The 230119-nt window shown below is 76.6% G+C and carries 200 protein-coding genes, 4 tRNA genes and 5 pseudogenes (2 of these 209 cut by a window edge); 74 read left to right on the top strand and 135 right to left on the bottom strand.

Features of this window, described 5'->3' with window-relative positions:
• The 12 genes and pseudogenes from BLS82_RS15395 to BLS82_RS12145 all read right to left on the bottom strand — a co-directional run.
• On the bottom strand, positions 1–720 hold the 5' end (the start) of the coding sequence (locus tag BLS82_RS15395) for an FtsX-like permease family protein (RefSeq protein ID WP_143028846.1). It extends 2100 nt beyond the left edge of the window; 720 of the gene's 2820 nt are visible here — the first part of the coding sequence; its start codon is at positions 718–720; the stop codon falls past the left edge of the window.
• Positions 717–4211 carry an FtsX-like permease family protein gene (locus BLS82_RS12195; protein ID WP_092866221.1) on the bottom strand — a complete coding sequence of 1165 codons (3495 nt, stop codon included), beginning with the start codon at positions 4209–4211 and terminating at the stop codon, positions 717–719. The genes BLS82_RS15395 and BLS82_RS12195 overlap by 4 nt, the downstream gene beginning before the upstream one ends.
• Positions 4204–4901 (bottom strand): annotated as a pseudogene (locus BLS82_RS12190) (ABC transporter ATP-binding protein). Before BLS82_RS12190 ends, BLS82_RS12195 begins: the two are co-directional and overlap by 8 nt.
• Positions 4902–4918: 17 nt before the next feature.
• Entirely contained in the window at positions 4919–5875 is a 957-nt protein-coding gene (locus BLS82_RS12185) for an ABC transporter ATP-binding protein (RefSeq protein ID WP_092866218.1), read from the bottom strand.
• Positions 5876–6030: 155 nt separating this feature from the next.
• Entirely contained in the window at positions 6031–6492 is a 462-nt protein-coding gene (locus BLS82_RS12180) for a hypothetical protein (RefSeq protein ID WP_092866215.1), read from the bottom strand.
• Positions 6493–6617: 125 nt separating this feature from the next.
• The gene (locus BLS82_RS12175) at positions 6618–7328 is read right to left on the bottom strand and encodes a response regulator (RefSeq protein WP_092866212.1); all 711 of its coding nucleotides are present in this window, start codon (positions 7326–7328) and stop codon (positions 6618–6620) included.
• Entirely contained in the window at positions 7325–8554 is a 1230-nt protein-coding gene (locus tag BLS82_RS12170) for a sensor histidine kinase (RefSeq protein ID WP_255378305.1), read from the bottom strand. The genes BLS82_RS12175 and BLS82_RS12170 overlap by 4 nt, the downstream gene beginning before the upstream one ends.
• A gap of 35 nt (positions 8555–8589) precedes the next feature.
• The gene (locus BLS82_RS12165; protein WP_092866209.1) at positions 8590–9723 is read right to left on the bottom strand and encodes a DUF418 domain-containing protein; all 1134 of its coding nucleotides are present in this window, start codon (positions 9721–9723) and stop codon (positions 8590–8592) included.
• A gap of 96 nt (positions 9724–9819) precedes the next feature.
• On the bottom strand, positions 9820–10266 hold the full coding sequence (locus BLS82_RS12160; RefSeq protein ID WP_092866206.1) for a hypothetical protein: 447 nt from the start codon (positions 10264–10266) through the stop codon (positions 9820–9822).
• Positions 10267–10306: 40 nt separating this feature from the next.
• Positions 10307–10966 carry a hypothetical protein gene (locus BLS82_RS12155; RefSeq protein ID WP_092866203.1) on the bottom strand — a complete coding sequence of 220 codons (660 nt, stop codon included), beginning with the start codon at positions 10964–10966 and terminating at the stop codon, positions 10307–10309.
• Entirely contained in the window at positions 10963–11487 is a 525-nt protein-coding gene (locus BLS82_RS12150) for a SigE family RNA polymerase sigma factor (RefSeq protein ID WP_092866964.1), read from the bottom strand. The genes BLS82_RS12155 and BLS82_RS12150 overlap by 4 nt, the downstream gene beginning before the upstream one ends.
• A gap of 44 nt (positions 11488–11531) precedes the next feature.
• Entirely contained in the window at positions 11532–12266 is a 735-nt protein-coding gene (locus BLS82_RS12145) for a fasciclin domain-containing protein (RefSeq protein ID WP_143028845.1), read from the bottom strand.
• A gap of 205 nt (positions 12267–12471) precedes the next feature.
• Between BLS82_RS12145 and BLS82_RS12140 the strand changes: the two genes are divergently transcribed.
• On the top strand, positions 12472–14877 hold the full coding sequence (locus BLS82_RS12140; protein ID WP_176819078.1) for a putative bifunctional diguanylate cyclase/phosphodiesterase: 2406 nt from the start codon (positions 12472–12474) through the stop codon (positions 14875–14877).
• A gap of 36 nt (positions 14878–14913) precedes the next feature.
• Here BLS82_RS12140 and BLS82_RS12135 read toward each other — a convergent pair whose 3' ends face one another.
• Positions 14914–16002, bottom strand: a complete 1089-nt coding sequence (locus tag BLS82_RS12135) for a medium chain dehydrogenase/reductase family protein (RefSeq protein WP_092866193.1) — start codon at positions 16000–16002, stop codon at positions 14914–14916.
• Between the two features lie 493 nt (positions 16003–16495).
• On the opposite strand from BLS82_RS12135, the gene BLS82_RS12130 reads away from it, so the two are divergent.
• Positions 16496–16990: a MerR family transcriptional regulator gene (locus BLS82_RS12130; protein WP_218123867.1), complete on the top strand. Its 495-nt coding sequence runs from the start codon at positions 16496–16498 to the stop codon at positions 16988–16990.
• 4 nt (positions 16991–16994) lie between these two features.
• Here the strand turns inward: BLS82_RS12130 and BLS82_RS12125 are convergent, their stop codons facing one another.
• The 5 genes and pseudogenes from BLS82_RS12125 to BLS82_RS16815 all read right to left on the bottom strand — a co-directional run.
• Entirely contained in the window at positions 16995–18329 is a 1335-nt protein-coding gene (locus BLS82_RS12125; RefSeq protein WP_092866190.1) for an FtsX-like permease family protein, read from the bottom strand.
• 70 nt (positions 18330–18399) lie between these two features.
• Complete coding sequence (locus tag BLS82_RS12120; protein ID WP_092866188.1) at positions 18400–19185, bottom strand: class I SAM-dependent methyltransferase; 786 nt, start codon at positions 19183–19185, stop codon at positions 18400–18402.
• A gap of 71 nt (positions 19186–19256) precedes the next feature.
• The gene (locus tag BLS82_RS12115; RefSeq protein WP_369811089.1) at positions 19257–19757 is read right to left on the bottom strand and encodes a GNAT family N-acetyltransferase; all 501 of its coding nucleotides are present in this window, start codon (positions 19755–19757) and stop codon (positions 19257–19259) included.
• A 5-nt stretch (positions 19758–19762) separates the two neighbouring features.
• Positions 19763–20113, bottom strand: coding sequence for a hypothetical protein (locus BLS82_RS12110; RefSeq protein ID WP_092866185.1), 351 nt, complete (start codon positions 20111–20113; stop codon positions 19763–19765).
• 178 nt (positions 20114–20291) lie between these two features.
• A pseudogene (locus BLS82_RS16815) lies at positions 20292–21598 on the bottom strand (MFS transporter); the annotation flags it as partial.
• Between the two features lie 231 nt (positions 21599–21829).
• Here BLS82_RS16815 and BLS82_RS15785 point away from each other — a divergent pair.
• Complete coding sequence (locus tag BLS82_RS15785) at positions 21830–22423, top strand: flavin-dependent monooxygenase (protein ID WP_176819077.1); 594 nt, start codon at positions 21830–21832, stop codon at positions 22421–22423.
• Positions 22424–22474: 51 nt separating this feature from the next.
• Here the strand turns inward: BLS82_RS15785 and BLS82_RS12095 are convergent, their stop codons facing one another.
• Together BLS82_RS12095 and BLS82_RS12090 are read right to left on the bottom strand one after the other, a co-directional pair.
• Complete coding sequence (locus BLS82_RS12095) at positions 22475–23314, bottom strand: MerR family transcriptional regulator (RefSeq protein ID WP_092866182.1); 840 nt, start codon at positions 23312–23314, stop codon at positions 22475–22477.
• Between the two features lie 78 nt (positions 23315–23392).
• The gene (locus BLS82_RS12090) at positions 23393–23626 is read right to left on the bottom strand and encodes a hypothetical protein (protein WP_092866960.1); all 234 of its coding nucleotides are present in this window, start codon (positions 23624–23626) and stop codon (positions 23393–23395) included.
• A gap of 122 nt (positions 23627–23748) precedes the next feature.
• Here BLS82_RS12090 and BLS82_RS12085 point away from each other — a divergent pair, with 122 nt between their 5' ends.
• From BLS82_RS12085 to BLS82_RS12075, 3 genes are all read left to right on the top strand, one after another.
• A complete protein-coding gene (locus tag BLS82_RS12085; RefSeq protein ID WP_218123863.1) occupies positions 23749–24249 on the top strand; it encodes a hypothetical protein in 501 nt (166 codons plus the stop codon).
• A 213-nt stretch (positions 24250–24462) separates the two neighbouring features.
• Positions 24463–25245: a GAF and ANTAR domain-containing protein gene (locus BLS82_RS12080; RefSeq protein ID WP_218123862.1), complete on the top strand. Its 783-nt coding sequence runs from the start codon at positions 24463–24465 to the stop codon at positions 25243–25245.
• A gap of 84 nt (positions 25246–25329) precedes the next feature.
• On the top strand, positions 25330–25878 hold the full coding sequence (locus tag BLS82_RS12075) for a DUF4396 domain-containing protein (protein ID WP_092866179.1): 549 nt from the start codon (positions 25330–25332) through the stop codon (positions 25876–25878).
• 271 nt (positions 25879–26149) lie between these two features.
• On the opposite strand, the gene ychF is transcribed toward BLS82_RS12075, so the two are convergent.
• Positions 26150–27235 carry a redox-regulated ATPase YchF gene (gene ychF / locus BLS82_RS12070; RefSeq protein ID WP_092866176.1) on the bottom strand — a complete coding sequence of 362 codons (1086 nt, stop codon included), beginning with the start codon at positions 27233–27235 and terminating at the stop codon, positions 26150–26152.
• 248 nt (positions 27236–27483) lie between these two features.
• Here ychF and BLS82_RS12065 point away from each other — a divergent pair, with 248 nt between their 5' ends.
• Positions 27484–28431 (top strand): beta-keto acid cleavage family enzyme, encoded by a 948-nt coding sequence (locus tag BLS82_RS12065; RefSeq protein ID WP_092866173.1) that lies wholly within the window; start codon positions 27484–27486, stop codon positions 28429–28431.
• On the opposite strand, the gene BLS82_RS12060 is transcribed toward BLS82_RS12065, so the two are convergent.
• Positions 28424–29083, bottom strand: a complete 660-nt coding sequence (locus tag BLS82_RS12060; protein WP_218123861.1) for a class I SAM-dependent methyltransferase — start codon at positions 29081–29083, stop codon at positions 28424–28426. The two genes, BLS82_RS12065 and BLS82_RS12060, sit on opposite strands and share 8 nt — an antisense overlap.
• A gap of 244 nt (positions 29084–29327) precedes the next feature.
• Here BLS82_RS12060 and BLS82_RS12055 point away from each other — a divergent pair, with 244 nt between their 5' ends.
• Positions 29328–30485, top strand: coding sequence for a DNA recombination protein RmuC (locus BLS82_RS12055; protein ID WP_092866167.1), 1158 nt, complete (start codon positions 29328–29330; stop codon positions 30483–30485).
• 188 nt (positions 30486–30673) lie between these two features.
• Here the strand turns inward: BLS82_RS12055 and BLS82_RS12050 are convergent, their stop codons facing one another.
• Complete coding sequence (locus tag BLS82_RS12050) at positions 30674–31711, bottom strand: 4-hydroxy-3-methylbut-2-enyl diphosphate reductase (protein WP_092866954.1); 1038 nt, start codon at positions 31709–31711, stop codon at positions 30674–30676.
• Between BLS82_RS12050 and xseA the strand changes: the two genes are divergently transcribed.
• Both xseA and BLS82_RS12040 read left to right on the top strand, forming a co-directional pair.
• On the top strand, positions 31710–33056 hold the full coding sequence (xseA, locus tag BLS82_RS12045; RefSeq protein ID WP_092866164.1) for an exodeoxyribonuclease VII large subunit: 1347 nt from the start codon (positions 31710–31712) through the stop codon (positions 33054–33056). The two genes, BLS82_RS12050 and xseA, sit on opposite strands and share 2 nt — an antisense overlap.
• A complete protein-coding gene (locus tag BLS82_RS12040; protein ID WP_092866161.1) occupies positions 33049–33291 on the top strand; it encodes an exodeoxyribonuclease VII small subunit in 243 nt (80 codons plus the stop codon). Before xseA ends, BLS82_RS12040 begins: the two co-directional genes overlap by 8 nt.
• Positions 33292–33294: 3 nt before the next feature.
• Here BLS82_RS12040 and BLS82_RS12035 read toward each other — a convergent pair whose 3' ends face one another.
• Positions 33295–33843: a DUF4245 family protein gene (locus BLS82_RS12035; protein WP_092866158.1), complete on the bottom strand. Its 549-nt coding sequence runs from the start codon at positions 33841–33843 to the stop codon at positions 33295–33297.
• Between the two features lie 104 nt (positions 33844–33947).
• On the opposite strand from BLS82_RS12035, the gene BLS82_RS12030 reads away from it, so the two are divergent.
• From BLS82_RS12030 to BLS82_RS12015, 4 genes are all read left to right on the top strand, one after another.
• Complete coding sequence (locus BLS82_RS12030) at positions 33948–34856, top strand: carbohydrate kinase family protein (RefSeq protein WP_092866155.1); 909 nt, start codon at positions 33948–33950, stop codon at positions 34854–34856.
• A 185-nt stretch (positions 34857–35041) separates the two neighbouring features.
• On the top strand, positions 35042–35740 hold the full coding sequence (locus tag BLS82_RS12025) for a carbonic anhydrase (RefSeq protein WP_092866152.1): 699 nt from the start codon (positions 35042–35044) through the stop codon (positions 35738–35740).
• A 9-nt stretch (positions 35741–35749) separates the two neighbouring features.
• A complete protein-coding gene (locus BLS82_RS12020) occupies positions 35750–36439 on the top strand; it encodes a spermidine synthase (RefSeq protein WP_092866149.1) in 690 nt (229 codons plus the stop codon).
• A 32-nt stretch (positions 36440–36471) separates the two neighbouring features.
• Complete coding sequence (locus tag BLS82_RS12015; protein ID WP_092866146.1) at positions 36472–37881, top strand: class II fumarate hydratase; 1410 nt, start codon at positions 36472–36474, stop codon at positions 37879–37881.
• Positions 37882–37905: 24 nt separating this feature from the next.
• Here BLS82_RS12015 and BLS82_RS12010 read toward each other — a convergent pair whose 3' ends face one another.
• From BLS82_RS12010 to BLS82_RS11990, 5 genes are all read right to left on the bottom strand, one after another.
• Positions 37906–40452, bottom strand: a complete 2547-nt coding sequence (locus BLS82_RS12010) for a putative bifunctional diguanylate cyclase/phosphodiesterase (RefSeq protein WP_092866144.1) — start codon at positions 40450–40452, stop codon at positions 37906–37908.
• Complete coding sequence (locus BLS82_RS12005) at positions 40439–41431, bottom strand: phosphate/phosphite/phosphonate ABC transporter substrate-binding protein (protein ID WP_143028843.1); 993 nt, start codon at positions 41429–41431, stop codon at positions 40439–40441. The genes BLS82_RS12010 and BLS82_RS12005 overlap by 14 nt, the downstream gene beginning before the upstream one ends.
• 125 nt (positions 41432–41556) lie before the next feature.
• The gene (locus BLS82_RS12000; protein WP_092866138.1) at positions 41557–43488 is read right to left on the bottom strand and encodes a glycoside hydrolase family 16 protein; all 1932 of its coding nucleotides are present in this window, start codon (positions 43486–43488) and stop codon (positions 41557–41559) included.
• 236 nt (positions 43489–43724) lie between these two features.
• Entirely contained in the window at positions 43725–44474 is a 750-nt protein-coding gene (locus tag BLS82_RS15780) for an aggregation-promoting factor C-terminal-like domain-containing protein (RefSeq protein WP_176819076.1), read from the bottom strand.
• 494 nt (positions 44475–44968) lie between these two features.
• Positions 44969–45730 carry an isoprenyl transferase gene (locus tag BLS82_RS11990; RefSeq protein ID WP_092866952.1) on the bottom strand — a complete coding sequence of 254 codons (762 nt, stop codon included), beginning with the start codon at positions 45728–45730 and terminating at the stop codon, positions 44969–44971.
• Positions 45731–45820: 90 nt separating this feature from the next.
• Here BLS82_RS11990 and BLS82_RS11985 point away from each other — a divergent pair, with 90 nt between their 5' ends.
• From BLS82_RS11985 to xylB, 3 genes are all read left to right on the top strand, one after another.
• Positions 45821–46519, top strand: coding sequence for a PAQR family membrane homeostasis protein TrhA (locus tag BLS82_RS11985; protein WP_092866135.1), 699 nt, complete (start codon positions 45821–45823; stop codon positions 46517–46519).
• A gap of 151 nt (positions 46520–46670) precedes the next feature.
• Complete coding sequence (locus BLS82_RS11980) at positions 46671–47084, top strand: GlcG/HbpS family heme-binding protein (RefSeq protein WP_092866132.1); 414 nt, start codon at positions 46671–46673, stop codon at positions 47082–47084.
• Positions 47085–47167: 83 nt separating this feature from the next.
• Complete coding sequence (gene xylB, locus BLS82_RS11975) at positions 47168–48796, top strand: xylulokinase (RefSeq protein WP_176819075.1); 1629 nt, start codon at positions 47168–47170, stop codon at positions 48794–48796.
• On the opposite strand, the gene BLS82_RS11970 is transcribed toward xylB, so the two are convergent.
• From BLS82_RS11970 to mca, 4 genes are all read right to left on the bottom strand, one after another.
• The gene (locus BLS82_RS11970; RefSeq protein ID WP_092866126.1) at positions 48679–49437 is read right to left on the bottom strand and encodes a hypothetical protein; all 759 of its coding nucleotides are present in this window, start codon (positions 49435–49437) and stop codon (positions 48679–48681) included. The two genes, xylB and BLS82_RS11970, sit on opposite strands and share 118 nt — an antisense overlap.
• Positions 49438–49475: 38 nt before the next feature.
• The gene (locus tag BLS82_RS11965; protein WP_092866123.1) at positions 49476–50285 is read right to left on the bottom strand and encodes a LysM peptidoglycan-binding domain-containing protein; all 810 of its coding nucleotides are present in this window, start codon (positions 50283–50285) and stop codon (positions 49476–49478) included.
• Positions 50286–50370: 85 nt separating this feature from the next.
• A complete protein-coding gene (locus BLS82_RS11960; RefSeq protein WP_218123860.1) occupies positions 50371–50649 on the bottom strand; it encodes a hypothetical protein in 279 nt (92 codons plus the stop codon).
• Positions 50642–51559, bottom strand: coding sequence for a mycothiol conjugate amidase Mca (gene mca / locus BLS82_RS11955; protein ID WP_092866120.1), 918 nt, complete (start codon positions 51557–51559; stop codon positions 50642–50644). Before mca ends, BLS82_RS11960 begins: the two co-directional genes overlap by 8 nt.
• Before the next feature lie 227 nt (positions 51560–51786).
• Between mca and BLS82_RS11950 the strand changes: the two genes are divergently transcribed.
• Complete coding sequence (locus BLS82_RS11950; protein WP_176819074.1) at positions 51787–52185, top strand: DUF4307 domain-containing protein; 399 nt, start codon at positions 51787–51789, stop codon at positions 52183–52185.
• A gap of 95 nt (positions 52186–52280) precedes the next feature.
• Complete coding sequence (gene greA, locus BLS82_RS11945; protein ID WP_092866114.1) at positions 52281–52775, top strand: transcription elongation factor GreA; 495 nt, start codon at positions 52281–52283, stop codon at positions 52773–52775.
• Positions 52776–52815: 40 nt separating this feature from the next.
• Here greA and BLS82_RS11940 read toward each other — a convergent pair whose 3' ends face one another.
• From BLS82_RS11940 to BLS82_RS11925, 4 genes are all read right to left on the bottom strand, one after another.
• On the bottom strand, positions 52816–53628 hold the full coding sequence (locus BLS82_RS11940; RefSeq protein WP_092866111.1) for an ABC transporter permease: 813 nt from the start codon (positions 53626–53628) through the stop codon (positions 52816–52818).
• Positions 53625–54626: an ATP-binding cassette domain-containing protein gene (locus BLS82_RS11935; RefSeq protein ID WP_092866108.1), complete on the bottom strand. Its 1002-nt coding sequence runs from the start codon at positions 54624–54626 to the stop codon at positions 53625–53627. The genes BLS82_RS11940 and BLS82_RS11935 overlap by 4 nt, the downstream gene beginning before the upstream one ends.
• Before the next feature lie 122 nt (positions 54627–54748).
• Entirely contained in the window at positions 54749–55945 is a 1197-nt protein-coding gene (locus tag BLS82_RS11930; protein ID WP_218123859.1) for an AI-2E family transporter, read from the bottom strand.
• Positions 55946–55966: 21 nt separating this feature from the next.
• On the bottom strand, positions 55967–57145 hold the full coding sequence (locus BLS82_RS11925) for a cystathionine gamma-synthase (RefSeq protein WP_092866946.1): 1179 nt from the start codon (positions 57143–57145) through the stop codon (positions 55967–55969).
• Positions 57146–57322: 177 nt separating this feature from the next.
• Here BLS82_RS11925 and msrA point away from each other — a divergent pair, with 177 nt between their 5' ends.
• Positions 57323–57991, top strand: a complete 669-nt coding sequence (gene msrA / locus BLS82_RS11920; protein WP_255378301.1) for a peptide-methionine (S)-S-oxide reductase MsrA — start codon at positions 57323–57325, stop codon at positions 57989–57991.
• A 164-nt stretch (positions 57992–58155) separates the two neighbouring features.
• Here msrA and BLS82_RS11915 read toward each other — a convergent pair whose 3' ends face one another.
• Both BLS82_RS11915 and BLS82_RS15775 read right to left on the bottom strand, forming a co-directional pair.
• Entirely contained in the window at positions 58156–58794 is a 639-nt protein-coding gene (locus tag BLS82_RS11915) for a membrane protein YczE (RefSeq protein ID WP_092866105.1), read from the bottom strand.
• Positions 58791–58967 carry a hypothetical protein gene (locus BLS82_RS15775; RefSeq protein ID WP_176819073.1) on the bottom strand — a complete coding sequence of 59 codons (177 nt, stop codon included), beginning with the start codon at positions 58965–58967 and terminating at the stop codon, positions 58791–58793. Before BLS82_RS15775 ends, BLS82_RS11915 begins: the two co-directional genes overlap by 4 nt.
• 62 nt (positions 58968–59029) lie before the next feature.
• On the opposite strand from BLS82_RS15775, the gene BLS82_RS11910 reads away from it, so the two are divergent.
• Positions 59030–60499 carry a MocR-like transcription factor YczR gene (locus BLS82_RS11910; protein ID WP_092866102.1) on the top strand — a complete coding sequence of 490 codons (1470 nt, stop codon included), beginning with the start codon at positions 59030–59032 and terminating at the stop codon, positions 60497–60499.
• A 54-nt stretch (positions 60500–60553) separates the two neighbouring features.
• Here BLS82_RS11910 and BLS82_RS11905 read toward each other — a convergent pair whose 3' ends face one another.
• The 5 genes from BLS82_RS11905 to BLS82_RS11885 are packed head-to-tail and all read right to left on the bottom strand — an operon-like array spanning position 60554 to position 65443.
• Positions 60554–61348, bottom strand: a complete 795-nt coding sequence (locus BLS82_RS11905) for a metal-dependent transcriptional regulator (protein ID WP_255378300.1) — start codon at positions 61346–61348, stop codon at positions 60554–60556.
• The gene (locus tag BLS82_RS11900) at positions 61345–62172 is read right to left on the bottom strand and encodes a metal ABC transporter permease (RefSeq protein WP_092866940.1); all 828 of its coding nucleotides are present in this window, start codon (positions 62170–62172) and stop codon (positions 61345–61347) included. Before BLS82_RS11900 ends, BLS82_RS11905 begins: the two co-directional genes overlap by 4 nt.
• Before the next feature lie 44 nt (positions 62173–62216).
• A complete protein-coding gene (locus BLS82_RS11895) occupies positions 62217–63020 on the bottom strand; it encodes a metal ABC transporter ATP-binding protein (RefSeq protein ID WP_092866099.1) in 804 nt (267 codons plus the stop codon).
• A complete protein-coding gene (locus BLS82_RS11890) occupies positions 63017–64036 on the bottom strand; it encodes a metal ABC transporter substrate-binding protein (protein ID WP_092866096.1) in 1020 nt (339 codons plus the stop codon). The genes BLS82_RS11895 and BLS82_RS11890 overlap by 4 nt, the downstream gene beginning before the upstream one ends.
• A 15-nt stretch (positions 64037–64051) precedes the next feature.
• A complete protein-coding gene (locus BLS82_RS11885; protein WP_218123858.1) occupies positions 64052–65443 on the bottom strand; it encodes a cystathionine beta-synthase in 1392 nt (463 codons plus the stop codon).
• 78 nt (positions 65444–65521) lie between these two features.
• On the opposite strand from BLS82_RS11885, the gene BLS82_RS11880 reads away from it, so the two are divergent.
• Complete coding sequence (locus BLS82_RS11880) at positions 65522–66571, top strand: SGNH/GDSL hydrolase family protein (protein WP_092866090.1); 1050 nt, start codon at positions 65522–65524, stop codon at positions 66569–66571.
• A 27-nt stretch (positions 66572–66598) separates the two neighbouring features.
• On the opposite strand, the gene BLS82_RS11875 is transcribed toward BLS82_RS11880, so the two are convergent.
• The 6 genes from BLS82_RS11875 to BLS82_RS11850 form a co-directional block, all read right to left on the bottom strand.
• Positions 66599–66877 carry a hypothetical protein gene (locus BLS82_RS11875; protein ID WP_092866087.1) on the bottom strand — a complete coding sequence of 93 codons (279 nt, stop codon included), beginning with the start codon at positions 66875–66877 and terminating at the stop codon, positions 66599–66601.
• A 56-nt stretch (positions 66878–66933) separates the two neighbouring features.
• Positions 66934–67758 carry a Bax inhibitor-1/YccA family protein gene (locus tag BLS82_RS11870; protein WP_092866084.1) on the bottom strand — a complete coding sequence of 275 codons (825 nt, stop codon included), beginning with the start codon at positions 67756–67758 and terminating at the stop codon, positions 66934–66936.
• A gap of 99 nt (positions 67759–67857) precedes the next feature.
• A tRNA-Leu gene (locus tag BLS82_RS11865) sits at positions 67858–67931 on the bottom strand.
• A gap of 47 nt (positions 67932–67978) precedes the next feature.
• Positions 67979–69376 (bottom strand): NAD(P)/FAD-dependent oxidoreductase, encoded by a 1398-nt coding sequence (locus BLS82_RS11860; protein ID WP_092866081.1) that lies wholly within the window; start codon positions 69374–69376, stop codon positions 67979–67981.
• A 9-nt stretch (positions 69377–69385) separates the two neighbouring features.
• Positions 69386–70279: a uracil-DNA glycosylase gene (locus BLS82_RS11855; protein ID WP_255378298.1), complete on the bottom strand. Its 894-nt coding sequence runs from the start codon at positions 70277–70279 to the stop codon at positions 69386–69388.
• A 10-nt stretch (positions 70280–70289) separates the two neighbouring features.
• The gene (locus BLS82_RS11850; protein ID WP_176819072.1) at positions 70290–71249 is read right to left on the bottom strand and encodes a Ppx/GppA phosphatase family protein; all 960 of its coding nucleotides are present in this window, start codon (positions 71247–71249) and stop codon (positions 70290–70292) included.
• 70 nt (positions 71250–71319) lie between these two features.
• On the opposite strand from BLS82_RS11850, the gene BLS82_RS11845 reads away from it, so the two are divergent.
• Entirely contained in the window at positions 71320–72816 is a 1497-nt protein-coding gene (locus BLS82_RS11845; RefSeq protein WP_092866936.1) for a phytoene desaturase family protein, read from the top strand.
• A gap of 19 nt (positions 72817–72835) precedes the next feature.
• On the opposite strand, the gene BLS82_RS11840 is transcribed toward BLS82_RS11845, so the two are convergent.
• From BLS82_RS11840 to BLS82_RS11825, 4 genes are read right to left on the bottom strand one after another with little or no spacing between them, the layout of a single operon-like run.
• Positions 72836–74896, bottom strand: a complete 2061-nt coding sequence (locus BLS82_RS11840; protein WP_092866078.1) for an ATP-binding protein — start codon at positions 74894–74896, stop codon at positions 72836–72838.
• Complete coding sequence (locus BLS82_RS11835; protein WP_218123857.1) at positions 74893–76398, bottom strand: glycosyltransferase family 2 protein; 1506 nt, start codon at positions 76396–76398, stop codon at positions 74893–74895. Before BLS82_RS11835 ends, BLS82_RS11840 begins: the two co-directional genes overlap by 4 nt.
• Positions 76395–77576 (bottom strand): HEAT repeat domain-containing protein, encoded by a 1182-nt coding sequence (locus tag BLS82_RS11830; RefSeq protein ID WP_092866075.1) that lies wholly within the window; start codon positions 77574–77576, stop codon positions 76395–76397. The genes BLS82_RS11835 and BLS82_RS11830 overlap by 4 nt, the downstream gene beginning before the upstream one ends.
• Positions 77573–77947 (bottom strand): response regulator transcription factor, encoded by a 375-nt coding sequence (locus BLS82_RS11825; RefSeq protein WP_092866072.1) that lies wholly within the window; start codon positions 77945–77947, stop codon positions 77573–77575. Before BLS82_RS11825 ends, BLS82_RS11830 begins: the two co-directional genes overlap by 4 nt.
• 202 nt (positions 77948–78149) lie before the next feature.
• On the opposite strand from BLS82_RS11825, the gene BLS82_RS11820 reads away from it, so the two are divergent.
• Positions 78150–79385: a sensor histidine kinase gene (locus BLS82_RS11820; RefSeq protein ID WP_176819071.1), complete on the top strand. Its 1236-nt coding sequence runs from the start codon at positions 78150–78152 to the stop codon at positions 79383–79385.
• Here the strand turns inward: BLS82_RS11820 and BLS82_RS11815 are convergent.
• The 3 genes from BLS82_RS11815 to BLS82_RS11805 form a co-directional block, all read right to left on the bottom strand.
• A complete protein-coding gene (locus BLS82_RS11815) occupies positions 79346–79849 on the bottom strand; it encodes a DUF501 domain-containing protein (RefSeq protein WP_218123856.1) in 504 nt (167 codons plus the stop codon). The two genes, BLS82_RS11820 and BLS82_RS11815, sit on opposite strands and share 40 nt — an antisense overlap.
• A complete protein-coding gene (locus BLS82_RS15390; protein ID WP_143028842.1) occupies positions 79846–80472 on the bottom strand; it encodes an FtsB family cell division protein in 627 nt (208 codons plus the stop codon). The genes BLS82_RS11815 and BLS82_RS15390 overlap by 4 nt, the downstream gene beginning before the upstream one ends.
• 85 nt (positions 80473–80557) lie before the next feature.
• Complete coding sequence (locus BLS82_RS11805; RefSeq protein ID WP_092866058.1) at positions 80558–81370, bottom strand: glucose-1-phosphate cytidylyltransferase; 813 nt, start codon at positions 81368–81370, stop codon at positions 80558–80560.
• Between the two features lie 197 nt (positions 81371–81567).
• Between BLS82_RS11805 and BLS82_RS11800 the strand changes: the two genes are divergently transcribed.
• The 4 genes from BLS82_RS11800 to BLS82_RS11785 are packed head-to-tail and all read left to right on the top strand — an operon-like array spanning position 81568 to position 85568.
• Entirely contained in the window at positions 81568–82593 is a 1026-nt protein-coding gene (locus tag BLS82_RS11800) for an NAD-dependent epimerase/dehydratase family protein (protein ID WP_092866055.1), read from the top strand.
• A 13-nt stretch (positions 82594–82606) separates the two neighbouring features.
• Complete coding sequence (gene rfbC, locus BLS82_RS11795; RefSeq protein ID WP_092866052.1) at positions 82607–83158, top strand: dTDP-4-dehydrorhamnose 3,5-epimerase; 552 nt, start codon at positions 82607–82609, stop codon at positions 83156–83158.
• Complete coding sequence (locus BLS82_RS11790) at positions 83155–84438, top strand: NAD(P)H-dependent oxidoreductase (protein ID WP_092866049.1); 1284 nt, start codon at positions 83155–83157, stop codon at positions 84436–84438. Before rfbC ends, BLS82_RS11790 begins: the two co-directional genes overlap by 4 nt.
• Positions 84432–85568, top strand: coding sequence for a glycosyltransferase (locus tag BLS82_RS11785; RefSeq protein ID WP_092866046.1), 1137 nt, complete (start codon positions 84432–84434; stop codon positions 85566–85568). The genes BLS82_RS11790 and BLS82_RS11785 overlap by 7 nt, the downstream gene beginning before the upstream one ends.
• A gap of 64 nt (positions 85569–85632) precedes the next feature.
• Here BLS82_RS11785 and BLS82_RS11780 read toward each other — a convergent pair whose 3' ends face one another.
• The 3 genes from BLS82_RS11780 to BLS82_RS11770 all read right to left on the bottom strand — a co-directional run bounded on the left by BLS82_RS11780 (position 85633) and on the right by BLS82_RS11770 (position 88910).
• Positions 85633–86703, bottom strand: a complete 1071-nt coding sequence (locus BLS82_RS11780) for an alpha-hydroxy acid oxidase (RefSeq protein WP_092866043.1) — start codon at positions 86701–86703, stop codon at positions 85633–85635.
• 98 nt (positions 86704–86801) lie between these two features.
• Positions 86802–88082: a phosphopyruvate hydratase gene (gene eno / locus BLS82_RS11775; RefSeq protein ID WP_092866040.1), complete on the bottom strand. Its 1281-nt coding sequence runs from the start codon at positions 88080–88082 to the stop codon at positions 86802–86804.
• A 63-nt stretch (positions 88083–88145) separates the two neighbouring features.
• Complete coding sequence (locus BLS82_RS11770; protein ID WP_255378297.1) at positions 88146–88910, bottom strand: MazG nucleotide pyrophosphohydrolase domain-containing protein; 765 nt, start codon at positions 88908–88910, stop codon at positions 88146–88148.
• Between the two features lie 81 nt (positions 88911–88991).
• Between BLS82_RS11770 and BLS82_RS11765 the strand changes: the two genes are divergently transcribed.
• Positions 88992–89372 carry a phosphomannose isomerase type II C-terminal cupin domain gene (locus tag BLS82_RS11765; protein ID WP_092866037.1) on the top strand — a complete coding sequence of 127 codons (381 nt, stop codon included), beginning with the start codon at positions 88992–88994 and terminating at the stop codon, positions 89370–89372.
• Positions 89373–89406: 34 nt separating this feature from the next.
• Here BLS82_RS11765 and BLS82_RS11760 read toward each other — a convergent pair whose 3' ends face one another.
• A complete protein-coding gene (locus BLS82_RS11760; RefSeq protein WP_092866928.1) occupies positions 89407–90759 on the bottom strand; it encodes a UDP-glucose dehydrogenase family protein in 1353 nt (450 codons plus the stop codon).
• Between the two features lie 201 nt (positions 90760–90960).
• Complete coding sequence (mfd, locus tag BLS82_RS11755; protein WP_092866034.1) at positions 90961–94569, bottom strand: transcription-repair coupling factor; 3609 nt, start codon at positions 94567–94569, stop codon at positions 90961–90963.
• A 199-nt stretch (positions 94570–94768) separates the two neighbouring features.
• On the opposite strand from mfd, the gene BLS82_RS11750 reads away from it, so the two are divergent.
• The 4 genes from BLS82_RS11750 to BLS82_RS11735 all read left to right on the top strand — a co-directional run bounded on the left by BLS82_RS11750 (position 94769) and on the right by BLS82_RS11735 (position 99155).
• Complete coding sequence (locus BLS82_RS11750) at positions 94769–96166, top strand: tyrosine-protein kinase domain-containing protein (protein ID WP_143028841.1); 1398 nt, start codon at positions 94769–94771, stop codon at positions 96164–96166.
• On the top strand, positions 96163–97914 hold the full coding sequence (locus tag BLS82_RS11745) for a DUF4012 domain-containing protein (protein ID WP_092866028.1): 1752 nt from the start codon (positions 96163–96165) through the stop codon (positions 97912–97914). Before BLS82_RS11750 ends, BLS82_RS11745 begins: the two co-directional genes overlap by 4 nt.
• A gap of 85 nt (positions 97915–97999) precedes the next feature.
• A complete protein-coding gene (locus BLS82_RS11740; RefSeq protein WP_092866025.1) occupies positions 98000–98596 on the top strand; it encodes a hypothetical protein in 597 nt (198 codons plus the stop codon).
• Between the two features lie 232 nt (positions 98597–98828).
• On the top strand, positions 98829–99155 hold the full coding sequence (locus BLS82_RS11735; RefSeq protein ID WP_092866022.1) for a hypothetical protein: 327 nt from the start codon (positions 98829–98831) through the stop codon (positions 99153–99155).
• 96 nt (positions 99156–99251) lie between these two features.
• Here the strand turns inward: BLS82_RS11735 and pth are convergent, their stop codons facing one another.
• From pth to BLS82_RS11720, 3 genes are all read right to left on the bottom strand, one after another.
• Entirely contained in the window at positions 99252–99851 is a 600-nt protein-coding gene (pth, locus tag BLS82_RS11730; protein WP_092866019.1) for an aminoacyl-tRNA hydrolase, read from the bottom strand.
• Positions 99844–100101 carry a hypothetical protein gene (locus BLS82_RS11725; RefSeq protein ID WP_092866016.1) on the bottom strand — a complete coding sequence of 86 codons (258 nt, stop codon included), beginning with the start codon at positions 100099–100101 and terminating at the stop codon, positions 99844–99846. Before BLS82_RS11725 ends, pth begins: the two co-directional genes overlap by 8 nt.
• Before the next feature lie 116 nt (positions 100102–100217).
• The gene (locus BLS82_RS11720) at positions 100218–100787 is read right to left on the bottom strand and encodes an arsenate reductase/protein-tyrosine-phosphatase family protein (RefSeq protein ID WP_218123855.1); all 570 of its coding nucleotides are present in this window, start codon (positions 100785–100787) and stop codon (positions 100218–100220) included.
• A 112-nt stretch (positions 100788–100899) separates the two neighbouring features.
• Between BLS82_RS11720 and BLS82_RS11715 the strand changes: the two genes are divergently transcribed.
• Genes BLS82_RS11715 through BLS82_RS16630 form a run of 4 tightly spaced genes read left to right on the top strand, consistent with a single transcriptional unit; the run spans position 100900 to position 104427 of the window.
• Positions 100900–101682 carry a CDP-alcohol phosphatidyltransferase family protein gene (locus BLS82_RS11715; RefSeq protein WP_092866011.1) on the top strand — a complete coding sequence of 261 codons (783 nt, stop codon included), beginning with the start codon at positions 100900–100902 and terminating at the stop codon, positions 101680–101682.
• A 32-nt stretch (positions 101683–101714) separates the two neighbouring features.
• Positions 101715–102098 carry an FAD synthase family protein gene (locus BLS82_RS11710; RefSeq protein WP_218123930.1) on the top strand — a complete coding sequence of 128 codons (384 nt, stop codon included), beginning with the start codon at positions 101715–101717 and terminating at the stop codon, positions 102096–102098.
• Positions 102095–103453 (top strand): O-antigen ligase family protein, encoded by a 1359-nt coding sequence (locus BLS82_RS11705; RefSeq protein ID WP_092866005.1) that lies wholly within the window; start codon positions 102095–102097, stop codon positions 103451–103453. The genes BLS82_RS11710 and BLS82_RS11705 overlap by 4 nt, the downstream gene beginning before the upstream one ends.
• Positions 103450–104427 (top strand): glycosyltransferase family 2 protein, encoded by a 978-nt coding sequence (locus BLS82_RS16630; RefSeq protein WP_218123854.1) that lies wholly within the window; start codon positions 103450–103452, stop codon positions 104425–104427. The genes BLS82_RS11705 and BLS82_RS16630 overlap by 4 nt, the downstream gene beginning before the upstream one ends.
• Before the next feature lie 49 nt (positions 104428–104476).
• On the opposite strand, the gene BLS82_RS11695 is transcribed toward BLS82_RS16630, so the two are convergent.
• The 7 genes and pseudogenes from BLS82_RS11695 to BLS82_RS15770 form a co-directional block, all read right to left on the bottom strand.
• The gene (locus BLS82_RS11695) at positions 104477–105391 is read right to left on the bottom strand and encodes a glycosyltransferase family 2 protein (RefSeq protein WP_218123853.1); all 915 of its coding nucleotides are present in this window, start codon (positions 105389–105391) and stop codon (positions 104477–104479) included.
• The gene (locus tag BLS82_RS11690; protein WP_092866002.1) at positions 105388–106572 is read right to left on the bottom strand and encodes a glycosyltransferase; all 1185 of its coding nucleotides are present in this window, start codon (positions 106570–106572) and stop codon (positions 105388–105390) included. Before BLS82_RS11690 ends, BLS82_RS11695 begins: the two co-directional genes overlap by 4 nt.
• Complete coding sequence (locus tag BLS82_RS11685; protein ID WP_143028840.1) at positions 106569–107297, bottom strand: hypothetical protein; 729 nt, start codon at positions 107295–107297, stop codon at positions 106569–106571. Before BLS82_RS11685 ends, BLS82_RS11690 begins: the two co-directional genes overlap by 4 nt.
• A gap of 5 nt (positions 107298–107302) precedes the next feature.
• On the bottom strand, positions 107303–110620 hold the full coding sequence (locus tag BLS82_RS11680; protein ID WP_092865995.1) for a PKD domain-containing protein: 3318 nt from the start codon (positions 110618–110620) through the stop codon (positions 107303–107305).
• Between the two features lie 160 nt (positions 110621–110780).
• Positions 110781–111924 (bottom strand): annotated as a pseudogene (locus tag BLS82_RS11675) (DUF1972 domain-containing protein).
• Positions 111925–112204: 280 nt separating this feature from the next.
• A complete protein-coding gene (locus BLS82_RS11670; protein ID WP_092865992.1) occupies positions 112205–114013 on the bottom strand; it encodes a polysaccharide lyase in 1809 nt (602 codons plus the stop codon).
• Between the two features lie 189 nt (positions 114014–114202).
• Positions 114203–115159 (bottom strand): hypothetical protein, encoded by a 957-nt coding sequence (locus BLS82_RS15770; protein WP_176819070.1) that lies wholly within the window; start codon positions 115157–115159, stop codon positions 114203–114205.
• Positions 115160–115301: 142 nt separating this feature from the next.
• On the opposite strand from BLS82_RS15770, the gene BLS82_RS11660 reads away from it, so the two are divergent.
• The 3 genes from BLS82_RS11660 to BLS82_RS11650 all read left to right on the top strand — a co-directional run bounded on the left by BLS82_RS11660 (position 115302) and on the right by BLS82_RS11650 (position 119261).
• Entirely contained in the window at positions 115302–115571 is a 270-nt protein-coding gene (locus BLS82_RS11660; RefSeq protein WP_143028839.1) for a hypothetical protein, read from the top strand.
• A 232-nt stretch (positions 115572–115803) separates the two neighbouring features.
• Positions 115804–117675: a CDP-glycerol glycerophosphotransferase family protein gene (locus BLS82_RS11655; protein ID WP_092865986.1), complete on the top strand. Its 1872-nt coding sequence runs from the start codon at positions 115804–115806 to the stop codon at positions 117673–117675.
• Positions 117672–119261 (top strand): lipopolysaccharide biosynthesis protein, encoded by a 1590-nt coding sequence (locus tag BLS82_RS11650; protein ID WP_092865983.1) that lies wholly within the window; start codon positions 117672–117674, stop codon positions 119259–119261. Before BLS82_RS11655 ends, BLS82_RS11650 begins: the two co-directional genes overlap by 4 nt.
• 19 nt (positions 119262–119280) lie before the next feature.
• On the opposite strand, the gene BLS82_RS11645 is transcribed toward BLS82_RS11650, so the two are convergent.
• Positions 119281–120774, bottom strand: a complete 1494-nt coding sequence (locus BLS82_RS11645; protein WP_092865980.1) for a bifunctional cytidylyltransferase/SDR family oxidoreductase — start codon at positions 120772–120774, stop codon at positions 119281–119283.
• Between the two features lie 116 nt (positions 120775–120890).
• A complete protein-coding gene (locus BLS82_RS11640; protein WP_092865977.1) occupies positions 120891–122603 on the bottom strand; it encodes a right-handed parallel beta-helix repeat-containing protein in 1713 nt (570 codons plus the stop codon).
• 330 nt (positions 122604–122933) lie between these two features.
• Between BLS82_RS11640 and BLS82_RS11635 the strand changes: the two genes are divergently transcribed.
• Entirely contained in the window at positions 122934–124262 is a 1329-nt protein-coding gene (locus tag BLS82_RS11635) for a CDP-glycerol glycerophosphotransferase family protein (RefSeq protein WP_092865974.1), read from the top strand.
• A gap of 27 nt (positions 124263–124289) precedes the next feature.
• Here BLS82_RS11635 and BLS82_RS11630 read toward each other — a convergent pair whose 3' ends face one another.
• The 3 genes from BLS82_RS11630 to BLS82_RS11620 are packed head-to-tail and all read right to left on the bottom strand — an operon-like array spanning position 124290 to position 127552.
• A complete protein-coding gene (locus BLS82_RS11630) occupies positions 124290–125540 on the bottom strand; it encodes a hypothetical protein (protein WP_092865971.1) in 1251 nt (416 codons plus the stop codon).
• Positions 125541–125593: 53 nt separating this feature from the next.
• Positions 125594–126559, bottom strand: a complete 966-nt coding sequence (locus tag BLS82_RS11625) for a GumC domain-containing protein (protein WP_092865968.1) — start codon at positions 126557–126559, stop codon at positions 125594–125596.
• A gap of 36 nt (positions 126560–126595) precedes the next feature.
• Entirely contained in the window at positions 126596–127552 is a 957-nt protein-coding gene (locus BLS82_RS11620; protein ID WP_092865965.1) for an NAD-dependent epimerase/dehydratase family protein, read from the bottom strand.
• 165 nt (positions 127553–127717) lie between these two features.
• On the opposite strand from BLS82_RS11620, the gene BLS82_RS11615 reads away from it, so the two are divergent.
• Positions 127718–128773, top strand: a complete 1056-nt coding sequence (locus BLS82_RS11615; protein WP_092865962.1) for a glycosyltransferase — start codon at positions 127718–127720, stop codon at positions 128771–128773.
• Between the two features lie 67 nt (positions 128774–128840).
• On the opposite strand, the gene BLS82_RS11610 is transcribed toward BLS82_RS11615, so the two are convergent.
• From BLS82_RS11610 to BLS82_RS11585, 6 genes are all read right to left on the bottom strand, one after another.
• Positions 128841–129986: a glycosyltransferase family 4 protein gene (locus BLS82_RS11610; RefSeq protein WP_143028837.1), complete on the bottom strand. Its 1146-nt coding sequence runs from the start codon at positions 129984–129986 to the stop codon at positions 128841–128843.
• The gene (locus BLS82_RS11605) at positions 129983–131410 is read right to left on the bottom strand and encodes an O-antigen ligase family protein (protein ID WP_143028836.1); all 1428 of its coding nucleotides are present in this window, start codon (positions 131408–131410) and stop codon (positions 129983–129985) included. Before BLS82_RS11605 ends, BLS82_RS11610 begins: the two co-directional genes overlap by 4 nt.
• 135 nt (positions 131411–131545) lie before the next feature.
• A complete protein-coding gene (locus BLS82_RS11600; protein WP_092865953.1) occupies positions 131546–132796 on the bottom strand; it encodes a CDP-glycerol glycerophosphotransferase family protein in 1251 nt (416 codons plus the stop codon).
• The gene (locus BLS82_RS11595) at positions 132793–134109 is read right to left on the bottom strand and encodes a CDP-glycerol glycerophosphotransferase family protein (protein ID WP_092865950.1); all 1317 of its coding nucleotides are present in this window, start codon (positions 134107–134109) and stop codon (positions 132793–132795) included. The genes BLS82_RS11600 and BLS82_RS11595 overlap by 4 nt, the downstream gene beginning before the upstream one ends.
• Positions 134110–134249: 140 nt before the next feature.
• Positions 134250–134954: a hypothetical protein gene (locus BLS82_RS11590; protein ID WP_092865947.1), complete on the bottom strand. Its 705-nt coding sequence runs from the start codon at positions 134952–134954 to the stop codon at positions 134250–134252.
• Between the two features lie 91 nt (positions 134955–135045).
• Positions 135046–135225 carry a hypothetical protein gene (locus BLS82_RS11585; RefSeq protein ID WP_092865944.1) on the bottom strand — a complete coding sequence of 60 codons (180 nt, stop codon included), beginning with the start codon at positions 135223–135225 and terminating at the stop codon, positions 135046–135048.
• A 114-nt stretch (positions 135226–135339) separates the two neighbouring features.
• Here BLS82_RS11585 and BLS82_RS11580 point away from each other — a divergent pair, with 114 nt between their 5' ends.
• Positions 135340–135930 carry a dTDP-4-dehydrorhamnose 3,5-epimerase family protein gene (locus BLS82_RS11580; protein WP_092865941.1) on the top strand — a complete coding sequence of 197 codons (591 nt, stop codon included), beginning with the start codon at positions 135340–135342 and terminating at the stop codon, positions 135928–135930.
• A gap of 26 nt (positions 135931–135956) precedes the next feature.
• On the opposite strand, the gene BLS82_RS11575 is transcribed toward BLS82_RS11580, so the two are convergent.
• From BLS82_RS11575 to BLS82_RS11560, 4 genes are all read right to left on the bottom strand, one after another.
• A complete protein-coding gene (locus BLS82_RS11575; RefSeq protein ID WP_092865938.1) occupies positions 135957–136658 on the bottom strand; it encodes a 50S ribosomal protein L25/general stress protein Ctc in 702 nt (233 codons plus the stop codon).
• A gap of 197 nt (positions 136659–136855) precedes the next feature.
• Positions 136856–137836 (bottom strand): ribose-phosphate diphosphokinase, encoded by a 981-nt coding sequence (locus tag BLS82_RS11570; RefSeq protein ID WP_092865935.1) that lies wholly within the window; start codon positions 137834–137836, stop codon positions 136856–136858.
• The gene (gene glmU / locus BLS82_RS11565; protein ID WP_092865932.1) at positions 137833–139332 is read right to left on the bottom strand and encodes a bifunctional UDP-N-acetylglucosamine diphosphorylase/glucosamine-1-phosphate N-acetyltransferase GlmU; all 1500 of its coding nucleotides are present in this window, start codon (positions 139330–139332) and stop codon (positions 137833–137835) included. Before glmU ends, BLS82_RS11570 begins: the two co-directional genes overlap by 4 nt.
• 76 nt (positions 139333–139408) lie before the next feature.
• Positions 139409–139479, bottom strand: a tRNA-Gln gene (locus tag BLS82_RS11560).
• A gap of 134 nt (positions 139480–139613) precedes the next feature.
• Here BLS82_RS11560 and BLS82_RS11555 point away from each other — a divergent pair.
• Positions 139614–140213, top strand: a complete 600-nt coding sequence (locus BLS82_RS11555) for a TetR/AcrR family transcriptional regulator (RefSeq protein ID WP_092865929.1) — start codon at positions 139614–139616, stop codon at positions 140211–140213.
• Between the two features lie 113 nt (positions 140214–140326).
• Positions 140327–140794, top strand: a complete 468-nt coding sequence (locus BLS82_RS11550) for a MarR family winged helix-turn-helix transcriptional regulator (RefSeq protein WP_255378346.1) — start codon at positions 140327–140329, stop codon at positions 140792–140794.
• 5 nt (positions 140795–140799) lie between these two features.
• Here the strand turns inward: BLS82_RS11550 and BLS82_RS11545 are convergent, their stop codons facing one another.
• The 7 genes from BLS82_RS11545 to metG all read right to left on the bottom strand — a co-directional run bounded on the left by BLS82_RS11545 (position 140800) and on the right by metG (position 150612).
• Positions 140800–142626 carry an ABC-F family ATP-binding cassette domain-containing protein gene (locus tag BLS82_RS11545; protein WP_092865923.1) on the bottom strand — a complete coding sequence of 609 codons (1827 nt, stop codon included), beginning with the start codon at positions 142624–142626 and terminating at the stop codon, positions 140800–140802.
• Between the two features lie 33 nt (positions 142627–142659).
• Positions 142660–143634 (bottom strand): 4-(cytidine 5'-diphospho)-2-C-methyl-D-erythritol kinase, encoded by a 975-nt coding sequence (locus BLS82_RS11540; protein ID WP_092865920.1) that lies wholly within the window; start codon positions 143632–143634, stop codon positions 142660–142662.
• A 90-nt stretch (positions 143635–143724) separates the two neighbouring features.
• On the bottom strand, positions 143725–145215 hold the full coding sequence (locus tag BLS82_RS11535; protein ID WP_092865917.1) for a sugar transferase: 1491 nt from the start codon (positions 145213–145215) through the stop codon (positions 143725–143727).
• A gap of 194 nt (positions 145216–145409) precedes the next feature.
• Positions 145410–146282, bottom strand: coding sequence for a 16S rRNA (adenine(1518)-N(6)/adenine(1519)-N(6))-dimethyltransferase RsmA (gene rsmA / locus BLS82_RS11530; RefSeq protein ID WP_092865914.1), 873 nt, complete (start codon positions 146280–146282; stop codon positions 145410–145412).
• A 70-nt stretch (positions 146283–146352) separates the two neighbouring features.
• A complete protein-coding gene (locus tag BLS82_RS11525) occupies positions 146353–147822 on the bottom strand; it encodes a resuscitation-promoting factor (protein ID WP_143028835.1) in 1470 nt (489 codons plus the stop codon).
• The gene (locus BLS82_RS11520) at positions 147822–148667 is read right to left on the bottom strand and encodes a TatD family hydrolase (protein ID WP_176819069.1); all 846 of its coding nucleotides are present in this window, start codon (positions 148665–148667) and stop codon (positions 147822–147824) included. The genes BLS82_RS11525 and BLS82_RS11520 overlap by 1 nt, the downstream gene beginning before the upstream one ends.
• 148 nt (positions 148668–148815) lie before the next feature.
• Positions 148816–150612 carry a methionine--tRNA ligase gene (gene metG, locus BLS82_RS11515; RefSeq protein WP_092865905.1) on the bottom strand — a complete coding sequence of 599 codons (1797 nt, stop codon included), beginning with the start codon at positions 150610–150612 and terminating at the stop codon, positions 148816–148818.
• Between the two features lie 225 nt (positions 150613–150837).
• On the opposite strand from metG, the gene BLS82_RS11510 reads away from it, so the two are divergent.
• A complete protein-coding gene (locus BLS82_RS11510) occupies positions 150838–153210 on the top strand; it encodes a cell wall-binding repeat-containing protein (protein ID WP_143028834.1) in 2373 nt (790 codons plus the stop codon).
• A gap of 33 nt (positions 153211–153243) precedes the next feature.
• Here the strand turns inward: BLS82_RS11510 and BLS82_RS11505 are convergent, their stop codons facing one another.
• Positions 153244–154461, bottom strand: coding sequence for a pyridoxal phosphate-dependent aminotransferase (locus tag BLS82_RS11505; protein WP_092865898.1), 1218 nt, complete (start codon positions 154459–154461; stop codon positions 153244–153246).
• A gap of 702 nt (positions 154462–155163) precedes the next feature.
• Between BLS82_RS11505 and BLS82_RS11500 the strand changes: the two genes are divergently transcribed.
• Entirely contained in the window at positions 155164–155604 is a 441-nt protein-coding gene (locus BLS82_RS11500) for a hypothetical protein (protein ID WP_092865895.1), read from the top strand.
• Positions 155605–155682: 78 nt separating this feature from the next.
• Here BLS82_RS11500 and BLS82_RS11495 read toward each other — a convergent pair whose 3' ends face one another.
• Positions 155683–156264, bottom strand: a complete 582-nt coding sequence (locus BLS82_RS11495) for a TetR/AcrR family transcriptional regulator (RefSeq protein ID WP_092865892.1) — start codon at positions 156262–156264, stop codon at positions 155683–155685.
• Between the two features lie 54 nt (positions 156265–156318).
• Between BLS82_RS11495 and BLS82_RS11490 the strand changes: the two genes are divergently transcribed.
• The 6 genes from BLS82_RS11490 (at position 156319) to BLS82_RS11465 (ending at position 161306) form a co-directional block, all read left to right on the top strand.
• Positions 156319–156606 (top strand): KR domain-containing protein, encoded by a 288-nt coding sequence (locus BLS82_RS11490; protein WP_092865889.1) that lies wholly within the window; start codon positions 156319–156321, stop codon positions 156604–156606.
• A gap of 8 nt (positions 156607–156614) precedes the next feature.
• Positions 156615–157307 (top strand): Rossmann-fold NAD(P)-binding domain-containing protein, encoded by a 693-nt coding sequence (locus tag BLS82_RS11485; protein WP_092865886.1) that lies wholly within the window; start codon positions 156615–156617, stop codon positions 157305–157307.
• Between the two features lie 85 nt (positions 157308–157392).
• Positions 157393–157587: a hypothetical protein gene (locus tag BLS82_RS11480; RefSeq protein WP_092865883.1), complete on the top strand. Its 195-nt coding sequence runs from the start codon at positions 157393–157395 to the stop codon at positions 157585–157587.
• A gap of 183 nt (positions 157588–157770) precedes the next feature.
• Positions 157771–158208: a phosphomannose isomerase type II C-terminal cupin domain gene (locus BLS82_RS11475; protein ID WP_092865880.1), complete on the top strand. Its 438-nt coding sequence runs from the start codon at positions 157771–157773 to the stop codon at positions 158206–158208.
• A gap of 10 nt (positions 158209–158218) precedes the next feature.
• A complete protein-coding gene (locus BLS82_RS11470) occupies positions 158219–159490 on the top strand; it encodes a hypothetical protein (RefSeq protein ID WP_092865877.1) in 1272 nt (423 codons plus the stop codon).
• Between the two features lie 439 nt (positions 159491–159929).
• Complete coding sequence (locus tag BLS82_RS11465; protein WP_092865874.1) at positions 159930–161306, top strand: glycoside hydrolase family 26 protein; 1377 nt, start codon at positions 159930–159932, stop codon at positions 161304–161306.
• Between the two features lie 82 nt (positions 161307–161388).
• On the opposite strand, the gene BLS82_RS11460 is transcribed toward BLS82_RS11465, so the two are convergent.
• Positions 161389–164565, bottom strand: a complete 3177-nt coding sequence (locus BLS82_RS11460; RefSeq protein WP_176819068.1) for a malectin domain-containing carbohydrate-binding protein — start codon at positions 164563–164565, stop codon at positions 161389–161391.
• Between the two features lie 227 nt (positions 164566–164792).
• On the opposite strand from BLS82_RS11460, the gene BLS82_RS11455 reads away from it, so the two are divergent.
• On the top strand, positions 164793–166328 hold the full coding sequence (locus BLS82_RS11455; protein WP_176819067.1) for a lipopolysaccharide biosynthesis protein: 1536 nt from the start codon (positions 164793–164795) through the stop codon (positions 166326–166328).
• A complete protein-coding gene (locus BLS82_RS15765) occupies positions 166325–167260 on the top strand; it encodes a glycosyltransferase family 2 protein (RefSeq protein ID WP_176819066.1) in 936 nt (311 codons plus the stop codon). Before BLS82_RS11455 ends, BLS82_RS15765 begins: the two co-directional genes overlap by 4 nt.
• A 15-nt stretch (positions 167261–167275) precedes the next feature.
• Here the strand turns inward: BLS82_RS15765 and BLS82_RS11445 are convergent, their stop codons facing one another.
• The 10 genes from BLS82_RS11445 to BLS82_RS11400 all read right to left on the bottom strand — a co-directional run bounded on the left by BLS82_RS11445 (position 167276) and on the right by BLS82_RS11400 (position 178361).
• Positions 167276–168400, bottom strand: a complete 1125-nt coding sequence (locus tag BLS82_RS11445) for a glycosyltransferase family 4 protein (protein ID WP_176819065.1) — start codon at positions 168398–168400, stop codon at positions 167276–167278.
• Positions 168401–168422: 22 nt separating this feature from the next.
• The gene (locus BLS82_RS11440; RefSeq protein WP_176819064.1) at positions 168423–169256 is read right to left on the bottom strand and encodes a phytanoyl-CoA dioxygenase family protein; all 834 of its coding nucleotides are present in this window, start codon (positions 169254–169256) and stop codon (positions 168423–168425) included.
• A gap of 145 nt (positions 169257–169401) precedes the next feature.
• A complete protein-coding gene (locus BLS82_RS11435) occupies positions 169402–170442 on the bottom strand; it encodes a glycosyltransferase (RefSeq protein ID WP_176819063.1) in 1041 nt (346 codons plus the stop codon).
• Entirely contained in the window at positions 170439–171638 is a 1200-nt protein-coding gene (locus BLS82_RS11430) for a glycosyltransferase family 4 protein (RefSeq protein WP_092865859.1), read from the bottom strand. Before BLS82_RS11430 ends, BLS82_RS11435 begins: the two co-directional genes overlap by 4 nt.
• Complete coding sequence (locus tag BLS82_RS11425) at positions 171635–173068, bottom strand: hypothetical protein (protein ID WP_092865856.1); 1434 nt, start codon at positions 173066–173068, stop codon at positions 171635–171637. Before BLS82_RS11425 ends, BLS82_RS11430 begins: the two co-directional genes overlap by 4 nt.
• The gene (locus BLS82_RS11420; RefSeq protein ID WP_143028831.1) at positions 173059–174516 is read right to left on the bottom strand and encodes an O-antigen ligase family protein; all 1458 of its coding nucleotides are present in this window, start codon (positions 174514–174516) and stop codon (positions 173059–173061) included. The genes BLS82_RS11425 and BLS82_RS11420 overlap by 10 nt, the downstream gene beginning before the upstream one ends.
• A 223-nt stretch (positions 174517–174739) precedes the next feature.
• Positions 174740–175813 carry a glycosyltransferase gene (locus tag BLS82_RS11415; protein ID WP_176819062.1) on the bottom strand — a complete coding sequence of 358 codons (1074 nt, stop codon included), beginning with the start codon at positions 175811–175813 and terminating at the stop codon, positions 174740–174742.
• 164 nt (positions 175814–175977) lie between these two features.
• Positions 175978–177114 (bottom strand): glycosyltransferase, encoded by a 1137-nt coding sequence (locus tag BLS82_RS11410; protein WP_092865848.1) that lies wholly within the window; start codon positions 177112–177114, stop codon positions 175978–175980.
• Positions 177115–177305: 191 nt separating this feature from the next.
• Positions 177306–177773: a nuclear transport factor 2 family protein gene (locus BLS82_RS11405; RefSeq protein WP_092865845.1), complete on the bottom strand. Its 468-nt coding sequence runs from the start codon at positions 177771–177773 to the stop codon at positions 177306–177308.
• A 105-nt stretch (positions 177774–177878) separates the two neighbouring features.
• Positions 177879–178361, bottom strand: a complete 483-nt coding sequence (locus BLS82_RS11400) for an ester cyclase (RefSeq protein ID WP_176819061.1) — start codon at positions 178359–178361, stop codon at positions 177879–177881.
• A gap of 124 nt (positions 178362–178485) precedes the next feature.
• On the opposite strand from BLS82_RS11400, the gene BLS82_RS11395 reads away from it, so the two are divergent.
• A complete protein-coding gene (locus BLS82_RS11395; RefSeq protein ID WP_092865839.1) occupies positions 178486–179115 on the top strand; it encodes a TetR/AcrR family transcriptional regulator in 630 nt (209 codons plus the stop codon).
• A gap of 16 nt (positions 179116–179131) precedes the next feature.
• On the opposite strand, the gene BLS82_RS11390 is transcribed toward BLS82_RS11395, so the two are convergent.
• From BLS82_RS11390 to rfbD, 3 genes are all read right to left on the bottom strand, one after another.
• Entirely contained in the window at positions 179132–182941 is a 3810-nt protein-coding gene (locus tag BLS82_RS11390) for an SGNH hydrolase domain-containing protein (RefSeq protein WP_092865836.1), read from the bottom strand.
• Positions 182942–183227: 286 nt separating this feature from the next.
• Positions 183228–184421: an aminotransferase class I/II-fold pyridoxal phosphate-dependent enzyme gene (locus BLS82_RS11385; RefSeq protein WP_092865834.1), complete on the bottom strand. Its 1194-nt coding sequence runs from the start codon at positions 184419–184421 to the stop codon at positions 183228–183230.
• Positions 184422–184432: 11 nt separating this feature from the next.
• Entirely contained in the window at positions 184433–185341 is a 909-nt protein-coding gene (gene rfbD / locus BLS82_RS11380) for a dTDP-4-dehydrorhamnose reductase (RefSeq protein ID WP_092865831.1), read from the bottom strand.
• 44 nt (positions 185342–185385) lie between these two features.
• Here rfbD and rfbA point away from each other — a divergent pair, with 44 nt between their 5' ends.
• Together rfbA and rfbB are read left to right on the top strand one after the other, a co-directional pair.
• Positions 185386–186255 carry a glucose-1-phosphate thymidylyltransferase RfbA gene (gene rfbA, locus BLS82_RS11375; protein ID WP_092865820.1) on the top strand — a complete coding sequence of 290 codons (870 nt, stop codon included), beginning with the start codon at positions 185386–185388 and terminating at the stop codon, positions 186253–186255.
• 105 nt (positions 186256–186360) lie between these two features.
• A complete protein-coding gene (gene rfbB, locus BLS82_RS11370) occupies positions 186361–187374 on the top strand; it encodes a dTDP-glucose 4,6-dehydratase (protein ID WP_092865817.1) in 1014 nt (337 codons plus the stop codon).
• Positions 187375–187396: 22 nt separating this feature from the next.
• On the opposite strand, the gene rsmI is transcribed toward rfbB, so the two are convergent.
• Both rsmI and BLS82_RS16095 read right to left on the bottom strand, forming a co-directional pair.
• The gene (gene rsmI / locus BLS82_RS16100; protein WP_143028828.1) at positions 187397–188245 is read right to left on the bottom strand and encodes a 16S rRNA (cytidine(1402)-2'-O)-methyltransferase; all 849 of its coding nucleotides are present in this window, start codon (positions 188243–188245) and stop codon (positions 187397–187399) included.
• A gap of 92 nt (positions 188246–188337) precedes the next feature.
• The gene (locus tag BLS82_RS16095; protein ID WP_143028827.1) at positions 188338–189105 is read right to left on the bottom strand and encodes a hypothetical protein; all 768 of its coding nucleotides are present in this window, start codon (positions 189103–189105) and stop codon (positions 188338–188340) included.
• 172 nt (positions 189106–189277) lie between these two features.
• Between BLS82_RS16095 and BLS82_RS11360 the strand changes: the two genes are divergently transcribed.
• The 3 genes from BLS82_RS11360 to BLS82_RS11350 are packed head-to-tail and all read left to right on the top strand — an operon-like array spanning position 189278 to position 193048.
• Complete coding sequence (locus tag BLS82_RS11360; protein ID WP_092865815.1) at positions 189278–190462, top strand: pyridoxal phosphate-dependent aminotransferase; 1185 nt, start codon at positions 189278–189280, stop codon at positions 190460–190462.
• A 1-nt stretch (position 190463) separates the two neighbouring features.
• Positions 190464–191438 carry an EamA family transporter gene (locus BLS82_RS11355; protein ID WP_092865812.1) on the top strand — a complete coding sequence of 325 codons (975 nt, stop codon included), beginning with the start codon at positions 190464–190466 and terminating at the stop codon, positions 191436–191438.
• 47 nt (positions 191439–191485) lie between these two features.
• On the top strand, positions 191486–193048 hold the full coding sequence (locus tag BLS82_RS11350) for a dolichyl-phosphate-mannose--protein mannosyltransferase (protein ID WP_255378293.1): 1563 nt from the start codon (positions 191486–191488) through the stop codon (positions 193046–193048).
• 191 nt (positions 193049–193239) lie between these two features.
• Here the strand turns inward: BLS82_RS11350 and BLS82_RS11345 are convergent, their stop codons facing one another.
• Positions 193240–193755 (bottom strand): hypothetical protein, encoded by a 516-nt coding sequence (locus tag BLS82_RS11345; protein ID WP_092865806.1) that lies wholly within the window; start codon positions 193753–193755, stop codon positions 193240–193242.
• Positions 193756–193880: 125 nt separating this feature from the next.
• Here BLS82_RS11345 and BLS82_RS11340 point away from each other — a divergent pair, with 125 nt between their 5' ends.
• The gene (locus tag BLS82_RS11340; protein ID WP_092865803.1) at positions 193881–194924 is read left to right on the top strand and encodes an LLM class flavin-dependent oxidoreductase; all 1044 of its coding nucleotides are present in this window, start codon (positions 193881–193883) and stop codon (positions 194922–194924) included.
• A gap of 2 nt (positions 194925–194926) precedes the next feature.
• Here the strand turns inward: BLS82_RS11340 and BLS82_RS11335 are convergent, their stop codons facing one another.
• The 8 genes from BLS82_RS11335 to galU form a co-directional block, all read right to left on the bottom strand.
• A complete protein-coding gene (locus BLS82_RS11335; RefSeq protein ID WP_143028826.1) occupies positions 194927–195862 on the bottom strand; it encodes a GGDEF domain-containing protein in 936 nt (311 codons plus the stop codon).
• A 204-nt stretch (positions 195863–196066) separates the two neighbouring features.
• Positions 196067–196142 (bottom strand) — tRNA-Ala (locus tag BLS82_RS11330).
• 116 nt (positions 196143–196258) lie between these two features.
• Complete coding sequence (locus BLS82_RS11325; RefSeq protein WP_092865797.1) at positions 196259–197005, bottom strand: hypothetical protein; 747 nt, start codon at positions 197003–197005, stop codon at positions 196259–196261.
• Positions 197006–197144: 139 nt separating this feature from the next.
• A complete protein-coding gene (locus tag BLS82_RS11320) occupies positions 197145–197744 on the bottom strand; it encodes a GNAT family N-acetyltransferase (RefSeq protein ID WP_218123849.1) in 600 nt (199 codons plus the stop codon).
• A 26-nt stretch (positions 197745–197770) separates the two neighbouring features.
• Positions 197771–198232, bottom strand: coding sequence for a MogA/MoaB family molybdenum cofactor biosynthesis protein (locus tag BLS82_RS11315; protein ID WP_218123928.1), 462 nt, complete (start codon positions 198230–198232; stop codon positions 197771–197773).
• Between the two features lie 130 nt (positions 198233–198362).
• Positions 198363–198788: a cyclic pyranopterin monophosphate synthase MoaC gene (gene moaC, locus BLS82_RS11310; RefSeq protein WP_092866916.1), complete on the bottom strand. Its 426-nt coding sequence runs from the start codon at positions 198786–198788 to the stop codon at positions 198363–198365.
• Between the two features lie 47 nt (positions 198789–198835).
• A complete protein-coding gene (gene glp / locus BLS82_RS11305; protein WP_255378291.1) occupies positions 198836–200065 on the bottom strand; it encodes a molybdotransferase-like divisome protein Glp in 1230 nt (409 codons plus the stop codon).
• Positions 200066–200067: 2 nt separating this feature from the next.
• Complete coding sequence (gene galU, locus BLS82_RS11300; RefSeq protein WP_092865788.1) at positions 200068–201012, bottom strand: UTP--glucose-1-phosphate uridylyltransferase GalU; 945 nt, start codon at positions 201010–201012, stop codon at positions 200068–200070.
• Positions 201013–201050: 38 nt separating this feature from the next.
• Between galU and BLS82_RS11295 the strand changes: the two genes are divergently transcribed.
• From BLS82_RS11295 to mscL, 5 genes are all read left to right on the top strand, one after another.
• On the top strand, positions 201051–201665 hold the full coding sequence (locus tag BLS82_RS11295) for a 5-formyltetrahydrofolate cyclo-ligase (RefSeq protein ID WP_092865786.1): 615 nt from the start codon (positions 201051–201053) through the stop codon (positions 201663–201665).
• A gap of 198 nt (positions 201666–201863) precedes the next feature.
• Positions 201864–203405: a potassium/proton antiporter gene (locus BLS82_RS11290; RefSeq protein ID WP_092865783.1), complete on the top strand. Its 1542-nt coding sequence runs from the start codon at positions 201864–201866 to the stop codon at positions 203403–203405.
• A gap of 48 nt (positions 203406–203453) precedes the next feature.
• Positions 203454–203840, top strand: coding sequence for an FmdB family zinc ribbon protein (locus BLS82_RS11285; protein WP_092865780.1), 387 nt, complete (start codon positions 203454–203456; stop codon positions 203838–203840).
• Between the two features lie 111 nt (positions 203841–203951).
• Positions 203952–204671 (top strand): RcpC/CpaB family pilus assembly protein, encoded by a 720-nt coding sequence (locus BLS82_RS11280; RefSeq protein WP_218123848.1) that lies wholly within the window; start codon positions 203952–203954, stop codon positions 204669–204671.
• 1 nt (position 204672) lies between these two features.
• Positions 204673–205146, top strand: coding sequence for a large conductance mechanosensitive channel protein MscL (gene mscL / locus BLS82_RS11275; protein WP_092865777.1), 474 nt, complete (start codon positions 204673–204675; stop codon positions 205144–205146).
• Positions 205147–205218: 72 nt separating this feature from the next.
• Here the strand turns inward: mscL and BLS82_RS15755 are convergent, their stop codons facing one another.
• Complete coding sequence (locus BLS82_RS15755) at positions 205219–205365, bottom strand: hypothetical protein (RefSeq protein ID WP_176819060.1); 147 nt, start codon at positions 205363–205365, stop codon at positions 205219–205221.
• 71 nt (positions 205366–205436) lie between these two features.
• Positions 205437–209447, bottom strand: coding sequence for a DEAD/DEAH box helicase family protein (locus BLS82_RS11270; RefSeq protein ID WP_092865774.1), 4011 nt, complete (start codon positions 209445–209447; stop codon positions 205437–205439).
• Positions 209448–209544: 97 nt separating this feature from the next.
• On the opposite strand from BLS82_RS11270, the gene BLS82_RS11265 reads away from it, so the two are divergent.
• Positions 209545–209617: transfer RNA gene (locus BLS82_RS11265), tRNA-Arg, on the top strand.
• A gap of 82 nt (positions 209618–209699) precedes the next feature.
• On the opposite strand, the pseudogene BLS82_RS16810 reads toward BLS82_RS11265, so the two are convergent.
• Positions 209700–209912: pseudogene (locus tag BLS82_RS16810) on the bottom strand (tyrosine-type recombinase/integrase); the annotation flags it as partial.
• 866 nt (positions 209913–210778) lie between these two features.
• A complete protein-coding gene (locus BLS82_RS11255) occupies positions 210779–211615 on the bottom strand; it encodes a GAF and ANTAR domain-containing protein (protein ID WP_218123847.1) in 837 nt (278 codons plus the stop codon).
• Between the two features lie 354 nt (positions 211616–211969).
• Between BLS82_RS11255 and BLS82_RS11250 the strand changes: the two genes are divergently transcribed.
• The 3 genes from BLS82_RS11250 (at position 211970) to BLS82_RS11235 (ending at position 217290) form a co-directional block, all read left to right on the top strand.
• A complete protein-coding gene (locus BLS82_RS11250) occupies positions 211970–213886 on the top strand; it encodes a SpoIIE family protein phosphatase (RefSeq protein WP_176819059.1) in 1917 nt (638 codons plus the stop codon).
• 1384 nt (positions 213887–215270) lie between these two features.
• A complete protein-coding gene (locus BLS82_RS15375) occupies positions 215271–215669 on the top strand; it encodes a hypothetical protein (RefSeq protein ID WP_143028825.1) in 399 nt (132 codons plus the stop codon).
• 634 nt (positions 215670–216303) lie between these two features.
• Positions 216304–217290 (top strand): helix-turn-helix transcriptional regulator, encoded by a 987-nt coding sequence (locus BLS82_RS11235; RefSeq protein WP_092865762.1) that lies wholly within the window; start codon positions 216304–216306, stop codon positions 217288–217290.
• Between the two features lie 955 nt (positions 217291–218245).
• On the opposite strand, the gene BLS82_RS11225 is transcribed toward BLS82_RS11235, so the two are convergent.
• A complete protein-coding gene (locus BLS82_RS11225; RefSeq protein WP_092865759.1) occupies positions 218246–219658 on the bottom strand; it encodes an aminotransferase-like domain-containing protein in 1413 nt (470 codons plus the stop codon).
• On the opposite strand from BLS82_RS11225, the gene BLS82_RS11220 reads away from it, so the two are divergent.
• Positions 219657–220586: a DMT family transporter gene (locus BLS82_RS11220; protein WP_092865757.1), complete on the top strand. Its 930-nt coding sequence runs from the start codon at positions 219657–219659 to the stop codon at positions 220584–220586. The genes BLS82_RS11225 and BLS82_RS11220 overlap by 2 nt on opposite strands.
• Positions 220587–220761: 175 nt before the next feature.
• On the opposite strand, the gene BLS82_RS15370 is transcribed toward BLS82_RS11220, so the two are convergent.
• Positions 220762–221301, bottom strand: a complete 540-nt coding sequence (locus BLS82_RS15370) for a hypothetical protein (protein ID WP_143028824.1) — start codon at positions 221299–221301, stop codon at positions 220762–220764.
• Positions 221302–221480: 179 nt separating this feature from the next.
• The gene (locus BLS82_RS11210) at positions 221481–222008 is read right to left on the bottom strand and encodes a matrixin family metalloprotease (RefSeq protein WP_092865753.1); all 528 of its coding nucleotides are present in this window, start codon (positions 222006–222008) and stop codon (positions 221481–221483) included.
• A 465-nt stretch (positions 222009–222473) separates the two neighbouring features.
• Here BLS82_RS11210 and BLS82_RS16805 point away from each other — a divergent pair.
• Positions 222474–223049: pseudogene (locus tag BLS82_RS16805) on the top strand (PP2C family protein-serine/threonine phosphatase); the annotation flags it as partial.
• 114 nt (positions 223050–223163) lie between these two features.
• Here the strand turns inward: BLS82_RS16805 and BLS82_RS11200 are convergent.
• The 7 genes from BLS82_RS11200 to BLS82_RS11175 all read right to left on the bottom strand — a co-directional run bounded on the left by BLS82_RS11200 (position 223164) and on the right by BLS82_RS11175 (position 229661).
• Positions 223164–224078 (bottom strand): SRPBCC family protein, encoded by a 915-nt coding sequence (locus tag BLS82_RS11200; protein ID WP_092865751.1) that lies wholly within the window; start codon positions 224076–224078, stop codon positions 223164–223166.
• 125 nt (positions 224079–224203) lie between these two features.
• Positions 224204–225322, bottom strand: coding sequence for a VIT1/CCC1 transporter family protein (locus tag BLS82_RS11195; RefSeq protein ID WP_092865749.1), 1119 nt, complete (start codon positions 225320–225322; stop codon positions 224204–224206).
• Positions 225323–225381: 59 nt separating this feature from the next.
• Complete coding sequence (locus BLS82_RS16475) at positions 225382–225516, bottom strand: hypothetical protein (protein ID WP_255378289.1); 135 nt, start codon at positions 225514–225516, stop codon at positions 225382–225384.
• A gap of 136 nt (positions 225517–225652) precedes the next feature.
• Entirely contained in the window at positions 225653–226756 is a 1104-nt protein-coding gene (locus tag BLS82_RS11190) for an NAD(P)/FAD-dependent oxidoreductase (RefSeq protein WP_218123846.1), read from the bottom strand.
• Entirely contained in the window at positions 226753–227304 is a 552-nt protein-coding gene (locus BLS82_RS11185) for an isoprenylcysteine carboxyl methyltransferase family protein (protein ID WP_092865747.1), read from the bottom strand. Before BLS82_RS11185 ends, BLS82_RS11190 begins: the two co-directional genes overlap by 4 nt.
• Positions 227301–228455, bottom strand: coding sequence for a type III polyketide synthase (locus BLS82_RS11180; protein WP_092865745.1), 1155 nt, complete (start codon positions 228453–228455; stop codon positions 227301–227303). Before BLS82_RS11180 ends, BLS82_RS11185 begins: the two co-directional genes overlap by 4 nt.
• An 87-nt stretch (positions 228456–228542) precedes the next feature.
• On the bottom strand, positions 228543–229661 hold the full coding sequence (locus tag BLS82_RS11175; protein ID WP_092865743.1) for a non-homologous end joining protein Ku: 1119 nt from the start codon (positions 229659–229661) through the stop codon (positions 228543–228545).
• Positions 229662–229869: 208 nt separating this feature from the next.
• Between BLS82_RS11175 and ligD the strand changes: the two genes are divergently transcribed.
• On the top strand, positions 229870–230119 hold the 5' end (the start) of the coding sequence (gene ligD, locus BLS82_RS11170; protein WP_369811088.1) for a non-homologous end-joining DNA ligase. It continues 719 nt past the right edge of the window; only the first 250 of its 969 coding nucleotides appear in the window; the start codon lies at positions 229870–229872; its stop codon lies off the right edge, out of view.

Raw genomic sequence — 230119 nt, 5'->3', positions numbered from 1 at the left:
GACGCGGTCCTGCGGGTCCTCGGCCTCGAAGACGCCGCTCACGACGACCTGCAGGGCCGGGTCCGCGTCGCTGGCGTTCTCGAGGACGCCGTCGGCGGCGTGGACGGCGAGGCGGTCGCCGGTCCGGACGCCGAGGGCGGCGGCGACGTCCTCGGACAGCGCGACCTGCACCGGCCACGGCCCGGTCTGCGGCGAGGAGGAGACCTGGCGCGCGGTCCCCGTGGCCGCGGGAGGGCCCCCCTGCAGCCACCGCACGCCGGGGGCGCCCTCGCGCCAGACGTGGACGAGCGGCATCAGGGCGTCGGGCCCGCCCGGCACCGCCACCTCGAGGACGCTCGCGGTCACCGTCGCGACGGGCTCGCCCAGCACCCCGGCGGGCAGCTCGGAGCCTGCCAGGTCGCGGAGCGCGGTGGCGCGCTCGGCCACCCGGGCCGCCGTGGTGGTGTCGAGCTCCACCTGGACCGCGGAGGGGTCGGAGAGGAACTCCCGGACGAGCAGGTCCGCCGCGGGACCGGCGTCCTGCACCGCCGCCTGCACGGTCCGGTCGGCGGTGCGTCCCACCAGGCGCGGGGTGACGACGGCGAGGAAGGCCGTCAGGGTGACCACGAGGAGGGCGAGCAGCAGCGGTCCGGCGTGCGCCCGGGCCCGGGCGGGCACCCCGGCGAGGTGGACGCCGCGCACCACGGGGCGGGTCACGGGGCGGGTCGCGGGGCGGGTCACGGGGCGTCCACCCGCAGGTGCGCCGCGCCGGCCCGGCGCACCAGGACGGCCGACACGGGAGCGACGACCAGCGCGAAGCCGAGGACGAGGACGGCGAGCACGGCGGCCTGCTCCGGCCAGGGCCAGCGCAGCACCGCGGCGGGCACGGGCGCCGCCCCGGTGTCGGAGACGACGAGCAGCGGGCCGACCGCCCAGGAGACCAGGCCCCCGACCGCGGCGCCGCCGCCGACGGCGAGGACCGCCAGCACGAGGTGCTCGAGCAGCTGGACGGCCACGAGCGCCCGCCTCGACAGGCCGGCGCCCTGCAGCCGGGTCACCTCTCCGGCGCGGGCGCCCAGGGCGGCGGCGGTGTGCAGCGCGGTGCCGGTCAGCGCCAGCACCACCGCGGCCGCCACCAGCAGCCACCACGCGACCTGCAGGCCCGCGCGCAGCGGCCCGGTCGCCAGCGCGGCGGCCGTGCCCGCGCGCGTGACCGCCTCGCCGAGGCCCCGGGCCTCCACCCGCGCCGCGGCGGCCTCGGGGTCGGGCGGGTCGCCGACCCACCACTCGTCGGTGAGGGAGCCGAGGACGCCCTGCCCCAGCACGGCGCGCGAGAGGGCGTCGGAGTCCGCCAGGAGCGCGCGACCGGTGGGCGCGGACGGCAGGTAGGGGGCGACGGCGGCCACCTGCACGAGGACGGGCGTCCCGTCGTCCCCGACCGCGACGCGCGCCTGGTCCCCCACCTCCAGCCCCAGCCCGCCGGCCACCGGTGCCGCGACGGCGACCGGGACGACGTCGGGCGGGGCGAACGCCGTGGCGACGAGCGCGGCGTCCCGGACCTCGAGCGCGAGGAGGTCCAGCTCGGCGCGCACGGTGACGGAGGTCGCGCCGCCGTCCGCCGCCGTGGTCACCGAGGCCGACCGCGCCGCCTCGCCCGAGGACGGCGGAACGCACGCGCTCCAGGTCCCGCTCCCGTCCCCGCCCGACCCGACCGACGCGCCCGACCCGACCGACGCGCCCGGCCCGGCCGACGCGGCCGCGGGGCCGGCGGGCAGCTGCACGGTGACGGCGACCGGGGTGAGCGGGAACGCCGGCGCCCCGGCCGCGTCCGGGTCGGCGTCGATGCGCAGCGCCAGGCCGACGACGCCCAGCCCACCCCCGTCCGCACCCCCGTCCGCACCGCCGTCCGCACCGCCGTCCGCACCGCCGTCCGCACCGCCGTCCGCGCCCTCCGGCGGCGCCGGGAGGACCACCTCGCTGGGGTGCGGGCCGCCGTCCAGCGGCACCGCGCCGACGGTCAGCACGGACCGGTCCCCGGAGGGGTGCTCGACGACGAGCGAGGGGACGACGCGCAGGGCCGCGGAGCGCTCGGGTGCGCCGGAGACCACGAGCTCGACCCGGTCGGCGCCCGGCGGCAGCGGCACGGCCGCCACGCGCTCGCGCGGGGTGAGGCCGGCGGTGACCTGCGACCAGGAGGCGCCTGCCGGCAGCCGCCCGCGCAGCACCTGGTCGGCGCGGGTGGTGTCCACCGCGAGCAGGCGCGGGGCGCCCTCGTCGTCCCCGTCGACGCCCACGCGGGTGCCCAGGGAGGTGGGCTGGTCGGTCACGGCGACCACGGAGCCGCCGGTGGCCGCGGCCAGGGCGCGCGCCTGCGCGAGGGACGGCGAGGCGTCGCCGTCCACCACGAGGTCCGCGCCGACCCGGGCGTCGGCCTGGTCGGCCTGGGAGGCGACCCACGTGGCGCGGGAGGCGACCGCCGTCGTCGCCGTGGCCGCGGCCAGCACCAGGAGGAACGCGGCGCCGGCGGCCTGCGGACGCCGCGCGACCCCCCAGGCGGCCAGCGGGACGACGACGCCCCGCGAGCGGCCGGCGGAGCGCTCGACCCAGCGGCGGCCCCGGGCCACGCCGCGCAGCACCAGCGCGGCACCGGCCAGCACGCACAGCACGGGCGCCACCACGAGGACCGGGTCCGCGCCCGCCGCGGTCGTCGGGGGTCGGCTGCGCAGCTGGTACCACCCCGCGACGGCGACCGCCGCGAGCACGACGTCGGCACCCGAGCGCGCCAGGGAGCCGCGCAGGCGGGTGCGCTCGCGCGCCGGGCGGCCGGGGCGCGGCAGGGACGGCAGGGACGGCAGGACCAGCGCGCACGCCGTTCCCAGCGCACCGGCCGCCACGGCCGCGCCCAGCGCAGCAGGAGCGCTCACGGGGCCGTCCAGCCCCGCGGCGACCGCCGCGGGCAGCCGGGTCAGCCCGCGGTGGGCCAGCAGGGCCAGCGGGACGGCGAGCACCGCCGCCACCGCCGCGAGGACGAGCGCCTCGATGACCGCGTGCACCGCCAGGCGCCCGCGCCCGGCTCCGCGCGCGGCCAGCAGCGCCGTCTCCGACGCCCGCCGGTCGGCGGCCAGGCGCCCGGCGACGCCGAGCGCCGTGGCCGCCAGGGCCGTCCCCAGGAGCGCCACGACGAGGACGCCGGGCCCGGTGACGCTCTGCTGGACCGCCGCGCTCGACAGCGCCGAGGGCAGGGCGGAGCGGACGCTGACCTGCGTGGCCCGCTCCCCCAGCGCCGACTCCCAGCCGCGCTCGGCCTGGCGGAGGAAGGCGGCGGCGCCGTCCAGCACCTGCCGGGGCACCCGCGAGAGGTCGGGACGGGCGAGCACCTCGACGCGGGCCACGTCGCTGACCCCGCTGGCGAGGACGCCGGGGGCGACGACGAACGGCCCGTGCAGCACGAGGCGGTCGACCCGGTCCTCGTCGCCGTGCTGCTCGGGCTCTTCGCGCCCGGCCCCCCGCAGCGGGTCGCGGCGCCACGCGTCGTCGTCCAGGACGGGGCGGAACACGCCGACGACCACCACGTCGAGCGGTGCCTGGGACGCCGCGGCGGCCCGCTCCGCGGCCGCGCGCGTGCCGTCGTCGTAGTACCGGCCCAGGGTGGTGCGGCTGCCGAGCTCCAGCCCGAGCGCGTCGGCCGCGGCCGCCGGGAGCGCGACCTCCACGACGGGAGCGGTCGCGGGTCCGGACGGCGCGGAGGGGGCGGACGGCGCGGAGGGCCAGCGGCCGTCGACGAGCACGGCGTGCTCGGTCAGGTCGTCCCCGCCCTCCAGGTAGGCCAGGCGCCGCTGGCCGTCGGCGTCGGGCAGGAAGCGCACCGGTGAGGTCCACCAGGTCGAGGTCCGCAGCTCCAGGGGCCGCAGCGCGCGCTGCAGGGACGCCGCGGCCTGCGGCACCAGCGCCGGGTCGCGGGAGGTGGTGGTGAAGGAGGCGCGGACCCGGGCGTCCTCGGGCTCGAGCGCGGCGACCGCGGCGGACAGCGCCTGCTGCTGGGCCACCGTGAGGAGCAGGGCGCAGGTGCCGACCAGCGCCGCGCCGGCGACGAGGACGGCCAGCACGACGGCGAGGAGGGACCACTGCTCCCGGGCCCGCCGCAGCAGGAAGGTCGCGGCGGCGCCCGCGGGCGCGCCCCGCGCCGGCCCCTCACCCGCGTGCGCTCCCCGCCGCGCGGGTCGGTCAGGCATCGACGACCCGGCCGTCGACGACCCGGCCGTCGACGACCCGGCCGTCGACGATCCGGACGGCGCGGTCGGCCAGGGCGATCATCACCGGGTCGTGGGTGGAGACGATCGCGGTCATGCCCTCGGCCTCCACGACGCCGCGGATGAGCGCCATCACCCCCAGGCCCGTCTCGCTGTCCAGCTGGCCGGTCGGCTCGTCGCCGACGAGCAGGCGCGGGGAGGCGGCCAGCGCCCGGGCGATCGCCACGCGCTGCTGCTGCCCGCCGGAGAGCTCGTCGGGGCGCTGGTCGGCGTGGTCGGCCAGCCCCACGAGCTCGAGCAGCAGGGCGACCCGGCGCTCGCGGTCGGCGACGGGGGTGCGGCGCAGGCGCAGGGGGATGCCGACGTTCTCGGCCGCGGACAGCACCGGCACCAGGCCGAAGCTCTGGAAGACGAACGCGACGACGTCGCGGCGCAGGCGCACCAGGCCGGCCTCGTCGAGGGAGGTGACCTCCCGGCCCGCGACCGCCACGGTCCCCGCGTCCGGGCGGTCCAGGCCGCCGACGGCGTTCAGCAGCGTGGTCTTGCCCGAGCCGGAGCGCCCCACGAGCGCGACCAGCTCCCCGGCGCCACGTCGAAGGAGACGTCCCGCAGGGCGTGCACCGCCGAGGGACCGCTGCCGTAGGTGCGCGAGAGGCCCCGGACGGCGACCATCGGGGCCGGAGCGCCGGTCACCGGGACGCGCCCTCCCCAGGCCGCGCGTCCGGTCGCGCGTCCGGTCGCACGGCGACGTGGTCGGCCTCCAGCGCCAGGCGCACGCGCCGGGTCAGCTCCAGCGCCTCGCGGTGCTCGCGGGGGATCTGCACCCGCCCGGCGCGGTCCATCACGGCGTACTCCTCGGCGACGACGCGGCGGGCGCCGTCCTCGCCCTCGTAGGTGCGGCGCAGCACCTCGCTGCTGGTGCGCCCGTCCCGGATCGCGACGGTGCGCTCGACCTGCCCGCTGACCGAGGGGTCGTGGGTGACGACGACGACGGTCGTCCCGAGCTCCGAGCTCGCCGTGCGCAGGGCGTCGAAGACCTCGTGGGAGGTGGCGGTGTCGAGCTCGCCGGTGGGCTCGTCGGCCAGCAGCAGGCGCGGGGCGTTGGCGAGGGCCACCGCGACGGCGACCCGCTGCTGCTCGCCGCCGGACATCTCCCGCGGCCGGCGGCCGGCGCAGTGGCCCACGCCGACGAGGTCGAGCACCTCCGCCGCGCGGGCGCGCCGCTCGCGCCGGCCGCGGCCGGCCAGGCCCAGGGGCAGGGCCGCGTTCTGCGCGGACGTCAGGTACGGCACGAGGTTGCGGGCGGTCTGCTGCCAGACGAACCCGACCGTGCTGCGCCGGTACTCCACCCGCTGCCGGCCCGACATCGCCGCGAGGTCCCAGGGGCCGACCCGCACCCGGCCGGCCGTCGGGGCGTCGACGCCCGACAGGACGGCGAGCAGCGTCGACTTCCCCGACCCCGAGGCGCCCACGACCGCGACCACCTCGCCGGCGGAGACCAGCAGGTCCAGGCCCTGCAGGGCCTGGACCTCCACGGAGCCGGTCTGGTAGATGCGCACGAGGTTGTCGCAGACGACGAGCGCGTCGCGGCCGAACTCCCCGCGCTGCGCGGGCACCGGGAGGCCCTGCAGGGTGGTCCGGGACACGCGACCTCCTCGTCGAGGCTGCTCGGGGTCTAGGTGCGGGGTGCTGGACGTCGGGTGCTGGAGGCTACTGGGAGCAGGAGGCCCGAGGGGCCTTCCCGGGGGAGCCGCACCGCGCCGACGGGCGCGGCTCCCCCGGAAGGGCTACTGCTGGGACGTCACCCGACGATCCAGGCGTAGGAGCGCCCGTCCAGCTCGGTGATGTGCAGGACGCCGCACCGCTGGCCGGCCTGCTCGGTGACCGCCGCGGGCCAGTCCCCGGAGGCGTAGAACTCGTCCACCTCCTGCGGCGGCTCGGCGGGGGCGCAGTCGGCCGGCAGCTCGCCGCTGGCGCTGACCCAGTCGTAGGCCTTCAGGTCCGGGGCGGTCGTCTTCACCCGCACCGTGATGTCCGTGGCGTCGTCGGGCACGACGTCGGGCAGGACGAAGGCCAGCTCCCCGGAGGTCGGGGCGTCGGCGACGGTGTCGAAGTGCCGCGCCTTCTCCTCGGTGATCAGCTCGCTCACGCCGCAGCCGCTCGCGGTCAGCGCCAGCGCGCCGCCGGCGCAGCACGCCGCCAGGAGCCGGGCCCGGCGGGTCGGGGACGTCGGGCGGGTCGGGGCGGTGGTCTGGTCGGTCACGGTGGTCGTCCTCTCCGGGTGTCGTCCCTCCAGTGCACCGGTGCGCCGGTGCCCGGCGCGTCCGTCCTGCCGGTGATCCGCGCCGGCGGGGGTCATCCCGCGGGAGGAGCGGCGGCGCTCCCGCGTCACCCCGCGGGGCGGACCAGGCCGGTCTCGTAGGCCAGGACGACCGCCTGCACGCGGTCGCGCACCCCCAGCTTGGCCAGCACCCGGCCCACGTGGGTCTTCACGGTGGCCTCGGCGACGAACAGGTCCGCGGCGATCTCGGTGTTGGAGCGCCCGCGCGCCATGAGCACGAGCACCTCCTTCTCCCGCTCCGTCAGCGCGGCCAGGACGTCGGGCGCGGCGCGCTGGTCGTCGGGCAGCAGCGGCGCCAGGTGCTCCAGCAGCCGGCGGGTGGTGCTGGGCGCGATGACGGCGTCCCCGGCGTGCACGGTGCGCAGCGCCGAGAGCAGCTCCTCCGGCGGGGCGTTCTTCAGCAGGAACCCGCTGGCGCCGGCGCGGATGGCCCGCAGGGCGTACTCGTCGAGGTCGAAGGTGGTCAGCACCACCACGCGCAGCGGCGGCCGCAGACCCGGGCCCTGCTGCCGCGCGTCCTGCGCGACGATCCGGGCGGTGGCCTCGATGCCGTCCATCACCGGCATCCGCACGTCCATGAGCACCACGTCGGCGCGGGTGGTGGCCAGCAGGCGCACCGCCTCGGCCCCGTCGCCCGCCTCGCCGACGACCCGCAGGTCCGGCTGGGAGTCGATGACCATCCGGAACCCGGCGCGCAGCAGCTGCTGGTCGTCGACGAGGACGACGCGCACGGGGCCGTCCTGCGGCGGGGCGCTCATCGCGCCTCCTGCGCGACGGGCACCGTGGCCGTGACGGCGAAGCCGCCGCCGGCGCGGGGGCGGGCCTGCACGCTGCCCCCGGCCCCGGCCAGCCGCTCGCGCATGCCGAGCAGCCCGAGGCCGGAGCGCGAGGGCTCCGCCGCTGCCCCGCGCCCGTCGTCCTCGACGCACACGCTCAGCGCGGACGACGACCACGCCAGCACCACCCGGGCGCGCGCGGCCGGGCCGGCGTGCTTGAGCACGTTGGTCAGGGCCTCCTGCACCACGCGGTACACGGCCAGGCCCGCCGCCGGGGTCAGCGGACGCCGCGGCCCGGTCTCCTGCAGGTCGACCGCCAGCCCGCTGGCGCGCACCGCGGCCACCAGCGCCGGCACGGCCCCCACGTCGGGCTGCGGCGCCAGCGCGGCGCGGGCGCCGGTGCTGGTGCCGGTGCCGGTGCCGGGACTGGGATCGGCGCGCAGCACCGCGAGCAGGCGCTGCATGTCCGCCAGCGCGGACCGGCCGGTCGCGGCGACCGTCTCCAGGGCGCCGACCGCGGCCGCCGGGGAGGCCGCGGCGGCGTAGCGGCCCCCGTCGGCCTGGGCGATCATCACCGACAGGGAGTGGGTGACCACGTCGTGGACGTCACGGGCGATCCGGGCGCGCTCGGCGGCGGCGGCGATCACCGCCTGCTGCTCGCGCTCGCGCTCGGCGCGCCGGGCCCGGTCCTCCAGGGAGTCCACGTAGGCCACGCGGGTGCGCCGCCACTGCCCCGCCAGCCACACGGCCGTGACCACCACGGCGCAGGCCACCGCCATCGTGGCGGCGCCGCCGAGCTTCTCGGCGGTGGTCTGGTACGGGAAGGGCCAGGACTCCACCAGCACGGCCGCTCCCTGCAGCACCGCGCCCGCCAGACCCGCCGCGAGCCCCAGGCGCCGGGCCCACGCGGGGCCGTGGACGGTGACGGAGTACAGCGCGACCAGCACCGCGACGTCGACGAGGAGCAGCGGGTGGCCGGCGACGACGTGGAGGAGGGCGAGCGCGCCGACCACGGCGGTGCTCAGCACCGGCCGCACCCGGCGCAGCGCGAGCGCCGCGACCATCCCCAGCCCGAGCGGGAAGATCCACACCTCGTCGACGAGGTCGGCGGAGAGGAAGGCCAGGGGCGGGGCCACCAGGGCGGCCAGGGCGGCGTCGACGAGGAGCGGCGTCGCCTGGAGCCGCTCCGCCACGTCCCTGCCCCGCACCCGCGCCACCCTAGGGCGGACCGGCGCGCGCAGCGTCACGTCCCGACCCGGTCGCGCGACGGCGCGTCGTCCCGCCGGCCGGGCAGCTCGCCACCGGCCCGGCGCGGGGCGGCGCCGCGGCGCAGGGGCACGACCCGCCACCAGGTGGCGCAGCGCCACGCCCACTCCAGCGGGCCGTGGCGGAAGCGCGCCAGCCACCACCGGCTGGCCGGCACCTGCAGGGCGATGATGCCGGCGGCGACGAGCAGGTCCGGACCGGTCGTCGCGGTCGTGGCCGAGCCGGAGACCGCCCGGGCCAGCACCGCGAGCAGGGTCGCCCCGACGTAGCTGCTCAGCGCCGTCCGGCCCAGCGGCTCGAACACCGCCCGCAGCGCGCGACGCAGCCGCGTGCGCAGCGCCAGCGCCACCAGGAGGCCGGTGGTTCCCGCCCCGACGACCCCGGCGGCGCGGTCGGCCCAGGTGTAGGCGGCCTGCACCCCGTCGACGATCGGGCTCTGCACCACCCGCTGGGCCACCAGCAGGCCCGCGTACGCGGGCAGGAGCAGCGCCGCGACCAGGACGGCGCCGCGGGCGGGGCGCTCCAGGCGCTCGGGCAGGCCCAGGCGCGCCGCGCCGTAGCCCAGCAGCACCATCGCGAGGGAGGCGCCGCCCGGTTCCCCGCCCGCCAGCTCGACGGCTGCCAGCGCGGCCGCGCCCAGCGCCAGCGGCACCCAGGGCGGGCGCACGAAGGACAGCGGCAGCAGCAGCACCAGGCCGTAGAGGGCGTAGCTGCGCAGCACCTCGGCGGGGTAGAGCAGCCCGTGCAGGAGCCCGAGGCCCAGCAGGAAGGCCATCCGGCGCGCCAGCACCGCGCGCGGGCGCGCACCGCGCCGGGCGGCGCCGCGCAGGACCAGCGCGGCGCTGACCCCGAACAGGAGCGCGAACAGGCCGATGAAGCGCCCGCGCGCGAGCGGCTCCAGCCACGGCGCGAGGTCCCGGAACCCCTGCGCGCCGCGGGTGAAGCCGGTCAGGCCGGGGACGTTCAGCCAGACGATCCCGCACAGGGCCACCCCGCGCAGGACGTCCAGGACCACCAGCCGTCCGCCCGGGTCCGCCGGGTCCGTCGCCGGGTGCGCGGGAGGGCCGGGGTCGGCGGCAGCGGCGCCGCCCGCCGCTCGCAGGGTGCTCACGGCGCCAGTGCAGCGCGCGGGCGGGGGCGTCGGCGTCGTGCCAGGGGACCGTCCCCGGGCCGCCGCCTCCCCCTGCGGGATGACCTCCGACGGGCGCTACCGCCGCGCCGCGGCGCCCTGCGGGCGCGCCGGCCGAGCGGCGGCGTGCGCTCCGAGGAGGGCGAGGACCACCAGGACCCCGAGCAGCACGCCCTCGAAGGGCACCAGGCCCGCGAGGTCGCTGAGCAGCACCCCGGGGAAGAAGCCGCCGCCGAGGAGCGCTCCCCCGACGCGGATCCACACCGCGCCGAGCACGGCGGCGAGGACGACGGCCACCGCCCACGACGCGACCAGGGGCATCAGCGCCGCGCCGCGGCGCGCGGCCCTGGCGCCGTCCCGCGCCGCCCATCCCACCCCGACGAGCAGCCGGACGCCGAGCACCAGCAGCCCGAGGCCGATGTTCGCGTCACCGCTGGGGCCGAGGCCGGCTGCGGACCACCCCGCGAGGTTCGGCAGCACGAGGCCGCCGGTGCGGAGGGCGACGAAGTGGACGCGAGCGCTCACACGGGCCTCCACGGACCTGCGGCGGGCGGGGGGACGGGGGTCAGCGGGGGGCGCCCGAGGCCGCTGGCGGGTCCTCCTGGAGGAGCACCTCGCCGACGAAGATCATCACCGTGGTCACCGGCTCGTCCCAGCGGGCCGCCAGCGCGGTGGCGTCGGCCTCGTCGTACCCGGCCGCGCCGTAGGCCTGCAGCACCTCCGAGAGCGGCTGGCGGGGCCCGGCGGCGTCAGCCCTGGTCTGCCCCGGCCGCAGCGGCAGGTCCTGCCCGTCGAGCAGCCGCAGGCCCGCCACGACGGTGACGGCGTCGGCGTCCAGCCACTGCCACACGGCGGCCAGCTCCCGGGCGTCCGCCTCGCCGTAGCCGGCGTCGGCGAACGCCTGCCGCGCCTGCTGCGGCGTGCGGGCGAAGGACAGCGCGGACAGCTCCGGCGCCGCGGCCGTCGGCTCCTGCTCGACCGGCGCCTGCTCGACCGGTGCCTGCGCGACCGGCGTCGGTGCCACCGGCGCGGACAGGCGGCCCAGAGCCGGCACCCCGACCGCGATGCCGGTGACGGTCAGGGCGGCAGCGGCCGCGGTGGCCGCCCTGGTGCGCGCCCGCCGGCGGCGGACGCCGACGTGGACCCGGGCCAGGACGGCGTCGGGGTCCGCGGCGCGGTCGGCGTCGGCCTGCAGCGCCCGGCGCAGCTCGTCCTCGGTGATCATGAGTCCCTCCCGGGGGCGTCCCGCCGCAGGGCGGCCAGGGCGCGCGAGGCGTTGGAGCGCACGGTGCCCGGGGCGATGCCCAGCACCTGCGCGATCTCGGGGTCGTCGAGGTCCTCGTAGAAGCGCAGGACCAGGACGGCGCGCTGGCTGCGGGGAAGGGTCGCCAGCCGTCGGCGCAGGTCGTCGCGGTCGGCGAGGTCCGCGGAGGCGTCACCGGCCGGGGGCGTGCGCGCGTGCAGAGCGGTGTCCTCGACGGGCACGACGGAGCGGGTGTGCCACCGGCGCCGCCAGGACAGGTGCTCGTTGGTGATCATCTTCTTCACGTAGAGGTCGGGGCGGTCGGTGCGCCGCACCCGCTCCCAGCGGGCGCAGGCGCGCACCAGGACGTCCTGCACCACGTCGGCCGCCGTGTGGGGGTCACCGGTCAGGGCGGTCGCGTAGCGCAGCAGCCCCGGCAGCTGCCGGCGCGCGAAGGCGTCGAAGCCCTCCTCGCCGACCTCGAGGTCCTCGCCGTCGCCGATCCCGGCCGGGGCCGCTCCGGAAGACCGCTGGTGCACCGGGGTCGTCACCCTCGGGGGACCGTGTAGTCGCCGGCGGGGTGCACCGAGGTCTCGACCAGGTACAGGCGCGCGTTCGCGGTGGCGATCCCGCAGACGACCCCGACGGAGTCCTCGCTGACCCGCAGCTCCTCGGGGGTCCCGAAGACGGGCAGGTCCCACCCCTGCAGCGTCGGCAGCGCGGCGCCGACGAGCTCCTCCGGGGCCAGCTGCTGGCCGGGGACGAGGTGGTAGTCCAGGTGGAAGCGCAGCGCCTCCGGGTCGTCGCGGACCTCCTCCAGCCACTCGGGGCTGGAGAAGACGCTCCCCTGCACCGGGGCGAAGACGGTGAACCGGCCCTCCTGGAGCTCTTGGGTGAGGTCGACCTGCGGGTGCACCCCGCCGGTGAGGGCGGTGGTGAACCCGCTCAGGCGCGGGTCGCGGGCCATCACGTCGAGCACCGGCTCCTGGGCCGCGCGCTCGAGGGGACCGGGAGCGGACGGGTCGCCGGAGCCGGTGTAGGCGTCGCAGTCGGGCCCGACCGGGGCGGGCGGGGCCGCCGTGCCGTCCGCCGCCGCGGTCGGCGCGGTCGGCGCGGCGGTCGAGCCCGGTGGCGCCGGGGACGCCGAGGGCGCGGCGGCGGCGGAGGTCGACGACGCCGACGAGGCCCCCGGCTGCGCGCCGGAGGCGGCGCCCCCGGCGCACCCGGCGCACAGCGCAGCGCTGGCGGCGATCACGGCCGCGAGGACCGGACGACGGTGCATGGCGCCCCTTCCAGGTCGTGGACCGCGCGGGCTGCGCCGGTCCGGAGTGCTCTCCTCCCAGACGCCGCTCACCCTCTCCCGTGCTGCATCCTGCCTGCACCCGGACGGGGGACGTGCCCGGCGGACGCCGGCGCCGGGTGCGGGGCACGAGGATCGACGACGCGAAGGCGTTCAGCCGGACGCCGCGCCCGCCGATGGTGAGACCATGAGACGGAGGGCCTCGCGCGGGAAGGGGCAGAGCATCCAGGGACGCCGGCTGCTGCCGCAGGTGCGCGCTGTCTTCACCGCCCTGTACGCCACGCAGGCGGGCCCCTGCCTGCTGGCGTGGGCGATGCAGACCGAGCGCTCGCCGGCGGTGCCGGTAGCGCTGGTCGTGCTCCTGGCCGCCGCCTGGTACCGGATGCGCACCGCCACCGCGCCGCTGCTCCTGGACGTCGTCTCGGCCGCCGCCCTCGCCTGCGTGATCGTCTGGGGCGTGGGCATCGAGCCCTCCTACGGCCTGATCTTCGTCGGCGCGATCCACCGCGCCCTCTACGGCCGCTGGGGCGGCCTCGCCGTCAGCGCCGCGCTGCAGGTGGCCGTCCTCGTCGGCTCCGCCCTGGCCGTCGGCACGCAGGTCGCGCTCGCCGAGGTGGCCAGCGACGTGCCCGGTCTCGTCTGCGTCACCGGCGCCTTCCACCTGCTGGCCACCGCGCTGCACCGCTACGAGACCGGCCAGGAGTCGCGCTTCCAGGCGCTCGTGCGCAGCTCCAGCGACGTCATCCTCGTCACCGACGCGGACACGGCCGTGACGTACGCCAGCCCCGCGCTCGGTCGGATCTTCGGGCCCGCGCCCGGCGGGCCGCCCGCCGCGCCCGCCGGCGGCGGTGCGAGCGGCGTGAGCGACGACGACGCGCACGCCGAGCTGGCGGGCCGGCCCCCGCGCCTGCTCGACTGGGTGGTGCCCGAGGACCGCGGGCGCGTCGCCGCGTCGATCGAGGCGCTCGTCGCCGCGGGCACCGACGCGGGGGTCACGACCGTCACCTGCCGCGTCCTCGACGGCCGCGGGCGCCTGCGCCACGTGGAGATGACGGTGCAGAACGCGCTGGCCACGCGCGGCGTGCGCGGCCTGATCGTCAACGCCCACGACGTGACCGCGCGGGTCGACCTCGCGGAGCAGCTGAGCTCCCAGGCGGACCAGCTGCGCCACCAGGCGCTGCACGACCCCCTGACGGGCCTGGCCAACCGGGTGCTGTTCGCCGACCGGCTCGAGCTGGCCCTCTCCCAGCGCGACGGCACCGCGGCGCTGATGCTCGTGGACCTCGACGGCTTCAAGGCCGTCAACGACACGCACGGCCACGCCGCCGGGGACGAGCTCCTGGTCCAGGTCGCCGAGCGGATGCTCGCCTGCCTGCGACCCCAGGACACCGTGGCGCGCCTGGGCGGGGACGAGTTCGCCGTCCTGATCGGCGGCGGGGACCTCGACGAGGCGCTCGTCCTGGCCACCGCCGAACGGCTGCTCGTGGCCATCGCCACCCCCGCCGTGCTCAGCTCCGGGACCGTGCGCCCCGGCGCGAGCATCGGCGTGGCGCTGGGCGGCCCGCCGGCGGGCGACGCCGAGGGCCGCCGCGCGCCGCAGGCCGCGGCGGAGCACCTGCAGCGCTGCGCCGACCTCGCGATGTACCAGGCGAAGGCGACGGGCAAGAACCGGGTGGAGGTCTACCGCGAGCAGCTGCACGCCAGCGCGACCGACCGGGCGTCCCTGGCGGCCGACCTGGCCGGTGCCCTCGAGGGCCGCCAGCTGCACCTGCACTACCAGCCGATCGTCGCGCTGCGCAGCGGCCGCCTGGTCGGCGTCGAGGCGCTGCTGCGCTGGGAGCACCCGGTGCGCGGGATCGTCCTCGCGGCGGAGCTGGTCCCCGTCGCCGAGGCCGCCCGGCTGATTCAGCCGATCGGCGCGTGGGCGCTGCTGGAGGCGTGCCGGCGGGTGGCCTCCTGGCAGCGGCTGCACCCCCGCGAGGAGCCGCTGCGGCTGTCGGTGAACCTCTCCGTGCGCCAGCTCGAGGACCCGGGCGCGGCCTCGGTCGTCGCGACCGCGCTGGAGGCCTCCGGGCTGGCGCCCGGGACGCTCACGGTGGACGTTCCCGAGGACGTCCTGGTCAGCGAGGTCGCCGGCGTCCACGCGCGGCTGCGCGAGATCCGCGACCTCGGGGTGCGGATCTCGGTGGACGACTTCGGCACGGGTCGCAGCGCCCTGAGCCACCTGCTGCACCACCCGGTCGACGAGCTGAAGGTGGACCGCTCGGCCGTCGAGCAGCTGGGAGCGGGCGGCCCGGGCCGCGACCCCGCCGCGCTCACCTGCGCGATCCTGGCGATGGGTCGCGCGCTGGGGCTGAGCACGGTCGCGGAGGGCATCGAGACGCCCGCGCAGCTGGCGCACCTGACCGAGCTGGGGTGCGAGCTGGGGCAGGGCACCCACCTGTCCTCCCCGCTCGACGAGCGCGCCCTCGAGGCCCTCCTCGTCGGCGGCCGCGTCCGGCCCCTCCTCGCGACCGCCGCCGAGGCGGGCGCGCTCGCCCCGGCCGGGACCGCGCCGTCCGGACACCGCGCGGGTGGTCCGCCCGTCCCGTGACCGGCCGGCGCCCGCCCGGTCGCGGGACGGCGCCCGTCACGCCGGCGGGGCGGGGACGAGCACGACCTTGCCGACGACCGTGCCCGACTCGGCCAGCGCCAGGGCCTCGCCCGCGCGCTCCAGGGGCAGGCGGGCGGCGACCTGCGCCGTGAGCACGCCCGCCGCCAGGAGCTCGAGGACCCGGCCGAGGTCCTGGCGCAGCCGCGCCCGGAAGGCGCCGAGGCGCCGCCGACCGGCCCAGACGTCGAAGAAGGTGGCTCGGCGCCCGTTCGGCGCGGCGTTCCACCACGCGAGGCGGGCGACGAGCAGCAGCACCGGCAGCCGGGAGGAGCCGGCGACGTCGCGGGTGGCGGCGGTGCCGTAGGCGACCAGCGCGCCGCCGCGCGCGAGCAGCCGGTAGGAGTCGACGACGCCGGGCCCGCCGACGTGGTCGAAGACGGCGTCCACCCCGCCCGGGGCGAGCTCGCGCACCCGGGCCGCGACGTCCGCCCGGTGGTCCACCGGCTCGGCGCCCAGGGCGCGCAGGGCGTCGTGGTGGCGCGGGGAGGCGGTGCCGATCACCCGGACCCCGGCGGCGCGGGCCAGCTGGGTCAGGGTGGTGCCGACCCCGCCGTTCGCGCCGTGGACGAGGACCGTCTGGCCCGGCCGGACCCGGGCGGAGCGGTGCAGCATCTGCCAGGCCGTCAGGCCGTTGACCACCAGGGTGGCCGCCTCGGCCGGCGCGACGCCGTCCGGGACGGGCACGAGGTCCGCGGCGTCCAGGACGACGTGGCTCGCCCATCCGCCGGTCTTGGTCAGGGCCGCCACGCGCTGGCCGAGGAGGCCGGCGTCGACGCCCGGGCCGACGTCCGCGACGGCGCCGACGAGGTCGTAGCCGGGCACGAAGGGGAAGGCCGGCTGGTCGTAGTACTTGCCGCGGCGCATCTGCTGCTCGGCGAAGGAGACGCCGGTGGCCTCCACCGCGACCACGGCCCGGCCGGGTGCGGGAGCGGGCAGGCGGCGGTGGCGCACGAGCAGGCCGTCGGGCTCGACGACGCCCGGCAGGACGACCTCCGTCGCGGTGGTGCCGGTGTCCGCAGGGCCGGTCGTGCGAGGGGTGGTCGTGCGGGGGGTGGTCGTGGACATCGCTGCTCCTCCGAGGACGTGGTCCAGCAGTTGCCTGCAGTGTGAGTGAGTAAACACTCACAATACCGCCGCGTCAAGCGGCGCGGGGCGACGACCCGGGGGCCGACTCGCCGTCCTGCGTCGGGCCGCCCTGCCGCATCCGGAGGATCACATCCGGTCGTGTGCTGAGCGGTGGTCCGAGCACGACCCCGCGGCGCCCCGCGCCGCAGCACGACGACCCGAGGAGGGGCATGAGCGAGATCCAGAGCGCACCGGGCGCTGCCGGGCAGCGGACGATCGCGGTGGTCGGTGCCACGGGGCCCGCCGCGGCTGAACAGGACCGCGGAGGGCGACGCGGCACCGAGGCCCAGCAGGACGGTCCCCGGTGCCGAGGGGCCGGGTCCGGACCTCGCCCCAGGAGGAGGCTGCACGCTGGCGCGGTGATGACCATCGGGGAGTTCACGCAGCTGACCGGCCTGAGCGCCAAGGCGCTGAGGCTCTACGACGATCGGGGGTGCTGCGGCCGGCGGCGGTGGACCCGTGGTCGCGCTACCGGCGCTACAGCGCGGAGCAGCTGCAGGACGCCCTGCTGCTGAAGGTCCTGCGGGCGGCGGACGTCCCCCTGGCCCGTGCCGCACGAGCCCTGACCGGTCGGCAGGAGGGCGGCGTCGTGCTCGCCGAGCACCGGGCGCGGATCGCCGCCGAGCGCGCGCGCCAGGACGAGGCCGTGGCGCTCGCGGCGGCGCTGCTGGAGGGCGGGGCCCAGCAGTGGCACGCGCAGGAGCGCACCGCCGAGGCCCAGCCCTGCGCCGGCGTGGTGCTCACCGTCCCGGTCGACGGCGAGGACGGCGACGAGGACGGCGCGGTCCACCCCGCCGTCGTCACCCCGCTGGTCCGGGCCGAGCGACGCGGCGCGGAGCTGGAGCTGGCCGGCATGCGCCAGGTCGGGCTGCTCGAGGACGGGCAGGTCGTGGGCGTCGAGGTCGCCGTCCCCGTGGCGCGCCGGTAGGCGCTCACTCCACGCGCGCCGCCAGCGGGCGCATGGCGCGACGCAGGCCGGGCAGGGCCAGCGCCGTCACGAGCAGGAGCACCGCGGCGGCGCCCCCGGCCGTCGCCGCCGCCGCGCCCGGCACCCACACCGGAGGGAGGCCGGCGACGACCAGGAGCAGCGCCCCGAGCCCGCAGCCGGCCAGGAGGGCGAGGCCGGTGCCCAGCAGCACGGGCACCGCCGCCTCCAGGAGCAGCGAGGCGGCCGCGGTGGAGCGGCGCATCCCGACGGCGGCCAGCGCCGAGAGCACCGCCGCCCGCTCCCTGACCTGCTCCGAGGCGGAGACCAGCAGGGTGAGCCCGACGGCCAGCAGCACCACCACCGCACCGGCGAGCAGGCCGCGGCGCACGGCGGTCAGCCGGCTGGAGACCTCGGTGGCGGTGAGCACCCGCACCGCGGCCAGCGGGTCGCTGCCGGTCGCGGCGCGCACCAGCCCCGCGAGGGCCTGCGGGTCGCCGGTGTCGGTGCGCACGAAGGCCCGCAGGCCGGCGCCGTCGACCGCGCGCACGTCGAGGGCGGCCGGGGTGGCCAGCACGGCGCCGCTGACCTCGTCGCCCGCCGGGTCGGGGCGCGACGCGACCGCGACCGCCGCGGCCGGCACGGTCCACAGCCCGGGCGCGCTCGCGCCGAGCTGGAGCGGGCGCCCGCGCAGGTCGCCCGCGACGTCCGTGGTGAAGACGTCGCCGTCGGTGCAGGAGGGCAGGTCGGCCACCTCGGCGAGGGCCTCGCAGTCCCCCACGACCAGCTGGGCGCCCACCGCCGGGTCGTCGGCGGCGGCGCTGACCCACGTCGTCGCGCGCACGTCCTCGACGCCGGGGGCTCCTGCCAGCGCCGCCGCGGTGGCGGCGGCGAGCGCGCCGGGCACCCCGGAGGACTGCACCGCGGCGTCGGCGCGCGAGGGGTCCGCGCCGGTGGCCGAGGCGTACGCGGCGCCCAGCCCCGCGGAGAGGACCTGCAGGGCGATGAGGCCGGTGACCGCGACGGCGACGCCGCTGGCCGCGCGCCCGGAGGTGGCGCCGCCGGACTGCAGGCGCCGCACCGCCAGCTGCCAGGGCAGGGGGCCGCTGCCGAGCCGGGCGACCACGACGTCGACCAGCCACGGCAGCACGGCGAGCACCCCGAGCAGGGCCACCACCACCGCGGCCGCGACGAGGCGCTGGTCCGGCACGGCACCCAGCGGGAGCGGGCGGAGGACCTGCCAGACCAGCACGGCCGCACCGAGGCCGAGCAGCCCCAGGCGCCAGGCCGCGCGCCGGCGCGCCGGGCGGGCGCGGCGCACCACGCCCAGCGGCTCCGGCACCAGCGCGTCTGAGGAGGCCGTGCCCCGCCGCGCCGCAGGCCGTGGCGAACGCTCCTGACCCGTGCGGGCCTCAGCCGGGCGCGCGGGCGGCGGCCCGCAGCCGCACGTAGTCGACCACGGGCTCGGGGAGCCGCGCGGCGACCGCGCGCACCACCTCCGAGCGCTGGGCCTGCGGGAGGGGGTCGAGGACGGCGCCGAGGACCACGGTGGCCAGGAAGGCCTCCAGCTGGGCTCCGGGCTGCAGGCGCACCGGGTCCGGAACGAGGTCGACGCGGACGTCGACGAAGCCGGCGGCGGTGAGGCGCTGCGCGCTCCGGTCGGCGCCGGCGAAGGTCAGGGCGCCGCTCACCGGCGGCAGGTCCAGAGCGGTCAGGGCGGCGTCGACGCCGGCGAGGTCGCCCGCCCCGCCCCACTCCGCTCGCAGCAGCCCGCCCGGGCGCAGGACGGCGGCCAGCGAGGTGAAGAGGGCCGCGTGCTCCGGCAGCCAGTGCAGCGTCGCGACGGAGAAGACGGCGTCGACGGGTGCGGCGAGCGCCAGCGGCTCGCGCAGGTCCGCGTGCAGGACGCTCAGCCGCTCGGGGCCCACCGCGGCGAGGCGCTGCCGCAGCCGGTCCAGCATCGCCGCCGAACCGTCCACGGCGATCACGTGCCCGCGCGGCAGGCGCTGCAGCAGCGCCTCGGTGTCCCGTCCCGTGCCGGCCCCCACGTCGAGGACGCGCTCGTCCCCGCACAGGGGCAGGGTCTCCAGGAGCTGGCGCCCCCAGCGCTCGTGCGGCAGCGGCAGGGCGTCGTAGGCAGCGGCGTCCCACTCCCGCGGACCACCGCCCCGCTCCTGCGGACTGCCGCTGCGGCCCACGGCCCCACCCTAGGACGCGCCTCCCGAGACGTGAGACACCCGTCTCGCAGTGCGAGACGAGGGTGAGTCCCTCAGAGCTGGAGCTTGAAGCCCTCGTGCGAGGCGACGAACCCCAGCCGCTCGTAGAAGCGGTGGGCGTCGGTGCGCGACCTGTCGGTGGTCAGCTGCACCAGGGCGCAGCCGCGACGACGGGCCTCGGCGACGGCCCACCCGACCACCGCCGCTCCCAGGCCTCCGCCGCGGCGGTCCTCCCTCACCCGCACCGCCTCGATCTGCGCGCGCAGCGCGCCCCGGCGCGCCAGGCCGGGCAGGAAGCTCAGCTGCAGGGTGGCGAGCACGTCGGCGACGTCGGCGCCGTCAGGGCCGTCGACCGCGACGAGCAGCAGGTGGGCCGGGTCCGCGTCGACGGCCTCGAAGGCGCGCAGGTAGGGCTGCAGCTCCGCCTCGTCGGCGGCCCCGTCGCGGGTGGCGCCGAGCTGGTCGGCGGCCAGGAGCGCCACGATCGCGGGCACGTCGTCCGCCACGGCCTCGCGCAGGAGGACGGTCGCGCCCTGCACGGGCAGCTGCGCCAGCGGGATCACCGCTCCGGCACGCCCTTCCCAGCCCCCGACAGCGCCCGTGACGCCGGCAGGCCCGGCACGGGTCGGCGCGCCAGCAGGTCGTCGAGCAGGTCGCGGAGGACGGCCGGCGAAGGCGTCAGCGGCGCGCCGGGCAGGGAGTCGGCGCGCACCGCCGCGTCCGGGGCCCCGGTCTCGCGCAGGCAGTCGGCCACCGGCTGACCCTCCAGGAGCACCTCGGTCAGCTGCCAGGCGCCCTGCCCGGCGCGGGCCTGCAGGACCACGTCCACGCAGGCGTGGCCGACGTCCTCCTGCTGCCCGGCGGGCGGCGGGGACGGCCAGCGCTCGACGAACTCCCGGTAGGGGTGCACCAGGTGCCGTGCACCTCGTCACCCGTCGCGCTCATCTGGCCCGGGGAGAACCCGCGCAGCACCAGGACCGGGTCCAGCGCCTCCTGCACCTCGCGCGCGACGGCGTCGTCCCGCTGCTGCGCCACGACGCCATCCTGCCCGCGGCGTCAGCTCCCGGCCAGGGTGATCTCGACCGAGGAGCGGCCGACCGCGCCGAGGCCGCGGGCACGCTCACCGGCTGGGTGATCAGCGCGCGGCCTCGGCGGCGTGAGCGCTCAGGCCGCTCGTCCGCGTGGGCGACGTGCCCCAGCTGGCGCCAGATGAGGACGACGAAGACCGCCGAGCCGGCGAAGGCGAACCAGAACGGGGCCGTCACCCCCGCCCGCTGGGCGAGCGCGCCCCCGAGCGCGGAGCCGAGCACCAGCCCGCCGTACACGCCGACGAGGTGGACGCTGCCCATGCGCCCCTGCAGCGCCAGCGGCACGGCGCGCTGGCGCACGGTGACCGACGTCGTCCCCCACACGAAGGCGTGGGCGCCGAAGACGACGAAGACCGGCATCGCCACCCACGGGCTCGTCGTCAGGGCGAGCGCTCCGTGCGTGAGGGTCTCGATCACCAGGCCGACGCGCATCAGGTCGCCGAGGCTGACCCGCCGGGTGATCCAGCCGTAGCTCGCCGTCCCGACCAGGCCCCCGACGGCGATGGCGGTGGTCACCAGGCCGAAGCCGACCTCCCCCAGACCGAGGCGGCGGGTGGCGTACAGGACGAGCACCGACCACGCGGCCCCGTAGGTGGTGTTGAACGTGAAGATGGTCAGCACGAGGGTGCGCACCGCCGCGTGCTGCAGCACCCAGCGGAAGCCCTCCGCGACGTCCTGCCGCAGGCGGGTCGCGCGCTCGCGGTCGCCGGCGCGCGGTGGCAGGACGACGCGCGCGACCAGCACCACGCCGAGCAGGACGAGGACGGCCTGCGCCCCGAAGGCCCAGGCGGCGCCGGCGGCGAACAGCGCGGCGCCCAGGGCGGGCCGGCGAGCTGGTCGAGGGTGAGGAAGCCGGCCTGCAGGCGGGCGTTGGCCACCGCGAGGTCCTCGCGGGCGACGAGCACCGGCAGGAGGGCCTGGGAGCTGTTGTCCGCGAACACCTCGGCGGTGCTGAGCACGAACAGGACTGCGAGGACCACGGCGATCGACGCGTCCTCGGTCACGACCGCGGTCGTCAGCGCCGCGAGGACGGCGGCGCGCGCGAGGTCGACCCCCACCACGATCAGGCGCCGGTCCAGGCGGTCCGTCAGCGCTCCGGCCACCAGCCCGAAGAGCAGGGGCGGCAGCCACTGCACCGTCGCCGCCAGCGCGACGAGGGCGGCGTCCCGGGTGAGCGAGGCGACGAGCAGCGGACCGGCGGCGAGCGCGATGCCGTCACCGGCGTTCGTCGTCCAGGCCGACGCCAGCAGCCACCGGAAGCTGCTCCCGAGACGCCCTGGCGCGACCACTTCGGCGAGGCGCCCCACGAGCGGGTGAGCCCAGGGGGCGTTGTGGCGACCGTCCGAGCCGCCGCGCAGAACCGCCGCGGCATCCGACTCCGCCGGTGATCACGGCCGGAGCGTCGGTGATCATGGCCGGAGCGTCGGCGATCATGGGCCAGGTGCTGTTCGGGCCGTGATCGCACTGCACCTCAGCCATGATCACGCCGTCGAGGAACGCGCCTCGGGGTGGAGGCCCTGGCGCTGGGAGGAGTGGGCGTGGCGGAGCGCGACGGCGGCACCGCGCACGCGGACCTGGCGGTGCTCGCCGACGGGGTGGCCAGCGCCACCCGCCACCTCGTCACCGGGGCTCGCCCCCGGGTCCGCTACGCCGGCCACACCGCCTGGCGCGGCGTCACGAGCCCCGGTGGGCCCGACCGCCGGCCGCCCGTCCCGGACGCGGCGACCGAGAGCTGGGGTCGCGGGCAGCGCTTCGGCGTCGTCCCGCTGGTCGACGGCCGCACCTACTGGTTCGCGACCGCGACCACCGCTCCCGGCGGGCGGGCCCCCGGTGGCGAGCACGGCGGTGAGCACGCCGAGGTGCTGCGCCGCTTCACCGGCTGGCACGAGCCGGTCGAGCGGGTCCTCGCCGCCACGGAGCCGACCGGTGTGCTGCGCCACGACGTGCACCACCTGCACCCGCACCCGGGCACCTGCGTCCGGGGCCGGCTGGTGCTGCTCGGGGACGCCGCCCACGCGATGACCCCCGACCTCGGCCAGCCCGGCGGGATGCGGTCGAGGTTCTCCTCGACCCACGTGCGCAGGTACCGCAGCGGGTCCGCCGCGCTGCGGCCGAGGTCGGCGAGCTCGTAGTCCACGTGCAGCGGCACGCCCACCCGGCGCGGTCGGCGGGGCGTCAGCGGGTCAGGGAACCGGCGAGATGCCCATCTGCAGCTCGACCACGGTCCGCGCCGGGTCCTCGGGGCGGTGCTCCAGGTAGACCTCGCGGGCCGGCTCGTCGACGGAGTACCGGTAGCCGTTGTCGTGCATCCACCACGCCAGGGTGCGCGCGTCGGCGTCCGCGTCCTCCACCGCGCCGGTCACCACCAGGCACGCGGCGGTCGCGATCCCCGGCAGCCGAGCCTCCTCGACGCCGGCGGGCAGGGCCGCCTCCTCGGCCACCACCACCCCGGCGTGCACCTCGACCACGCCCTTGCCGAGCCGGCCGTGGTGCACCACCCGCGGCCCGGCGGGCTCCACCCCGGCCTCCTGCAGCCGCTGGTCCAGCTCGGCGAACAGGCGGTCGACCGGGCCGGAGCCGGCGAGCGCGGAGGAGGGGACGGCGGCGGTCAGCTGCGCCAGGCGCACCGGCTCGAGGGACCTGAGGGTGAACCGGGGCGCCGCGGTGTCGTGGGTGCTCACCGCCCCCGCCTCGAGCGCCCGCAGCCTCGCCTCGACGCTGTGCAGCCGCGCCGTGTCCGCCGCGATCCGCGCCCGCAGCTCGTCGCGCCGCAGCGCGAGCACGCCGCGCAGGTCGGGCGGCGGCACCTCGTCGTCGACGATCGCCTGCACCTGCGCCAGGGTGAGGCCCAGGGACGTCAGGGCCGTGATCCGGTGCAGCCGCCGCAGCTGCTCGACCGCGTAGGAGCGGTAGCTGCTGGCCGGGTCCACCGCGTGCGGGGGCAGCAGGCCCACGGCGTCGTAGTGGCGCAGCATGCGCACCGACACCCCGCCCAGCCGCGCGAACTCTCCGATGCTCACCACGGGCCCACCCTCGGGCCTGACACCGCGTCAGGGTCAAGCGCACGCGCCGCGGACGGCCCGCGCGGGCCCGTCCGGCGCTCAACCGCCGAGCCGGCTGGCCAGCAGCTGCTTGCCCTGCTCGGCGCCCTTGCGGCTCTCGCCCTGGGCGCGGCGGAAGAACTCCGCGAGCTCGGTGTCGCCGTCGCGCTCGGCGTCCTGGACGTACGTCTCCAGGCGCAGCGCGTTGCTCAGGCACGCCTCGGTGAACCAGATGAGGTTGTAGTCCTTGTCCTTCGTCCCCGTGACGTCCCCGGTCTCGGCGTCGCTGCTCATCGCTGCCCCCTCGTGATCCTCGTCCGTCTCCTGGGTGCGTGCGTGCACGCGCTCCCCTCCTACCCACTCCACCGCTCGAGACCCGGGGATGGACCGTGGCACCGCGGGGTAGAGCGACGGACGTGAGCGAGGGACGAGGGCGGCCGGCGGTGCTGCTGCGCGCGGCCGGTCGAGGGGTCGTGGCCGGGCTGGCCGGTGTCGCGGTCATGACGGTCGGGGAGAAGGCCGAGCAGGCCCTGACCCACCGGCCGAACTCCTACGTGCCCGCGCGGGCGCTGCGCACGGCGCTGGGCGGCCACCCGGACGACCGGTACCGGTCCCTGGCGTGGAACCACGCCATGCACTGGGGCACCGGCGCCGTGCTCGGCGCGTTGCGCGGGGTGTGGGCGGCCGTGGGCCTGCGCGGCCCGAGGGCGCACGCGGCGCACGCCGTCGTCCGGCTGGCGTTCGACCAGACGGTGGAGAACGCCACGGGCGCCGGGGCACCGCCGCGCACGTGGCCGGTGCGCGAGCAGGCCTGGGACGCCGCGCACAAGGCCGTCTACTCCCTCGCCACCAGCCTCGTCGCGGAGCGCCTCGTGGCCCCGGAGCTGGAGTCCCGGCGGGGCACGACGAGCCACTGACCCACCGCCGTCCCGCACCGCCGTCCCGCACCGCACGCGGCTCGATCCCGCCCAGCGGCGGACGCATCCTCGGGGGCGTTCCGGGGTAGGTCAGCCGGGGTTGAGCCGACAGCCCGCCGCACCGGGCGCCGCGCAGCGGTCCGGTCCTGACAAGGCGGGAACCTCCGTGCCCCTGGACCTCCCTCGTCGTGCCGCTGCCCGGAGCGCAGCGGCATGACGGACACCACCCCCGACCCGAGCGCCGCCGAGGGAGCCGGTGACCCCGCCGGCTCCGCGCCCGGCCCGCCCATGGACCTCCAGCAGGCGCTCGCCGAGCTGGGGCGCATCCCGCTGTGGGACACCCCGCTGAGCCAGGTCCTCGCCCGCGTCGCCGACCTGGCCGCCGTCACGATCCCCGGCGTCGACGAGGTGTCGGTGACCCTCGTCGAGGGCGAGGAGGCCCGCAGCGTGGCCTTCACCGGTGACCTGGCCGTCAGCCTCGACGAGCGCCAGTACGCCCAGGGGTTCGGCCCCTGCATGGACGCCGCGCTGGGAGGCCAGGCGATCGGGATGCCCGACCTGGCCTCCGAGGACCGCTACCCCGACTTCGTCGCGGTGGCGCGCCGGGCCGGGGTCACGAGCGCGGCGTCGGTGGGCATGCCCGTGCCCACGCGCCTGCTCGGCGGCCTGAACCTCTACAGCACCGGCGGCCGCAGCCTGGACGAGGAGTCCCTGGAGGTGGCCGAGATCTTCGCCAGCTACGCCGCGGTGGCCGTGGCGAACGCCGCCCTGCTCTCCTCCACGGCGCAGCTGGCCGACCAGATGCGCGCGGCGATGTCCACCCGCGCCGACATCGAGCAGGCCAAGGGCATCATCGTGGCGCGCACCGGGTGCACCGCGGAGGAGGCCTTCGCCGTCCTGGCGGCGCAGTCGCAGCGCACGCACCGCAAGGTCAACGAGATCGCGGCCGAGCTCGTGGCCGAGGCCCAGGGCCAGCCGCGCCGCCGACCCCGCTGACGGGCCCCCAGCCGCTCCTCCGCTGCCAGGGAGTTTAGGCTATACCCCCTAGGGGTATAGCTGGTCGCCGAGGAGGTGCACCGCATGAGCGGTTCCGAGACGCACACCCGTCACCAGGCCGTCCCGCACGCCGACCACGGCGCCGCAGGCCGCTCAGGCCATGCAGGTCACCACGACGGCCACCGCACCGTCGCCCCGACGTCGTGGGCGATGGCGGCCCAGGCGACCCTGCACTGCCTCACCGGCTGCGCGATCGGCGAGGTGCTCGGCATGGTCATCGGCACGAGCCTCGGCTGGTCGGCGCTGCCGACGATCGTGCTCGCCGTCGCGCTGGCCTTCACCTTCGGCTACGCCCTGACCCTGCGCGGCGTGCTGCGCGCCGGCGTCGGCCTGCGCGCCGCGCTGAGGATCGCCCTCGCGGCCGACACCCTGTCGATCGCGGTGATGGAGGTCGTGGACAACGCCGCCGTGCTGAGCGTCCCCGGCGCCATGGAGGCCGGCGTGACGTCCTGGGTGTTCTGGGTCTCTCTCGCCGGAGCGCTCGCCCTGGCCTTCGTCGTCACCCTGCCGGTCAACCGCTGGATGATCAGCCGCGGTCGCGGCCACGCCGTCGTCCACGCCCTGCGCTCCTGACCCCGAGCGGCGGCCGCAGCGGCCCGGTCGTCCGGGCCGCTCCGGTGTCCGGGGGCTCGGCGTCCGGGGGGCGCGATAGCGGGCGAGGTGGTCCCCGAAGTCGTCGAGCAGGAAGGCGCGGGCCTGGCGGGTGATCGGCGCCCAGGAGACGACCTGGTCGAACCCGTAGGAGGCGCCCGGGTGGACCCGGCGTCGCCGCGGACCCGGCTCGAGGACCGCCCCGGGCGACGGCTCCGGCGGGTCAGCGCGTCGATGATCCGCACCTGCCGGTTCACACGTTGAAGCGGAACTCCACGACGTCGCCGTCCTGCATCACGTAGTCCTTGCCCTCGATGCGCACCCGACCGCGCGCCTTCGCCTCGGCCATCGAGCCGGCCTCGACGAGGTCGTCGAAGGAGACCACCTCGGCCTTGATGAAGCCGCGCTGGAAGTCGGTGTGGATGACGCCGGCGGCCTGGGGCGCCGTCCAGCCCCGCTGGATCGTCCAGGCCCGCGACTCCTTCGGCCCCGCCGTGAGGTAGGTCTGCAGGCCCAGGGTGGAGAAGCCGATGCGGGCGAGCTGGTCCAGGCCCGCCTCGTCCTGCCCGACGCTGGCGAGCAGCTCGGCGGCCTCCTCGGCGTCGAGCTCGGCGAGGTCGGCCTCGAGCTTGGCGTCGAGGAAGACCGCGTCGGCGGGCGCGACGAGCGCGGCCAGCTCGGCCTTGCGCGCGTCGTCGACGAGCCCGGCCTCGTCGACGTTGAAGACGTAGAGGAACGGCTTGGTGGTCAGCAGCCCCAGCTCGCGCAGCTGGGCGACGTCGACGCCCGCCTTCGCAGCGCCGGCGAAGAGGGTGGTGCCGGTGTCGAGCAGCTGCTGCGCGGCGAGCGCGGCATCGAGCACGGCCCTGTCGGTCCTCCTGCCCTTGACCTCCTTCTCCAGGCGCGGGACGGCGCGCTCGAGGGTCTGCAGGTCGGCCAGGACGAGCTCGGTGTGCACGGTCTCGATGTCGGACGCCGGGTCGACGGCGCCCTCGACGTGGACGACGTCCGGGTCGGCGAAGGCGCGCACGACCTGGCAGATGGCGTCGGCCTCGCGGATGTTGGCGAGGAACTTGTTGCCGAGCCCCTCGCCCTCGCTGGCGCCGCGCACGATGCCCGCGATGTCGACGAAGGAGACCGTCGCCGGCACGACCTTCTCGCTGGAGAACAGCGCCGCGAGCACCCCCAGCCGCGCGTCGGGCAGCGGGACGACGCCCACGTTGGGCTCGATGGTGGCGAACGGGTAGTTCGCCGCGAGCACCTCGTTCTTGGTCAGGGCGTTGAACAGCGTGGACTTGCCGACGTTCGGGAGACCGACGATGCCGATGGTGAGGGCCACGGGGCCCACAGCCTAGGCGCGCCCGCCGGCTCCGGCGCCATCGGCCGCGCGGCCCCCACAGCGGGAAGCTGAGGGCGACGCCTCGCCCCGCACCGCTCGGCGTAGATATTCACTATGGACATGTCTACGCCGAACGGGGGATGCTCTGCACCGGCGGCACCAGCTCAGAGCCGAGCGGGCCGCCGGACGGAGAGCCCGGGCCGCATCGGGCCCGGTGAGCCCTGCACCGCACGGAGGAGAGGCGAACCATGGCGACTGCTCTCGACAGGTACGCGGACATGGAGCCGAGCTGGGACGGCCCCGTCGTCATCGAGTCCCACATCAACGGCGTCCGCACCAAGGAGATGAACCCGAACACCCCGACCACCCACGACGAGATCGCGGAGGAGGCGATCCGCTGCTGGGAGGCGGGGGCGGGAGCGATCCACGCGCACAACACGAGCTTCGACCTGCTGGGCGAGGACGCCTACAAGGACTACATGCGCACGTGGGACAAGGTGCTGGCTCAGCACCCCGACATCACGTGGTACCCCACGACGTGCAACAACCTGCGCCTGCTGCCGCAGGAGAACGGGCTCGAGCACGTGCCCTACCTCAACGACCACGCGAACGCGCGGATCGCCTGCGTCGACACGGGCCTGACCCTGTTCGCCACGGGCCGCGACGAGGACGGGTACCTGCAGGGCCCGGAGTTCGGGTTCGACTACCAGCGGGTGGCCAGCCAGTGGCGGATGCTGCGCGAGCGCGGCGTCCCCATGGTGTACGGCGTCTACGAGCCCGGCCATCTGCGCCACGCGATGTACTACGTGAACCAGGGCATGTCGACGCCGGGGTCGATGTGGGACTTCTACCTCATCGGCGACTACGGGCTCACGGCGACGGAGCCCATCGGCACCAACGGGATGAAGCCGAGCCTGGAGAGCCTGTACTACTACCTGCACATGATCGAGGAGGCCCGGGTCCAGCACCCCTGGTACGTCTCGATCTGGGGGCAGGGAGCCCTCGACGACACCGCGATCCTGCGCCGGGCCGTCGAGCTGGGCGGGCACATCAAGACGGGCCTGGAGCTCTTCTACGACCCGGACCGCAACCCGACCAACCTCGAGCTGCTCCAGCAGGCCCAGGAGATCGCCCGGGAGGTGGGCCGGCCGATCGCGACCCACGAGGAGGCGCGGGCCCTCTACCAGCTCACCTGAGCGGGGGCGCGTCGCCGCCCTCGTCCCCGTGCGGACGGCGGTGGACGACGACGGCGTACGGAGCGCCCGGCCCGGGCGGCGGCGCGGCGGCGTCCCAGGCGGTGTGGCTGCTCACCGGCTCCAGGTCCGCCGCGGCGCACCAGCGCGCGTACTGGTCGGGGCCGACGTGGCGGTCGGCGGCGAAGCCCGCGACGAGCAGGCCGCCGGGGCGCAGCCACCCGGCGACGCGCCTCACGACGCGGGCCTCGGTGCCCTCGGTGAGGTAGACGACGACGTTGCCGGCCAGCACCGCGGCGTCCAGCGGGGCCCCGGCGGCCTCGTCGTCGACCTCGAGCAGGTCGGCGAGCAGCCAGCGCAGGTGCGGCGCGGCGGCGCGGGCCTGCTCGAGCATGGACGCGTCGAGGTCCACGCCCGTGACGCGGTGGCCGCGCCGGGCGAGCTCGACGCCGACCCGGCCGGTGCCGCAGCCGGCGTCGAGGACGGCGCTGCCCGGGGCGAGCAGGGCGTCGACGAAGTCCGCCTCCCCGTGCACGTGCTCCCCCGAGGCCGCGAGGGCGGCGAAGCGGCGCGCGTAGGCGGGCCCGCGGGTGCCGCCGGTCTCGGCGAGCCAGCGGTTGACGGGCCGGGTGCCGTCCGGGTGGGGTCCGCTCACCCGGTGCAGTGTGCCGCGCGGCGTACAGCTCGCCGCGCGGTGCAGCGCGCCGCCGGCCCCTGGGCCCCGTGCGACGTCCTCGCCCCTCGAAGCGCAATCGGGCGCACAGTTGCGCCTCCAGGCGCCCTGGACGCGCAATCGGGCGCGCAATTGCGCTTCCAGGCGCCCTGGAAGTGCAGTCGGGCGCGCGACAGCGCCCGCAGTTCCTCCCCCTGCCGGGCGCCCCGCCTGGCACTGTGCCGGCATGGATCCCGCCGTCCTGGCCGCCGTCCTGCTCGCCCTGCTCGTCGGTCTCGGCGCCGGATGGTCCGCCGGGGGCGCCAGGGCGCGCAGCCGCGACGTGGCCGGGCGCGCGGCGCTGGCCGCCGAGCGCGACCTGCTGCGCCAGCGGGTCGCGCACCTGGAGGACTCGGCCGCCGAGGACATGACCGTCGCCGCTGCCCTGGCGCCGGTGAGCAGCAGCGTGGCGCGCCTGGAGCGCCAGGTGGAGACCCTCGAGCGCGAGCGCGCCGAGCAGTACGGGCGCATCGGCGCGCAGCTGATGGCGGTGCAGGCCTCGGGAGAGGCGCTGCGGAACCAGACCGCCGCGCTCGCCGGCGCACTGCGCTCGCCGAACGCGCGCGGCGCCTGGGGCGAGGTGCAGCTGCGCCGGGTGGTCGAGCACGCGGGCATGCTCGAGCGGGTCGACTTCGAGGTGCAGGTCTCCGCGACCACCCGCGACGGCGCGCCCGTGCGCCCGGACGCCGTGGTGCGCCTGCCCGGCGGCAAGCAGGTCGTCGTCGACGCGAAGGCGCCGATGGCCGCCTTCCTCGAGGCCAGCGCCGCCGGCAGCGCGGGCGGGCAGCGGCGCGCGGCCGCCGCCGCGCTCGAGCACGCCCGGGCCCTGCGCGGGCACGTCGACGCGCTCGCCGCCAAGCAGTACTGGACGGCGTTCGAGCCGACGCCGGAGATCGTCGTCTGCTTCGTGCCCGGCGAGGCGTTCCTGGCCGCCGCCTGCGAGGCCGACCCGGCGCTGCTCGAGCACGCCATGGGGCGCCGGGTCGTGCTCGCCACGCCGACCACGCTGCTCGCCCTGCTGCGCACCGTGGCCCTCACCTGGCAGCAGGCGGCGCTCTCGGACGGCGCCCGGGAGCTGTTCGACCTCGGCCGCGAGCTGCACGCGCGCCTGGCCACGCTCGGGGAGCACACCGGCAAGCTCGGGCGCACGCTCGGGCGCGCGGTGGAGGACTACAACCGGCTCGTCGGCACCCTGGAGCAGCGGGTGCTCGTCTCGGCGCGCCGGATGGGCCAGCTCGACCTCACGGACGCGCGGATCGACCTCGTGACGCCGGTCGAGGCGGCCGCGCGCCCGCTGACCGCCCCCGAGCTGCTGCTGCCCGCCCAGGCGCACGAGGGCCCGTGAGGCCCCCGGCGGGTCCGACGAGCGCGAGGTGTCACCAGACGGGGTCTGGAGGTGCTCCAGACCCCGTCTGGTGACACCTCGGGACAGAACGGGGCGCCTCTCCACCTGCACCTGAGGCTCCGGACCGACCCGGTCCGCGCCGGTCCGTCCCGGTCCGTCCCGGTCAGGGCAGCGCGGGCGCCGGGCGCTCAGCCGGTCGAGCAGCCGCCGGCCGGGGCACCGGCGGGGGTCAGCGAGAGGTCCTTGCGCAGCTCGCGCGGCAGCGAGAACAGCAGGTCCTCGGACGCCGTGCGCACCTCCTCCGCCTCGCCGTAGCCGTGCGCGGCGAGCAGCTCGAGCACCTCGCGCACGAGGACCTCCGGCACGGAGGCCCCCGAGGTGACGCCGACGACGTCGACGCCCCGCAGCCACGCCGGGTCGACCTCGTCGGCGCTGTCGACGCGGTGGGACGCCTCGGCGCCGTGCTGCAGCGCCACCTCGACGAGGCGCACCGAGTTCGAGGAGTTCGCCGATCCCACGACGATCACCAGCTGCGCCTGCGCGGCGATCTTCTTCACCGCCACCTGCCTGTTCTGGGTGGCGTAGCAGATGTCGTCGCTCGGCGGGTCCTGCAGGGAGGGGAAGCGCTCGCGCAGGCGGCGCACCGTCTCCATGGTCTCGTCCACGCTCAGCGTGGTCTGCGAGAGCCAGACCACGCGCTGCGGGTCGCGCACCACGACGGCGTCCACGGCGTCCGGCCCGTCGACGAGCTGCACGTGCTCGGGGGCCTCCCCCGCCGTGCCCTCGACCTCCTCGTGGCCCTCGTGGCCGATGAGGAGGATGTCGAAGTCGTCGCGCGCGAACCGCACGGCCTCGCGGTGCACCTTGGTCACCAGCGGGCACGTGGCGTCGATGGTCTGCAGCGAGCGCGCCTGCGCGGCCTCGCGCACCGCCGGGGAGACCCCGTGGGCGGAGAAGACCACCCGGGCGCCCTCGGGGACGGCGTCGGTGTCGTCGACGAACACGGCCCCGCGGCGCGCGAGCGTCTCCACGACGTGCTTGTTGTGGACGATCTCCTTGCGCACGTACACCGGCGCCCCGTAGTGCTCCAGCGCCTTCTCGACCGTGACCACGGCGCGGTCCACACCCGCGCAGTAGCCGCGCGGGGCGGCCAGCAGCACGCGCTTGCCGGACGGGCTGGCGGAGGGCGGCGGGAGTGTCACTCCCCCATCGTAGGTTGGGCGCATGGCGGCGCAGGCGGGCACGACGTCCCGCACCGTGCCGTCGACGGCCGCGCAGACCAGCGCCGAGCAGCCCTGGCCGGTGCGCCTGCTCACCGCCAAGATCTCCGAGTACGTCGCGCGCATGCCGTCGGTGTGGGTCGAGGGCCAGGTGGTGCAGGCGGTGCACCGCCCCGGCACGAGCACCTGCTACCTGACGCTGCGCGATCCGGACGTCGACATGTCGCTGCCCGTCACGGCGCACGTGCGGCTGCTGGAGGCCCTGCCGGGCGGCCTGGTCGAGGGCGCCCGGGTCGTGGTGCGCGCCAGCCCGGGGTTCTGGACCAAGCGCGGGGTCCTGCAGCTGTCCGCGCTCGAGGTGCGCGCCGTGGGGGTGGGCGAGCTGCTCGCGCGCCTGCAGCACCTCAAGCGCCTGCTCGCCGCCGAGGGCCTGCTCGACGCCGAGCGCAAGCAGCCGCTGCCGTTCCTGCCCCGCGCCGTCGGGCTGGTCTGCGGGCGCGCCAGCGCCGCCGAGCGCGACGTCGTGCGCACGGCCCGCGACCGCTGGCCCGGCGTGCGCTTCGTCGTGCGCGCCGTGGCCGTGCAGGGGGTGCAGGCGGTGGCGGAGGTCAGCGCCGCCGTCGCCGAGCTGGACGCCGACGCCGAGGTCGACGTCATCGTCGTCGCCCGCGGCGGCGGCTCCCTGGAGGACCTGCTGCCCTTCAGCAACGAGGCGCTGCTGCGCGCCGTGGCCGCCTGCCGCACGCCCGTGGTCAGCGCGATCGGCCACGAGGTCGACGACCCGCTGCTCGACCTCGTCGCCGACGTGCGCGCCTCCACCCCCACCGACGCCGGGCGGCGCGTCGTGCCCGCGGTCGCCGACGAGGTCGCCGGGCTGGCCAGCGCCCGCGCCCGCCTGCGACGCGCCGCGCTGCGCCGCGTCGAGGCCGAGCAGGCGCTGCTGGACGCCGTGCGCTCGCGCCCGGCGCTGGCCGACCCCTCCCGGCTGCTCGCCGAGCAGCAGCAGGCGGTCACCGACGCCGTCGGGCGCGGCCGGCGCGCGCTGGAGGGCCAGCTGCACCGCGCGCAGGACCGCCTCGACGGCCTGGCCGGGGCGGTGCGCACGCTCTCGCCCGCCTCCACGCTGGCGCGCGGCTACGCCGTCCTGCAGACCGACGACGGCGCGGTGGTGCGCTCCCCGCAGGACGCCCCGCCCGGGGAGTGGCTGCGGGCGCGCCTGGCGGACGGCGCCCTGCTGGTCGAGGTGGTCGACACCGAGGACGCCGAGGACGGCGCCGAGGACGGCGCCGAGGACGGCGCTGGGGACGGCGCTGGGGACGGCGCCGGTGCGGAGGAGGACGGCGATGGCTGAGCCGGACGTCGCGCAGCTCGGCTACGAGCAGGCGCGCGACGAGCTGGTCGAGGTGGTGCGGCGGCTGGAGGCCGGCGGGGTGCCGCTGGAGGAGTCCCTCGCCCTGTGGGAGCGCGGCGAGGCGCTCGCGGCCCGCTGCCAGCAGTGGCTGGACGGCGCCCGCGCCCGCCTGGACGCCGCGCGCGCCGACGACGACGCAGCCGCCGGATCCGCCGCCGGGTCCGCTGGCTCCTGACGCTCAGCCGGTGACGGCGGCGGCGAGCCGGTCCAGCTCCTCGAGGGTCGCCGTCCCGGTGACCACGGTCGTCACGGCGTCCTGCTCGCGCACGAGGCTGACGCGCTCGGGGTCCCCGCCCGCGCTCAGCTGCTGCCACGTCGCGCCGGCCGCGGTGCGGGTGCCGACCTCGCGGCCCTCGCCGGTCACGCCGTCCAGCCACCGCGGCGTGACGCCGCGCGTGACGTCCACCCCGGCGTAGCGGCCGCTGGGGGTGACGTAGCCGACGTGCCACGTCGGCAGGCCCTCCGTCGTGTCGGGCGCGAACCGGGCGCCGTTGGGGTCCCACCCCTCGGGCACGTCGGGTACCCGCACCGGCAGCCCGCCGGCGACGGCCTCCTGCACGGCGGCCGCGACGTCCACGGGCCGCTCGATGCGCCCCGAGCGCTGCTGGGTGAGCGCCACGACCGCGAGGACGACGAGGAGCACGACCGCGAGCGAGCGCACCATGTCACCCGCGGTCTCGAACCCGCGCGGGCGCCTGCGGGCCGGCTGGGAGGCGGGTGAGCTCACGGGCCCATCCTCCCACCGGCCAGTAGCATCCCCCGTGCGCCGGGCGGTCCGGCGGAGCAGCCGCGCGCAGCGCGGGCCGGGCGGACCTCATCGGGGAGGCTGGCGTGGGCGGTGTCCTCGTGATCGGCGAGGCCCTGGTGGACGTCGTCGTCCCCGTGGACGGCGAGGCCGTCGAGCACCCCGGCGGCAGCCCCGCCAACGTCGCGCTCGGCCTGGCGCGCCTGGGTCGCGAGACGCACCTGCTCACGCACCTCGGCGACGACGGGCGCGGGGAGGCGGTGCGCCGGCACCTGGAGGCCTCCGGGGTGCAGCTGGTCGAGGGGTCGGTGCAGCCGGGCCGCACGTCCACGGCGGAGGCCGCGCTGGCGGCGGACGGGTCGGCGACCTACGCGTTCGACCTGACCTGGTCCCTGCCGCGCACGCCGCTGCCGCAGGCGCCGCTGGCCGTGCACACCGGGTCGATCGCGGCCGTGCTGCAGCCGGGCGCCGCCACGGTCGAGCGGATCATGGCGGGCGCCTCCGGCGACGCGACGACGAGCTACGACCCGAACCTGCGGCCGGACCTCATGGGCGAGCCCGCCGCCGTGCGCGCCCCGGTGGAGGCGCTCGTCGCCGTCAGCGACGTCGTCAAGCTCAGCGAGGAGGACGCCGCCTGGCTGGTGCCCGGCACCGCGCCGGAGGAGCTGGCGGCGGCCTGGCTGCGGCTGGGGCCGGCCGTGGTGGTGCTCACCCGCGGCGCCGACGGGATGGTGGCGCTGTGCCGCGCCGGGCGCGTGGAGGTGCCGGCCGAGCGGGTGCGGGTGGCCGACACCGTCGGCGCCGGCGACTCCGCGATGGCGGCGCTGCTCGACGGGCTGTGGGAGCACGGCCTGCTCGGCGGGCCCGCGCGCGAGGCGCTGGCGGGCATCGGCACCGGCGTGCTGCAGGACGTCGTCCGCCGCGCCGTGCGGGCCGCGGCGATCACCGTCTCGCGCCCGGGCGCCGACCCGCCCACCCGCGCCGAGCTCGGCTGAGGGCGCGCCCGAGCGCTGGTCCGGGCATCGAGTCGGACGAACGGGTGGCCGTGCACCGGCGGTGAGCCCCCGTTCGTCCGACTCGGCGCCGGGCCGGCGCCCGACCCGGCGCAGGGTCGTGCCCGGTCCGGCGGATCCGCGCCCCGGTCCCCCGCGCAGGCGCCGGATCCGCCACCCTGGACGCCATGAGCGACCCCACGTGCACGCCCGCCGAGGCCTGGGCCCGCCTGCTGGAGGGCAACGCGCGCTTCGTCAGCGACGCGGCCTCCTCGGCCGACACCAGCCGCGCCCGCCGCGCGGAGCTGTCCCTGGGCCAGCGCCCGTTCGCGCTGATCTTCGGCTGCTCGGACTCGCGCGTGCCCGCCGAGCTGGTCTTCGACCAGGGGCTGGGGGACCTGTTCGTCGTCCGCACCGCCGGGCACACCCTCGACGCCGCGGTGCTGGGGTCGGTGGAGTTCGGCGTGGGGGTGCTCGGCATCCCCCTCGTGGTGGTGCTCGGGCACGAGGCGTGCGGCGCGGTCGCGGCCACGGCGACGGCGCTGGAGCGGGGCAGCGTGCCCGGCGGCTACGTGCGCGACGTCGTCGAGCGCATCACCCCGAGCCTGCTCGCCGCCCGCCGCGACGGCGCCAGCACGATCGACGCCTACGAGGCCGAGCACGTGCGCTCCACCGCCGCGCTGCTCGCCGACCGCTCGGCCGTGGTCGCCGCCGCGGTCGCCGGGGGCCGGTGCGCCGTCATCGGCGTGACCTACCCCCTCGTCGACGGGCGGGCGCACCTGGTGGACGCGGTCGGCGACGTCGGCGCCGAGCCGGCGCCGGGCGCCACCCAGGACGCCGGCCGGGACGCCGCCCAGGACGCCGCCCAGGCCGCCGCGCCCGCCTGAGCGGCGCCCGTGGCGGTCTGGGAGGAGCTCGCGCGGGCCGACGGCGTGCTCGGCGAGGTGGTCCTGCGCCGGCGCGACAGCCCGGACGGCCCGCTCGTCGAGCTCGTCGTCGGCGGCGTGCTCGTGATGGACGACCGCGACACCACGACCGAGCGCGCCCTCGCCACGGCGGCGCTGGCCGAGCTGGACGGTGACGACCTGCACGTCGTCGTGGGCGGCCTCGGGCTCGGCTTCACCGCCGCGGGCGTCCTGGCGGACCCTCGGGTGCGCCGGCTGCTCGTCGTCGAGGTCGAGCCCGCGGTCCTCGCCTGGGTGGCGGCGGGCCTGGTGCCCGCGACCGCCGGGCTGCTCGACGACCCGCGCGCGCGAGCGCGCGTCGGGGACGTCGCCGCCGTCCTGCGCGACCTGCCGCCCGGGCGCGCCGACGCGGTGCTGCTCGACGTCGACAACGGCCCCGGCTTCCTCGTCTCCCCCGCCAACGCGCCCCTGTACGAGGTCGCCGGCCTGCGGGAGGCCGCGGCGGCGCTGCGCCCGGGCGGGGTGCTCGCGGTGTGGTCGGCGGACGCCGCCGAGGACGCCGAGCGGCTGACGGCGCGCCTGCAGGAGGCCGTGGGCCCGGCGCGCGCCCGGCGCTGCGTCGTCGTCCGCGAGGGCCGGGAGCTGGAGTACCGGGTGCACCTGGCCCGCCGGAGGGTCTGACGGCGGTCGGGGCCGCCTGCCACCATGGCCCCATGGCTCAGCAGGTCGACGGCGACTACCGGATCGAGCACGACACCATGGGCGAGGTGCGCGTGCCCGCGGCCGCCCTGTGGCGGGCGCAGACCCAGCGGGCGGTGGAGAACTTCCCCATCAGCGGCACGCCGCTGGAGCGCAGCCACATCGAGGCCCTCGCGCGCATCAAGAAGGCCGCGGCCCGCGCCAACGCCGAGCTCGGCGTGCTGCCCGCCGACGTCGCCGAGGCGGTCGCGGCCGCCGCCGAGGAGGTCGCCCGCGGCGAGCACGACGCGCACTTCCCCGTCGACGTCTTCCAGACCGGGTCCGGCACGTCGTCCAACATGAACGCCAACGAGGTGATCGCGACGCTGGCGACCCGCGCCCTGGGCCGCGACGTGCACCCGAACGACCACGTCAACGCCTCGCAGTCGTCCAACGACGTCTTCCCCACCTCGGTGCACGTGGCCGCCACCAGCGCCGTCGTGAACGACCTCGTGCCGGCGCTGGAGCACCTCGCGGCCGCCCTGGAGCGCAAGGCGCAGCAGTTCGCGACGGTCGTCAAGAGCGGGCGCACGCACCTGATGGACGCCACGCCCGTCACCCTCGGCCAGGAGTTCGGCGGGTACGCCGCGGCGGTGCGCTACGGCGTCGAGCGCCTGCGGGCGGCGCTGCCGCGCGCCGCGGAGGTCCCCCTGGGCGGCACGGCGGTGGGCACGGGCATCAACACCCCCGCCGGCTTCCCGCAGCGGGTGATCGCGCTGCTCGCGGAGGACACCGGGCTGCCCCTGACCGAGGCGCGCGACCACTTCGAGGCGCAGTCCTCCCGCGACGGGCTGGTGGAGCTGTCCGGGCAGCTGCGCACCGTCGCCGTGAGCCTGACGAAGGTCAACAACGACCTGCGGTGGATGGGCTCGGGCCCGAACACCGGCCTGGGCGAGCTGCGCATCCCCGACCTGCAGCCGGGCTCCTCGATCATGCCCGGCAAGGTCAACCCGGTGGTCAACGAGGCGGTGCTCATGGTCGCCGCCCAGGTGGTCGGCAACGACGCCACCGTCGCCTGGGCCGGCGCGTCGGGGAACTTCGAGCTCAACGTGGCGATCCCGGTGATCGCCCGCAACGTGCTGGAGTCGGTGCGGCTGCTCGCCAACGGCTGCCGCGTGCTCGCCGACAAGGTCGTGGACGGCCTGGAGGCGGACGTCGAGCGCGCCCGCCGCTACGCCGAGGCCTCGCCGTCCATCGTGACGCCGCTGAACCGGGTGATCGGCTACGAGGCGGCCGCGAAGGTCGCCAAGCACGCCGTCGCGCACGGGCTGACGGTGCGCGAGGCGGTGGTCGCCCTCGGCTTCGTCGAGCGCGGGGAGGTCACCGAGGAGCAGCTGGACGCCGCCCTCGACGTCCTCGCGATGACCCGCCCGCCGCGGGCCTGACCCCGCGGGGTCAGGCCCGCGGGGTCAGGGGGTGAGGACGGGCGCGGCGGCGCGGTCGGCGGCGCGCAGGTGCTCGAGCACCCGCCCGGCGGGCATCGGGCGCGCCAGCAGGAACCCCTGCGCGGCGTCGCAGCGCAGGCCGCGCAGCACCTCCAGCTGCTCGGGGGTCTCCACGCCCTCGGCGACGACGGTCAGGCCGATGGCGTGCGAGAGGTCGACGATGGCGCGCACGACGGCCTCCGCCTCCGCGTCGACGTCGACGCCCTCGAGGAAGGAGCGGTCGACCTTCAGGACGTCCACCGGCAGCCGGCGCAGGTAGTTCAGCGAGGAGTAGCCGGTGCCGAAGTCGTCGACCACCAGGCGCAGGCCCTGCGTGCGCAGGGAGCGGGCGGCGTCCACGGAGGCCGCGTCGAGGAAGGCGCTCTCGGTCAGCTCCAGGCGCAGCCGCTGCGGCGCGGTGCCGGCCCCGGCCAGCAGCCCCCGCACCTGCTCGGCGAAGCCCTCGGCGTGCAGCTGCTGGGCGTCGACGTTGACCGACACCCACGGCCGCTTCTGCCCCGGCCCGATCCCGGCGGCGTCCCAGCGCGCGTCCCAGTCGGCGAGGTCGCGGCAGACCCGCTCGAGGACGGCGTGGCCCAGGCGCGCGACGAGGCCGGCCTCCACCGCCACGTCGAGGAAGGCGCCGGGGGCCAGGACGCCGCGCTCGGGGTGCTCCCAGCGCACGAGGGCCTCCAGGCCCAGGACGCGTCCGGTGCGCGTGGAGACGACCGGCTGGTACCACGGCACCAGCTGGCCCTGCTCCAGCGCGACCCGCAGCTCCTGCTCGACGAGCAGGCGGTCGTCGGCGCGCCGGCGCAGCGCGTCGTCGAAGAGCTCGTAGCGCGCCCGCCCGCGCGCCTTGGCCCAGTAGGCGGCCGTGTCGGCGTCCCGCAGCAGGCTGCGCGCGTCGCGCCCGCCGGAGGAGACGGCGATGCCGATGCTCGCGGAGGCCGTCACCGTGCGGCCCTCGGTGCGCACGCCCGCGGCGAGGGCCTCCTGCACGCGCCGGGCGAGGGCGGTGGCGTCGTCCTCGGCGCAGCGCGGCTCGGCGACCACCACGAACTCGTCGCCGCCGAAGCGGGCGACCGTGTCGCCGTCGCGCACGGTGGCCCGCAGCCGCTCGGCGACCTCGCGCAGCAGCGCGTCGCCCGCGTCGTGGCCGAGGCTGTCGTTGACGACCTTGAAGTGGTCGAGGTCGAGCAGCAGCACGGCCATGGGCTCGCCGCTGCGCCGGGAGCGCCCGAGCGCCCGCTCCAGGGCCTCCAGCAGGTGCGCGCGGTTCGGCAGCCCGGTCAGCGGGTCGTGGTAGGCCAGGTGCACGAGCTCCTGCTCGGCCTCCTTGCGCGCCGTCGCGTCGACCAGCTGCACGATCACCGTCTGCGGGGCGCCGTCCTCGTCGCGGTGCACCGCCAGGCTGGCGATGGTCCACAGCACCGTGCCGTCGCCGCGCCGGTAGCGCAGCTCCACGGGCTCCAGCAGGGGCGCGGGAGCGTCCTGCGCCCCCAGGAGCGCGTCCAGGCGCTCGTGGACGGCGGCCCGGTCCTGCTCGTCGACGAGCTCGACCAGAGGGGAGGCCACCAGCTCCTGCGCCGTCCGGCCGAGCAGCCGGCACAGCGCCTCGTTGACGGCCACGGGCCGCCCGGACGCCGGGTCGACGAGGGCCATCCCGACCGGGGAGCCGTCGAAGGCGCTGCGGAAGCGCGCGTCGCGCTCGCGCAGCAGGCGCGCGAGGTCACCGGCCATGTCGGTGACGACGAGCCGGTAGGTGTTCAGCGCGGTGGCCAGCTCGCGGGCCTCCGCGCCGTCGCCGACCTCCACGGGCCGCGGGAGCAGGTCGTCGGTGACGACCCGGCCCTCGCGCACGGCGGCCAGCACGCGCGGCAGGTGCTCCTCCGCCGCCAGGCGCGCGGACCCGGTCAGGCGCTCGAGGGCGCGGGTGAGCCGGCCGGCGAGCAGCGTCACGGCGAGCACGGGCAGCACGGTGCTCAGCAGCCCGACGCCGACGCCGAGGAGCCGGGCCGCGGCGGCCTCCGCGCGCGCCTCGGCCAGGGAGTACCGCACGACCACGACCCCGATGCGCTCCTGCCCGAGCACCAGGGGCAGCGCGGTGTCCATGGAGTCCCCGTGCTCGGTGACGAGCGGTCCCGCGGCGAGCGCCTGCAGGTCGACGCCGGCGGCGCGCGAGTAGCGCCGCGCCTCGTCCGCAGTGCCGTCGGCGAGGACGACGCCGTCGTCGTCCACCACGAACGCGTCGACCACGCCCGCGTGGCGCCGGACGTCCACGAGCACGTCGTGCAGCCCGGAGACGTCCCCCGCCGCCACGAGGTTCGTCATCCCCGAGCCGAGCAGGTCCAGGACGCTGCGGGCGCTCTCCTGGGCGTGCCGCTCGGCGGTCCCCAGCTGGCGCTGCACCGCCAGCTGGGCGGTCAGCACCCCGGAGGGGACGACGACGAGGGCGACGACGAGCGCGAAGCGGGCCCGCAGGCCCAGGGACCCGGTGCGCGGGCGCGGCGGCGCCTCAGCCGAGCGCATCAGCGAGGACCCGACGCAGCTCGAGCACGGGGGCGAGGTCCTCGGCGGCGAGGTCGTCGAAGCGGGCGGTGCCGTCGAAGTCCGCGAGCGCCTCGGCGCCCTCCTCGCTCTCGTGCAGGGTCGTCAGGACCCCGCGGACCGCCGCCGCGAGCGCGGGGTCGAGGCCGGTGCGGGCGACGACCCCGTGGCGCGGGACGTCGGGCGTGGTCGCGACCACCACCAGCTCGTCGGCGCGGGAGCCCGCGTCCTCCGCCAGGTCCTCCTCGCTGAGCGCGCCGGCGGCGACGCGGCCGTCCAGGACGAGGAAGACGGTGTTCTCGTCATCGCCGGAGTAGACGTACCCGACCTCACCGGCCGGCACCACCGCCCCCGGCTCGGACGCCGGCGCCAGCGGCAGGCCCTGCTGCACCAGCACGGCCGCCGGCAGGAGCCAGCCGTCGGTGGAGGTCTCCTCCTCGAACGCCACGGTGCGCCCGGCGAGCTGGGCCGGGGAGGTGATGCCGCTGTCGCGGCGCGCCACGACCACGCTGCGGTAGGTCGGCGCCCCGTCCTTCCAGCGGCGCAGCAGCGGCGTCGCGGCGCCCTCGGCGACCACCGTCGTCACGCCGTGCATGGAGTCCACGTACAGGTCCACCCGGCCGGTGCGCAGCAGCTCCGCCATCTCCTGCGTGGTCGCCGCGACCTCGACCCGGCCTGCGGTGATCCCGGACGGCGCGAGGGCGGCGGCGAGGTGGTCGGCGAAGGGCTGGAAGACCGCCGCCTCCTCCGCCGGGTCGTCGCTGACGGAGCCCAGCACGAGCGTGGTGCGGGGGCCGTCGTGCGCCGGGGCCGCCGGCGCCGCGGCGCTCGCCGCAGGACCGCTGCCCGCGGCGGGAGCGCCCTGGGCGGGGGTGGCGGCCCCGCCGCCGTGCGCGCAGCCGGCCAGCGCGACGGCGGAGGCCAGCAGGACGCCGGCGAGGACGGTCGGTCGGGCGGTCACGGAGCACGCATCGGCCCGCCGGCGGGGGCGCTGGACGGCGCGGGACCGGGCGCCCCCCGTCCGGCGCAGCGCCCGGACGGGTCAGCGCGTCGCCCCGCGATCCGCTCCGCGGGTCGCTCCGCGGGTCACTCGGCGGCGGTGTAGAACGCGACCCAGTCCACCTGCACGTGCGCGGAGGCCGACGGGGACGGCGCCCCGCCGTCGGTCTCGGTCTGCAGCACCCAGTGCATCGGCGCGGACGGCGCCTGCGCCGAGGTGCCCACGACCTCGTCGTCGAGCAGGTAGCGCACCTGCTCGGCGGTCCACTCGATGCTGGCCGTGTGCCACTCGTCGTACGTCTCGCGGGAGTCGACGGCGAAGCAGACCTCCTGCGGCGCCCCCACGCACCGGTCGGCGGCGCCGAAGGTGCCGTCCAGGGCCCCGAGCGGGAAGGCGACCTCCCCCTCGGCGTAGTCGTCGGAGTCCGGCCACAGCACCCAGGACGTGCGGTAGCCCTCGACCGGGTCGGCGCGGAAGCGCACCGAGTACTTGCCGTGCACCTGGCCGCGCACCTGGCCGTCGTCGGAGCCGCCGACGAGCGGCGCGGGGGCGGCGACGAGCGCCTGCCCGTCCTCGGTGCGCAGGTGCAGGTCCATCACCCCGTCGCCGACGGAGACGACGCGGGACTCCGCGTACAGGCCCGCCTCGGAGGTGTCCAGGGCGCCCTCGTAGCCGGTCCAGCGCTCCCCGTAGGCGTCGGGGAAGGAGCCGAGCGCGGCGTCCTGGGAGAAGTCCTCGACGAACACCTGCTCCCAGCCCGGCAGGTCGCCCACCGGGGCCTCCTCGCGCGAGGCGGGGTCCGCCTCCGGCGCCGGGCTCGGGGCGGGCTCGGGCGCGCTGGGGGCCGGCGGCTGCGGGGCGGCCTCGGCCTCCGGCGCGGGATCCTCGGGCACCGGGGCCGGCGCCGCGGCGACCTCCGGGGCGCTGACGACCGCCGGGCCGCTCGCCTCCTGCGCGCCGGCGTCCGCCGGTGCCGACACGCTCGCGCCGCTGGCCGTGCCGTCGACGGCGCCGTCGACGGCGCCGTCGACCGCGGACGACGGCGCGGCGGGCTGGGTGAGCACGGCGGCGGCCACCGCGACCGCCAGGACGGCGCTCGCGGCGGCGCCGGGCACCAGCACCGAGGAGCCCGCGCGGCGGGCGTGGCCCCCGCGGCTGGGAACGGCGCGCGCCGAGGCCGGTCGTGCCCCGGCACCACGCGCGCCGCGGCGGCGCTCGCTGCGCCGCAGCGCGGCGCGGCCCGGCGCCGGGGAGCCGGCCGCTGCGGGCGCCTCCTCCGCCGCGGGCCCCGGCGGCTCGGGGAACGGCTGCCGCGGCGGGGCCGGGGGCTCCGGGAGGGAGTGCGCCAGCGTCGCGGAGGCCGCCCAGGCCGCGCGGGCGCGCTGCGCCGCCGTGCGCTGCTCGGCCGCGGCCTGCCGCTCGACCTCCGCCCGCCGCTCGGCCGCGGTGCGCTCCGCCGCCGCCTGCTGCTCGGCCGCGGCGCGCTCGGTCGCCGCCTGCTGCTCGAGCGCCGCGCGCTGCGCCTCCGCCCTCCGCGCCTCGGCACGGGTGCGCGGGACGGGCGGGACGGGCGGCACCGGGACGGGAAGGGCCCCCGGGGACGGGAGGATCCCCAGGGACGGGACCTGCCACCCCGGGGGCGGCGTCACGGCCGGCAGCTCCACCGTCCAGGGGCGCGGCTCCTCGGGCCTGCGCCGCTCCTCGGGCCTGCGCCGCTCCTCCGACCTGCGCCGCCCGTCCCGGTCGCGCCCGTCGTCGCGGATCGGGCCGGCCAGCTCGCCCGCCGACCACAGGGCCGTCTCCTGCTCCCAGAACGCCGCAGCCGGCGGGGGCGCGACCTCGGCCCGGGCGCGCGGCCGTGCCGGCTCCGGTGCGGCGTCGCGCTCCTCCGGCTCGGCGCCGCCCAGGACGCCGGCGCTCTCGGGACGCTCCGCCGCCCTGCGGCCGCGCCGGGGCCTCAGCAGCGGGGACGCGCTCGCGTCGTCGACGCCGGCATCGGCTCGGTAGCGGGCGACCACAGGCACTGCTCCTCGTCCAGCGGGGCGTCGTCCGGGCGATCGTCGCACGCGCCCGCTCCTCGCGAGGGCGAATGGACGAACCGGCCGTAACTGTCCGTAACTGGAGGAAAGGGGACGAGCCGGCCCCCGCCGGGGCCCGGAACCGGCCTCCTGGACCGGCGTCCGGGCCCCGGCTCAGCGCCGTCCGGGACCCGGTCCAGCGCCGTCCGAGAGCCGGCTCGGCACCGGTCGACGGCTCAGTACCAGTCGACGCGCTCGCTGTGCGCCCACGCGCCGCACGGGGTGCCGTACGCGTCGGCGATGTACCCCAGGCCCCACGTGATCTGCGTGATCGGGTTGGTCTCCCAGTCCGCGCCGGCGCTGGCCATCTTGCGCCCGGGCAGGGACTGCGGGATCCCGTAGGCGCTGGAGGTGGGGTTGTCGGCGGTGTGCTCCCAACCGCTCTCCTTGGTCCACAGCGCGTCGAGGCAGGAGAACTGCTGCCTGCCCCACCCGCGCTCGGCGGCCAGGGCGCGAGCCACGGACCTCGGGTCCGCCACGGCGGCGGCCACGCGCGCCCGGTGCTCGGCCTCGCGAGCGGCCACCTCGGCCTGACGGGCGGCCTCCTCGGCCTGGCGCGCCGCCTCGGCCTCCGCGGCCCGGCGCTGCTCCTCGGCCAGGCGGCGCTCCTCGGCCAGGCGGTCCGGGTCGTCGACCGGCAGCTGCGGCGCGGGCGCCGTGCGCTCCTGCGAGCGGCTGACCGCCGCGGCGGTCAGCCGCTCGGAGCGCGCACCGGGGTCCTCCGGCTGCGCCCGCTCTCGCGGCGCCAGCTCCTCGGACGGCTGCCGGGGCGGCGCCTGGACGGTGAAGGGGCTGGGCTGGGGCGGGCTGGTGCCGGCGGTGACGCCGGCACCGGTGACCGTGAGGGCGACCGCGCCGGTGGCGACGAGGACGACGGGACGGCGGACGGCGCGCGGCAGCGCGCGCCACGAAGGGCGAGAGGTCAACGAGAGCCTTCCGGACAGCGCACCCCGCACCGCGGCGCGCACCACCACCGGGCGCGGTCCGCGAGGTGGGGAAGACCCTCAGGGTCGGCGCGAGGACCTGGCAGCGGACACCGCGATCCCCTCGAGGGAGCGGGGCGCGCTGCTGCACCCGGTGCTGTCGGGCGCAGACCCTCGCACTTCAAACCTCCCCGTGTCCAGTTCGTCCTGTTCTGTCAGGTTCCTGTCACGGGCGGTGGCGAGCACCAGCCCTCCAGCCCCTCCAGCACCTCCGTCACCAGCGCCGCGACGGGCGCGCCTCGTCGACGACGACGAACGCGTCGTGCAGGTGCCCGTCCAGCCGGTGTCGGCGTCGCCGAGGCGGAGGCGGTCGGGCAAGGCGGCGTGGCCCACGCGGACGTCGCTAGCAGCAGGGGTCCGACGGGCGGGGTCCGGCGCCCGGGATCCACCCGGGCGGAGCGCACCCGACCGGAGCAGCCGCCGGTCCAGCCGCCGGCTCAACCGCCGAAGCGGCGCTCGCGCTCGGCGTAGGCGCGCAGCGCGCGCAAGAAGTCCACCCGCCGGAAGTCGGGCCAGAACGCCTCGCAGAAGTAGAACTCGCTGTGCACGCTCTGCCACAGCAGGAACCCGGACAGGCGCTGCTCCCCGGAGGTGCGGATGACCAGGTCCGGGTCCGGCTGGCCCGCCGTGTACAGGTGGTCGGCGATGTGCTCGACGTCGAGCGCCTCGGCCAGCTCCTCGATCGTCGTCCCGCGGGAGGCGTGCTCGGCGAGCAGCTTGCGGACGGCGTCGGCGATCTCGCGCCGTCCCCCGTAGCCGACGGCGACGTTGACGTGCAGGCCCGGCGTGCCGGCCGTGGCGCGCTGGGCGGCCTGCAGGCACTCGCGGGTGGAGGCGGGCAGCAGGTCCAGCGCGCCCACCGCCCGCACCCGCCAGCGCCCGGCCTGCGCCAGGCGGGTGACGGTGTCCTCGATGATCCCGATCAGGGGCAGCAGCTCGTCGGCGGGGCGGGAGAGGTTGTCGGTGGAGAGCATCCACAGGGTGACCAGCTCGACGCCGGCCTCCTCGCACCAGTCGAGCAGCTCCAGCACCTTGTCCGCGCCGGCGCGGTGGCCGTGGCTGGTGTCCGCGCCGGAGGCGCGGGCCCAGCGCCGGTTGCCGTCGAGGATGACCCCGACGTGGCGGGGCGCCGCGGCACCGGCGAGCCAGGTCTCCAGGCGGTGCACGTACAGGCGGTACAGCAGCGAGCGGGCGCCCAGGACCACGCCGCCACGGTACTCGGCGCCGGCGCGAGGTCGGCGCGGCGGACGGCGCAGGAAACCTACGGCAGCGTAGGTTAAGGTGCGGCCATGACGGGCGAGCCCTCCGAGCACCGCGCGGAGGAGCTCGGCGACGTGGCCGGCACCGTCCTCGCCACCGTCAAGCCGCGCCTGCGGGGCTGGGTGCACGCGGGCGCCGCCCCGCTCGCCGTCGCCGCCGGGACCGCGCTCGTCGCCCTCGCCCCGACCGCAACCGCCCGCAGCGCCACGGCGGTCTTCGCGGTCACCGCGGTGCTGCTGTTCGGCACCAGCGCCGTCTACCACCGCGGGACGTGGTCCCCGCGCACCGGGCTGCTGCTCAAGCGGCTGGACCACTCGAACATCTTCCTCATCATCGCCGGCACCTACACGCCCTTCGCGGTGCTGCTGCTGCCGCGCTCGAGCGCGTCGACGCTGCTGGCGGTGGTGTGGTCCGGCGCGGTCGCCGGCGTGCTGTTCCGCGTGCTGTGGACGGGCGCGCCGCGGTGGCTGTACGTGCCCGTGTACGTGGCGATGGGGTGGATCGCCGTGGCGTACCTGCCCGCCTTCTGGCGCACCGGCGGTCCGGCCGTGGCCCTCCTCGTGGTCGCGGGCGGCCTCCTCTACAGCGCCGGCGCCCTCGTCTACGGGTTCAGGCGCCCGGACCCCAGCCCCCGCTGGTTCGGCTTCCACGAGGTCTTCCACGTCCTCACGGTGGTCGCCTTCGCCGCCCACGCCACGGGCGTCGGGCTCGCCCTCGCCGCCGCCTGAGCCGCCGCCCGAGCCGCCGCCCGAGCCGCCGCGCCCGTACGGGACGCGACCGCGCAGATGGGTGCTTCGCCCCATGCGACGCCTCCCGGCCGCGGCGTTCACTGAGCCGGTCGGCGCCGGGCGGGCCGGGGCCGCTCCAGCAGGGGGGCCCATGGCCAGGAACATCACGCTGCAGCAGGCGACCGCCGTCCTCGAGGCCTGCCAGGCCGAGGCGCGCGCGGTCGGCCAGCCCATGAACGTCGCGGTCGTGGACGACGGGGGCAACCTCGTCGCCTTCGCCGCCATGGACGACACCAAGCTCATCGGCGAGGAGATCAGCCAGCGCAAGGCCCTGACCGCCGTGCTGTTCCAGATGGACACCCGCGACCTGGCGCCCCTCGTTCAGCCGGGCGCGCCGCTGTTCGGGATCGAGTCCACGACCGGGGGCCGCCTGGTCGTCTTCGGCGGCGGGGTGCTGCTGCGCACGCCGGACGGCGCGGTCGCGGGTGGCGTCGGGGTCAGCGCCGGCACGGTCGACGAGGACCACCAGGTGGCCGAGGCCGGTCGCCGGGCGTTCAGCGGCTGAGGCGGGCACCGGCCGCTCGGGACGACGGCTCAGGAGGACCGCGCGGGACGGCGCTCGAGGGCGGCGCTGGGTACGGTGCCGGGGTGAGGTGCGTCGTCGGCATCGACCTGGGCACCTCGAGCGTGCGGGTCCTCGCGCTCGCGGAGGACGGGCGCTCCCTGGCCGTGCGCGCCCGCTCCTACCCGCTGAGCGCCCCGCACCCGGGCTGGGCCGAGCAGGACCCGGCCACCTGGTGGGAGGCGACCGCCGACTGCCTGCGCGAGGTGCTGGCCGACGACGCCGTGCGCGGGTGCGAGGTGGCCGCGGCGTCCCTGTCGGGGCAGATGCACGGCACCGTGCTCGTGGACGCCGCGGGGCTGCCGGTGCGGCCCGCCGTCGCGTGGCCCGACCGGCGCACGCAGGAGGTGGTGCGGCGCTGGTGCGAGCGGGTCGGCGCCGCCCGGTGGCACGCGATCTGCGGCCTGCCGCCCTCCCCCGGCATGCTCGGGCCCACCCTGGCGTGGCTGGCCGAGCACGAGCCGCGGGCGCTGGCGCGGGCGGCCGCCGTCCTGCTGCCCAAGGACGCCGTGCGCGCCCGCCTGACCGGGCGCCTGGGCACCGACCCGACGGACGCGAGCGGCACCCTGCTCCTCGACGTCGCGGCGCGCGCCTGGTCGCCGGAGCTGACCGCCCTGCTCGGGGAGGCCGCCGGCCTGCTGCCCCCGGTGCTGCCCACGCAGGAGGTCGCCGGGGAGGTGACCGCGGCCGCCGCCGAGCGCACCGGCCTGCCCGCCGGCACCCCGGTGGTCACGGGCGGCAGCGACCAGTCGATGGCGGCGCTCGCGCTGGAGCTGGAGGAGCCGGGCACGGCCGCCGCGGCGATCAGCAGCGGCGGCACGGTGCTGGCCCTGACGCACGCGCCCGTGCCCGACCCGGCCCCGGGCCTGCACGTGCTGTGCCACCTGCCCGGCCGGTGGCTGCTGCAGGGCGCGATGCTCACGGCGGGCCTGTCGCTGCGCTGGCTCGCCGACGCCCTCGCCGGCCCGGGCGGTGCGGGCGGTGCGGGCGGCTCGGGCGGTGCGGGCGGCGGGGCGGACGTGGGCGCGCTGCTGCGCGAGGCGGAGCTGGCCGGGCCGGGCGCGCAGGGGCTGCTGTTCCTGCCCTACCTCGCCGGGGAGCGCACGCCGCACCTGGACCCGGCCGCGCGCGGGGCGTTCCTCGGCCTGGCGCTCGAGCACTCGCGCGGGCACCTGGCTCGCGCGGTGGTCGAGGGTGTGGCGTTCGCCCTCGTGGACTGCCTCGCCGTCCTCGGCGGGGCCGGCGCCGCCCCGACGCGCCTCGTCGCCTCCGGCGGCGGGGCCCGCAGCGCCCTGTGGCGGCAGGTGCTCGCCGACGCCAGCGGCCTGCCGGTGCTGCGCAGCCCGCACGAGGAGCACTCCGTGCTCGGCGCCGCCCGCACCGCCGCCACCGGCGCGGGGATGCGCCTGCCGCCGCCGCTGCGCGCCGCGGAGCGCACCGACCCCGACCCGGCGCTGGCCGCCTGGACCGCCGAGCGCCTGGCGCTCTTCCGCAGCGCCTGGCTGGCCGTGCGCGGGACCGTCCACGCGCTGGGCGCTCAGCCGGCGCCGCCCGGCCCCGGGACGTCCGGCCCCGCGCCGCCCGGCCCCTCCCCGTCCGGCCCGGCGCCGGACGGGGCCGCGCCGCCCGCGTCGGGGGCCCGCGCGAGGAAGTAGGCGCCCAGCGCGCCGGCGAGGGTCGCGAACACGGCCACGGAGTAGACGGCGAGGATCACCTCGAGCACGCGGGCGAAGCCCCCGGGGGCGCTCAGCGGCTCCCCGGTGATCGTCGCCAGCGCGGCGGCGTGCAGCGCGTCGCCGTACGCCGGGTAGGCCCCGAGGACGTGCAGGAGCTGGCTGGACGCCAGCACCACGACGACCGTGACCGTCGCCAGCCAGGCGATGCGGCCGCTGAGCAGGCGGCCCGCCGAGCGCGACCCGCGCACCGCCGCCGACAGCACGCTGCCCACCCGGGCCACCCGGGCCACCCGGGCCGCCCGCGCCACGCGCAGCGCGCTCAGCGCCCGCAGGAAGCGCAGGAACGGCACGGCCAGGAAGAGCACCTGCCACCAGTTGCGGCGCCAGAAGCGGCGCTGGTCGCGGGCGACGGCGGCGCGCAGCGCGAGCTCGGCGACGAAGACCGCCCACAGCAGCCAGCCGAGGACGGCGAGGACCCGCACGAGCACGGGGTCCTCGGCGAGGCCCTGGCCGAGGACGACGAAGAGGAAGACGACGCCGAGCGCGCCCATCGGCCGGTCGAGGCGGCGGGCCAGCGCCTCGGCGCGGGTCAGCCGCTGCTCGGCCACGGGGGCGGGCACGGCCCCGCTGCTCGGCGCACCGGCACCCGGCGGCGGGCTCACCCGCAGGTCCGGAGCAGCTGCCCCGGCAGGACGAGGTCCGGGTCGTCGCCGACCACGGCGCGGTTGCCGGCGTACAGCGCCCGCCACCGCTCGGCCACGGCGCCCGGCGCGGCGTCCGGGCCGAGCTGCCGCGCGGCGATCGCCCACAGGCTGTCGCCGCGCTGGACCACGACCTCGCACGCGGCGGGCAGCGGCGCGGGGGTCGGCGCGGCGGCCACGTCGTCCGGGGACGCCGGCGGCTGGGGAGCGACGACCGCGGGCGGCGCCGGCGGTCCGGACGCCGACGGGGATGACGACGGCGACGACGGCGGGGATGACGACGGCGACGACGGCGGGGATGACGACGACGGCGGTGCCGAGGGCTCCTGCGCGGCCGACGACCCACCGCCCGTGCTCGTCGCGCCGCCGGGGGACGGGGCGGGTGCGGCGGCGCCCGCCGCGACCTCGGAGGCCTGGCCCGGCGCGGCCAGGGCGAGGACGACGAGCACCGGGGCGGCGCTGAGGACCGCGAGCAGGAGCGCGGCGGGCAGCCGGTCGGCGCCGGCGGGCGCCGGCTCCACCTGCGTCGTCGGCTCGCCGCGGGCGGGCAGCCGCACGACGACCTCCCGCCGCGCCGGGGGGCGCAGGGCCGCGCGCCCGGCGACCAGGACGGTGCCCAGCAGCCCGGCGACGGCGAGCAGGGCGGTCAGGCGCAGGGCCAGCAGCCACCCGCCGTCGAGCTGGGAGGAGCGCCAGCCGACGAGCGCGAGCAGGGCGAGCAGGGCCCCGGCCGCACCGGCGGCCAGGCGCCACGCGCGTGCCTCCACGTCTCCCCCGATCTCCCCGCCCGCGCCCGCTCAGGCGCCACGCGCGTGCCTCCACGTCTCCCCCGATCTCCCCGCCCGCGCCCGCTCAGGCGCCGCGAGCGGGCGGACCGTCGGCGTCGCCGCCCCGCTCGGCCTCCTGGCGGGCCTCCAGCTCCGCCCGGTAGCGGATCCGGCGCAGCCTGCGCACCAGGGAGAGCGCGAGCAGGACGACGGCCAGCGCGAGCAGGAAGGTGGCCAGGAAGCCGGAGAAGCCCGGGGTGACGTCGTTGGGGTCGACGCCCGCCGGGGCCTCCGGCGAGGGCGCGAGGCCCAGCACCGGCAGCAGCACCGGCAGCAGCACCGGCAGCAGCACCGGGTCAGGCACCGGCGCTCGACCCCGCCTCGCCGGACCAGGCCGCCGCGGCGACGCCGGAGGAGGACGCCAGGTGCTCGCGCACGCCGGCGAACAGGTCGTCCTCGGGCACGGTGGTCGGCACGAGGGAGCGCGCCAGCTCGTAGTCCTCCGTGGGCCACAGCTCCGCCTCGACGCGGCGGTCCACGGCGAACCAGAAGCCGTCGGGGTCGATCTGCGTGGCGTGCGCGAGCAGCGCGCGGTCGCGCACGCCGAACCAGCCGGCGACGGGCACGCGCGTGGTCACGGTGCGCTCAGGCTCGGTCTTCCAGCGCTCCATCCAGCCCACGTACGGGGACTCGCGGCCCTCGGCGACCAGGTGCTCGTGGAAGGCGAGGGTCCGCCCGCGGGAGCGGGCGTTGTAGTACAGCTTCAGCGGCTGCCACGGCGCGGCGCCGTGCCCCGCGCCCGGGTAGCGGTCCGGGTCGCCGGCGGCCTCGAAGGCCTCCACCGACACCCGGTGGCACATGATGTGGTCCGGGTGCGGGTAGTCGCCGTTCTCGTCGTAGGTCGTCATCACGTGCGGGCGGAAGCGGCGGACCAGCCCCACGAGCGGCTCCGCGGCCGCCTCCAGCGACTCCAGCGCGAAGCACCCCGGCGGCAGCGGCGGCAGGGGGTCGCCCTCGGGCAGCCCGGAGTCGACGAACCCGAGCCACTCGTGGCGCACCCCGAGCACGGCCGCCGCGGCGGCCATCTCCTCGCGGCGCACCTGCGCCATGTCCCGCAGCACGTGCGGGTCGTCCTTCAGCCGCGGGTTGAGCACGTCGCCGCGCTCACCGCCCGTGCAGCTGACGACGAGGACCTCCACGCCCTCGGCGGCGTAGCGCGCCGTCGTCGCGGCGCCCTTGCTCGACTCGTCGTCGGGGTGGGCGTGCACGGCCATGAGGCGCAGCCCCTGACCGCTGCCGGCACCACTGCTCACGCGCGGACCTCCACATCAGTGCTGGTGATCGTGCTTCTGCCTGCTCCTCGGTGCTCCCCCGCCGCCGCTGTCGGACGGCGCCGAGGCGGCGCCGCGGGCGGGAGCCCGGTGCCGGGCGTCCCGCGGGAGCGCGGGACAATCATCGCGCACCAGCCGACAGCACGCGCCGAGCGTCCGGGAGGGCCGCCGTGAGCACCCCGCTGCGCCGGCCCGCCGACCGGTACGGCGAGGCCGGTGCCCCGCGCCGGCGCCGCCGGGTCGTGGCCGGCGTCGCCGTCCTGGCCGCCGCGGCGCTCGCCTGGGTGGTGTGGGCGGGGCTGGCGGCCGCGGGCCGCGAGGTGCGCTGGGAGACGCAGGGCTACGACGTCGTCGACGACGGCACGGTCGTGGTCACCTTCACCGTCGCCAAGGACCCGGAGGCGACGGCGCGCTGCGAGGTCGAGGCCCTCAGTTCCACCTTCGCGCGGGTGGGCCTGACGTCCGCGGACGTCGGGCCCGCGCCGCAGCGGGGCGCCACGGCGACCGCCACCGTGCGCACGCAGGAGCGCGCGGTGACCGGCCAGGTGCGCGAGTGCACCGTGCTGTGACGCTGGGGCGCCGGTGCCCACCGCTGCTAACCTCGACGGCTCGTGACCCGCGGTGGGGCGGTGCCCGCACCCGCCCCCCGCACCGAGGAGGACCCATGGCCGAGACGACGAACACCGGCGTCACCTGGCTGACGCAGGAGGCGTACGACCGCCTGCAGGCCGAGCTGGAGCACCGCAGGGGCGAGGGCCGCGCGGAGATCGCGCGACGCATCGACGCCGCCCGCCAGGAGGGCGACCTCAAGGAGAACGGCGGCTACCACGCCGCCAAGGACGAGCAGGGCAAGCAGGAGGCGCGCATCCGCCAGCTCGAGGAGCTGCTGCGCACGGCCCAGGTGGGCGAGGCCGCCGCGGACAGCGACGTGGTGGGCCCCGGCATGGTGGTCACCGCCACCGTCGCGGGCAGCGAGATGCGCTTCCTGCTCGGCTCGCGCGAGGTCGGGGGCGGCACCGACCTCGACGTCTACAGCGAGCGCTCCCCCCTGGGCGCGGCGATCATCGGCAAGCGCGCGGGGGACACCGCCACCTACACGGCGCCCAGCGGCAGGGAGATCGCGGTCACCGTGGTCTCCGCGGAGCCCTTCCGCGGCTGAGCCGCCCGGCGCCGGCCGAGCCGCCCCGCGGGCGGGGCGCTCAGCGGCTGGTGGCCCGCCGGTACTGGCGGGTGGCCAGCGGCACGAAGACCACCAGCAGCAGCAGCGCCCACGCCAGGCTGTACAGCGCAGGGTGCTGCAGCGACCACGCCTGCGGCACGGCGGCCTCGCCGGCAGGGCTGACGTTGCCGAACAGCTCGCGCGAGGCCAGCGCCAGCGACGAGACCGGGTTCCAGTCGGCGAACACGCGCAGCACCGAGGGGAAGTTATTCGTCGGCACGAAGGTGTTGGCGATGAACGTCACCGGGAAGACGACGATGAACGTCAGCTGGTTGAAGGCCTCGGGGCTGCGCATGAGCAGGCCGAGCCAGGCCATCACCCACGAGAAGGCGTAGGCGAAGAAGAGCAGCAGGGCGTAGCCGAGGACGGCCTCGACCACGCCGTCGCGGATGCGCCACCCGACGAGCAGCCCGGTCACCGACATCACGACCATGACGAGGACGTTGCCCACGACGTCGCTGCCGGTGCGCCCGACGAGCACGGCCGAGCGGGCGATGGGCAGCGAGCGGAAGCGGTCGACGATGCCCTTCTGGATGTCGTCGGCCAGGCCCGCGCCGGTGATCGTGGCCCCGAAGATCACCGTCTGCACGAAGATCCCCGGGACGAGGAACTCGCGGTAGCCCACCCCCTCGGGCGCCGCGATGGCGCTGCCGAAGACGTAGGCGAACAGCAGGATGAACATGATCGGGGCCACGGTGCTGCCGACGAGCAGCTCCGGCACCCGGCGGATCTTGGTGACGTTGCGGCCGGCGAGCACGAGCCCGTCGGCGAGGCTGGTGCCGAGCGCGCTCACCGGCGCACCTCCTGCTCCTGGCGGGCCTGCGCCGGCACCCCGGCCGGTGCGGCGTCCTCGTCGGTCGTGCGGCCGGTGAGGGTGAGGAAGACGTCGTCCATCGTGGGGCGGCGCAGCCCGGCGTCCATCAGCGCGACCCCGGCGCCGCCGAGGCGCTGCAGGACCGCGACCAGCACCGGGGCGCCGCCGGAGACCGGTGCGGTGACCCGGCGGGTGTGCTCCTCGACGCTCACCTCCCCCACCGCCACCTCGCCCAGCAGCGAGCGGGCCAGGGCCAGCTGCGCCGGGTCCTCCACCACGACCTCCACCCGCTCGCCGCCCACCTGCCGCTTGAGCTCGTCGGAGGTGCCCTGGGCGATCGTGCGCCCGTGGTCGATGACCACGATGTCGTCGGCGAGCAGGTCGGCCTCCTCCAGGTACTGCGTGGTCAGCACCACGGTGGTGCCGCCGCGCACCAGGCCCTGCAGCAGCTCCCACATGTCGGCGCGGCTGCGCGGGTCCAGGCCCGTCGTCGGCTCGTCGAGGAACAGCACGGGCGGCTCGGCGACCAGCGCGCCGGCGAGGTCGAGGCGGCGGCGCATGCCGCCGGAGTAGCCCTTCACGGGCCGGTCGGCGGCCTCGGTGAGGGAGAACAGCTCCAGCAGCTCGCGCGCCCGCGCCGTGGCCCGGGCGCGACCGAGGTGGTACAGCCGCCCGACCATGCGCAGGTTCTCGAAGCCGGTCAGGTAGTCGTCGACCGCCGCGTACTGCCCGGAGACCCCGATCCGCTCGCGCACCCGGCGCGGGTCGGCGAGGACGTCGACGCCCGCCACCTCGGCGCGGCCCTCGTCCGGCTCCAGCAGCGTCGTGAGGATGCGCACGGTCGTCGTCTTGCCCGCGCCGTTGGGCCCGAGCAGCGCCAGCACGGTGCCCTCGGGCACCGCGAGGCTCACCCCCGCCAGCGCCGTCGTCGTCCCGTAGCGCTTGACCAGGCCCTCGGCCCTCACCGCGTCCGCCACGCGCGGAACCTACCGCCGCGGAGCGACAGTGCGGGGACGCCGCCCGGAAGCCGACCGGCGCGACCCCAGCGACCTGGGCGACCTGGGCCACCTGAGCGACGTGGTCGGCCTCCGCCGCCGGGTCAGTCCTTGACGGGGTCCGGGGCCAGGGGCGCGTCCTCGGCCCCCTCGGGCAGCTCCATGCCCTCGCCCTGGTCGCCCTTGACGAGGTAGGTGATCACCGTGTTGAGGACGGCCACCACCGGCACCGCGAACAGCGCGCCGGGGATGCCGGCGAGCGTGACGCCGGCGGCGATCGCCACGATGACGCCGAGCGGGTGCACCGACACGGCGCGGCCGAGCAGGAAGGGCTGCAGCACGTGGCTCTCCAGCTGCTGGACCAGGACCACCACGCCGAGCATGATCAGCGCGGTGACGGGGCCCTCGGCCACCAGCCCGACGAGGACGGCGACCGCGCCGCTGACCAGGGCGCCGACGATGGGCACGAACGCGCCCAGGAAGACCAGCACGGCCAGCGGCACCGCGAGGGGGATGCCGAGCAGCGCCGCGCCGACGCCGATGCCGAGAGCGTCCACCGAGGCCACGACGACGGTCGCGCGCACGTAGGCGACCAGCGTCACCCAGCCGCGCTGCACCGCGCGGTCGACCGGGCCCTCCGCGCCGCGGGGCAGCAGCCGCACCAGCCACTCCCAGATGCCGCGCCCGTCGTAGAGCAGGAAGATCACGGCGAACAGGGCCAGGAACGCCCCGGCGAGGGCGTGCCCGAGCGTGGTCGTGACCGACAGCGCTCCGGTGGCGAGCTGCTGGCTGTTGGCCGAGACGGCCGCCTGGGCCTGGTCCAGGTAGGCGTTCAGCTGGGCGTTGGTGATCCCCAGCGGCCCCTCGGACAGCCACGCGCGCACCTGCGTCAGGCCCTGCAGGGCCTGGGTCGACAGCTCGGTCAGGCCGGAGGCGATCTGCGTGCCGACCAGGGCCAGGAGCGCGCCCACGACGACGAGCGTCGTGACCAGCGTGGCCGCCACGGCCAGGCCGCGCGGGATCTGCCGGCGCACCATCAGCTCCACCAGCGGGTCCAGCAGGGCGGCGACCAGCACGGCGACGAGCACCGGGATGAGGATCTCGGAGAAGTACGCCAGCACGTAGCCGAGCGCGAGCAGCCCCGCGGCGATGATCAGCAGCCGCCACGACCAGGCGGCGGCCACCTGCACGGGGTAGGCCACGTGCGGCTCGGCGTCGGGGCGCCGCGGCGCGCGGGTCAGCCGCGTCGGGGTGCCCGGGCCCTGCGGCGTCCGGCTCGGGAGCGTTCTCTGCGTCACCACGGCCACAGTGTGGCGCCGTGATCAGCCCAGCGCGCGCTCGAGGTCGGCGAGGAGGTCCTCGACGTCCTCGATGCCGACGGACAGGCGCACGAGGTCGTCCGGGACCTCCAGCACCGAGCCGGCGACGGAGGCGTGCGTCATGCGTCCCGGGTGCTCGATCAGCGACTCCACTCCGCCGAGGGACTCCGCCAGCGTGAAGACCTCGGTGCGCGCGCAGACCTCCAGGGCGGACTCGACCGAGCCGGTGCGGAAGGCGACCATGCCGCCGCCGCGGCGCATCTGCTTCTGCGCGATCTCGTACCCGTCGTGCTCGGGCAGCCCCGGGTGGAGCACGGCGGTCACCTTCGGGTGCTCGGTCAGCCAGTGCGCGATGCGCTCGGCGTTGTCGCAGTGGCGCTCCATGCGCACGGCCAGCGTCCGCAGGCCGCGCAGCACCAGCCAGGAGTCGAACGCGCCCGCCACGGCGCCCATCGCGTTGTGGTGGAACGCCACGGCCTGCGCCAGGTCGCCGTCCTCGCGCAGGACGAGGGCGCCGCCGACGACGTCGGAGTGCCCGCCGGCGTACTTCGTCGTGGAGTGCACGACGACGTCGGCGCCGAGCGCCAGCGGCGTCTGCAGGTACGGCGTGGCGAAGGTGTTGTCGACGGCGACGAGCGCGCCGGCGCCGTGCGCGACCTCGCTGACGGCCGTGACGTCCGCGAGGGTCAGGAGCGGGTTGGTGGGGGTCTCGACCCACACGAGCTTCGTGCGCCCGGGCCGGATCGCGGCGCGCACGGCGTCGAGGTCGCCGAGGTCGGTCGGCGTGTGCTCGACGCCCCAGCGCTGCAGCACCCGCGCGAAGAGCCGGTAGCTGCCGCCGTAGGCGTCGTCCGGCACGACGACGTGGTCGCCGGGCACCAGCGCCGCGCGCAGCAGGGTGTCCTCCGCGGCCAGGCCGGAGGCGAAGGCGTAGGCGGACGAGCCGCCCTCGAGGGAGGCCAGGCACTCCTGCAGGGCGTCGCGCGTGGGGTTGCCGGAGCGGGAGTACTCGTAGCCGCCGCGCAGGCCCCCGACGCCGTCCTGCTTGTACGTGGAGGTGAGGTGGATCGGCGGGGCGACCGCGCCGGTGACCGGGTCGGGCTCGGAGCCCGCGTGGATGGCGCGGGTGGAGAACCCGGCCTTCGCCCACCGCTCGGACGCCGCGGCGCCGGACTCCCGCACGCTGCCGCTGACGGGCTCCTGGGCTCGGCCGCTGGCCTGCTCGCTCACCGCGCGAGCCTACGCCGCGCGCCCTCGCCGTCCCGGGGTGGCCCCGAGCCGCGGTGAGGACGGCGGGCGGGATGGTCGACGGGGCTCCGAGCGTTGACCGGGGCAGGCACGACGACCTGGAGGTCCCGCATGGCACTGTTCGGCGCCCGCGCGCGCATGGTGATGGTCTCCCCCGAGGACGCCCTGCCCGGCCGCGACACCCGGCCGTACTGGGTGCCGAGGGACCACGCCGTCCTCGGCACGCCGCTGGAGGGCCCGTGGCCCGAGGGCACCCAGGTCCTCTACGTGGCGATGGGCTGCTTCTGGGGCGCCGAGCGCACCTTCTGGCGCCGGCCCGGCGTCGTGACGACGGCCGTGGGCTACATGGGCGGCTACACGCCCAACCCCACGTACGAGGAGACCTGCACCGCGCTGACCGGCCACACCGAGACGGTGATGGTCGCCTACGACCCCGCGGTGACCAGCGCCGAGGAGCTGGTGCGGGTCTTCTGGGAGTCCCACGACCCCACGCAGGTGATGCGGCAGGGCAACGACGTCGGCACCGAGTACCGCTCGGCCGTGTACTGGACGACGGAGGAGCAGCGGGCCGTCGTCGAGGCCACCCGCGAGGCCTTCGCGCCGCGCCTGCGCGAGGCGGGGTACGGCGAGATCGCGACGGAGCTGCGCCCGGCGAGCGAGGCGGGGCCCTTCTACTACGCCGAGGACTACCACCAGCAGTACCTGCACAAGGTGCCGAACGGCTACTGCGGCCTCGGCGGCACGGGCGTGTCCTGCCCGGTGGGCGTCGTCGGCGCCTGACGCCGCCCCGCTCCACCCACGACCCCTCCCCTGTCGTGATCGTGCACCTCCCGACCGGGAACGGTCCGGAACTGCATGATCGCCGCGGAGGAGGGGTCGTGCGCGTTCCGACCGAGAACGAACGGTCCGGAAGTGCATGATCGCGACGGAGGAGGGGCTGCGGCTCAGGTGGCCGCCGGGGCCTCCGGAGCGCTCAGGCGCGGCAGCAGGACGTGCACCAGCGGGCCGATCGCGAGCGCGTAGAGCAGCGTGCCGACGCCGACCGTCCCGCCGAGCACGAAGCCGGTGACGACGAGGGCGACCTCGATGCCACCGCGCACCAGCCGCACGGAGCCCCCCGTGCGGCGCACCAGCCCCGTCATGAGGCCGTCGCGCGGGCCCGGGCCCAGGCGCGCCCCGACGTAGAGCGCGGTCGCGAGGCCGTTGAGGAGCACCCCGCCGGCGCACATGGCCGCGGCGGCCGGCCACGACGGCGCCGCCGGCAGGACGGCGAGACACGCGTCGAGCCCGGCCGAGACCACGACGACGTTGGCCACCGTGCCGAACCCGGGCCGCTCGCGCAGCGGCACCCAGGCCGCGAGCACGAGCAGGCCCACCAGGAACGTCACCGTGCCGAAGCTCAGCCCGGTCTGCCGGGCGAGGCCCTGGTGCAGCACGTCCCACGGGGTGGCGCCGAGCCCGGCCTGCACGAGCAGGGCGATGGAGACCGCGAAGAGCGCCAGCCCGGCGAACAGCCGCACGAGGCGGTGCGGCAGCGACCAGGACAGCGGCGGGGCGGGGGCCAGCACCGCGCCGGCGCTCACCGGTCCAGCTCGGCGGCGTACGGCGCCGACGGCAGCGCCGTCGCGCCCCAGCCGGCGGAGCTGGGCGGCGCGGGGCGGACGCCGTAGCCGTCGGCGGAGACCTCGTGCACCAGCCACGGCAGGGCGACGGCGAGGACGGCGAGCAGCGCGACGAGGAGGGCGAGAGCGGTCATGCACCCATGATCGGCCACCATTGGTCCGGAAAGCAGAGGCCAATCCTGCGACAGTGGCCTGCATGACGACCGCGCAGGCGCTGGAGTGGTCCGCTCCCGGGGGTTCCGGCGTGCCGGCGGACCGGCTGGCCACCCTCCTCGGCCGCGACACCCTGCACCCGCCGCTGTACGCGAGCCTGGCCCTCGGCGTGCGGGCCCTCGTCGCCGACGGCCGCCTGCCCGTCGGCGCCCGGCTGCCCGCCGAGCGCGACCTCGCCGCGGCCCTGGGCGTCAGCCGCGTCACCGTCTCCGCCGCCTACCGGCGCCTGCGCGAGGACGGCTGGGCCGACGCGCGGCAGGGCTCGGGCACCTGGACCCGCCTGCCCGAGGCCAGCGGCGTCGTGGCCGCGTGGATCCCCGGCGCGCCGCGCCAGGGCCTGCTCGACCTGGCGCACGCCGCGCCGTCCGGGCCGCCGGAGGTCGCCGACGCCTACACCGCCGCCCTCGCCGCCCTGCCCCGCTACCTGCCCGGGCACGGCTACCTGCCCGAGGGCCTGCCGGAGCTGCGGGCGCGCGTGGCCGAGCGCTACACCGCGCGCGGCCTGCCGACCACCGCCGAGCAGGTGCTCGTCGTCCCCGGCGCCAGCGGCGGCGTCACCGCGGCGATGCGCGCCCTGTGCGGCGCCGGGGACCGCGTGGTCGTGGAGCACCCGGGATGGCCCAACGCGCTCGACGTCCTGGCGGTGCTGCGCGCCCGCCCGGTGCCGGTCGCGCTCGACCCGGGCGACACCGCGGCGTTCGTCGCGGGCGCGCACCGCGCGGCGCGCCAGACGGCGGCGCGCGCCGCCTACCTGGTGCCCGACTTCTCCAACCCCACGGGCGCGAGCCTGAGCGCGCAGGACCGCGAGCGCCTCGTGGTCAGCCTCCAGCAGCAGGACGTGACGGTCCTCGCCGACGAGACGATGGTCGACCTCGCGCTCGAGGGCCAGCGGGTGCCGCCGCCGCTAGCGGCCTCGGGGCGGCCGGGCGCCGTGGTCAGCATCGGCTCCCTGAGCAAGTCGGTGTGGGCGGGGGTGCGCGTGGGCTGGATGCGCGCGGAGCGCCCGCTGCTCTCGCGCGTGGCCGCGGCGATGTCGCGCGAGCACGGAGCGATGCCGGTGCTCGACCAGCTCGCCGCCTGCGCGCTGCTGGACGGCCTCGACGCGGCGCTGGTGCGCCGGCGCGAGCAGCTGCGCGAGCAGCGCGACGTCCTCGTCCGCGCGCTGCGCACGGCGCTGCCGGACTGGGGCGTGCCGGTGCCGGACGGCGGTCTGGCGCTGTGGTGCTCCCTGCCGCCGGGGACGTCGTCCTCGGTGCTCGCGGACACCTGCGAGCCGCTGGGGCTGCGCCTGGCGAGCGGGTCGCGCTTCGGCACCGGCCACGCCTTCGACGACCGGCTGCGGCTGCCGTTCACGCAGCCCCCGGCGGTGCTGCGCGCGGCCGTCGACGTGCTGGCGGCCGCCGCCGGCGCGAGCGCCGGCCGGGCGCCGGCCCGCTCCCCGCTCGTCCTCTGAGACCAGGGGCCGGGTGCACGGGCGCACGACGGACGCACGACGGGCGCGCGGCGCTCAGGCCGGCACGACCCACACCGCCGCGGTGGCGACCTCCCCGAGGTCGAGGACGACGAGCTCGTCCTCGACCTCGCCCGCCCCGGACGGCGCTGACGGCGCTGAGGGCCCGGACGGCGCGCCGGTCGGGGACGCCGCGGCCGGCGCGGCGTCCACCCGCACCGCGGTGCCGGCGCCCATCGGGCGCGGGCCGAGCACGTGGACGGCGGCGCCGAGGACGAGGCCGTGCTCGGAGAAGGAGCGCAGCAGCTGCGGGTCGGCGTCGCTGACCCGGGCCACCGTGCCGCCCGTGCCGGCGGGCACGTCGCTGAGCCGCAGGGCGGCGGGCACGACGACGCGCCCGTCCGCGGTCGGGATCGGGTCGCCGTGCGGGTCGTGCCGGGGGTGGCCGAGCCGCGCGTCCATGCGCGCGACGAGGGTGTCCGAAACGGCGTGCTCGAGCTGCTCGGCCTCGGCGTGCACCTCGTCCCACGAGTAGCCGAGCGCCGCGACGAGGTAGGCCTCCAGCAGCCGGTGGCGCCGCACGAGGGCCAGCGCGGCGCGCCGCCCGGCCGCGGTGAGCGTGACGGCCCCGTAGCGCTGGTGCTCCAACAGCCCGGCCGAGGTCAGCTTGCGCACCATCTCCGAGACCGTCGAGACCGAGACCCCCAGGCGGGAGGCGAGCGCCGACGTCGTCACGGCGTCGGCGCCCTCCGGGGCCCACTCCGCCAGGGTGTAGACGGCCTTGAGCAGGTCCTGCGCCGCCGTGCTCAGCCCCGCCAGCGGGTGCCCGGCCCCGCCCGTCCCGCCGCTCACGCCGCCGCCCCGACGCCGGGGGCGCTGCGCGTGGCGCGCCGGTGCGCGAGCGCCCGGCGCGCGGAGCCCGCCGCGTGCACGAGGGCGAAGAGCACCCCCTGGCAGAGCACGACCATCCCGCCCGGGGAGGTGTCGAGCAGGTACGCCGTCCACAGCCCGGCCACCGCGCAGCCGCTGGCGAGCAGGGGGGCGAGGAGCAGCATGCGGTCGATCCGGTCGGCCAGCAGGGACGCCGTCGCCCCGGGGATGATGAGCATGGCGACCACCAGCACCACCCCGACCGCCTGCAGGCCGACCACGACCGTGACGGTGAGCAGCGCGAGCAGGAGGACGCCGAGGCGGCGGGGGCTGATCCCGATCGCGGCGGCGTGCACGGGGTCGAAGGCGTACAGCGTCAGGTCGCGCCGCTTGAGGACGGCGACGGCCGCCGCGGCGAGCCCGAGCAGCACCACCTGCGCCAGCTCGGCGTCCGGGACGCCGAGCACGTTGCCGAACAGCACGTGCCCCAGGTCGACCTGGCTCGGCACCACGGAGACGAGCACCAGGCCGAGGGCGAACAGGGAGCTGAACACGACGCCGATGGCGGCGTCCCGCTTCACGCCGGTGGTGCGCGCCACGGTGTCGATGAGCACGACGGAGCCGGCGCCGAAGACCACCGCGCCGACCGCGAACGGCAGGCCCGCCGCGTAGGAGAGCACCACGCCCGGGAGCACGGCGTGCGAGACGGCGTCGCCCATGAGCGACCAGCCGACGAGCACCAGCCAGCACGACAGCAGCGCGGCCACGGCGCTGGCCACGACGGTGACGAGCAGCGCCCGCTGCATGAACTCGAACTGCAGCGGGCCGGCCAGCAGCGCCAGCGCCTCGCTCACGCCCGCCCCCCGACGGCTCCGCCCGACCCGACGGCTCCGCCCGACCCGACGGCTCCGCCCGACCCCACGGCCCCGGCGGGCGCGGGGACGCCGAAGGCGCGCACGAGCAGCGCCGGGTCCAGCGCCGTGGCGGGGTCGGTGTGGGCGAGCACCCGGCGGTTGAGGAGCACGACCTCGTCGGCCAGCTCCGGCACGCCGGCGAGGTCGTGCGTGGCCACCAGGGCCGTGCGCCCGGCGGCGGCCAGCTGCCGCAGCAGCCGCGTGATCGTCTCCTGCGAGGGCCGGTCGACGCCGGTGAACGGCTCGTCGAGGAGCAGCAGCTGCGCCTCCTGCGCGACCGCCCGCGCCAGGAAGGCCCGCTTGCGCTGCCCGCCCGACAGCCGCCCGATGCGCCGGTGGGCCAGGTCGGCCAGGCCCACCAGCTCCAGCGCGGCGTCCACCGCGGCGGTGTCCGCCGCCCGCTCGCGGCGCAGGGGCCCCATGCGCCCGTAGCGTCCCATGAGGACGACGTCGCGCACCCGCACGGGGAAGTCGCCGTCGACGCCCTCGTCCTGCGGCACGTAGGCGACGGCGCCGCGGGCGCGCCCGGACGCCGGGTCCGCGCCGGTGAGGAGCACGCGCCCGGACGTGGGGCGCACGGCGCCCATGACGGCCTTGAACAGCGTCGACTTGCCGGAGCCGTTGGCCCCCACCAGCGCGTGCACCCGGCCGGCGCCCAGGCGCAGGTCCACGCCGTCCAGGGCCACGACGTCGCCGTAGCGCACCCGCAGCCCCTGCACCTCGAGCGCGGCCCCGCTCACGCCGCGGCCCCCGCGCCCGCCGCCGCCTCCGCGGCGGCCTCCCCGCTCGCGGCCCCGGCGGGCCCGGCGCGCCCGGTCAGGCCCTCGACGACGACTCGCGCGTCGTGGCGCAGCAGGTCCAGGTACGTGGGCACGGGGCCGCCGGGCGCGGAGAGGGAGTCGACGTAGAGCGTGCCGCCCAGGCGCGCGCCGGTCTCGGCCGCCACGCGCTGCTGCACCCGGTCGCTGACGGTCGACTCGCAGAAGACGGCCGGCACGTCGCCCCGCTCGACGAACTCGACGACGGCGGCGATCCGCCGCGGCGTGGCGTCGGCGTCGCTGTTGACCGGCCACAGGTACCGCGCGCTCAGGCCGGCGTCGCGGGCGAGGTAGCCGAAGGCGCCCTCGCAGGTGACGAGCGCCCGCTGCTCGGGCGGCAGCGCCGCCAGGGCGGCGGCGAGCTCCTGCCCGACGGCGGCGACGCGCTCGCCGTAGGCCCGCGCCCGCTCGGCGTACTCCGGAGCCCCGGCGGGGTCGAGCTCGCTCAGGGCCGCGGCGATGGCGCGCACGTAGTGCTGGGCCTGCACCGGGGACATCCAGGCGTGCGGGTCCTCCTCCCCCGCCGCCGCGCCCTCGGCGATCACCAGGACGTCGACGTCCTGGGTGAGCACCACCTGCGGGGCGCGCACGCGGTCGGTGAAGCGCGACGTCCAGCCCTCCAGCCCCAGGCCGTTGACGAGCACGAGGTCGGCGCGCACGGCGCGCTGCAGGTCGGAGGGGGTCGGCTCGTAGCCGTGCACCTCGGCACCGGGCTTGGTCAGCGACTCCACCCGCGCGCGGTCCCCGGCGACCTCGCGGGCCATGTCGGCGATCACGGTGAACGTGGCCAGGACGACGGGGCGCCCGTCATCGGGCAGCGGCTGCGCCGCCAGCGCCGCGCAGCCGGTGGTGGTGGCCGCCAGGGCCGCGGCGCACGCGGCCGCCGCACCGGCGCGCGCCGCGCGGTTCCGGTGCTCCGAAGACCGCTTCTTCGGCACACCGGAACCGTAGGCTCAACCCGCCAGGTGCGCCAGCAGGTCAGCGCGCGTGACGACGCCGCTCGGCCTGCCCTCGTCCACGACGAGGACGGCGTCGGCGCGCTCCAGGTGCCCGCGCAGGTCGGCCACCGACTCCCCGGCGCCGACGAGGGGCAGCGGCGGGTCCATGTGCTGCGCGACGGGGTCGGACAGCTGCGCGCGCCCGGCGAAGACGGCGTCCAGCAGGGTGCGGTCGGAGACCGACCCGGAGACCTCCCCGGCCATCACGGGCGGCTCCGCGCCGACGACCGGCATCTGGGAGACCCCGAACTCGCGCAGGATCTCGATGGCGTCGCGCACCGTCTCGGTGGGGTGGGTGTGCACGAGGTCGGGCAGCGCGCCGGACTTCGCCCGCAGCACCTCCCGTACGGTGCCGTCGGAGGTGCCCTCGCGGTCGAGGAACCCGTAGGAGCGCATCCACCGGTCGTCGAAGATCTTGCCGAGGTAGCCGCGGCCGCCGTCGGGCAGCAGGACGACGACCACGTCGTCCGGGCCGAGCCGCCGCGCCACGCGCAGCGCGCCGACGACCGCCATGCCGCACGAGCCGCCGACGAGGAGGGCCTCCTCGCGCGCGAGGCGGCGGGTCATGGCGAACGCCTCGGCGTCCGAGACCGCGACGATCTCGTCCGGCACGGAGGGGTCGTAGGCGCTGGGCCAGAAGTCCTCGCCGACGCCCTCGACGAGGTAGGGGCGCCCGGTGCCGCCGGAGTACACCGAGCCCTCCGGGTCGACGCCGACGACGCGCACGGGCCCGGTCGGGCGGTCGGCGGAGGCGTCCTTGAGGAAGCGCCCCGTGCCGGTGATGGTGCCCCCGGTGCCGACGCCGGCCACGAAGTGCGTGACCCGCCCGTCGGTGTCCTTCCAGATCTCCGGGCCCGTGCTGGCGTAGTGGCTGGCCGGGCCGGCCGGGTTGGCGTACTGGTTCGGCTTCCAGGCGCCCTCGATCTCGCGCACCAGGCGGTCGGAGACGGAGTAGTAGGAGTCCGGGTGGTCCGGCGGCACGGCGGTCGGCGTGACGACGACGCGGGCCCCGTAGGCCTTGAGGACGTTGATCTTGTCGGCGCCGACCTTGTCGGGGCAGACGAACACGCACGAGTAGCCGCGCCGCTGGGCGAGCAGGGCCAGGCCGACGCCGGTGTTGCCCGACGTCGGCTCGACGATCGTGCCGCCGGGCTGCAGCAGGCCCGCGGCCTCGGCCTCGTCGACCATCCGCTCGGCGATGCGGTCCTTCACGCTGCCGCCGGGGTTGAGGTACTCGACCTTGGCCAGCACCGTGGCCGCGACGCCCTCGGTGACCCTGCTCAGCCGCACGAGCGGCGTGCCGCCGACGAGCTCGGCGATGTGCTCCGCGTAGTCCACGCCTCCCATCCTCCCAGCCGGGGCGGGCAGGGCGGCGTCCGGGTGAGCCGCCGGACCGCCGTCCGCGCTGTCACCTACCGTGAGGGGATGTCCCGCGTCCGGCGAGCCCGACGGATCGCCGCCGCCGCAGCGTTCGGCGGCGGCGGCCTGACGGTGGCGGGCGCCCTCGGGTGGGCGCTCGTGCGCGTCGAGGCCGCCCTCGCGCAGCGGGCGATCGGGACGTCGCTGGGCCGCACGCCGCCCGTCGCGGCCGCCCGGTACGGCGCCGGGGCCGACGAGGAGGTGGACCTGGTGGTCCTCGGCGACTCCACGGCCGCCGGGCTCGGCGCCGCGTCGCCGGAGCAGACGCCGGGCGCGATCGTCGCCGGCGGGCTGGCCGCGATCTCCGGGCGGCCCGTGCGGCTGGTCGGCGCCGCGGTCGTCGGCGCGCGGTCGGAGGCGCTGGGGGCCCAGGTGGACGCCGCGCTGGAGCAGGTCGCGCACCCGCACGTGGCCCTCGTGCTCGTCGGCGCGAACGACGTCACGCACTGGGTGCGCCCGGCGGAGGCCGTGCGCCACCTCGCGGGCGCGGTCACCCGGCTGCGCGACGCGGGCGCGGAGGTCGTCGTGGGCACGTGCCCGGACCTCGGCACGGTCGAGCCGATCGCGGAGCCGCTGCGCACGCTGGCCCGGCGGGCGAGCCGGGAGCTGGCCGCCGCCCAGACCATCGCCGTGGTCGAGGCCGGGGGCCGCACGGTCTCCCTGGGCGACCTGCTGGGGCCGGCGTTCGCGGCGCGGCCGCGGGAGATGTTCGCCGTCGACCGGTTCCACCCCTCCCCCGCCGGCTACGCGCGGGTGGGCGCCGCCGTCCTGCCGAGCGTGTGCGCGGCGCTGGGCATCGGGCTCGGCACGCCCGCTGCCGCCGGCCCGGCCGACCCGGTGCCCGGCGCGCCGGCGCCGGTGCAGCCCGTGGCGCAGGCCGCCGTCCAGGCCGCGGACGCGCCGGGCACGGAGGTCGTGGCGGTGCAGGTGGCGGGCGCGGACCGCGGCCCGGCCGGGCGGTGGTCGCGGGCGCTGTGGCGCCGGCGCGCCGTCCTGCCCGCCGGTGACCCCGGGGCTGTTCGCACGAGGACGGCCTCGGGCGCGCCGTCGTCCTGACGGGGGTGCGGCGCCGAGGAGCGCGCCTCACAGGGCGCGGCGCAGGGCGACCAGCCGGTCGGCGAGGTCGGCGAGCGCCCCGGGTGGCGGGTCGGTGGCGAGGAGGTCGCGGGCCAGGACGGCGAGCTGGTCACCGACCGCGTGGGCGCCCAGCACGGGCACCGGACGGCGCGCGCGCCCCTCGGCGTCGGCCGCCGCGTCGGCCAGGTGCTGCAGCAGCGGGCGGACCCGGTCGACCGGCGCGAGGCCGTCCGGGCCCGGACGCGCCGACCGGGCGGGGCCGAGCCCGCTGAGCCGGGTGAGCACCCGGCCCAGCTCGAGCTCGACCCGCCCGGTCGGTGCGACTGGCCCCGCGGGGATCGTCAGTCCTCGCTGCGGAGGATCGACAGGATCCGCAGGAGCTCGATGTAGAGCCAGATCAGGGTGACGACGAGGCCGAAGGCCGCCGTCCAGGCGTAGCGCTGCGGGATGCCGTTGCGCACGCCCTGCTGGACGAACTCGAAGTCGAGCACGAAGGACAGCGCCGCGAGCACCGCGCCGATCGCGCCGATGACGAGGCCGAAGAAGCCGCCGCGGATGCCGGCGCCCGTGAACAGGAGGATGCCCAGGTTGATCAGGCAGAAGATCGCGTAGCCCATGATCGCGCCGGACAGGATCTTCTGGAAGCGCGCCGTGGCGCGGATGCGGCCGGAGCGGTACAGGGCGAGCATCACGCCGAAGGTGGCGAAGGTGGCGACGACCGCCTGGAAGACGATGCCGTTGAACCGCGCCTCGTAGAGGGAGCTGATGCCGCCGAGGAAGAGGCCCTGCGCCGCCGCATAGGCCATGATCAGCACGGGCGAGGGCTCGCGCTTGAAGGCGTTGACCAGGCCCAGCACCAGGCCGGCGACGCCGCCGACGATCCACAGGAGCGGGTCGCCGAACCAGCCGACCGCGGCGCCGGCGAGCACGACCGCCAGCGTCAGGCCGGTGCGGACCACGACGTCGTCGTAGGTCATCCGCCCCGTCTGCACCGGGGTCGCCGACGGCGCGGCGTACATGTCCTCGAGCGAGGGCTGCGGCGAGGGGCTGTAGGACGGCCCGTAGCCCGTGGCCGGGCCGCGGGAGGCCCCGCGCTCGTCGAAGCCGGCGTAGCCGCCGCCGGTGAACTGCGGGGCCCGGCTCAGGACCGGGTTGTTGCTCTGCATGGACGTCCTTCCGAACGGACCAGGCGCGACGGCGACGTACCGGGCGCTCGTCCAAGAGTAATGCCTGGGTAAAGCTGCGCATTCCCGGGCCCGCCCGCGTGCCCCCGGCGGGGTTCGAACCCGCACTGAGGCGCTTTTAAGGCGCCTGCCTCTGCCTGTTGGGCTACGGGGGCCCGCCGCGCCGCCGCGGCCCACCGGGTCGCGGCGGCGCGGGTCCCGGTCAGGACCCGGGGGCGGACTGCCCGGCCGGGCGCGGCGTCGGCGGCTTGGCGGCGGAGGCCACGAACTCCTCGCGCGGGCGCTCCAGGCGGCCGAGGGCCACGGTGTCGCGCCGGAAGACCGCCGAGCCGGCCCAGTCGAGCAGCACCCGGAACTTGCGGTTGAACGTCGGGATCTGCGAGCCGTGGTAGGCGCGGTGCATCAGCCACGCCGGCCAGCCCTTGACCTTCAGGCCGTAGACCGTGGCCACGCCCTTGCCCAGGCCCAGGGAGGCCACGGAGCCGAGGTACTTGTGCGAGTAGTCGACGGTGGGCTCCCCGTGCAGGACGGCGATGATGTTCTTCGCCATCTGCTTCGACTCGCGCACCGCGTGCTGCGCGTTGGGGGCGCAGAAGTTGCCCGGCTCCTTGGTCAGGTCGGGTACCGCGCACGCGTCGCCGGCGCCCCAGGCGCCCTCGACGACGCCGTCGTTCCCGGCCACGCGCAGGTCGGCGCGCACGCGCAGGCGGCCCATCTTGTCCAGCGGCAGGTCGGTGTCGGCGAGCACCGGGTTCGACTTCACGCCCGCCGTCCACACGATCGTGTCGGTGTCGAACTCGGCGCCGTCGGAGAGGACGACGTGCCCGTCCTCGCAGGACTTCAGGAAGGTCTCCAGGCGGCAGTCGATGCCGCGGGCGCGCAGCTGCGTGAGCGTCCAGCGCCCCATCTGCTCGCCCACCTCGGGCAGGATCCGGTTCAGGGCCTCGACGAGGACGAAGCGCACCTCGGACTGCTCGATCTCCGGGTACTGCGCGACGGCGTCGCGCGCGAGGTCCTCGAGCTCGGCCAGCGCCTCGATGCCGGCGTAGCCGCCGCCGACGAAGACGAAGGTCAGCGCCCGCACCCGGGAGGGGCCCTGCGGCAGCGCCGCCGCGACGTCCAGGCGCTCGAGGACGTGGTTGCGCAGCGCCGTCGCCTCCTCGACCGTCTTGAACCCGATCGCCTGCTCGGCCAGGCCCGGGATGGGCAGCACGCGCGAGACCGAGCCGAGGGCGACCACGACCTGGTCGTAGCGAACCTCGATCTCGTCGCCCTGCTGCGGCTTGACCGTGGCGGTGCGCTCGGCGTGGCGCAGCCCGGTGACCGCGCCGGTGATGACCTCGACGCCCTTGAGGTTGCGCCGGTGGGAGACCACGACGTGGCGCGGCTCGATGGAGCCCGCGGCCACCTCGGGCAGGAACGGCTGGTACGTCATGTACGGGCGCGGGTCGACGATCGTGACGTGCGCCTCGTCGTTCCGGAGGCCGTTGCGCAGGCCCCTCGCGGTGTAGAGGCCGACGTAGCCACCCCCGAGGACGAGGATGCGCTGACGGCCGTTCGCCCCGGAGGGCGCGGTCTCCTGGGACGTCGTGGCGGTCATGGCGTGAGCCTATTGATGCGCGGTCCCCGCGCCACCCCCGGGGCGCGGATCGGCGCGCCGCGCCAGCTCCACCGCCCGCCGCACCACGGCGTCGAGCATCGGCTCGGTCAGGCGCCCGGTGAAGGTGTTCTGCTGGCTGACGTGGTAGCTGGCCACCACGTGCAGCGGCGGGCCGCCGGGCCGGTCCAGGGAGGCCTGGGCGCCGTGGGCGAAGCGCGGGCGCGGGCGGGGCGCCGCCCAGCCGAGCCGGGCGGCGCACGCCAGGGACTGCTCCCACGCGAAGCCGCCGAGCGCGAGGAGCACCGCGGGGCGCACGAGCTGCACCTCCCGGTCCAGCCACGGGGCGCAGGTGTCGCGCTCGGCGGGGGCGGGCAGGTTGTCCGGCGGCGCGCAGCGCACGGGTGCGGCGATGCGCACGCCGGCCACCGCCTGCCCGTCCCCCGCGGCGACGGCCTCGGCCCGCACCGCGAGCCCGGCGCGGTGCAGGGCGCCGAAGACCCAGTCCCCCGAGCGGTCGCCCGTGAAGATGCGGCCGGTGCGGTTGCCCCCGTGCGCCGCCGGCGCCAGGCCGACGACGAGCACCCCGCCGCGCGGGTCGCCCCAGCCCGGCACCGGGCGGCCCCAGTACGGCTGGTCGGCGTAGGTGCGGCGCTTGGTGGTGGCCACCTCCTCGCGCCAGGCCACCAGGCGCGGGCAGGCCCGGCACACCGCGACCCGCGCGTCGAGGACGTCGAGGGTGCGCGCGGACGCCGCGAGGCGGGCGACGTCGTCCGGCGTGCGGGCCCGCGGGGTGCGCGGGGAGGAGGGGTCCTCCGGCCAGCCGGCGCCGGGCGGGACGGGCGAGGCGAAGGGCTGACCGGTCAGCGGGTGCGGCAGCGGCGCGGGGTCGGGGGCCGGGCTCACCCGCCCATGCTCACCCGCCCGCGCGGGCGAGGGCGAGCGCGATGCCGTCGAGGACGTCGTGCTCGCTGGCGACGACCTCGCGCACGCCCGACTCCGCGGCCACCCGGGCGACGACCTCCCCCCACAGCAGCGCCCCGGCGCCGATCACGTCGACGCGCCCGGGGTGCATGAACGGCAGGGCCGCGCGCGCCGCCCGCGGCATCGCGAGGAGGTCCGCGCACGCGGCGAGCACGGCGTCGACCGGCACCGCCGCGCCGTGGATCGCCGCGGCGTCGTAGCCGGGCAGCCGCAGCGCGTGCGCGGTGATCGTGGTGACCGTGCCCGCCACCCCGATCAGGGTGCGGGTGCGGGCCAGCGGCACGGCCGCGGCCGCGAGGTCCAGCGCCGCGCGCGCGTCCGCCCGCGCGGCCGCCACCTGGGCGGCGGCCGGCGGGTCGTCGTGCAGGTGCCGCTCGGTCAGGCGCACGCAGCCGACGTCGACCGAGCGGGCCGCCTCGACCCGGCCGGCCGCGCCGTCGCCGAGGACGAGCTCGGTGGAGCCGCCGCCGAGGTCGACGACCAGGTGCGGCGCCGGGTGCCCCCTGCTCAGCCCGCCCGTGGCGCCGCGGAAGGACAGCGCGGCCTCCTCGTCGCCGGAGACCACCTCGGGGTCCACGCCCAGCGCCTCGCGCACCCCGGCGACGAGCAGGTGCGCGTTGGAGGCGTCGCGGCTGGCGGACGTCGCCACGAACCGCACCCGCTGCGCCCCCCGGGCGCGCACGACCTCGGCGTAGCGCCGGGTGGCGGCCAGGGTGCGCTCCAGCGCCTGCGGGGCCAGGGCCCCGGTGCGGTCCACGCCCTCGCCGAGGCGCACGACCTCCATCCGGCGGTCCAGGTCGGTCACGGCGCCCGTGGCCGCGTCGACGTCGGCGACCAGCAGCCGGATCGAGTTGGTGCCGCAGTCCACCGCCGCCACGCGCGCGCTCGCCACGCCCCCATCGTGCCGGGGCCCGGCGGTCACCGGCGCGCCGGTGTCGGGGCCCGCCGGTAGCGTCGCGGCCGTGGCCAGCACCGAGGTGGACGCCGTCGTCGTCGGCTCGGGCCCCAACGGGCTCGCAGCAGCGGTCGTGCTCGCGGGGGCGGGGCTGAGCGTGGAGGTCCACGAGGCGCACGACGTCCCGGGCGGCGGCACGCGCACGTCCGAGGTCGTGGCGCCGGGCTTCTGGCACGACGTCTGCTCCTCGGTGCACCCGGCCGGCGTGGTCTCCCCCTTCTTCCGGGCCTTCGACCTCGCGGCGCACGGGGTGGAGTGGCTGCACCCGGAGGTGGCCTACGGCCACCCGCTCGACGGCGGCCGCGGCGGGCTCGCGCACCGCAGCCTCGACGCCACGGCCGACTCCCTGGGCGCCGACGGTCCTGCCTGGCGCCGCCTGCTCGGCCCGCTGGTCGAGCACTGGGAGGACGTCGTCACCCTCGCGCAGTCGGACCTGCGCACCTTCCCCGGCCTGCGCCCGCGCACGGTGCTCACCGGCGCGCGGATGGGGCTGCGCGCGCTCGAGCAGGGCACCCGGGCGTGGAACGCGCGCTTCGACACCGACGTCGCCCCCGCGATGCTCACGGGCGTCTCGACGCACTCGATCCAGCCCTCGCGCCGCCTCATGCCCGCCGGGGCGGGCCTGTACCTGGCGGCCATGGCGCACGCGGGCGGGTGGCCGCTGGTGCGCGGGGGCAGCCAGCGCATCGCCGACGCGATGGTCGCCGAGATCGAGCGGCGCGGCGGGCGCGTCGTCACCGGGCACCGGGTCGACTCCCTCGCCGAGCTGCCGCGGGCGCGCGCGACCCTGCTCGACGTCGCGCCGGCGGGGCTGCTGCGCATCGCCGGCGACCAGCTGCCGCGCCTGTACGCGCACTGGCTGCGCGCCTTCCGCTACGGCAACGCGGCCTGCAAGGTCGACTTCGCCCTCTCCGGCCCCGTGCCGTGGGCGACGCCGGGCATGGAGCGCGCGACCACCGTGCACCTGGGCGGCACCCGCGCGGAGATGCTGGCCACCGAGCGGGAGGTGGAGGCCGGCCGCCACCCCGAGCTGCCGTACGTCATCGCCGTGCAGCCCGACGTCGTCGACGACTCCCGCGCCCCGGCCGGCGCCGCCACCCTGTGGTCCTACGCGCACGTGCCGCACGGCTCCACGCGCGACATGGGGGACGCCGTCACGGCGCAGATCGAGCGCTTCGCCCCCGGCTTCCGGGACGTCGTGCTCGCCCGCAACGTCATGACCGCGCAGCGGCAGGGCGAGTACGACGAGAGCTACGTCGGCGGGGACATCGCCGGCGGCGCGGTCACCCCCTGGCAGCTGGTGGCCCGCCCGGTGCCGGCGTGGGACCCGTACCGCACCCCGGTCGACGGGGTCTACCTGTGCTCGGCGTCGACGCCGCCGGGCCCGTCGGTGCAGGGCATGAACGGCGTGTACGCCGCCGCGCGGGCCCTGCGGCAGCGCTTCGGCGTGCGCACCGACCCGCTGGAGCTCGTGCGCGCGCCCGCCAGCCGGGCCGCCGCCTGACCGGTCCCTCCCCGCTCCCTCACCCGACCAGGGCGGGCGCGGGCGCGGGCGCGGGTGCCAGCGGCAGGCGCACCGCCACGGTCGTGCCCGCGCCCTCGGCGGAGGTGACGGCGAGCACGCCGTCGTGGTGCTCGACGATGCTGCGCACGATCGTCAGGCCGAGCCCGGTGCCCTGGATCGCCGCGCGCGTGGCGTTGGAGGCCCGGAAGAAGCGGGAGAACATCCCGGCCTGCTCGGCCTCGGGCACGCCGATGCCCGTGTCGGCCACCTCCACGACGGCCCACCCCTGCTCGGCCCGCGCGCGCACGGCCACGCGGCCGCCGGGCGGGGTGAACTTGACCGCGTTCGACAGCAGGTGGCGCAGGGCCTGCTCGAGCTGGCCGGCGTCCCCGTGGACGAGGAGGTGCTGCTCGCAGCCCTCGACGTCCACGCCCAGCCCGGCGGCGGCCGCGGCGGGGCGCAGGGTCTCGACGGCGGCGGCCGCGACACCGCCGAGCGCGACGTCCGCGCGGCTGACCCGGAACGCCCCGGACTCGATGCGCGAGAGCGCGAGCAGGTCCTCGATGAGCGTGCGCAGCCGCCGGGTGTTGCGGTCGACGACGGCCAGCATGGCCTCGACGTCCTCGGGCACCTCGCCGGCCTCGCCGTCGCGGATGAGCTCGACGTACCCGGCGATGCTCGTCAGCGGGGTGCGCAGCTCGTGCGAGACGGCGGAGAGGAAGTCGCTCTTGGTCCGGTCCAGGGCCCGCAGCTGCTCGACGAGCTCCTGCTGGCGGCGGTAGAGCCCGGCGAGCACCAGCGCGCGCCCGAGGTCCGCCGCGACGGAGCGCACGAGGGCGACCTCGCGCTCGCTCCAGCACCGCCGGTCCGCGCACGTGACGACGCCGAGGACGCCCATGGCCTCCTCGCCCGCCCCGACCGGCACGAGGACGGCCGAGCGCGCGCCGGCGCGCGCGACGAGCGCGTCGTGGACGAAGGCCGGGAGGCGCTCGTGCCCGGCCACGTCGTCGAGGACGACGGCGTCGCCGCGGGCGTAGTGCTCGCGCACGGCCCGCTGCGCCGGGGAGCCGCCGGGCTCGGACGGCGGACCCAGGGGCGGCAGCCCCGCGCGCGCCCAGGACCGCTCGACGGCGCCGGAGGCGGTCCCGTCGAGCAGCCGCAGCCACGCGCGGTCGGCCCCCAGCTCCTCGCCGACGCGGGAGAGGGCCTCGACGACGGACTCCTGGGCGTCGATGCGGTCGCGGATGCTGCGCCCGATCTCGCCGGCGAGCCGGGCCAGCCGGGCGGCGCCCTCCTGCTCCTGGCGCAGGCGCTCGCTCTCGCCGGCGAGCGCGTTGAGGGAGCGGGCGACGGCGCGCACCTCGGCGGGCCCGCTGGCGGCGTCCGCGCGGGCGCGCTCCTCCCCGGCGGCCATGCTGGCCAGGACGCCGACGAGGTCGCTCAGGGGCCGCACGAGCGAGCGCCGCGCGCGGGCGGCGGTCAGCGCCGCGACGCCCAGGGCCACGGCCAGGGCCAGCACGGTGCCGGCCACCGCACCGCGGCGCAGCCGCTCCTCGAGGGTCGCGACGCGCTCGCGCTCCTCGCCCAGCACCGCCTCCAGCTCGCCGTTGGTGGCGCGCAGCCGCTCGAAGATGTCCCTGTTGCGCAGGGTCAGCTCGTGGGAGACCTCGACCTCGCCGGGGGCCATCGCCGAGACCGGGTCGCCGTAGACGCGGAACCAGTGCAGGCCGACGGCCCGCTGCTCCTCGACCAGCCGCCGCTGCTGCCCCGGCTCGGCCAGGGCCAGCGCCTCCAGCGTGCCGGCCCGGAAGGCCTCGCGCCCGGCGGTGAAGGGCTCGAGGAAGGAGCGGTCGCGGGCCAGGCGGTAGCCGCGCACGCCGGTCTCCGCGCCGGTCATCGCCAGCAGCAGGTCCTGGTTGGCGTCGCGCAGCCGCTCCACGGCCAGCTCCCGCTCGCGGCCCTCCCCCGCCGCCACCAGGCCGACCACGCCGGCGCCGCCGACGGCGACGAGGAGGGCGACGAGCAGGCCGAACGCCCACCCCAGCCCGCCCGCGACCGAGGGCGTGCGCGCGCGCCTCACCGGCCGGCCCCCGCGGCGCGGCCGGCGAGCGCCGGCGTCGCGGGCGCCTCGTCGGCGAAGCCGACGCGGGTCATCACGCCCCACACCTGCTCGCGCCCGCGCAGCGCCGCCCACAGCCCCTGCAGGCGCCACCACGCGGTGAGCTGGCGGTACCCCAGGTTCTCGAGGACGGCGACGAGCACGGCGGTGCCCAGGTCGCGCCACCGGCCGTAGCGGTGGAAGGAGAACTCCTCCACGGCGAGGGCGGTCATCGAGACGACGACGGCGTAGCCGTAGGCGACCAGCCCGAACAGCAGCGCGTACGCCGGGTCGACCAGCCCCAGCGCCCACCCGAGCGGGACGACGAGCAGGCCGACGAGCTCGAGGACGGGAGCGAGCAGCTCGAAGACGACGTAGTACGGCAGCGCGAGGAGGCCGACCCGCCCGTAGCGGGGGTTGCCGACCATGTCGCGGTGGCGCCAGAGCACCTCCCACAGCCCCCGGTGCCAGCGGCGGCGCTGGCTGGCCAGCACGCGGCGGGTGGAGGGCACCTCCGTCCACGAGACCGGCTCGCCGACGAAGACGACGCGGTAGTCCCGGCGCGCGTCCCGCATCGCCCGGTGCACCTTGACGCACAGCTCGAAGTCCTCGCCGATGCAGTCGGGGTCCAGCCCGCCGACCTCGACGACCACGTCGCGGCGGAAGAGCCCGAAGGCGCCGGAGATCAGCACGAGCGAGCCCAGGCGCGACCAGCCGGTGCGCCCGAGCAGGAACGCGCGCAGGTACTCCACGACCTGGACGCGCGGCAGCCAGCCCCGCGGCATGCGCACCTCGACGACGCGGCCGGCGACGACGCGGCAGCCGTTGACCGCGCGCACGACGCCGCCGGTGGCCACGACGCGGGCGGGGTCGTCGACGAAGGGCTTGGTGACGGTCAGCAGCGCGTCGGGGTCGAGGATGGAGTCGGCGTCGACGAAGCAGACCAGCTCGTGGCGGGCCGCGTTGACGGCGACGTTGAGGGCGTCGGAGCGGCCGCCGTTCTCCTTGCGGACCACGACCAGCGGGGTGCGCCCGTCGCGGGGCACGTGCACGGACAGCACGCGGCCGCGGGTCGCGACGTCCTGGGGCAGCTCGCGGGGCACCTGCACGAGCCCGTACGCCTCGGCCAGGCGCTCGAAGGTGGCGTCGCGGGAGCCGTCGTCGACGACGACGACCTCGTGCACGGGGTAGCGCAGGGCGAGCATCGCGCCCACCGCCGGCACGATCCCCGCCTCCTCGTCGTGGGCGGGCACGAGCACCGACACCGGCGTGGTCAGCGGCGAGGCGTGCACCTCGTCGTAGCCGGCGAAGGGCACGCGGCGCAGGTGCCGGGCGTGGTCCAGCGCCGCGAGGGCGACCAGCACCAGGTAGCTGGTGTTGATCAGCAGGAAGTACACCAGCACCGGCCACGCCGAGACGGCGAAGAACCAGGCCAGCGCCTCGTCGAGGGGTCCCGAGCGCGCGAGCGCTCCGAGGTCGCTCACGAGGCGCCCACCAGGGCGGGGGCGAGCACCAGGTCGGGCGCCGGGTCGAGCACCGGGTCGGGCACCGGGTCGGGCGCCGCGTCGGGGGCGGGCGCCGCGTCGGGGACGGGCGCCGGGTCGGACAGCTGCGCCACGGCCAGCGCCTCCCGGGCGCGGGCGCCGGCGCGGGCCGACGCGCGGCCGGCGGCGACGTCGAGCAGCACCGCGCGCCCCTCGTCGCCGAGGGCCAGCAGGGCGGTGCCCGCGGTGGACGCGACGCGGGCGTCGGGCTCGTGCAGGAGCAGGCGCAGGCGCTGCCCGGCCGCGGGGTCGCCCAGCTCCCCGAGCGCGCGCGTGGCGGCCAGGCGGACGGCGAGCGGCTCGGCGGGGGAGGCGGCCTCCATGAGGGCGTGCAGCGCCGCGGGCGCGCCGAGGCGGCCCAGCGCCGTCGCGGCGCGGGCGCGCACCTCCGGCAGCGGGTCGCGGAACAGGCGCAGCTGCAGCTGCGGGAACGCCGAGACCGCGCCGACGCGGCCGAGGACCTCGACGGCGGTCGTGCGCACGGCCGGCACCGGGGAGCTCGTCGCGCGCGCGAGCGCGGCGGCGGCCGGCAGGCCGATGCGCAGCAGCGCCTGGGCCACGACGGCGGCCGGGACGCGGCCCTCGGCCAGGGCCGCGAGCAGCGGGACGGCGACCTCGGGGGAGCCCGTGCGGCCCAGCGTGCGGGCGGCGACCTGGCGCACCTCCGGGTCGCGGTCGCACAGCCGCTGCACCAGGCGGCGCGCGGCCCGGTCGTCGCCGGCCGCACCCAGCAGGTGGGCGGCGCCGGCGCGGCGCACGGCGCTGGCCGAGGCCAGGCCCCGGCGGGCGCCCGCGAGCACGCCGCGGTCCTCCAGCAGGCGGACGACGTCGCGCTGGGCGTCGCCGCGGACCTTGCCGAGCAGGGCGACGACGGCGGGCTCGACGACCCGCCACGCGGCGGGGTCGAGGGAGGACAGGCGCGCCGCGGCGGCGGCCGACTCCTCCTCCTCCCCGGCGACGAGCAGGAGCAGCAGCGGGCGCAGCGGCTCGGCGAGGCGCCGGTCGCGCGCGGCGCGGCGGCGGCGCAGCGCGCGGCGGGAGGCGATGGCGGCCGCGAGCGCGGCGACGAGCACGGCGAGGCAGGCGATCGCCGTCAGCAGCGCCGCTGCCGCGCTCACGAGCCGGCTCGGGCGAGGACCGCCTGGACCCGGCTGACCAGCTCCCGAGGGCTGAAGGGCTTGACCACGTAGTCGTCGGCGCCGGTGGCGAACCCGATCGCGACGTCGTGCTCCTGCGCCTTCGCCGTCAGCACGATCACCGGCAGGGACGCCGTCTCGGGCGCGCGGCGCAGCTCGGCGCACACGTCGAGCCCGGACAGCCCCGGCATCATCAGGTCCAGGACCACGAGGTCCGGGCGGTGGTCCCGGACGGCGTCCAGGGCGGCCACGCCGTCGGGCACGGGCACGACCTCGTAGCCGGACTGGGACAGCTTGAAGGCGACGAGCTCGCGGATGTCGGCGTCGTCGTCGGCGACCAGCACGGTGGTCATGAGCGCTCCTGTGCGGTCGGCGGGGCGGTGGTCACCCCGGAGGGGTCGGCACGCGGGGCCCGTTCCTGAACCCCCGGACCCGGCCGGTCCGGCCCGGGCGGGGGCGGTCAAGGAGCGGGCGCGTTCGGCCGATGGGGGGAACGGACCCGCGCGGGCGGGGCCCGCGGCCAGCGCGCCGCGCAGCGACCACCCAGGAGGCGCCGTGGCTGCAGCCGCCGGCCCGCGCACGCCGCGCGAGGACGCCGAGGCCCGGCGCCGGGAGGTGCTGGGCGAGTACGCCCTGCTGTCGGCGCCCGCCGACCCGGAGGTCGCCGCGGTGCTGCGCCTGGCCCGCGCCGCGACGGGCGCCGCGGGCGCCGCGGTGGTGCTGCTGGCCGCGGGACGCCGGCACGTGCTCGCGCGCGCCGGCGGCGACGGCCCCGTGAGCGCGGCCGCGCCCCTGGTCTCCCCCGAGGGCCACGTGCTCGGGGCGCTGTGCGTCCACGGCGCGCCGCCCGAGACGCCGCACGACGCGGCGCTGCAGGACCTCGCCCGCGTGCTCGTGGGCCTGTTCGAGCGCCGCCGCCAGGCGCGGCGCCACCACCACCTCGCGGCCGCGGCGGAGGAGGCGCGCACCACGCTGGAGCTCGCCCACGCCGAGCTGGCCGCGCGCAGCGCCGCCCTCGCCACCGCCGTCGCGGAGCTGGAGCGCTCCAACGGCGAGCTGGAGCACTTCGCCGCCGTCGCCAGCCACGACCTGCGCGCGCCCCTGACCGTCGTCGACGGCTACGTCGAGCTGGTCGCGGAGGTCTACGGCGAGCGGCTGGACCAGCGGGCCCGGGACTGGCTCGCGACGGCCCGCGGCGGCGCCGCGCGCATGGCCGCGCTCATCGACGCCCTCCTCGGCTACGCCGCGGCCGGCGCGGAGGAGGTCGCGTGCACGCCGGTGGACGTCGGCGGCGTCCTGGAGCTCGTGCGCCTGGACCTGCTCGCGGACCTGGAGGCGGCCGGCGCGAGCCTGGAGGCCGGACCCCTGCCCGTGCTGGCGGGGGACGCCGTCCAGCTGCGCCAGCTGCTGCAGAACCTCGTGGCCAACGCGGTGAAGTTCCGCCGCCCGGACCGGCCCCCGCGCGTGCGCTGCTGGGCCGAGCCGGGCGACGGCGGCTGGACGATCGCCGTGGCCGACGACGGCCGCGGCATCCCCCAGGAGCACCGGGCGGCGGTGTTCGGCATGTTCGAGCGCGCCGGCGGGCCCGGCGCGGCGGCGGGCCACGGCATCGGCCTGGCGACGTGCCAGCGCGTCGTGCACCGCCACGGCGGGCGGATCTGGGCGGAGGAGACGCCGGGGGGCGGCGCGACGATCCGCTTCACCCTGCCCGGCTCCGCCCTGCCCGTGGTGGTGAGCCTGGACGCCGCGGCTCAGCCGTCGGTGGCCACGCAGGGGCCGGCGGCGCCGTAGTCCCCCAGCGCCTCGCGCACCTCGTCGCCCAGGGGGCTCACGCCGGGCCCGGCGGCCAGGGCGTGCGCGAGGAGCACGTGCAGGCACTTGACCCGCTCCGGCATGCCGCCCGCGGAGACGCCCTCGATCTCGGGCACCTCCTCCCCCAGCGCGGCGCGCCGGGCCAGGTAGTCCTCGTGCGCGGCGCGGTGCCCGGCGGCCAGCTCCGGGTCCTCGGCGAGCCGCTCGGTCATCCGCCGCATCAGGCCCGAGGACTCCAGCGTCCCCACGAGCGAGGCCGCGCGCGGGCACGAGAGGTAGTAGGTGGTCGGGAACGGGGTGCCGTCGGGCAGCCGCGGGCGGGTGCGGACGACGTCCGGCAGGCCGCACGAGCAGCGGTGGGCGACCCCGGCGACGCCGCGCGGGGGCCGGCCGAGCTGGCGCTGGACCGCCCGCAGGTCGGCCTCGGCCGGCCCGTCCGTCACGGGGCGCCCTCCAGGACGCCGTCCTCCAGGGTGCCGCTGTCCCCGCGCACCGCCCGCCACAGCTCCTGCAGCCAGGACTCGTCCTCCTCCGCCGGCGGCGGCGCGGAGTCCTCGGGCACCGCACCGGTCGGCGGGTCGACCACCACGTAGGCGCGCTCCCCGGGCAGCACGTAGTGCAGGCGCGCGCGGGCCTGGGCGCTGACGTACGCCGGGTCGTCCCAGCGGTCGACCTCCGCCTGCAGCTGCTGCACGCGCACCTGCCGGGCGGCGACGTCCTCGCGCAGCTCCCCGAGCTCGGCCTGCTGGGCCACCCAGCTGCGCAGCGGCGGCACGACGGACACGAGCCCGAACAGCACGCTCGCGAGCACCAGGCCCGCCCCGACGGTCATGCCCCGCAGCCGGCGCAGCCACGGCAGCCGCGCCTGCAGCCCCTCCCAGGCGCGTCCCGCCCGCGCCGCGCCCGCCGCGCCCGCCGCGCCCGCAGAGTCCGCTGTGCCCGCCGCGCGAGCGGCCCGGGGCTCTCGCGCGGGCTCGGCGCGGTCCGCGCCGCCCGCGCGCCCGGCACCGCCCCGCCCGGCAGCGCTCTGCGCGGGGCGGGGAGCGGGTGGGCGGCGGGCGGGCACGGCAGCAGTGTGGCGGATCAGGCCGGGGTTCGGCCCGCGCGGCGCGAGGAGTCCTCGCGCCCGCGGCGTGCGCGCGCCGCTCGCCTCAGTCTCGCCACACCCTCCACGGAGCGTCCCCGGAGTCCCAGCGGTGGTTCAGCTCGGTCCAGTCGCGGTAGGTGTCCATGCCCATCCAGAAGCCCTCGTGGCGGAAGATGCCCAGGCCGCCGTCGCGGGCCAGCTGGCCCAGGGGCGCGTGCTCGAGCATCTCCGAGGGGTCGTCGTCGAGGTACTTGTCGACGAACTCGCGCTCGAAGACGAAGAAGCCGCCGTTGACGTAGCCGGTCTGGGTGCTCGGCTTCTCGTTGAACTGCTCCACGGCGTCGCCGCTGATCTGCATCTCGCCGTAGCGGCCCGCCGGGTGCACGCCGGTGAGCGTGCCCAGGCGCTTGGAGGCGGTGTGCTGCGCGAACAGGGCCGGGAGGTCGACCGGACCGATGCCGTCGCCGTAGGTCAGGGCGAAGCGCGGGGCGTCCAGGTAGTGGGCGACGCGCTTGATCCGCGCCCCGGTGGCGGTGGTCAGCCCCGTCTCGGCGAAGGTGATCTCCCAGTCCTCGGTGTCCAGGGCGGTGTGGTACTCCGGCTCGCCGCCGCCGTGCAGGACCAGGGTGAAGTCGTTCAGCCGCGAGCGCTGGGAGAGGAAGTACTCCTTGATCAGGTCGCCCTTGTAGCCCAGGCACAGCACGAAGCGGCGGAACCCGAAGTGGCTGTAGGTCTTCATGATGTGCCACAGGATCGGCTTTCCGCCGATGTCCACGAGCGGCTTGGGCAGCTTCTCGCTGGCCTCCCTCAGGCGGGTGCCCATCCCGCCGCAGAGGATCACCACCGGGACATCGGCGAGAGGTGCCTCGTTCGTCATCCTGTCCTCCTCGATCTGAGCGTCAGTGCCGGCCGGCGGTCACCCTGGCAGAGCCGCGCGGGGGCGTGCACGCACGGTTGGCCCTAACGGGTCTTCTCGGGCGCCCGAGAAGACCCGCCGCGGCGCGCGGCTGGCATGGTGTGCCCGTCCACGGGCTGGAGCCCGGTCCCGACGACGTCTCGAGTGGGTGTTCTGCGGTGAAGGTGTTGGTCACGGGTACGGAGGGCTACCTGGGGTGCCTGCTGGCGCCCCTGCTGGTGGCCGACGACCACGAGGTGCTCGGCGTCGACACGGGCTACTACAAGGCGGGGTGGCTCTACCACGACGTCGCCGGGTCCGTGGCGACGCTGGCGCGCGACGTGCGCGAGCTGGAGGCCTCCGACCTCGCCGGCTTCGACGCCGTGGTGCACATGGCCGAGCTGTCCAACGACCCCCTCGGCGACCTGCTCGGCGAGGTGACCTACGACGTCAACCACGGGGGCTCGGTGCGCCTGGCCGAGCTCGCCCGGGCGGCCGGCGTCCGCCGCTTCGTCTACATGTCCTCGTGCTCGGTGTACGGCGTGGCCGAGGGCAGGGTCGACGAGACCTCGCCGGTGAACCCCCAGACCGCCTACGCGATCTGCAAGGCGCGCGTGGAGCGCGACGTGGCGGCGATGGCGGACGGGTCCTTCGCGCCCACCTTCCTGCGCAACGCCACCGCGTTCGGCGCCTCCCCGCGCATGCGCTTCGACATCGTCCTGAACAACCTCGCCGGGCTGGCGTGGACGACGGGGAGGATCGCCATGAACAGCGACGGCAGCCCGTGGCGCCCGCTCGTGCACGGCCTGGACATCGCCCAGGCGATCCGGCTGGTCCTCGCCGCGCCCGAGGACGACGTGCGCGGGCAGGTGCTCAACGTGGGCAGCGACGAGCAGAACTACCAGGTGCGCGAGATCGCCGGGATCATCGCGGAGGAGTTCCCCGGCTGCGAGCTCAGCTTCGGCCCCGCCAGCGCGGACAACCGCAGCTACGAGGTGGACTTCACGAAGATCCGCGAGGTCCTCCCGGGGTTCGAGTGCCGGTGGGACGCCCGCCGCGGCGCGCAGCAGCTGCACGACGTCTTCGAGCGCATCCAGCTCGACGAGGCGACCTTCACCGGTCGCGGGCACACCCGCCTCAAGCAGCTGGAGCACCTGCTCGGCACCGGCCAGGTCGACGCCGACCTGTTCTGGACCACCCGGTGAGGAGGGCCGCCTGATGCGCATCGAGACCACACCCGTCGCCGGGGTCGCGATCGTGCGGATCGACCCGCGCACCGACGAGCGCGGCTTCTTCGCGCGCTCCTTCGACCGCGACGCCTTCGCCGAGGCCGGGCTCGAGACCGAGCTGGTGCAGGCGAACATCTCCTGGAACGAGCGCAGGGGCACCCTGCGCGGGATGCACTACCAGCTGGAGTCCGCCCCGGAGGCCAAGCTCGTGCGCTGCACGCGCGGCGCGGTGCTCGACCAGGTCGTCGACGTGCGGCCGGGCTCGCCGACCTACCTGCAGCACGTCTCGGTCGAGCTGACCGAGGACAACCGCACCGCCCTGTACGTGCCGCCGCTGTTCGCCCACGGGTTCATCACCCTCGCCGACCGCACCGAGGTCACCTACAACGTCTCGGCGCCCTACACCCCCGGCGTCGAGCGCGGCCTGCGCCACGACGACCCCGACCTCGGCCTGTCCTGGCCCGTGCCGGTCGAGGTCGTCTCCGCCAAGGACGCCTCCTGGCCGCTGCTGGCCGACGTCGGCGGGGAGGCCCCCCGGTGATCCTCGTCGACACCGTCCTGCAGCGCCGCCAGCGCGAGGGGCGCCCGATCCGCGTCGGCATGGTCGGCGCCGGGTTCCAGGGCCGCGGCCTGGCCAACCAGATCGTCAACAGCACGCCCGGCATGGAGCTCGTGGCGATCGCCAACCGCACCGAGGCCAAGGGCCTGCGCGCCTACGAGGAGGCGGGGGTCGCCGCGAAGGTCGTCGACTCCCGCGCCGCGCTGGAGCGCGCCGTGCGCGAGGGGACGCCGGCGGTCGTGGCCGACGCCCTCGAGCTCGTGGGCGCCGACGGCGTCGACTGCGTCGTCGACGTGACCGGCGCCGTCGAGCACGGGGCGCGCGTGACCCTGGCGGCCCTCGACGCCGGCACGCCGGTGGTGACGATGAACGCCGAGCTCGACGCCACCGTCGGCCCGGAGCTGGCGCGCCGCTCCGCCCGGGCCGGCGTGGTCTTCACCGGCGCCGACGGCGACCAGCCGGGGGTGGAGGTGAACCTGCTGCGCTTCGTGCGCGGCATCGGTGCCACCCCGCTGGTGGCCGGCAACATCAAGGGCCTGCAGGACCCCTACCGCACCCCGACCACCCAGGCCGCCTTCGCCGAGCGGTGGGGCCAGGACCCGTGGATGGTCACCAGCTTCGCCGACGGCACGAAGATCTCCTTCGAGCAGGCGGTCGTGGCCAACGCCTGGGGCCTGACCGTCCCGGCGCGGGGCATGAACGGCTGGGACCACCCCGGTCACGTCGACGGGCTGACCGGCCGCTACGACGTCGAGGAGCTGCGCGCGCTGGGCGGCGTCGTCGACTACGTCGTCGGCGCGAGGCCGAGCCCGGGGGTGTACGTGCTCGCCACCCACGACGACCCCAAGCAGCGCCACTACCTGGACCTGTACAAGCTGGGCCAGGGGCCGCTGTACTCCTTCTACACGCCCTACCACCTGTGCCACTTCGAGGTGCCGAGCACCGTGGTGCGCGCCGTCGACCTCGGGGACGCCGCGCTGGTCGCCGCCGGCGGCCCCCGCGTGGAGGTCCTCACCACCGCCAAGACCGACCTGCGCGCCGGCACGGTCATCGACGGGCTCGGCGGCTACCACGTCTACGGCCAGGCCGAGGACGCCGGCGTCGCGCGCGAGCAGCGGCTGCTGCCGCTGGGCCTGGCGCCCGGCTGCACGCTGGCGGTCGACGTCCCGAAGGACGCGGTGATCGGCTACGAGCAGGTGCGGGTGCCGGTCGGGCGCGTCGTCGACGAGCTGCGCGCCGCGCAGGACGGACGCTCGTGGTGACCCCGCTGCGCGTGACGCTCCTGGTGCACAACGCGGGCACGGGCGCCGTGGCCAGGGCGCAGGCCCTGACCGCCGTGCTCGAGGAGCTCGGGCACACCCCCCGCTCGGTGTCCATGCGCGGCGGACAGCTGTGGGTCCCGGTGCGGGACACCCCCTTCGCGCGCACGTTCTCGTTCGTGGACGTGGCCGGGCTGGAGGAGGTCGTCGCGACCGGCACCGACCTGCTCCTCGCGGTCAAGCCGCTGTCGAACAGCCTGGGGTTCGCCCTGAGGCTGGCGCACCGCCACGGGGTGCCGCTGCTGGCGGACGTCGACGACCCGGAGCAGGAGGTGCGCACCACCTACCTGCCGGTGCGCGAGCAGCTGCGCCGCCTGGTCGCCGACCCCCGCCTGACCGTGCGGCGCCACCAGCTGCGGCACGTCGCCCGCCTGCTGCCGACCACGGTCTCCAACCCGGTGCTGCAGGCGTGGTACGGCGGCGAGCTGGTCCCCCACCCCCGCCGCGACCCCGGGCCCGGCGCCCCCCACACCAGCGACCGGCCGGTGCTGGGGTTCATCGGCACGGTGCGGGACTACAAGGGCGTGGACGAGCTGCGCGACGCCGTCGCCGAGCTGGCCGGCGAGGGGTGGCGCCTGCGGGTGACCCACGAGCCGCCCGCGGACCCGCGCCCGTGGGAGGAGTGGGTGGGCAGCAGGACCACCGGCACCCGGCGCATGCTGGACACCAGCGACGTCGTCGTGGTGGCCAGCGCCCCGGAGAAGTACGCGCACGCGCAGCTGCCCCTGAAGCTGGTCGACGCGATGCTGTCCGGGCGCGCCGTCGTCGTCAGCGACACCGGGCCCCTGCCCTGGGCCGCCGGGCCGGGCGTGCCCGTCGTCCCCCACGGGGACCGCGCCGCGCTGGTGGCGGTGCTGCGGCGCCTGGCCGACCCCGCCGAGCGCGAGCGCGTCGGCGCGGCGGCCCGCGCGACCGCGCTGGCCCGCTACACCCCGGCGGCGGTGGCCCCCGCGATGCAGCGGGCGATCGACGCGGCGATGGCCCGCGGCGGCGGCCTGGGCCCGGCCGTCGCGCTGCTGGAGGGGCACCTCCCCCGGCGCCGGCGCCGCACCACCAGCACCTCCTCGGGTTGACGACGGGTGCGGCGGGAGCCCGGCCGGGCTCCCGCCGCACCCGTCGTCAACCCGGCCGCCGTCGTCAGCCGGGCGCGCGCGGCGCGACGACGAGGTCGGGGCCCAGCTGGTCCAGGCGGCACGCTCCGGCCAGCGCCATCACGTGCTCCAGGTGGGAGCGCACCGCGCCCACGCAGGCGGCCACCCCGTCCGCGCCGCCGGAGGCGAGCGCCCACAGCACCGGGCGCCCCAGCAGCACCGCGTCGGCGCCCAGGGCGAGCGCGACCAGGACGTCGGTGCCCGAGCGCAGGCCGCCGTCGACGAGCACGGCGCCCCGCCCGGCGACCGCGCCGGCGACCTCCGCGAGCGCGAGCGCGCTGGGCAGCGCGCGGTCGAGCTGGCGCCCGCCGTGGTTGGAGACGACCACGCCGGACGCGCCGGCCTCCAGGCACGCCACCGCGTCGTCGCCGCGCAGGACGCCCTTGACGAGGACCGGCAGCCCGGAGACCTCCGCCAGCCAGCGGATGGTCGACAGGTCGACCGCGGGGTCCTGCTCGGCGGCGGCTCGCTGGGCGGTGATGCTCTGGCCGGGCACCGCGTGCGCGGCCAGGTTGACCAGGAAGTGGTCGTCGGGCACCGCCAGGCGGGTCCCCGACACGCGCCGCTTTAACCCCACGTACGGCGTGTCCCCGGTCAGGACCAGCGCGCCGGCGCCCGCGGCCGCCGCCCGGCGCACGAGGGACTCGGTCAGGCGGCGGTCCTTCATGACGTACACCTGGAACCACCACGGGCCGCTCGCGGCGGCGGCGACGTCCTCCAGCGAGCGCGAGGAGCGGGTGGACAGCACGAGCAGGGCGCCGCTGCGCCCGGCGCCCTGCGCGGTGGCCACCTCCCCGTCCCGGTCGGCCAGGGCGTGGAAGGCCATCGGCGCGACGCCGACCGGGTGCGCCAGCGCGACGCCGGCGGCGGTGGTGGCCGTGGACACCGTCTCGACGTCGCGCAGCACCCGCGGGCGCAGGCGGAAGCCGGCCCAGGCCGGCTCGCTCTCGACCCGCGTGACCTCGTCGCCCGCGCCGGCGTCGTAGTAGGAGAGGACCTCCGGCGCGAGGAGCGCGCGAGCTGACTCCGCCTGGTCCTCCAGCAGCTGCAGCCCCATGGCCGACACCCTAGGGACGCCGCGGCCCCGGCTCCGGGCTCGACACCCGGACGGGCGAGCCCGGCCGCGCACCCGAGGGCCGGCAGCCGGGCCGCGCGTCAGCCGGCGAAGCGCGGGAAGGCGCCGCGCCCGGCGTAGCGCGCGGCGTCGTCCAGCTCCTCCTCGATGCGCAGGAGCTGGTTGTACTTGGCCACGCGCTCCGAGCGCGCCGGGGCGCCGGTCTTGATCTGCCCGCAGTCCGTGGCCACCGCCAGGTCGGCGATGGTGGTGTCCTCGGTCTCCCCGGAGCGGTGGCTCATCATGCAGCGGTAGCCGCTGCGGTGGGCCAGCGCCACGGCGTCGAGGGTCTCGGTCAGGGTGCCGATCTGGTTGACCTTGACCAGCAGCGCGTTGGCGGCGCCGGCCTCGATGCCGCGGGCCAGGCGAGCGGGGTTCGTGACGAACAGGTCGTCGCCGACGAGCTGCACGCGCCGTCCGAGGTAGGAGGTCATGGCGGTCCAGCCCTCCCAGTCGCTCTCGTCGAGGGGGTCCTCGATGCTGACCAGGGGGAACGCGTCGATCAGCTCGGCGTAGTAGTCGATCATCTGCTCGCTCGTGCGGGCGGAGCCCTCGAAGGCGTAGGCGCCCTCGCGGTGGAACTCGCTCGCCGCGACGTCCAGGGCCAGCGCCACGTCGCTGCCGAGGCCGAAGCCGGCCTCCTCCACCGCCCGGGAGATCAGCTCCAGCGCCGCCCGGTTGCTGCCCAGGTCGGGGGCGAAGCCGCCCTCGTCGCCGAGGCCGGTGGCCAGGCCCTGGCGCTTCAGCACCGACTTCAGCGCGTGGTAGACCTCCGTGCCCCACCGCAGCGCCTCGCGGAAGCTGGGGGCCCCGATCGGGGCCACCATGAACTCCTGCACGTCGACGCCGGTGTCGGCGTGGGCGCCGCCGTTGACGATGTTCATCATCGGCACCGGCAGCACGTGCGCGGTCGGGCCGCCGACGTAGCGGAACAGCGGCAGGGACGCGGAGTCCGCCGCCGCGCGGGCCACCGCCAGGGAGACGCCGAGGACGGCGTTGGCGCCCAGGGAGGACTTGTTCTCGGTGGCGTCGAGGTCGAGCATCGCCTGGTCGACGAGGCGCTGCTCGCTGGCCTCGAACCCCAGCAGCTCCGGGCCGATCTGGTCGATCACCGCGTCGACGGCCTGCTGCACGCCCTTGCCCGAGTAGCGCTCGGCGTCGCCGTCGCGGCGCTCGGCGGCCTCGAAGGCGCCCGTGGAGGCGCCCGAGGGCACCGCGGCCCGCGCGATCGTGCCGTCGTCGAGGGCGACCTCGACCTCGACGGTGGGGTTGCCGCGCGAGTCGAGGATCTCGCGGGCGCCGACGGCCTCGATCGTGGCCATGCGGGGACCTCCGGGTGCTGGGTGGGCTGGGGCGCGCCGGGCGGAGCGGCCGCGCGCGGCAGCCTAGCGACGCGCGCGGGCCCGGGCGCCCTCGCGCTCGCGCAGCGCGGCCTCCTGCGCCTGCAGCGCCGAGCGCAGCGCGCCCTCGGCGTCGACGCCGGCCGCCCGCGCGGCGGCGGCGACCCGCAGCAGGTGCTCCCCGACCTGCGCGGGGGTGCGCAGGTCCGCGGCGGGCTCGGGCGCGGGCACCAGGCCGGCGGCCTGCGCGCGCTCGAGCACCTGCTGCGCGCGCTGCAGGGCGGGCAGGGCCGCGGGGACGCCGTCCAGCGCGGACGCCCGCGCGCTCTTCTCGGCCGCCTTGCGCGGCTCCCACGCGGCCTCCTCCTCGGCGGCCGTCCGCGGCGCGCGTCCCGCCGCCGCGCCCGCCGCGCCCGCGCCCGCGCCGGGGAAGACGTGGGGGTGGCGCCGGCGCAGCTTGGCGGCCACCCCCTCGGCGACCTGCCGCAGCCCGAACGGCGCGCCGTCGTGCTCGGCGGCCAGGCGCGCGTGCAGGACGACCTGCAGCAGCAGGTCGCCGAGCTCCTCGCGCAGGTCGTCCCACTCCCCCGTGCGCTCGCCGGCGCCAACGGCCTCGGCGACCTCGTGCGCCTCCTCCAGGACGTAGCGCAGCAGGCTGGCGTGCGTCTGCGCGGCGTACCAGGGCGAGCCGCCCGGCGAGCGCAGCCGGTCGACCACGGCGACCAGGTCCGCCACCGCGCCCAGCGCGTCCGCGTCGACGGGGCGCTCGCCGCCCGGCGGCTGCGCGTGCGCGCCCGCTCCTCCGCTCACCAGGTGCTCCTCCTCCGCGGTCGTTCCCCGGGGCGCCGGCGTCCGGCACACTGGCACGGACGCCGACCCCGGGGAGCGCACGTGAGCACCGACACGGCCCGCACCGCCGCCTCCCGGGAGGACGAGGTCCTCCTCGACGAGCGCCCGTGGGGGCGGTTCCAGCAGTTCTGCCGCAACGAGCCGGTGACGGTCAAGCTCATCACCGTCGAGGCCGGGCACCGGCTGAGCCTGCAGCGGCACGGGCACCGCGACGAGCTGTGGCAGGTGCTCGACGTGCCGATGGACGTGCAGGTCGGCGACCGCACCTGGACCGCGCAGGTCGGCGAGCGCGTCTTCGTGCCCGGCGGCTGCCTGCACCGCCTCGGCAACCCGGGCACGCGCGCCGGGCGGGTCCTCGAGATCGCCTTCGGCGCGTTCGACGAGAGCGACATCGAGCGCCTCGACGACGACTACAGCCGCTGAGGCGCCGCCCGCGCGCCTCGGCCGCCCGTGCTCCTCAGGCGCGCGGGCGGCCGAGGCCCGCGTAGGACCACCCGGCGGCGCGCCACGCGGCCGGGTCCAGGGCGTTGCGGCCGTCGATGACCACGCGCTCGCGCACCAGGGAGCCGATGGCCGCGGGGTCCAGGGCCACGTACTCGGGCCACTCCGTGAGCAGCAGGACGACGTCCGCACCGGAGCACGCCTCCTCCGGCGTCGCGGCGAAGGACAGGTCCGGCCACAGCCGCCGGGCGTTGTCCACGGCGGCCGGGTCGGTGACCACGACGTCGGCGCCCTGCAGGCGCGCCTGGGCGGCGACGTTGAGCGCCGGCGAGTCGCGGATGTCGTCGCTGTGCGGCTTGAACGCCGCGCCGAGCACCGCCACCTTGCGCCCCACGAAGGAGCCGCCGCACGCCTGGCGGGCGAGGTCGACCATCTTCGAGCGCCGCCGCAGGTTGATGGCGTCGACCTCGCGCAGGAAGGTCAGGGCCTGGTCCGCGCCCAGCTCGCCGGCCCGGGCCATGAAGGCGCGGATGTCCTTGGGCAGGCAGCCGCCGCCGAAGCCGACGCCGGCGGAGAGGAACTTGCGCCCGATCCGGTCGTCGTAGCCGATCGCGTCCGCCAGCACGGACACGTCCGCGCCGGCCGCCTCGCAGACCTCCGCCATCGCGTTGATGAACGAGATCTTCGTGGCGAGGAAGGCGTTGGCGGCCACCTTCACCAGCTCCGCGGTCGCGTAGTCCGCGGTCAGGACCGGCGTCCCGGCCGCGATCGGCCTCGCGTACACGCGGCGCAGGAGGGCCTCCGCCCGCGCGGAGGCGACGCCCAGGACGAGGCGGTCCGGGGACAGGGTGTCCTGGACCGCGTGCCCCTCGCGGAGGAACTCGGGGTTCCACGCCAGCTCCAGGTGCGGGGCGCTCTCGGCCAGCAGGTCGGCCAGCCGTGCGGCGGTGCCCACGGGCACGGTGGACTTGCCGACCACGAGCGCCGGGGCGTCGAGGACCTGCGCGAGGGTCTGCACGGCCGAGACCACGTAGCTGGTGTCCGCGGCGAGCTCCCCCTTGCGCTGCGGGGTGCCCACGCAGACGAAGACGACGTCGGCGCCCTTGAGCTCGGCCGGCTCGGTGGTGAACAGCAGGGACTCCCCGGCGGTGCGGGCGAGCAGGTCCTCCAGCCCGGGCTCGAAGAAGGGCGCGCGGGACTCGCGCAGCGCCGAGACCTTGCGCTCGTCGACGTCGAACCCGACGACGCGGTGACCCAGGTCGGCCATGCACGCGGCGTGGACGGCGCCCAGGTACCCCAGCCCCACGACGCCCACCGTGAGCTGCGACCCACCGCCTCCGGACGGCGCGCTCACGTCGGTCGAGTCCATCACTGCTGTCTCCTCTGGTCCGGCTGTCGATCAGACGCCGGGCGCGCGGGCTGCGGCTCGGCCTTCCTCCGGCCCCCGTCGGCCCCGGCCAGCGTAGCCACCCGCCGGCCGGGCACCAGGGGCGCGCGGGCCCGTCCCGCCGGCTTCACCCGATGCGAGCAGTGCTGCACGGACCGTGGGCGCGGCGGGCGGGAGCGGCGCTCACCCGGCTGCCGTGGCGACGCGCGTCGCGACGTCCGCGCCGTCGAGCACGACGGCGTCCAGCAGCCCGCGCGCCCACTCCAGGACCTCCGCGTCGCGCAGCGGGCGCCCTCCGACGCGGGCCGTCGTCGGCCGCGGCACCAGGATCGAGCGCACCGCCGGCTTGACGAGGGTGCCGGGGTGCAGGCGCTTGAGGCGCAGCTGCTGGGACTCGCGCAGCTCGACCGGCGCGAACCGGACGTGGTTGCCCTGCACGCTGACCTCCGTGACGCCGGCGCGGCGCGCGTGCACCCGGAAGCGGGCGACGGCGAGCAGGTTCTCCACCTGCTCCCCCGGCTCGCCGTACCGGTCCACCAGCTCCGCGCGCACGGCGTCGACGTCCTCCTCGCTGGCCGCGGCGGCGAGCTTGCGGTAGGCCTCCAGCCGCAGACGCTCGTGCGGGACGTAGTCGTGGGGCAGCAGCGCGTCCACCGGCAGCTCGACCTTGACCTCCTCGGTCGGGGTCGGGCCGTCGCCGCGGAACTCGGCGACGGCTTCCCCCACGAGGCGCACGTACAGGTCGAAGCCGACGCCGGCGATGTGGCCGGACTGCTCCCCGCCGAGCAGGTTGCCCGCGCCGCGGATCTCCAGGTCCTTCATCGCCACCTGCATGCCCGAGCCGAGGTCGGTGTGCTGGGCGATGGTGGCGAGGCGGTCGTGGGCGGTCTCGGTCATCGGCCGCTCCGGCGGGTACATGAAGTACGCGTACGCCCGCTCGCGGCCGCGGCCGACCCGCCCGCGCAGCTGGTGCAGCTGGCTCAGGCCCAGCAGGTCGGCGCGCTCGAGGATCAGCGTGTTGGCGTTGGAGATGTCCAGGCCGGTCTCGACGATGGTGGTGCAGACGAGGACGTCGAAGCGCTTCTCCCAGAAGTCGACGATGACCTCCTCGAGGCGGTGCTCGGGCATCTTCCCGTGCGCGGTGGCGATGCGGGCCTCGGGCACGAGCTCGGCCAGGCGCGCCGCCGTCCGGTCGATGGACTCGACCTTGTTGTGCACGTAGAAGACCTGGCCCTCGCGCAGCAGCTCGCGCCGCACCGCGGCGGCGACCTGCTTCTCGTCGTAGGCGCCGACGTAGGTGAGCACCGGGTGGCGCTCCTCCGGCGGGGTCGCCAGCGTCGACATCTCCCGGATCCCGGTGACGGCCATCTCCAGGGTGCGCGGGATCGGGGTCGCGCTCATCGCGAGCACGTCCACGTTGGTGCGCATCTGCTTGAGCAGCTCCTTGTGCTCCACGCCGAAGCGCTGCTCCTCGTCGACGACGACCAGGCCGAGGTCCTTGAAGCGCACCTCCCCCGAGAGCAGGCGGTGGGTGCCGATGACGACGTCCACGCCGCCGTCGGCGACGCCCTCCTTCGTCGCCCGCGCCTCCCGCTCCGAGGTGAAGCGCGAGAGGGCGCGCACGGTGACGGGGAAGGGCGCGAAGCGCTCGGAGAAGGTCTCCAGGTGCTGCTGCACCAGCAGCGTCGTGGGCACGAGGACGGCGACCTGCTTGCCGTCCTGCACGGCCTTGAAGGCGGCCCGCACGGCGATCTCGGTCTTGCCGTAGCCGACGTCCCCGCAGACCAGGCGGTCCATGGGCACGGTGCGCTCCATGTCGGCCTTGACCTCGTCGATCGTCACCAGCTGGTCGGGGGTCTCGACGTAGGGGAAGGCGTCCTCCAGCTCCCGCTGCCAGGGGGTGTCCGGGCCGAACGCGTAGCCCTGCGTCGCCATCCGCGCGGAGTACAGCTTGATCAGCTCGCCGGCGATCTGGCGCACGGCCTTGCGGGCGCGGCCCTTGGTCTTCGCCCAGTCCGCGCCGCCCATCCTGTTCAGCGCCGGCGCCTCCCCGCCCACGTAGCGGGTGACCTGGTCGAGGGTGTCGGTCGGCACGAAGAGGCGGTCGCCCGGCTGGCCGCGCTTGGACGGCGCGTACTCGATCACCAGGTACTCCCGCGTGGCCCCGCCGAGGGTGCGCTGGACCATCTCCACGTACCGGCCCACGCCGTGCTGCTCGTGGACGACGAAGTCCCCGGGCCGCAGCTGCAGGGGGTCGACGGCGTTCTTGCGCCGGCTCGGCAGGCGCCGCATGTCCTTCGTGGACGCCGGGCCCGCCTTGCCGAGGATGTCCGCCTCGGTCAGCAGCGCCAGCCGCAGGGACGGGGCGACGAACCCGTGCCCGGCGGAGGCGGTGGTGACCTCCACCACCGCCGGCGGCGGCGGGGCGTCGACGGAGGCCACCGCGCGGGCCGGGACGTCGGCGCCGGCGAGGACCTCGGTGAGCCGGTCCGCGGAGCCGTGGCCCTCGGTGGTGGCCACCACGCGCCAGCCGTCGCGGGCCAGGGCCCGCAGGTCCTCCAGCGCCCGGGGCACGTCCCCGCCGTAGCCCTCGACCTCGCGGGCGCCGAGCGCGAGCACCTCGGCGCCGTCCGCGCGGGAGTCCTCCAGGTCGGCGTCGGCGGCGAAGGAGGTGAGCGACCACCACGGGGTGCCGGTGGCCAGGGCGTGCGCGCGGGTGGCGGCGAGCGTGGCGTAGCTGGCCCGGTCCAGGCCGAGGTCGACGGGCACCTGGCCGCCGACGGCGGCGGACGACCACGCCGCGGCGAGGAACTCCTCGCTCGTGGCCACGAGGTCGTGCGCGCGGCTGCGGACGCGCTCGGGGTCGAGCAGGACGACGTGGGTGCCCTCGGGCAGGACGTCGAGCAGCGGCTCCATGCCGTCGACGAGGGCCGGCGCGAGGGACTCCATGCCCTCCACCGCGATGCCGGCGGCCAGCTTGTCGAGCATCTCCGCCGCGCCGGGCAGCGACGCCTTCAGGCCCGCGGCGCGCTCGCGCACGGCGTCGGTGAGCAGCAGCTCGCGGCACGGCGGCGCCCACAGCCCCTCGGGCACCACGTGCAGGGAGCGCTGGTCGGCGACGGCGAAGGCGCGCACCTCCTCGACCTCGTCGCCGAAGAGCTCGATCCGCAGCGGGTGGTCGGACGTGGGGGTGAAGACGTCGAGGATGCCGCCGCGCACGGCGAAGTCCCCGCGCCGCTCGACCATGTCGGTGCGCGTGTAGGCGGCCGCCGCGAGCCGGTCGACGACGTCCTCGAGGTCCACCCGGTCCCCCGCGCGCAGCGCCACCGGCTCCAGGTCGCCCAGGCCCCTCACGAGCGGCTGCAGCACGGCCCGCACGGGGGCGACGACGACCCGCACCGGGCCGTCCTCGGCGCCCAGCGCCCCCGGGTGCGCCAGGCGGCGCAGCACGGCCAGGCGGCGGCCGACGGTGTCCGAGCGCGGCGAGAGCCGCTCGTGCGGCAGCGTCTCCCAGGAGGGGAACTCGACCACGGACGCCGGGTCGAGGTAGCAGCGCAGCGCCGCGGCGAGGTCCTCCGCCTGGCGGCCGGTGGCGGTGACGGCCAGGACGGGCCGCTCGGCGCCGGGCCGGTCGGTCTCCCCCGGGCCCGCCAGCGCGGCCAGCGCGGCGGGGCGCGCCCCGGGCGGCGCGGCGAGGTCGAGCAGCGCGACGTCGCCGGCGCGGGCGGCCTCCACGGCGCGGCGCAGGGCGGCGTCCTCGGACAGGGCGGTGAGGACTCCGGTCAGCAGCACGGTGTCCAAGGGTAGGCCGCCCGGGGGACGGCGCCGCTGCGCCGGGCGGGTGCACGCTGCGGCGCGGCGGCGCTGCACGGCGGGCACCCGCGGCGGGCGCCCCTACCATCGCGGGTGCACACGGGGACGCCGCGGGACGGGGCCGTCCTGTCGAGGACGCAGCGCGCAGCGCTCGCGCAGCCAGGTGGAGGGAGCGGGCGTGGAGCTCGGCGACTACATGCGCATCCTGCGCAAGCGGTGGCTCTCGGTCCTGGTCATCACCGTGCTCGGCGTGGCCGCCGCCGCCGCCGCCACCCTCCTCGCCACGCCGCAGTACCGGGCGACGACCCAGCTGTTCGTCTCCGCCCAGACCGGCGACTCCGGCTCGGACCTGCTGCAGGGCGGCAACTTCGCCGAGGCGCGGGTGCAGTCCTACGCCGACATCGCCACCAGCCAGAGCGTGCTCGGCCCCGTCATCGCCGACCTCGGCCTGGAGACCACGCCCGCGGCCCTGGCGCAGCGGGTGGAGGCGGTGGCGCCGGCCGGCACCGTCCTCATCGACATCACCGCCACCGACCCCTCCCCCGAGCAGGCGGCGACCATCGCCGAGGCCGTCACCGCGTCCCTCATCGAGGTGGTCAGGACTCTCGAGCAGCCGTCCGACGCCGCGACGGCGGCGCCGGTGCGCATCACGAGCACCCAGGGCGCGGTCGTGCCCAGCAGCCCCGCGTGGCCGCGCGAGGAGCTGAACCTGGCGCTGGGGCTGGTGCTCGGCCTCGGCGCCGCCGTCGCCGTCGTGCTGCTGCGCGAGGTCCTCGACACGCGGGTGCGCGGCGAGGAGGACGTGAGCGCCCTGTCCGTCCCGCTGCTGGCCGCCGTCCCGCAGGACGCGTCCGCGCGCAGGCACCCCCTCGTGGTCGTCGACGACCCGCAGGGCCCGCTCGCGGAGTCCTTCCGCCGGCTGCGCACCAACCTGCAGTTCGCGACGGCGACCAACGGCGCGAAGTCCGTGGTCGTCACCTCCTCCCTCGAGGGGGAGGGCAAGAGCACGACGGCGGTGAACCTGGCGCTCAGCCTCGCCGACGCCGGCGCGCGCGTCGTGCTCGTCGACGGCGACCTGCGCCGCCCGTCGGTGGCCCGCTACCTCGGCCTGGAGGGGGGCGTGGGCCTGACCACCGTGCTGGTCGGCCGCGCCCAGCTCGACGACGTCCTGCAGCCCTGGGGCGACCGGACGAGGCTGTCGGTCCTGCCCGCCGGCCAGGTGCCGCCGAACCCCAGCGAGCTGCTGGCCTCGGAGCAGATGGCCAAGCTCGTGCGGGAGCTGGAGGGGCGCTTCGACGTCGTCCTCGTCGACGGCGCCCCCCTGGTGCCGGTCACCGACTCCGCGGTGCTCGCCGAGGTGGTCGGCGGGGTGCTGGTCGCGGTGCGCAGCGGCAGCACGAGGCGACCGCTGCTGGAGCGCGCCCTGGCGGCCCTGGCGGCGGTGGACGCGACGGTCCTCGGTGTGGTCCTCACGATGCTGCCCACCCGGGGAGCCGACGGGTACCGGACCTACTCGTACACCTCCCAGCCGCAGCCGGGCGGTCGCGACCTGCCGCAGGAGGGGAGCGCCTGGTGACGGCCGGGCTGCCGCGGGCCGGCAGCCGCGCGCGCCGGCGGCTCGGCTGGGCGCTGCTGGGGCTCGGCGCGCTGGCCGTCGTCCTGCTCGGGTGGGGCGCCGCCGCGGGGGCGCTCGCCGCCGCCCGCGCCCAGGCGGCCCAGACCCGGGTCGAGGAGGTCCGCTCCGCCGTCGAGCAGGAGGACCTGCCCGCCGCGCGGGAGGCGCTGCAGGCGGCCGCCGCCGAGCTGGACGGGGCGCAGCGCGCCGCGTCGGCCCTGCCCCTCGTCCTCGCCTCCCACGCCCCCGGCTCCGCCGGGCGCGTGGTCGCCTCCCTGCGCACGACGGTGTCCTCCGCGGACCAGGCCGTCGGCGAGGGCGCGCTCCCCCTGCTCGGGGTGGTGATCGACACCGACGACGGCCGCGCCCTGCTGCGCGAGGACGGCAGCGTCGACGTCGCCGCCCTCGCGGACGTCGCGGACCGGGTGCGACCGGCCGCGGCGGCCCTGGCGCAGGCGCGCCGGCGCATGGCGGGCGTCGACGCGGCGGGGCTGCCCGGCCCCCTCGCCGGCCCGGTCTCCTCCGCCAGCGGAGCCGTCACCGACCTGGCCACCACCGCGCAGGCGGCGGAGTCCGCCCTGACCGTGCTGCCGGCGGCGCTGGGCGCCGAGGGGCCCCGCTCCTACCTCGTGGCCTTCCAGAACACCGCCGAGCTGCGCCCCACCGGCGGCATCATCGGCGCCTGGGCGCTGGTCGGCGTCGAGGACGGGCGCACCTCCCTGCAGCAGACCGGGTCCAACGACGACCTGGAGGACCTGGAGGGCCCCGTGCGGGACCTCGGGCCCGAGCACGCGGCGCTGTACCCGCCCGAGCAGGTGGCCCACAGCCAGAACGTCAACCTCAGCCCCCACTTCCCCTCCGCCGGCCTGCTGCTCAGCGACCTGTGGGAGGCCCAGGGGCGCCCCGCCCCGGACGGCGTCGTGGCGGTGGACCCCTCCGGCCTCGCGCCCCTCCTGGCCGGGGAGGGCGAGGTGGTGGTGCCGGGCGGCCCGAGCATCAGCGCCGAGACCGTCGTCGACGTGCTGCTGCGCCAGGCGTACGAGGACTTCGCCGCCGACAACGACGCCCGCCAGGAGTACCTGTCCGCGGTGGTCGGCACGGCCTTCGCCGAGGCCCTGGGGGGCGGCGCCTTCGACGCGGCGGGCCTGAGCGGGCTGCTGGAGGCCGCGGACGACGGGCACCTGGTGGCCTGGAGCGCCCGGGAGGACGAGCAGGCCGCGCTCGTGCGGGCCGGCCTGTCCGGGGCCCTGCCCGAGCCCGCGCCGGACACCGCCGGGGTCTACCTGACGAACGTCTCGGCCTCGAAGCTGGACTACTACCTCACCGAGGCGGTCCGCACCGCCGGCGGCTGCGCCGGGAGCCCGGTGACGATGCAGGTGGTCCTGCACAACGACGCCCCCGCCCGCGTGCCCGAGTACGTCGCGAGCAAGGTCGACGGCCTGCCCGCGACCACGGAGTCCCTCCTCGTGGCGCTGTACGTGCCGCCGCAGCGCGGCATCTCGCAGGTGCGGGTCGGCGGCCAGCCGGTCGCCTTCAGCGCCGGCACCGAGCGCGGCTGGTCCCTCGCCCGGTTCGAGGTGCAGGTCCCCCGCGACGCCGAGACCGTCGTCGACGTGGACCTCTCCGGCGCCGCCTCCCCCCTCGAGCGCGTGCTGACCCAGCCGCTCGTGGACGACGCGGAGGTCTCCACCGCCTCCTGCGGCTCCTGAGCGCAGCCGGTTTTCCTCTCCGGGCGCCGTCTGCCACGATGCAGCCGGAACTCACCCGTCCAGCCCAGTCCCGGAGGCCACGTCCATGACTCCCCCCCGCCCGTCCGGGCGCGTCCGCCGCACCGTCCTGGCGACCGCCGGCATCGGTCTGGCCGCCCTGTGCGCCGCGCCCGCCGCCTCCGCCGCCGAGGGCGGCTGGACGAAGCCGGAGCACGCCGCGGGCGGCTGGGCCGGCCCGGAGCGCGCCGCGGGCGGCGCCTGGGCGGGGCCGGAGCACGCCGCGGGCGAGAGGGCGAGGCCGGACTACGTCCGGGGCATCGTCCGGCCCCCGACGGACACGGCGATCCGGCCGCAGAGCGGCCCTGGGCCCGAGGAGGCGCCCGGGGGGAAGGCCGCTGCCGCGCCGCTGGCCGCGGCGGCGCTCGCGCCGGCCGCCGGGCACGCCACCACCGCCGCCACCGCGGCGTCGACGACGTCGGGCACCGGCTCCACCGCCGCGGCGGCCGGCGCGGCCGCCGCCGGGAAGAGCACGACGGCGGCCGCCGGGAGCGGGTCGAGCGCCGCCAGCCTCGCGCACACGGGCGCCGAGGTGGGCGGCGTGGCCGCCGCCGGGATCGCGCTGGTGGGCGTCGGCGCCCTCCTTGTGCGCAGCGGCCGGCGTCGCAGCGCCGTCGGCGCCTGAGCCGCAGCCGGAGACCGCCCGGAGGGGTGGCAGCCCGGTGGGCTGCCACCCCTCCGGCATGAGAGCGGTTAGTCACAGCAAGTGACCACCCGCTGCGGGAAGGGCGGGCCGCTGCCCCGAACGGATGGCTGCGCGTCACGACCGGCCACCTCAGGGCCTCCGGATGCTGCCTGGAGGGTCACGCTCTGCCACCATGGCGATGATCATCCACGCGATGCCAGGAGGCACAGCCATGACCGCCCCCCGCACCCTCGCCGCACGGTCCCGCCGCGTCGCCGCAACGGTCGCCGCGCTCGGCCTGGCGGCCGCCGCCTGGGCCCCGAGCGCGCTGGCCCACGGGTACAGCGAGGTCGCCCCGCCGGCGACGACCACCACGGTGCCCACGGCCGCGCCGGCGACCGACGTCGCCGCCGCCCGGCCCTCGACGGCTCCCGGCTCGAGCGCGCTGGCCCACACCGGCGTCGAGGCCGGTGGGCTGGCCCTCGGCGGGGCCGCGCTCGTGGTGGCCGGCGCCCTGCTCGTGCGCGGCGGACGCCGCAGCTCCGCGTCGGCGGCCTGACCCGACCGACCGCGGCGCGGGCCCCGTCACCACGCGGTGGCGGGGCCCGCGCCGTGCTGGGCGCCGTGCTGGGCGCCGTCCTGGGCGCCGGGAGCCTCAGCGGGGGCCGTGGTAGCGCTGCTGCGCCGCGTCCAGGCCGGCGGTGACCACGAGCTCGACCGCGTCGGCGGCGTCCCCGAGCAGGAAGGGCAGCTCCTTGCGCTCGGTCGAGGAGAAGCCGCGCAGGACGAAGTCCGCCGGGTCCGTGCGACCGGGGGGCCGGCCGATGCCGACGCGCAGCCGCGCGTAGTCCTTGGTCGAGAGCGCCTTGGTGATGTCCCGCAGGCCGTTGTGGCCGCCCTCGCCGCCGCCGCGCTTGAGCCGCACGGCGCCGAAGGGGAGGTCGAGCTCGTCGTGGACGACGAGCACCCGCTCGACGTCGACGCCGTAGAAGCGGACGAGGCCGGCGACCGGTCCGCCGGCCTCGTTCATCCAGGACGTGGGCCTGGCCAGCACCACCCGCGGCCCGGGGCGCCCCCCGGGCAGGACGCCGAGGCGGGCCTCCGCGACGAGGGCCCGCGCCCGGTGCGGCCTGAAGCCCGCGCCCGAGCGGGTCGCGAGCTCGTCGACGACCATCGCCCCGGCGTTGTGGCGGTCCTGGGCGTGCTGGGGTCCGGGGTTGCCCAGCCCGACCACGAGCCAGGCGCCGTCAGCCACGGGTGGCCGGCACGCGGGGCCGGCGCGCCAGGAGGCCGAGGAGGACGACGGAGCCCAGCCAGGCCGCGGCGACGACCAGGTCACCGGCGTGGACGCCGTGGTCGTGGGAGACGTCGAACAGGACGGGCCCCTCCCCGGGGTACCGGCCGGCGACCCCCAGCAGCGCCAGGGCGGTGAGCACGGCGGCGACGCAGCCGGCGCACAACCACCGGACCAGGGCCGGACCCTCCCCCGCGGTCGCGCTCGCCATGCTCGTGCTCCTGACTGGTCGTCGTCCTGCCCGGGAGGGGAAGCGGGCCGATCATCGTAGCGGCCGCCGGCGGTGGGCGGGCACCGCGCGGCGCCGGTCCGGGCCCCGCGAGCGCGTCAGCCCTGCGGGGCGACCACCGCCAGCAGCGCGGAGACGGCCGACCCCGCCTGGGCGGCGGCGCGGGCGTAGGTCTCGTCGTCGCGACCGTAGGGGTCCACGACGTCGTCCAGCCCGGCGTCGGTGACCGGCCAGCGCCCGCGGGCCTGCGGCAGCCGCGCGACGAGGTCGAGCAGGCGCTCGCGCGGCCCGCTCCCCTGCACCTCGGCGCCCACCCGGGCGGCCAGGCGGCCGGCCTCGCGGACCGTGAAGGTGCGCCGCAGCAGCGCCGGGCGCAGCTGCACCACCTCGGAGCGGTGCGCGCGCGTGGCGGTGAGGACGAGGTCGACGCCGTCGAGGAGCGGTTCCACCAGCTGGCGGGCGGCGTGGCCGCGCGGGTCGCCGCCGGCGCGCTCGAGCAGGGCCGCGGTCTGCGCCGTCATCGGCTCGCCCACCAGGGCCCGCGTGCCGGCGCTGCCCACCCGCACCCCCGCCCCGGCCAGGGAGCGGGCGAGCAGGCGCTCGACCAGCGGGGACCGGCACACGTTGCCGGTGCAGACGACCAGCACCTGGGGCGCCTCGGGGCTCACTCTGGGAAGGTAGCCGTCCGCACCACCCGATCGGCGCCTGCCACCAGCTGCCGGGGCCCCGTACCCTCGCAGGAGCGGTCGCCCGCCCGGGGCCGCACGAGCTGGGAGGACCATGAGGAGCGCCGTCCTGACGTCGCGGCCCTCGTACCGGCAGTCCCTGGACGGCCTGTCGAGCGCGCAGAAGAGCGCCAAGGGGGCTCCGGCGTACTCGCGGTTCGTCAACCGCCCGCTCGGGCGCCGGCTGGCCGCCGGCGCCCACGTGCTCGGCCTGACGCCGGACCAGGTCACCGCCGCCTCGGCCCTGTGCACGGCGGCCGGCATCGCGACCGTGGCGCTGGGGCCCTCGGCGTGGTGGACGGGCCTGCTCGTGGCGGCGCTGCTGGTCCTGGGCTACGCCCTGGACGCCGCCGACGGCCAGCTGGCGCGGCTGCGCGGCGGCGGGTCGCTGGCGGGCGAGTGGCTCGACCACGTCGTCGACGCCGCCAAGATCCCGGCGCTGCACCTCGCCGTCGCCGTCGGCGCCCACCGCAGCCCCACCCCGCCCTCGGACGCGTGGCTGCTGGTGCCGCTCGCCTTCGCCGTGGTGGCCAGCACCTGGTTCTTCACGATCATCCTCAACGACCACCTGCGCCGCCTGGCCGGCGCCCGCGACGGGCAGGCGGCGGTGGCCTCCGGCGAGGCGCGCCGGCACTCCGCGCTGCGCTCGGCGGCCTCGGTGCCCACCGACTACGGCGTGCTGTGCCTGCTGTTCGTCACCCTCGGTGCGCCGGTGCTCTTCCGGTGGGCCTACGGCCTCCTCGCCCTCGGCTTCGCGCTCCTGGCGGCGGCGTCGATGGTGGTGTGGTACCGGCAGGTCGGATCCCTCGAGCGGGCGCAGGACGGGAGCAGCGCGTGAGCGTGACGGGGTACGTGCCCGGGGTCTTCGACATGTTCCACATCGGGCACCTGAACATCCTGCGGCGGGCGCGGGAGGGCTGCGACGAGCTCGTCGTCGGAGCGGTGACCGACGAGGTCGTGGAGCGCACCAAGGGCAGGCGCCCGGTGGTGCCGCTGGAGGAGCGCGCGGAGATCCTGGCCAGCCTGCGCCTCGTCGACCGCGTCGTGGCCGACGACTGCGGCAGCGACAAGCTGCCGATGTGGGAGCGCCTGCGCTTCGACGTCCTGTTCAAGGGCGACGACTGGCGCGGCACCCCCAAGGGTGACCAGCTGGAGGCGGGCATGGCCGCGGTGGGGGTGCGCGTCGTGTACTTCCCCTACACGCACACCACGTCCAGCACGCTGCTGCGCGACCTGATCACCGCCCACGGGTGAGCATCGGCGGGGTCGGTGACCGCGTGCTCCTGCCGAGGCGCGCGCCCCGGCGCGCCCCCGCGCACCCCGGGCCCGCCGCGGACCGTGCCGCCGGCCGCGGGACGGCGGCACCGCGCGCCGGCTCCCGCCGCCCGCTGCTCGCGCTGGTGCTCGCCACCTGGGCCCTGGTCGTCGTGCCCCGCCTCCTCCAGACGCTCACCGCGCCGAAGTTCCGCGTGTCCGTCGGCGAGGAGGGCGCCGCGCCGACGGCCCTGGCCGCCGCCAGCCAGCTGGCGCTGCTCGGGGCGGTGGCGGCCGTGTGCCTGTGGGTGCTGCTCACCCGCCTGCCGCGCGCGCGGGCGGACCGCTGGGGCAGCCTCGCCGCGGCGCTCGGGCTGTGGGGGTTCCTGGTCTTCCGCGACCTCTACGCGGGCCACGTCCCCGACCGGGCCAGCGTGCTCTTCCCGCTGCTGGTGCTCGCGGTGTGGGTGCTGCGCCCCGCGCTGCGGGACCTGGCCGTCCTCGCCTGGCTGACGGGGCTGACGGCGGCGGTCAGCACGGCGGTCGCGCTGGTCGCCCCGGAGCAGGGCCTGTTCCGCTCCGTGAGAGGGGAGTTCATCCAGCCGGACAAGCAGCTGCTCCCCGGCGGCGTGCTCGTGGGCGTGTTCACCCAGGGCAACAACCTCGGCCAGTTCCTGGTGCTGGGGCTGCCCGCCGTCGTCCTGGTCGCGCGCCGGCGGTGGCGCCTGCTGCTGGTCGTGCTGGTCGCCGCCGCCCTGGTCTGGAGCGCGTCGCGCTCGTCGCTCGCCGCGTTCGCGGCGGCCGCCGCCACGCTGCTCGCGCTGGCCCTGTCGGGTCGCTCACCCGCCCTGCGCGCCTGCGTGAGCTCCGGCGCGCTGGCCGTCGCCACCGCCCTGACCCTGCTGCTGCCGTTCCTCACGCGGGATGACGCGGCGTTCTCCAACCGCGGCTACATCTGGCGGCTCAGCCTGGCCGCGTGGCGCGAGCACCTCCTCGTCGGCCACGGCCCGGACCACTACGCCGCGGTGGCCCGCTTCGCCAACCCCCTGGTCGGCACGGCGTTCCACGGCCACAACCAGGTGGTCCAGGTCCTGGTCACCGGTGGGCTCGTGCACCTGTGCCTGACCGGGCTGCTGCTGGTGCTGCTGTGCCGCCGCGCCGTCGCCTCCGCCCGCGCGGGGTCGGCGTGGCCGACGCTCGCGCTGGTCAGCCTGCTGGTCTCCTGCTCGCTCGAGGTCTCCTTCGGCGTCGTGGACCGCGACTTCCTGCTGCCGGTGACCGTGCTGCCCCTGGCGGTGCTGCTCTTCGCCGACGTCCCGCGACCCGGGCGACCCGCCCTCGGAGGAGCCTCGTGAGCACCGACGCCGACGTGCACCGCCCCTCCAGCACGGTGGTCGTCGCCGTGCTCACCTACCGGCGCCCGGAGCTGCTCGCGCGCGCCGTCCCGGTGCTGCTCGAGCAGGCGGCGGCCTCGCCGGAGCCGGCTCGCGTCCTCGTCGTCGACAACGACCCCGCGGGCAGCGCCCGGCCGGTGGTGGAGCGGTGGGTCGGCGCCGGCCTGGCCTACGCGCACGAGCCGCGGCCCGGCATCGCCGCCGCCCGCAACCGGGCCCTGGACGAGGCGGGCGATGCCGAGGCGATCGTGTTCATCGACGACGACGAGGTGCCCCGGGAGGACTGGCTGGCGCGGCTGGTGCGCGCGTGGCGCGCGTGGGGGTGCACGGCCGTGGCGGGCCCGGCGGTCTCGGCGCCGGAGCTCCCCCTGGACCCCTGGGTCCGTGAGAGCCGGATGTTCGAGCGCCGGCGGCGGCCGACGGGCACCGCCCTGCGCGGGGCGGCGACCAACAACCTGCTGCTGGACCTGCGGCGGCTGCGGGCGCTCGGCGTCCGCTTCGACGACGCCTTCGGGCTCACGGGAGGGTCGGACACGATGCTGACCCACGACCTGGTGGCCAGGGGCGAGCCGCTGCGCTGGTGCGACGAGGCCCAGGTGGTCGCCTCCGTCCCGGCGGTGCGGGCGACGCGGCGCTACGTCCTGCGGCGCAACCTGCGCACGGGCACCACGTGGAGCCGGGTGGAGGTGAAGCTCGCGCGCGGCCCGGTCCGGGTCCTGCGCAGAGCCGAGCTGGTCGCCCGCGGCGTGCTGCGGGTGGCGAGGGGGCTCGCCGCGGCGGTGCGGGGACGGCTGGGCCGCTCGCTCGGGCACCGGGCCCGGGGCGAGTGCGACGTCGCCAGCGGGGTCGGCATGGTGCTCGGCGCCCTGGGCTACGGGTACGTCGAGTACGCCCGCCCGCGCGGGGCCGGGTCCGGCGCCTCGGGCGCCGGCTGACCGCCCTCCCCCGCTCCCCGGTGCCGCTCCCCGGTGCCGGCGCCCGGCTTCAGCCGCGGCGGTACTCCGCGTAGGTGGAGCCGAAGGCGCCGGTGAGCATGCCCAGGCCGCGGGCCGCCGTGCGGGCACCGCGGGCCCGGTGGTGCGCGGAGCGGGACAGCACGCCCCAGGCGAAGCGCCCCGCGCCGCCGAGGGCGCGCACCCCGCCGCGCGCGGTGAGCACCGCCCGCGTGCGCGCGCGCCGGCCACGACCCGTGGCCAGCACGAGCGAGGTCCGGCTCCACCCGTTGCCGCTGCGCAGCGCCCGCCGCAGCACCCAGCCCCGCGTGGCGCGGTGAGCGGGGACGACGTCCGTGACCACGGCCTCGTCGCACCAGACCAGCTGCAGGCCGGCCGCGACGAGCTGGCGCGTGAAGAGGGTGTCCGAGCCGCCGCTGATCCCGAACCGCTCGTCGAAGGAGATCCCGGTCGGCCGCACCCGGCGCAGGTCCAGCAGCAGGTTGTTGGTCGCCGCGACCGCCACCGGCGACCCGGTGGGCAGGCGCCGCCGGCGGAAGAAGTCCCCCGCCGCCACCCACGGGCCGTGCGGCGCGTCGACGCGGGAGACCACCGGACCGACGACGCCGGCGCTGCCGGTCTCCTGCCAGGTGGCGACGAGGTGCTGCAGCCAGGCGTCGCCGGGGCGCTCGTCGTCGTCGATGAACACGAGCGCCTCGGCGTCCCCCGCCTCGTCCAGGGCCCGGTTGCGGGCGGCGGCGATGCCGGGCCGCGGCTCGTGCGCGTACGTCGCCGCGACGCCGGAGGCCGCCACCACCGACCGGGCGCTGCCCGCGGGGTCGTTGTCGACGACCAGCACCCGGGCCGCCGGGTGCAGGGCGCGCGCCTGCTCCTCGAGCAGGGGCAGCAGCTCCGCGAGGTCGTCCGGGCGCCGGTAGGTGAGCACGGCCACCACCACCGAGGTCACGGGGCGCCCTCCAGGAGGGCCTGGACGGCACCTGCCACCGCGGAGCGGTACGCGGAGGGGCTGTGCCGCCGCGCCGCCCGGGCGGCGTCCTGGAGCGCGCCGTCCCGGTGCGCCCGCCAGTCGGCCAGCACCTGCCGCACGGCGGCGGCGAGCGCCTCGGCGCTGCCCGGCTCCACGAGGCGGGCGCACCCGTAGCCCTCGACGGCCTCGCGCAGCCCGCTGGTGTCGCTGACGACGACGGGACGGGCGGCCAGCACGGCCTCCACGGCCGTGTTGCCGAAGGGCTCGTCCGTCCGGGAGGGCACCACGACGAGGTCGGCGCGCTCCAGGTGGGGCCAGACGTCGGCGTCGAAGCCGTGCAGCACCACCCGCTCCGGACCGGCCGCGGCCGCGCGCTCGGCGAGGCGCTGCGCGAACCACTCGTACCCGGGGTAGGCGCTGCCGACGACGTCGAGCCGCACGTCGACGCCCTCGGCGAGCAGCAGGTGGACGGCCTCGACCGCCGCGTCGGGACCCTTGCGCGGCGACAGGCGCCCCACGTAGAGCAGGCGCACCGGCGCGGCCAGCTCCTCGCGCGCCGGCACGACGGCCGGCGGGCCGGGCACGGCGTTGTCCAGGACCGACGAGCGTCCGCGCAGCCGCGGCGCGCTGGCCAGCAGCACCCCGAGGCTGAAGCGGCTGTTGACGAGCACCCTGTCCGCCAGCAGCAGGGGCGCGCCGAGGAGCACCCGCACCAGGGGCGCGGCGGACGCCTCCGCCTCGTGCACGTGCACCAGGCACGGCCGGCGCGCCACCCGCGCCAGCAGGGTCCACAGGGGGATGGTCACCGTGTTGACCAGCACCGCGTCGGGCCGGGTGCGGTGCAGGAGCCCCAGCCCCTGCACCGCGCCCCGCACCGCGCCGGCGAGGAAGCGCCCGAGCCCCCGCGGGCGCAGGACGTCCTTGCGCAGCACGGGCGCGGCGCACAGGACGACCTGCGCGCCGCGCTCGACCAGCAGCGGCACCAGCGGCCCCGCGGCCGGCACGGTGACCACCACCCGGTGCCCCGCGGCCAGCAGGGCGTCGACCGACTCCAGCAGGACGCGGTCGGAGCCGTAGAGGTCGGGGCTGGGGTGGGCGACCAGGACGGTGCCGCCGGAGCGGCCGCGGGGAGCGGGCGACGGGACGGGAGCGCGCGTCACAGCTGCACGACGACGACGGAGACCGAGCTGGTCGAGCTCACCTGCACCTGCAGCGGCCCGTCCCCCGTGGCGGGGTCGGAGAAGGCCCAGGTGCCCGTCGCGCTGCCGCCGGGCTCCAGGACGCCCTGCGCCGGGCTCGCGGGCGGGGAGTCGCTGGGGTCGACGGGCACGCCGTCCGCGGTGGAGGCGGTGACGGCCAGGCCGCCGAGGTCGACGGGGGCGGAGGTGTCGTTGCGCAGCACGAGGGTGACCGCGATGCCGGGGCCGGCGACCTCCCCGGGACCGGACGCGCCGAGCTGCACCGCCTGCGTGTCGGTCACGGTCGCCACCAGGCCGTCCCCGAAGGCGGCGGCGTCCCCCGCCGCGACGGGCGGGAGCGTGGTGGCCCCCACCACAGGGGCCGTCGACGGCGGCGGCCCGCCGTCGGTGCTCGGGCCCGCCGCCGGTGGCGCGCCGGACGGCGAGCCGCTGGTCGACGGCGCGTCCGGTGCCGGGGCCCCGGACGACGTCGGCGACCCGGTCGGCGACGTCGTCGGTGACCCGGTCGGTGACGCGGTCGCGGTCGTCGTCGCAGCCGGTGCCGACGAGGTGGAGGTGCCCGGGCCGCCGCCCGGAGCGTCGTCCTCGCCGCCGGCGCAGCCGGTGAGGAGGACGAGCGCGGACGCCACCAGGACGGCGGCGCGCGGCGCGGAGCGGGCCGACCTCATCGACCTCACCGCGCTCACCGACCTCACGGAGCGGTCGTCGTCGCGGCGAGGTCGTCCCACGCGACGGTCAGCGGAGCGGTCGCGCTGGCGGAGAGGTAGGTGGAGAGCCCGACACCGCCCGCGGCCTGCAGCGCGGCCGTGCTGTCGGTGGCGGTCAGCTGCCAGTCCGCGGGCTCGGGGGTGCCCTCGACCCACGCCCGCGCCCGCAGGGTCGTCGGCGCGGTGCCGACCGCCTGCACCCGCACCAGCAGCCGCTGGCCGGGCGCCAGCGCGGGGCCCGTCAGCGACACGGACTTCAGGACCGTCTCGGTGCCCGAGGCCACCGACGACAGGGCCAGGGTGACCGCGCCGGTGGCCGTGACCCGGGCACGGGCGTGGTACCCGCCCGTGCCGACGCGGCGGGCGATCACCGAGGCGTAGACGCCACCCCCGGTGGGCGCGGCGTCGACGGAGACCGCGGCCCGCACGTCGCTCGCCGTGGCGGACACCGCGTCCAGCGTCGACGCCGACGTCCTGCCCGCGCTGACGGTCGCCCGTCCCGCTCCGCCGGTGACCGCGGTGGTGCCCCCGCTCGTGGTCCAGGCCCCACCGGTCTCGGCGGGGCCCCAGCCGCTGGTGGTGGTGCGGGCGAAGGCGTCCGCCGCCAGCACCTGGCCGGGCGCCGGCGCCGGGGGCGGCGGAGGAGCCGTGACCGTCACCGGCTGCCGGGTGGTCCCCGTGGCGCCGCGGTCGTCGGTGACCGTCACGGTCACGGAGTACGTCCCCGCGGCGGCGTAGGTGTGCCTCGCCGTGGTGCCGCTGCCCGTGGCGCCGTCCCCGAAGTCCCAGGCCACCGCGGCGATGGTGCCGTCGCCGTCCTCGGACGCCGAGGCGTCGACGGCGGCGGTGAGGCCGTCGGTGGTCGCCGTGAACGACGCGGTCGGAGCGGCGTTGGGAGCAGGCGTCGGGGTCGGCGTGGGCGTCGGGGTGAACGTCGGGGTGGGCGTCGGGGTGGGCGTCGGGGTGGCACCGGCGGTCGCGCCGAGGCGGTGGTGCTCGGCGACCCTCGCGGCCGCCAGCTGCGTCGGGTACACCGCGACGTCGTCGATCGTGCCCGCGAGCGCTGCGGTCGCGGGGGCGCCGGACCACTTGGCGTTGACGGTGTCCCCGCCGACGCGCCAGTAGCCGGTGAAGGCCTGCGCCCCCTTGACGCTCGCGTCGGCGGCCACCTGGGCGCCGTCGACGAACAGGGCCGTGCCGGCCGGGCCCAGCGTGGCCACCACGTGGTGCCACGCCCCGTCGTTGTACCGGCCGGGGCTGGTGATGGTCTTGAACGCGCCGGGGTAGACCCCGAAGACCAGCTGGCCGCTGCTGGTCAGGTAGACCTGGCGGTCGTGGCTCCTGCTCGCCGCGGTGGCCGAGTCGCCGAAGCCGACGATCTTGCCGCCCGTCGTGGTGGTGGTCTGGAACCAGGCCTCCACCGAGAAGGTCTGGGGTCCCGGGCGCGGGGCGGTCGTCGTCGCCGGCACGGCCGCCGACCCCGCGAAGGCGGTCGCGGCGTCGCCGTCCCGCGTCGCGCCCTTCGCGCCGCGGCTCGCCGAGGGGTCCAGGGTCAGGTCGCCGGCGCCCGCCCGGTCGAGCGCGACGGTGCCGCTCGCCTCGTCGAGGCGCCAGTAGGACTCCGCGCCGTCCGCGAGCACCGCGTCGCGGTAGGCGCTGGGGGCGCTGGCCGCGGCCGCCGTCGCCGTGAGGGGGGCGCTGGTGGCGGTGTTGCCGTCGGGGTCGGTGACCCGCACCCGGTACGCCGTCGCGGTCCCGACCACGGGCGAGGGGTCGACCAGGCCGAGCCGGGGGCGGCTCCACCACGCGGAGTCGGCGGTCGTGCGGGCCACCACCGCGGGCGACGAGGAGGGGCCGCGCAGGAGTTCGTAGCGCAGGTTGCGGTCGTCGCGGTCCCACGCGGCCGCGAAGGAGATCCTCAGGCCGCCGTCGGCGAGCCCGTCCGCGGCGAGCGCCATGTCGCTGATGGCCTGCGGCCCCTCCTTGCGGGGGGCGGCGGAGCGCACGGCGAACCGGACCAGGCCCTGCTGGGCGCGGCCGTTGACCTTCGGGAACTCCCCGCCCAGGACGACGTAGGTGCCGTTGCCGGCGACCGACCAGGCGGCCTGGGACTGGCCGGTGTAGGTGCCGGCGGCCAGGGTGGGCAGCCACGGGAGGACCTCGCTGGCGCGCTTGCCCTGGAACTTGCCGGAGGTGTTGGTGTTCCCGGTCCAGGCCGTGGTGAAGGCCTGCGCCCGCTGGAACGTCTGCGGGCTCGTCTCCGGCTGGACGCCGATGGACGAGCAGTCGTGCGCGTGGCCGACCGCGTACAGGACGCCGCCCACCGGGTAGCTGGAGTAGGTGTCGCCCCGGCAGCCGTTGACCCACCGCAGGGCCCCTCCCGCCGCGTCGGCGGCGAAGGCGTTCTCGAGGTTGCCCGGCCCGTAGAAGTTGTACCCGGTCCCGTAGACCGCCCCGTCGGCGCTGGAGAGGCTGTAGATCGCCGAGTCCGGCCCGTAGTTCTTCACCGTCGCGTTCGCCGCCCACGGCAGCGTCGCGCCCGAGGTCAGGTCCACCGCGCCCATCCCGGCCTGGGCCTGCCCGTTGAGGGTGGTGAAGCGGCCGCCGACGACGAGCTCGTTCGTGCCCGCCGGCGCGGTCATCGCCATCACGGCGGCGTCGGCGGGCGGCGCCCACGGCGTCACCGCGCCGTCGGAGGCGCGGAAGGCGGCGAGGTAGGAGCGCGCCTGCCCCCCGGCCGCGGTGAAGGACCCGCCCGCGTAGACCGTGCCGCCCGCCGCGGCCAGGGACCGCACGGTGTTGTTGGCGGACGCCTTGAACGCCGTGACCACGGCACCGGAGGCGGCGTCCAGGGCCACGACGCGCGAGGCGCTGGCTCCGTCGACGCTGGTGAAGGAGCCGCCGACGTACACGCGCGAGCCGTCCGGGGACGCCGTGATGGCCAGCCCGGTGCCGTTGAGCTTCGGCGCCCAGGAGGTGACCAGCTTCCCCGTGGTGATGTCGTAGGCGAGGACGTTGGACCGGGCGACCTCACCGGTGCCGGCCGCGGCACCGGCCGGGCGGGCCGAGGTGAACTGGCCCGTGGCGTAGACCCGGTCGCCCACCACGACCTGCGCCCACACCACGCCGTCGACCTGCACCGTGGGCAGCGCGTCCGCGCTCACGGTGGGCTGCGAGGGGACGACCGCCGGCGCCGCGGACGCCGGCTGCGGCGAGACCGGCAGCGCCAGGGCGCTGGCCACGGTGGCTGCGAGACCCGCGCCCAGCAGGGTGCGGAGGCGCTGGCGCGGACGTCTGATCACGTGTCTCCCCGTCGTCGCCGGCGCTGACCGCACCGGCACTCTGGACCGCTGGCCGACACGCCCAGCAGCCTCTTGCGCGGGAGGATATGCCGCGAACCGGGCACCGGTCACCCGTGGTGATCTCATGCCGCCCGCTCGGCCCAGCGGCACCGCAGGATCCTCACTCCGCGTCAGGAGAGAGCGACTCCCGACGACCGGACGGGCGAGGACGCCGCGGTCCCCCGCGCCAGGCGCCGGCACAGGTCCTCGTACCCGGCCGCGACGACGTCCCAGTCGTACCTGCGGGCGCGCTCCCCGGCCGCCTCGCCGCGCAGCCGCGTGCCCTCGACGTCGGCCTCGCCGAGCTCGACGAGGACGCGCACGTCCGCGGGCGTGGTCCAGTACAGACCGGCGTCGGCGAGCACCTCCCGGTTGAAGCTGACGTCGAAGGCGCTGACGGCGGCCCGGGCGCCGACCGCCCTGAGCAGCGACGGGTTGGTGCCGCCGACCGAGTGCCCGTGCAGGTACGTGCGGGCGCCCGCGTACAGCTGGTCGAGGAGCTCCTGGTCCCAGACGCCGCCGAGGAAGCGGACCCGGCCGTCGGCGAGCGAGCGCACCCGGGCGGTGTAGGCGTCGGAGTAGGGCGCGGAACCGACCACGACCAGGGGCAGGCCGGCGCGGCTGGCGCGGTAGCCCTCGACGATGACGTCGACGTGGTTCTCCGGCTCGAAGCGCGCGACCACGAGGTGGTAGCCGCCGGGCACCAGACCGACCTCCGCGAGGCGCTGCGGGTCGCCGCCGCCCTCGATGACGGGCGCGCCGTAGGTCAGGAGGGTGGTCTCGGCGCCGAAGCGCTCCGCGTAGTAGTCCTGGATCCCCGCGGCGTCGGCGATGAGCGCGTCGGAGTGGCGCACGGCGAGCGCCTCCGCGTGGCGGTAGTAGCGCCGGCCCTGCGGTCCCCACTTGGCGCGCTTCCACTCCAGGCCGTCGACGTGCGTGGCCACGGGCAGGCCGCGCGCTCGCAGGAGGGGCAGGTAGGGCGCGTTGGCGGCGTTGAAGACGAGGACGGCGTCCACGGGGTGCGCCAGCAGGTGGGCCACGGAGGCGCCCGTGTGGCTGAGGGTCTCGAGGGTGCGCGCGCGCACGGCGGGCAGGTGCACCAGGCGCATGCCGCGGTGGGTCGCCGGCCGCTCGCTGCTGCCGCCGCCGGAGCTGCGGCAGTAGACGACGACGTCGTGACCGCGCTCGGCGAGACGGGCGCCGACCTCCTCGACGCACGTCTCGAAGCCCCCGTAGCGGGCCGGCACGCCGCGCGTGCCCACCATGGCGACGCTGAGGCGGCCGTGCGCGCCACCCGGGGCGCGCCCGTCCAGCACAGCCACTCCGGTGCCTCCCCCTCGCCCCCGCGCCGGACCTCGACGCCGTGGCGCCCAGTACACATCCTGCAGCGCTCCGTGACAGCCGACCAGCGCCCGCGCTCACCCGATCGGTGCGGGTGGCGCACCCGGTCGACGGTCCACCGCGTCCGGCCACCGTAGTACGCGCCGTCCCCCGCCAGGGTTCACCGCAGGTCGGGGCGGCGTGCGGGAGCGCGGCTGCCGGACCTCACGGGCTCGTGACCACGAGGTCGTCGACGTCGACCGTGCCCGTCGTGGGGCTGGCCCAGCTGGCGGTGCCGCCGCCCCGGAAGACGTGCCAGAAGACGCGGTTGATGTGCAGGTCCGGGTCGTCGCGGTACGTGGCCCGGGTGTTGTCGACCACGAGCTCGCCGTCGATCCACATCCTGTGGACGCCGTCGGCGTTCGGGGTCCCGGACGAGGAGAACGTGTTGAGCTTGTAGTACTGCCTCACCGTGTGCCAGGTGCCCGCGGTGAGCGCCTCGCCGGTGCGCACGTTGTCCCCGCAGGCCTCGCGCTTGTCGTGGTCGTACAGGTAGCCGATCCACTCGTTCGAGCCCGTCACGGACGAGTACGACTCGGGGGTGATCCACATGCCGCGGCCCGACCAGGCGTCGCCCGTCGCGCTGCTGCACCCGGAGGCGACGGAGGGCTTGACACCGGGCAGCACGCCGCCCAGGCCGGGCAGCTTCCCTCCCAGGGACCAGTCGAACCCGGCGCCGAACCGCACGTCGTACTGGATCGAGGCCTCGTCCACGTCCTCGGCCAGCCGCGGGACGGCGGTGATGCCGGACGCGCCGCCGTAGGTGTTCGCCTCCAGGGTCTGGCGCAGGACCCGCCCGCGGCCGGCGACCTCCACCAGCGACGTCCGCTTCAGGGCCGTCTGGCCCGCGACGACCGGGTCGCCCATCGCGGACCGGAAGTCGGCGATCGGCACCGGGGCCGCGGCGTCGAAGTCGTCGAAGTCGCTGGAGACGAGCGTGGTCGCCGGGCTCGACGAGGACGGGGACGCCGTGGGGGACGCCGTGGGGGACGCCGTGGGAGACGCCGTCGGGGACGCGGTGGACGACGCCGTGGCCGACGCCGTGGGAGACGCGGTCGCCGACGCCGTGGACGACGCGGTCGCCGACGCCGTCGGTGACGCCGTCGGTGACGCCGTCGGTGACGCCGTCGGTGACGCCGTCGGTGACGCCGTCGGTGACGCCGTCGGTGCGGTGGTCGCCGCCACCGGGGTGACCACCGACGCCCACGTGGCCCGCGCGGACGGCGCCTCGCGGCGGGTGGCGTCCGCGAAGGCGAGCGACCGGCCCTGCAGGTCCGCCAGCTGCAGCGACGTCGGCTCGGCCCTGCGCGACAGGTAGCCGGACAGGACCACCCGGCCGCGGTCGTCGACGGCGTCCGGGGAGGCGTCCGCCGCGGTCAGCTGCCAGTCCGGGCGCTCCTCGCCCTCGCGCCACGCGCGGGCCCGCAGCACGGGCGGGTCGGTCCCCACCACGCGCGCCTCGACCTGGAGCGGCTCGCCCGGCTCGACCTCGGCGACCTGCGGGCTGCGGGCGAGGACGGTGGTCCTGCCGTCCCGGACGCGGTCGAGGCGCAGCCGGACGTCGCCACCGGGACGGACCACGACGAGGGCGCGGTAGTGGTCGCCGTCCTGCTGCAGGCGCAGCTGGGTGGACTCGTACAGGCCGCCGACGAGGTCATCGGGGTCGGCGACGGACAGCTCGTGGGCCACCTCGACGTCGGCGCCGAGGTCCTGCGCCAGCGCGATCCCGTAGGAGCCCCGGGGGGCGAGTCCCGACACGGAGAAGCGGCCGCCCTCGACCTCGACGTCGGTGCCCTCGGACGCCCAGGTCCGGGAGGCGCCGCCGGCCTGGTGCTCCTGCGCGCCCGCGCCGCCCGAGCTCTGCTGCGACGCGAGGGCGACGCTCCGGGAGGCCTGCGCCGCGTCGAGGACCACCAGCTCGGCGTCGGGCTCCGACGCGGCCTGGACGGCGAGCGGAGCGACGACCCCCGCCACGGCGCAGGCGGCGACCGTCGAGCTCCAGCGCAGGAGGGCTCGGGATCGCTGTCGGCGGGCCCGCGACGCTCGACGCGTCACCGGCGTTCCGGGGGGTGCGGGGACCATGCGCAGGACGCTAGGAGGACGAGGCGCCGAAGGTGGCCGGTTCCCCCCAACTCGTCAGGGGTTCCGCTCCGCGCCACCCGACTACCGCTTCCGCTCTCGGGCATGCACCATGAATCCCGCGCCACCGCCACCGGCGCTCCTCCGGACGGGGGACGAGGACGACACGAGGACCCAGATGCCCAGCCCGATCGGACCCAGCGCCCGTCGCGCGCCCCACGCCTCGCTGCGGGCAGTGCAGCGCGCGGTCGTCGGGTCGGGCGTCCTCAGCGCCTCCCTGCTCCTCGCACCGGCCGCCGCGGCGGACCAGGTCCCCGCGGCGCCGGCTGCCGACCAGGCGACCGAGGCGAGCCAGAAGGCCGCGGAGAAGGCGAGCGAGAAGGCGGACGAGGCCGCGGAGAAGGTCGCCGAGAAGACCACGCCGGCGGCCGGCGAGGAGGCGACCGAGGAGGTCGCGGAGGAGGCGGCGGAGGAGGCCGCGCCGGTGACCACCCCGGCGACGACCGCACCGGCGAACACGCCGTCGACCACCGCTCCGGCGACGACCGCCCCGCCGTCGACCACCGCTCCGCCGGCCAAGACCGCACCCGCGACCACCGCGCCGTCGACCACCGCGCCGTCGACCACCGCGCCGTCGACCACCGCACCGCCGTCGACCACCGCACCGTCGACCACCGCACCGTCGACCACCGCACCGTCGACCACCGCACCGTCGACCACCGCACCGCCGACCACCGCACCGCCGTCGAGCACCGCGCCGTCGAGCACCGCACCGTCGACCACCGCACCGTCGACCACCGCACCGTCGACCACCGCACCGCCGTCGACCACCGGCGGGTCGTCCACCAGCAGCAGCGGGACCTCCACCTCGACCGGTGGGTCGTCCACCAGCAGCGGCGGATCGTCGACCTCGACCGGTGGGGCCTCGGCCACCAGCAGCGGACCGTCCGCCGCCGGCGGCGGGGCGTCCAGCCCGCCCGCGGCGTCGCCGAGCACCTCCGCGACGGGGTCCGCGGGCGCCGGGGTCCCCGCGTCGAGCACCGCGGCCCCCACTCCCCTGCAGCGCCTCCTGTCGCTGCAGCGCGCCACCGCGGCACCGTCCTCCTCCCCGGACCGGGCCTCGGCGGGTGCGGAGCTCCTGCAGCTGCTCAGCCAGCCCGCGACCGCCGCGGGGGGCGGGGGCGTGCTCGCAGCCGGCCCGGTGGAGCAGCTCACCACGCCGGTCGCGGCCGGGTCCGCGAACGCGGGGACGCCCCGGTCCCTGACCACGGCGCTCACCGAACCGGTCGCGGGCAGCACGGACCTGCTCCGGCCCGTCGTCCCCGCGCCGGAGCACAGCTCGCTGGCCCAGTGGGTGCTGCTCGGCGCGGGCCTGACGCTGCTGGCGGCCGCCGTGGTCCGCCTCGAGGCGGCCGACCGGGTCCGGGCGAGGCGGCGCGGCACCTCCGGCTGAGGGCGGCTGAGGGCGCCGGCGCCGCGGCCGTCCGGGCCCGGCCGCGGGCGCCAGGAGCGCCTCGGGAGCGTCCGCAGGAGGCCCGTGCCCCGAACGGGTGCAGTACCGTGTCCGGGCGCGGCGGGCAGCACCGCGGGTGCCTCGCGGAGAGCCAGGACCGCCTACTGTGCCGTCCTCCGCCCTGCACACCCGAGAGCGCTGCTCGCGCGGGGAGGACGAGAGGAGTCGGTGGATGGCGCTCGAGGGGCGCGTGCGGTCGGTGGCGCACGGCGGCCGCTCCCGAGGCACCGGAGCGGCCCGCGGTGCGGCACGCGGCCGCGCCGTGCGCACCGGTGCCCCGGTCGCGGCGGGTCTGCTGCTCCTGCTGGTCGCGCTGCTCGTCGGCGCCGTGGGCCGCTGGCTCCCGCTGGTCGCCGTGGCCAGCCTCGGGCTCGCCGTCGCCGAGCTGCTCCTGCTCCGCCTCCTGACGGCCGCGCTGCCCCGCCAGATCGGCGCCGTCCTCGGCGCCCTGGACGCGCGGATCGCGCTCGAGCAGGCCCTGCTCCTCGTCTTCGTGGTGCAGCTCGACCAGCTGAGCGCCGCGACGCGCGCTGCGGTCGTGGTGGCCGTGGCCGTCTACCAGCTGCTCCGGATGGCTCACGCCGCGCAGGGCCACGCCGTCGAGCGGCTCGCCGTCCCCCGCGCCCAGGTCCGCGGGATCGCGGGTGCCCCGGTGCTGCGCACCCGCCTGTCGCCCCTGCTGGCCGACCAGGGGCAGGAGCTGCTCGTCGCCGCCTCCGCCCTGCCGGGGATCGCGCTGGTGTGGGCCCTGGCGACCGGTTCGCACGTCCTCCTCGCGCCCGCGGCGGTGCTCATGGCGCTCGCCGCCGCCGCCGTCGTCGCGCGCGGCGGGGTCGACGTGCTGGCGCTCGTGCGGCGCCCGCGCGGCGCGCGGCTGTTCACCGCGGTGCACGAGGCCGTGGTGCGCCACCGGCCCGACGTCGTCCTCTACGCCGCCGACGGCGGCCCCCGGGACGCGCACTGGGTCACGCCCTGGCTGGACGTGCTGGACGACCTCGACCGGCCGGCCCTCGTGGTGGTGCGCGACCCCGGTCTGTTCGACGCCCTGCCACCGGCGAGGACCCCGGTGGTCTGCCTGCCCGGCCACCGCGACGTGCGCGCGCTCGCCCTGCCGGACACCCGCGTGGCGCTGTACGTCTCCAACTCCGCCGACAACGTGCGGCTGCTGCGCGACCCGGGGCTGCGCAGCGCCTTCATCGGCCACGGGGACAGCGACAAGAGCTCCAGCACGAACCCGGTGATGAAGGCGTACGACGAGGTGTGGGTCGCCGGCGAGGGCGCCCGCGCCCGCCTGCTGCGCGCGGACGTCGGCGTCCGCGCCGACGCGGTGCGGGTCGTCGGCCGCCCCCAGGTGCGCCGCGTCCAGCGCAGGACCGCTGCGCGGACCGGCGCGCCGGTCACGGTCCTGTACGCCCCGACGTGGGAGGGGGGGTCCGGGGACCCCGCCGAGTGCTCCCTGCTGCACTCCGGGCTCGCCGTCGTCGAGCGGCTGCTCGCCCTCGGGGACGTCCGGGTGCTCTACCGCCCCCATCCGAACACCGGCTCCCGCGACCCCCGGGTGGCCCGCGAGTCGCAGAGGATCCGGGCCGCCCTGGCCCGGGCGGGTGCTCCGCACGCCGTGGTGGAGGCGCCGGCGACGGACGTCTACACCGCGCTCAACGCGGCCGACGTCCTCGTCACGGACATCACCTCGGTGATCACCGACTTCCTCGCCTCCGGCAAGCCGTACCTGGTCGTCAACGGCTCCGACCTGGACGACGCCGCCTTCCGCGACCGGTACCCCTCCTCCGCGGGCGCCCAGCTCGTGGGCCGCGGCGGCGAGGGGCTGGAGGCCGCGCTCGCGGACGCGCGCGGCGCCGACAGCATGCGCCCGGCGCGCGAGGCGCTGCGGGTCCACCTGATCGGGCCGCCCGCGGAGGACCCGGTCGGGGTGTTCTCCGCCGCCATCGACGCGCTGGGCAGCACGCTCGCCCGCCGTCCGCAGGCCGCTCCTCGGGCTGATCCGCGCGCCGCGGTCGTCCCGCCGCCCGGGCGAGCGGCATGACGCAGCCGTCCACCGACCTCGGCGGCGGGGTTCCGGGGACCACGCTCGCCGAGGACGACCTCGCCCAGCAGCACCCCGTCCTGCGCCGGCTGCAGGTGCAGGGGCAGAGCATCGGCGCGGGCGCCCGGTCGGGTGCGGTGTGGGCCGTGGGCACCAAGGTCGGCTCGCAGGTCCTGCAGTTCGTCGGCACGGTGGTCACGGCCAGGCTGCTCGTGCCGAGCGACTACGGGGTGACGGCGATCGTCTTCCCGGTCATCGCCTTCGCGAACATCCTCACCAGCCTCGGCCTGGGCACCACGATCATCCACTCCCGCCGCGTCACCGAGAAGATGCTCTCGACGGCCTTCTGGATCAACGGCGTCGTCGGGGTCGTCCTCACGGGCGTCGTCGCGGCCCTGTCGGTGCCGCTCTCCCGCTTCTACGACATCCCCCAGCTCGTGCCGCTGCTGTGCCTCGCCAGCCTGCTGTTCACCATCAACATCAGCCTCGTGCCGAACTCGCTCCTGGAGCGCACGCTGCGCTTCAAGCAGCTGGCGGTGGTCGAGGTGGTCTCCCTGGTGCTCGGCACGGCCACCACGATCGTCGCCGCCGTCCTCGGGGCCGGTGCCTACAGCCTCGTCATCGGTCCCCTGGTGCACCAGGTGACCGACTCGTCGATCAAGTGGGCGGTGGTCCGGTGGCGGCCGCGGGCCCTGCCCGACCGGGCCAGCGTCCGCCAGTTCTGGACGATGTCGCGCGGCATCACCGGCTCCCAGTTCCTCAACTTCTGGTCCCGCAACGCGGACAACCTGCTGCTGGGCAAGTTCGTGCCGCTCGCCGAGCTGGGCAACTACAACCGGGCCTACGCGCTGATGAAGCTGCCGGTCTCGCAGATGAACACCATGATGGGCCGCGTCCTCTTCCCGGCGCTGACCCGGTTGCGCGACGACCGCCCCCGCCTCGGACGCGCGTGGCTGCGCGCCCTGTCCACCGCGAACGTGGTGACGGCGCCCATCGCGATCGGCATGGCCGTCGCGGCACCGGCCATGATCGAGGTGCTCTTCGGCCCGCGGTGGCTGGGCATGGTCCCCGTGCTGCAGCTGCTGGCGGTCGCCGCCCTGCCCCAGACGCTCACGACGACCGTCTCCGGCTTCCTGCGCGCCGTCGGCAAGTCCGACACCCTCTTCCGCCTCAGCCTCGTCACCACGGCCATGAGCCTGGTCGCCATCGGCGCCGGGCTGCCCTGGGGCGCCGTCGGGGTCGCCGTGGCGCTGGCGGCGAAGTTCTACCTCGAGGTCCTGGTGTCGCTGCGACCGTGCCTGAAGGAGGCGGCGCTGGGGTGGTCCGACCTCGCCCGGGCGATGAGCGGCGTCTGGCTCGCCACCGGCGCGCTCGCCGCCGCCGGCCTGGCCGTGCGGGTCTGGGCCGGTGGCCACCTCGCGCCGTGGGAGGAGCTGCTGGCGCAGGTCGGCGCGGCGGGCGTCGCCTACGTCGGCGTCCTCGCCCTGGTCGACCGCGGTGCGCTGCGCCAGGCGGCCGAGGTCCTCGGCGCCGTCCGCGGACGGCGCTCGAGGGGCACCGCGACCAGCGGCCCGGCAGGCGGCTGAGCGGCGCGTCAGCCGGTGGTCAGGAGGACGCCGCCGTCGCGCTGACGCCCTCCGGCAGCACGTCGCCCGGCTCCTCCTCGTGCACGGCGTCGGCCGCCGACGCGGCGGCCAGGTGGCTGGCGAGCGCGTCCTCGCGGCGCACGTCCACGACGTGGCCGGTCATGTCGGACGTCAGCACCCTCAGCGCCGCCTCCGCCACGGCGGCCGAGGACAGCAGGGTCCCCTCCGGCTCGGCCCCGAACGCGCGGGTGCGCATCGGGGTCTGCGTGCGCTCGGGGTTCAGGCAGTTGATCCGCACGCCGTCCGGCGCCCACTCGTCGCCCAGCGCCTGCGTGAGGTTGACCACGGCCGCCTTGGCGGAGGAGTACAGGCTGTACCCGCTGCGCCCGCGCGTGTACGAGCTGGAGGTGAACAGCAGCAGCGAGCCGCCCGTGCGCTGCAGGTGGGGGAAGCAGACCTGGGCGATGTTGACCGGCGCCAGGTAGTTGACGTCGGTGGCCAGGTAGATCGTCTCCTCGCTGGTCTCGGCCAGCTCCGCGCGCGGCAGGACGCCGGCGGTGTTGACGACGAGGTCGATGCGCCCGGACTCCTCGATGACCCGCTCGCAGGCCGCGACGATGTCCGAGCGCCGCTCGACGTGCGTGCCGGTCTCGGAGCGGCTGAAGCGCCACGCGCGGGCCCCGCGCTGCTCGGCCAGGCGGGCGATGTCGGCGCCGATGCCGTAGGAGCCGCCGAAGACCACGACGCTCCTGCCCTCGAGGGCGGCGCGCTGCTCGGCCTCGGTCCCGGCGTCCGGGACGCTGTGGCTCTCGAGCTGGAAGAGCTTGTCGGCGATGTAGACGTCGATCGGCTCGGTGACCTTCATGTTGCGGTCCTCGCCTCGCACCACGGCGATGGGGACCTCGGGCGTGTAGCGCAGGACGACGGTGCAGTCGTCGGTCGCCTCGAAGCGGGGGTCCTGCGCGGCGAGGTCGTAGGCGCGCCGGATCACCTCGGAGCGGAAGGCCTGCGGCGTCTGCCCGCGGCGCAGCAGGTGGCGCGGCAGCACCTCCTCCAGCGTCGTCCCGCTGGCGCGGTCGACCCGCACGACGGTGTCGGCGGAGGGGATGGCGGTGTCGACGGCGCCGTACTCCTCGAGGGCGGCGACGCAGTCCGCGATGATCCGCTGGCTGACCAGGGGCCGCACCGCGTCGTGGAAGACGAGGTTGCACTCCTGCTCGCCCACGGCGTCGAGCGCCAGGCGCGTGGTGCCGTTGCGGGTGTCCGCCCCCTCGAGGATCCGGGTGACCTTGGGGTGGCGGCCGTCCCGCACGAGCGCGCGGACGGCGTCCAGGTACCCCGGGGTCATCATCACGACGATCTCGTCGACGTGCGGGGAGGCCCCGAGGGCCGCGATGGTGTGCTCGATGATCGGCTTACCGGCGATCTTGATGAGCTGCTTGGGGAGGGCGAGCCCCACGCGGGAGCCCGTGCCCCCCGCGAGCACCACGGCGATGTTGCGGCGAGTCGTCACGAACGCCAGTTAACCGCACCGCCACCTGCACCGACGACGTGGAGTGGGCCGGGCGGGTGGCACCTCGCCACCGCGGTGGCGGGGGGCACCCGCCCGGCCCAGCGCCCCGCGCTCGCTCAGCCGCGCGGGGCGCTCGGCGTGGTGAAGCCCCGGGCGCCGTAGACGACGGGCCGAGAGCCGACCTCCTGGGCTCCCGCGTCGGGGGCGCTGCCGCTCCAGCCGTCGTTGAAGCCCGGCAGCGGGACGCCGCGGTCCACGCCCGACGAGCCGGCGGCCAGGGAGAACAGGCCGGCGCGCGTCACCGGGTCCATGCCCCAGCCGGCGACGTGGACGGGCTCGGCGCGGACGCCGTTCGCCTCCGCTCCCGGAGCGGCCTTGACCAGGCCGTTGTACAGGTCCCGGTCGAAGTCGTTCGTGGTGGACCTGCCGTCGTCCGAGATGCTGTTGGTGCTCGAGGGGGCCCCGGTGCGCCAGATGTTGTTGCGGGAGAGGGCGTTGCGCAGCACCCGCCCGTCCCCGGCCTCGACCGCCTTGCGGTTCTGCGGTCCCGCCAGGGGCTTGAGGGCCGTGTTGTGGAACAGCAGGACCCGGCCGTCGCCGTAGAAGGTCGAGCCCGAGGTGTTGCCGCCCATCTTGAACATCGCCTGTCCGTAGGTGGCCGTGGCGTCGCTGCGGGCGACGTCCTGCACGTTGCGGTAGGCGTACAGCGGGCCGAGGGAGACCGGCGCCAGGCCGAAGGCGTGGTACACCTCGGTGAGGTAGTTGCCGTGCACGCGCACGTTCATGCCGCTGCCCTCGGCCTCGATGCCGTCGTCCCAGGCGTAGGCGACGTAGTTGCCGTGGATGTCGCTGTCCTGGCCGGGGAAGCCCCGGTGGCTGAAGTTGGCCGTCGCGCCCATGCCGTCGTTGAAGTGGTGGGTGGCGTCCCCGACGACGTCGTTGTAGCGGATCACGTTGTTGCCGGCGCTGCGCCGCAGCGAGATGCCCTGCGGGCCGGCGGGGTGCTTGCTGCCGTTGTGGGTCTGGCTCCAGCTGTTGGAGGTGGTCCGCGGGCTGGTCATGCGGTTGCCCTGCACGACGAGCCGGGTCAGCTTCTCGCTGTCGGAGTAGATCGCCGAGTCCATCGGGGTGCCGAAGCCGCTGGCGTCCGGCAGGCCCCAGCCGGTGATGGTGTTGTCCTCCAGGACGACGTCGTGGACGTCGTCGTCCCTGCCGGTGCCCAGCTGGATGCCGTGGTGGGTGCGGCCCTTGACCGTCACGCCCCGCACGATGACGTAGGCGGACTTCGTCAGCAGCAGCCCGTAGGCGGAGTCCTGGCGCACGTCGATGGTCGCGGGCCCGCCGCCGGGGCCGGTGACCAGGACGTAGCCGTCGGGCGAGCCGGTGCGCCGGATCGTCACGGGCGCGGTCGACGTGGCCGGCAGCTCCACGACCTGGCCGACGGGGAACCGGTCCGACCAGGTCCTCACCCGCTGCGTGGTCGTGGTCGACGTCCCGCCCAGCGCCAGCTCGACCTCGTAGGTGGTCCCGTCGTCCAGGCCGACGATGCTGCCGCGGTACTCGGCCGGTCGCCCGCCCAGCGCCCGCCCGTCGAACCACAGGTCCGCGCCGCGCCGCCACGAGCTCGACCCGACCGGCCGGTACCGCACCTGCGCGGCGACGCCCTGCTTCCCGCCCTCCGGGCTCCAGTACACGCCGACCGAGGAGAAGGTCGGCACGAGCTTCGGCGCGGCGGGGGCGGCGCTCGCCGGCACCGCTCCGGCCAGGGTGGACGCGACCATCCCCAGGAGCGCCAGGACGGCGACCAGCACGGTGGAGCGGACCCTCACGAACGACCTCCAGGACGCGCGGCTGCGCTGGCGAGAGGGCCAGCGGGAGCGCTGGGGCTGCGGTGCCCGGAGCGGGAGCAGCATGAGGCGCTGGCCCGCGACGCTAGTCGAGTCCAGACGCCCTGCGTGCCGGTTTCGCCACTCTCTGCACATGAACGTCCCCATCGTCGGGACGGGCGCGGACCTGCAGCGGCCCGGGACGCCGTTCACCCGGACAGGTGCTCCTCGGCGGCCCGCTGCGCCGGCGCGGCGGGCCGCCCTACAGTCGGCACCGCCCGAGCGGCCAGGACCGCCCGAGCAGCCAGCACCGGACCGCGAACAGGCAGGCAGATGTCCTCACCCCAGGCGTTCCCCCAGGAGCCGTCCCAGGCGTCGCCCCAGGACCGCAGCGACGCCCGCGGCGAGGACCGCGGCGAGGACCGGGCGCCCCGCGCCTCCGCGGAGCCGGCGGCGGGGCGGTTCCCGCGCACCGGCGGCGGAGGCAGCCCGCCCTCGGCGGCCTCCGTGCCGCGGCGCCTGGTGCTCCGGGGTCTGGACCTGGTCAACCGGGTGGTCCCGAAGACCCCGGGCACGATGGTGCTGCACAGCAGCGTCGACGTCGAGGACGGCGTGCTGGCGGTGCTGGAGGAGGCCTCGGCCCGCGGGCAGCGCGTGACGGTGCTCCTGGAGGACCCGCGGCGGGCGGAGCTGGTGCGCCGGTTCGCGTCGGCGCCCGTGCGCACCCTCCCGCGCCACTCCCTGCGGGGCCGGCTCGCCTTCCTCACCGCCGCCTGCGTCATGACGACGGGGCGGCTCTACGGCAGCCGCACGCCGCCGCCGTCCCAGGTGGTGGTGGCGCTCTGGCACGGGGAGCCGCCGACCAAGGCGACCGGGCGCTTCGAGGGCCGCGGAGGGCTGCGGTGCACGTACGCGCCGGTGTGCTCGACGGTGGGCCGCGCCTACCGGGCCGCGGAGTTCGGCATCTCCCCGCTGCAGGTGCCGGTCGTGGGGGCGCCCCGCAACGACCGGATGCTGCGGGCCGATGCCGCGGGCGCGCGCGCGGCGCTGCTGGGCGAGGACGCGCACCGCACCACGTTCCTGTGGATGCCGAGCTACCGGGTGGGTCGCTACGGCGCGCAGCGGCGCCTCGACACCGCCGCGGGCGAGCAGGAGGGGCCCTTCCCCGATCGGGACCTGCGCCGCCTCGACGCCCACCTGGAGCGGGTCGGGGCCCGGGTCGTGCTGAAGGTCCACCCGCGCGACGCCGCCACCTTCGCCGGGTCCTACCGGGCCATCAGGGTCCTGCCGCCCGGGGAGCTGGAGCGCCACGGGCTGACCGTCTACACCGCGGCGCCGGCCTTCGACGCGCTGATCACCGACATGTCCTCGATCTGGGTGGACTACCTGCTGCTGGACAAGCCGATCGTCTACGCCTTCCCGGACGTCGGCGACTACCGGGCCGGGCGCGGGCTGAACCTCGAGCCGTACGAGGACTGGGTGCCGGGGCCGTTCACCACGGACGTCGACCAGCTCGTCGCCGCCCTGCAGGACGTCGTCGACGGACGCGACCCGATGGCCGAGGAGCGCGCTCGCGCGCGCAGGCGCTTCCACGAGCACCACGACGACCGCAGCGCCGCCCGGCTGCTCGACGGGCTCGGCATCCCCGCCCCGCCCCGGTGAGCGGCGCCGGCCGCTCCTCGATGCCGCTCAGCCCTCGGCGACGCTGACGTCGCGCAGGTCGACCGAGGCGCCGTCGGAGACGCGCTGCAGCTCGCCGGCGTGCTCGACGGAGCCGCCCTCCACGACGAGCTCGGCGTCGGTCTCGGTGTCGACGACGACGGTGTCGGGGTCGTCGTCGGTGAGGGTGCAGTCCTGCACGCGCACCTGCGCGCCCTCGCCGAGCCAGACCTGCACCTGCGAGCCGGACCCGCCGCGCTTGTGCGGGTCGCGGCCCTCGCAGTCCTGCGCGGTGACGTCCTGCCCCCAGAACCGGAAGTTGCGCTTGTTGTCGCTGGCGACCGCGCCGACCAGCGTCGTGCGCGAGGACTTCAGGTCGTAGCCCGCGTCGGTGTTGCCGCTGGCGGTGGTGTCCTCGAACCGCACGTCGGAGACGTCGTCCTCGGTGGCGAACCCGTCGCCGTTCCAGTACTCGTGCAGCGTGTCCACGGTGTTGCGCATCGTGACCCGGCGCAGGACGACGTCGTGGACCTCGCCCTCCAGGTGCACCCCGATCGCGAAGTCGTCGCCGTCCTGGGCCCGGGAGTCGCCGACGACGTCCTCGAGGAGGACGTCGGAGGAGGCGTAGCGCAGCCTCAGGACGCGCTTGGAGAAGCCCTCCACGGTGACGTCGCGCAGGACCAGGCCGGTCACGTCGGCGCTGTCCTCCTCGTCGGCGCGCGCGTTCTCGAAGAAGCGGCGGACGTTGGTGGCGGTGCTGCGGGTGACGAGGAGGTCGCCGACGTCCCCGGCGGCGAGGAAGGCGTTCCCGACGTCCTGGAAGTCGACGTCCTCGAAGGAGAGCCCGGAGGCGCCGCTGCGCAGCACGAACACGTCCGGTCCGCTCTCCCCGTCGGGGGAGTACGGCGACGCGCGGTCCCCGCGCAGGACGGCGGCGGCGGCGCGGCCGTCGGCGTCCGCTCCCCGCACGACGACCGGCTCCTGCGCGGTGCCGCCCGAGTCCAGGACCAGCGCCCCACCGACGTCGTAGGGACCGGCATCGGCCCGCAGGAGCACCTCGCCGCCGTCGGCGACCTCGGCGACGAAGCGGGGCAGGTCCTCCAGGGAGCCGGCGTCGTCCCAGCTGCTGCCGTCCCCGGCGCCGGTGGCGCTGGGGGCGATGTGGCGGACCCGGTCCGAGGCCGTGCCGCCGGGGTCGCCGGGGTCCGGCGCGCCACCGCCGCGCAGCGCGAGCACACCGGCGACCGCGAGCCCGGCGAGCACGAGCCCGGCGAGGGCCACCAGCCCGAGCAGGAGGCGGGAGCGGTCTGCCCCGCCGGGGCGGCGCGGCGCGCTCAGCGGGCGTGCCCGGCCGGGTCGAGCGACTCCTGGGCCGGCGCCTGCGCGGGAGCGCGGTGCCGGCGCGCGTACGGCGCGGCCGGGGAGCGGCGACGGCGGAGCAGCTCGGGCAGGGCCAGCAGGGCGATGCCCACCAGCAGCCCGGCGACGGCGGCCACGGCCACGCCCGGCACCACGCTCGTCGAGCGCGGCGCCTCCTCCACGACCATGTCGCGGATGGTGTCGGGGTTCTGCGAGGCGTCGGCGTCCCGGTGGGCCGCGTCGGCCGCCTGCTGGGCGTCGGCGCGCACGCGGTTGGCGGTGTCGACGGCCTCGTCGAGCTCCTCCAGCTGCCGGATCTGCGCCACCAGCTCGTCCTGGCGGGCCTGCAGCGTGCTCAGCTCCGACGCCTGGGCGGGGGTCAGCGGACGCGCGGCCTGCAGGTCGCGGATCCGGTTGGAGACGTCGGCGTAGGCGCGGTCGGGCTGGATGGTGCCGATCTCGTCCTCGAACTGCGCCCGCTCGGCCTCGGCGTCCTGGGCGGCCTGCGTCGCCTGCTCCAGCGCCTCGTCCGCGGCGGCCACCGGCAGCAGGCGCTCGAAGGTGGCGTCGATGACCGAGCGCACCACGGGCTCGACGGTGTCCTCGCTGTCGCCGGTGTAGGCGACGGTGAAGATGCTCGACTGGCCGACCCGGGCGACCTCCAGGCCCTGCCTCACCTCCGACGCGGAGACGCCGGTGCTGCCGGAGATCTCCTCCAGGACCGGGGTGGACACGGCGAGCGCGCCGAAGTCGGCCACGAAGATGCCGACCCGGCTGGCGCTGTCCGCGGCGCTGCCGGGCACCGACACGGTGGCCGTGGCCGTGTAGCGCGCCGGCTGCAGCGAGAGGATGAGGTAGGCGCCCAGCGCCGCCAGGACGGGGAAGAGCATCGCGAGCAGGGTCGCGCGCGGGCGCGAGCGCAGGAAGGTGCCGATCTCCACGGTGGGTGCTCCGTTCGTCTCGTCGGGGCGGACTGCTCAGCCGGCCGGGGACTGCTGCCAGGCGACCTGCCGCGCCAGGCCCTCGGGCACCTCGACGCGCGGGCGCCAGCCGAGCAGGCGCGCGGCGAGCTCGACGCTGCCGCCGGTCTGCTGCACGTCCCCGGGCTGGCGGGGCTCGTGCACGACGCGCACCGGGCGCCCCACGGCGCCCTCCAGCACCCCGAGCAGGCCGTTGACCGTGATGGACCCGCCGCCGGCGACGTTCACGACCGCACCGGGCGGCACGCCGTCCCGCAGGCCGGCGGCCAGGTTCGCGGCGACGACGTCCTCCACGTACGTGAAGTCGCGCACCTGCTCGCCGTCCCCGTACACCCGGATCTCGCGGCCGGCCAGCGCCGCGGCGATGAAGCGGTTCATCGCCATGTCAGGCCGCTGCCGCGGGCCGTAGACGGTGAAGTAGCGCAGGCTGACCGTCGGCACGCCCCAGTTGTCGGCGTACAGGCCGCACAGGTGCTCGGCGGCGAGCTTCGTGACGCCGTAGGGGCTGAACGGGCGGGTCGGCGCGTCCTCGCCCGTGGGGTAGGTCGCGGCCCGCCCGTACACCGAGGAGCTGGAGGCGTAGACGAAGCGGCCGACCGAGGACCGGTGCGCCGCCTCGAGCAGCCGCTGGGTGACCACCACGTTGGCCTGCGCGTACAGCGCGAAGCCCGACTGCCACGAGGACCGCACACCCGGCTGCGCGGCGAGGTGGTAGACCACGTCGACGCCGTCGAGGAGGCCCGACAGCTCGGCGTCCGACAGCTCGCCGAGGTCCGCCTGCCGCAGGGAGAACCCGGGCAGGCCCTCCAGGTGCTGCAGGTTCGCCTTCTTCAGCGAGGGGTCGTAGTAGTCGGTCAGCGCGTCGACGCCGAGCACCTCGTGCCCGAGGCGCAGCAGCGCCTCGCACGTGTGGCTGCCGACGAAGCCGGCCGCGCCGGTGATGAGGACCTTCACAGGACGTCTCTCCCAGTCGAGCGGCCCGGAGGGGCCGCGGTCGCGGGCCGGAGGCCGCGCGTGCGCCGCACGGCGCCCCGAGAACGATAGCCGCTCGGATACGGTCCGGGTTCCAACCGAGGGGCCGGAGGGTCCCGGTCACCCGTACGGACGAGGAGCGCCGCGTTGCTGAAGGTCGTGCACGTCATGGGCCGGTTCGCCGCGAGCGGGACGGAGCGCCAGCTCGCCGGCACGATGCTCGCCGCGGTGCGGGAGGGCGCGTGGGAGCCGACCCTGTGCGTCCTGCGGCCCGGGGAGCCGTACGCGCAGGAGATGGCCGCCGCCGGCATCCCGCTCGTCGAGCTCAGCGGTCGTGACGCCGACCCGCGCCGCCTCGCGTCGCTGCGCCGGGTGCTGACCTCGGGCCGCTACGACGTCGTGCACTCCTCCCTGCACGGGGCCAACGCGCTGACCCGCCTGAGCCTGCTCGGCTCCTCCCGCCCTCCGGTCGTGGTCTCCGAGCGGCGGGTGGAGGACTGGCGCTCCCGGCCGGCCAGGGCCCTGGACCGCGCCCTGCGACCGCTGACGGACCAGTGGATCGGCAACTCCGAGGACGTGGGGGACTTCGTGGTGCGCGCGCACGGCGCCCCGCCCGAGCGCGTGCACGTGATCCGCAACGGGATCGACGCGGGCGTCTTCCACCCCGGCCCGCGCCGGCCCGGCGCCCGCAGCGGACCGGTGCGCATCGGCTCGGTGGGGCGCCTGATCCCCGTGAAGGGCTTCGACGTCCTGGTCGGGGCGGCGCGGCGCCTGGTCACCGAGCTCGACGCCGAGTTCGTCGTGGTCGGGCAGGGGCCGGAGCGGGCGGCGCTGGAGCAGCAGGCGGCCGGGCTGCCGGTCAGCTTCCCCGGGCCGCTGCACGAGCCGGCCGCGGTCGCGGACTTCCTGCGCACCCTGGACGTCTTCGTCCTCCCCTCGCGCTCGGAGGGCCTGCCGAACGCCGTGCTGGAGGCGGCCGCCTGCGGGCTGCCGGTGGTCTCGACGCGGGCGCCGGGCATCGAGGGCGCCGCCGCCGGAGCCGTGCTGGTGCCCCCGGACGACGCGGAGGCGCTGGCCGGGGCGCTGCGGGCCCAGGTGCTGGACCCGGTGCCCGCCCGCCCGCTCGGGGTGCAGAGCTTCGAGGCCGTCGCGCGCGCGCACCGGGACGTCTTCGCCGCGGCCGCCGCCCGGCGCTCGTCCTGAGCGCCTCCCCGCCCGGCGCCGCCCCGCGCGTCCTCAGCGCCCGGCGCGGTGCCGGCTGGGCGCCGGCTCAGCGCCTGGCGCGGCGCCGGGCGGCCAGCCCCTGCTCGTAGGCGTCGAGGGTGCCGTCCACCGCGCGGTCCCAGCTGAAGCGGTCGAGCAGCTCCTGGCCCACCAGACGGCCACCGGCGGCCTCCGCCTCCGGGTCCTGCAGGGCCCGCTCGAGCGCGCGGTGCAGCGAGGCGCTGTCCCCGCTGGTGAACAGCCTGCCGCCGGGGCGGTCGGAGCCGAGCAGCTGCACGTGCACCGGGATGTCGCTGAGGACGAGGGGCAGGCCGTGGGCGGCCGCCTCCAGGACCGTCAGCGGCATCCCCTCGAGCGTCGAGCTCTGCACGAAGATCCTCGCGCCCTCGTACGCGGTCCGCAGCTGCTCGCCGTACAGGAAGCCCGGCAGGTGCGCGTCCGGCACGCCCTGCGCCAGGGCGGCGAGGCGCTGCACGTAGTCCCCGGTGTAGCTGGCGCCGCCGACGGCGAGCAGTCCCGGGCGCGCGCCCGGCGGGAGCGCGGTGAAGGCCTCCAGCAGCAGGTGGGTGCCCTTCTCGGGCACCAGCCGGCCCACGCTGAGCAGGTAGTCCCCGCGCTTGACGCCCAGCTCCGCGAGATCGAACAGGCTCTCCTCGGCCTCCGCGGGCGTGACGCCGTTGGGCACGTAGGAGGTCTCGACGCCGTAGGCCGCGCGGTAGTGCTCGCGCAGCGCCTCGGCGACGACGATGGTCCGGTCCGGCAGGTAGGCGCTCATCCGCGCGCTCAGCTGCAGCGCCAGGCGCGCGCCGGGGCCCCACTTCTCGCGCGCGAAGTCCAGCCCGTGCACCGTCAGGACCACGGCGCTGCGCCGCCTGGCGCGCGAGAGCGGGCTGACCAGGCCGGGGCCGACCGCGTGGTAGTGGACGACGTCGAAGTCCTGCGTGGCCGCGTGCGCCGCCGCGACCGCCGTGTGGGACAGCGCGTCGAGGCGCTTGCTCGCGATCCCCGGCAGCACCACCCGGCGCATGCCGCGGTACCAGGGCCCGGTGTCGGCGTCGCTGTAGTGGGGCCGGCAGTAGACGGTGACCTCGTGGCCGCGCTCGACCAGGCGGGCGCCGATCTCCTCGACGTGCCGCTCCACGCCGCCGTAGGTGGCCGGCAGGCCGCGGCAGCCGAGCATCGCCACCCTCACGCCGGGCCGCCCGCCCCGGCCGGGGCCAGGGCCGGGCCGGGCGTGCGCGGCGGCTGAGGCGCCGGGCACTGCAGCGCGGTGCCGGAGGCCAGCCCGAGGAAGGCGAAGAGGTAGAGGAGCACCACCACCTCGCTGATCAGGTTGCCGCCGATGCTGCCGACCACGAAGGCGGCGGTGCAGGCGATGGCGCCGACGGCGATCCCGCGCTCGAGCCCGCGGCGGTGCCCGGCGCGCATCATGCCGAAGGCCGTGGCGAGCGCGGCGAGGATGAAGGCGAGGTAGAGGGCGGTGCCGACGACCCCGGTCTCGACGTACATCCGCACGAAGTCGTTGTGCGGGGGCAGCACCTCGTCGCCCAGGAAGTCCGACGAGCCCGGGCCCAGGCCCAGCAGCTCGTGCCCGCGGGCGCCGCGGAGGACGACCTGCCAGTGCGTGATGCGCCACATGAAGGAGTTGCCGGGCGTGCCGTTGACCGTCTCCTCCTGCGTCAGGTCCGACAGCCGCAGCAGCACCGACGGGACGGCCAGCACCAGCGCCCCCAGGGCGACGGGCAGCAGCACGAGCAGCTTGCGGGCCTGCAGGGCCCCGACCACGAGGACGCCCACGATGATCGAGATCCAGCTGCCGCGGGAGTAGGAGAGCACCAGCTCGACCGTGCCGAGGACCAGCACGGCGCCGACCAGCAGCTTCGTCCTGCCGTCCAGGTGGCGGAAGACGGCCGCTCCCATCGTCAGCAGCAGCACGAGGTAGAAGCCGAAGGCGTTGGGGTGGACGAAGGTGCCCGTGATGCGCCCGAGCCCGCTGGACTGCTTGAGGAAGCTGCCGGTGAGCTGCTGCTGCACGCCCACCAGCAGGGGCAGCACCGCGGAGGCGTAGCAGGCGGTCAGGACGCGCCAGCGGGCCGCGCGGTCGACGGCCAGCTGCTCGACGACGAGCAGGACGGCGACCGCCGCCGCGAGCCTCGCCACCTGCAGCGCGCTGCGCACCGGGTCGCTGGCGAGCAGCGCGCTCAGGGTCATGACCGCGAGCAGGACGATGAGGACCCGGCTGAGCAGCGAGACCCGCCGCAGCGTGCCCGCGTAGACCTGCGCGGCGAGCCACAGCACCGCGCCCAGGACGATGGCGGCCGCCACGGCGCTGGCGAGCACCGAGCCCCCGCCGCCCGTCTTGGTGATGTCGAGGGCGGGACGCACGACGAGGACGCCGAGGACGAAGTACTCGAAGCGGCTCAGGCACACCACCGCCAGCAGGCCGCCCAGCAGCACCGCGATCCGCAGCAGGGTGCCGACGCCGAAGCCGTCCGTGCCGGCGCTGACCCCCGCGTCGACGCACAGGAGGAGCACCAGCACGGCCCCCAGGGCGGCGGTCGCGCGCCGCAGGAGGGCGGGCGCCGACGAGCGCGGCATCCCACTGAGAGCGGTCACTGGCCTCCTCCGATCATCGTGCCGTGCTCCGGGGTCTCGTCCGCGAGCTCCCAGCCGGTGCTGCACCAACCGCACAGCATAAGTGCCCGGTGCCTGACGCGCCGGTGAGCGCGCCGAGAGCGCACCCGGACGGGCTCACCGGCGGGGGCGGGTCCACCGGCCCGCGCGGGCCGAGCGGCGCGGGCCGGGCCACGCCAGGGCGAAGTCCGTGACGGCCGGGCCGGCCATCCGCCGCACCGGCCCGGGGGCCCCCCAGAAGCGGGTGCGCAGCGCCGCGAGCTCCTGCGGCGGCAGCGCCGCGAGGGCCCGGCCGCTGCGCAGCACCTCGCACAGCTGCTCGAACGCGTCGGCGCGCTGGCCGGTGACGTTCTCCTCGAACGGGAGGGCCAGGTCGCGGTCCTGCGCCACGTAGCGCTCGTAGTCGTAGGCGTAGACGACGACCCCGGAGTCCCTCACGGCGATGTAGTCGTACAGCAGGCTCGAGTAGTCGGTGATGAGGCAGTCGACCTCATCGAGCACCGGGTAGAGGTCCAGCCCCTCCGGCCACACCGCGACGTCGTCGAACGCGTCCAGCTGCTCCCCCACCCGGGCGGCCGTGAAGGGGTGGAGCTTGAGCAGCAGGAGCCCGCCGGTCGGCCGCAGCGCCTCCGAGAGCGCGGCCAGGTCGGGCACGGCCTCGGCGAGCACGTCCGCGTCGTCGTCGCGCAGGGTCGGCGCGTACAGGTACACCGTGCGCCCGGCGCACCGGCGCCGCAGGGCGTCGTAGTCGCCGAAGCGCAGGCACAGCCGGCGGAAGTCCTCGTCCACGAGCGCGTCCAGGCGCGGGTAGCCCAGCTGGGGGCACCGCTCGATCGGGATGTCGAAGGAGCGGGCGAAGTGCGCGGCCATGGTCGGGGAGGTCGCCAGCACCAGCGCCGGACGGCGGAAGCGGTGCGCGGAGCGCAGGTAGACGTCGGGGCGCCACAGGCGGCGGTACAGCCCGGCGTTGGCGCCCACGGTCGCCCCGCGCAGGATGTTCTTGATGCCGACGCCGTGCCAGGTGTTGAGCAGGCGCGCCCCGCCCGAGAGGGCCAGGGAGGTGTCGCTGGCGTCGTTGGCCACCACGTGCCACTGCGCCCGCGCGGCCACGGCCACGCCGGCGAGCGACCAGCGCAGCTCGCAGCGGTAGCCGTGCTCGCGCAGCAGCCGGCGGGTGGCGGGGCTGCCGGTCAGCCACACCGCCCGCACGTCCGGCCGGTGCTCGCTGACCCACAGGAACAGGTGCTTGGGGTTGCCCGAGAACCCGTCCTGCGGCGCCCCGAAGGCCCACAGCCCCGGCCGGCGGGGCACCAGGTGGGACAGCGGGAAGAGCACGCAGCGCTGCAGCAGCGCCAGCAGGACGCTCATCGCGCGGGCTGCGGCGACAGGTAGGAGCGGTCGTGCCAGGCGGGCCAGGCGGAGCGCTGCGAGCGGTCGCGGGGCGGCGGGGCGGGCCAGCGCACCGGCTCGGCGGCCAGGTGCTGCAGCACCCGGGCGCTGGCCCCGCCCTCGGGGTGCTTGTGGAAGACCGAGCGCACCCGGGCGCGCTCGGCGCGGTGCGGGTCCTGGCCCGACAGCTCGGCGTCCAGGGCGGCGAGGAGCTGCTCCGGGGTGACCGCCCTGGTGCCCGGTGTGAGCTCCTCGTAGCGGAAGAAGAAGCCCCGCGCGCCCTCGTACTCCTGCAGGTCGACCGGCGTGAAGACGACCGGGCGGTCGAGCAGCAGGAAGTCGGTGTAGATCGAGGAGTAGTCGGTGACGAGGACGTCCACGTGCTTGAGCAGCTCGTTCGCGTCGGGGAAGACGGTGTCGTCGGCCGCCTGCACCCGCGGGGAGCCGACCCGCTCGATCGTGGCGCGCGCGGCGTCCGCCTCGTAGTAGTGCGGCCGCACGAGCAGCGTCGCGTCGTGCCGCTCCAGGAGGGCGACCAGGGCCGCCGCGTCCGTGCCCGGGACGGGCAGGTAGTCCTCCAGCAGCGCCCAGTCCCGGAAGGTCGGGGCGTAGAGCACGGTCCTGCCCGCCAGCACGGGGTGCCGCTCCACGAGCCCCGGGTCGGCGGGCTCCAGCAGCGCGTCGGTGCGCGGGACGCCGGTGGTCCAGATGTCGGCCAGGGGCAGGCGGTAGGCGCGCTCCCAGAAGGTCGCCTCGAAGTCGGAGGCGCACACCACGTGGGCGTAGGTGCTGGTCTCCCGGTCCAGGGACGGCAGGTCCACGTCGCGCTTGGCGTAGCCCATGGTCTTCGGGCCCACCCCGTGGGTGAGCTGGGTGAAGCGGCGCAGCCGGGAGTAGCCGAGCAGGCCGACGTCGCGCCGCGAGTGCGAGACCAGGACGGCCCGGGCCCGCACCCCGAGCAGGAGGGCCCGCGGGCCCGTGGCCATCAGCGCCCGGCCGGGGTGCTCGGCCCGCACGGCCTCCAGGACGGCGCGCGAGGTGGTGAACCAGTACGGGTCCCAGTCCCCGGTGCGCAGGGCGTCCTCGAACAGCCGCTTCGAGCTGCCCCCGAACTTCGCGCCGTCGTCGCCGCCGAGGGCCAGCACGGTGCGCGACTTGGGCACCGCGTAGTCCAGCGCCGTCACGAGACCGGTCAGCACCGTGCGCACGGCGGTCCGCAGCGGCTGCAGCCGGCCGGCGGTGCGCGCGCGGCGGTTCACGACCCCCTCTCCGGGCGGCCCGCTGGTGGTCATGCACGTCCCTTCCTGCAGTCGAGGCGCCGCGGGTGCGCCGGCCGGCGGCGGGTCCGGCCGCCGGGTGCGGCGCCCTGGCCGCGCGGGGAGCCGGAGGACAGTATGGGCGCCGGCTCCCCGGGCGGCCCCCACCGAGCGGGTCAGCGGCGCCAGACGTGCACGGCGCAGGCCAGCAGCGCCGTCATCGCGCCGAGCTCGCCGCCCGCCTCGACGAAGGTCACCAGGAGGTCGACCACGCTGTTGTCGGTCACCTCCTCGATGCCCTCGTGCAGGATGTCGACCCCCGCGCCGAAGAGCATCAGCACGCCCATCAGGGCGGCGAGCAGCCAGGAGTCCCGCCGCACCGAAGGGGAGCTGGCGAGGTGGGTCACCGCCAGCAGGAGCAGGACGGGGACGCCCAGCAGCACCCACGTCACCAGCTCGCCCAGCGCCTGCTGCGGCAGGGAGAGCACCTCGGGCACGAGCTGGCGGCGCGTCAGCCAGGCGCCGCCGGCCTCGTGCCAGCGCAGGGCGTCGTCGAGGGCCACGACCGTCAGCGCCACCGCCCACCCGACGTACGCGAGGCCTCCGCGCTGCCGCAGCCCCCTGAGGAGCAGCAGCACGGCCGCCGCGGCGAGCTGGGCGTAGCCGAGGACCTCGATGAAGGAGCGGTCGCTGTTCACGGCCCACCGCGGGGAGGTGAAGGGCCCCACGTCCCAGAAGTACAGCTGGTGCGCCACGAGCAGGAACGGGATCGGCAGCAGCAGGAGGACCAGCAGGTGCAGGCTGCGGGTGCGGTGCGCCTCTCGCAGCGCGGCGGCCAGGGCCGCCCCGGGGGCGGCGGCGCGCTCGGCGATGCGGGGCATGCGGGTCTCCTCCTGCGGTGCGGCGCGCGCGAGCCGCAGGCGGCGTCCGGCCGGGCGTCGGCCCCCGTCCGTCGCAGGGGGCCCCTCGCGATCAGTCGGAGGGAGTGTGGACCGCCACCGCCTCCGCGCGGAAGACCGGGCCCCCGTTCGGAGCAGCGGCGCCGCGGACGAGGGGCTCGTGCCGGTCGGCCGCCCTCAGGACCGCCCCGAGGACCAGCGCGAGCGCGCAGGCGATGCAGACCCACCCCACCGACAGGGCCAGGATGACCATGCCCCCACTGTCGGGGCCGCAGGTGAACCGGCCGTGACGCGACCGTGGACCGGCCGGGAACCGCGCCGGTCGGGGAGAGGACCGGCCGAGCCCGCGGGGACTACGGTGCGCGGTGTGCAGATCGAGCCGCTGAGCATCGACGGCGCCTGGTCGATCACGCCCCGGCAGCTCACCGACGACCGCGGCACGTTCCTCGAGGCCTTCCGCTCCGACGCGCTGGCGGAGGCGGTCGGGCGCCGGCTGGAGGTGGCCCAGGTCAACTGCTCCGTCTCCGCCGCCGGCGTCATCCGCGGCGTCCACTTCGCCGACGTGCCACCGGGCCAGGCCAAGTACGTCACGTGCCCGGTCGGCGCCGTCCTCGACGTCGTCGTCGACGTCCGCGTCGGCTCCCCCACGCACGGCGCGTGGGACGCCGTCCTGCTGGACGACGTCGACCGGCGCGCCGTCTACCTCGCCGAGGGCCTGGGTCACGCCTTCTGCTCCCTCACCGACGGGAGCACCGTCACGTACCTGTGCTCGACCGCGTACGACCCGGCGGTGGAGCGCGGCGTCCACCCGCTGGACCCGGACGTCGGCATCGCCTGGCCCCGCACCGGGCGCGAGGGCCAGGCGCTGACCTGGCGCCTGTCCGCCAAGGACCAGCGGGCACCCGCCCTCGCCGCGGCCCGCACGGGCGGCCTCCTCCCGGCGGTGGACCGGACCTGAGCGGGCGCGCCCTGCCGGACCGCCGCTCAGGACTGCGCGTCGGAGGCCGCGTCGGTCGCTCGCGTCGTGGCGGCGTCCTCGGCCGCCGGCTCGTCCTTGGGGTCGTGCTCGATGCCGAGCTCGGCCTCGGAGGCGGCCAGGTCGGCCTCGACGTCGGCGGCGCTCGGGGCGGCCACGACGGAGACGACGATGGCCTCCGGGTCGCCGGACAGCTCGACCCCGGCGGGCAGGCGCACCTGGCCGGCCGTGACCTGGGTGCCGGCCTGCGCGCCCTCCACGTCCACCGTGATGACCTCGGGCAGGTGGGTCGCCTCGGCCGTCACGCCCAGGGTGTTCGCCTCGACCGCCACCACCGCCCCGGGGTCCGCCTCGCCGGACAGGTGCACCGGCACCTGCACCTCGATGCGCTCGCCGCGGCGCACGAGGACGAGGTCGAGGTGCTCGATCTCGCGGCGGATCGGCTCGACCTGCACGTCCTTGACCACGGCGAGCGCGTTCTCGCCGCCCTCCAGCTGCAGGGACAGCAGCGCGTTGGCGTGCTTGACGGCGAGCATCGTCTCGTGCCCGGGCAGGGAGATGTGGCGCGGCGCCTCGCCGTGCCCGTACAGGACGGCGGGGATCTTGTGCGCGCGCCGGATCCGCCGCGCGGCGCCCTTGCCGAACTGCGTGCGCGTCTCGGCGGTCAGGCTCGTGCCGGTGACGGTGCCGGCGTCGGTGTTCTGGGACACGGTCGTGCTCCTCGGTGCCTCGCCCGCGCGGGTCGCGCGCGGTCTCCTGCGGTGGTCTCGTGCGGTGGTCTCGTGCCGTCGGCGCGCCCCAGCGCGGACGCGGCGAGCGCCCACCGCGTCGATTCCGGACGGACGGCGGGCCCTCGCCCGCCGTGCGGCGTCCCTCGCCGAGGCAACCGCGCGAGTCTAGCCCGCTCTCAGCTGTTGCCGTCGAAGAGGCTGGTCACCGAGCCGTCGTCGAAGACCTCGCGGATGGCGCGCGCCAGCAGCGGCGCGATGGACAGCACCGTCAGCTGGGGGAAGTGCGCCTTCTCGGGGATCGGCAGGGTGTTGGTGACCACGACCTCGGAGATCGGGCTCTCCCGGAGCCGCTGCACCGCCGGACCGGACAGGATCGCGTGCGTGGCCGCCACGACGACCTCGGCGGCGCCGTTCTCCTTCAGCGCGTGCGCGGCCTGCACGATGGTGCCCGCGGTGTCGATCATGTCGTCGACGAGCACGCACGTGCGCCCCGCGACGTCGCCGACCAGCTCGTGCACCTGCACCTGGTTCGGGCGGTCCGGGTCGCGGCGCTTGTGGATGATCGCCAGCGGGGCGCCGAGCCTGTCCGACCACACGTCCGCCAGGCGCACGCGGCCGGCGTCCGGGGAGACCACGGTCAGGCGCGAGGCGTCCTCGACGCGCCGGCGCACGTAGTCCGACAGCAGGGGCAGCGCCCACAGGTGGTCCACCGGCCCGTCGAAGAAGCCCTGGATCTGCGCCGTGTGCAGGTCCACGCTCATCAGCCGGTCGGCGCCGGCGGTGCGGAAGAGGTCGGCGACCAGCCGCGCGGAGATCGGCTCGCGGCCGCGGTGCTTCTTGTCCTGGCGCGCGTAGCCGTAGAACGGCGCGACCACGGAGATCCGCTTGGCGGAGGCCCGCTTGAGGGCGTCCACCATGATCAGCTGCTCCATGATCCACTGGTTGATCGGCGCGCTGTGGCTCTGCAGGACGAACGCGTCGCAGCCGCGCACGCTCTCCTCGAAGCGCACGTAGATCTCGCCGTTGGCGAAGTCGTACGCGGACGTCGGCACCATCGTGACGCCCAGCTCCCGGGACACCTCCTCGGCGAGCTCGGGGTGCGCGCGCCCGCCGATGAGGACGAGGCGCTTCTCCCCGGTGGTCGTGATGCCGGTCATGCTGGTGCTCCTGACTGCTCGTCGTCCTGCGCCGCCTCGGCGGCCGCGGCGGCTTCGGCGGCCTCGCGGGCGCGGCGGGCGGCCGCGGCGGCCGGGCTGCCGGCGCGGCGGCGCTCCACCCACCCCCGCACGACCCGCTGCCTGCCGCGGGCCACGGCCATCGCGCCCGGCGGCACGTCCTCGGTGATCACCGACCCCGCCGCCGTGTAGGCGCCGTCCCCGACGACCACGGGCGCCACGAGCATCGTGTCGCTGCCCACCCGCGCGTGGTCGCCGACCCGGGTGCGGTGCTTGGCCACGCCGTCGTAGTTGACGAAGACCGTCGCCGCGCCGACGTTCGCGCCCTCGCCGATCTCCGCGTCCCCGACGTAGGACAGGTGCGGCACCTTGCTGCCGCGCCCGATGGTGGAGCCCTTGACCTCCACGAACGCCCCGATCCGCGCGTCCGCGCCCAGGTGCGTGCCCGGCCGCAGGAACGAGAACGGGCCCACGCTCGCGCCCGGGCCGACCTGCGCGCCGCTGCCGTGGGTGCGCACCACGCTGGCGCCCTCCCCGACGACGACGTCGGTGAGGGTGGTGTCCGGGCCGATGCTCGCGCCCTCCCCCACCCGGGTGGCCCCGTGCAGCTGCGTGCCCGGCAGCAGGGTCACGTCGCGCGCCAGCTCGACGTCGACGTCCACCCACGTGGTCGCCGGGTCGACGACGGTGACGCCGGCGCGCATGTGCGCCTCGACGGTGCGCCGGTTCAGCTCGGCGCCGAGCCGGGCCAGCTGCACGCGGTCGTTGACCCCCTCCACCTGCACCGGGTCCTGCACCGGGCGGGCGCTCACGCGGTGCCCGCCGGCGCGCGCCAGCGCGAGCACGTCGGTCAGGTACACCTCGCCCTGGGCGTTGTCGCGGCCCAGGCGCGGCAGGGCGTCGGCGAGGACCGCCGCGTCGAAGGCGTAGACGCCGCTGTTGACCTCCAGGACCGCCCGCTGCTCCTCGGTGGCGTCCTTCTGCTCCACGATCGCCGTGACGGCGCCGTCCGCGTCGCGCACGACCCGCCCGTAGCCGGTGGGGTCGGGCAGGACGGCGGTCAGCACCGTCACTGCGCTGCCCTCGGCCTCGTGCGCGGCGACGAGGTCGCCCAGCGTGCTCGGAGCGAGCAGCGGCACGTCGCCGCAGGTGACGAGCACCGTGCCGCGCAACCCGTCCCCGCTCTCGGGCAGGGCGCCCAGGCCGCAGGCGACCGCCCGGCCCGTGCCCGGGACGTCGTCCTGGTCGGCCACGAGGGCGCCGGGGTCGACCTCGGCGACGTGGGCGGCGACGCGCTCGCGCTCGTGGCGCACGACGATGACGAGGTGCTCGGGGCCGGCGGCGCGGGCCGCGGCCACCGCGTGCCCCAGCAGCGTGCGGCCGCCGATCGCGTGGAGGACCTTGGGGGTCGCCGACCTCATCCGGGTGCCCTCACCGGCGGCGAGGACGACGACGGCGACGGGGCGGGCGGGGCTCACGCGCTCGGCGCTCCTCGCAGGAGGGGTCGGGGCGGGCCCGACTCTACCGGCCGGCCCACCGCCCTCCGGCCCTGCGCTCCCCCGCGAGGATTCGAACCTCGGTGAACTCATCCAAAGTGAGCCGTCCTGCCACTAGACGACGGGGGACCGGCTGCTGCAGCTGCGGCGCTCCTACCCTCCCACGGCCGCGAGGCACGAGCGGCCCCACCAGGACCGGACGAGGCGGCGAGCGGCTCCCCGGCTCCCGGCTCGGGCAGGATGGGCCGGTGAGCAGGACGCGGATGACCGGGGCGCAGCGGCGCGAGCAGCTGCTCGACGTCGGTCGCACCCTGTTCGCGGACAAGGGCTTCGAGGGCGCGAGCGTGGAGGAGATCGCCGCCCGCGCACAGGTGTCCAAGCCGGTGGTCTACGAGCACTTCGGCGGCAAGGAGGGCCTGTACGCGGTCGTCGTCGACCGGGAGGTGCGGGCGCTGCTCGACGCCATCACGGGCGCGCTCGCCGTCCCGGGCCACCCGCGGCAGATGCTCGAGCGCGCCACGATGGCGCTGCTGACCTACGTCGAGACCTCCACCGACGGCTTCCGGATCCTCGTGCGCGACTCCCCCGTGGCGCAGGCGACCGGCACGTTCGCCAGCCTCATCGGGGACATCGCCACGCAGGTGGAGCACCTGCTGGAGGAGCAGTTCTCCCGCCGCGGCCTTGAGACGGGCACGGCGCCGATGTACGCGCAGATGCTCGTCGGCATGGTGGCGCTGACCGGGCAGTGGTGGCTGGGCAGCCGCACCCCGGCCAAGGCGCAGGTCGCGGCGCACCTGGTGAACCTGGCGTGGAACGGGCTCTGCGGGCTGGAGCCGGACCCGCGCCTGACGTCGCGGCCGTGAGCGGCGCCGTCGCCAGCGGCACGGACGGTGGCCTCGACGGCGGCCCCGACGGCGGCGCTGACGGCGGCGCTGACGGCGGCGCTGACGGCGGCGCGCGGGACGAGGTCGACCGGATCGTCGCCGCCTGGCACCGCGAGCGCCCCGACCTCGACGTCAGCCCGCTGCTCGTGCTCTCGCGGATCAGCCGGCTGGCGCACCACCTGGACCGCGCGCGCGGCGCGGCCTTCGCGGCGTCCGGCCTGGAGACGTGGGAGTTCGACGTGCTGGCGGCCCTGCGCCGCGCGGGGGCGCCGCACGAGCTGTCGCCGTCCGCGCTGTCGGCCCAGACGCTCGTGACGAGCGGCACGATGACCAACCGGATCGACCGCCTCGCCGCCCGTGAGCTGGTCGAGCGCCACCCCGACCCGGCCGACCGGCGCGGCGTGCTGGTGCGGCTGACGGACGCCGGCGCGCAGCGCGTGGACGCCGCCATGGCGGACCTGCTGGTGCGCGAGCGCGCCGCCCTGGCGCCGCTGGCGCCGGCGGCGGCGCAGGTGCTGGCCGAGCAGCTGCGCGCGCTGCTGGCGCCGTTCGAGGACTGACGCGCTCAGCCGGCCAGGTCGGCGGCGAGCAGCCACTCCTCCTCCAGCGCGGCGCGCTGGGCGGTGACGCCGCGCAGGTCGGCGTCGAGGCGCAGCACGGCCTCGTGGTCGGTGGCCCGCTCGGCCATCGCGGCGTGCAGCGCGGCCTCGCGCTCCTCGAGGCGGGCCAGCTGCCGCTCGAGGCGGGCCATCTCCTTGCGGGCGCCGCGGACGTCGGCGGCCGAGGCCGTCGGGCCCGCCCCCGCGGCCGGCGGGGGCGCGGGGGCGAGGTCGCGGGCGGGGGTGGGGGCGGCCTGGGCGGCGCGGCGCAGCGCCAGGTACTGCTCGGCGCCGCCGGGCAGGTCGCGCAGCGCGCCGTCGCCGAGCAGGGCGAGCTGGACGTCGGTGGTGCGCTCGAGCAGGTAGCGGTCGTGGGAGACGACGACGAGGGTGCCGGGGAAGGAGTCGAGGACGTCCTCGACGGCGGTGAGGGTGTCGGTGTCGAGGTCGTTGGTCGGCTCGTCGAGCAGCAGCAGGTTGGGCTCGCGGGTGAGCAGGCGCGCGAGCTGCAGGCGGCGCCGCTCGCCGCCGGAGAGGTCCGCCACCGGCGTCCAGGCGCGCTCGGCGGGGAAGCCGAGCCGCTCCACGAGCGTGGAGGCGCTGACCTCCTTCCCGTCCACCTGCACGGTACGGGCCTCGCGCTCGACGGCCTCGAGCACGCGCAGCCCGGCCACCTGGTCCAGCTCGTGCAGGGACTGCGAGAGCACGGCCGGGCGCACGGTGGCGCCGCGGCGCACGCGCCCGGACGCGGGGGCCAGCTCGCCGGTGACGAGCCGCAGCAGGGTGGTCTTGCCCGAGCCGTTGACGCCGACGAGCCCGACCCGGTCGCCGGGGCCGAGGCGCCACGTGACGCGGTCGAGGAGCACGCGCCGCTGCTCGCCCTCCCCGACGGCGCACGTGACGTCCTCGAGGTCCACGACGTCCCTGCCCAGGCGGGCGCTGGCGGTGCGCTGCAGCTGGACGCCGTCGCGCGGGGGCGGCTCGTCGGCGACGAGGGCGGCGGCGGCCTCGAGGCGGAACCGCGGCTTGCTCGTGCGGGCCGGGGCGCCGCGGCGCAGCCAGGCGAGCTCCTTGCGCAGCAGGTTCGCGCGCCGCTCGGCGGTGGCGGCGGCGACGCGGGCGCGCTCGGCGCGGGCGAGGACGTAGGCGGCGTACCCGCCGTCGTAGGCGTCGACGACGCCGTCGTGCACCTCCCAGGTGCGCTCGACGGCCGCGTCGAGGAACCAGCGGTCGTGGGTGACGACGACGAGCGCGCCGCGCCCGGCGGGCCAGCGGGTGCGCAGGTGCTCGGCGAGCCAGGCGACGCCCTCGACGTCGAGGTGGTTGGTCGGCTCGTCGAGCAGGACGACGTCGTGGTCGCCGACGAGCAGGCGGGCGAGGGCGACCCGGCGGCGCTGGCCGCCGGACAGCTGCCCCACGAGGGCGTCGGCGCCGCCGGGCGCCGTGAGCTCGAGGTCGCCGAGCAGGCCGTCGAGCACGCCGCGCACGGCGGCGTCGGCGGCCCAGGCGTGGTCGGGCGCGTCGCCGACGACCGCGCGGCGCACGGTCGCGGCGGGGTCGAGGTCGTCGACCTGGCTGAGCATCCCCAGGCGCAGGCCGCGGCTGTGGGTGACGCGGCCGCCGTCCGGGGCCTGGCGGCGCGCCACCACGCGCAGGAGGGTGGACTTGCCGTCGCCGTTGCGGCCGACGACGCCGACGCGCGCGCCGTCGTCCAGGCCGAGGGAGACGCCGTCGAGCACCGTGCGCGCGCCGGCGACCACGGTGACGGACTCGAGGTTGAGCAGGTGGGCCATCGGCCCCAGGATCCCACCCGCGCGGCGGCGCCCTCAGCGCGAGGAGTGGGAGGGGTGGTGCGGGGAGGTGGCGACCGGCTCGACGGAGCGGGCGCCCGGCACGGGCCCGGTCACGCGCCGCACGTCGGAGGCCACGCCCGAGGCGGTCAGGGCGACGGCCAGCTCCAGCGCCGCGTCGCTGTCGGGGACGAGGAAGGCGACGGTCGGCCCGGAGCCGGAGACCAGCCCGCCGAGCGCCCCGTGGTCCTCCCCCAGCGCGAGCGCGCGGCGCAGGCCGGGCCGCAGCGAGCAGGCGGCCTCCTGCAGGTCGTTGACCAGCGCCGCCCCCACGCGCGCGGGGTCGCCCGAGCGCAGGGCCTGGCCCAGCTCCTGCGGCACGTCCGGCTCGAGCTCGGGCACCGGCGCCTCGCCGGCCGCGCGCAGGCGGTCCAGCTCGGCGTACACCTGCGGCGTGGACAGCCCGTCCGGGCTCAGGGCGAGCACCCAGTGGTACTCGCCGCGCCCCAGCACGGGGCTGAGCCGCTCCCCGCGGCCGGTGCCGAGCGCCGTGCCGCCGACGAGGGCGAACGGCACGTCGCTGCCGAGCTCGGCGCCCAGCTCGGCCAGCTCCTCGCGGTGCAGCCCGGTGCCCCACAGCAGGTCGCAGGCCAGCAGCGCGGCGGCGGCGTCCGCCGACCCGCCGGCCATGCCGCCGCCGACGGGCACCGTCTTGCGCACGGCCAGGCGGGCCCGCGGCGCCGCGCCGGTGCGCTCGGCGAGCAGGAGGGCGGCCCGGACCGCGAGGTTCGAGGCGTCGGTGGGGACCTCCGCGGCGCCCGGGCCGCGCACGACGACGCTGACGCCCTCGTCGTCCTCGGGCAGGCGGGCGGAGACCTCCTCGAACAGCGAGACGGCCTGGAAGACGGACACCAGCTCGTGGTAGCCGTCCTCGCGCAGCGGACCCACCCGCAGCGCCAGGTTGATCTTGGCTGGCGCGCGGACGACGACCCGGTCCCCTCTCGGGCTCACCCGGGGGACCCTACGTGACGAGCGCGGTGCCCGAGGGCGACCCGGGACGGCGCCTGACCGGCAGGGCACCGGCAGCGGGCCGGCAGCGGGTCAGTAGGCCCCGCGGCTGCGCAGCACCGCCCCGACCGTCTTCCACAGGATCATGAAGTCGAACGCGAAGGACCAGTTCTCGACGTAGCGCAGGTCCAGGCGCACCGACTCGTCCCAGTCGAGGTCCGAGCGGCCGTTGATCTGCCACAGGCCGGTCAGGCCGGGCTTGACGAGCAGGCGGCGGCGCACGTCGTCCCCGTACAGGGCCACCTCGCTGGCCAGCGGCGGGCGCGGGCCGACGAGCGACATCTCGCCCTTGAGCACGTTGATCAGCTGCGGCAGCTCGTCGAGGGAGTAGCGGCGCAGGACCTTCCCGACGCGGGTGACGCGCGGGTCCTCCTTCATCTTGAACAGCACGCCGTTGCCCTCGCTGCGCTCGCGCAGGTCCATCAGGCGGCGCTCGGCGTCCGTGACCATGCTGCGGAACTTCAGCATGCCGAAGTCCTGGCCGTCCTTGCCGACGCGGGCCTGGCGGAAGAACACCGGGCCCCGGCTGTCCAGCGTGATCGCCAGGGCGATCAGGAGGAAGAGGGGCAGGAGCACCAGCAGCCCCGCGGCCGAGGCCGTGCGGTCGACGGCGCCCTTGGCCAGGCGGCGCACGCCCGTCAGCTCGGGGCGGTGCAGGTGCAGCAGCGGCAGGCCGCACACGGGCCGGATCGCCACGCGCGGGCCGATCACCTCGGTGACCGCGGGGGCCACGAACAGCTCGGCGCGGGTTCCCTCGAGGTCCCAGCCGAGGCGGCGCAGGGTGGGCCCGTCAAGCTCGGGCGTGGGCAGCACCGCGACGGCCTCGACGCCCTCGCGGGCGGCGACCGCGGCGACCTCGTCCAGCGTGCCGAGCACCGGGACGTCGAGGGCGGCGAGCGCGTCGTCGTCCTCCTCGCCGGGCAGGGCCGGGGGCAAGCACGCCCCCGCCACCCGCATGCCGTGGTAGGAGGCGCGGCTCATCTGCCGGACCATGGCGAGGACGCCGGCGCGGTGGCCGGCGACGAGGACGCGCTGGGTGTACTCGCCGTGCGCGCGGCGCGCGTGCAGCCAGCGCCGCCACGCGTAGCGGCTGACGAGGGTGAGCACGGCGGCCAGCGGGAGGGCGAGGATGACGAACCCGCGGGCGAGCTCCAGCTTGAAGGCCCAGGACGTCGTGGCGACGGCGGCGAGCACGAAGGTGGCGGCGCGCAGGACCCGGTCGAACTCCTCGCTGCCCAGCCCCAGGAAGCGGGCCTCGTAGGCGCGGAAGGTGAGCATCGCCCCCAGCCACAGCACGGGCAGGGCCGGCAGGACCCACAGGAGGACGTCCGGGTGCCCGTCCGACGGCGCCTCGAAGCGGACGAAGTAGGCGAGCGCCGTCGCGAGGGTGATGGCGAGGAAGTCGGTCAGGACGATCTTCGCGAGGTAGTCGGAGCGCCAGTCGCCCGCCGTCGCGATCCGCTTGCGGACCGGGGAGGGCATCCGCAGGGCGGCCGTCCGAGGAGCGTCGTGGCGCAACGGCATGCTGGAGTGCTCCTCGCTCGATGGTCCTGGCGTGCTGGTGCTCGGGGGGTCCTGCTGGACCCGGCCCGGTCGGGGGGGGCGCGCCGTGACCGGATCACCTTCCACCACGCGCCCCGGCACAGCAACAGACTCGGCGCCCCGCGTATGCCGCAGGAGCCAAGCCGTCGCTCAACGATACAAGACGTGACTATGAGTCACAAAACGGCATCCCCGCGTGCGGAGGCGATGCGGGCGAAGTCCGCCACGGACAGTCGCTCGCCGCGCAGCGAGGGGTCCACCCCCGCCGCGCGCAGCACCCGCTCCGCCTCCGCGCCCGAGCCGGCCCAGGGCGCCAGGGCGGCGCGCAGGGTCTTGCGCCGCTGCGCGAAGGCGGCGTCGACGACCGCGAAGACCTGCTCCCGGCTCGCGCGCGTCGGCGGCGGGTCGCGGCGCACGAGGCGCACCAGGCCGGAGTCGACGTTGGGCACGGGCCAGAACACCGTGCGCCCGACGGCGCCGGCCGTGCTGACCTCGGCGTACCAGGCGGCCTTGACCGACGGCACGCCGTAGGTGCGCGAGCCGGGGGCGGCGGCCAGGCGCTCGGCCACCTCCGCCTGCACCATGACCAGCGCCCCCCGCAGGGTGGGGAAGCGCTGGAGCATCGTCAGCAGCACGGGCACGGCCACGTTGTAGGGCAGGTTGGCCACGAGCGCCGTCGGGTCCGGGCCGGGCAGGGCGCCCACCCGCAGGGCGTCGCCCGCCACGACCCGCAGGTGCCCGGCGAGGTCGGGACGGCGCTCGGCGACGGTGAGCGGCAGCTGGGCGGCCAGCACCGGGTCCACCTCCACCGCGACCACCCGGGCGCCGGTGGCCAGGAGGGCCAGCGTGAGGGAGCCGAGGCCCGGCCCGACCTCGACGACGACGTCGTCGGGGCCGACGCCGGCGCGGGCCGCGATCCGGCGCACCGTGCCGGGGTCGACGACGAAGTTCTGCCCCAGCTGCTTGGTCGGGCGCACGCCCAGACGGCCCGCCAGGGCCCGCACGTCGGCGGGACCCAGCAGGCCGTCGGGGGCTGCCGGCGTGCTCAGCTCAGCTCGGGCCTCTCAGCGCGGGCCTCGTCGCTCGGGCCTCGTCGCTCGGGCCTGTCGGCACCGGACCTCAGCGCAGCCCGAGCTTGCGGGTGCAGGAGGGCCAGGCGCCCCAGCCCTGCGCGGCCTGGACGCGCTCGGCGACGGCGATCTGCTGCTCGCGGCTGGCCTGGTGGGCGCTGCCCGTGCCGCCGTGGGCGCGCCAGGTCGACGCGGAGAACTGCAGGCCGCCGGAGTAGCCGTTGCCGGTGTTGATCGACCAGTTGCCGCCCGACTCGCACTGGGCGATCTTGTCCCAGACGCCGCTGCCGCCCGAGCTGCCGCCCGAGCTGGCGCTGGCGCCGGACGAGCCGCTGCTGGTGGCGGTGGGCGCCGGGGCGGGCGCGGGGCGCTCCTTGGTGCCGACGAGGACGACCTTGGTCACCGGCTGGGCGACGACCTCCTCGCCCACGGCGACGCGGTGCACCTCCTGGCCGTCGGCCAGGGTCTGCTCGAAGGTGGTGCGCCTCGTGCCGGCCCTCCCGGCCGTCTCGACCTTCGTCTGCCCCTCGAACAGGGCGTCGCTCGAGCGCTCCTCGGTCGTGAAGTCGATCTTCGTGTCCTCGGTGACCGTGGCCTTCGTCATGCGGGTGACGGCGACGACGAGGCCGTCGACGACGGGCGCGTCGGCCGGCACGGAGAGCCGGTCGGCCTCGCCGACGCTGACGCCGGCCTCGGAGAGGACCTCGGAGACCGTGGCGGCGGTGCTGGTCAGGGCGCGCGCGGAGCCGTCCGCGACCAGCTGCACGGCCTTGGGGGAGCTGACCTCCAGCGCGAGGCCCTCGCGGCCGAGCGGCGCGGAGCGGGACGCCGACAGCTCGGCGCCGGCGGTGCGCACGTCGAGGTCCTCCAGGGCCTCCCCGACGGTCAGCGCGGTGGTCCAGCGGGTCTCGGTCTCGCCGTCGACCGTGAGCGTCAGCGGGCGCGAGTGCCGGACGACGACCGTGTCGCCGTCGTCGACCTGCTGCCCGGCGGCGGGGGCGAGGAGGTCGCCGTCGGCCACCTCCACCTCCGCGGCGGCCAGCACGGCCTCCACGGAGCGGCCGAAGGTGCGGACCTCCTGGGTCTGCCCGTCGACGTCGAGGGTGACGGTGGTGTCCAGGGTGGCGTAGGCGGCGGTGCCGCCGACGAGGGCGGTCAGCACGACCGCCGAACCGGCGAGGCGCGAGGCCCGCCCTGAGGGGATGAGGCGCACGGGGTCCCTTGCGTCGTTCGTCCCGGGTACGGGCCCCGGGCGGTCGACGGCGGCCGTGCGCGACCGGCGGGGTGCCCGCTGCGGCGGCTCGGCCCGGCGCCGTCCGCGCTCGTGCAGCGCGGCGGGCTCCGGCGTGTCGTCGTCCGGGGGCGTTCCGATCCCGGCCTTCGGCGGAAGACCGTAGTCGGCCGTGTCCGTTTCGACCACGTTCCACACGCGCTGGCGCGGAACCTTGACGGTCTCATGACCGTCGGACGTCTCGTCGCGCACCCACTCGAGGGTGTCGATCACGCTCTGCCTGGACATCACCACGGACCGTAGAGGCTGTCCGCGGTCGCAGCGAGGATTTCGCACACCTCCTCCTCGGCGCGTCGCGTCACCTCGGCCACGCAGCGCACCGTGTGCGGCATCAGGTGGCTGGCGTTGCGGCGCCCGCGGTGGGGCACCGGCGTCAGGTAGGGCGCGTCGGTCTCGACGAGCACCTGCTCCAGCGGCACGGCCGCGAGCGCCTCGCGCAGCCCGCCGGCGCTGCGGAACGTCAGCGTGCCGGCGAAGGACAGGTACCAGCCGCGCTCAGCGCAGTACCGGGCCATCGCGGCGTCGCCGGAGAAGCAGTGGAACACCGTGCGCTGCGGCGCGCCCTCCTCCTCCAGGACGGCGAGCACCTGCTCGTGCGCGTCGCGGTCGTGGATCTGCAGCACGCGCCCGGTCCGCCGCGCCATCGCCACGTGGGCCCGGAAGGAGCGCAGCTGGGCCGCCGCGGCGCCGGGGTCGGAGAGGTCGGTGCGGAAGGCGTCCAGCCCGGTCTCCCCCACCACCCGGACGCGCGGGTGCGCGGCGAGGGCCTCGACCTCGGCGAGCGCGGCGTCCAGCTGCCCGCGCGCGGCCAGCAGCGGCGCCTCGTTGGGGTGGATCGCGACCCCGCCGACCAGCTGCGGCCAGCGCTCCGCGGCGCGCACCGTCCAGCGGGCGGCGGGCAGGTCGCACCCGATCTGCACCGCGCGCGGCACGCCCGCGGCGGCGGCCGCGGCCAGCAGCGCCTCGACCGTCGCGTCGTCCAGGCCGTCGAGGTGGGTGTGGTCGTCGACGACGGGGCGGGCCAGCGGCGCGGGCGCCGGCGGGTACCCCTCGGGGAGCTCGACCGCGCTCACCGGACCCCGCCCGTGGGCGCCGTCATGCCCGTCCCCGACGGGCACGGGGCGCCCCCGTGCCCGTCTGACGGGCACTGGGCGCCCCCGTGCTCATCAGCGGTGGGTGCGCAGGCGCCCAGTGCACCGCGCGCACGGTCCGGCACCGGGGTCAGGCCTCGCCGCGCAGGCGGGCCAGCTCCTCCTCGACGACGGACTCGTCGAGCTTGCGGAAGACCGGGGACGGCGGCGGCACGGGCGTGCCCGGCAGCACCGGGCGCGAGGCCCACGGCGGCGGCGCGGAGTAGTCGCCGGTGATGACGGGGTAGCCCGGCCCGCCGTCGAGGTCCTCGACCTCGCGCACCTGCGGCATCGGCTGGAAGGTCCCCGTGCCGCCGAGGGCCTCGTGCACGGCCTGGGAGCTGTGCGGCAGGAAGGGCGAGAGCAGGGTGTTCAGGTCGGTCACCGCCTGCGCCGCCACGTGCAGCACCGTGCGCATGCGCTGCGGGTCGCTCTCCTTCAGCTTCCACGGCGCCTGCTCCGAGAGGTAACGGTTCGCCTCGCCCGCCGCGCGCATCGCCTCGGCCACGCCCTGCTTCTGCCGGTGGGAGCCGATCAGGTCGCCCACCGTGGCGAAGGCGCCGCGCACGACGCGCAGCACCTCGTGGTCGGCGTCGCTCAGCTGCCCGGCCTCGGGGACGGAGCCGACGTTCCTGGCGATCAGCGACGCCGTGCGGTTGACGAGGTTGCCCCACGTGGAGACCAGCTCGTCGTTGGTGCGGCGGCGGAACTGCTCCCAGGTGAAGTCGGTGTCCTGGTTCTCCGGGCCGGCCACCGCGATGAAGTAGCGCAGCGCGTCCGGCTGGTAGCGCGAGAGGACGTCGCGGACGTAGATGACGACGCCGCGGCTGGAGGAGAACTTGCCGCCCTCCATGGTGAGGAACTCGCTGGAGACGACCTCGGTGGGCAGGTTCAGCGCGTCGTAGACCCCCGGCTCGCCGCCGCGCGCGCCGCGGCCGTCGTAGCCGAGCAGCTCCGCGGGCCAGATCTGGGAGTGGAAGGTGATGTTGTCCTTGCCCATGAAGTAGCACGAGCGCGCCGCCGGGTCGTTCCACCAGGCGCGCCAGGCCTCCGGGTGCCCGGCGCGCCGGGCCCACTCGACCGAGGCGGACAGGTAGCCGACGACGGCGTCGAACCACACGTACAGCCGCTTGGTGGGGTCCTCCTGCCACCCGAGCAGCGGCACCGGGATGCCCCAGTCGATGTCGCGCGTCATCGCCCGCGGGCGCACGTCGTCCAGCAGGTTCAGGCTGAACTTCAGCACGTTGGGCCGCCACGCCCCCGACGCCTCGCGCCCGCGCAGCCACTCCCCCAGCGCCTCGGCCAGCGCCGGCAGGTCGAGGAAGAAGTGCTGCGACTCCACGAAGCGCGGCACCTCCCCGTTGATCCGGCTGCGGGGGTTCTTCAGGTCGATCGGGTCCAGCTGGTTGCCGCAGTTGTCGCACTGGTCCCCGCGCGCGCCGTCGTAGCCGCAGATCGGGCAGGTGCCCTCGATGTAGCGGTCGGGCAGGGTGCGCCCCGTGGACGGCGAGATCGCGCCCATCGTCGTCTGCTCGACCATGTACCCGTTGCGGTGCACGGTGCGGAACACCTCCTGCACCACCGCGTAGTGGTTGCGCGTCGTCGTGCGCGTGAACAGGTCGTAGGACAGCCCGAGCGCGGCCAGGTCCTCGACGATGAGCCGGTTGTTGCGGTCGACGAGCTCGCGCGGGGAGACGCCCTCCTTCTCGGCCTGGACGAGGATCGGCGTCCCGTGCTCGTCGGTCCCGGAGACCATCAGCACGTCGTGCCCGGCCATGCGCGCCCACCGGCTGAACACGTCGGACGGCACGCCGAAGCCGGCCACGTGGCCGATGTGGCGCGGTCCGTTGGCGTACGGCCAGGCGACGGCGGACAGGACGCGGCTCATGCCGGGGAGCCTAGAGCGGGGACCTGTGACGAGGGCCGGTCGGGCGATCCGGCTCCAGCCCGGGCGCGGACCCGCCGATCCCCGCTGCGTCGAGCAGGTCGGTCCGGAGGAGGCCCCGTGTCGCTGCGCAGCTCCCGCGCTCCGGGGCGCCCGGGATCGACGGCGCTCCGGCGTGGCGCCGCCGAGAGCGGGCGACCCGACCGCATGCTGGGCCCAGGACACGCCATGACGAACGCCCTCCCGGGCAGGCGCCCCCTGCTGGCGGGGCTCGCCGCACTGCTCACCACCGCGCTGGCCGGCTCCGCCGTGCCCGCGAGCGCCGCGGCACCGGCCGGCCAGGCGGTGGTCGGCACCCTCGTGCGCGCCTACGGCGAGGAGCACGCCCCCGACACCGGGCACGACGCCGGGCACGGCGCCGAGGAGGCCCTGGACCTGCTCAGCTGGGTCGACACCGGCGCGGACGCGGTGCGGGTGCCCTCGGCGGACGTCGCGGCCCTGCCCACGGGCGCGACCGTGCGCCTGCGCGTCGGCGGGGAGGTCGAGGACGGCGCGGCCGACCCGCAGCTGGAGCCCGCCCGCGACGTCCTCGCCGCCCAGGTGCTCAGCACCGGCGGCACCGGCGCCACCCCCACGGCGGCGGCGAGCACCGGCAGCCACGAGGTCACCGTCGTCATGGCCGTGCCCAGCGGCGCGGTGCGGGACGCCGCGACGCTGGAGCAGGTCGTCGGCACCGTGGAGGGCCCGGTCTCGGCGTACTGGTCGGCGCAGACCGGCGGCGCCGTGAGCCTGTCGGTGACCGGCCGGCGCGACTGGACGGCGCTGTCGTCCTCCTGCTCGGACCCCACCGCCATGTGGCGCGAGGCCGCGGCGCTGACCGGCTGGACCCCGGGGCCCCGCAAGCACCTGCTGCTGCACGTCAGCGGCTCTCCCTCGTCGCTGCCCGGGTGCTACGCGGGCCTGGCCGAGCTCGGCGGCGGCGTCGACGCGGGCGGGCGCATGTACACGCGCTACGCCGACGCCTCGGTCATCGCCCACGAGCTCGGGCACAACCTCGGCCTCTCCCACGCCGGGGGCCTGCAGTGCGACGGGACGACGGAGGGCGCCACCGGCGACTGCACCGCCGACGCCTACCGCGACTACTACGACGTCATGGGCTACTCGTGGGGGCAGACCGGCTCGATCAGCGCCTACCAGGCCGACTCCCTCGGCGTCCTGCCCGCCGCCGCCCGCAAGGACGTCTCGGCCGCCGCCGGGTCGGGCACCGCGGTGCTCAGCCCGGTCTCCTCCTCCGGCGGCCTGCGCGCGCTGCGCCTGGACGACGGCACCGGGGCGGTGTACTGGGTGGAGCTGCGCGCGGCCACGGGCGCCGACGCGCACCTGGGCACCGCGGCGAACCGGCTGCGCCTGCAGACGGGCGTGACCGTGCGCCGCCAGGTCGGCACGAGCGCGGCCGCCACGCTGCTGCTCGACCCCACGCCGTCCCCGCGCAGCGGCTGGTCCTCCGACCTGCAGGCCGCCGTGCCCGTCGGCGCCACCACGGCCCTCGGCAGCGGCGGCTGGCACCTGACGGTGCGCTCGGTGGACGGCGCCGGCGCCACCGTCGACCTGCGCCGGGGCGCCGCGCCCACGCCGGAGCCCTCCCCCGGGCAGCCCGAGGAGCCCACCGCCGGAGGGCCCGAGGACGCGCCGCTGGTGCCGCTGCCGGTGGTGCGCCGCTCCGGCGAGGACCGCTACGGCACGGCCGTGGCCGTCTCGCGCGCCGGCTTCCCCGGCGGCGCCGGCGAGGTCGTCGTCGCCTCCGGGCAGGACTTCCCCGACGCCCTCGCCGCCGGCCAGGTGGCCGCCGGCGCCGGCGGGCCGCTGCTGCTCGTGCCCCGCGACGGCGTCCTGCCGGCCGGGGTGCGCGAGGAGCTGGCGCGGCTGGCGCCGCAGCGGATCCGGGTGGTCGGCGGCACCAGCGCCGTCTCCGACGCCGTCCTCGCCCAGCTCGAGGCGCTCGCCCCGACCCAGCGGCTGTCCGGCCGCGACCGGTACGACACCGCCGCGGTGGCGGCGAGCACGACCGGCCGGGCGGGGGGCACGGTGTTCCTCGCCTCGGGCACCGGGTACGCCGACGCGCTCGCCGGCGGCGCGCTCGCGGCGCGCAACGGCGACGCGCTGCTGCTGTCCGCGCCGGGCACCCTGCCCGCCCCCACCGCCGACGCGCTGCGCGTCCTGCGGCCGGGCCGGGTGGTGCTGCTCGGCGGCACGGCGTCCGTCTCCGACGCCGTGCGCGACGCCGTCGCGGCCGCCGTCCCGGACGCCGCGCTGCAGCGCTGGGCCGGGGCGGACCGCTACGCCACCGCCGCGGACGTCGCCGCGCACGGGCACCCCTCGGGCGCCTCCACCGTGGTGCTGACCTCCGGGCGCGACTTCCCCGACGCGCTCGCCGGGGCGCCGGCGGCCGGAGCGGCCGGCGCTCCGCTGCTGCTCGTGGACAGCACCTGCGTGCCCGCGGCGACCGCCGCGGCGCTGCGCTCGCTCTCCCCCGAGCGCGTCGTCGTCCTGGGCGGCCTGCGGGCGGTCGCGGCGTCGGCCGCGGACCTCACGCCCTGCTGAGCCCCACCTGCCCGCGCGGAGCCGCGCGGCTCCTCAGGCCGTCGCGCGGCGGCGCTCCAGGAAGGCCCCGATCCGGGTCACGGCGCGCTCGAGGTCCTCGACCCACGGCAGCGTGACGATGCGAAAGTGGTCCGGGCGGGGCCAGTTGAAGCCCGTGCCCTGCACCACGAGGATCCGCTCGGCCAGGAGCAGGTCGAGCACGAGCTGCTGGTCGTCCTCGACCGGGTGCACGGCCGGGTCGAGCCGCGGGAAGCAGTACAGGGCCCCGCGCGGCTTCACGCACGAGACGCCCGGGATGGCGTTGAGCAGCTCCCAGGTGCGGTCGCGCTGCTCCAGCAGCCGGCCGCCGGGCAGCACGAGGTCGTCGATGCTCTGGTGGCCGCCGAGCGCGGCCTGGATGGCGTGCTGGGCGGGCATGTTCGCGCACAGGCGCATGCTCGCCAGCAGCGTCAGGCCCTCGATGTAGCTCTGCGCGTGCTGGGTGGGCCCGGACACGACCATCCAGCCCGACCGGAAGCCCGCGACCCGGTAGGCCTTGGACAGCCCGTTGAAGGTCAGGCACAGGACGTCGGGCGCCAGGGAGGCGGTCGAGACGTGCTCGGCGCCGTCGTAGAGGATCTTGTCGTAGATCTCGTCGGAGAAGACGATCAGGCCGTGCCGGCGGGCCAGCTCGACGAGGCCCTCGAGCACCTCCCGCGAGTACACCGCCCCCGTGGGGTTGTTCGGGTTGATCACCACGATCGCGCGCGTGCGGTCGGTGATCTTCGCGGCGATGTCGTCGAGGTCCGGCCACCAGTCGGCCTGCTCGTCGCACAGGTAGTGCACCGGCGTGCCGCCGGACAGCCGGGTCGCCGCCGTCCACAGCGGGTAGTCCGGCGCGGGCACGAGCACCTCGTCGCCGTCGTCCAGCAGGGCCTGCAGCGACATCGTGATGAGCTCGGAGACGCCGTTGCCCACCCACACGTCCTCGACGTCCACGCCCTGCAGGCCCTTGGACTCGTGGTACTGCACGATCGAGCGCCGCGCCGAGAGCAGGCCCTTGGAGTCGCCGTAGCCGTGCGCCGAGGGGAGCGTGCGGATCATGTCGACCAGCAGCTCCTCGGGCGCCTCGAAGCCGAACGGCGCCGGGTTGCCCGTGTTGAGCTTGAGCACGTGGTGGCCCTCGGCCTCCAGGCGCTGGGCGTGCTGCAGCACCGGCCCGCGGATGTCGTAGAGGACGTCGGCGAGCTTGCTGGACTGCGTCACCTGCACGCCCTCCATGGTGCCCCACGGACGGTGACCGCACAGGCGTTGGACGGCCACGGCAGCTGCCGGGACCGTCCGGAGGGACGGTGGCGCCTGCCTGGGGCTCACGCCCGCGCCGAGGTCGGCCGGGCAGCCCGTAGGAGCTCAGTCCGATGGCAGCGGCCCCCAGCAGGACCAGACCGCCGGTGAAGATGCTGCTCTCGATCGAGCTCATCGACGCCTGCAGGGGGGCGATCCCCAGCCGCTGGGCCTGGCTGTAGACGCCCAGCCCGACCGGGAAGCTCAGCACAGCTGCGCTGGTCGCCACGGCACCCAGGACGCCGGCGAGGACGACGAGGTACCGCTTCACAGCGAGTGCGTGCCCGCTGACGGGTTCGGCCGCGTGCACGTTTCGGATCAAACGCATGCCGATGACCGTCGCGAGACCCGCGAACGCTGACCACAGCCCGCCCACTGCGACGAGCGAGGCCTGCTGGCTAGGAGCCGTGGAGGCGTAGATGCGGAGGATGTCGGGGTGGACCGTCTGCGAAGGGCCGATCACGTAGACGCTGACCAGGCACACGACTGCCAGCCCCGTGGCGGCCAGCAACAGCACCAGCGTCTGCGGTCCTGCACGCACACCACCTCCTCGGGACTCGCTCGTCTCGGGCCACCGGCCCGGCCGGCCGGCGGTGCGAGCGGCCGACGGCGGCTGCTCACACTGGCAGCGTGGACCCCGCCGCGCTCGCGCACCTGGTCACCGCCTGCGCGTACGCCGGGTTCCAGTGGACGGTGCGGGTCGTCGTCTACCCCCAGCTGGGCGCGGCCGGGCGCGCGCACCCGTCCGGCTTCCCCGCCCTCGAGGCCAGCCACGCGCGCCGCACCGGCCGCCTGGTGGGGCCCCTGTTCGCCGCGCAGGTCACCACCGCCGCCGTGCTCGTCGCCGCCCGGCCGGGCTCGCCGGCGGCGTGGGCGTGCGCGGGGGCGACCGCTCTGGTCCTGGTCGTCACCGCCCTCGGGGCCGTGCCGCAGCACCGCGTGCTCGGGCGCGGCTGGGATGCGGCGGCGCACCGCCGCCTGCTGGCGTGGGACTCGGTGCGGGTCGCCGCCGCGACCGCGGACGCCGCCTGCGCCGTCCTGCTGGCGCTCGGGCTCCCCGGCGCGGGGTGAGGGATCGCGGCGAGGCCCGGCGCGCCTGCTGGCAGCGCAGGAGCCGGGGGTGCAGGTGCCGGGGGTGCGGTCCGGGGGTCAGCGAGGCGGGGACAGCGAGCGCCCCAGGTCGTCGGCGGTGCGCTCGAGGTGCGCGGCGAGGCCGCCTGCCGCGGGGTCCTCGCCGGGCGCGGCCAGCCAGTCCTGGTAGGCGACCCGGAAGACCGCGCCGGCGACCGCGGCGGCCAGCGCGGCCCGGGCGGGGTCGGCGCCGTGCTCCTGCATCGCGCGCGCCAGGGCGGTGACCACGCGGTCGTGCTTGACGACGTCGCGCTCGACCAGGTCGGGGTCGGCGGCGATGACGCGGGCCCGCCGGCGCAGCTCCTCGCGGCGGGGCTCCAGCTCGCGCGCCATCGCGGCGAGCGCCCGCCGGGCCGCGTCCCAGGCGTCCGTGGGGTCCGGGGCGTCGCGCACCGCCGCGAGCAGTCCCTCGACCAGGGCCTGGTCGTCGGCGAAGAGCACCTCGCGCTTGTCCGGGAAGTGGCGGAAGAAGGTCCGCTCGGTCAGCCCCGCGCGCGCGGCCACCGCGGCGACCGTCGTGGCGGCGTACCCCCGCTCGGCGAACAGCTCCAGCGCGGCGGCCTGCAGGCGCTGCCGGGCCCCCGTCGTCCACCGACCCACGGCGCCAGGATAGCCGCTCTTGTGTCAGCGGCTGACATCAACCATGCTCATTTCATGACAGCCACTGACATCACAGGGACGGTCCTCCTCACCGGCCCCACCGGCGGCCTCGGGCGCGCTCTGCTCGAGCCCCTTGCCCGCCGCCGGCCCGAGCACCTCGTCCTCCTCGGCCGCTCCGCCGCCGCGATGCGGGACGCCGCGCGCCGCGCGAGCGACGCCGGCGCCCGCGCCGTGTCCGTCGTCGAGGCCGACCTCGCCGACCTCGACGCCGTCGCCCGCGCCGGGCGGCGGGTCAGCGACCTGGCCGAGCGCACCGGGGCCCCCTCACCGCGCTGCTGCTGAACGCCGCCGTGCAGACGACCGACCGCCGCCGCACCAGCGCTCAGGGCCTGGAGCTGACCTTCGCCGTCAACGTCGTCGCCCAGCACCTGCTGCTGCGCTCGACCCTGGCCGCGACCGCACCGGGCGCGCACGCCGTCCTGGTCTCCAGCGGCACCCACCGCCCCGGGCGCTCCTACGGCTGGATCCCGCGCCCGCGCTGGGAGGACCCGGCGCTGCTGGCGCGCCCCGATCCCGACGACGCCCCCGACGAGCGCAGCGCCGGCGCCCGGGCCTACGCCACCAGCAAGCTCGCCGGGGTCCACCTGGTGCACGCCTGGGCGGCCCGCGTCGGTGGGCGGATGCGGGTCAACGCCTACGACCCCGGCCTGATGCCCGGCACCGGGCTCGCGCGCGGTCAGCGCGGCGCCCTGCTGTGGACCTGGAACCACCTCCTGCCCGCCCTGACCCCCCTGCCCGGGTGGACCACACCCCGGCGCTCCGCCCACCACCTGACCGCCCTCGCCGCGGGAGCGGCGCACCCGGACCTGGACGGCGGGTACGTCGAGCTCGGGCGGGTGGGGCGCTCGTCGGCGGAGTCCTGCGACGCCGGGCGCGAGCAGCGGCTGTGGGAGGTCCTCGAGCAGCTCGTCGAGCCCCACCTCCCGGCCGGGAGCGGCGAGCCGCCCCGGGCCGGCGGACCGGTGGGGGACGACGCCTGCTGAGCGGTCGGGTGCGGTGTCGGCGGCGCCGGTGCGCTGCTTGACTGGTCGGGGCCCGCGCCGCGCGGGCCGCGAGAGGAGGGAACGGATGTCCCAGGAATCGCTGGACCGGCCGTCAGCCGACGTGGCCGCCGAGGAGGTCACGTCCGCCGGGGAGGGCACGGACACCGGCAACCCGATCGCCGGCCTGGAGCTGGACCGCGACGAGGCCCCGCCCGTGGTCTCCGGGGACACCGGGCCCGAGGGCACGCGCCGCACGGCGCTGGCACCGCCGACCGAGTGACCACCGCGCGGCGGGGCTGGTCGCCCGGCCCCGCCGCTGCGGCGGGACCACACGACGGGACGGGCTTCCGAACCTGTGAATCTCACTCAGCGTAACTGATCAAGCTACAGGGGGTTGTGCCCGTCGTGGGTGTCGTCCATCCTTCCAAGGACCCCGCTCGGCACCGCCCCGTAGGAGCTCTGCATGACGCCGCCGGAGACCAGCTCGACCCCCGCGTCGACCTGTGACATCCGCACCCCCGCCGACACCCCCGTCCACGACGTCCTCGTGGAGCAGCGCCCGTGGGGGGCCTTCGAGCAGTTCTGCCTCAACGAGCCGGTCACCGTGAAGATCATCACGGTCCAGCCCGGCTGCCGCCTCAGCCTCCAGCGCCACGACCACCGCGCGGAGACGTGGCGGGTCCTCGACGTCCCGCTCGACGTGCAGGTGGGCGAGCGGTCCTGGTCCGCCCAGGCGGGTGAGACGGTGCACGTCCCGGCCGGCACGAACCACCGCCTGGGCAACTCCGGCGCCCGCACGGGCCGGATCCTCGAGGTGGCCCGGGGAGCGTTCGACGAGGACGACATCGTCCGGCTCGACGACGACTACGCGCGGACCCCCGTGGGGTCGTCCCACCGCTGAGCGCACGGCCGTGCCCGAGCGGGGCGCGGGTGCGGGCCCCAGCAGGGCCGAGCTCCTGCGCTGGGCCGCCTGGCTCGGCCTGGGAGCGGTGGTCTGCGCGTCGCTGCCCGCGAGCTCCGACCCCTGGGCCAGCGGCATCCCGGACAGCGCGGGCGACGCCCAGGACGCCCAGGGCGTCCGGGACGGCGGGCCGGGCCTGTGGCGCTCGGGCTTCTACCGCGGCGCGAACACCTCCCCGGACCGCTACGACGACTACCAGCGCGCCCAGCAGTGGCGCGCCTCCGGCAACCCCGCGACCCGGCTGACGGCCGTCCGCGAGTTCCTGCCCTCGGACCTGGGCTGGGACGGCATCCGCGCCACGGGCTCCGCCGGGGTGCACACCACGCTCGTCAACCTCACGCGGTACGTCGAGGACGACCCGCGCACGGTCGTCTCGCTCGCCGTGCCGCTGTTCCCGGCGGACCGCTCGCTCGCCACCCTCGCGGGGGGCCGTCGGGGGCAGTACGCCCACCACTTCACCCGCCTGGCGAAGGCGCTCGTGGACGTCGGGCTCGCCGGCAGCGTCGACGTGTGCCTCGGGTGGGAGATGAACTCGAGCTCCTCCGTCCCCTGGGCCCTGAACGGGGACCCCACGGGCCAGAACCCCGCGTACTCGGCCGGGAACCCCGAGGAGGGGTGCGCCCAGTACGTCGCGCAGTGGAACAGCGCCGCGGACGCCCTGAAGTCCGTGGACTCCCGCATCTCGACCTGCCACAACCCCATCAGCGGCTGGGACGGCACCGGACCGGACCCGGAGCTGATGGTCCCGGCCGAGGAGTGCGTCGACCGCTACGGGATCGACCACTACGACGTCGACTTCACCGGGCGGTACCCGGCCGACGGCGTCGAGGACTGGCTGGAGAGCTGGAGGGCCCGCTACGAGGGCGCGTTCGGCGTGCGGTACTGGGAGGAGCGCGCACGGCGGGAGAGGAAGGGCTTCTGCGTCCCGGAGCACGGCGTGTTCAGGTACGGCTCGTACGACAGCTCCTTCGACTTCGTCGAGGCGTCGCCGCAGCGCGGCGGCGGCGACAACCCCCACTTCTTCCCCCTCCTGAACGCGCGCCTGGCGGCGATGGCCGCCGCCGGCACCGACGTGTACGACTGCCAGTTCAACTACAACGAGCGCAGCGCCGCCTGCCTGCTCACGGGCTTCGGCGGCGCGGCGCAGCGCAACCGCGAGGAGAACGCCCTCTTCCCCCGCGCGGCCTCGGCGTACCGGTCGCTGCGGTGGGGCAGCGCCTGACGGCGTCCTGACCCGCCCGGCGCACGCGCGACCCGCTCCAGGGTGGTGCGTTTCACATCGCCACGGGTGTTCGGCGGGTTATCGTCCTGCGCGACGCAGCTCCGACACGCCGCCCGGGCCCGCTCGACGTCGACGGCCGACACGTCGCCGCTGCCCGTGGTGGGTGCAGCGGCGAGGGCCGGGCGGACGGTCCGCCATCCGGATGAGGACATCGACCCGTCCTCACCCGGACGGCCGCGCGCCCGCTCGAGGGAGCGGGCGCGCCCGCCGATGCCGCGGTCCCGGAGCGCCGAGACCGCCCAGCGACCACCGGTCGCCCGAGCGCGGGAGCGCCCCGGGAGCACGACCCCAGCACGACCCCAGCACGGCCCCAGCACGGCCCCAGCACGACCCCGGCACCGCCACGTCCTGACAGTCACGCACTCCAGGGAGCCCCTCCGTGACCCACCCGAAGAACTCGACGACGCGCACGCGCCTGAGGGCCGCCGTGGTGGCCGCCCTCACGGCGGCGCTGCTGGGCGGGCCCGTCCTGACCAGCGCCACCCCGCCCGCGGAAGCCGCCTCCTCGGCCCTCTCCGGCGCCTACAGCGGCGCCGGGGACGTCACCGGCATCAAGGCGTTCGGCGCCTGGCGCGGCAGGGACGTCGGTGTCGTCACCGAGTTCGTCGACGCCAGCACCTGGACCTCCATCGCCAAGCCGACCTGGGCCGCCGACCGCTGGAAGCTCACCCCGTACCAGATCGCCTGGTCGGTGCCGATGCTGCCCAAGACCGGCGGCACCATCCAGGCCGGCGCCGCCGGGGACTACAACGCCCACTTCAAGACCCTGTCCCAGACCCTCGTCGACCGCGGGCTCGGAGACTCCGTCATCCGCCTGGGCTGGGAGATGAACGGGACGTGGTTCCGCTGGTCGGCGGTCAAGGACCCCGCCGCCTTCGTCGCCTACTGGCGCCAGGTGGTCACCACCATGCGCTCGGTCCCCGGCGCCTCGTTCACGTTCGAGTGGGCCCCCAACATCGGCGAGGGCACGGCCGGCTTCGACAAGACCCGCGCCTACCCCGGCGACGAGTACGTCGACCTCATCGGCATGAGCGTCTACGACCAGAGCTGGAAGTACTCCTCGACCCAGCACGTCGAGCGCTGGAAGGAGATCGTCACCATCAAGGGCGGCCTCCAGTGGAGCGTCGACTTCGCGAAGGCCCACGGCAAGCAGAACAGCCTCGCGGAGTGGGGCCTGTCGGACCGGTGCGACGGGCACGGGGGCAAGGACGACCCGCACTACATCCAGCAGGTGGCGGCGTGGGTCGCCTCCCACGACTACTACTACGAGTCCTACTTCGACTACCGCACCAGCGCCTGCGAGCAGCACTCCATCACCGAGGGCAGCTTCCCCACGGCCCGCACCGCCTACCAGGGGGCCTTCGGGCCGGCCGCGGTGTCGTCCGCGGACGCCGCCCCCGCGCCGAACCGGGCGGTTCCCGTGGCCGTCGACCCGTCCGTGCTCAAGGTGAGCTGGTCCTCCACGCGCACGAACGCGAAGCCGCTGAACTGGATGGGCATCACGTCCAAGGTCTACGTCTTCGCCGACCCCGGGTTCGCCACCACGAGCGTGGACTTCTACCTGGACGACCCGACGAGGTCCAGGGCGCCGATGACGACGGACACCGCCGCCCCGTGGGACCTGGTGGGCGGAGGCACGGCGACCAACGCCAAGGCCTTCGACGCCTCGACCCTGGCGAGCGGCAAGCACACCATCACCGCCCTGTTCCACACGGCCTCCGGCGACAGGGTCGCCACCGCCACCTTCCTGCGCTGACGCTGCGCCGCACCGACGCCGAGGGGCGGGACCCGGACCGGGTCCCGCCCCTCGGCGTCCGTGTGGCCGCGGGCCGCCCGCCTCAGACCGGAGCCACCTCCACGTAGTCGATCTTGGTGTTGATGCCGCCGACCGGGCTGAGGGTCAGGCGCCCGTCCGTCACCGCCACCCTCACCGCGCCCGTGGCGTGCTTGACCGCGCTCGTCGGCCTGAACGCGCCGACGGCCACCGAGCCCTCGACCGTGACCTGGTGGGTGCTGTCCAGCGGCGTGCCGGCGTCACCGACCACCACCGTCACCTCGTAGGTGCCCTCGGGCACCGCCAGCTCCCACGAGGCGTTGCCGGGAGGCGACTTCTGCATGTGCAGGTAGGTGTTCAGCCGCACGTCGCTCGTCGCCGTCCCGGTGGTCCTCGCGCGCCCGTTGGCCGAGTTGTCCACCGGCGTCGAGGTCCCCATCGCCACCCAGCCGTAGGCGCTCCCCTCGCCCTGGTCGGCGCCCGTGCGCTGCCCGTACGGCTCGCCGGAGTCGCGCAGGTACCCCGAGGGCACCGGCGTGGCGGCGTCCTGGAAGTTCACCCTCGTGACCGGCCCCGACGGTGCCGTCGGTGCCGCCGGCACCGACACCTGCACCGAGGAGCTGACGGGGCTCGCGTTGCCCGAGGCGTCCACCGCCACCACCGCGTAGGCGTAGGAGGAGCCGGCCGAGACCGAGGAGTCGGTGAACGTCGTGCCCGTCACCAGCGACGTCCCGGACACCGGCGTGCCCGACGCGGCCACCGGGGACGACGCCGCGCGGTGGACCCGGTACCCCACGACGTCCGGCTCGGGGCTCTTCGCCCAGGACACCGCCACCGACGGCCCGTCCGCCGCCGCGGCGGCCACCCCCGAGGGAGCGCCCGGGGCGGTCGTGTCGGCTCCCGTGCCGCCGAGGACCTCGATGGCCGAGACCGCGGGGTGGTCGCGGGCGGCCTTCAGGACGAGGTCGACCCTGCCGTCGGAGACGGTCACCGCGGGGATGGTGAGGGTGATCGCGGTGTTCACCCCGCCGGCCGCGGCGTACAGGTCGAGGGCGCTGTCGTAGGTGGTGCCCTCCGCCGCCACGGAGAAGACGCGCCTGCCCGCCGCGGCGTTGCCGGCGGAGCGCTCGGCGAAGTGCAGGCGCAGGGTCACCGGGCTGACGGCGCCGGTGGGGATGGAGAAGGCGATCGAGCGCTGCGCCTGCGCCACGGAGCCGACGTTGCCCCGGTAGGTGGCGTAGAGGGCGTCGTCCTCGGTGTTCGCGATGGCCGCAGGGGTGGTGCTCGCCCCCTCGGCCACGGCGGTCGACGGGCTGAACAGCCCCGTGTCCGGTGACCACGTGCGCCCGAGCGCGTCGGTGGAGGCCTTCGTGCTGCCGACGTCGATGCGGGCGATCGCCGGCGGCTCGGGGGCGCTCAGGTCTCCCGGGGCGATGGCGAAGGAGTCGTAGGACGCCGTGAACGGCGACGTCCCCCTGCTCTGGGCGAGGATCCCGGCGCGCGCGTGGCCCGACAGGAAGACGCCCCGCACGGCGCTGGGGATGACCCAGGAGTTGGAGAGCTTCGTGAGGGCGCCGGCGGTGCCCGAGGTGGTGGGGCGGTACCAGGCCGTGACCACCCCGGTGCGGGGGTTGACGACGAGGAGGAGGTCGACGGCGGTCACCGACGAGCTCAGCGTCGCTCCGGTGGAGACCACGGTGGCGGCGCCGCCGGACTCCGCGTACAGGCGCACCTTCGGCACGCCCGCGACGTTGGTGACGGCCAGGCGGACGAAGTCGTCCTGGCCGCGCCCGAAGTGCACCCCCGTGGCGGCGGACCCGGCGGAGACCTCGGGGAAGGGGCCGACCAGGCGCGCGGTGACGGTGAACGGCTCGGCGCTGGCGTCGAAGGGCGTCTCGAGGACGTTGACGCCCGTGTTGTCGGCGCCCTCGTTCGACCCGGTGGTCGAGGTGCCCGTGGTGGTCACCCGCAGCGCGCCGTCGCCCAGCTGCAGCTGGGCCGGGCGGTAGGAGGCGCTCCCGGCGGTGGTGTCGAGCTTGTTGGCCTGCACCAGCGGGAAGCCGGTCCCGCTGCCCGAGGCGTCGGCGAGGGTGCCCGCGACCGGCTCGGCGAAGCCCAGCGAGGTCGACGGCGCGCCGGGGAGCACGGCCGCGGTCGACGGGTCGGGCGCCGTCTCCGGCCGCGCGTTCGTGATCAGGTAGACGTTGTCCTGGTAGTCGAAGTTGATGCCGCGGGAGTCCACGAGCATCAGCCACGTGTTCGCCATCAGGTGGCCCGAGCGGTCGTGCGCCGGGTAGAAGCGCACGTGGTGGCCGCACGCGCCGCTGCAGCCCTGGGCGATGTCGGGCGAGGCGTCGTTCTTCGCGTCGTCGCTCCACTCCGCCTCGTTGCGGAACCCGAACGCGCTGTCGGTGGTGAAGCTGCCCTGGGCGGGAGCCCCCGAGGTGGTGCGGGGCAGGACGGTCTGGGCCTCCACGCCGGCGGACGCGGTGATGTAGTTCGAGGTCGTCGACCCCTTGGCGTGCCAGTAGACCGCCGCGGGGCTGCCTTGGGTGTGGAACGCCGCGAGCTGGCGCACGGTGACCGGGGAGGAGCGGTCCGCGCGGACCCAGTACGGGCTGAGCACCTCCTGCCCGAGGGCGCTGACGGCGCCGTGGGTGTCCAGCGACTGGCTGCCGGTGGTCAGCTTCGTGGTGTAGCCGAAGAGGCTGACGAGGTTGAAGGCGTTGGGCTCGTCGCCGCCCTCGGAGAACTGCTGCCAGCGGCCGGCCAGCTGGTAGGTCGTCGTCGGCCGCGTGGGGTCGTCGGTGGTCACGCTCAGGGTGCCGTTGGTCTGCAGGGTCGGTCCGGTCGCGACGAACCTCACGACGACGTCCGAGGACGCGCCGGGGGCGACCACCACGGGGTAGGCGGTGGGCGAGACCAGGGTGAAGCCGGCGGTGACGGACGCCGCCGTGATGGTCAGGGGCCCGGTGCCCGTGTTGGTGATCCGCGCGGTGGCGGTCTCCTTGGTGACGTTGGCGGGGATGCAGCAGGTCCCGTCCGGGCGCGGCGACGTGCCGTCCTGCGGGGTCTGGATCCGGTTCATCACCAGCCGGTCGGGGAACGGCAGCCCGTCGGCGCTGGCCTGCGAGACCCGCCCTCCGGCGTCGGCCGCGCGGGCCGGCGCGGCGGTGACCCCGCCGCCGAGGACGAGGGCGCACGCCAGCACCACCGCCCAGAGCAGCCGGGCTGCGCGCACCCGGTCCCCGCCTGCTGCAGGCCCCGTCGTGGGGTCGAGCACCCGTGCGTCCACACCAGCTCCCGTCGACATCGCGCGCCGTGCGGCGCGCTGCCGTCGGATCGTAGGTGGGCGATAGCGCAGCGTCGAGCGCCCGTGACGCTCGGCTCATCGACCTCGGGGGCCGTGCAGGGCCCCGCCCGCGCCGACCCCGTTCCAGGGACGTCACTCTCTGTATGCTCGCCGCCATGCCAGAGCCCCGGCGCGGCCCTGCGGACGCGGCCGGGGGGACGGTCGCGCCGCCGGGCACCGGCGAGGACCTGCGCGGCTCGGCCATCGACAGCGTGAAGTGGAACTTCGTCGCCACGCTGGCCTCCCTGGTCGGGCGCCTCGTCTTCACGTTCGCCCTGGCCCGCCTCCTGGGGCCGGAGAACTTCGGCATCGTGGCCCTGGCGACGCTCTACATCACCTTCGCGGTCGTCGTCCTCGACCAGGGCTTCGGCCTGGCGCTGATCCAGCGCAGGGACCTGGGCCCGCGCGACGTCGGCAGCGTGGCCTGGCTGAACGTCGCCATGGGCACCCTCCTCACCGCCGTCACCATCGCCGCCGCTCCGCTGGCCGCCGACTTCTTCGACACGCCGGAGCTGACCGCGGTCCTGCGCGTCCTGTCGGTCACGCTGTTCATCCGGGGCCTCACGCTGGTCCCGCAGGCCCTGATCCGGCGCCACCTCAGGTTCCGCGCCCACGCCGTGGTGCAGGGCGCCGCGGTGCTCGCCGGGGGCGTCGCGGGCATCGCCGCCGCGCTCGCGGGCGCGCAGTACTGGGCCCTGGTGGTGCAGACCATCGTCAACGACCTGGTCGTCGTGACCGCCCTGATGCTCATGTTCCGGGCGACGAGCTGGCTGGCGTCGTGGCGGAGCCTGCGCTCGATGTGGTCCTTCAGCGCCCAGATGATGGCCTCGAACTTCCTGGTCTACCTCGGCAACAACGCGGACAACATCATCATCGGGCGCGTCCTGAACGCCACCGAGCTGGCGTTCTACGCCCTGGCCTACCGGCTGCTGCGGCTGCCGATCCAGATGGTCGGGTCCGTCGTGAACGGGGTGGCGCTGCCCCTCTTCGCCCGCCTGCAGGACGACGACGCCCGCAGCGCCTCGTGGTTCCGCACGGCCACGCAGCTGGTGGCCCTGGTCACCTTCCCCGCCTTCGGGCTGCTCGTGATCGGCGCGGACGCGGGGATCGCCGTGGCCTTCGGGCCCGCGTGGGCGCCGGCCGCCGCGCCGCTGCAGGCCATGGCGATCGCGGGGGTGCCCATGGTCGTGCGCATGCTGCTGGGGCCGCTGGCCACCGCCCGGGCCCACGGCGCACTGGTGCTGCGGTGGTCGGTGATCACCGTGGGCCTGCAGTTCGTCGGGTTCTTCGTCGGGCTGCACGTCGGCGGCATGGTCGGCGTCGCCGTCTCCATCCCGGTCGTGCAGTACCTCACCTGGGTGCCGAACGCGTGGTCGGTCCTGCACCACACCGTCGCGATGCCGGTGCGCACCTACCTGGCCGCGCTCGTCCCCCCGACCCTCGGGTCGTGCGTCGCGGTGGCGCTGTGGTGGGCAGCGCACGCGTCGCTGCAGCTCGGCTCCGCGGCCGTGCCCGACGCCGTGGCCCTGCTCGCCGCCACGGGAGTGGCGCTGGCCGGGTACGCGCTGGTGATCCGGCTCGCCTGGCCGCGCACGTACCGCTCGGCCCTCGACGTCGGCGTCCAGATGCTGCGCCGGCGGGTGCCGGCGTGAGCGCAGCGGGCCCGCAGCACCCGCTGCGCCTGGCGGTGTGCGCCTGCACCAGGTCGCGCCCGGTGGGCCTGGCGCGGCTGCTCGACGCGCTGGGCGGGCTCGAGCCGGTGCCCGCAGCGGACGTGTTCGTGACCATCGTCGACAACGACCCCGCCGGCTCCGGGCGGGACGTCGTCGAGGCCCGCCGCGCCGGCTTCCCGCTGCCCCTGCGCTACGCGCACGAGCCGGCGCCGGGGATCCCCGCCGCGCGCAACGCCGCGATCGCGGCGGCGGGCGACGTGGACGCCCTCGTCTTCGTCGACGACGACGAGTGGCCGGAACCGCACTGGCTGCGCCGGCTGGTGGAGGTCTGGCGCGCCACCGGGGCGTCGGTGGTCACGGGCACCGTGGAGCCGTGGTTCGCCGCGCCCCCACCGGCCTGGGTGCTGGAGGGAGGGTTCTTCGAGCGCCCGCGCTACCCCACGGGCACGGAGCTGGAGTACGCGAGGACGAGCAACGTGCTCGTCGACGGCCGCCTCCTGACGCAGGAGGGCCTGCGCTTCGAGCACACCGGCAGCCAGGGCGGAGAGGACACGCACTTCTTCCGCGCGGCGCGCCTGCGCGGGCACCGGATCGTGTGGGCCGACGACGCCGTGGTGCACGAGGAGGTGCCGGCGTCCCGGATCTCGGTGCGGTGGCTGCTCGCGCGGCACTACCGCTACGGGCTCACCCGCAGCGCGTCCCTGCGGATGCTCGGCGGCTCCCCGCTGCGCTACGCGCGGCGCGCCGCCAACGGCGCGCTGACCGCCGTGTCGGGCCTGCTGGCGCTCCCGCTCGCCCGCACCAGGGCCCGGCGGGTCCAGCGCGGCCAGCGCGTCGCGGTCGGCGTCGGCCTGGTGGCGGGCCTGTTCGGCGCGGGCTACGACGACTACCGGGTCGTCCACGGCGGGTGACCCCGTCGCGCGCGCTCAGGCGCCGCGCCGTGCGCCGACCGCGCGCACCAGCGCCCGCTCCACCCCCGCCACGGTCGCCGCCAGCGAGAAGGAGGCCTGCACGTGCCGGCGCAGCCGCCGCCCCAGCTCCGGGTCGGTGCCGCGCCACGACGCGGTCCGCGCCAGCGCCCCGGCCAGGGCCCGCGGATCCCCGGGGGGCACCAGCAGGTCGGGGAAGCCGGAGAGGATCTCCGGGATCCCTCCCGTCGCGCTCGCCACCACGGGCAGCCCGGACGACATGCCCTCGACCACGACCCGGCCGAAGGGCTCCTCGAACACGCTGGGCACCGCGACGGCGTCCGCGGCGGCGAGCAGCGGTGCCAGGTCGTCGCGCCGCCCCAGCCACCGCACGTCGGTCCCGGACGCCAGCTCGCGCAGGCTCCGCACGTAGGCGTCGGCCTGCTCGCCGCCGTGCTCCCGGGGCGCCCCCGCGACCAGCAGGGTCCGCTCCGGGGGCATCCCGTGGCCGTCCCGCCACGCGCGCAGGAGCACGTCCGGTCCCTTGGCGGGGTCCAGGCGGCCCGCGTAGAGCACCGCGAACGCGGACGCCGACAGGCCCAGGGCGGCACGGGCAGCGGCGCGCTCGGCCGGCTCGGCGGGCCGGAAGGTCGCCGTGTCGATGCCGTTGTGGACGACGTCGACGACCCCCGGGTCGACGCCGTCGGCGACGTGGACGTCGCGGGTGTGCTCCGAGACCGCGACGAAGCGGGTCACGGCCGCCATGCCGAGGCGGTTCTTCACCGACCGCGCGGGCGGCTGGGGCAGGCGCAGGTGGCACACGAGCGCCCTGCGCCGCGGGGCGGCGAGCAGGGCCCCGAAGAAGGTCACCCGCGCGCTGTTGACGTAGACGCAGTCGACCCGGCCCGCGGTCGGGGCGCAGCGGACGGCGGCCGCCAGCAGCTGCGCGTCCGTGCGGCGCGAGCCGTCTCCCTGCACCGCGCCCACCCGCGTGATCGAGGTGGCGAAGCGCTCGTAGCGCCGGCGGAAGGGGCCGTCGCCCCGGTGGACGAGGTCGATGGCGTGGCCGCGGCGCGCGAGCCCCTCGGCGACGTCGACCTGGCTGCGCTCGGCGCCGCCGTGCGGCTGCAGCTCATCCGCCACGACGAGGACGCGCACCCGGCGGTCAGCCCCACGACCGGGTGGCGTACTGGACCTGGGCGAGCAGCCGGTCGTCGGTGGAGGCGAGGCCGCCGCGGTGGATGCTGCGGGTGTCCGCGAAGAGCACCGAGCCCGCCGTGCCCGTGGCGACGAAGCGCTCCCACCCGGCGAGGCGGGTGTCGACCTCCTCGTCCGGGATCCGGTGCCCGAACCCGTCGAACTCCGTGGTGCCCACGTCCAGGCGGCGCCCCTGGGCGCGGTGGGTGCCCAGGACGACCTGGGTCGGGCCGTTGCCCGGGGTGACGTCGCGCAGGAAGACGAACGCCTTGACGATGCGGTGGTCCTGCGGCATGTCGCGGTGCCAGCGCTGGGAGTACGCGGCCTCGCCGTCCGTGCGCAGGTTCAGCCAGATGTCGGTGTCGCGCACGGCCAGGCGCATCCGCAGGTAGTGCTCGGCCACCCCCTTGAACGCCGGGGCCGACGCCAGGGCCAGCACGGCGTTCTGCGCCGGCGGCTGGGGCCGCTCGCGCAGGAGCTCCACGACGAAGGGCTTGACCTTCGCCTCGTGGTCCCCGCTGACCATCCGGGCCCGGCGCTCGGCGATGCGCTCGGCGCCGTCGGCGATCAGCCGGTCGGCCTGGTCGAGGATCCGCTGGAAGCACTCGTCGGAGCCCATGAGGTCGCGCACGGTGGTCATCGCGGCGCCGTTCGCGCGCAGCTCCTCCACCGCCCGGGCCCCCGCGGGGGACAGGGGCGCGGGGTCCTTCGCGTGCTCGAGGGTGGGACCGGCGTTGAAGACCCACCGCCACGTCAGCGGGTTCTCCCGCTTGAGGTACTGGGCGACCTGCTGGCGGACCACGTGCACCTCCCGCTGCCGTCGGTGAACAGAGGGTAGCCGAGTCAGCCGACGGCGAGAATGCCGCCGACGGGCGCAGGTGTCCGACATCGTCGAGATAGTCACTCTGCGTTGACTTTGTATTTCCGAAAGTCACTTCGCGTGGTCGTCAGGGCGTGCGCGGACCGTCTTCGGGACCCCTGATCAGCCCGAGGACCACCGCCTCGAACCGCTCGGCGGTGGGCAGCGCCAGCTCCGCGTCGGGAGGGCCCGCGGCCAGGGCTCGGGCGACGGCGCCGGCCAGCGCCGCGGGGTCCTGCGGCGGGACCAGGACCACCCACTGGCCGTGCTGGGCCGCGACGCCCCGCATGGCGGGCGTCCTCGTCATCACCACCGTGCTGCGGCTGGCCAGCGCCTCCCCGAGCGCGGTCAGGCCGTTCAGGCTCGTGTCCTCCACCAGCGGGAGGACGACGACCGAGGCCTCGCGGTAGAGCGCCGTGAGGTCGGCCAGCGGGAGGGCCTCGCGCTGACCGGCAGCGGGCTTGTGGACCGCCAGGCGCGGCCCGTCCTGCAGCGGGCAGTCCGCGCCGGCCACGACGACGAGCGGGAAGCCGCCGTGCTCGTGCGCTCGCCGCAGGGTGTCCCAGTCCCGCTTGCTGCGCCCGACGGCCAGGGCGAACGGCGCGCCGCCGGAGGCCGCGCCCGAGCGGGCGCCCACCGCCTCGGCCCACGCCTGGCTGGGCCCCCACGGCACCCAGGTCGCCTGCTGGCGCGCCGGGAGGTGGGCGCGCACGGCGTCCAGGTCGGTGGGGCTGAGGAACGCCAGCGCGTCGTGACCGCCGTAGAGCAGCCGGAACAGGCGCGGGTGCCGGGCCAGCAGCCGCGGCAGCCCGTGCAGCACCGTGACCACCCGGCGGGGACGGCGGGTGACCGTGCGGACCAGGCCGGCGAGGACGGCGCCGTAGGTGAAGGTCGAGTACACGACGTCGGCCCGCTGACCGGCCCAGGCCGCGCGGACGTTCGTGACGAGGAAGCGGATCGGGCGCCGGTTGAGGACGCCGGGCAGGGACTCCCCCACCAGGCGCGCGCGGAAGCCCGGCGGCTGCAGCCGCTGGACGCCGAAGAGCAGGTGCCGCGCGTACCGACCCGCCCGGAACCGCTCGACGTTGTCCCGCAGGTCGTACTCGTTGGCGACGACGACCTCGATCACGGCTGCGCGCTCCCCTCGCCGGCCCGGCCCCCGGCTCCTGCGGGCGCTCCGGCCACGGCCGCCGTCCAGCGCCGCGCCACCCGGCCCGGGTCGCAGAGCCGGCCGAGCTCGGTCCTCGCGCTCGCCCCGACCTCTCGCACGCGCTCGCGCTGGCCGGCGAGGACGAGGAACCGCTCGGCCAGGGCCGCCGCGTCGTCCCCGCGGGTGAGGAAGCCCGTCCGCCCGTCCGCGACGAGGTCGGCGGGCCCGCCGCCCATGACGACGGACGGCACGCCGAGCAGGGCCGCCTCGACGACCGTGCGCCCGAACGCCTCCCCGGTGGCGGTGCTGACCAGCACGTCGGCGGCCGCGACCAGGCGCAGGGTCGCGCCGTGCTGCTGGCGCCCGTGGAAGCGCGCGTCGGGCCAGGCCCGCCGCAGGTCCTCCAGGTCGCCGCTGCCGCGCAGGGGTGCCCCGACGACGTCCAGGTCGATCCTGGTGCCGGCGGCCAGGGCCCTGCGCTGGGCCTCCAGGGCCACCTCGACCCGCTTCTCGGGGTCGAGGCGGCCGACGAGGACGGCGCGCAGCCCCGCTGCGGGCGCGTCCTCGCCGGGCGGGCCCCGGTGCGGCGCCGGGAGGTCGCCGGGGAGCTCGACCGGTCGGGGGACGACCGTCGTGCGCCGCTGCGGCCAGCGCCGCACGTGCCCGAGCGCGGTCCGGCTCACCGCGACGCTGCGGGTGGCGAGGAAGGCGGCCTGGGCCTGCAGCGCCGCCCCCGCCCTGCTGAACGGCCCGTCGTGCAGGTCCAGGGCGACGGGGCGGCGCCGCAGCCGGCCCGCCGCGGCGAGCGGCGGGTGCAGCCACATGCTGAAGCTGACGACGGTGCCGCCGTTCCAGATCGGTCGTCGCGCCAGGCGCGCGGCCGCCCGTGCCAGCAGCGGCGGGACCTGCGGCGCCCCGACCCCGACGCCGATCTCGCCCAGGCGCAGGACGACGGGGTCGTCCAGGACGAGGACCTCGTGCCCCTGGCTGCGCGCGCGCTCGAGCAGCTCCCCCTCGGGCGCCACGACCCGCGCCCGCACGGGAGCGTGGCGGAGCAGGGTGAGCAGGCTCTCCTCGGCGCCCCAGCACTGGGTGCTCAGCGAGGCGACGGTCAGCTCCGGAGCGGACCCGGCGCCGCGCGGGGCGGCGTCCGCGCCGCGGTCGGGAGGGCTCACGAGGCGGGAGGGCGCTGCGGCTGCAGCTCGCGGTGCCGCTCGCGACGCGGGAGGGGTTCGCGCCCGCCCTCCTCCGCGTGGCGCGCCCGCACCAGGCGCTGCTTCCTGCGCTCGTCGCGCCGCGGCGGACGGGCGTTGCTGAGCACCACCCCGATCACGGAGCCTCCGGCGTCGTGCACCTGGTCGACCATGCGGGAGACCTGCTCGTCGGCGCCGGAGCGGCGTCCGTCGGCGATGAGGAGCACCGCGTCGACCTTGGCGGCGACGTAGTTGCCCTCCCCCGACCACCCGATCGGCGGGGAGTCGACGACCAGCAGGGGTCCGTCCGCCCGGGAGGAGGCGACCAGGGCGGGCAGGCCCGTGGTGACCACCTCGGAGGGGTGCATCCTCGACGAGGCGGTGCCCGTGCTGTCGACCGCCGTGCGGCGCAGGCCGTCCGCGGGGAGGAAGGACAGCGCCTCGAGGGTCGTCCGCTCCGCCTGGGGAAGGGCGGCGGCGGGGCCGTCGGGGCGGGTGGGGGCGACCGAGGGCGCCATCACCGCGCCCAGCACGCCGCCGCGCAGGTCGGCCTCGACGAGGAGGACCGTGCGACCGGCCGAGGCGAGGCTCCAGGCGAGGTTGGCCGTGATCACGACCCGCTCCTCCGTCTGCGCGCCGGCGGTCACCGCCAGGCTGCGCACCTGCGTGCGGTCCATCTGGATCTCGAGGTTCGTCCGCAGCTGCATGAACGCGTCGACGACCGGCTGGTCGTCGCGCTCGAAGACCACCCGGGGGCTCGCGTCCGCGGCGCGCCGCGGCACGCGGGGGACCTCCCCGAGCACCGGCACGCCCAGGCGGTCGCGGATGGTGTCGGCGAGGCGGCGCGGGGTGCGCAGGCGGTCGACGAGCAGGCCGACGAGCACCGCGGCGATCAGGCCGAGCACGACCCCGGAGACGAGCAGGCTCGCCACGCGGATCCGGGTGTCGCTGGTCGGCGCGCCCGGAGGGTCGATGACCGAGACCAGCACGGGGGTGGACACCGACTGCGCGTAGCCCTGCACCACGGTGGTGTAGGCGTCGGCGACGGGCAGCGGGACGTCCCGGTCGGTGGAGACCACCTCGATGCGCAGCAGGCCCGTGCCGGGGTCGGCGCTCCCGTCCACCGTCCAGTCCGCCTGCTGCGCGACCTGCGGCACCGCCGCTGCCACCTGCTCGCGCGTCGGCGCCGACGTGACGAGTTCCTCCAGCGCCGGCATGAGGAACTGCACCGCGGCGACCGACCCGGTCGCGCCCTCGGCCGACGTGGGCTGCACGTACAGCGTGGTGGCGGAGGTGTACCGGGCGCTCGTCGTCACCGCGGCCAGCGCCATGGCGAGGACGACGACGGCGAAGGCCGCCAGGGCGACGGCGCCCTGGCGGCGCAGGGCGCGTCCGATCTGCTTCAGCTCCACGCTGCGCTCCTCGAGCTCGCGGTCGTCAGGGGCGTCGCGTCCCGGCCGGCGTCGAGGCCCGCGGGTCCCGGCTGCGCGCCGGGGTGGCGGTGCGTCCTCGCCTGCGACCACGCGGCGTGCACGAGGCCGACGGCGACGCCGAGGACGACGGCCAGGCGGTGCTTCTCGAAGATCGACTCGACCATGCCCTTGGCGAGCAGCCCCAGGAGGACCGCGGTGGCCCCCGCCGCGATCGCCCTCGCCGGGGTGGCCGCCGCGGAGCGCAGCGTCCTCGCCCCCGCGACCGCGCCGGCGAGGACGGCCAGGAGCAGCAGCACCACGCCGACGGCCCCGGAGCGCAGGAGCACGTCGAGGAGGATGTTGTGGGTGATGTCCGAGCTCACCAGCTGCCGCGGCCCCTCCTCGAAGTACTGGTACGTCGTCCCCAGCCCCGAGCCGAGCAGCGGGTGCTCGGCCGCCACCGCCAGGGCCTGGTCCCACTGGTTGGTGCGCGAGGCCGCGGACTGCTGCTTGGCCGTGCTGCCGAGCGTCTCGGCGATGCGGGCGGTGACGTCGAACCCCCGGCCGCCGGCGACCCTCCACACGAGCGCACCGGCCAGGAGGGCGCCCAGCACGGCGACCGCGGTCAGGGTCTCCCCTCCCCGCGCCCGCAGGGCCGCGGCGGGGGACGCCGACGGCAGGACGGCGACGAGCCCGAGCACCGCCAGCATCGTCAGCGCGCTGAGCCAGGCGGCGCGCTGCTCCAGGAGCAGCGGGGAGGCGAGCAGCACCAGGGCGCTGAGGAGCCCCGGGACCCGGTGGTCCGGCTTCGTCAGCGTCACGGCCGCGGCGAGCGCACCGACCGCCGCGAGGACCGTGACGGCGTCCGGGCCCAGCTCCCTGACGGTCGCCCCGGGCAGCAGCGGCAGGTCCACGTCGATCGCCAGCCCCGCCGCGTCCAGACCGCCGAGGAGCAGGGCCACGGGCGCCAGCACCGCCGCCGCGCGCGCCAGCGGGCCGGCCAGGCGGTGCAGCGGCGTCCCGGCCGCCAGGACGGCGACCAGGCCGACGTGGAGCACCACGGTCCCCTCGTAGAGCACCGACCTCAGGTCGTGCCCCGCCAGCGCGCCGCGCACCCCCGCTGCCGCCGTCCACGTCAGGAAGGCCGCCCACAGCACCTCCGACGGGCCGATCCGGCGCGGCGCGGCGGTGCGGGCGCTGGGCGCGAGGGCCCTGGCGCCCAGCGCCAGCACCGCCACGCAGGTCGCGAGGTCGAACGAGGACCCGCCCAGGGACGGCTGCAGGAGCCCCGACGTCGTCCCGTAGGACGGGTACAGGAGCGTGTCGAGCACCACGAGGCCGAGGACGACCAGGAGGGTCACCTCCCGGCGACCGGTCCGCTCCGCGGTGAGCAGGGCCCAGAAGGCCACGGCGACGGCGGCGACGCCGAGCGCAGCCACCGCCACCACCGGCATCGCTCCTCCGTCACGTCACGTCGCCTCGCTCGACCGGCCCCCGGGAGGCCGCGACCACCGGGTGCCCGCCCGCGGCGCCGTGCGGCGCTCGGCCGGCGCTCGGCCGGCGCTCCCGGCGTGAGACCGACAGGTCCCGCGGTACGGGCCAGACACGCACGGTAACGCGGGTGGCACCGGAACGGGAACGAGGAGCCCGCCGGCCCGGGCAGCTGCCCGGTCAGCGGGTGACCTTGCGCCACAGGTGGTGCTGCGCCGGCTCCGGCACCCGCCTGAGCCCGCGCAGGACCCGCTGCCGGGCCACCTCGAGCGGCACCGCCTGCATGCCCGCGTAGGAGACCGCGCTGGAGGGCAGGAACCTCGACCGCCGGGTGCCCGCGCGGTAGTCGCGCACCGCCGACGCCAGGGAGCCGAGCACCGGGAGCCGCAGGGGAGCCGGCAGCAGCGCCGTCGCCGCTGCTGTCGCGACCCAGAAGGCACCGGCGCCGACGGTGCTGCGGTACCACTTGTGCACCAGCAGGTGGCGGCCCGCGGCGGTCCTGAGCAGCTGGCCCCGCTGCTGCCGCATGAGCTCCAGCTGCCCGGCCATGATCCGCGTGCGGCGGCCCCACTGCTCCTCCGGCGGGGCCGCCGGCTCCGTGGTGACGATCGCGGGATGGGTCTCGACCCGCCCTCCCCGCGCTCCCACGTCGATCGCCAGCCACAGGTCGTCGTTCACGGCCGTGGTGGGGATCCGGCGGAAGTCCCGGCGGCGCAGCGCCAGGAACTCCCCGACGACCGCCAGGCAGCCGGTGCGGTGCGACGCCAGCTGCTTGACCGTCCGCTCGTAGCGCCAGTAGAGGCCCTCCCCGGCCTCCTCGGTCTTGTTCGCGCTCAGGAGCCCCACCCCCCGGCACAGGGCCTCCCGCACGAGGTCGGGCCAGTTCTCGGGCCTGATCTCGCAGTTGGCGTCGGTGAGGACGACGACGTCGGCCGAGCACGTCTCGACCCCGGCGTTGATCGCCGAGGCCTTGCCGCTGCGCGGCTGCAGGAGGCGCACGTCAGCCTCGTGGGCCGCGTCGAACGTCGCCCGGTCGCTGGCGACGACGACCACCCGCCCGCCGCCGTACCGCGCCAGGTCCCTGCGCAGCCTGCGCACCGCCGCGCCGATCACGGTGGACTCCAGGTAGGCCGCGATGACGACGTCGATCGTCTGGACGGGTCCGCACGACGGCCCGTGCTCGGTGCGGGCGTGGGCCAGCGGGAACACGGCGGGCAGCACGAGCCCGGCGGCGTGCGCCGCGCCTCCCAGCACCAGCCCGGTGAGCGCCCGACGGGACCGGGGTCGACGGGAGCCGGCTCGCGCGCTGCGCGACACGGGCTGCCCTGCGGGCGCTCGAGTCTGGACCGTCACGGGACATGTCGATCACTTGACGTGATAGGCACGCACCAGAGAGTAGGGGAAGTCGGCGCGCCGTCCTAGTCGGGCCTGTCCGGTTCGTCCGGTTCGTCCCCGCCGCGCGCGCGGGGCGCGGCGAGGTCGTCGAACACCGGTGCGTCACGGTCCCAGGAGACGGAGGTCACGACGTCCGGGGAGAGCACCACCGGCTCCCGCAGGGCCGCGACGACCGCCGACGCGAAGGGCTCGGCCCCCTCGACGACGGTCACGCCGTCCGCGTCGATGCCCTCGGCCCCCCGGGGCGTGCTGACCACCGGCGTCGCCGCGGCCACGCTCTCGAGGATCTTCAGCCGGGAGCCGCTGCCCTCGAGCAGGGGGGCCACGGACACCGCCGCGGTCTCGTACAGCGGCTCCAGGCTCGGGACGAAGCCGTGCAGGACCACCCCGGACGTGCTCGCGGCGGCGGCGCGCACGTCGGCCGAGGGGTCGGCCCCGACGACGTCGAGGGCCGCGCCGGGCAGCTGCCGCACCACCAGCGGCCAGACCTCGCGCAGGAACCACACCAGCCCGCGGCGGTTGGGGCCCCACGCCACGGTGCCGACGAACAGCGCCCTGGTCTCCGGCCGCTTGGCCACGGCCATCCGCTCGGCGCCGTTGCGGAAGACCCGCACGTCCCGCGCCCAGGCCGCCAGGCGCTCGCGGTCCTCCGCCGAGCAGCACAGCAGCACCCGCGCCCGCCCCAGGGCGCGCCGCTCGAAGGCGCGCAGCAGGTGGGCCTCGAGGGCGAGCAGCGCTCGCCGCCAGCCGGGCCGCGCCTGCTGGGCGGCCTGCGCGACGAGCTCGCTCTCGACGTTGTGGCAGTCCACGACCGCCCGCGCCCGCGAGCGCGCCGGGACGTTGACCAGCATGTGGGAGTAGTCCACGTGCAGCGGGACGTCGTCGGGCAGGTCGGCCAGCGCCGAGGCCAGCCGGCGCGAGTAGTACCGCGCGGTGGTCGCCGACCGCGACCGCGCCAGGCCCAGGAGCAGGTCCCACGCGTCCTGGCGGTGCCGCTCGACGGGGACGTCGCTGCGCAGGCGGTCCCGGGAGAACCTCTCCAGCGCCACCAGGCGCGAGGGCACCGCGCCCCGCGCCGCGTAGGCGCCGAGCACGGCCCGGGTGCGGGAGGCGCCGCCGCTGCTGGAGGTGAAGGGGTCGAACTTGGTCACGAAGATCACGCCCGCACCACCCCCAGGACGTCCGGTCGCGCGCCTCGGTCGTCCCTGCCGGGCCCGCGGGCCCCCGGTCGGGGCAGGGCCCGGATCACGCGCGCCACCGTACGGCACAGCGCGGGCGCCTCGTCACTGCGCGTCGACCAGGTCTCACCGCCGCGCCTCCGGCCGGCTCGGGTCTTCGGCCCGGGCGCCGGCTACAGCCCCAGCTCGCTCAGGCCCGGGTGGTCCTCGGGACGCCGGCCCAGCGGCCAGCGGAGCTTGCGCTCCGCCTCGGCCACGGGCTGGTCGTTGATGCTCGCCAGGCGCCGGCGCATCAGCCCGTGCTCGTCGAACTCCCAGTTCTCGTTGCCGTGGCTGCGGAACCAGGTGCCGCTGTCGTCGTGCCACTCGTAGGCGAAGCGCACGGCGATCCGGTCGTCGCCGTGGGCCCACACCTCCTTGACCAGCCGGTAGTCCAGCTCGCGCGCCCACTTGCGGCGCAGGAACTCCACGACCTGCGCCCGGCCGGTGAGGAACTCCGCGCGGTTGCGCCACACCGTGTCCTCCGTGTACGCCAGCGCCACCCGCTCGGGGTCGCGGCTGTTCCAGGCGTCCTCGGCCGCGCGGGCCTTCTGCTGGGCGGTCGCCGCGGTGAACGGCGGCAGCGGCGGGCGGTCGGACACGGCAGCGGCTCCTCGGGCTCGTCGTCCAGGCTCGTCCAGGATCGTCCAGGATCGTCGCTCAGGACACCACCGGACGGTAGGGCGTCCCGGCCGCTGCCTTCGGGCTCATCGGGCCGGCTCCCCGATCCCGGTCCGCACCCACGGCGGGGTCAGCGCGCCGACGTCGCGCAGGATCGCCACCCAGTCCTCGGCCGCCCACTGCTCGGCGATCCTCCCGTCGACGAAGCGGTAGGTCATGATCGCCAGCCACTCCACGCGCTCGCCGCTGGGCTCCAGGCCCCACAGCGCGCCCCGGTGGGTCCCGGTCACCGTGAAGCGGGCCGCGACCTGGTCCTCGTCGGCGATCAGCTGCTGCTCGGTGGCCTGCACGTCGGGCAGCGCGGTGAAGAACAGGTCCATCACCGCGGCGTAGTCCTCCCTGCCCCGGACGTCTCCGACGCTGCCTCCGTGCCAGTGCAGGTCGGGCGTGAAGAACCGGCTGGCGATGGAGGTGTCGTGCCCGTTGAAGAACCGGGCGATCAGGTCGCGGACGACCGCGACGTTCTCCTCAGCGCGCCCTCCGGTGCTGGTGCCGGTGCCGTGCTCCATCGGTGGTCCTCCCCCGGCCGGATCGGCCGCTGTTGTGAACGGTACGTTCATACAGAACCACAGTGTGAACGGCCCGTCTACAGGAGAGGATGGACCGGTCCGGCCCATCCGCGAGGAGGACGCCATGAGCCAGCCCCCGGCCGACACCGCTCCGGCTGACAGCGCTCCCCGCACGCATCGGCGAGCTCGCCGCCCGGCGGCCCAGGTCCGCCGCGAGGTCCTCGCAGCGGCCGGTCACCTGCTGCTGACCGAGGGCATGAGGGCGTTCACCATCGAGCGCGTCGCCGCCGAGTCCGCCACCAGCAAGGCCACGATCTACAAGTGGTGGCCGTCGCGGGGCGCGCTCGCCCTCGACGGCTACTTCCACGCCGTGGAGGCCACCCTGGCCTTCCCCGACACCGGCGACATCACCGCCGACCTCACCGCCCAGATCCGGGCCCTGGTGCACCTGCTCACCACCACCCCGGCCGGCAGGGTCGTCGCCGAGCTGCTCGGCGCGGCCCAGACCGACCCCGACCTGGCCACCGCCTTCCGCACCCTGTACTCCGGCCCGCGCCGCGCGCTGGCCGTGCAGGCCCTCGACCGCGCCCGCGCCCGCGGGCAGCTGCGCGAGGACCTCGACGCCGAGGCCGTCGTCGACCAGCTCGGCGGAGCGGTGTACTACCGCCTGCTCAGCCGCGACCAGCCCCTGACCGACCTCTTCGCCCGCACCATCGTCACCCAGCTCGTCGAGGGCCTGCAGCGGCGCCGGTGAGCACCAGCTCGGCGGTTCACCGGAACAGCGGCGCGAACATGGGAGCGAGCCAAGCGCTGTAGCTCGTGGAGATGTGGCTGTCGTCGCGGTACACCAGCATGTTCCCGACGACCGCCGGACAGTCGGAGACGGTGCAGAACCAGTCGGCCGGTTCCACCAGTGCCACGTTGGCCATGGACAGCGTCTCGGCCATGGTCTCGTGCCTGCCGCTGTACGGCCATGCGAGGTTCCGAGGCAACACGCACGACCCCACGTCCTGCAGGTTCTTCGCGACGCAGTCCGACACGTCCTGACCCGGATAGGGCGTGTCCAAGAGGTAGTACACCGGCAGGTCGACCGCCCTGAGACGCTCCACGGTCATGACGGTCTTCTCGGCCCAGTCGAGGTTGCTCACCTGCGTTCCCGGCACCGCATCGCTCTGGGCCACCACCACGACGTCCGGGTGGAGCTCAGCAATGCGCCCGATCGTGCGCTCCCGCCACTCCGAGCACTCGGAATAGGTGCGCTGCAGCTCCTTGCTGTGAACGTCCACATCTGCCATCGGGCATGCCGCCTTCGTCCAGCTCACGACTCGCCAGCGCGCGGCCTGCGCCTGCCGATCGAGCGCGGGAAGCCACTGCTGCGCATGGGAATCCCCGACGAGCACCATGGTGCGCTCACCATCCGCATCCCCGTAGACGCAGTCCCCCTGGTGGACGACCAGGAAACCCGCATGGCACCCGTCCGCCGTTGATCGAGGCTGGTCGTCCTTCACCACCGCGAGGCCGGGCTCGAGGTTGCTCGGAGCCGCCGAGATCGACGTGCCCTCCGCCACAGCGTTCTTGACGCCTTGGATGTCAGACCGGTCCAGGGTGAGAGCGACGGCGGGGCGACCGCTGCCGACGAGCACCGGAACAGTCACGAGCACTAACACGGCGGTCAGAGCGACAGCCCCGTTGAGGACCGTTCCGACCCCCAGCCACGACGGGGTGCGCAGGCGCGCGTGCGCGCTCGGCGACTCGATGATCCAGTAGGTCAGCACGGCCAGCGCGAGGGCCACCACGGACAGCTCAGCGAGTTCCCACCACTGGAAGGTGCGTCCGTACACGCTCGGGACGATGACGATCAGCGGCCAGTGCCACAGGTACCAGGCGTACGAGACATCGCCGATGGCCAGCACGGGACGCCGCGCCAGCACACGATCAGCGCTCAGTCGGCCCTGCCGGCCACCGGCTGCGATGACGGCGGCAGCACCCAGGACGGGCACGAGGGCGGCTGTTCCGGGGAACGGCGTGTCGCTGCTGTAGGACAGGCCTGACCACAGGATCGCCGCCAACCCTGACCACGACATCACAGCAGCGATCGAGCGAGGGATGACGCTCAAGCGCCCTGCTACCAAGGCCACGAGGGCCCCAGCAGCGAGCTCCCACGCGCGCGTCTGCAAGCTGAAGTACGCGAGCGGTGCGTTCTGCGTCGTCGTGGTCACGGAGCAGTAGAACGAGACGGCACAGATCAAGCTCAACACGGCCGTGATCACAGCTGTTCGGTGCCGCCGTGCCACCCAGCAACAGGCCATGAGCACGACAGGCCACAGGATGTAGAACTGCTCCTCGACCGCCAGGCTCCAGAAGTGCTGCAGCGGCGACTCCGGGCCGGCCGCTCGCTGGTAGTCGACGCCCTGGACCGCCAGGCGGTAGTTGAGCGCGTAGACCGCTGCGAACAAGGCGTCGAGGGCCACGCCCTCGATCTGCAGCATCGGCCCCCAGAGGCGGAAGGCGACCACGGTCGTGAGGAGCACGAGCGCTGCCGGCGGCAGGAGGCGGCGAGCGCGGCGTCCGTAGAAGGACAGCAGGTCGATCCTCCCCGTGCCACGCATCTCACGAACGAGCTGGCCGGTGATGAGGAACCCGGAGATGACGAAGAAGACGTCCACGCCCACGTAGCCGCCGGTGACGCGAGGAACACCGGAGTGGTAGAGGATGACGAGGATCACCGCGACGGCGCGCAGACCCTGGACGTCCGCCCTGAAGTGCCCAGGTCCGTGTCGCCGATCCGGCGGAACGGCCCCATCAGTGGAGGCGACACCGGCTGTCGGGCGCGAGCTGATGGCGCTGTGCGGGTGCGGAGAGCCAGGAGCCTGTACGTCGATCCGCCGGGGAGGCGGGACCACAGCGGCTCCCGCTGCCGAGCCGCGCTCCCGCAGGTCAGCCGGTGCTGACGCGCCCTTCGCCATGGTCAGCGCACTCTCCTCGTCAGGGAGCGCGATGACGCCGGGGGCGCTGACGACCGCAGTCTCCGGCAGCCTGATCATCCCTGCGGGAGCGGTGATCGAAGGGGCCACCACCGGTTGCGGCGCAGCCCTGAGGGTCAGGAGGGGCAGGTGGACGTACGCGCCGAGCACGGCCAGGGCGATCATGGCCCAGTACTCGTGGAGGCCGTACAGCCAGGTTCCGCGGACGAGGCCCACGTAGATGAGGACCTGCGTAACACCCACGTAGACCTTGGCGGTACGGGAGATCGTCGTCGCCAGCGGCGTGGAACGGCCGTTCGCCGTGCCCGTCGCCACCCACTCCTTGGTCCGTCCCGTCACGATGTCGAAGATCGCCACGGCATGGGCGAACGAGTACAACAGCTGCACGCGCAACACGTCTATCCGCCAGCGCCCTTTCATGAGCGCCGGCAGGACGAACAGCCACAGGCACAGCGCGCCGACGAGCCAGATGCTGTTCATCGGCTCCACCCACTGCGGCAGGACGTAGAGCATCGCGAGAGCTGGAAGAGGAGCCACGAAGGCGTTGAGCGCAGTCGAGATGTAGTACAGGAAACCCGCCCAGAAACAGATGCGCTGCTTGGGCCTGATGTGCTCAGCTGCGTGGAAGCTCTTGTCGGCCAGGAGGCTCATCGAGCCCGTGCACCAGCGGTACTGCTGGTTGAGGAAGCCCGCCAGGGTGTCGGGGCACAACCCCTTGGCCACCAGGACGGGAACGTACCTGACGTGGAAGCCCGCCTTCATCAGGTTGACCCCGGTGTGCACGTCCTCCGAGTGACCGATCTGTGCGAAGCCGCCCGACTGCTCCAGCGCTGCACGGCGGTAGATGGCGCACGTCCCCACGCAGATCGCCGCACGTGCGCGATCACGGGCGGGCTGGATCCAGCGGTAGAACAGCTCCTGCGTCGCACCGGCACAGCGCTGCAGCCAGTGCATGCCCTTGGGCGCGTCGAAGAACTGAGGTGACTGGACGATCCCGATGTCCGGTTCGTCGAAGTAGGGAACCAGCTCGGAGAGGTAGTCCGGCCTCGGAACGAAGTCGGCATCGAAGATGGCGATGAGGTCGCCGCTGCTGTGCTCGTAGCCGAACCGGAGGTTCCCCGCCTTCTTCAGGCGTCCGCGATCGCTCCGGCTGAGGTAGTGGAATCCGTGCTCGTGTGCCAGCGCTCTCACGTCGTCGCGGGCTCCGTCGTCGAGGACGTAGACCTCCAGCGTCGCCGGCCACTGCATGCGGCTCACGTGGTGGTAGGTGTTCTGCAGCACCTCGAGAGGTTCCCCCGCCGTCGGGAGGAAGACGTCGACGGTCGGCCATGCGCTGGGCCTGTAGGTGCGCACGCGCGATCGGTGGTCAGCAAGTGAGGTCCGCTTCTTCCGAGCGCCGCTCAGCGATGAGATGAGCAGCGTCACGGAGTACAGCGCGACGGGCACCAAGAAGAGCAGCAGCCGAGTGTCCGCAGTGGCGAAGCGCGCAATGCTGTAGGCGATGAGCGCGAAGGACAAGGCCTGCGCCAGCAGCAACCAACGGTGCTGCCGACCCATGTACCAGTGCTTCTCGCCGTCCGACGGCGGCATCGGCATGGCGTTTCGGGACGACGAAGCCGCATCACGGCCCGTTGACGCGACCTTGGAAACAGCAGACAAAAGACCCCCGCATGCGCCCGCCCGACACGGATCGGGACACGCGGCACTGGGTGGCCCTGCCGCCACAGAGATCGCTGTGACGACGTTGGGAACTGTAGGACGGCGGCGACGTCGCCGAGGGGCGATCGGCCTGATCCACCGCAGGGACGGCGATCACCTCGTCACGCGCAGACGCCTGCTCGCTGCGGTGCCCGGCTCTCCAGCAGGTGCCCGGGCGGTGCGCCTAGCCGAGCTTCGGCAGCCCCCTGCGCAGCTGCCGCGCGGCCTGCGCGATGCGCTGCTCGTTCTCGATGAGCGCGAAGCGGACGTAGTCGTCGCCCTGCGGGCCGAAGCCGACACCCGGGGAGACCGCCACGTCGCAGTCCTCCACGAGCAGCTTCGCGAAGTCGATCGAGCGCAGTTCCGCGTACGGCTCCGGGATGCGCGCCCAGGCGAACATCGTCCCCCTCGGGGTGGGGATCTCCCAGCCCGCGCGCGCCAGCCCCTCCACGAGCGCGTCGCGCCGCGACCGGTACACGGCGCTGACCTGCGAGGGGTGGTCGACCTCCTCGTTGAGCACCACGGTCGCCGCGATCTGGATCGGCTGGAAGGTGCCGTAGTCCAGGTACGACTTGAGCTTGGTCAGCGCGGCGACCACCTCGCGGTTCCCGACGAGGAACGCGACCCGCCAGCCGGCCATCGAGTACGACTTCGTCATCGAGTACAGCTCGACGGCGACGTCCTCGGCGCCCTCGCACTGCAGGATCGACGGCGGCTCCACCCCGTCGAAGACGGTGTCGGCGTAGGCGAAGTCGTGCACGAGGACGACGTCGCGCTCGCGCGCCCAGTCGACGAGGCGCTGCAGGTCGGCCAGCGTCGTCGTGGCCGTGGTCGGGTTGTGCGGGAAGGACAGGACGACGACGCGCGGCTTGGGCCAGCCGTACTCCCACGCCTCCATCACGTTGTCGACGTAGTCGTGGACGTTGCCCTCGGCGTCCTTGGGGCCGACGGGCACCTGGCGGGCGTCGGCACCGGCGAAGTACGGCCCCCAGATGTGGATGGGGTAGGACGGCGAGGGCACCAGCGCCGCGTCACCGGGCTGCAGCAGCACCCACATCAGGTGGCTGAAGCCCTCCTTGGCCCCGATCGTGCTGATCACCTCGGTGTCGGGGTCGAGGTGGACGCCGAACCGGCGGGCGTACAGGGCCGAGACCGCCTCGCGCAGCTTGGGGATGCCGCGCGAGGAGGAGTACCGGTGGTTGCGCGCGTTGTGCGCGGCCTCGCACAGCTTCTCCACGGCCTTGTCCGGGGAGGGCAGGTCGGGGTTGCCGAAGCCGAGGTCGACGACGTCCCGGCCGGCGCGGCGGGCCTGCACCTTCAGCCCGTCGATGATGGTGAAGACGTAGGGCGGCAGCCCCTGGATCCGCCGGAACTCCATGGCGCTCCAGCCTAGGCCCGCACGCCGGCGCCCGGCGCGACTCCCGGCGCGACTCCCGGCCCGAGCCCGGGCACGGCCTGGAGCACGGCGTGCGCCGCCGCCTCCCACCGCTGCGCCCACGGCCCGATCGGCTCGACGCCCACCGCCCGCAGCGCCCCGTGCCCCAGCACCGAGAACGCCGGGCGCGCCGCGGGGCGCACGAACGCCGCGCTGGTCGTCGGGGCGACGAGCTGCGGATGGAGCCCGGCGGAGGCCACGACGGCCCGCGCGAACCCGTGCCAGCTCGTCCGCCCGGAGGACGTGGCGTGGTAGACCCCGCCCGGCGCCCCGACCTCCAGCAGCGCGGCCACCACGCCCGCGACGTCGCGCGTCCACGTGGGCTGGCCGACCTGGTCGTCGACCACGCTGACCCCGCCGCGCTCGGCGGCCAGCCGCGCGATGGTCCGCGGGAAGCAGGCCCCGCCCGCCCCGTACAGCCAGGCGGTGCGCACCACGAGCGCGTCGGGGGCGTGCGCGCGCACCGCCCACTCCCCCGCCGCCTTGGTGCGCCCGTACGCCGAGCGCGGAGCCGGCGGCGCGTCCTCGGCGTACGGGTGCCCGGCCGCGCCGTCGAAGACGTAGTCGGTCGAGACGTGCACCAGCCGCGCTCCCGCCGCGGACGCCGCTCGCGCGAGCAGCGCCGGCGCGAGCGCGTTGAGCGCGAAGGCGGCGCCCTCGGCGGTCTCGGCGTCGTCCACCGCGGTCCAGGCGGCGGCGTTGACGACCGCGTCGTGGCCGGGGACGGCGCCGGCGAGCGCGCCGGCGTCCAGCACGTCCAGGTCCGCCCGCGTCGCGGCCGTCACCGCGTGGCCGGCCGCGGCGAGGACGTCGACGAGGTCCTGGCCGAGCATGCCGCCGGCGCCGACCACCAGGCATCGCATGCGCGCACCCTAGGCCGCCGGCGCAGGGACCAGACTGCAGCCCCATGCGCGGCATCGTCCTCGCCGGAGGCTCCGGCACCAGGTTGCACCCGATCACCCAGGGCGCGTCGAAGCAGCTGCTGCCCGTCTACGACAAGCCGATGGTCTACTACCCGCTGTCCACGCTGATGGCGGCGGGCGTCCGGGACGTCCTGGTGATCACCACGCCGCACGACGCCGACGCCTTCGCCCGCCTCCTCGGCGACGGCAGCCAGTTCGGCATCGCGATCAGCTACGCCGTGCAGGAGCGGCCCGAGGGGCTGGCGCAGGCGTTCGTCCTCGGCGCCGGCTTCGTCGGCACGGACGCCGTGGCCCTGGTGCTCGGCGACAACATCTTCCACGGGCCGGGCCTGGGCACCCGGCTGGAGCGCTTCACCGACGTCGACGGCGCCGCGATCTTCGCGTACTGGGTCGCCGACCCCAGCGCGTACGGCGTCGTCGAGCTCGACGAGCACCGGCGCGCCGTGTCGCTGCAGGAGAAGCCCGCGAGGCCGCGGTCCAGCTACGCCGTGCCGGGCCTGTACTTCTACGACAACGACGTCCTCGCCATCGCCGCAGCCCTGAGGCCGTCCGCGCGCGGGGAGTACGAGGTCACCGACGTCAACCGGGCCTACCTGGACGCCGGGCGCCTGCACGTGGAGGTCCTGCCGCGCGGCACGGCGTGGCTGGACACCGGCACCTTCGACTCCCTGCTGGACGCCGGCGCGTTCGTGCGCGCGGTGGAGGAGCGCCAGGGCCTCGTCGTCGGCTCCCCGGAGGAGGTCGCGTGGCGCCGCGGGTTCATCACCGACGAGCAGCTGGAGCAGCGGGCGCGGGCGCTGGCCAGCTCGCGCTACGGCGCGTCCCTGCTGCGGCTGCTCGACCACGGCCGCTGAGGCCCGGGCGCCGGGCCGCTCGCGCCGCACCGCCGCTCAACAGCGGGGCCCGACCTGCCGATGCCCTCCGCGGGCCGACCGCCGCCCCATCCCCCAGGAGACCGCATGCGACTGCTCGTGACCGGTGGTGCCGGGTTCATCGGCGCCAACTTCGTGCACCAGACGGTGCGCGAGCGCCCGGACGTGGAGGTGACCGTCCTCGACGCCCTCACCTACGCCGGGGACCGCTCGTGCCTGGCCCCGGTGGAGGAGGCCGTCGCGTTCGTGCACGGCGACGTCACCGACGCCGCCCTCGTCGAGGGCCTCGTCGCCCGCAGCGACGCGGTGGTGCACTTCGCGGCCGAGTCCCACGTCGACGCCTCCCTGGTCGACCCGTGGCCGTTCGTGCGGACCAACGTCGTCGGCACCACGACGCTGCTGCAGGCGGTGCGCGAGCACGGCGTGCGCTACCACCACGTCTCCACCGACGAGGTCTACGGCGACCTGGCGCTGGAGGACCCCCGGCGCTTCACCGAGACCACCCCCTACGACCCCTCCAGCCCCTACTCGGCGACCAAGGCCTCCTCGGACCTGCTCGTGCGCGCCTGGGTGCGCTCGTTCGGGGTGCGCGCGACGATCTCCAACTGCTCGAACAACTACGGCCCCTACCAGCACGTCGAGAAGTTCATCCCCCGCCAGATCACCAACGTCATCGACGGGGTGCGCCCCCAGGTGTACGGGCGGGGGGCCAACGTGCGGGACTGGATCCACGTCGAGGACCACAACAGCGCGGTGTGGGCGATCCTCGAGCGCGGGCGCGTCGGGGAGACCTACCTGGTCGGCGCCGACGGCGAGCGCAGCAACCGCGAGGTCGTCGCCCTGGTCCTGGAGCTGATGGGCCAGCCGCCCGGCGCCTTCGACCTCGTGCCCGACCGGCCCGGGCACGACCTGCGGTACGCCATCGACGCCACCAAGCTGCGCACCGAGCTCGGCTGGCGGCCCCGCCGCGCCGACTTCCGCGACGCCCTGGCCGCCACCATCGCGTGGTACCGCGCGAACGAGGCCTGGTGGCGCCCCGCCAAGGCCGCCGCCGAGCGCCGGTTCGCGGCCCGGGACGGCTCGGAGCCGGTCGGCGCCTGACCGCGGCCCGGGCCCGCGCGAGTCAGCGGCGGGCCACGAGCGCCGCGTCGTACAGGGCCCGCCTGGGCACGCCGGCGGACGCCGCGACGTGCGCGACGGCGTCCTTGAGCCGCTCTCCCGCCGCCACGCGGGCCAGGACCTCCTCCACGGCGTCCGCCGGGTCGGCCGCCACCGGCACCGCGCCCGCGACGACGAGGGTGACCTCGCCGATCCTCGCCAGGCCGGCCGTCCACGCGGCGAGCTCGGCGAGTCCGCCGCGGCGGACCTCCTCGTGGGTCTTCGTCAGCTCCCGGCACACCGCCGCGGGCCGGTCGCCGCCGAAGGCCTCGGCCATGGCGGTCAGGGTCTCGGGCAGGCGGTGGGGGGCCTCGAAGAAGACCATCGTGCGCCGCTCGCCGGCCAGCGCGGCGAGGGCCTTCGCGCGCTCCCCGGCCCGGCGCGGCGGGAAGCCCTCGAAGCAGAAGCGGTCCGTGGGCAGCCCGGAGACCGCGAGCGCGGCGAGCACGGCGGAGGGGCCGGGCGCCGCGCTCACGCGCACGCCCGCCTCGACGGCGGCGGCCACGACGCGGAAGCCCGGGTCGGACACGCTCGGCATGCCGGCGTCGGTGACCAGCAGCACCGTCGCGCCGGCGGCGGCCGCGGCCACGAGGTCCTCGCTGCGCCCGGCCTCGTTGTGCTCGTGGTAGCTGGTCACGCGCCCGGCCGGCTCGACGCCGAGCGCCGCGCACAGGCGGCGCAGGCGGCGGGTGTCCTCGGCCGCGACGACGTCGGCCGTGCGCAGCAGGTGCGCCAGGCGCGGCGGGGCGTCCTCGGCGTTGCCGATCGGGGTGCCCGCCAGCACGATCCGGCCGGCCCCGGGCTCGCTCGTCACCCCGGCATCCTGCCCTCCGCCCGCGGCGTCCTCGGGCGGTGTCCCGGGGCGGCGTCCTCGGTCGGCGTCCTGGGGCGGGCGGGAACCGGGCGTCAGGTGCCCCGGGCGGCCGGGTCGGGCTCCGGGTCGCGCCCGAGCACCCGGAGCAGGTGGGACAGCAGCACGACGAGGGCGGCCATCACGCTGGCGAACTCGACGAGCTCCTCGACGGTGGTGAGGACGTCGTAGGCCAGCGTGCGCCGTCCGCCGGCGGAGGCGACGGAGCCGCTGACGGTCTCCAGGCCGGCCGCTCCGAGGACGAACGCGGCGCCGCACAGCGCCAGGTCCCGTCCCGTCCTGCCCAGGGTCAGCAGGAAGCGCGCCTGGACGACCAGGAACACGAGCCCGGCGGCGGTGAACGGGAGCAACCAGGCGTAGTGCAGCGGGCCGGACAGCCCCGCCACCGTGCGCAGGGGCACCGAGAACCTGTCGTGGATCGTGGCCACCTCGTCGAGGGAGATGTACGCGAACACCGCGCAGAGCAGCCACCAGTTGCGGTGCCAGCCGTCGCGGCGGCGCCGCGACACGAGCGCGTTGCCGGCAGCGGCCAGCGCGCAGGAGGCGTGCAGGAGCGCGGCCACCCAGGTGCCGAGGCTCGCCTCCTGGTCGGGGTCGAGGAACGGCACCAGGCCGAGCACGAAGTCCCGGCCCAGGAGGTGCTCGAGGGCGAGGCCCAGGACGCTGCCCGCCGCCAGGACGAGCCACGCCCCGACCAGGACGACCCGGATCCGGTCCAGGGCCCGGCGGTCCAGCACGACCAGCGGCGACCACGGGTCCTGGGCACCTGCTCGGGCACCGACGGCGGTGCGATGCTCCCCCACCCTGCTCCCCATCCCCCTCCGCCGCGCCGCGGAGGTGCTGACCAACGATGACCGGGCGTGACAGTACGTGCATCGTGCCCTCCTCCCGGCGCGACGCGGGCGCAGGACGGGCGATCCGCGGCCCGAGCACCGGAAGGCCCCGGCGCCAGGCCCCGGGCGGCCGGGCGAGAGGATGCCGGGCGTGAGGACGCCGCGCCCCGCCCTGACCGCGAGGATGCAGCCGTACACCAGCACGGTCTTCGCGGAGATGAGCGCGCTCGCCGCGCGCACCGGCGCGATCAACCTCGGGCAGGGCTTCCCGGACACCGACGGGCCGGCGTCCCTGCTGCAGGACGCCGTGGCGGCGATCCGCGGCGGCGCCAACCAGTACCCGCCCGGGGCCGGCGTGCCGGCGCTGCGCGAGGCCGTCGCCGCCCACCAGCGCCGCTTCTACGGCCTGGAGGTCGACCCCGAGCACGTGCTCGTCACCGTCGGCGCGACCGAGGCGATCGCCGCCGCCGTCCTGGCGCTGACGGAGCCGGGCGACGAGGTGGTCGTCTTCGAGCCGTACTTCGACTCCTACGCCGCCACCACCGCCCTGGCCGGGGTCACCCGCCGCACCGCGGTGCTGCGCTCCCCGAGCTTCGCCGTGGACGAGGAGGAGCTGAGGGCGGCGTTCACGCCCCGCACCCGGCTGGTGCTGCTCAACAGCCCGCACAACCCGACGGGCAAGGTCTTCTCCCGCGCGGAGCTGGAGCTGGTGGCCCGCCTCGCCGTCGAGCACGACGCGGTCGTCGTCTCCGACGAGGTGTACGAGCACATGACCTACGGCGTCCCGCACGTCCCGGTGGCGACCCTGCCGGGCATGGCCGAGCGCACGCTGACGATCTCCTCGGCCGGCAAGACGTTCTCGGTGACGGGGTGGAAGGTGGGGTGGCTGCACGGGCCCCCGCAGCTCGTGGCCGCCGCCCGGGCCGTCAAGCAGTTCCTCACCTACGTCGGCTCCGGGCCCTTCCAGCCGGCGGTCGCGGGCGCCCTGGCCCTGCCCGACGCCTTCTACGCCCAGCTGGCCGCGGACCTGCGCCGCAAGCGGGACCTGCTGGTCGCGGGCCTGCGGGAGGCGGGGTTCGCCGTGACCACCCCGGACGGCACGTACTTCGCCACCGCGGACGCCGCGCCGCTGGGCCACGACGACGCGATGGCCCTGTGCCTGGACCTGCCGCGCCTGGCCGGCGTGGTCGCCGTCCCGGTCAGCGCCTTCCACGACGACCCGGCCGCCGCGCCGTCGCTGCTGCGCTTCGCCTTCTGCAAGCAGGACGCCGTCCTGGAGGAGGCCGTCGAGCGTCTCGCCGCCGTGGGGTCGCGGCTGGTCCGCTGAGGTGGCGGCCTCCCCCGCGGACCGGGTGCCGCCGCAGCTGGTGCTCGCCGCCGCGGCGCTGAGCCTGCAGGTGGGCGCCGCCGTGGCCACCCTGCTCTTCCCCGCCCTCGGCGCGACCGGCGTCCTGGCCCTGCGGATGGGCGTCGGCGCGCTGTGCCTGGTGGTGCTCGGGCGGGCGTGGCGGGCCGTGCCGAGGGGGCGCACGCGCGGGCTCGTCGTCGCCTTCGGCGCCGTCCTCGGCACCATGAACCTGCTCTTCTACCTCTCCCTGGAGCGCATCCCGCTCGGGGTCGCCGTCGCCCTGGAGCTGCTGGGGCCCCTCGGCGTCGCGGTCGCCGGCTCGCGCACGCGCCGGCACCTGCTGTGGGTGGCCCTCGCGGTCGCCGGCCTGGCGGTGCTGCTCGGGCCGACGGTGCTCGGGGAGGCCTCGGCCGGTGGGGCCGGCGCCGGGCTGGACCCGGCCGGCGTCGCGCTCGCGCTCGCGGCGGGCGCGGCCTGGGCCGGGTACATCCTGCTCGGCTCCCGCCTGGCCGGCGCCGTCTCGGGCACCGCGGGCCTGGCGTGGGCGATGGTCGCCGCCAGCGCCGTCCTCGTGCCCCTGGGCGCGGCCACGGCGGGCGCGGCCCTGCTGGAGCCGGAGCACCTGCTGGCGGGCGCGGCGGTCGCGCTGCTGTCCGGGGTGCTGCCCTACTCCCTGGAGCTGGCGACGCTGCGCCGGCTCAGCCCGCGCGCCTTCGGCGTCATGATGAGCCTGGAGCCGGCGGTGGCCGTGCTCGCGGGGCTGGTGGTCGCCGGGCAGCGGCCGGGCCCGGCCGCGCTGGCCGGGATCGCCCTGGTCGTCGCGGCCAGCCTGGGCGCCGTCCCGGGCTCGGCGGAGGCGTCGGCGGAGGCGGCGCCGGACGCGGCAGCGGGAGCGGCGCCGGGGGCGGCGCTGGAGGAGCGGGGACCGGGGGTGGACGCGGTGGGCCCGGGATGAGGGCGCAGGTGCTGAGCAGGCCGGGCGCGAGGCCGAGGGCCGGCGCCGTGCGCGCTCCCCGAGCGCGCACCGAGCACGAGCAGGCGGCCCTGCGCGAGCGCCTGCTCGGGCCCCGGCGCGAGCGGGCGCGCGGCGACCGGCTGCGGGGCTGGGCGGGGCCGCTGCTGGTCGCCGCCCTGGCCGGCGTCCTGCGGTTCTGGCGCCTCGGCGAGCCGCACCAGCTCGTCTTCGACGAGACGTACTACGTCAAGCAGGCGTACACGCTGCTGCGCGTCGGCTACGAGCTGCGCTGGCCCGAGGGCGCCGACGAGGACTTCACCGCCGGCTCGCCCGACGCCTTCCTCGACGAGGCGGACTACCCCGTGCACCCGCCGGTGGGCAAGTGGATGATCGCCGTCGGGCAGGCGCTGTTCGGGGTGGAGTCCTCGGTCGGATGGCGCTTCTCGAGCGCCGTCGTGGGCACCGTCATGGTGCTGGTCGTGGCGCGGATCGGGCGGCGCCTGCTCGGCTCGACGCTGCTCGGCTGCACCGCCGGGCTGCTGCTCGCGGTGGACGGCCTGCACCTGGTGCACAGCCGCACGGGCCTGCTGGACCTCTTCCTCACCCTCTGGGTGCTGCTCGCCTTCGGCGCGCTGCTGCTCGACCGCGAGGCCTCCCGCGAGCAGCTGGTGCGCCGGCTGTGCGGCGCCGGCCCCAGCAGCTGGGGAGCGCGGCTGCGGCCGTGGCGGTGGGCGGCCGCGGTCTGCCTGGGCCTCGCCTGCGGGGTGAAGTGGTCGGGCCTGTACTTCGTGGCGGCCTTCGGGCTGCTGACGGTGCTGTGGGACGTCGGCGCCCGCCGCGCGGCGAGGCTGCCGCGCTGGGGGCAGGGCCTGCTGCGCGACGGCGCGCCCGCCGCGGCGGTGGTGCTGCCGACGGTGGTCGTCGTCTACGTCGCGACCTGGGCGGGGTGGTTCGCCTCGGACGACGCGCACCTGCGGCGGTGGGCGCAGGAGAATCCGGGCGAGGGCGTGACCTGGCTGCCGCCGGCGCTGCGCTCGCTGTGGCGCTACCACCAGGACATGTGGGCCTTCCACACCGGCCTGACCTCCCCGCACGACTACGAGTCGCACCCGTGGTCGTGGATCGTGCAGGGGCGCCCGACGTCCTTCTTCTACGAGGGCTCCGTCCTCGGCGACCCCGGGTGCGCGGTCGAGCAGTGCTCGAGGGCCATCACCTCCCTCGGCAACCCCGTGGTGTGGTGGGCGGGGGCCCTCGCGCTGCCGGTGCTGGTGCTCAGCTGGGCGCTGCGCCGCGACTGGCGCGCGGGCGCCGTCCTCGCGGGCGTCGCGGCGGGCTGGCTGCCGTGGTTCCTCTACGCCGAGCGCACGATCTTCACGTTCTACGCCGTGGCGTTCCTGCCGTTCCTCGTCCTCGGCCTCGCCCACGCGCTCGGGCTGGTGCTCGGGCCGCCGGACGCCGCGCCCGCGCGGCGGCGCACCGGCGCGGCGCTGGCGGGCGCGGTGGTGATCGGCGCCGTCGTGGCGGCGGCGTACTTCTGGCCCGTGTGGACCGGCGAGGTCATCCCCTACGCGCAGTGGCGGGCGCGGATGTGGCTCCCGTCCTGGATCTGAGCGCGACCGGCGCCTCGCGCGGGGCGGGGATGGCGGCGACCGCCGGCCCCACCGGCCCCACCGCGCCGGCGGTGCGCGGGCCGGCCGCGTCGCGCCGGTCCGCCGTGCGGACGAGGGCACCGAGGAACAGCCCGGCACCGACCGAGGCCGAGGTCCAGAGCAGCGCTGCGAGGAGGATCACGGACACGGCGTCAGTATGCGGACCGGGTGCCGCGATCTCGGGGACCCGGCGCGGGCCGGGAGTGTCGGCGCGCCGGGGCCAGCGCCCGCCCGAGCGCCGTGGCCGTCCCCAGCACCCAGGCCGCAGCGACGAGGACGTCCCCGGCGTGGACGCCGTGGGTGCGGCTGATCGAGAACAGCACCGGGCCCTCGGTCACCACGCGCCCGGTGACGATGAGGACGGCGAAGCAGGTGAGCACCGAGCACGTCACCGCCGCGGACCACCAGCCGCGCAGCACGTCCGCGTCGCGGGGCACGACGCCCCGCGGGGCGGCGGTGCGGGAGGCGGCGGCCCTGCCGCGCGGGACCGACCCCCCCGTGCCGGGGGGCGGCGCCCCGGGTGGGACGCTGCCGCGGAAGACCGGCGGGGCCTCGCCGAGCGGTCGCGGAGCCGCCTCCGGCGGCGTCCACTCCCGCGCGGGCGCCGACCGCTCCACCCGGGCGAGAGCGTCCGGCGGGGAGGGGACGTCCAGCCCGGGCACGGTCACCCGGTGGGCATCGGCACCCGGGCCCCGCGGCTGGAGGGGCCGTCCGGGTGGTCCGGCGCGGCGGCGCCGGAGCGCCGCGCCGTCGTGGACCCTGGACGCGTCAGCACCACAAGAGGAGGCCCGCCGTGCAGATCGGCATCAGCTCGTTCGCGGAGACGACCCCGGACCCCACCACCGGCGAGGTGATGAGCCCGGCCCAGCGCGCCCGCGAGGTGGTCGAGGAGGTCGTCCTCGCCGACCAGGTCGGTCTCGACGTCTACGGCCTCGGCGAGCACCACCGGCCCGACTTCGTCGCCTCCGCCCCGGCCGTGCTGCTGGCCGCCGCGACCGCGCGCACCGAGCGGGTCCGGCTGACGAGCGCCGTCACCGTGCTCAGCTCCGACGACCCGGTGCGCGTCTTCCAGGACTTCGCCACCCTGGACCTGGTCTCCGGCGGGCGCGCGGAGGTCATCGCCGGCCGCGGGTCGTTCATCGAGTCCTTCCCGCTGTTCGGCTACGACCTCGCCGACTACGACGACCTATTCGCCGAGAAGCTGGACCTGCTGCTGCGCGTCCGCGCCTCCGAGAGGGTCACGTGGCGAGGCCGGCACCGCCCCGCGCTCGCCGACGCCGGGGTCTACCCGCGCCCGGTGCAGGACCCCCTGCCGGTGTGGGTCGGCGTGGGCGGCAACCCGCAGTCCGTCGTGCGCGCCGGCACCCTGGGCCTGCCGCTGGCGGTCGCGATCATCGGCGGCATGCCGGAGCAGTTCGCCCCGCTGGTGCGGCTGTACCGCGAGGCCGCCCGGCGCGCCGGGCACGACCCGGCGGCGCTGCCCGTGGCCACGCACTCGCACGGCTTCCTCGCGGAGACCTCGCAGGGCGCGGCCGACACGAGCTTCCCCTCCTACGCGGCGGCGATGACGACGATCGGGCGCGAGCGCGGGTGGGCGCCGTACACCCGCGCGGCCTTCGACGCCGGGCGCACCCTGCGCGGCGCGCTGTTCGTGGGCAGCCCGGCCGAGGTGACCGAGAAGCTGCTGCTCAACCACGAGGTGCTGGGCATCGACCGGTTCATGCTGCACGTGAGCACCGGCACGCTGCCGCACCGCGACGTGATGCGGGCCATCGAGCTGCTGGGCACCGAGGTCGCGCCCGCGGTGCGCGCGGAGGTCGCCCGCCGGGGCGCGTGAGGTCAGTCCTCCTCGCGCGCCGAGCGCTTCGCCGCGTACATCGCGGCGTCCGCCTCGGCGAGGACGTCGGCGGCCGCGCGGCCGGGACGGTCCACGACCGCCAGTCCGCAGCTCGCGCGGACGTCGACGCGGCGGCTGCCGACCGCGACCGTGCGCCGCAGCACGGTGCGCAGCCGCTGGAGCACCTGGTGCGCCTCGGCGGCCGAGTGCACGTGCGCGAGGACGACGAACTCGTCGCCGCCGAGGCGGGCCACCGTGTCGCGGTCGCGGACGGCGGCCGTCGCGGCGCGCACGACCGCGATGAGCACCTGGTCGCCGAACAGGTGGCCGTGGCGGTCGTTGAGGACCTTGAAGTCGTCGACGTCGGCGAGGACGACGGCCAGGACGCCGCCGTCCCGGTCGCGCGCGGCCAGCGCCTGCTCCATGCGGTCGTCGAGGAGCGCGCGGTTGGCCGCCCCGGTGAGCGGGTCGTGCAGGGCGAGCCACCGCAGCCGCCCCTCCTCGTCGCGGCGCTGGTCGACGTGCTCGATCACGGCGACGGCGTGCCCGGGGGCGGCGTCCCCGAGCAGGCGGGCCGTCGTCCGGGTCCACACGGTGCGGCCCTCCTGGTGCACGAAGCGCTTCTCGACGGTGGGGCCGGCGCCGTCGGCGGCCATCTGCGCGACGGCGGCGGAGTCGAGGTGGCGGTCGTCCGGGTGCGTCAGGACGGCGTAGGAGCGGCCGACCAGCTCCTCGCGCGGGTAGCCGAGGAGCGCGACGAAGGCGTCGTTGACGTCCGTGCAGCGGCCCTCGTCGTCCACGACGGCCAGGGCGATCGGAGCGGCGCGGAAGGCGGCCCCCAGCGTCGCGGCGTCCGCGGGCCGGAACTCCCCCTCCGGCTCCGACCCGTCGGCGGTGCGGTGCCGGCCGCTGGTGAGGCGGTGGGGGCCAGAGCGCATCGGGGCAGCCTGCCAGGCGTTCGAGTGGAGGGCCAGGAGCACCTCGGTCCGCTCACGGGGGGTGTGCGCGTGGGTGCGAGCCGTCGACCGGACGGGGCGGTGCGGGCGCCGGGAACGCCGACGGGCGGCGCCCGGAGGACGCCGCCCGCTGCGGAGTGGAGCCGGCTGGCAGAGCCTGTCGGCAGGCCGGTCGGTGGGTCTGCCTGGTGGAGCTGAGGGGACTCGAACCCCTAACCCCCTCGATGCGACCGAGGTGCGCTACCAATTGCGCCACAGCCCCGTAGGACGCTCCGAAGACTAGCACCGGCCCCCGGACCGCTCGGGCACGTCCCCGGCGCGCGACCCCCTCGACGAGCGCACTCCGCCCGCGAAGTGCGGGAAGGGGGACGGGCTCGGCTACTGGCCGACGGCCGGGCGGTAGCGGGCGACGAGCTCGTCGGCGACGACGCGCGCTGCTGCTGGGGCCGGCGCGCGCCGGACGCGCGCGGGCGCTCGGTGCGGACCCTCCGTGCCGGTGCGGCCGGGCGCCTGGGCCCGTGCGCGCGCGGCAGGGGCAGCCGGGGCGCGGCCGGGCCTGCCAGCCGGAGCGCGCACCGGGGCGGGGCGGGTCGTGGTCGCCCGGGACGCCGGAGCGCCCGCCGCGCGGCGAGCGGCCTGCTGGCGCTGGGCCCGGACGGCGCGGGCCCGCAGCACCTGGCGCCGGCGGGCGCGCAGCCGCAGGACGACGACGAGCAGGGCGAGGGCCGCCAGGCCGCTGGGGGCCGCGACGAGCGGCAGGACGCCGGCGACGGAGAGGACCGCGGGCGCGAGGGCGACCACCGCGGTCACCGCGAGCAGCACGACGGCCGCGAGCGGCACCGCCGGCCGGCTCCCCATCCCCGTGGGAGCCGGCGCGGCGGTCGTGCGGGGGGCCGGCGCGGTGCGCGACCGGCCCGGGGCGTCCTGCGCCGCGGCGCGGGCGACGCGCTCGGCACCGCGCTCGGCACCGCGCTCGGCACCGCGCTGGTCGGCGACCTCGACCTCGGGCGGCGCGTCGGCGGCCCAGGCCAGCGCGAGCTCCTCGCGGCGCTGCACGGCGTAGGGCACGGCCCCGAAGAACCACAGCAGCACGATCCCTGCGAGGAGGAACCCGCTGCCGGCCATGGGGTGCACAGTAGGGGGCGACGGGGCGGTTGGGGAAGGCGGGGAGGGCGTGTCTTGTGAGACTGCTGTGACCAGAGTCCGGTTCCTCCCGGATCCTCCCGGTTCGCGGGTGCGGCGTCCAGGAGCGGCGGCCGCGCGCTCAGGCGCCGCGCGAGGAGCGCCAGCGTGCCACGAGCCCCTGCGGCACCTCCTCGGAGGTCACCGCGAAGGCCAGGTGGTCGCGCCAGGCGCCGTCGATGTGCAGGTAGCGCAGCCGCTCGCCCTCGGGGCGCAGCCCGAGCTTCTCGACCACCCGCAGGCTCGGGCGGTTCTCCGGCCGGATGTTGACCTCGATCCGGTGCAGCCCGACCGCGAAGAAGCAGTGGTCGACGGCCATCGCGACGGCGCGGGGCATGATGCCGCGCCCGGCGAGGCGCCCGTCGAGCCAGTAGCCGACGTGGGCCGAGCGCATGGCTCCCCAGGTGATGCCGCCGACGGTCACCTGCCCGGCCAGGCGACCGTCGTGCTCGAGGGCGAAGGGCAGCGCCTGCCCGCTGCGCCCCTGCCGGTTCAGGTCGCGCACGAGGCTGGGGAAGGAGCGCACCGGCGGGACGCCGTCCGGGCTCGTCGCCTCCCACGGCGCCAGCCACGAGACGTTGGCGGCGCGCAGCTCCCACCACGCCGCCGCGTCGCGCAGGCGCAGCGGCCGCAGGACGACGTCGCCGTCCTCCAGGACCACGGGCCAGCCCGTCCCCGCCAAGGCACCGCCTCCGCTCGCTCGCGCTCTCAGTGGTCCCCGCCGCGCAGTTGGTCGACCGCGTGCGGCAGCACGGAGCCGAGCAGCGTCACGGCGTCGCGGCAGGCGCCGGGCGAGCCGGCCACGTTGACCACCAGGGTGCGGCCGGCCACGCCCGCCAGGCCTCGGGAGAGCACGGCCGTGGGCACCCCCTGCTCGCGCCCCAGCGTGCGCAGGGCGTCCGCGAGCCCCGGCACCTCGCGGTCGAGCAGCGGGCGCGTCTGCTCGGGGGTGGCGTCGGTCGGGGCCAGCCCCGTGCCGCCCGTGGTGACCACCACGTCGTAGCCCTGCTCGAGCGCCGCGCGCAGCGCCTGCCCCACCGGGTCGCCGTCGGGGACGACGCGCGGGCCGTCCACCGCGAAGCCGGCGTCGACCAGCCCGGCTGCGAGCACCGGCCCGCCGGTGTCCTCGTACACGCCCGCGGACGCGCGGTTGGAGACCGTGACGACCAGCGCCCGCCCGGCGGTGCGCCGCTCGTGCTCGTGCCCGTGCGAGTGCGCGTGCCGGTGCGGGGACCCCCCCGGCGCCGACGTCCCTGCGGACGCCCCTGCGGACCCCCCTGCGGACCCCTGCGCAGACGCCTCACCGCTGCCAGTCACCGGACCGCCCTCCGCTCTTGGCCACGACCCGCACCCCGGTGATCTCCGAGAGCCGGTCGAGCCCCTTGACCATGTCCACCAGGGCCAGGCCCGCCACCGCCACCGCGGTCAGGGCCTCCATCTCCACGCCCGTGCGGTCGGCGGTGCGCACCACGGCGGTCAGCCTCACGCCGCCGTCCTCGACCTCGGCGGCCACGTCGACGGCGTGCACCGCCACCGGGTGCGCCAGCGGCACGAGCTCGGGCGTGCGCTTGGCGGCCTGGATGCCGGCGATGCGCGCCACCGCGAGCGCGTCGCCCTTGGGCACCCCGCCGCCGCGCAGCGCCGCCACCACCTGCTCCGAGCAGCGCACGAACCCCTCCGCCCGCGCCTCGCGCACGGTGACCGCCTTGGCCGACACGTCGACCATGCGGGCACGCCCCGCCTCGTCCAGGTGCGGGAAGCCGGCGTCGGAGCTCACCGCCGCCCCCGCTCGAGCACCATGCAGCGCACGAGGTCACCGGGCTCGACCTGCGCGACGTCCTCGGCGACGACCGCCAGCGCGTTGGCGACCGCGAGGTCGGCCACCAGGTGCGAGCCGTGCCCGCCGGCGGGGCGCACCCTCGGGCGCCCGGCGGCGTCGGAGGTCAGGACGGCGCGCACGAACTGCCGCTTGCCCGCCGGGGAGGTCCAGCCCTCGGTGACCTCCGCCGTCACCGAGGGCCGGTGCAGCTCCGGCTCGCCGAGCACGCGGCGCAGCGCCGGGCGCACGAAGACCTCGAAGGAGACGTAGGCGCTGACGGGGTTGCCGGGCAGGGTGAAGATCGGCGTGCCGTCGCCGATGGTGCCCAGCCCCTGCGGCATGCCGGGCTGCATGGCGACCTTCTCGAAGGTGACCGTGCCGAGGCGCGAGAGCACCTCCTTGACGACGTCGTAGGCGCCGGCGCTGACGCCGCCGGAGGTGACGACGACGTCGGCGCGCACGAGCTGGTCCTCCAGGACCTGCAGCAGCCGCTGCGGGTCGTCGTCGACGATGCCCACGCGGTAGGCGACCGCGCCGGTCTCCTGCACCGCCGCCGTCAGGGCGGTGCTGTTGGAGTCGGTGACCTGCCCGTGCGCCACGGGACGGCCGGGCTCGACGAGCTCGCTGCCCGTGGAGAGGACGACGACGCGCGGGCGCGGGTGCACGCGCACACGCCCGCGCCCGGTGGCCGCCAGCAGCGCCAGCGAGCGCGGAGTCAGCCGCGCGCCGGCGTCCAGCAGCGCCTCGCCGGGCTGGACGTCCTCCCCCGCCCGCCGCACGTGCTGGCCCGGGCGGGGCGCGCGGGTGATCGTCACGGACGCCACGCCGGCGTCGGTCCACTCGACGGGCACGACGGCGCCGGTGCCGCGCGGCACGGGCGCGCCCGTCATGATCCGCGCGGCGGTGCCCGGCACGAGCACGAGCGGCTCGCCGGCGCCGGCGGGCAGGTCGGCGACCACGGGCAGCACCACGGGCCCCGACCCGCTGGCACCGGCGACGTCCTCGACGCGCACGGCGTACCCGTCCATGGCCGAGCCGTCGAAGGCGGGCAGGGCGCCGGGGGCCACGACGTCCTCGGCGAGCACGCAGTCCAGGGCCTCCAGCAGCGGGACGTCGAGGGGCGCCAGGGGCGCCACGAGCCCCAGGGCGTCGGCCAGGTGCTGCTCGACGGGCTTCAGCGGCACGGTCAGCGGCGCACCGGGGCGTGCGTGGGCGCCTCGGTGTCGAAGCCGGAGGCGACCCACTCGGCCAGCCACTCGCGCAGGCCCGGGCCGAGGTCCTCGCGGCCGCTGGCCAGGCGGACGACGGCCTTGAGGTAGTCGAGCTTGTCGCCGGTGTCGTAGCGGCGGCCGCGGAAGACCACCCCGCGCACCCCGCCGCCCTGCTCGGGGCTCGTGCCGGCGAGGGTCTGCAGGGCGTCGGTCAGCTGGATCTCCCCGCCGCGGCCGGGCGGGGTGCGCTCGAGCACCTCGAACACCGCCGGGGACAGCACGTAGCGGCCGATGATCGCCAGGTTGCTGGGGGCGTCGGCCGGGTCCGGCTTCTCCACCATGCCCGCCAGGCGCACGACGTCCTCCTGGCCGGCGGTGGCGTCGTCCTGCGCCAGCTCGGCGCAGCCGTACAGGCCCACCTGGTCGCGCGGGACCTCCAGCAGCGCCACGACGCTGCCGCCGTGCTGGGCCTGCACGGCGACCATGCGCTGCAGCAGCGGATCGCGCTCGTCGATGAGGTCGTCGCCGAGCAGGACGGCGAACGGCTCGTCGCCCACGTGCCCCTTGGCGCACAGCACCGCGTGGCCGAGGCCGCGGGCCTCGCCCTGGCGCACGAAGTGCACCTGCGCGAGCTCGGTGGCGCGGCGCACGAGCGCGAGCCTGGCGTCGTCGCCCTTGGCCTCCAGCGCCGCCTCGAGCTCGGGGACGCGGTCGAAGTGGTCCTCCAGCGTCCGCTTCGTGCGGCCCGTGACCATCAGGACGTCGGTCAGGCCCGCCGAGACGGCCTCCTCGACCACGTACTCGATGGCCGGGCGGTCGACGACCGGCAGCATCTCCTTGGGCGTGGTCTTGGTCGCCGGCAGGAAGCGGGTGCCCATCCCGGCGACGGGGATGACGGCCTTGCGGATCGCCTCGGTCATGCCGGGCAGGCTAACGGCGATGGGCGACGATCTGCTTCGTGGGAGCCGCGCCGTCCCCCGGGCAGCCGGGTGCCTCCGCCGAGAAGGCGCGCCTGCGCGCGAGCGTGCGCGCGGCGCGGCGCCGGCGCACCCCGCAGCAGCGCGAGCGGGACGCGCGGGCGCTGGCCCGCACGGCCGCCGCGGCGCCGCAGGTCGCCGCCCTGCCCGCGGGCGCCGTGGTGGCCGCCTACGACTCCCGCCCGACCGAGCCGGGCACGCGCCCGCTGCGGGCGGCGCTGCGGGCGCGCGGGCTGCGGGTGCTGCTGCCGGTGGTGCCCGCCGCGCCCGGGCCGCTGGCCTGGGTCGAGGACACCGGGCCCGACGGCCCGCCCGACGGCCCGCTCGGTGTGCCGGCGGGCCTCGCCGCGGCGGCGCTGGTGCTGCTGCCCGCGCTCGCCGTGGACGCCGCCGGCGCGCGGCTGGGCCAGGGCGGCGGCCACTACGACCGCGCGCTGGCCGCCCTCGCCGGTGCCCCGGCGCGCCCGCTGCTGGTCGCCGTCGTCCACGACGAGGAGCTGCTGGCCCGCGGCGCGGTGCCGCGCGAGGCCCACGACGTCCTCGTCGACGCGGTGCTCACGCCGCTGCGGTGGCACCGGCTGCCCCCCACCCCGTGACCGCTTCCCCGCTCCCCGTCGTGATCTTGCACGTCCGGTCCGCCACCGGTCCGGACGTGCAAGATCACGCGCGGGGGGTGGGCGCGATCGCGCGGGAGCGACCCGGAACTGCAAGATCACGACGGGAGGAGGGGGTCGGGTCACCGTAGGATCAGGCCCCACGGGGCCACCGCCGGGCCGGACGGGAGGGGGCTCGGGATGGGTGTCGACGCGCTGGACGCCGGCATCCTCATCGGCGCGGCGGTGCTGCTCGCGGCCGTGGTGGCGGTGCGGGTCTCCGTCGGCACCGGGACCCCGTCCCTGCTGCTCTACCTGGCCCTGGGCGTCGCGCTCGGCGAGGACGGCCTCGGCATCGAGTTCCGCGACTACGAGCTGACGGTGGTGCTCGGCTACTGCGCGCTGGTGCTCATCCTCGCCGAGGGCGGCCTGACCACCCGCTGGTCGACCGTGCGCGGGGCCATGGCCCCGGCCGCCGTGCTCGCCACCGCCGGCTCGGCGGTCTCCGTGCTCGTCGTCGCCGCCGCGACGCACTGGCTGCTGGGGACGCCGTGGACCCTCGCGCTGCTCCTGGGCGCCGTAGTCGCCTCCACCGACGCCGCCGCCGTCTTCTCGGTGCTGCGCCGCCTGCCCCTGCCGCCGCGCCTGACGGGACTGCTCGAGGCGGAGTCCGGCGTCAACGACGCGCCCGTCGTCATCGCCGTCGTCGCCCTCAGCGAGGCCCTGGCGGGCGAGCCGCAGCACCCGTGGTGGGCGCTCGGCCTGCTCGCGCTCGTCGAGCTCGCCGGCGGCGCGGCGCTCGGCGGCCTCGTGGGCTGGCTCGGGGTGCGGCTGGTGCGCTGGATGGCGCTGCCGTCGTCCGGCCTGTACCCCGTCGCGGTGCTCGCGCTGTGCGCCCTCGCGTACGGCGCGGGCACGCAGCTGCACCTGTCGGGGTTCATCGCCGTCTACCTGGCGGCCCTCGTGCTCGGCAACGCCGACCTGCCGCACCGCCAGGCCGTGCGCGGGTTCGCCGAGGGGGTCGGGTGGCTGGCGCAGATCGGGCTGTTCGTGCTGCTGGGGCTGCTGCTGGCGCCGTCGCAGCTGCCGGAGGTGCTGGTCCCGGCGCTCCTGGTCGGCGGCGTGCTGCTGCTGGTCGCCCGGCCGCTGTCGGTGCTGGTCTCGGTGTCGTGGTTCCGGATCCCGCTGCGCGAGCAGGCGCTGCTGTCGTGGGGCGGGCTGCGCGGGGCGGTGCCGATCGTGCTGGCCACCGTGCCCGCGGCGGTCGGCGTGCCGGGCAGCGGGAACCTCGTCGAGCTCGTCTTCGTCCTCGTCGTCGTCTTCACGCTCGTGCAGGCGCCGACGCTGCCGTGGGTGGCGCGCCGGCTGGGGCTGGCGGGCACCGAGAGCCGCGAGCTGGCCGTGGAGGCCTCCCCGCTGGGCGCCATCGGCGCCGACGTGCTGCAGGTGCGGATCGGGCCGGGATCGCGCCTGCACGGCCTGGAGGTCTTCGAGCTGCGGCTGCCGCAGGGCGCGGACGTCGCGCTCGTGGTGCGCGACGGGCGGGCGCGCGTGCCGGAGCCGCGCACGGTGCTGCGCCACGGCGACGACCTGCTGATCGTGGCCGTGGAGGAGGTGCGCGCCGCCGCGGAGGCGCGCCTGCACGACCTGGACCGCGGCGGGCGGCTGGCGACGTGGTCCGCGCCCGGCGACCGCGCCCCGGGCCGTGCGGCGCCGGGGCAGCCGCCGCAGCGGCAGCGGTAGGATTGGCACTCCGGCACGCCGAGTGCCAGCACCTGCGAGGGAGCCCCCGTGCCGACGTACGCCTACACCTGCACCGACTGCGGCCACGGCCTGGAGGTGCGGCAGTCCTTCACCGACGAGGCCCTGACCGAGTGCCCCGCCTGCTCCGGGCGCCTGCGCAAGGTCTTCAACAGCGTGGGCGTCGTCTTCAAGGGCAGCGGCTTCTACCGCACCGACTCGCGCGGTGCGGGCGCCAAGGACGGGGACGGCGGCTCCGGTGGGGACGGCGCGAAGGGCGCCGACGGCGGCGCGGCCGCGAGCAACGGCTCGTCGAGCCCGTCCAGCTCGACGGGCTCGACCGGCTCCTCGGGCTCGTCCGGCTCCTCGGGCTCGTCCGGCTCGGGGTCCTCGGGGTCGTCCAGCAGCGCGTCGACCGGGTCGGCGGCGTCGACGTGAAGCTGACCCGCCCCGCACCCGCGCACCGTCGAGGCCGCCTCCGGCGCCGCCGTCCACAGGCCGCGGGCCGTCCGCAGCGGGCGGAGCGCCCGGCGCCCTAGCGTCGCGGCGGTGAGGACCATCGGCGCCGCCCCGCCCGCTGCACCGGTGCGCGCCGGGCCCGGTGCGGCGTCCCGGCTGCGCCGCGCCCTGCGGCGCCGGCGCCGCCTGCTGGCCGCCGTCCTGCTCGCGGCCGCCGCCGGCACGGGGGTCGCCGCGCTGCAGCCCGCACCGCCGCCGTCGGCGCAGGTGCTCACCGCGGCGCGCGACCTGCCGGCCGGGCACCGCCTGGCCGAGGGCGACCTGCGGCCCGTGGCCCTGCCGCCGGAGGCGGTGCCGGACGGCGCGCTGTCGCCCGCTGCGGCCACCGGCGGCCTGCTCGCCTCGCCGGTGCGCCGCGGGGAGCCCGTCACCGACGCCCGCCTGGCCGGCCCGAGCCTGCTGCGCGGCGCGGCGGACGGCGAGCTGGCCGTGCCCGTGGCCGTGGACGGCCCCCTGCCCGCCGGCCTCGTGCGCCTCGGCGACCGCGTGGCCGTGCTGGCCGGCCCGGGCGCGGACGCGCTCGCCGGCGCCTCACCCGAGGGCGGCGAGGTGCTGGTGCGCAGCGCCCGCGTGCTGCTCGTGGAGGGCGGCGAGGGCAGCGGCTCGCTGCTGGCTCCGGCGGCCGGTGCGGGCGGCGCCGTCGCCGTCCTCGCGCTCGACCCCGCCCAGGCCGCCCGCGTGGCCGGTGCGGCCGGTGCACGGCCCCTGCAGCTCGCCCTCCTGCCGCCCCCGCCTGCCCTAGCCTCCTGAGGTGGCCAGGAACGCCCTGAGCGGCTTCAAGGACTTCATCCTGCGCGGCAACGTCGTCGACCTGGCCGTCGCCGTGGTCGTCGGCGCCGCCTTCACCGCCGTGGTCGACGCGATCGCCGTCGACTTCTTCGGCAGCCTGCTGGCGGCCGTCAGCGGGGTCCAGGACGGCGAGCTGCAGCGCGTCGGCATCCCGACCGGGGTGGTCGGCTCCGACGGGCGGCCGACGGTGCTGTCCGTCGGGCCGTTCCTCGCAGCCCTCCTGCAGTTCCTCATCGTCTCCGCGGTGCTCTACTTCCTCGTCCTGCGACCGACGAACCGGCTCCTGCAGCGCCGCGCCCGCGGGGAGGAGCCGGAACCGGTGGCGACCCCGGAGGACGTCGCGCTGCTGCGCGAGATCCGCGACCTGCTGCGCGCCCAGCAGGCCGACGGCGCCGGCTCGGGTGCCAGCTCAGCCGCCCCGCGCCCGCCGGCCTGACCCGAGCCCGGTCCGAGCCCGAGCCCGAGCCCGCGCTGAGCTCAGCCCGCGCGAGCGCAGGCCGGGAGCGGCTCAGCCCCAGTGCGGAGGACGCTCGCGCAGCCAGCGCTCGTCGTCCCCAGCGGCCCCGGGCCGCTCCCAGCCGGCGTCCGCGTCGTCGGCGCCGGCGCCGCTCGCCCCGGCGTCCGGATCGGCGCTGCCGCCGGTGGCAGCCCGCACCGCGCGGCGCGGCCCGCGCCGGCGAGCCGCACCACCCGCTCCGGTCTCCGGCGGCCCACCCGCCGCGGCGGTCACCGCACGGACTCCCGCGAGGGGCGCGCGTCGGCCGAGCCCACCGTGAGGTCGACCTGCCCCGAGGCGGCCGCTCCCCCGCCGTCCTGGCCGTGCCCGTCCTGGCCGTGCCCGTCCTGGCCGTGGGCGTCCTGGCCGTGCCCGGTCGAGCCCAGCCGGTCCGGGCCCGCGTCACCGGGATCCGCACCGTCCGGGCCCGGCTCGAGCGGACCCCCGCCCGCGTCGTCCGGCTCCTCCGCGCCTGCGGGCACCGGCGCGCCGGGCTCCTGCTCGGCAGCCGCGGCGCCGTCGCCCGGCGGCGCGAGCAGCGCCTCGTCGGGGACGACGGGCCCGGAGGCGGGCGAGGACGGACGCACCGCCTCGAGCTCGCGCTGCACGCGCCGGGCCGCGGCGTCCGGATCGGCGAACAGGTCCACGGCCCCCAGCCGCACGGTGCGCCAGCCGAAGCGGGCCAGCTCCTCGGGCAGCAGCAGCTCGCGGTGCAGCAGGTCGCCGCCCGCGCCGGGGTCGGCGTCGTCGGGCGCGTCCGGCAGGTCGGTGATCACCGCGACCGCGGGCGACTCGCCGCGGCCGGGCTGGACGACGAGGTCGGGCACCGACGCGCCGGGGCGCGCGCGCAGGCCCCGCGCCGACAGGCGCTGCGCGAGCCGCGCCAGCAGCGGGTCGGCGGCCTCCGCCGCGAGGGGGTGGACGTCGGAGCCGCCGGCCCGCGCGCGCTCGGCGCCGGCGCGCGCCGCGGCGTCGGCGGCCTCCAGGGCGAGCAGCACCCGGCGCAGCGCCAGGCCGCCGTCCGAGCGCAGCCGCCCCTCGTCCAGGGCCGAGCCCGCCACGCAGCTGACCACGGTCAGGCGCAGGCGCGCGCGGGTCAGCGCGACCGCCAGCCGCCGGTGCCCCTCGGGCTCGTCGAGGGGGCCGAGGCGGTGCACGAACCGCCCGAGGGGGGTGATGCCGAAGCCGACGCTGACGACGACGGCGTCGCGCACGGTGTCCGCGCAGCGCTCGACGTCGGTGACGACGAAGGGCTCCGGGGGCCGCAGGCCGCGCTGGCCGGCGTCGGCGCCACTGAGGTAGCGGGCCAGGTCGGGCCGCTCGGGCAGCACGGCCCGCAGGGCGTCGGCGATCCGCCGCGCGTGCGGGCGGGTGAGCGCGATCACGGCGAGGGACTCCGACGGGCGGGTGCGCGCGTGCTCGGTGACGAGCTCGACGACGCGCGCCACCTCCCCCTCGGGGCTCTCGACGACGCCCTCCTCGTCGGGCCGCCCGGTCGGCTCGGCGACGAGGTCCAGGCGCGCGGCGGCCGACCCGGGGGCGGCGGGCACGGCGCTGGAGCCGGTGCGGGCCCCCGGCACCAGGCGCGCGAGCTCGGCCAGCTGCGCGGGCATGCGGTGCTGGTGGTCCAGCTCGAGGGTGGGCAGGACGCCGGCCAGGGCCGAGAAGACGCTGTCGCGGCTGCTGACGGCGGTGGTGCCCGGGCGCGGGGCGACGGGCGCGGGCGGCAGGCCCCCCGGGTCGCCGACGACGACCACCTGGCGCGCGGAGGCCACCGCCAGCACCGCCTCGGGCACGCCGGTGCGGTGGGCGGCGACCAGCACCACGACGTCCTGGCGCTCGGACGGCGGGACGTCGTGCGGCAGCGCGAGGGGGCTGCAGACGCGGCACGGCGGCGCGCCCGCGAGCGCCGTGGCGTCGCGCACCCGGCGCACGGCGGCCGCGACGCGGCGGCGCTCGTCGGCGGCGAGCGCCGCGACGACCTCGGCGCGCCGGCCCGGGTCCAGGCCCGCCAGCACGGGCTCCTCGGCCAGGACGGCGTCGAGCACCGAGCGCCACCACACGCGCAGCAGCTCGCGGGGGGCGTCCTGCGCCGGCACCTGGCGCTCGCGCAGGTCCTCCAGCAGCGGGCCCAGCCCGCGGGCGCGCAGCTGGCGCACCAGGGAGGTGCGGCGCGGCAGGTCCACCAGGGCGCTGTCGTCCCCGGCGAGGGTCTCCAGCCGCTGCAGCAGCGCCTCCCAGGGGGTGGCGAGCAGGTCCCCGCCGCCGGCCGTGGGCGCGAGCACCTGCTGCAGCCACGCCAGGTGGTCGACGACCTCGGTGCAGGCGACCTCCGCGGCGGGCACGCCCTGCGGCACCGCGGGCAGCAGGCCGGCGGCCTCCGGGTCCTGCCAGGCCGTCCACGCCCGGCGGCTGGCCTCGGCCGCCGCGAGCGCCGCGTGCAGGTCCTGCGGCAGGACGCCGGGGCGCAGCAGCTCGCGCGCGGCCCGCTCCAGGCGGCGCCGCTCGAGGATGCCCATGCGCACGCCCCGCTCGCCGCGGTCGGAGCTGGAGGCGGTGGCGTCGAGCAGGTCGTCCAGGGGCCGCTCGAAGACCGCCGGGGTGAACAGGTCGAGGTCCTCGCGCACGGCGGTGAGCAGCTGCAGCTGGTCGGCGCACTCGACGACGGACTGCGGCGCGCGCAGGCCGCTGGCTGCGGCCAGCGCGGCGGCCTGGGCGCGCAGCGAGGGCACGAGGTGGTCGTGGAGGGCGCGCACGGTCGACAGCGCCGCGGCGGCGTCCTCGCTGCGGGTCAGGGACGCGCCGGCCCACGGGCTGTCGCCGGTGTGCACGGTCAGCGCGCCGAGCTCGATGGCCTCGGCCAGCTGCTCGGCGGCCTGGTCGCACGCCTGCGCGTCCAGCTGGCGCAGCGCCAGCGCGGACAGGCGCACGCCGGTGGGCGGGCCCTCCAGGGCGGTCAGGGCGTGCAGCGCGTCGAGCGCGCTGACCCCCCACGGCTCGCGCACGGCGTGCAGGGCCCGGTGGTGGGCGCGCAGCTCCGCGGCGGGGTCGCGGTCGGGGCGCGCGAGGCGCTCCGGCTCGGCGTGCACCCGGGCCAGCGGGCCGGTGGCGCGGGCGTCGAGCGCCCCGGCGGGGTCGCCGACGAGGTCGGCCAGGCCCAGGCCGGCGAGGCGGCGCGCGACGTCCTCGGCCTCCACCTGCTGCCCGGGCACGAGCAGCACGCGCCGCCCGGAGCCGGCGAGGGCCGCCACGGCCGCCGCGACCAGCTGGGTCGCGCCCGTGCCGGGGCCGGCCTCCACGCGCAGCGACGCCCCGGCCAGGACGGCGTCCAGCACGCGCCGCTGGTGCGGGTCGAGGGCGAGGACCCGCAGGTCGGCCGCCGCGGAGCCGTCGCCCGGCGCCGCCGGTGGCAGCGCGGCGTCCTGCTCCTGCAGCCGCACCCGGGCCGCCGGGTCCCCCGCCAGCGCCAGGGCGACGTCGCACTCGGCCAGCGCGGCGGCCGAGCGGTCCAGCTCCGCCACGAGCGCGGGGGCGACGTCCACCAGGGCCGTCACGAGCAGGGCGGTGCGGATCTCCACGCCGGGCGCCTGCAGGCGCGTGAGGGTGCGCAGGCGCTCCAGCGTGGGGGTGGGGTCGAAGCCGTGCTGGTGGCCGGCGAGGGCGGCGAGGGCCTGCGGGTCCACGGCCACGCCGCGCCGCTGCAGCTCCCGCACGAGGGCGGGGTTGGTGCGCACGGCGCCGCCGAGGTCGAGCTCGTAGTCGACCTGCCCGGAGCCGCGCGGGCGCAGCTCCAGGGGCCGCAGCAGCACCGGGGTGCTCACGACGTCCCCGGTCTCGGCGTCGCGCCAGGAGGCCAGGCCGACGGCGAGCACGCACGCGCGCAGACCGTGCTCGTCGCTCAGGGCCGCGGCGGCCTGCCGGATCGCGCGGGCGCGCCGGCGCGTGTCGCCCAGCACGCCCGGCTCGCGGAACATGTGCGACAGCCGCGTCGGGCGCCCGGCGAGGAACATCGCGATGCCCGATGGGTGGGCCGTGGAGAGGTCGAGCGAGCCCTCGTGCAGGTCGCGGAAGCTCATCAGCGGCTCCGGGCCCCCGAGGCCGGCCAGCTCGCGGCGCCACACGGCGAGCGCGTCGGTCAGCACCGGCGGCGCGATGGCGCGCGCCCGCTCCTCGCCCGCTGCAGGGCTGTCGGCGCCGACGGGACCGCCCCGGGCCCCGTCGTCCACCGGCTCACCGCGCACCGCCCCACGCTAGTCGTCAGCGCGCACGCTCGTCTCGCCCCCGGGGTCGGCGCGCCGGGACGGCCCCCCGGGGCGGTAGCGTGTCCGCGCCGTCCCCGCCCCCGTAGCTCAGGGGATAGAGCATCGGTTTCCTAAACCGTGTGTCGCCAGTTCGAATCTGGCCGGGGGCACCTCTCTGACCTGCAGCGACGGCGCCCAGCAGGCGCCCCGACGGGGCGCGGGACCGCTCCAGGTCCGCATCTGGTCCGCACCGGTCCGCAGCACCTGTGCGCGGATGGCCTCGTCGAGGCGCTCGGCGACGTCGCCGTGGTCGGCGTCGAAGAGGTCCGCGTGGACGTCGAGGGTCATGGCGGCGGAGGCGTGCCCGAGCATCCGCTGCACGGCTCTGACGTTGGCGCCGGCGGAGACTGCGAGGCTCGCGGCGGTGTGCCGCAGCTCGTGAGGGGTCAGCCCAGCCAGGCCCGCCCGCCGGCGCCGAGGACGCCGGGACGCTGCCGATGGCGCCACCCGTCAACAGCACCACCGCGGCAGGCAGCATGACGGCGGCCGAGACGAGCCCTTTCACGACGTTCCCCCGGTGAGCGCGCAGCCGAGCGACCGCCCGGAGGTCCAGCGCTGGACGGGGCCGGCGGGTGCCGTCATGTCGATCACCCCTGTCTGATGACTCTGCCGCCGCCTGCGGCTGTCCCGAGCCAGTGAGCCGGCCTGGTCCTGCCGAGGGCCTCGTCGCGGCAGCGGCCGGCATCTGCGGTGACCAGCTGGGCGTCCCCGCCCGCCCGCAAGTAGCCGCGCCGAACCGCTGTCGGCGGCACGGACGGGGTCAGCGACCTCGGGACAGGGCGGGCAACGCCGTGGGCAAGAGGCTCGGCAAGCCTCAGCCTCTTCGGGTTTCGAACACGTGTACCAAGGTGCGGTGCTGGCAGGCGGGCTGAGCCGGCGAGGCGGTCCCCTGCCGGCGTTCTCGCGAGAGGCCGCCACCCGGGCTACGGCACGGGCCCGCGCACCTGCTGGGTCCAGGGGCCAGTCGAGGAGCCCTCTCGTGTCCAGGCGTCACGCTCGTGAATGTGCAGGACGACGGCTGATCAGCCGTCGTCGTCTACGTCGTCACCGACACCGCAGGCGAGTGGCGGGTCGCCGATCCGACGGTCGCAGGTTCGAATCCTGCCGGGGGCACCGACGACGTCCCTTCTTCCGCTCCGCCGCCCACTTGTGGTCGTGTCGCGCAGCGCGTCCGCAGGAGCCATGTCCACAGCGCCGATGATGGCGGAGGCTCGAGCTGCTCGACGTGAGTATCGACATCGCTCAGTCGTGCACACAGGGTCGAGGTCGACCTAGCGGGCCGGTGCCTGGCCGCGCCCGGCGTTTCGCACGATCTCGGCGGCGATGTCGTGGAGCTTTCGGTTGGCGTGCTGGGACTGGCGTGCGAGATGGGTGAACGCCTCGTCCGGGCTGACGCGGAAGTGGGCGATGAGGATGCCTTTGGCCTGCTCGATGGTGGCGCGGTTGACCATGGCCTGTTCCATCTGGCGGGCCAGTCGCGTGGAGGAGTCGAGCAGGTCCGCGTTGATCAGGGCGACGGCGGCGTAGTCGACGAAGACCTGCGCGGCTTCGACCGCGGCGTCGTCGAAGACGCCTGCGGTGCGGCTGTAGAGGTTCATGCCGCCGACGGTGCGCTGGGGCACGGGCATGCCCACCGACAGGGAGGAGCGGACCCCGGCCCTGGCGGCGGCACGGTTGTAGTCGGGGTAGCGGTCGTCGTCGCCCACGTCGGCGATGCTGATCAGCGTGCCGGCGGTGGCGGCATCGGTGCACGGGCCGAAGCCGCGCTCGTACTGGCGCTCGTCGAGGTGCACGGCGAGGTCACCGGTGAAGGCCACGCTGGCGGGCCTGCCGTCCTTGATGAGGGTGACGGAGACGTCATCGGCGCCGGGAATGGTGGCCCGGGCCAGCTCCGCGACGCGCTGCATGACTTGGGTGAGGGTCAGGTCGCTCAGCGGGATCCGGGCGAGTTCCGCCCAGGCTCGGGATGGCTCCGTCAGCGATCGCTCACCGCCCCCGTCGCCGGAGGAGGTGGCGTCGGGGGGCTCCTCCGTGCTGAGTCGGTGCCCCCGCATGGGCTCCGGACCTGCGGTGCTGCGTCCCGATGGGGTGGGCTCGTCTTCGGCCATGCGCCGCCGTCCTGGGAGTCGACCCCTGCCACCACCACGGCCGGCGGCGGCGCGCGTGGGCAGCAGGTCTGGTGAGTGCTCGGATGGAGAGTACGGCGACCGCGCGGTAACGGGAAGCGCGGTGGTCGCGTCAGCGCCCGCAACTGGAGCTGACGACCCGGCGGATGCTCGGTGTGCCATCACCAGGTAGAACGACCTCGTGAAGCGCGCGCGCCGGCGGGGGAGCCTTGGCAGCGACCGGACGCGGCGGAGGCCTGCGCTCCGGGCGTGCGTGCGGTGACGACATCGGACAGGACGGGGAGCTGAGTGGACGAGTCTGAGCTGCCTGTCGATGACGGCGTCGGCAGTGACCGTGTGCGCTCTGCGGTTCTGCACCAGCTGCCCTGGTACGTGATCGTCTACGAGGGTCCCGAGCACCGGGCTGCGGCCCTCAACGCCGAGTTCCTCCAAGTCTTGGGCGGGTTCAACCCCGTCGGCATGCGCGCCGCGGACTTCCTCGGCGGCAGCGAGGACCAGGGGATCATCGGCATCTTCGACCGCGCCTACGTGGGCGAGCAGGCGCTGTTCCACCGGATGCGCCTGGGCGTGGCCACGCCGCACGGGCACCAGCAGGAGATCGTCCTGGACTTCGAGGTCAGCCCGTTCCGGGACCGGCACGGTGCGATCGTCGGCGTCGTCGGCGTCGGCCGTGACGTCACGGCCACCGTCCGCCAGCAGGAGGCCGACGCCGCGGCGGCGGCCGAGCTGGGCCGGCGGTACCGGCGCGCCACCGACGTGATCGAGGAGGTGCAGCGCGCGCTGTTGCCGACCCGGCTGCCGGTGCTGCCCTCCGTGGAGGTGGCGGCCAGCTATGTCGTCGGCGGAGAGGAGCAGGCCGCCGGCGGGGACTGGTACGACGTCCTGCCCCGCCCGAGCGGAGTGGTGGCCGCGGTGGTGGGTGACGTCGTCGGGCACGGGGTGGGCGCCTCGGCGGTGATGGCGCAGCTGCGCGCTGTGGCCCTGGAGCGCCTGCACGCAGGGGCGAGCCCGGCCGACGTCGTCCGCGCACTCGACCGCTTCGTCGAGGTCGTGCCCGAGGCCCGCTCTGCGACGATCTGCGTGCTCCACTTGCGCCCCGGTGAGCGGTCCCTCGAGTACTGCACCGCCGGGCACTCACCACCACTCGTCATCGACGGTGACGGCGACAGGGGCAGCCGGTACCTCGACCCCGTCCCCGCCCCGCCGCTCGGGGAGGACGCCGAGCGCACCACCTCCACCGCCGTGCTATCACCCGGGGAACTCGTGCTGCTCTACACCGACGGGATCATCGAGCGGCCCGGGACCAGCGCGATGGCCGGCACGGCCGAGCTCGCCCAGGTCGCCGCCGCGGCCGCCGCTGACCGGCTCATGCCGGTGTTCACGCTGCCCGCGGCGGTCGACCGGGTGACGGTGCAGACCCTGGAGCGTCTGACCCGCGTCACCGGGTCGACGGACGACATCACCCTCCTCGCCCTGCAGCCCACCGCACCGCTGCCGGACCTGCACCTGGCCGCTGAGACCACCCGAGCCGACATCCCCCGGGTCCGCGCGGAGGTGCGCCGATGGCTGGGCGCCGAGCGGGTCGCCGAGCACGCCCTCGACCGGCTCGACGAGATCGTCACCGAGCTGGTCGACAACGCCGTCGAGCACGCTTACGCCGACGCCGGCCCGAGCACCCACACCGGCGATGGCTCCGGTCACGTCGCCGTCGACGCCCACCTCGACGAGCGCGGGGTGGTCACCTTGACGGTCACTGACCGGGGACGCTGGCGCCCCCCGCCGCAGCCCACCACCGGCCGCGGGCTCGGGCTCGCCATCGTCCAGCACCTCACCGACCGCATGCAGCTCGACCACACCCCCGAGGGCACCACCGTCACCGTCCGGTTCCAGCCGTGGAAGATCTCTCACGGGGCCGGCCCACAAGCCCCCCGCACCGCTCGCGAAGTCTTCGACGCCTTCACCGAACACCGCGCCGATCGCTCCATCCTCACCGTCCGCGGACCGGTCGACGCGTCCAACATCCTCGAGCTCGACGCCGAACTCTCCCTCGGTGTCACCCCCGGCGCCCCACCCCTGACCGTGGACCTCGAGCAGGTCACCGTGCTTTCCAGCGCCGCCTTGCACGCCATCCGCCGCCGGCTCGATCAGGCCCGCCTCGCCGGCGTCGACACCCACCTCGCCAGCAGCCCCGGCACCGTGGCCCAGCAGGTCTTCGCCCTCGTCGGCATCGACACCCACAGCCAGCGGGCGTAGACACCGACGCCGCCGACTCGACGCCCAAGGCCCTTCGCAGAGGAGGATCCGCTGTGGAGCCATTGCCGACAGCGGTTGGTGCGGCGCGGATCACCGCGTCCCCTGCGCCATGGCTACGGGCCTCGGGACTGCCCAGACTCCGGTTGACTCGCTCGGGTAGGGGTGGTCATGGCGCATGGACGCCTGCCATGGCCTCCGCTGTCATGGGGACCAGCCGTGCAGCTGTCGCCCGCTTCTTCCATGAATGGACATGAATGCCACAGCAGCACCACGGCCAGGTGACGCAGCACGTGACCCCGTTGATGGCGCCTCGTGCCGAAGGCTGGGGACGGGGCGTCCTTCCGGTGCGACGGGCGGGGGAGGACTGGGAACGCCGTGGTGACGGACCGGGCATGGCGCTGTACCGGGCGGGCCAGCCGACACTGCACCTCGCCACTGAGCTGCCAAGATCCTCGAGTCGGCTCTGCCCGTCACCACCCGGTACAGGTTCAGCCGCTCCTCTGACGCGGTGCTGCCCGCCCGGCGACTGCGAACACGGTGAACCCGTGACGACAGCGGGCGCCCTCCCGGGGCAGCGCGTCGCGAGCGCACCGCCACTGCCACTGCCGAGGACCGGAGGCCGGCCACCCTCCTCAAGGCGTGGAGGACTCGCAGCATGCACCGGGCGTGGCTCTTGCCCGCTCTCGGCAGGAGGGCGGAGCGAGGTGTGCGTCTGCTTCGCAGACGCCGCCGTCCTGGCCGCTGGCGGGCGGTCAGGACGGCGACCTGCGGCGCCGCGGGCGCCACACGGTCTGGACGCCGGCACGCGCCGTCGCCCTGGCAGGGCGGTGAAGCCGGGAGGCTCCATGCGCCACCGGTGAGGCCGTCAGCGGCCAACGGGCCTGTGACGGCCGGGTCGATGCCGCGTCCCTTCCGGGCGGACCTCGTGGGTGTGCCCGTCGCGTGCGGCTCGCGCGGTCGTGGGAGTGCCGCGGCCGGCGCGGTCTCGACCGGGCCGCAGCTGGCGTTGGTCCCGTCTTCCTGTGCGGCACCTCACCGCCTCGCACCGCTGTCGGGTGCTGGACTCGGGTCGAGCCCCGTGGTGTCGCACGGTCGGGCAAGGGTCTGGGCAAGGCCGCCCGGTCAGCGTCGCCTCCGGGAAGGAAGTGTCGCCCCATGCCTGATCCGGACCCTCAACGCCGACCGTTGCCCGACGGCCTAGCGCCGGCGACCGCGCCGGTGGCCCGGCCCAGTTCGCCGCCGTGGGCCCGGGCCCAAGACCACAACCGCCCGAGTCCGTGGCCCGCATCCGGTTCGCCAGACCGTGGCAGGCAGTTCTTCCCGCGCCAGCAGGGATGAGTCATCTCGGCTCAGCTGCGACTCGCACTCGAATGAAGTGCCGGAGGTGAAGTACGACCCCGTAGGCCACGACGGCACCAGGTGCCCTTGCTCGTACTTCTGCAAGGCCATCGCTGTGCCGAACGGCTCAGCTTCCGGGCTGGGCAGCGTCAAAGTGGTGTTGAGGACCACGTGCAACGCCCGACAGGTGGTACGCACAAGGTCAACACATCCCTCGAATGCCGCCACCACGTCGCCTTCGCTCGGCTCGACTGGCACCGAAGCGGTCAAATGGGCCACCGTCACGCTGCTCGACCCCCAGGACGTCACCGCCGGCAACGGCGACGGCCGCCAACTCAAGATCACCGCCTCCGCCGACCAGCTCGCCCTGATCGCCGCCACCGTCCTGGTCCTGATCGACGAGGCCCGCTTGCTGTACGAGCAACGCCGCACCCTCCACCACTGACGCAACGACGCGCCGACACCCGCGCCCCACAGTCTTCGACAGGCCGACGGCCAACAACCGCTGCGACGGCCCGCTGGCCAGCGAAGAGGATCCCGACCTGCGCCGGCGGGGCTGCCCGTCAACCCAACTGCAGCAGTCCCGGTAGACGCTCCCAAGCAGCCAGATACCGACCACAAGCCCTGCCCTGGGCATCGCACCCTGCAGCGGCGAGAACCTTCCTGCTGTTGTCCGCAATCAGTCCGCAGCGCTGTAGTCGCCAGGGGTCACAAGAAGATCCTCGATGCAGGCATCGTCGCAGGTCAGAGGCGGTTCGCCGCCTAGCGCCGCTAGCCCGTACCGCCTTCCTGAACCGTGTGTCGCCAGTTCGAACCTGGCCGGGGGCACCGCCACCGCGTCGACCTCCGGGGCCCGGGCGCCCGGGGGGCTGGGTGCCCGGGAGGGCTGGCTGCTCAACCCGCCCGGGCTCTCGTCCTCGGTGGAGTCCGGGCTCGACCTGGACGTGGCCCGACCCTCCCGCACCGACGTCCCGATGGACACCCGTCGCCGCACGAGGCTTCGTCTGGCGGCCTCCGGCTGCGCGAATAGTCTTCCGCGTGGGCAGGCCCCCCCGCTCGTCCGCATCTCAGGAGGCGAAGTGCCCACACCGCAGACACAGCCCGCCCTGGTTCAGCGGTCGTCGTTCTCCTCCGCCGACGACGTCGAGATCACCGACTTCATCCGGCAGATGTACGTCGACGGCAGGGCACGGTTCGCGCCGATCAGGAACGGCGCGCGGTTCTCGGCGCTGACGAACGACACCCCGGTCATCGCTGCGGACCGGGTGCGCACCTCCATCGACTTCGACGGCACCGTCCCCGACGGGTTCGACGACTACGTGTTCTTCCTCGTCCACGCCGGCAGCATCCAGGTCGGCAGCCGGACCGGCGACACGCTCGCGTCCCGCGGTGACGTCGCGTTCTACCCCCTGCACACGCCGGTCGAGTACGCCACGCAGCACTTCGACGTGACCACCCTGCGGGTCCCGGCCGAGCGGATCGCCCGGGTCGCCGAGGAGGCGGCGGGGGTGCCCGCCGCCGCGGTGCGCTTCCACGGCACCACGCCGGTCTCGGCGTCGATGCACCGCTACTGGCGCTCCCTGGTCGGTCTCGTCAGCGGCGCCCTGATGGACGCTCAGTCACCGCTGAACTCGCCCCTGCTCGCCGAGGAGATGGCCCGCACCGTCGCCACCGCTGCACTGCACACCTTCCCCAACTCGACGATGACGCGCCAGCACCTGCCGGGCCCGGGCACCACCGCGCCGGCGACGCTGCGCCGCGCGGTCGCGCACATCGACGCCCACGCCCACCTGCCGCTGCAGCTGAGCGAGATCGCGGCGGCTGCGGGCACCAGCGTCCGCGCCCTGCAGTACGGCTTCCGCCAGCACCTCGGCACGACACCCCTGGGGTACCTGCGTCGCGTACGGCTCGAGCTCGCGCGAGAAGACCTGCAGCGCGCGGACCCGACCCGCGGGGACACCGTCGCCGCGATCGCCGCGCGGTGGGGCTTCGCCAACCCCGGCCGCTTCGCCACCGCCTACCGCGCCGCCTACGGCGTGCTCCCGGGCCAGACGCTGCGGGGTTGACACCGAGCGTCGACACCGAGCGCGGTACCCGGCGACCCCGCAGCTCCTAGGGCCGGGCGGGCACACGGGAGCGGCCGATGAGGTCGGGTCAGCAGCGCGTGCCAGGCGGTTGCCCACGAGCTGCCCCACGACGACGATCGCCGCGAGGCTGGCGTGGACCACGCCCCCGACGTAGCGCTGCGAGCCGTACTGGATGGCTGGTCGGCCAGGCCGCCGCCGCCGACCAGGCCCGCCTGCGCCGACATGTCGATGATCCCGACGACGATGAGGTGCAGCCCAGCACCAGCGGTTCCAGACCCTCACCGACGACGACGCCGACATCCCGATCCCGGCGCGGGCCCGCCGCAGCCCCTTCTCGTCGAGGCGCGTCAGGTCCTCCCCCGCCACCCGCATGCTGCCGGACGTCGGAGCCTCGAGGGCGTTGACGAGCCGCACGAGCGCGGACTCCCGGCCCCCGAGCAGCCGATGACGGCGAGCACCTCGCCGCGCGCGACGGTGAGCGAGACGTCGTCCACTGCGGTGACGGGAGCCTCGCCACCGGGTCGCCGACCGCCCGGACCTGCACGAGACCGCGCGGGTCAGCCCGGCGGGCACGGCGCTGGCCCGATGGGACCAAGCGGCCGACCACGCCGCCATCGCCGATCCTGACGCATCCCCGGTCCCCCGGAGTGGTGATCGATGCCATCATCGCCGAGCACCGAGTCTCGCCCGATCCGGTGGAGGCACTGGTCCTCGCCCTCCTGGCACCCGGCCTCTAGTGGCACCGCTGGTCCCCCAGGGCGTCTCGTGCCTCATGACGCGGTGTGCAGCGCGGTCACGGCCCGCGGGCTGCTGCATCACGCCTTCGCCTCCAGCTCGTGAGCGGCGAGCTCCCTAGATGCCCATCTCCGCCGATCAGCGCAGTGCCGCAGGTGGCGGTCCTCGTGCGCCGCAGCCGCGCTGCTCGGAGCCGTCGCTAGCGGCGGACGCGCTCGAGCGCCTCTCCCAGCACGCGCGCGCCCGCCGGGAAGGCCCCCGGGTCCGGCCCGGCGTAGTTGAGCCGCACGAAGGGCGCCGCGGGCTCGGCGGGGAACCACTCGGTCCCGGGCGCGAGGAGCACCCCGGAGCGCTCGCACTCGTGGACCAGCTGCTCGACGTCGGTGCCGTCGGGCAGGCGCGCCCACAGGTTCAGCCCGCCCGCCGGCACGTGCTCGACGTGCGCGTCGGGGGCGTGCTCGCGCAGGCTGGCGAGGAGCAGGTCGCGGCGCGCGCGCAGCTGCTCGCGCACGCCGCGCAGGTGCGTGCGCCAGGCGGGCTGGGTGACGACGTCGAGCGCCGCGGCCTGGAGCAGGCCGCTGACGTACATCGACTCCGCCCCGCGGTCGGCCAGGACGCGCTCGCGCGCCGGTCCGCGGGCGATGACGGCGGCGACGCGCAGGGCCGGGGAGACGCTCTTGGTGAGGGAGCGCAGGTAGACCACGTGCCCGCCGTCGTCCCGGGCGGCCAGGGGCGCGGCCGTGGTGGTGATGCCGAAGTCGTGCGCCCAGTCGTCCTCGACGAGGAACGCGCCGCGGGAGCGGACGACGTCCAGCACCTGCTGCGCGACCCGGGACGACCACTGCGCCCCGGTGGGGTTCGCGTAGTTCGGCTGCGCGTAGAGGACGCGGGCGCCGGTCTCCTCGAAGGCCCGCGCCAGCTCCTCCGGGTCCGGGCCGTCGGGGCCGGTGGGCACGGGCACCACGCGGACGCCGGCCTGGGCCGCGGCCGAGATGGCGCCCCAGTACGTCGGGGACTCCAGGAGCAGGGGCCCACCGCCGGGCACGAGGGCGCGGAAGACGGAGCTCAGCCCGCTCTGGCTGCCCGGCAGCACGACGGTGTCGCCGGGCGCCGGCGGGGTGGTGCCGACGGGGGCCGAGGCGCCGAGCTCGTGCGCGAACCAGGACTGCAGCTCGGGCAGCCCCGCGGCAGGAGCGCGCGAGAGGGCGGGCTCCCCGCGGGCCGCCCGCGCGAGGGCCGAGCGCACCAGGCGCTCGGGCAGCAGCTCCCGGTCGGGGTAGCCGGCGTGCAGCGCGACGACGTCGTTCGCGGCGCTGCGCAGGGCGGGAGGGACCGTCCGGACGCGCGCACGGGGAGAGCCGAGGGCCGCGGTCTGCCACCCGTAGTCCGGGGGCCGCGCGGTGCGGACGGCGCGCACGAAGGTCCCGACGCCCGGACGGCTCTCGACCAGGCCCTGGGTGCTCAGGGCGCGCAGGGCCTGCTGCACCGTTCCCGGGCTGGCGCGGTGCTGGGCGACCAGGGCCCGGGTGGAGGGCAGGCGCGCTCCGGGCGGGGCGGTGGCGATCCACGTCCGCAGCACGCCGGCGAGCCGGGCGCTGCTACCGTCGGACATGACGGAACACAGTAGCGCTACTCCCCGGCTGGCCCGAGCGGTACCGCGAACCCGGGCCTCGGGGCTGCGGTGGGGCCTGCTCGGAGTAGCGGCGTTCTCCTTCACCGTGCCGTTCACCCGGGTGGCCGTCGCGGGCCTGTCGCCGCTGTTCATCGGGGCCGGCCGGGCGGTGGTCGCGGCCGGCCTGGCCGCGGCCGCCCTGGCCCTGACGCGCCAGCGGCTGCCCCGCGGCCGGCAGTGGGCGCGCCTGGCCGTGGTGGGCGGCGGGGTCGTCGTCGGCTTTCCGCTGCTGACCTCGTTCGCGCTCACGACCGTCCCCGCCAGCCACGGCGCCGTCGTCATCGCCCTGCTGCCCGCGGCGACGGCGACGACGGCGGTCCTGCGCGGTTCCGAGCACCCGCCGCGCGCGTTCTGGATCGCGGCCGGCGCGGGCGCGGTCGCGGCCGTGGGGTTCGCCTCGGTCCAGGACGGCGGCCCGGGATCCCTGCGGGCGGGCGACCTGCTGCTGTTCGGCGCCGTCGTGGCCGCGGCGGTCGGCTACGCCGAGGGCGGCCTGCTGGCGCGCGAGCTGGGCGCCTGGCAGACGATCTCCTGGGCCCTGGTGCTGTGCGCGCCCCTGATGCTCCTCCTGGCGCTCGGAGCCGGAGCGCAGCGGCCGCCGTCGGGCACGCCCGTGCAGTGGGCGGCGTTCGCCTACCTGGGGGTCGTCAGCATGTTCCTGGGCTTCTTCGCCTGGTACCGCGGCCTCGCCCTCGGGCCCATGGCGCAGGTGAGCCAGGTCCAGCTCGTCCAGCCCGTGCTGTCCCTGGTCTGGGCCGGCCTGCTGCTGGGTGAGCAGCTGACGCGGGCGACCGTCGTCGGCGGCCTGGTCGTCGTCCTGTGCGCCGGCGCCGCGGTGCGCGTGCGGCTGGACGCACCACACCGATAGCTCCAGGGATGATGTGCTTGAACAGCGCGGTTGCGTCGGCATCCGACTCGGATGCCGACGCAACCGCGCACGTCTGCTTCGGCGACCGTGAACGGCTCCTGCCACGTACGTCGTGCGAGGTGATCGGGTGCGGAACCTCCACCCTCGGCTTGTCTGCGCTGAGGGTGGCCAAGGGCTACCCGGTCGCCGTGAGCTCGGTGCCGGAGGTCATGAGGCGACCGGGGATCTTATCGGCATCCTTGCCGACGCGAGTGAAGGTGCCGTCCTTCTTGCCCCCAACGGCTGGTTCAGCACTGTTCAGGGCGTCTGCCGCGCTGTAGATGCCTGCCGAAGCGCCTGTCACGTAGAAGGTCGGAACGTTGTACGCCCTTCCGTCCTCAGTGGGGTGCAAGAAGAGCAGGTAGGTGCTTCCGGTTCGGAGCAGTGGAGCGGGAACCTCGACCATGCCGGGATCTCCGAGCTGCTTCACATCTACCGTGGTACCCGCCTCAACAGCAGACTCAGGCAACCGCGGAAGACCGGTCCGAGACTGCTCGATCACACTATCAACTTTCAAGCTCGTGATCGTGTAGGGGGGAACGGCAGCGGCCGGTCCAGATCCACCTGGCTCGACGGACTGGCTGACCGCGGTGCCGACTACGACCACACTCGTGTCCTTGAGCAGTGCCGGGAGGGATGAGTAGTACGTATGCCTCGAAGCGTCGATGCCTCGCAAGACTTGCTCCTCTGGAACAGGCGTAGCTGACGTCGTACCGGAACTCGCTGAGCATCCAGTCAGCGTGCTGGCCAGTACAGCAGAGCTCAGCGCTCCGATCACACGCGTGAAACGACTGTTCATGCCAGCCCCGATTTTCATCATGATGGACTCCCGAACAAGTGTTGCAGACGAATGGACTAGTAACGAGCATTCATTCCGTTCACGTCATCGGACTGCAAGGTGTAGAAGCTGAGCGACCCAGGTGACGAGTACATGATCGCGTTGCTCGAGGAGTGGTTGAGCCCGAGTCCATGGCCGATCTCATGTGTAGCCACCGCTTGCCTGCGAGTGGCCGAGTAACCATCGGTGTAGTAACCGTTGATCGACGCCGTCGAGCGGAGGGTCGTGCCGTTGCTGCACTCCCAGTTGGCGTACCCGTCGTAACCGTTCGCGCCGTTGTTGTTGCGGATCAGGAAGAAGGTCGCCGAGCTGACGTTCGAGCTCAGGTTCACATCAGTCCGGGACGACCACTGTGATACACCGTTCGCGAAGGCTGTGGCACTCACACCCGGAGCTTGGTTGTTGTACAGGACGTTGGCTGAAGCCCATCGACAACCCGTGAAGCTGTACGCCTCGGCCGCGGGGGCTACAACAGCTGCAGCTGAGAGCGTGACAGCGACCGCTGCCCCAGCGCCCAATGCTCTTCGCACGACCGAAAGATTCATTCGCCTACCTCCTGGGTGGTTTCGAACGCGCACGAACGCTCTCGGTCATCGTTGACCAGAGCGGCTCCGCTGTCCGTGCTACTCGCGCCATAGGGGAGCTCAAGCAACCTAGCTCGAACGCAGCAAAGCCCGTAAGAGTTGACTTTTTGATTTCGGTACGCTAATAGCTGGATCAAAGGGCAGAGTCTGATACGTCGCCGGACTCCTAGGGCTCGTCCTGCGGATCAGGTGCGGAGCCACACGATGAGGCTGACGAGGAGGACGGTGGCTCGGTAGTGGGCGGCGCGCTCGGCGTAGCGGGTGATCAGGGTGCGGAGCTGCTCGAGCCGGTTGAAGGCTCGCTCGCTGACGTCACGTCCTCGGTAGCGGCCTCAGTCAAGGGCGGGTGACCGTCCATCGCGGAAGCCCAGGCGCCAGCGGTCGGAGCGTCCCGGATTCAGGTCGCTCCCTGCTCGGGCCCGGCACGTGGTCTCAGGGGTGCTCGACGCGGCCGAGGACGTGCACGGGGACCTCTTCGACCACGCGCTGTCCGAGACCGAGGCGTTCCTGGCCGTCGTCGACGCCGGGGAGGCCGGCGCGGACGCCGGGCTGGTCGCCGCCGCGGCCGTCAGCGCCTGCCGCGCCGCCCGGCGGGCGGGGCGCAGCCTGCACGGGCAGGCCTCCGCCGTGGACGACGCGCTGGGGACCGCCTGCGGCGGGGCGACGGCGACCGGCGTGCTGGCCGCCCTGGACCTGGACACCGGGCGCCTGCGCTACGTCAGCGCCGCCCACCCGGCCCCGCTCGTGCTGCACGGGGGCCGGGTCGTCAAGGCCCTCCCCGGGGGCCGCCGCACGCCCTTCGGCGTCGACCCGGTGGAGCTGGCCGTCGGCGAGGAGGCGCTGGAACCGGACGACTGGCTGGTCCTGCACACCGACGGCGTCACCGGGGCGCGCGACGCGCCCGGGGTGCCCTTCGGGGTCGACCGGCTGGTCGACCTGCTCCAGCGCGGCGCGGCCGCCGGGCAGCCGGCCCCCGAGACCCTGCGCCGCGTCGCGCGCGCCGTCGAGGCGCACCGCGGCGGGCGGCTGCAGGACGACGCCACCCTGCTCGTCGCGCACTGGAGCGACGCCGGGGTGCGCCTGCGCGGCTCACCCCGGCGGCTCACCCCGGCCGGCTCACAGGGGGCGGCCCTGCCCGTCGGTGGCTCGGAGGTCGTTGTTCGTGAGCACCTCGTCCGGGGCGAGGGCGTCGTCGTCCGGTCCCGGGGTGTCTCCGGGCGTGTCCAGGACGGGCGTGCCGGCCAGGCCGGCCTCCGCGGCGGCGGGGCTGACGGCGGGGCTGACGGCGGGGCTGACCGCGGCCGGGGCCGCCTCGCCCGTCGCGACCGGCGGCGCGACCTGCCCGCGGCCCGTGGCGGCGTCCTGCGGCAGCCCCGTCACCGAGGCCGGCGCCCGCTCGCCCTCGTCCGCGTCGTCCGAGCCGCCCCGCAGGGCCTTGATCGCCGCCACGCCGGCAGCGGCCACGCCGGCCACCACGGCGGCACCGGCCACCGCCGCGCCCGCCGAGACGCCCGCGCTGCCGCTGTCCCCGCGGGAGGCGGCCGCGGACTCCACGCCCGGCGTGCCCACCACCGTGCCGTCGTCCACCGAGCCGCGCCACGAGCCCGTGGCCGAGCCGCGGCTCTCGATGAAGGACTTGAACCGCTCCAGGTCCGACTCCGCGCGGCGCCCGATGACGCCGAGAGCGTCACCGGCCTTCTCGACGAGGCCCTCCGGCTCGTACTCCAGCGACAGGCGCACCACCGTCGCGCTCGGCCCGACGGGCGCGAAGTAGACGGCGCCCGCGTTGGTCGAGCCGCTGGTGGCCGCCCACGCGACCTTCGTGTCGGGCACCTGCTCGAGGATCGCGGCGTCCCACTCGCGCTTGACGCCGCCGATCTCGGCGACCCAGTGGGTCGTGCGCTCGTCGAGCTGGCGCACCTCCTGGACGCCGCTCATGAAGTTGGGGAACTCCTCGAACTGCGTCCACTGGTCGTACGCGGTGCGCACGGGCACGTCCACCTGGATGGACTTCTCGACCTTCGTCGCCATGGTGCCTCCTCGTCGTGGCGGGCGCCGGGCGCGGGGCCCGGCTCTGCACCCGTCCCCTACCCCGTCGGCGCCGCGAGAACGCCTGCTGCGGCGCCCGCGCGCTCGCCCGGGCGCGCGCGGCCCGCTCAGGCCGCGGTGGTGCCGAACGCCAGGCCGAGCAGGTACGTCACGGCCGCCGCGCCGAAGCCGATGGCGAGCTGGCGCAGGGCGCGGCGCAGCGGCGGGGCGCCCGAGAGCAGGCCGACGACGGCGCCGGTGGTCATCAGCGCCAGGCCCACGAGCACGCACGCGGTGACCAGGGCCGCCGTGCCCGTCAGCCCCAGCAGGTGCGGCAGCACGGGCACCACGGCCCCGGAGGCGAAGAAGGCGAAGCTGGAGGCCGCGGCGCCCCACCCCGTGCCGACGGCCTCGTGGGGGTCCTGGTCGGGCGCGGCCCCGACGGGGGCGGCCGGCGGGCGGTCGCTGCCCAGGCCGGCGAGCACCTCGCGCGCGCGGGCGGCGGCCTCCTGCGCCGCCATCCCCCGCGCCCGGTACACGAGCGTCAGCTCGTTGGCGTCGACGTCGAGGTGCGGCAGGGCGGTGCTCGCCTCCGGGTCGGGGGTGGACGCCTCGAGCAGCTCGCGCTGGGAGCGCACGGACACGTACTCCCCGGCCCCCATGGACAGCGCGCCGGCCAGCAGCCCGGCCAGGCCGGTGAGCAGGACGGTGCGCGCCGGCGCGCCGCTGGCGCTGATGCCGAGCACGAGCGCGAGGTTGCTGACCAGGCCGTCGTTGGCCCCGAACACGGCGGCGCGGAAGGTGCCCGAGAGCCGGTTGCGCCCGCGCGCGGCCAGGCCCCGCAGGACCTCGCCGTGGATCCGCTCGTCGGCCGCCATCGCCGGGGAGGCGTCGGCGTCCCGGCTGTAGGGCGAGCGGGCCTCCGCGCGCTGGGCGAGCGCCAGCACGAACACCGACCCGAAGCGGCGGGCGAGGACGCCGAGCAAACGGGTGCGCAGGTCCCCCCGCTGCGGCATGCCGACGTGGACGCCGAGCAGCTGCTCCCAGTGGGCCTGGTGGCGCCCCTCGGCGTCCGCGAGCGCCAGCAGGATCTCGCGCTCCTCCCCCGTGCGGCGCTGGGCGAGGTCGCGGTAGACGGCGGCCTCGGCCCGCTCGTCCGCCAGGTACCGGCGCCAGCGGCGGACGTCCGCGGGCCGCGGCTGGCGGTCCGGGGCCGGGCGGGGGTCGGCGTGGCCGGTCTCGCGCACCCGGGCAGGCTAGGCCGTGGCGGGCGCGGCCTGGACCGCCTCCCGCGGACCGCGCGCGCTCACTCCCGCGCGGGGGCCCCGGTGCCGCGCGGACGCACGGTGACGGGACCGCTCATGACGCGCTGCTCCCAGCGGGTGAACGCCATGAGCGCCGGCAGGGTCAGCAGCGGCAGGGCGAGGGTCAACCACATCACGCACGGTGCATCCCCTGGCCGAACGCCGCGCAAACGCGTCGTCACCCAACTGTGACGACCTGCCACCCGGATGTGGCACGGCCCTGCCAGCCGCACGGCGCGGGCCTGCCGCGCCGGCCCTGCCGCGCCCGCGCGCTCAGCGGGCCAGCTGCTCGACGGCGGCGCCGAACAGGCCCGGCACGGCCGCGGCCACCGGCACCAGCCGGCGGCGGACGGCGGGCAGGCGGGTGGCCGCCACCAGCCCGGTGGTCACCGTCCGGTAGTCACGGCTGAGCGCCCGCCAGTCCCGCTCGTACGCCGCGACCGCCGCCGCCTGCGCGGACGGCGAGGGGGCGCGGTCCGCCGCCGCGAGCGCCTCGACCGCCGCGCGCGCGGCCGCGAGCCCGACGCGCAGCCCCTCCCCCGTCAGCGCGTCGACGTACCCGGCGGCGTCGCCCGCCAGCAGCACGCGGCCGGCCGTGCGCGCCCGCACGCGCTGGCGCAGCGGGCCGGCGCCGCGCGCGGGCGTCGTCCACGCCGCCCCCGCCAGGCGGGGCGCGAGGGCCGGCAGCTGCGCGAGGGCGGACTCGAACCCGGTGCCGCGCGGCCCCTCGACCGCGACCCCCACCTCCCCGGGCCCGACGGGGGTGACGTAGGCCTCCACCGAGCGGCCCCAGTGCACCTCCACCTGCGACGTCCAGGGCGCGAGCGCGGCGTGCCGGCGCACGCCGTAGCGGCGCCCGTCGCTGCCGGCGTCCAGGCCCGCCAGGCGCCGCACGCTCGAGTGCAGGCCGTCGCAGCCGAGGACCCACCGCGCCGTCAGGGAGGCCGGGCCCTCGCCCTCGAGCACCAGCCGCGCCCGCGCGCCGTCCTGGAGGAGGTCGCGCACCCGCCCGGGCACCGTGGCCACCCCCACCGACGCCGCCTGCTCGGCCAGGCGCGCCTGCAGCTCCGTGCGGCGCACCCCGCGCCCGGGCCCGGTGCGGAAGGCGTGCTCCGCGCGCGTGCGCCCGTCGGGGGCGACGTAGGTGATGCCGGTCAGGTCGGCGCCCGCGGGGTCCACGCCGAGGCGGCGCACGGCGGCCAGGGCGCCCGGCATCAGGCCCTCGCCGCACGCCTTGTCCACCGGGGCCGGCCGCGGCTCGACGACGAGCACCTCCAGGCCCGCCGCGCTCGCCTCGATCGCCGCGGCCAGGCCCACGGGCCCTCCGCCGACGACGAGGAGGTCGGCGTCCAGCCCGGCGCCCGCCAGCGCGCTCACGCGGCGGCGGGCGGCGCGCCCGGCGCCCGTGCCGCCGCCCGCAGGGCCGCCTCCTCCGCGGGGATCCGGTAGCGCAGCAGCAGGACGGCGTCGGCGGCGCTGAAGACCACGGCCGTCAGCCACGCGGTGTGCACCAGCGGCAGGGCGAGCAGCTCGACCGCCACGACGACGTAGTTGGGGTGGCGCAGCCACCGGTACGGGCCGCCCTGCACCAGCGGCAGGCCCGGCACGACGACGACGCGGGCGCTCCAGCGCGGGCCGAGGGTGCGGATGCACCACACCCGCACGGCCTGGGTGAGCACGAGCACGGCCACCATCGACCACCCCAGGGCGGGCAGGAAGGGGCGGTCGAGGAGGAGCACCTCCGCCAGGCACGCGAGCAGGAACGCGGTGTGCAGGGCGGCCATGGCCGGGAAGTGGCCCCGCCCGGCCTCGACGCCGCCGCGCGCCCGCGCCCAGCGCAGGTTGCGGCGGGTCAGGTGCACCTCGAGGAGCCGCTGGGCCGCGACCAGCGCGAGCAGGACGGCGTACCAGCCGGCGCTGCTCACGCCGCGCCCGCCCCCGCGCCCGCGCCCGCCGTCGTGCCCGCCCCTGCGCCCGCCGTGGCGCGCACCGCCCGCTCGTCCCAGCGCAGCAGCACCAGCTCCGCGCAGAAGCCCGGCCCCATCGCCAGCAGCACCCCGTGCGAGCCGGCGGGCGGCGGCGGGTCGGCCAGGGTCGCGGCCAGCACGTGCAGCACCGAGGAGGACGACAGGTTGCCCGTGGCGGCCAGGGACTCCCACGAGTGCCGCAGCGCCCCGGCCGGCAGCTCCAGGGTGCGCTGCACCGCCTCGAGCACCTTCGGGCCGCCCGGGTGGGCCACCCAGCGGGCCACGTCCGCGCGGTCCAGGTCCGCCGCGGCGAGGAAGCCCTTGAGGTCGTCGGCCAGGTGGTCCTCGACGACGTCCGCCACCGACTTCGACAGCACGATGCGGAAGCCGCTGCCGCCGACGTCCCAGCCCATGACGTCGGCGGTGTCGGGGTAGAAGCGGCTGCGGGAGGTGACGACCTGCGGCCCGGGCAGCCCGAGCGCGGCCGCGCGGCGCTCCCCGAGCAGGACGACGGCGGCCGCGCCGTCCCCGAACAGGCCCGAGGCCACGAGGTTGGCCGTGGAGGCGTCGTCGCGCTGCACCGTCAGGGAGCACAGCTCCACGCTGAGCAGGACCGCGACGTCGTCGGGGTGCCCGACCAGGTGGTCGTGCAGGCGGGCGACGCCGGCCGCGCCGGCGACGCAGCCGAGGCCGAAGACCGGGATGCGCTTGACGTCGGGCCGCAGCCCCAGGGGGGCGACCATCCGCGCCTCCAGGGAGGGCGCCGCGACGCCGGTGACGGTGGTGGACAGGACGACGTCGACGTCCTCCGGGGCCAGCCCGACCCGCTCCAGCGCCTCGCGCACGGCGCGCGTCCCCAGCTGCACGCCGACCTCGAGGAAGGCGTCGTTGGCGCCGGTGAAGCCGTCGAGCTCGGCGTAGCGCTCCAGCGGCAGCGCCAGGTGGCGCGCGCGGACCCCGCAGTTGCGGTGCAGCCGCTCCATGAGGGCCCGGCGGTCGGGCGCCAGCGGGTGCTCGCCCGCGACGAGGTCCAGCAGCATCGCGGTGATCTCGGCCTGCTCGTGGCGCCGCTCGGGCACCACGGGGGCGACGGACACGATTCGGGTCACCGGCTGCTCCTGCGGACGTCCACCCGCGCATCCTCACCTGCGCCGACGCCGGCGCACCACCCGCCCCGGCGTCTCGCGGGCACGGGCTCAGGCGCTCCGGCGGGTGCTCCGCCTCGCGGGAGCCTCGACCGCGGGAGCCTTCGCCGCGGACTCCGGCGCCGCGGACTTCGACGACTTCGGCACCGGGGCCTTCGCTGCCGGGACCTTCGCCGCCGGGGCCTTCGCCGCGGACTCCGGCGCCGCGGACCTCGCCGCCGGGGCCTTCGCCGTCCTGGGCCTCGGCGCGGTGACGACCGGCGCGTCCGGCGGCGCGGACCTCGCCGCCGCGACCGGACGGCGCGACGCCGTCCGGCGGGCCGGCGCCTGCACCGGCTCCTGCACCGGCTCCTGGGCCGGTGCGTCCGCCGGCTCCGCGGCCGCGCGGCCGGCGCGGGCCCGCTCGACGCTGCGCTGCAGGGCCTCGAGCAGGTCGACCACCTGGCCGTCGCCGCCGGCGCCCTCGGCCGCGGGCGCCGGGCGCTGCACCTGCCCGCGGGAGACCTTCGCCTCGATCAGCTCGGTGAGGGCCTGCGTGTAGCCGTCGGTGAAGGTGGAGGGGTCGAAGTCGGCGGTGAGGGACTCCACGAGCGAGGCGGCCACGGCGAGCTCCTGCGGGCGCAGGGCGACGTCGGCGTCGAGGACGTCGAAGTCGGGCTCGCGCACCTCGTCGGGCCACAGCACGGTCTGCAGGCAGATGACCCTGCCCCGGACCCGGAGCACGGCGAGGGTCTCGCGCTGGCGCAGCGCGACCTTCACCACGGCCACGCGCTCGGTGGAGGTCAGCGCCTCCCGCAGCAGCGCGTACGGCTTGGCCGCGGCGCGGTCCGGCTCGAGGTAGTAGCATTTGGCGAAGAGGATCGGGTCCACCTGGTCGGCGGGCACGAACTCCACGACCTCGATCTCGCGGCCGCTGGTCAGCGGCAGCCGCGCCAGGTCCTCGTCGGTCAGGACGACCAGCTCCCCGTCCGGCGTCTCGTACCCCTTGGCGATCTCCGCGTAGGGCACCTCCTCGCCGTCCGCGCTGCACACCCGCTGGTAGCGCACGCGGCCGCCGTCCACGGCGTGCACCTGGTGGAAGCGGACGTCCTTCTCGCCGGTGGCGGCGTAGACGCGGACCGGCACGCTGACCAGCCCGAAGGACACCGCGCCCTTCCAGATCGCTCTCATCGACGCCTCCCCTCCTGCTCCGCGCAGGGTGCACAGCCGGAGGGACGCGGAACCACCCGTCCTGCGCCGTCCGTGTGACGAGCAGCAGCCGCGGCCGACCTGCTGCGACGCTGGCTGGGCCGATCGGATGGTCGCGCGCGCGGCGGCGTCCCCCGAGGGGGTGGCGCCCCGCGCCGCGCGCGGCACCCGGCGCGCCGGCGGGCCCAGGATGGCGCCCGTGCGCCCCATGCTCGCCTCCCCGCTGCCGCCCGGCGGGGCGCTGCCGTCCGGCCCCGAGTGGGTGCACGAGGTGAAGTGGGACGGCATGCGCGTGCTCGCCGACGCCGGCGAGGGCTCGGTGCGCCTGACGTCGCGCACCGAGCGCGACACCACGGTCGCCTTCCCCGAGCTCACCGGCCTCGCGGACCTGCCCGACGTCCTGCTCGACGGCGAGGTCGTGGCGCTCGACGCGCAGGGGC

The sequence above is a fragment of the Quadrisphaera sp. DSM 44207 genome (assembly GCF_900101335.1).
Lineage (GTDB): Bacteria > Actinomycetota > Actinomycetes > Actinomycetales > Quadrisphaeraceae > DSM-44207.
The sequence above is the reverse complement of the archived record's forward strand: the minus strand, read 5'-3'. Positions and strand labels throughout refer to the sequence as shown.

What these genes read in the sequence shown, in the direction of transcription:
- BLS82_RS12195 (WP_092866221.1), bottom strand. Translation starts at nt 4,211, where the DNA reads ATGCCTGACCGACCCGCGCGGCGGGGAGCGCACGCGGGTGAGGGGCCG.
- BLS82_RS12175 (WP_092866212.1), bottom strand. Translation starts at nt 7,328, where the DNA reads ATGAGCGCCCCGCCGCAGGACGGCCCCGTGCGCGTCGTCCTCGTCGAC.
- BLS82_RS12155 (WP_092866203.1), bottom strand. Translation starts at nt 10,966, where the DNA reads ATGATCACCGAGGACGAGCTGCGCCGGGCGCTGCAGGCCGACGCCGAC.
- BLS82_RS12145 (WP_143028845.1), bottom strand. Translation starts at nt 12,266, where the DNA reads ATGCACCGTCGTCCGGTCCTCGCGGCCGTGATCGCCGCCAGCGCTGCG.
- BLS82_RS12140 (WP_176819078.1), top strand. Translation starts at nt 12,472, where the DNA reads ATGAGACGGAGGGCCTCGCGCGGGAAGGGGCAGAGCATCCAGGGACGC.
- BLS82_RS12135 (WP_092866193.1), bottom strand. Translation starts at nt 16,002, where the DNA reads ATGTCCACGACCACCCCCCGCACGACCACCCCTCGCACGACCGGCCCT.
- BLS82_RS12090 (WP_092866960.1), bottom strand. Translation starts at nt 23,626, where the DNA reads ATGAGCAGCGACGCCGAGACCGGGGACGTCACGGGGACGAAGGACAAG.
- BLS82_RS12080 (WP_218123862.1), top strand. Translation starts at nt 24,463, where the DNA reads ATGACGGACACCACCCCCGACCCGAGCGCCGCCGAGGGAGCCGGTGAC.
- BLS82_RS12075 (WP_092866179.1), top strand. Translation starts at nt 25,330, where the DNA reads ATGAGCGGTTCCGAGACGCACACCCGTCACCAGGCCGTCCCGCACGCC.
- BLS82_RS12065 (WP_092866173.1), top strand. Translation starts at nt 27,484, where the DNA reads ATGGCGACTGCTCTCGACAGGTACGCGGACATGGAGCCGAGCTGGGAC.
- BLS82_RS12055 (WP_092866167.1), top strand. Translation starts at nt 29,328, where the DNA reads ATGGATCCCGCCGTCCTGGCCGCCGTCCTGCTCGCCCTGCTCGTCGGT.
- xseA (WP_092866164.1), top strand. Translation starts at nt 31,710, where the DNA reads ATGGCGGCGCAGGCGGGCACGACGTCCCGCACCGTGCCGTCGACGGCC.
- BLS82_RS12050 (WP_092866954.1), bottom strand. Translation starts at nt 31,711, where the DNA reads ATGCGCCCAACCTACGATGGGGGAGTGACACTCCCGCCGCCCTCCGCC.
- BLS82_RS12040 (WP_092866161.1), top strand. Translation starts at nt 33,049, where the DNA reads ATGGCTGAGCCGGACGTCGCGCAGCTCGGCTACGAGCAGGCGCGCGAC.
- BLS82_RS12025 (WP_092866152.1), top strand. Translation starts at nt 35,042, where the DNA reads ATGAGCGACCCCACGTGCACGCCCGCCGAGGCCTGGGCCCGCCTGCTG.
- BLS82_RS12015 (WP_092866146.1), top strand. Translation starts at nt 36,472, where the DNA reads ATGGCTCAGCAGGTCGACGGCGACTACCGGATCGAGCACGACACCATG.
- BLS82_RS12010 (WP_092866144.1), bottom strand. Translation starts at nt 40,452, where the DNA reads ATGCGCTCGGCTGAGGCGCCGCCGCGCCCGCGCACCGGGTCCCTGGGC.
- BLS82_RS11985 (WP_092866135.1), top strand. Translation starts at nt 45,821, where the DNA reads ATGACGGGCGAGCCCTCCGAGCACCGCGCGGAGGAGCTCGGCGACGTG.
- BLS82_RS11980 (WP_092866132.1), top strand. Translation starts at nt 46,671, where the DNA reads ATGGCCAGGAACATCACGCTGCAGCAGGCGACCGCCGTCCTCGAGGCC.
- mca (WP_092866120.1), bottom strand. Translation starts at nt 51,559, where the DNA reads ATGGCCGTGCACGCCCACCCCGACGACGAGTCGAGCAAGGGCGCCGCG.
- greA (WP_092866114.1), top strand. Translation starts at nt 52,281, where the DNA reads ATGGCCGAGACGACGAACACCGGCGTCACCTGGCTGACGCAGGAGGCG.
- msrA (WP_255378301.1), top strand. Translation starts at nt 57,323, where the DNA reads ATGGCACTGTTCGGCGCCCGCGCGCGCATGGTGATGGTCTCCCCCGAG.
- BLS82_RS15775 (WP_176819073.1), bottom strand. Translation starts at nt 58,967, where the DNA reads ATGACCGCTCTCGCCCTCCTCGTCGCGCTGCTCGCCGTCCTCGCCGTC.
- BLS82_RS11910 (WP_092866102.1), top strand. Translation starts at nt 59,030, where the DNA reads ATGACGACCGCGCAGGCGCTGGAGTGGTCCGCTCCCGGGGGTTCCGGC.
- BLS82_RS11900 (WP_092866940.1), bottom strand. Translation starts at nt 62,172, where the DNA reads ATGCAGCGGGCGCTGCTCGTCACCGTCGTGGCCAGCGCCGTGGCCGCG.
- BLS82_RS11885 (WP_218123858.1), bottom strand. Translation starts at nt 65,443, where the DNA reads ATGGGAGGCGTGGACTACGCGGAGCACATCGCCGAGCTCGTCGGCGGC.
- BLS82_RS11880 (WP_092866090.1), top strand. Translation starts at nt 65,522, where the DNA reads ATGTCCCGCGTCCGGCGAGCCCGACGGATCGCCGCCGCCGCAGCGTTC.
- BLS82_RS11870 (WP_092866084.1), bottom strand. Translation starts at nt 67,758, where the DNA reads ATGCAGAGCAACAACCCGGTCCTGAGCCGGGCCCCGCAGTTCACCGGC.
- BLS82_RS11860 (WP_092866081.1), bottom strand. Translation starts at nt 69,376, where the DNA reads ATGACCGCCACGACGTCCCAGGAGACCGCGCCCTCCGGGGCGAACGGC.
- BLS82_RS11825 (WP_092866072.1), bottom strand. Translation starts at nt 77,947, where the DNA reads ATGACCACCGTGCTGGTCGCCGACGACGACGCCGACATCCGCGAGCTC.
- BLS82_RS11805 (WP_092866058.1), bottom strand. Translation starts at nt 81,370, where the DNA reads ATGACGAACGAGGCACCTCTCGCCGATGTCCCGGTGGTGATCCTCTGC.
- rfbC (WP_092866052.1), top strand. Translation starts at nt 82,607, where the DNA reads ATGCGCATCGAGACCACACCCGTCGCCGGGGTCGCGATCGTGCGGATC.
- BLS82_RS11780 (WP_092866043.1), bottom strand. Translation starts at nt 86,703, where the DNA reads ATGGGGCTGCAGCTGCTGGAGGACCAGGCGGAGTCAGCTCGCGCGCTC.
- eno (WP_092866040.1), bottom strand. Translation starts at nt 88,082, where the DNA reads ATGGCCACGATCGAGGCCGTCGGCGCCCGCGAGATCCTCGACTCGCGC.
- BLS82_RS11760 (WP_092866928.1), bottom strand. Translation starts at nt 90,759, where the DNA reads ATGGACTCGACCGACGTGAGCGCGCCGTCCGGAGGCGGTGGGTCGCAG.
- BLS82_RS11740 (WP_092866025.1), top strand. Translation starts at nt 98,000, where the DNA reads ATGACTCCCCCCCGCCCGTCCGGGCGCGTCCGCCGCACCGTCCTGGCG.
- BLS82_RS11735 (WP_092866022.1), top strand. Translation starts at nt 98,829, where the DNA reads ATGACCGCCCCCCGCACCCTCGCCGCACGGTCCCGCCGCGTCGCCGCA.
- BLS82_RS11725 (WP_092866016.1), bottom strand. Translation starts at nt 100,101, where the DNA reads ATGGCGAGCGCGACCGCGGGGGAGGGTCCGGCCCTGGTCCGGTGGTTG.
- BLS82_RS11715 (WP_092866011.1), top strand. Translation starts at nt 100,900, where the DNA reads ATGAGGAGCGCCGTCCTGACGTCGCGGCCCTCGTACCGGCAGTCCCTG.
- BLS82_RS11710 (WP_218123930.1), top strand. Translation starts at nt 101,715, where the DNA reads ATGTTCCACATCGGGCACCTGAACATCCTGCGGCGGGCGCGGGAGGGC.
- BLS82_RS11655 (WP_092865986.1), top strand. Translation starts at nt 115,804, where the DNA reads ATGGCGCTCGAGGGGCGCGTGCGGTCGGTGGCGCACGGCGGCCGCTCC.
- BLS82_RS11650 (WP_092865983.1), top strand. Translation starts at nt 117,672, where the DNA reads ATGACGCAGCCGTCCACCGACCTCGGCGGCGGGGTTCCGGGGACCACG.
- BLS82_RS11635 (WP_092865974.1), top strand. Translation starts at nt 122,934, where the DNA reads ATGTCCTCACCCCAGGCGTTCCCCCAGGAGCCGTCCCAGGCGTCGCCC.
- BLS82_RS11600 (WP_092865953.1), bottom strand. Translation starts at nt 132,796, where the DNA reads ATGAGCGTCCTGCTGGCGCTGCTGCAGCGCTGCGTGCTCTTCCCGCTG.
- BLS82_RS11595 (WP_092865950.1), bottom strand. Translation starts at nt 134,109, where the DNA reads ATGACCACCAGCGGGCCGCCCGGAGAGGGGGTCGTGAACCGCCGCGCG.
- BLS82_RS11590 (WP_092865947.1), bottom strand. Translation starts at nt 134,954, where the DNA reads ATGCCCCGCATCGCCGAGCGCGCCGCCGCCCCCGGGGCGGCCCTGGCC.
- BLS82_RS11585 (WP_092865944.1), bottom strand. Translation starts at nt 135,225, where the DNA reads ATGGTCATCCTGGCCCTGTCGGTGGGGTGGGTCTGCATCGCCTGCGCG.
- BLS82_RS11570 (WP_092865935.1), bottom strand. Translation starts at nt 137,836, where the DNA reads ATGACCGGCATCACGACCACCGGGGAGAAGCGCCTCGTCCTCATCGGC.
- BLS82_RS11555 (WP_092865929.1), top strand. Translation starts at nt 139,614, where the DNA reads ATGACCGGGGCGCAGCGGCGCGAGCAGCTGCTCGACGTCGGTCGCACC.
- BLS82_RS11545 (WP_092865923.1), bottom strand. Translation starts at nt 142,626, where the DNA reads ATGGCCCACCTGCTCAACCTCGAGTCCGTCACCGTGGTCGCCGGCGCG.
- BLS82_RS11535 (WP_092865917.1), bottom strand. Translation starts at nt 145,215, where the DNA reads ATGCCGTTGCGCCACGACGCTCCTCGGACGGCCGCCCTGCGGATGCCC.
- BLS82_RS11525 (WP_143028835.1), bottom strand. Translation starts at nt 147,822, where the DNA reads ATGTCCAGGCAGAGCGTGATCGACACCCTCGAGTGGGTGCGCGACGAG.
- metG (WP_092865905.1), bottom strand. Translation starts at nt 150,612, where the DNA reads ATGAGCCGCGTCCTGTCCGCCGTCGCCTGGCCGTACGCCAACGGACCG.
- BLS82_RS11510 (WP_143028834.1), top strand. Translation starts at nt 150,838, where the DNA reads ATGACGAACGCCCTCCCGGGCAGGCGCCCCCTGCTGGCGGGGCTCGCC.
- BLS82_RS11490 (WP_092865889.1), top strand. Translation starts at nt 156,319, where the DNA reads ATGACAGCCACTGACATCACAGGGACGGTCCTCCTCACCGGCCCCACC.
- BLS82_RS11480 (WP_092865883.1), top strand. Translation starts at nt 157,393, where the DNA reads ATGTCCCAGGAATCGCTGGACCGGCCGTCAGCCGACGTGGCCGCCGAG.
- BLS82_RS11475 (WP_092865880.1), top strand. Translation starts at nt 157,771, where the DNA reads ATGACGCCGCCGGAGACCAGCTCGACCCCCGCGTCGACCTGTGACATC.
- BLS82_RS11455 (WP_176819067.1), top strand. Translation starts at nt 164,793, where the DNA reads ATGCCAGAGCCCCGGCGCGGCCCTGCGGACGCGGCCGGGGGGACGGTC.
- BLS82_RS11400 (WP_176819061.1), bottom strand. Translation starts at nt 178,361, where the DNA reads ATGGAGCACGGCACCGGCACCAGCACCGGAGGGCGCGCTGAGGAGAAC.
- BLS82_RS11395 (WP_092865839.1), top strand. Translation starts at nt 178,486, where the DNA reads ATGAGCCAGCCCCCGGCCGACACCGCTCCGGCTGACAGCGCTCCCCGC.
- BLS82_RS11390 (WP_092865836.1), bottom strand. Translation starts at nt 182,941, where the DNA reads ATGCCGATGCCGCCGTCGGACGGCGAGAAGCACTGGTACATGGGTCGG.
- BLS82_RS11385 (WP_092865834.1), bottom strand. Translation starts at nt 184,421, where the DNA reads ATGGAGTTCCGGCGGATCCAGGGGCTGCCGCCCTACGTCTTCACCATC.
- rfbD (WP_092865831.1), bottom strand. Translation starts at nt 185,341, where the DNA reads ATGCGATGCCTGGTGGTCGGCGCCGGCGGCATGCTCGGCCAGGACCTC.
- rfbA (WP_092865820.1), top strand. Translation starts at nt 185,386, where the DNA reads ATGCGCGGCATCGTCCTCGCCGGAGGCTCCGGCACCAGGTTGCACCCG.
- rfbB (WP_092865817.1), top strand. Translation starts at nt 186,361, where the DNA reads ATGCGACTGCTCGTGACCGGTGGTGCCGGGTTCATCGGCGCCAACTTC.
- BLS82_RS11360 (WP_092865815.1), top strand. Translation starts at nt 189,278, where the DNA reads ATGCCGGGCGTGAGGACGCCGCGCCCCGCCCTGACCGCGAGGATGCAG.
- BLS82_RS11335 (WP_143028826.1), bottom strand. Translation starts at nt 195,862, where the DNA reads ATGCGCTCTGGCCCCCACCGCCTCACCAGCGGCCGGCACCGCACCGCC.
- BLS82_RS11325 (WP_092865797.1), bottom strand. Translation starts at nt 197,005, where the DNA reads ATGGCCGGCAGCGGGTTCCTCCTCGCAGGGATCGTGCTGCTGTGGTTC.
- moaC (WP_092866916.1), bottom strand. Translation starts at nt 198,788, where the DNA reads ATGGTCGACGTGTCGGCCAAGGCGGTCACCGTGCGCGAGGCGCGGGCG.
- galU (WP_092865788.1), bottom strand. Translation starts at nt 201,012, where the DNA reads ATGACCGAGGCGATCCGCAAGGCCGTCATCCCCGTCGCCGGGATGGGC.
- BLS82_RS11290 (WP_092865783.1), top strand. Translation starts at nt 201,864, where the DNA reads ATGGGTGTCGACGCGCTGGACGCCGGCATCCTCATCGGCGCGGCGGTG.
- BLS82_RS11255 (WP_218123847.1), bottom strand. Translation starts at nt 211,615, where the DNA reads ATGGCCGAAGACGAGCCCACCCCATCGGGACGCAGCACCGCAGGTCCG.
- BLS82_RS11220 (WP_092865757.1), top strand. Translation starts at nt 219,657, where the DNA reads ATGACGGAACACAGTAGCGCTACTCCCCGGCTGGCCCGAGCGGTACCG.
- BLS82_RS11225 (WP_092865759.1), bottom strand. Translation starts at nt 219,658, where the DNA reads ATGTCCGACGGTAGCAGCGCCCGGCTCGCCGGCGTGCTGCGGACGTGG.
- BLS82_RS11210 (WP_092865753.1), bottom strand. Translation starts at nt 222,008, where the DNA reads ATGAATCTTTCGGTCGTGCGAAGAGCATTGGGCGCTGGGGCAGCGGTC.
- BLS82_RS11200 (WP_092865751.1), bottom strand. Translation starts at nt 224,078, where the DNA reads ATGGCGACGAAGGTCGAGAAGTCCATCCAGGTGGACGTGCCCGTGCGC.
- BLS82_RS11175 (WP_092865743.1), bottom strand. Translation starts at nt 229,661, where the DNA reads ATGAGAGCGATCTGGAAGGGCGCGGTGTCCTTCGGGCTGGTCAGCGTG.